The organism is Pannonibacter sp. XCT-53, from assembly GCF_009915765.1.
In the GTDB taxonomy this organism is placed as follows: Bacteria; Pseudomonadota; Alphaproteobacteria; order Rhizobiales; family Stappiaceae; genus Pannonibacter; species Pannonibacter tanglangensis.
In genome coordinates this window covers 955,418-1,183,788 of record NZ_JAABLQ010000001.1, presented here as the reverse complement: position 1 = coordinate 1,183,788, position 228,371 = coordinate 955,418, and the positions used below count along the sequence as shown (strand labels likewise).

Below are 228,371 nucleotides of genomic sequence, written 5' to 3'. Positions count from 1 at the left end.
TTTGAACTGGCCGAAAAGGGCCGCAGCGAAGGCGGGTTCGTCTCCTTCGGCGACGCCCTGACCGAAACCATCCAGATGGCCCATGCCGCCTACAACCGCGAAGGCGCGCTGTCGGGCATCTCCTCGGGCCTCACCGATCTTGACCGCCTCATGGGCGGCCTGCAGCATTCGGACCTGATCGTGCTGGCCGGCCGTCCCGCCATGGGCAAGACGTCGCTCGCCACCAACATCGCCTTCAACGTGGCCCAGGCCTACATGTCCGAGGAGCAGCCCGACGGCACGATGAAGACGGTCAACGGCGGCGTCGTCGGCTTCTTCTCGCTGGAAATGTCGGCCGAACAGCTCGCCACCCGTATCATTTCCGAACAGGCCGAGATCTCCTCCTCGAAGATCCGGCGCGGCGACATCACCGAGGCCGAGTTCGAGAAGCTGGCCGCCTGCGCCCAGATCATGCAGACGGTGCCGCTCTATGTCGACCAGACCGGCGGCATCTCCATCGCCTCGCTTGTCGCCCGCGCCCGCCGTCTCAAGCGCCAGCGCGGCCTCGACCTGCTCATTGTCGACTATATCCAGCTCCTGTCCGGCTCCCAGAAGAACGGGGCCAACCGCGTGCAGGAAATCACCGAGATCACCACGGGCCTGAAGGCGCTCGCCAAGGAGCTGAACGTGCCGATCATCGCCCTGTCGCAGCTGTCGCGTCAGGTGGAATCGCGCGATGACAAGCGGCCGCAGCTGTCGGACCTGCGCGAATCGGGCTCGATCGAACAGGACGCCGACGTGGTGCTGTTCGTGTTCCGCGAGGAGTACTACCTCTCCAAGACCCAGCCCGAGGAAGGCACGCCCGAGTATGAAGCCTGGCGCGACAAGTTCGAGCGGGTGAAGGGCAAGGCCGAAGTCATCATCGCCAAGCAGCGTCATGGCCCCACCGGCACCGCGCAGCTCCACTTCCAGGGCGAGTTCACGCGCTTCTCGGATCTGGCCGAAGACCAGTATCTGCCCGAGCGGCTCGAGTAACGCCGCCCGACCCCTTATGATGGCGTCATCCGGCAGGGGCCGCGATTCGCCCGCCTGCCGCCCCGTTGCCGGATGAGACTGCCTGCATGACCGATCCCCAGACCGTTCCCCCGCCGCCAGCCGCCCGCAGAGCCCGGGTGACGGTCGATGACGCGGGCCATGGCAGCGTGCTGACGATCGACCCGGCCGCAATCGCGCGCAACTGGCAGGCGATCACCGGGGTCGTCGGTCCTGCGACCGCGGTGGCGGCCACGATCAAGTCCGACGCCTATGGCTGCGGCATCGGCCCGGTCGTGCGCGCCCTGTCTGCCGCCGGCTGTTCCACCTTCTTCGTCGCCCTGCCCCAGGAAGGGCTCGCCGCCCGGCGCGAGGCGCCCTCGGCGGTGATCTACGTGCTCAACGGGCTGCTGCCGGGCGCCGCCCCGCTCTATGCGGAGGCGCGGCTCAGGCCGGTGCTCGGCTCCCTGCCCGAGGTCGAGGACTGGGCCCTCTTCTGCCGCAGCCGCAAGGTGCCGCTCGAGGCGGCCCTGCATCTGGACACCGGCATGAACCGCCTCGGCCTTCCCGAGGAGGATGCGGCCCGGATCGCCGCAGACAGTGTCCTGACGCGCGCCTTCCGCATCAGTCTGGTGATGAGCCATCTGGCGTGCGGCTCCAGTCCCGTCTCGCCCTTCAACCGCACGCAGCTTGCCCGGTTCGAGGCGCTGTCGGCGCGGTTTCCCGGTCTGCCGCGCTCGCTTGCCAATTCGGCCGGCGTCTATCTCGGGCCCGATTTCCACTTCGATCTGGTCCGCCCGGGCATCGCGCTCTACGGCGGCGAGATCCACGAGGGCGATCCGCTGCGCCTCGCCCCCGTGCTGCGGCTCGAGGCGCACATCCTGCAGCTGCGCACGGTTGCAGCCGGCACGCCGGTCGGCTACGGCCAGGCCCAGGTCACGACCCGTCCCACGCGTCTGGCGATCCTGTCGACCGGCTATGGCGACGGCTATCACCGCCGCGCCGGCGGCTCCGACGACCGCCCGGGCGCGACCGCCTGGCTTGCCGGTCACCGGGTGCCCCTGTTCGGCCGGATTTCCATGGATCTGATGGCGGTCGACGTGACCGATGTTCCGGCAGACCTTGCAAGGCGTGGTGCCCGGGTCGAGCTGCTCGGGCCGAATGCCGACATCACGGCGGTCGCCGCCGCCGCCGAAACCATTGACTACGAACTGCTGACCGGGCTCGGGCGCCGCCACAGGCGCGTCTACGGGCCGCTCGGCGAGGATCTCTGACCATGGCCCGCCGATCCACAGCCTTCGTCTGCCAGTCCTGCGGCGCCGTCAGCTCCAAATGGGCGGGGCGTTGCGATTCCTGCGGCGAATGGAACTCCATCGTCGAGGAACAGACCGACAGCGGCGTCGGCGGCGGGCCCTCGCGGGGCCGCCCGGCCAAGGGACGCATCGTGCCGCTGGTGGGGCTGTCGGGCGAGGCCAAGGAAGCGCCCCGCTTCCAGAGCGGCATCAAGGAGCTGGACCGGGTCACCGGCGGCGGCTTCGTGCGCGGGTCCGCGCTGCTGGTCGGCGGCGATCCGGGCATCGGCAAGTCCACGCTGCTGATCCAGGCCTCCGCCGCGCTCGCCAACAAGGGCCTGCGGTCGGTCTACATCTCGGGCGAGGAGGCCGTCGACCAGGTGCGCCTGCGCGCCGAACGCCTCGGTCTGGCCGGAGCTCCCGTGGCGCTGGCCTCGGAGACCAGCGTCGAGGACATCCTTGCCACGCTCGAGGCCGGCCCGCCGCCGGCCCTGCTGATCCTTGATTCGGTGCAGACCCTGTGGACCGAACAGGCCGATTCTCCACCCGGAACCGTCACCCAGGTCCGCGCCTCCGCCCAGGCGATGGTGCGCTACGCCAAGAAGTCCGGCACCGCCATGGTGCTCGTCGGCCACGTCACCAAGGATGGCCAGATCGCCGGTCCCCGCGTGGTCGAGCACATGGTCGATGCCGTGCTCTATTTCGAGGGCGACGGCGCGCATCAGTACCGCATCCTGCGCTCGGTCAAGAACCGCTTCGGGGCAACCGACGAGATCGGCGTCTTCGAGATGACCGGGTCCGGCCTGCAGGAAGTGGCCAATCCGTCTGCACTTTTCCTCGGTGACCGGGCCACCAACTCGCCCGGATCCGTGGTCTTTGCCGGGCTGGAAGGCTCGCGTCCGCTGCTGATCGAGATCCAGGCCCTTGTGGCCCCCTCCTCGCTCGGCACGCCGCGCCGGGCGGTGATCGGATGGGACAGCGCGCGCCTGTCGATGATCCTGGCCGTGCTGGAGGCGCGCTGCGGCGTCCGCTTCTCCCAGCATGACGTCTATCTCAATGTCGCCGGCGGCCTGCGCATCAACGAGCCCGGTGCCGACCTCGCGGTCGCTGCGGCCCTGGTCTCGTCCCTGAGCGGTCTTGCCCTTCCCGGCAATTGCGTCTATTTCGGCGAGGTCAGCCTGTCGGGCGCGATCCGTCCGGTCGCGCAGGGGCAGGCCCGGCTGAAGGAGGCCCAGAAACTCGGCTTCGACCGGGCGATCTGTCCCCAGGGGACCCTCAAGGACGGGGGCAAGGGAGAGATTGCCGCCGACGGGGTCCAGGATCTGGCCAGCTTCATTGCCCGCATCACAGCCGGCGGCAAGCGGCGCGGCGACGAGCGGACAAGACCGATGGCCTCGACACCCTTGGCCGCAGACACGGATTAGGACGCGGAACAACGCTTAGCCGGAACGGAAGTTGACCCGACCCTTGCGCGCAAGGGCCATCCGGCTTATGTCCGGTGCGCCGCGCGGGACATGAGGACAGACCGAGCAATGCCGATCACGCTTCTGGACGGAATTCTTCTCGTCATCATGCTGGTGTCCGCCGTCCTGGCGATGGTGCGCGGCTTCGTGCGCGAGGTGCTGTCGATCGCCTCCTGGGTTGCCGCCGCAGCCAGCGCCTATTTCCTCTACGGCTACGTGCTGCCCTTTGCGCGCCAGTACATCAGCAACGAGTACGTGGCGCTTGGCGCCTCCGTGGCCGGCGTGTTCCTGCTGACCCTGATCATCGTGAGCTACATCACGATGCGCATTTCCGATTTCGTGCTGGACAGCCGGATCGGCGCGCTCGACCGCACGCTGGGCTTCGTCTTTGGCGCGGCCCGTGGCATGCTGCTGGTCGTCGTCGCCATGCTGTTCTTCAACTGGTTCGTGCCGGCAGAGCGCCAGCCGGACTGGGTGGCCCAGGCCAAGTCGCGTGACCTGCTGGTCCATGTCGGCGACCAGCTCATCGCGGCGCTGCCCGAAGATCCCGAGGCCGCGATCCTCGACCGGATCCGCTCGAGCCGGCAGGCCCCGGCGGCCGCCACCTCGGGCGCGGGGGCCGGCCAGACGCAGGGAACAGCACCGGGAACGGCGCCGGGAACGACGCCGGCACCGGACGAGAACACGGGCTACTCGCCGGCCGAGCGCCGGGGCATCGAGCAACTGACCACCGGTGGCACCGGAAACTGAGCCAGGCTGGGCCGGTCCCGTCCGGCCCGTGAAGAGCGAGGACATCGCCATGACCGGAACGACCCATCATCCGCTGCAGTCCGCGCACCCCGCGACCGGGCTGCCTGACGACGACCTGTACGGCGACACGCTGCGCGAAGAGTGCGGCGTGTTCGGCGTTCTGGGGCACGAGGATGCCGCAGCCCTGACCGCGCTCGGGCTCCACGCCCTGCAGCACCGTGGCCAGGAAGCCGCCGGGATCGTGACCTACGACGACAACGACCAGTTCCGCTCCGAGCGTCATCTGGGTCTCGTTGGCGACCATTTCTCCAGCGCCGAGACGATCAGCCGCCTCGCCGGCTCCGCCGCCGTCGGCCATGTGCGCTACTCGACCACCGGTGAACCGGCCCTGCGCAACGTCCAGCCGCTGTTTGCCGAGCTCGACGGCGGCGGCTTCGCCATCTGCCACAACGGCAACTTCACCAATGGCCTGACGTTGCGGCGCCAGCTCATCCGGGACGGGGCCATCTGCCAGTCCACGTCCGATTCCGAGGTGGTGCTGCAGCTCGTGGCCCGCAGCCGCCAGCCCAAGATCGTCGACCGCTTCATCGAGGCGATCCAGCAGATGGAAGGCGCCTACTCGCTGGTCGCCCTCACGCGCAAGAAGCTGATCGGCGCCCGCGATCCGCTCGGCATCCGCCCGCTGGTCCTCGGCGACCTGAACGGCGCCCCGATCCTCGCCTCCGAGACCTGCGCCCTCGACATCATCGGGGCCAAGTTCATCCGCGAGATCGAGAATGGCGAGGTCATCGTCTGCACCTCGGGTGGCATCGAGAGCTACTTCCCCTTCGGCCGCCGCAAGGCCCGCCCCTGCATCTTCGAGTATGTCTACTTCGCCCGGCCGGATTCGGTCGTGGGCGGCCGCTCGGTCTATGACGTGCGCCGCCAGATGGGCGCCCAGCTCGCCATGGAAAGCCATGTCGATGCGGATGTGGTGGTTCCGGTGCCCGACAGCGGCGTTCCCGCCGCCATCGGCTACAGCCAGCAGTCGGGCGTGCCCTTCGAGCTCGGCATCATCCGCAACCACTATGTCGGCCGCACCTTCATCGAGCCGACCCAGTCGATCCGCACCCTCGGCGTCAAGCTCAAGCACTCGGCCAACCGCGCCCAGATCGAGGGCAAGCGCGTGGTGCTGATCGACGACAGTCTGGTGCGCGGCACGACCTCCTTGAAGATCGTCCAGATGATCCGCGATGCCGGCGCGCGCGAGGTGCATTTCCGCCTCGCCAGCCCCCCGATCCGCTATTCCGACTATTACGGCATCGACACCCCCGTGCGCGAGAAGCTGCTCGCCGCCCGTTACAACCTGGAAGAGATGCGGGCCTTCATCGGCGCCGACAGCCTCGCCTTCCTCTCCATCGAGGGGATCTACAAGGCCATGGGCTACGAGGGCCGCGACAACACCGATCCGCAGTTCACCGACCACTGCTTCACCGGCGACTATCCGACCCCGCTCACCGACCTGTCGGAGGATGTGGAGTTCCGCAAGCCGCCGCGCCTGGTCGAGATGCGGTGATCCGTCAGAGACAGAAGACCATGACCGAGACTTCACTTCAGGGCCGCGTGGCCGTCGTTACCGGCGCCTCGCGTGGCATCGGCTATTTCCTGTCGCGGGCGCTTGCGGCCGAAGGCGTGCACGTGATTGCCGTCGCCCGCACCGTTGGCGGGCTCGAGGATCTGGACGACGAGATCAAGGCGGCCGGCGGCAGCGCCACGCTGGTGCCGCTCGACCTGACCGACTACGACGGGCTCGACCGGCTCGGCGCCGCGATCTACGAGCGCTGGGGCAAGCTCGACATGCTGGTCGGCAACGCCGGCATGCTCGGCGGCCTGTCCCCCCTCGGCCACGTCGACATCAAGACCTGGGACAAGGTCATGGCGCTGAACGTCACCGCCAACTGGCGCCTGATCCGTTCGCTTGATCCGCTGCTGCGCCAGTCGGATGCGGGCCGCGCCGTGTTCCTCACCTCCAGTGCCGCCCACAAGTGCAAGGCCTTCTGGGGCCCCTACTCGGCCTCCAAGGCCGCACTTGAGGCGCTTGTGCGCACCTATGCGGCTGAAACCCGGTCGATGGGCGTCTGTGCCAACCTGCTGAACCCGGGCGCCATGCGCACCGCCATGCGGGCCAAGGCCATGCCGGGCGAAGACCCGGAGACCCTGCCGCATCCGGCAGAGGTGGCGCCGCAGATCATCCGCCTGCTGCGTCCCGACTTCACCGACACCGGCCGCCTCTATGATCGCCCGTCGGACAGCTTCAAGGACTACGAACCGCTGGTCGTCTGACGCGGCGCCTGCGCAGGGCCAACAAAAAAGCCGGGGCAGACGCCCCGGCTCCAGGTGCCGACAAGGCCCTTCTTGGTCATCACGGGCGAGAGCGAAGCGGAGACCCGGGACCGGAGAGCCGAAGTCTCTCCTCGGTAACTCCTTGAAAGATAGAGGCCACGACCCACCGGTCCCGGCCCGACGCTCTGCTGGGCCGGCGTGACTTCGGCGAGGTCGAGGCCGGTCATCCAGCTCAGCCGCGGCAGACGCCACGGTCTTGTTCGGGTGCCTCAGGCAACCTTCGGGAATGACGCGTCACAGATCGCGGTGAGATCCGCCTCGATGCCCCGCGCGCCGGCGATGACGCGCACGCCCGCCGTGAGCGCGGCCTCGGCGTCGAAAGCCGGGACAAAACCGCCGGCCTCCTCGATCATCAGCAGGCCCGCCAGGCAGTCCCAGGCGTGCATGTGCGCCTCGCAGTAGGCGATCAGACGGCCGGACGCCGTATAGGCCAGCATTAGGCCGCCCGAGGCATTGCGGAAGAAGACGCCGCCCCGGTCCACCAGCGCGTCGATCACCTGCACTGCGCCGCAGGCCTTGGTGCGTCCGCTGAAGCCGACACCGACCGATCCGCGTCCGAGGCTGTCGCTCGACGAGACCCGCATCGGACGCCCGTTCACGAAGGCACCACCGCCCCGCACCGCATGGAACATCTCGCGCGCCAGCGGATCATAGGTGATGCCGATCACCGTCCGGCCCTCGTGGACGCAGGAAATGACCACGCACCACTGCGGGATGCCGGCGACGAAATTGGCCGTGCCGTCGATCGGATCGATGACCCAGGTGAACCCGGAACTGCCGGCCAGGCGCCCGTGTTCCTCGCCCACGATGCCGTCCTGCGGGAACCGGTCGGCCAGCGCGTCCCGCACCAGCGTCTCCACGTCCCGGTCCGCCTCCGACACGAGGTCCTGATGCCCCTTGGCCGTGACCGTCAGCGTCTCGAGACGGCGGAAATAGTCGAGGCCAAGCGCCCCGGCGCGCTCGGCAAGATCAAGGGCAAAGGCCAGACGGTCCTGGATCATGGCAAACTCCGGCGGAAGGCAACACAGGGATGGGAGGGCGTGGCCGCTGGCCGCGCAGACGCGGGCGACCGTCGGCCGCCCGCACGGGGGCTCAGCGCTGCTTGGCCTTGCCCGCGAAGGGGTTGTCGCCCTTGCGGTAGGACAGGCGGATGGGGGTCCCCGGCATCTCGAACTTCTCGCGCAGATTGTTCACGAGATACCGGGTGTAGCTTTCGGGCAGTTCTTCCGGCCGCGAGCAGAAGACGAAGAAATGCGGCGGACGCGTCTTGGCCTGCGTCATGTAGCGCAGCTTCACCCGCCGGCCCTGCACCGCCGGAGGCGGATGATGGGCGAGGATGCCGGTGAGCCAGCGGTTGAGCCGCGCGGTCGAGATGCGCGTGTTCCAGACGTCATAGGCCCCGAACACCGCTTCCATCAGCCGGTCGATGCCCTGGCCCTGCAGGCCGGACAGCGTGCAGATGGCCACGCCGCGGATCTGGTTGAGATAGCGGTCCTGGGCGTCGCGGATGGCCTGCCAGGCGGCCTCGCGGTCCTCGATCAGATCCCACTTGTTGATGGCGATCACCAGCGCCCGGCCCTCGCGCGCGCAAAGCTCGATGATCTGCAGGTCCTGCTTCTCGAAGGAATTGGTGGCATCGAGGGCCACGACGACCACTTCGGCAAACTTGATGGCGCGCAGCGCGTCGGCAACCGACAGCTTCTCGAGCTTCTCCTGCACGCGCGCCTTGCGGCGGATGCCGGCCGTGTCGAACAGCTTCACATGCCGGTCCCGCCACAGCCAGTCGACGGAGATGGAATCGCGCGTGATGCCGGCCTCGGGACCGGTCAGCATGCGCTCCTCGCCGAGCATCCGGTTGATGAGCGTCGACTTGCCGGCGTTCGGCCGGCCGACGATCGCCACCCGGAGCGGGCGCTCGGCCGTGCCGGCGGCGATCTCGGGCACGAGATCCTGACCGTCCTCGTCCAGCTCGATGGCAAAGCGGGCCTCGTCGGCGGCCGCCTGCTCGTCTTCCTCCACCTGCTCCACGAAGGGCAGCAGCGCCGAATAGAGACCGGCCAGCCCCTCGCCATGTTCGGCGGAAATCGCCACCGGCTCGCCGAGCCCGAGCGCGAAGGCCTCGTAGAGCCCGCCCTCGCCGGCCCGGCCCTCGGCCTTGTTGGCCAGCAGGATGACCGGCTTGTCGGACTTGCGCACCACGTCGGCGAAATAGGCATCAAGCGGCGTGACGCCGGCGCGGGCGTCAATGACGAACAGCACCACGTCGGATTCGACGATGGCCTCTTCCGTCTGCGCCCGCATGCGGCCTTCGAGGCTGGTGGCCTCGGCGTCTTCCAGCCCGGCCGTGTCGATCACGGTGAAGCGCAGGTCGCCGAGGCGTGCCTCGCCAGGGCGCCGGTCACGCGTCACGCCGGGCGTGTCGTCGACAAGCGCCAGGCGCTTGCCCACGAGCCGGTTGAACAGCGTCGACTTGCCCACGTTCGGCCGGCCGATGATGGCGACGGTCGCACCCAATTTGCATCTCCTCGAGGGGCCGGCGCACCGGCCATCCCCGTTCTGTCTCAGTTGAAGGCCGCCAGACCGTTGTCGCCTTCAAGCACGATCACACGGCCACCGGCCACGATCGGCGTCACGAACACATTGGTCTGGACATCCCTCACGCTCTGCACGTTTCCGGACGTGGCGTCAACCAGCGCGATGCGTCCGTCGTTCGAGAAAGCGACAAGAGTGCCGTTTGCCAGCACCGGACCGGCCCAGTTGCGGCGCTTCTTCTTGTTCTCGAGCTGCGGCAGGTCGGCGCGCCACAGCGGCTGGCCGGTCTTGCGGTCGAGCGCGACCATGCGGTCATCCAGCGTCACCATGAACACGGCCGAGCCGGAGACGACCGGCGTGTGCACGCTGCCGATGTCCTGCTGCCATTCGATCTGGCCGGTCTTGAGCGAGGCGGCGATGGTGCGCCCGGCCACGCCCGTGGCGAACACGGTGCCGCCGGCCACCACCGGGCTGGCCGACACGTCGGCCAGCGTCGAGAGCGCGAGGGTACGGAACGCGCGGGCAACGCCCTCGGCCCAGATCGGCTCGCCCTTCTTGATGTCGATGGCCATGATCTCGCCGGAGGAGAACGGCACCACGACCGTGCCGCCGACCACAGCCGGCGCAGAGGCGGACAGGAGGCCGGCGGATTCCTCGATGCCCGAATAGGTCCAGACGACCGACCCGTCTTCCTGCTTGATCGCGTAGACCTCGTTGTTCTGGGTCACGACGAAGACATAGCCGTTGCCGACGGCCGGAGCGCCGCGCGCCGGCGTGCTGAGGTCGATGGTCCACAGGACCTGACCGGACCCGGCATCGAGCGCGGCAAACTTGCGGTAGCCGGTGGCGGCGAAGACGCGGCCGTTGGCCACGGCGACACCGCCGCCCGAGGCCACGTCATCCTCGCCTTCGGGGCGCAGGTCGCGGGTCCAGGCCCGGGCGCCGCCGGTCGTGAAGGCCATCACCTCGCCCGAGGGCTTGTAGACGAAGATGCGTCCGCCGTCGGACACCGGACGGGCAGCGGCACGCAGGCCCGAGGCTGTCAGCCCGCCGCCGGAGCTGCCGATCGAGGCGCGCCAGACGCGCTGGCCGCTCACCGAGACGGCGATGTTGCCGGCATCGTTGTTTTCCGGGCCACCGGCCTGCGGCCAGTTCTGGCCACCGGTGGCCGAACCGATGCTGGCCGCCTTGCCGGCCGCGCTGGCCAGCGGATCGGCATCGGCAAAGACCGGCTGCCGGTCGCCGGGCAGGATCTTCTCGCGCTCGGCGAAGGGATTGATCGCGTCGGTGTATTCCGACACGGAGCTGCAGCCCTGCAGGACGACCATCAGCGTGGCCAGCCCGGCAAGAGCGCGCAGTCGAGAGGAGGTCTTCAGCGGCATCAGTTGCTCACTCCCGCAGCGGCCGGCGCCTTGCCGGTGGCGGCACGGATCAGGTCGTTGAGAAGGCCGACGCGGCCGGCAATGTCGCGCGGGGCGGCGGCGTCGCCGGCGATCTGGTCGACCCAGGACTGGGCCGCCGTCAGGTCACCCTGTTTCCAGGCGCTGAAGGCGAGGATCTCGCGCGCCGCGAACCGCCAGGGATTGTCATTGGCCGCCAGCGGCTGGAGCCGGCCGGCAACGGTCGCATAGTCGGCGCTGTCGAGGGCAATATAGCCGGCCCGGATCGCGGCCAGGCCGCGCAGCAGCGGGTCGGCCGACGAATCGGCGGCAATCGCGTCGAAGCGGGCCAGGGCCTCGGCCTCGTTGCCCTGGCGCGCCAGGTCGGTGGCCGCGCGCATCCGCGCCAGCACCGGATAGCCGCCGGTCGACTGCGCGAGGCTCTCGAACAGGGTCTGGGCCTCTGCCGAATTGCCGGCATCAGCGGCGCGCACGGCAGCCATGAACGTGTCACCGGCCTTCTGCGCCTGCTGCCCTTCCCAGTAGAGCCAGCCGCGGTACCCGGCCGTTCCGACCACCACCAGCACGGCAAGGATGATGACGTAGACGCCGAACCTGTCCCAAAGGCGACGGTACTTTTCGTGACGGATATCCTCGTCGACTTCGCGGAAAATATCGGACATGCGTGCCAGGTTCCTGCATACAGACAAAGCGGCGCGGACGCGGACGGGGCCCACGCGGCGCGGCGCCACATTACAGTGTCACCCCCGTCGTGGCAAACGCCCGTCTCGCGCTGTTTTCAAGCACTTGATGGCTGAAGTGAGGCAGCCGCGCGGCCGGACCGCGCTTTGGCGGCAGAATCGCCCATCACAGCCTTGCGAGGAGCGCTGCGGCGGCGGGCGTACCGCGACCGCCGAGCCCTCCCCCCATCGCGCCGCCAGCAACGCCGCCAGCGACTGCGCCAGTCGCTGCGCCGGCGCTCTCCGGCCTACATCGGCGCGACGCCGACCAGCCATTCGTGCAGCTTCCAGACGAAGAGCCCGTAGAGCGCGAGGCCGCCCACCAGCGCCACCACGTCACCGGCCGGGCCGACGTCGATCTGCGGCGGACCACCGGCGGCCACCGGCACGCGCCGCTTGATCGAGATCCGGTCGACGACCGCCCAGACCAGGAAGGACCCGAACAGCAGGACCGAGGCAAGGTCGCCATTGGCCAGCAGATGGGCAAGCGCCCACAGCTTCACGGCCACCAGCATCGGGTGCTTCAGCGCCCGCTTGATACGGCCGGGAACATAGGCGGCGATCAGGAACACGAACACCGGCAGCAGCAGCAGGAAGGCCACATGCTTGAGCCCCACCGGCGGCTCGTAGATCTGCGGCGCGCCCTCGAAACGGGCGAGGCCGTAGCCATAGATCATCAGCCCGAGGCCGAGGGCGGAAACGAGGCTGTAGAGGCCCTTGTAGCCGCCGCTTCCCAGCCGCTCCTGCAGGCCTGCGCGCAGCTCGCGCAGCATGGTGAGAGTGTGTGCGCCGAAGAACAGCGCGATCCCGAGGATCAGATACAGCATTCCAGGGTCTCCCTCGCGGCATCGCGTCGCCGCGTTAACCCAGTTGTGGTCGACTTTGGAGGATTGCCGCAAGACTTGATTCACGGGCCACCGATACCATCAGGCCAGTTTTCAGACACTCCTGGAGGCGATCTTGGACGAACGCCGCGCCGCGCCCCGCATGCGTGTCCTCAAGGCTGGCCGGATCGTGTTCGGCAACGGCATGCGTGTCTATGACTGCATGCTGCGCAACTCCTCCGAGGGCGGCGTGCTGCTGAAGGTTCCGAGCACCCATGACGTGCCGGACGAATTCATGCTCTATGTCGACACCGATCAGATCCGCCGGCCGGTGCAGATCGTCTGGCGCAAGGCGGACCAGCTCGGCGTCCGGTTCACCGGTCCGGCCGAGCCGGTCAGGGCCGCCTGAGCCAGCCGGTCGGCTGCAACGGCGCCGCTACTGGAACGCTTCCGCCTGAAGCCGGAACAGCGCGGCGTAGTGGCCATCGCGGCGCATCAGGTCGTCGTGGCTGCCGGCTTCCAGGATGCCGCCGCGATCCAGCACCACGATCCGGTCGGCCATGCGCACGGTGCCGAACCGGTGCGAGATGAAGACCGCCGTCCGCCCCCGGCTGAGATCGCGGAAACGGGCAAACACCGCCGCTTCGGCCCGGGCATCGAGGGCTGCGGTGGGTTCGTCCAGGATCAGCAGGGCCGCATCCCGGAAGTAAGCCCGGGCGATCGCGATCCGCTGCCATTCCCCGCCGGACAGTTCGACGCCGGAGGTGAACATGTCGCCGAGCACCTGATCGTAGCCGGCCGGCAGCCGCGCGATCACGTCAGCCGCAAGGCTTGCCTCCGCGGCCGCGTCCATCCTCTCCCGGTCCGCAACCGCCTCGATGCGTCCGACGCCGATGTTGACCGCGGCCGGAAAATTGTACTTCACGAAGTCCTGGAAGATCACGCCCACGTGCCGGCGCAGATCGGCGAGCGCGAAGGCCCGGCAGTCGATGCCATCGATCAGGATCCGGCCTTCCGTCGGATCGTAGAGCCGCGACATGAGCTTGACGATGGTGGTCTTGCCGGCCCCGTTCTCGCCGACCAGCGCCACGGTCTCGCCCGGCCGGATCGTCAGGTCGAGGTTGCGCAGCACCCAGCCCTCCTTGCCCGGATAGCGGAAGCCCACGTTCTCGAACACGATGCCCTGGCGGATCGGCTCGGGAAACGGCAGCGGCCGTTCCGGCTCCGTCACGCCCGGCACCAGCTCGAAGAAGGAATAGAGGTCTTCCAGATAGAGCGCCCGGTCGGCGATCTGCGTCAGGCCGAGGATCATGCGCTCGAACAGGGCGTTGAGGCGCATGAGCGCTCCGGCGAGGAAGGTCAGCTCGCCCAGCGAGATGTCGCCCTGCACCGCCCGGAAGGCGATGTAGCCATAGGCACCATAGTAGGACAGCGCGCTCAGGATGCCGAACAGCGCCCCCCAGAGCGCCCGCTTGCGCGCGAGTGCCATGCTGGCGACATGCAACGAGCCGGCCAGCGTCGTGAACCGCCCGGCCAGATAGGCTCCGAGGCCGAACAGCTTCACTTCCTTGGCCGTGCGGGCATTGGCCCCGACATAGCGGATGTAGTCGATCTCGCGCCGCCGGGCCGTCGCCTCCTTGTCGAGCCCGTAGCGCAGCGAATTGAAATAGGCCTCGCCCAGCAGCGACGGCAGAAGCGCGAAGGCCAGCAGCAGCACCAGCGCCGGGGCAAAGGCGGCCACACCCGCCACCAGCGCAATCAGCGTCACCGCATCCTGGGCCTGGTTCAGCATCTGGCCGAGCAGGCTGTTGCCCATGACCGACTGGTTGCGCGCCCGCTGCAGCCGGTCCTGGATCTCGCCCGTCTCCAGCTGGGCCAGGTCAAGCGCATCCGCCTGGCGGATGAGGGCGGCCCCGAGCCGGTTGGCATGGCGCTCGCCCAGCATCTGTTCGAGCAACCGATCGACGCGCGACAGCACCGCATCGCCTGCCACCAGCGCAAACTCGAGCAGGATCAGCCCGGCGAGCGGGGACAGCGCCCCGCCCTGCTGCAGGTCGGCCAGCTGAAAGCTGCCCGCGCCGGCGGCCGAGCGGGCCACGATCTCGTCGATGATCAGCTTGGCGACATAGAGCACGGCCGGCGGCTGCAGCGCCCGGATCAGGCGAAGGACCAGAATGGCGCTCGCAAGCCCGGGACCGGCGGCCCACAGCGAGGCCACCAGTTGCGGCAGTCGCCGCAGCGAGGCGACATTGGCCACCAGATGGCCGCCGATGCCCTGCCCGCGCCGCATCGCCCGCCACATTGCCCGCTGTGCGGCCCGGCCGCCCTCCCGGCCCTGCGGCGCCCGCTCCTGATCTGCCGCCATGCTCAGCTCATCCTCCTGGTCCGGTCCGGACGGCGCCGTCAGGCGCAACCGGCAAGGCCGCCAGCAGTAGCCGACACAGGCAGGCCGCGAAAGTCCGGATGCGCTGGCCGCCCCCCACCAGTCCGCTCCACCAGTCCGCTCCACCAGACCGCTCCCGGGCCGCTCCCCAACCAGGCCGCCGCCGGGGCCCGCCCTCGCCCCGGACCTGTTCCCCCTGGGCGCAGCTGTCGCCAACTTGCAACTTGCCAGTGCGCTGACGACTGCCTACTGTCAATCCTGTCAGGGACTTGGCAGACGACTGTACCGGTTCCGCACCGTTTGGTCTCAGTCTGGCGCGTCGTCATGGTTCCACTGCTTTCCCGCCCCCTTGCCGCTCCCCACAACTCCCGTGTGCCGTGGCCAGGCGCCGTGCCGGTCCGGTCGGCGCTGGCCGCAAGCGTCCTCGTCCTGCTGCTCGCCCTTGCGGGCACTCCGCCGGCGCATGCGGCGTCCACACCGCCGTCCGGCATCGCCGCGCAAGCCGGGCCGCAGCAGGAGGCCCGCATCGGCCCGCGCCCGGACTGGGTCGACCTGGCGCCGATCCCGGAACCGGATCCGGAGCTTGAGCTGCAGGTGAGCGACGGCGTCTACATTCTGATGATCGACGACCAGAAGCGCTGGGATGGAGCGGAGGAAACCGTCCACCGCCGCCGCGTGCGCCAGGTCATCGACCGCTCCGGTCTCGAGGCGGCCTCGACCATCCAGATGGACTTCGACCCGAGCCGCGAGACCCTGACCCTCAACTCCGTCCGGATCCGGCGCAATGGTGTCTGGCGCGACGTCACGCAGGACACACGCCTCGAGATCCTGCGGCAGGAGGATCAACTGGGCAACGGCATCCTCGCCGGCCAGCTGACGCTTCTGGCCATCCTGCCGAACGTGCAGGTGGACGACACGATCGATTACGAGATGACCGTGGTCGACAGCCGCCCGCTGTTCCGCGGGGCCTACGCCAGCAGTGCCGGCTTCAGCACCGACTTCCCGATCGGCTTCCTGCGCAGCCGCGTCTCGATCCCGGCCGGCCGGCAGGCCGTCATCCGGCTGCATGGCCGGACGGATCAGCAGCCCGAGACCGTCACGGCCGATGGGTACACCATCACCCGGGCCGAGATCGGCGGCAAGGTCTACTAGCTCTAAACGCTGCTGGATGAACCCTCAGCGGCATATCAATACAAGTTCTATTTTTAGTTGATTTCGATAAATCCCCATGATTAAACTAGTTTCGCAAATTCAAACTGCACATCAAATATCAGTATAAATTCGAAAATCTGAAAATTTTCGAGTTTATTATTATGGTTGTATTCTGGTTGCATCGCTGCAGTTTGGAAAATTTTACTCATGGAGATGCGCAGTGTCCAATCTTGTCATTTCTTTTCATAACAATTCGAAAGTAACATGGGTTCCAGATCAAAACGGAACCGAACTTCAAGAAGGTGGCAACAGTATCGATCAGTGGCCCGACGCCGACTTACTTCCTTATTCGGGTGAAGCGACTTGCGATGTTACGGAAAATCTCTCTAAAATCGCAGTGGGCGACGCATACGTTTGGTATTGTTGGAACAATGGCGTCTGGCGTTTTGGCATTCGTATTGTCGCACATGTTCAGGTTCTGGACATGGGAGATCGTCCCAGCTGGGAAGTCATGAGCGATCAGAACCTTAACAGCCCGACCATAGATTGGAAATCCAACGGGTCATCTCCGGGCGATCAGTATCAATGGCCCTCCGATCTCGGGTACACGATCATAGCGACACCGGATTCAACCCATAACGCTTTGAGTATCAATGTAATTATCAATGATGCCTGACCCAAGCTTCAAATATTGGGACCCCAACAAAGAGGGCGCGTTATGACTGAAAGAAAATCTGAGGATTCGACCAAAAATATTTTGATGATTGCATTCGATCAGGGCGCAGAAGAAGCGGCGATTGGCTGGTATATTGCCGTGCAAAACAACCCCAATCTGTTCCCGTTTATGGGCGATAACCCGGATGAGCAAATGTTGCGGGTCAACCGTTTGGGCGAATTGATGCAGGAGTGGGAGACTGATCCGGATGCTCTGATCGATGAGCTGCCGGTCCTGCTTAACTGGCCTGCAACACTTCCAAGTGGCGAGCCCTTCACCAGTAACGATATGGTTCAATTGCTGTTCGACGACACGGCCGAATTATCCTTCTCGGATGAAATTATCTATGAAGTCCCCGAAGAAGCCGCGGCCATCATTGATTTCATGATTGAAGCGGGTGAGGCCATCGTAGCAGCAGCAGCAGCGTAACGTCGTTCGGTTTCGACCAGCACGAGCTCATTTTCGAGCTGAAATTCTATGCCATGTTCGGCTTACCGACTGATCCCGAAAGTTCTCGCCGATGAACAGAAGAGGGGGGTATCCCCCTCTGACATAGGCGGAGAACCACAATCTTCTTCGGCGTGGGAACACATGAAGCGATGTCGAACATGGTTTCCACCCGGAAGCGGGCGTCGATGGCTTTCATTAGAAATTTCAAATTGCATGGCCTCGGCCACTAGAGAGCCACGTTGTTTCGGGCAAAAGAGCTTGCGCGGCGGATACCGGGCGAATTCGGCCAGAACGGCTGAGATCCGACAAAGACTTGCTGATCCCGCCTAATCCCGCATACGCGCCAACAGCCAAACGTTCCTGCGCGTAAAGCCACCGACTCCGGCAAGCTCAACCTGCGCAAGGAGGATGCGCGTGTCATCGACACGCCCCATTTCGCCTTTTCGCGACGGTCGGACGGTGCTGCCTTCTACGAATGGACCACCGAGCGCAAGACCACCGTCGTGCCGGCCGACCAGCTGCGCGAGCATCTTGCCCGGGTCGACGAGGCGCGGGACGAGGCAATGCTGTCCTATTCCATCGAGCCCTATCTGGCAGACCTCGACAAGCGCAAGCCCGCGCCGCCGTCCGCGCTGTCGCTGGCCGTCGACGATTTCCTCGCGCGGGCCCGGGCTCAGGCCCAGGCCCAGGCAGAGGCATTGCCGAGGCCGCAGGCCGGGCAGCCCGGGGCACAGCCTGACGCCGCCCCTCCAGCAGCGGAACCCTCCCCGCCCACCCGGTAACGGCGTCCCCCGGCCGGAGACGCCACGCGGCAGGCCCCGGCCCCACGCTTGCTCAGAACCCGCCGAGGACAATCTTGCCCTTGGCCTTGCCGCTCTCGATCAGGGCATGGGCGCGCTTGAGGGTGTCGGCGCTGATCGTGCCGTAGTCTTCGGCCAATGTCGTGCGGATCTGGCCGGCATCGACCAGCTCCGCAACCCGGGTCAGAAGCTCGTGCTGCCGGGCCATGTCGGCCGTCTCGAACAGCGACCTCGTGAACATCAGCTCCCAGTGCAGCGACAGCGACTTGCGCTTCAGGGGCAGCGCGTTCAGCTCCTTCGGGTCGTCGATCAGACCGAAGCGGCCCTGCGGCGCCAGGAGATCGATGCTGTCAGCCATGTGGTCGTCGGTGTTGGTGGTCGAGAACACGTAGGAGGGCGCGCCGAGGCCGAGTTCTGCCACTTGCGGCGCGATCGGCGACCGGTGATCGATGACGTGATGGGCGCCAAGCTCCCGCACCCAGGCCTGGGTTTCCGGCCGTGAAGCCGTCGCAATGACGGTGAGGTCCGTCAGCGCCCGGGCCAGCTGGATGGCAATGGACCCGACGCCGCCGGCGCCGCCGATGATGACAATGGCACGCGCAGCCCCCGGCACCGGCTTGGCAACGTCAAGCCGGTCGAAGAGCATCTCCCAGGCGGTGATCGCCGTCAGCGGCAGGGCAGCCGCGGCCTTGAAGTCGAGGCTCTTCGGCTTGCGCCCGACAATGCGCTCGTCCACGAGATGATACTCGGCATTGGTACCGGGGCGATGGATCGCTCCGGCATAATACACCTCGTCTCCCGGCTTGAAGGCGGTCACCTCGGGACCGGTGGCCACCACCACGCCGGCAGCGTCCCAGCCCAGCACTTTCCACTCCCCCTCGGCCGGTGCAACCGACTTGCGGATCTTGGTATCGACCGGATTGACCGAGACGGCCCGGACGTCGACGAGAAGATCCTGGCCTGTTGCGACGGGAACTGGCAGGTCGACGTCGACCAGCGCGCGGGCAGAACTGATGGGCTGCGGGGATTGATAGGCAACGGCTCGCATGAAAACCTCCTTGGTTTGCTGCGAGCCAATGTGTGCAGTATGATCTATCGGTGCAAAAACGCACAATTTTTGCACATAGTGTCAAAAAGGATACCGTGATGACCCGTCAGCGCCACCTCAGCTACGACTGTGCGCCGGGATGTTCCGTTGAAGCCGCGCTCAGCCTGATCGATGGCAAGTGGAAGGGTGTCATCCTGTTTCACCTGCTGGACGGCCCGATGCGCTTCAATGAAATCCGGCGCAAGCTCGCCAAGGTCACCCAGCGCATGCTGACGACACAGTTGCGCGAGCTGGAGGCCGACGGCCTCGTCATCCGCACGGTCTTCGCCCAGGTGCCTCCCAGGGTCGATTATGCCCTCTCCGAACGCGGCCAGTCCCTCGCCCCGGCCCTGCTCGCCCTGAAGCAATGGGGCGATGCCCACATGCATCTCTTTGCCGGAGCGGACGCTTGCAGCCTCACGGCTGTCGCCGACACCCCCGCACCATGACCTGAAACCAAAAACGGCGGCCACAGGGGCCGCCGTCGACTTGCGCGCAAGGGGAGCGCGGTCATTCCCACTCGATGGTGCCCGGGGGCTTCGAGGTAATGTCGTAGGTGACGCGGTTGATGCCCTCGACCTCGTTGATGATGCGGGTCGCGGTCTCGCTCAGGAACTCGTGGCTGAAGGGGTAGTAGTCCGCCGTCATGCCGTCGACCGAGGTCACGGCGCGGAGCGCGCAGGCGAAGTCATAGGTCCGCCCGTCGCCCATCACGCCGACGGTGCGCACCGGCAGGATCGCGACGAAAGCCTGCCAGATCTCGTCATAGAGACCGTGCTTGCGGATCTGGTCGATATAGACCGCATCCGCCTTGCGCAGGATGGCGAGCTTCTCGCGGGTGATCTCGCCCGGGCAGCGGATAGCGAGGCCCGGCCCCGGGAACGGGTGACGGCCGATGAATTTCTCCGGCAGCCCCAGCTCGCGGCCAAGCGCACGAACCTCGTCCTTGAACAGCTCGCGCAGCGGCTCGACCAGTTTCAGGCCCATCTTTTCCGGCAGGCCGCCCACGTTGTGGTGGCTCTTGATCGTCACCGACGGGCCGCCCGAGAAGCTGACGCTCTCGATCACGTCCGGGTAGAGCGTGCCCTGCGCCAGGAACTCGGCGCCGTCGATCGTGTTGGCGTGCTTCTGGAACACGTCGATGAACAGCTTGCCGATGGTCTTGCGCTTCACTTCCGGGTCGGACACGCCTTCCAGCGCGCCGAGGAACAGCTCCTGCTCATCCGCATGGATCAGGCGGATGTTGTAGTTGTCCCGGAACATGGTGACGACTTCTTCGGCCTCCCCCTGGCGCAGGAGACCGTGATCGACGAAGACGCAGGTCAGCTGGTCGCCGATGGCCTCATGGATCAGCACCGCCGCAACCGAGCTGTCGACGCCGCCGGAGAGGCCGCAGATCACCTTCTTGTCGCCAACCTGGGCGCGGATCTTGGCAATCGCGTCCTCGCGGTAGGCGCCCATGGTCCAGTCGCCGGTGAAGCCGGCCAGACGGACGAAATTCTCGTAGAGCTTCTTGCCGTTCGGCGTGTGGTGCACTTCCGGGTGGAACTGCACCGCGTAGAAGCGGCGGCCAGTGTCGGCGGTGATGGCATAGGGCGCGTTCGGCGACACACCATAGACCTCGAAGCCCGGCGCGATCTTGCTGACGTGGTCGCCGTGGCTCATCCACACCTGCTCGCGCTCGCCCTCGAACCAGCCGTCGAGCAGCGGCAGCCTGTCGCCGGCCGGCGTCACGAAGGCGCGGCCGAATTCGGCCGTGCCGCCGCCGCCAGAGATCTTGCCGCCCTCGACCTTGCCGCCGAGGTCCTGCATCATCACCTGCTGGCCATAGCAGATGCCGAGGATCGGCACGCCGAGCGTGTAGACCGACTGCGGCGGACGGGGAGAGCCCGCGCGGGTCACCGAATCCGGTCCGCCCGAGAAGATCACGGCCTTCGGGGCAAATGCGGCCAGAAACGCGTCGGTGACCTTCTGGTAGGGATGGATCTCGCAATAGACATTCAGCTCGCGCAGACGCCGCGCGATGAGCTGCGTCACCTGGGAGCCAAAGTCGATGATGAGGAGGCGGTCATGCTGTGTCATGGGCAGCTTCTACTCCGGCGACAGGCGGAATTGAACCGGTTTTTTGCCCCGCCCGGCACCGCGCGGGGACGGAGGCTGACAGGCGCGCTCAGGCCCCTTCCCGGGTCTGCAGGGCGCCGAGGAGACTGGCGAGGCGAATGCGGTCCGGAGCGCCGAGCCCCTTGAAGATCTCCGTCTCGAGCGGCCCCAGACGCTGGCCGATCTCGTCCGCCAGATCGCGCCCGGCCTTGGTCGCCTTCAGCACCACAAGCCGGCGATCCTGCCGGTTCTCGCTCTTCTTCAGGAACTTGCGGTCGGTCAGGCGCATGGCCGCGCGGCTGATGGCCACCGCATCCAGCCCGGTGCGCGGTCCAAGGTCGCGCACGGAGCCTTCGCCGGCCTCGATCAGGGCCGACAGCACCAGCCACTCGGGCAGCGCGATGCCATGCTCGGACTGCAGCGCCTTGACCAGCCGGCGCTCGACCAGACGGGCCGTCGCCAGGATCTTCAGCGGCAGAAAATTGTCGAGGCCGATGGCCGGCTCGCTGTCGAACAGGCTGACCTGTGCCGGCATCTGCGGCGTTGCCGCTGCCGTCTTGCTGCCCTTGGCCGCCATTGCGCCCTCGCTTGCCGGGGTCCCCGGTCTGTTGTCTGTTGTTCCCTGTCCGTCCGTCTGCCGGATCGGCCGCCGCATCGTGCAGGAGGGCCGGCCGGAGCAGACAGACCTGCATGCCGCCAGACCTGCGTCCCGCCAGTCCCGCATGCTGCCAGTCCCGCGTGCTGCCAGGCCTGCCTCCGAACGCGACGTTCGCTGACAGACCCGGTCCGGCCGGCTGCGACCTTTGGGCCAGACGTCCTGCAGACGCATCCGGCAGGGACATCCTGCCGCGCATCTGGCAGACCTTGGCAATCTCGCCAAGGTCCTGATCGCCGGCGCCTTCGTCTTATCAATTTCACTTCATGTGAAAAGAACCGTCCCGCTGCCGTGCGGCACTCCTCCACAGGAATCCGCTCCCGCCAGGCCCTTGCGGCCGGTCCGGCACGGGCCCGCTTTTGACCCTCGCCCGGCAAGCCGATAGGATTGGCCCATGTCCGGCAATGCCGATTCGGATTGCGTGCTGGGGCAAGGCATCCGGCAGGGCCCGACACAGAGAGGAACGGTCCTCCCCCATGACGACTGCCGACGACCGTAACGGGATGACGTGGAGCCCAGAACCGGGCACCACTCCCACGCGCGCCGCAGGCCCCGGCGGTCAGATGGCCGAGCCTTTCGCGCCCGGCTCGGCCCTCCAGCCCACCCCGCCCCTTTCGGGCCCGGCCTTCGTGGCAACCTTCGCCCCCACGCCGGCACGCGCAACCGATCAGCCCGCTGGTGCCGTGGCCCCGCAGGCCGCACCGGCCGCGGCGGCCGATCCGCACCTGGCGCAAGGGGCCGCCGGCCGCGGCGACAGCCTCGCACCGGTGCCGAGCCTCGAAAATGCCCGCCGGTCGCAGGAGGAGGTCGAGGACGCCTTTCGCCAGGCAACCGGGCTCCTGCGCGACGGACAGCTCGACGAGGCAGCCGCCCAGCTGCGCCGCATCCTCTTTGCCCATCCAGACCATCTGCGCGCCCGGGCCAATCTCGGCAACTGCCAGTTCCTGCTCGGGGATCTGGCAAACGCCGAACAGTCCTTCGAGGCCGTGCTGGCGGACGCGCCGGACAACCGCAATGCCCTCTACGGTCTCGCCACCATCCGTCTGCAGCAAGGCGACGCCGGCCGGGCGCAGGAGCTGGCAACCCGCCTTGCCGCGCTGACGCCGGACAGCGCGCCGGCCCTGACGCTTCTCGCCGACGCCACAGCCGATGATCCGCGTCCCGGCACCGCCATTGCCGCCTACCGCGCGGCCCTGCGCCAGGACGAGACCTACCTGCCCGCTCTGGTCGGCCTGTCGCGGCTGATGCTGAAGCGCAGCCGCGTCGACGAGGCCCTCGATCTGGCCGATCGTGCCGCGCGGCTCGGCCAGGGGTCGTCGGAGGCCTTCACCTGTCTGGGCGATGCGCTCATGGCCGCAGGCAATCTCATGGCGGCCCGCGAGGCCTATGAGGCCGCCCTCAAGCGCACGCGCAGCGGCGGTGCCATTGCGGTGCGCCTGTCAGTTCTGGCCCGCAAGTCGGGAGACCATCGCGCCGCGCTGCGCCATGCCGACGACGCCTGGTCGGACCGCCCCGATGACCGCGAGGCCGGCAATGCCGTCGGCGCAGCACTCGCGGCGCTCGGCGAGCGTCTTGCCGCCCGCGAGGTCCTGACGGCCATGGTGCACGGTCGCCCCGTCCAGGACTGGGTGCGCGATATCATCGAGCGTCACCGGACGGTGCCGATGCCGGACATGGTCTGGAGCCCGCACGCGCCCGCAGCGCCCGATCCGCGCGAGGACACGACCCAAGGACTGGACCCCGGACTGGACGCAGGCGAAGGGCCTGCGACGGACAACGAGGCGCCAGAGGCAGACCCGGCGGCGTCCATCCAGGATGCCACCGCTGCGGACGGGTCTGGCGACACGCCCTCCCTGGCGCCAGCAGATGTCTGGCCGGATCAGGAGACGTCCGCCGCGCCGTCCGCGCCGGACGACGAGGCTCCCGAACTGCCCGGATCCCCCCTCCGCTAAGCTCTGGCACCGATCTCTGGCGCCGGCCAGAGATCAGGGCCAGAGTCCGGGCCAGAGTCCGGGCCGGAGTCCGGGCCGGGCCGGTCAGGAAATCCGTTCGGCTACGGACAGGAAGAAGCCGTCCGTATCGGTGGACGCCGGCGTCAGCACCAGATGTCCCTCCGGCGTGACGTGCTTCGGCCGCGGCTTGCCCGGCAGGGCAGCCGCAAAGGCAGCCACGGCCGAGCCGCGGCGGAAGCCGGCGTTGCGGCCGAGGAAGGCCTCGATCTGGTCGTGGTTTTCCGCCTGCAGCACCGAGCAGGTGGCATAGACGAGCCGGCCGCCGGGCTTCACGAACCGCTGCGCCGCGTCCAGAACGCGGATCTGGTCCTCGAGGCGCTCCGCCAGTGCCTTTTCGCTCAGCCGCCACTTGGAATCCGGCCGCCGCCGCCAGACACCCGTGCCGGTGCAGGGGGCATCGACAAAGACCAGATCCATCTGGCCGACGAGATCGTCCAGCGAGCCTGACTGCGGATCGCGCACCTGGACATTGCGGGCCCCGGCACGCGCCAGCCGCTCGTGGATCGGCGCGAGCCGCAAGCGGTCATTGTCATAGGCGTAGATCTGGCCGCGGTTCTCCATCAGCGCCGCCAGCGCCAGCGTCTTGCCGCCGCCGCCGGCGCAGAAGTCCAGCACCTGCTCGCCCGGACGGGCCGCCGCCACGAGCGCGGCAATCTGGCTGGCCTCGTCCTGCAGCTCGAACCAGCCCTTGCGGTAGCCTTCCTCGGCCTGCACATGCGGCAGGCGCGCCGCGCCGGGCTTCGGCTCGACGCGGATGCCGAAGGGCGACAGGGCCGTCTCGTGCAGGTCGATGTGCGCGAGACGCTTCATCACCTTGTCGCGCGTCGCCTTGAGCGTGTTGACGCGCATGTCGATGGGCGCGCGGCGGGCGAGCGCCTGGCCCTCGGCCACCGCATCCGCCCCCAGCGCGGCGGAGAAGGCCGGCCACAGCCAGTCCGGCACGTCGGCGGCGGTTGCCTCCGGCGCCGGCTCGGCCCTTGGCGTCGCCAGGGCCGCCCGTTCCGCATCGCTGAGCGCGGCCGGCGCATGCCGGTCGTCGGCCATCACCTCGTCAAGCCGCGCCAGCCCCTGCTGCCAATTGAGCGCATAGGTGGCCAGCGCCAGCGCCCGGGGGCTGGCGTCCTGCATCTGCCAGCCAAGGCTCTGCTTGTGGCGCAGCGCATCGAAGACCAGGTTGCCAATGATCGTGCGGTCGCCCGATCCGGCAAAACGGTGGGCGTTGCCCCAATCCTTCAGCGCATCCTGCACCGGGCGTCGGCGGCTCTCCACCTCGGCCAGGACCTCGATGGCTGCGGCGATCCGTCCACCGTCCTTCATGTCAGCACTCCAGTGTTTCAGGCGGGCGCCACGGCGCCCGTCCGGTCACCTGTGGCCCAACCCGTCAGATGTTGGTCGGGTAGTTCGGGCTTTCGCGCGTGATCGTCACGTCGTGGGCATGGCTTTCGCGCAGCCCCGCGCTGGAGATGCGCACGAATCGCGCCTTCTCCTGGAACTCCGGCAGGGTGCGCGCGCCAACATAGCCCATGGCGGCGCGCAGGCCACCGGCAAGCTGGTGCAGCACGCTCGACAGCGGCCCCTTGTAGGGCACCTGCCCCTCGATGCCTTCCGGCACCAGCTTCAGCGTGTCGCGCACCTCCGCCTGGAAGTAGCGGTCGGCCGAGCCGCGCGCCATGGCGCCGACGGAGCCCATGCCCCGGTAGGCCTTGTAGGAGCGGCCCTGGTGCAGATAGACCTCGCCCGGGCTTTCTTCGGTGCCCGCCAGCAGCGAGCCGATCATCGCCCCGGAGGCACCGGCCGCCAGCGCCTTGGCCAGGTCGCCGGAGAACTTGATCCCGCCATCGGCAATGATCGGAATGCCCTGCCGGGACGCCTCGTCGCAGGCTTCCATAATGGCGGTCAGCTGCGGCACGCCGACACCGGCGACGATGCGCGTGGTGCAGATCGAGCCCGGCCCGATGCCGACCTTGACCGCATCCGCGCCCGCATCGATCAGCGCCTTGGTGGCCTCGCGCGTGGCCACGTTGCCGGCCAGCACCTGCACGCCGTTCGACATGGCCTTGACCTTGGTCACCATCTCCAGCACGCGGGCCGAATGGCCATGGGCGGTATCGACCACCAGCAGGTCGACGCCGGCATCGATCAGGCGCTCGGCGCGCTGCATGCCTTCCTCGCCCACCGACGTGGCCGCAGCGACGCGCAGGCGGCCCTGGTCGTCCTTGGAGGCATTCGGGTTCAGCTGTGCCTTCTCGATGTCCTTCACGGTCACGAGGCCGACGCAGTGATAGCCCTCGTCCACCACCAGAAGCTTCTCGATGCGGTGCTTGTGCAGGAGCCGCTTGGCCTCCTCCTGGCTGACGGTGTCGCGCACCGTGACCAGGTTTTCCCGGGTCATCAGCTCGTAGACGCGCTGCTCGGGGTTGGAGGCGAAGCGGACGTCGCGGTTGGTCAGCACGCCGACGAGACGCCCGGTGACCTGGCCGCCGGTGCCGCCGTTCTCCACCACCGGGATGCCGGAGATGCCGTAGGCGCGCATCAGGTCGAGCGCGTCCTTCAGCGTCGCGTCCGGACCGATCACCACCGGGTTCACCACCATGCCGGATTCAAACTTCTTCACCTGGCGCACCTGCTCGGCCTGCTGGTCGAGGGTGAGGTTGCGGTGGATGACGCCGATGCCGCCGGCCTGGGCCATGGCGATGGCCAGACGCGCTTCGGTGACCGTGTCCATGGCCGAGGACAGGATCGGAATGTTCAGCTCGAGGGACTTGGTGATGCGGGTGCGCAGGTCGGTCTGCGCCGGCATGACCTCGGAATGGCCCGGGATCAGCAGCACGTCGTCGAAGGTGAGCGCATCAGCGCCGGTAGCCGGAACGAAAAAAGTGGCCATTGCCAATTCCCCTGTTGAGAAAGCCGGAAATCCGCCACCCCTTGGCAGGATGGCGGCGACGAAAAGTGCTTCGGCAGTGCCGGAGAAGTTGGCGCGGGTGAATAACACGCAGGTGACACCTTGAAAAGATCAAAGCGTCACCTGTCCCTGACTTCCTGCGCGGGGCGACCCGGAACGCCCCCTGCCGGCCCGGGCTCGCGGGGCCGTACCGGCCCAAACATCAGCCCGGATCTCGGTCCGGATATCGGCCCGGACCTGAGCCAGACCGCCTGTCCCGCCGCGCAAGCCCGTGCAGGGTCCCGGCGGCCCTCAGTCGTCAGCCGCGTCGTCCCGGTGCCCCGACAGGAAGCCGGCGCGGCCGCGGCCGCGGAACCCCTTGGCGACCACGTAGAGCTCGGGGCTCTCCTTGCGGCTCGCCGGCGGCTTGATGTGCGACACGGTGACGAAATCCTGCTTCAGCAGCGACAGGAGCTGGTTTTCCGTCCCGCCCCGGAACACCTTGGCCAGGAAGGCCCCGCCCGGGGCGAGGTTCTCCAGCGCGAACTGGATCGCCACCTCGAACAGATGCGTCGTGCGCAGGTGGTCGGTCTGGCGGTGGCCCGTCGTCGGAGCGGCCATGTCCGACAGCACCACGTCGGGCTTGTGCCCGCCGAGCGCCGCCATCAGCTGGTCGGGCGCGTCGTCGTCAAGGAAGTCCTTCTTGAGGAAGGTGACGCCCGGAATGTGGTCCATGTCGAGATAGTCGATGCCGACCACGATCGGCGCGTCGGGCGAGGATTTCACCCGCTCGACCGCGATCTGGCACCAGCCGCCCGGGGCCGCGCCCAGGTCGACGACGCGCGCGCCGGGCTTGAGCAGGCCGAGCTTGTCGTCGATCTCGATGAGCTTGTAGGCCGCGCGCGACCGGTAGCCGTCCATCTTCGAGCGGCGGACGTAAGGGTCGTTCAGGTGCCGCTCGAGCCAGCGGGTGGAGGACACCGTGCGCTTGGCCGCCGTCTTGACGCGCACATGCAGGCCGCGTTCGCCGGATCCGCGTTTGCCGTCGGTCATGTCTTTCCTTTCTGCCCCCGATGGGGCCGGCTGCCGCGCGACCAGACGCCGTCCGCGGACATGAGTTCAGTCAGGATGCCCTCGCGCAGGCCCCGGTCGGCGACGCGCAGGCGCGAGCAGGACCAGCGGCGGCGGATCGCCTCCAGGATGGCACAGCCCGCCAGCACCAGGTCCGCCCGGTCCGCGCCGATGCAGGGGTTGCCGACGCGCTCGTCATAGGACATGCCGCGCAGCTTCTCGATCATCGCCGACACGTCCTCGTCGGCAAGCCAGGCCCCGTCGACACGTCGCCGGTCATAGCGGCGCAGGCCGAAATGCACCCCCGCCAGCGTGGTCACCGTGCCCGATGTGCCCAGCATGTGCACGCGCCCGGCGGCAATCGCCTCGCCAAGCGCCGTGCCCACGGCAAAGCTGTCGAGATGGGCCGCAACGTCGCCCACCATCGCCTCGAAGATCTCGGGCGAGACATGCATGCCGCCGTGGCGTTCGGCGAGATTGACCACCCCGACCGGCAGCGAGGTCCAGGCCCGGATGAAGCGGGTGAGCGCATAGCCGCGGGCCGAGCCCCGGTTGCGCAGGTCGAGCCAGACGATCTCCGACGAGCCGCCGCCGATGTCGAACAGCAGCACCCCTTCCGCGTCCCGGTCCACCAGTGACGCGCAGCCGGCCACGGCCAGCCGCGCCTCGGTCTCGCGGTTGACGATTTCCAGCGCCAGCCCGGTCTCCCGGCGCACCCGCTCGATGAAGTCCGGACCGTTGTCGGCCGCCCGGCAGGCCTCGGTCGCAATCAGGCGCGCGCGCAGCACGCCGCGCTCGGCCAGCTTGCGCTGACAGCTGTCCAGCGCCTCGATCGCCCGCTCCATGGCCGCGTCGGACAGCCGGCGGCTGGCGCCGACGCCCTCGCCCAGACGGACGATCCGCGAGTAGGCATCGACCACCTTGAAGCCGCGCTCTTCCGGGCGGGCGATCAGCAGGCGGCAGTTGTTGGTGCCAAGATCCAGCGCCGCATACAGCGGATGTGCCGGCCCGCGCTCGTTGCGCGCGGCCGCCTGCCGGTCATGACCCGACACGGCAGGACCCGGCAAGGCAGGACCTGCCGGCCCGTGGCCGTCACGTCCGCCCTTTCCCTGTGCGCCCCAGCCCTGTGCGCCCCAGCCCTGGCCACTCCGTCCCTGCCCCCCGCGTCCACGCCGCCGGCGGCCCTCGCCAGGGAGACCTTCGCCCGCCTGACCCAGCCCGGCCTGACCCGGATCAGCCGGACGATCACGCCCCGCCAGCTCATGACCAGAGGTTTCCGATCCGGACGCGTCAGGTCCGGACGCCTCAAGAGCGGACGGGTACTCGCCGCCGCTGCGACGGTCTCCCGACAGGTCATCGGAGCGGAGCGGCGCCTCGGCCGTGTCCCGGGTCCCCGGATCCCCGGCTGGCCGGGGCCAGACCCCGGACAGTGCTCCAGACAGTGCTCCAGACAGTTCACCGTAACGGTCACCAGACGGCTCACCGGCGTGTGCATCGGCAGCCCCACCAGCGCGGACTTCGCTCCCGGACCAGCTGCGGGCTTCGGGAAGACCGACGCTGCGCTGGGCCGTGCTGTTGCCGGCCGGCCCGGCCGGCACGCCAGAGAATGCCCCTGCCCCTGCTCCGGCTTCTGCTCCGGCTGCTGTTCCGGCCTCATGACCAGCCCGGTTTCCGGTCAGGTTTCCGGGAAGAGCCTCGGAGTGACGGTTGCGGCCGGAGCGGTGTGCGCCGCGCCGGCGATGGCCCTTGCGCGCCGGATCGCTGCCGAGGCTCGGCAGCGGTTCACCCTGCAGGTCGGCGCGACGCTCTGCCCGATTCGGACGCTGACGTCGCTTGCCTTTCTTCTGGCCAGCCGCCTGACCCTGATGCGCGGACGCGGGCCCGCCTTGCCCCCGCACCTGACCTGCCGGAGCCTGATCACGAGCCTGAGCCTGAGCCGCCAAAGCCTTATCCGTATGAGCCCTGTCCGTCTGGGCCCTGTCCGTCTGAGCGTGGACCCTTGTCGCCCCGGCAGCCTGGGCCTCGGCCCCTGCCTGGCCCCCGGTCAGCCCGTAAGCCCGATCCGCAGACCGATTCGCAGTTCGGCCGTCATGCCGGCCCTCGCTGCGGGTCCCCGTCCGGCCCTTCGCCCGACCTCTCGTGCGGCCGGGCGTCCTGCCCGCCTCCGGGCCGGCATTCTGGCCAGAGAGCCGACCAGACTGCTGACCAGATCCCGGCCCGGATCCGGTGCCAGAGCCAAGCCCAGATCCGGTGCCAGAGCCAGTTTCAGCCCCCTTCGCGGACCCGTTGCCGGATCCCGGGACGGGGGCCTGCACCCGGTCTGGCGTCCCGTCATGCGCCCTAGTGTGCGCCTCGTTGTGCGCCCCACTGCGCGCGCCGGCGTGCCCACTGTCACGCGAACCGTCCCGCACGCCATCGCGCACCAGGCCATGCGCCCAGTCGCGGGCCCAACCGTGCGACCCGTCATGCGAACCGTCGTGCGGCCCGTCATGCGGCCCGTCATGCGAACCGTTGTGCGGCTTGCCCTGCGCTCTGTCTTGCGCCTGTTGCTGCACCTGACGCGGGGCCTCCGGCGCATCTGCCGGCTGCCGCGGTGCCATGGCACCGGATTCGCCTCCCCGACCGCCGGCGGCAGAGCCACCGGCTGGCGCGCCCCCGGACGGGCCCTTGGCCTGCCTGCGGCGCTTCTTCGCGCGTGCGCGCCGCGACGCGGCGGCAGCGGGAGGCGACGCCGCATCAGTCTGCCCCTTCCCTGCGCGGGGGGCGTCCTGACCCGTGTCGTCCACTTCGATGTCCTTTATGCGCTGCCGCTCGCAGACCCCTTGCAGGATCCTCCGGGCGCGCCCGATCCTTGATGTTGGAGAAAGTGTAACAGGTTGCCCCCTTGCACGCAAAGGAAGCCTCGGCGCCCCCTCTCCTGCCCCCCCTCACCAGGCCATGCATCAGCCCCCGCATCAGGCCCCATCCCAAGTCCCCGGCCCCATCCCCGTACCTATCCCCGTCCCCGTCCCCGGCCCCGGCCCCGGCCCCGGCCCCGCCCGCGGGCCTGTTCCGGCCCGTCACACCAGCGTCATCCACAGGCAGAAAACTTTTTGAATGAGCCTGTTGATCCCGCCGGGGGAGAAGGCTATAAGCCCCTCACATCGCGGCGCCGCCCGGCGTCACAGCGTCTACTGGGGAATAGGTTAACGGTAGACCCGCGGACTCTGACTCCGTTAGTCCTGGTTCGAATCCAGGTTCCCCAGCCAGCCTCTTCCAGACATCACCGGCACTTTTGACGAGCAACAGGCCTTACCTCTTGGTGCCTCGCGCTCCATTGCCTTGCCCGACGTCGTGCACCCCTTCGTTGCATCGCGGCTCTCATGGATGCCGCAACCGGCGACCGGCTGCAAAGGGCTGAATGTGGCGGGAAAGGATGCAGCCCCGCGGTGCTGCGCCGGCAATCCTGCCGCCAGCGTCAGGACGCGGTGAGACCGGCAGGTCGGTCCGGCGTTCACTGGCGACCACAGCCGGTCCCGGCAGCCGACAGTCCGACACCCTCGCGTCCGCATCACCAACATCCAGCCCTCCAACGCCTGCGCCGGACGCCTCGCGCATCATCGGCATCCGTCATCGGTGCCCGTCATCGCTCCCGTCACCGGCACCGGATGGTTGACCTCAACCGGTCTTCGACAGCCGTCGCCCCTCCGTAGTCGTGACAGGGACATCAGACGGCGCGGATCCGCCACCGGACCCGTCAATCCCGCTTGGCAACAGCTCACCCTCCACTTACAAACGGTTGCAGGATCTGCGATACCACCTTCGTTGACCCAGAAGGCATATCTCAGAGATCGTGAACTGAAACAGGGGCTTGACGTCAGGATGCGGCCCGCAGGCGAGCCGGCCGCCTGCATCCTTGACGTGAGTGAATGCGACCGAACCGGCAGGAGACAGCCTTGCAAGTCACAGGCAGTGGTGATCCGGGCCTGATGCTGAAAGACGGCATCATCGCCCTGGCGGAAGTCTTGACGCTTCAGGAAAGCGCGCCGGGGTATTGCGCCGCGCTGTTCCTGCTGCTGACGGCCATAGCCAGTCTCCGGTATCTGGCAAGGTCAGGGTCCCAGCTGCGGGCAATCCGGGATCTCGACGGCCGCGTGCGCCAGCATGCGGATCCTACGGCCTTTGCAGAGGGATACAACGACTTCACGGCCGGCCTGCAGACCGATTTCCAGGCGTCCAGCGCTCACCGGGCCGTCTGGCAGGCGTTTTCCGAATTCGACGAAACGATCGTCCGTGACGACATTGACGGCCCGCTCCGGTTGCGCAACCCGGTCCGCCCGGCCTCGTTCCTGAACGTTGACGACCTCGGGTTTGGTCCGGGCTTTTTCCGCGTCCTTCCGAACACGCTCGTATCTGCCGGTCTCCTGCTGACGTTCCTCGGACTGGTTGCAGCCTTGCATCAGTTCTCGCAGAGCATAAACGGGGCCTCCGACAGCATGAACAGCGCCATGTATGGCTTCATGCAGATCGCCTCGGCGAAGTTCGTCATGTCATTGGCCGGTCTGTTCTGTTCAATCCTCTTCACGCTGATTCTCCGGAAACGGCAAAGCCAGATCGAAGACGCCCTGCACCACCTGTGTTCCAGCCTCGAGGCACGCCTGAGCTTCCTGAGCCTGGAAGATGTCGCGATGCGCCAGCTGCGCGAGACACGCGAGCAGCGCGCTCACCTGCAGACACTCGGCACCAGCCTCGTCGCCCAGTTGCGGGAACCGCTGGACGCGCTGCCAGATGCCATCACGAGTGCCATCTCGAGCAAGATGGATCCGATCTTTGAACGGGTCACCTCCCTCGGCACCAGCAGCATGGAAGGGCTGGTGGGCGACCTGTCCCAGCAATTGTCCCACTCCGTCGGCAATGCCCTGCGACGGGCGAGCGAATCTCTCGGCGAGGCGACAGACCGGATCGGCCTGATGGTGGACCGGATGAGCGGTGCCAACACCCAGGCGGGCGACGGCTTGCGTGAGGCCCTCGACCAGATGGCAAGGGCGCTGGCGGAGATGCGGTCCGAAGTTTCGGCCAGCGGCCGTGCCGCGTCTGAAACCATGAACGAAGGGGCAGAGCGTCTGCTCTCCGTCATGAACGAGACCCTGGCCGGCATCCGCGACAACACGGGGCAAGGCGCTGAAGCCATGCGCGCGGCGGCTGACGAGATGAAACAGGCAGCCGACAACTTCCGCCAAACGCTCGACAATGCCAGTAAGGAGAGCGCGGAAGCCGCCAGGCAGCGCATGGCCGCCTCGACGGAGGAAGCCGGCCAGGCCATCGCCGGGGCCGGGCGCGCCCTGCTCCACAGCTTCGGCCAGACCAGCCAGGACATTGCCAGACTTGGCAGCGAGATGGGCGAGGTCATCGGCGCGAAACTCCTGTCGCGGCTTGAGGAGATCGCGACCCGGCTGTCGGAGATGGCCGACGCCGTGCAACGCGGCGCGTCCGGCGCACAGAGCGCGGCCCTGGGCCTGAACAGCGGCGCCGACGCGATCCACGGTGCGTCCGAAGGCTTCCGGGCCGCAGGCCTGACGCTCAGCGCGGCAGCCGATCCGGTCCGGGCGTCACATGAGCGCATCGAGACAACCCTGCGTCGCGTGGGGGACCTGGTCGAGACCGTCTCCGAAACCCTGATGCAGAACTCTGCGACTGTGGCCGAGAACGCCGCGCATGTGCTCGAGAGCGCAAGGACGGCCCTTGGCACCGAGCGCGAGGGCATTCGCAGGAACCTGGAAGCGACGCGCGTCGCCATCGCGCAGCTGTCGAGCGAGGCGGAGAAACTCGACGGGATCGACCAGATGCTGGGGCGCGCACTCAAGGAGTACAGCACGCAGCTGGAGGCGGCCCTCGGCACTGCACAGGATCACGTGGCCCTGATCCAGAAGACACTGGAACCGGGCATCACCACCTTGCATGAAGTCGTTGCTCAGGCCGAACAGTTCATGCCCCACCAGAAGCGGGTCAGGACATGAGAGCCCACGCAAGACGAGCGCGGCACGAGGAAGACGAGGAAAGCGCCTTTGTCTCGATGACCGACATGACGGTCGGGTTCCTGTTCATCATGATGATCCTGCTGGCGTTCTTCGCCAGCCAGGCGCGCGAGACATCGACCGTGCCCACGAGCCTTTACGACGACATGGTCAAACAGCGCGACGAGCAGAAGGCACGTGCCGAGAGCCAGGCTGAGAAGATCCGGGTCCTTGAGGAGGAGATTGCCGCGCTCAAGTCCGAGATCGAGGAAAAGGATGAGGAAATCGCGGACTTGCGGGAGAAACTCGACCGGCTGAAGATCGCCGACCCGCTCGAGGAGTATCTGTCGCAGGTGGCCGTCGCCCGGCGCGAGGTCCTGGAACGCCTGCGCGACGCGATCCTTGTCGACTTTCCGGATCTCAAGGTCGAACTGAGCGAAGAAAGCGATGCCTTACGCTTCCAGGGCGAAGGGTTGTTCGCATCCAACAGTCCGAAGCTGACGCCGGAGAAGTCGGCAATCGTCTCGAAACTCGCCGAGCGACTGGACGAGATACTCCCTTGTTTCACCATCGGGGCCGCCTCGCGTTTCGACGTGAAGTGCAATCCATCCTTTGCCATGGTCGAGGCGGTCCAGATCGAAGGCCATACCGACACCATGGGATCGGACCGGCGGAACCGGAACCTGTCTGCCGCGCGCGCGAACAACACGTTCTTTGCCATGACCAAAGCAGCCGACCGCGTCATGCAGCATCAGAACCTCAAGGGCCAGCCGGTTCTGTCGGTTGCCGCCTACGGTCCTGACCGGCCCGTGACCACGAACGACACGCCCGAGGGCAGGTCCACCAACCGTCGCATCGACCTTCGCTTCATCATGGTGACACCTCCGGACACCGATGCAATCAGCGGCATCCGCAGCGCGCTCAAGGCCGGAGGAGGACAGCCTTGAACGATGTCCCTGCTGCGTCCGACGGTGCGCGCGCGCTGCTCGGGCGGCTCGCTCCGATGCGCGTCCGGGCGTTTTCCTCGCTTGACCCGCTGGCCAAGTCCGTCCGGAAGATCACCTCCCGCTGGCCGGACATGGTCAGCGCACCTGCCGACCAGGATCGGGAAACGCTCGCCCTGAACATGCTTCATCGGGTCCGGACCTGGAGCTGGGACAAGATCACGACCCAGAAGGTCATCTCGGCAGCTCTCGCCGTTTTCGATGATGAGCGACGGATGCGCCCTGACCTCGAGCCTGTCCGCAGCTTTTATCTGGCCGAACTCGAGACCCGCGGGCCCGGCCCGTTTCTTGACGGGATGGCCCGTGTCTACCTTGACAGCTTTGTGCCCGGGGCCCTCCACACACACCGTCTGGCAGAGGGGCTGCGCAAGAGAGCGGCTGACCTCGGCGGCAGATACCGGAGGCTGGTCGACACGCTTCCCACGCTGTTTCAGCCGGAGGCAGCGCCCCGGGATCTTGCGAGCGTCATGGTCGGCGCGGAGCATCCTTACGAGGCGCTGAAATCGATCGGCATCAGCAGCCCGCACACGTCCGGCCTGACGCGGGCGGCCCACAAGATCTTCGTGGAGCGTCTGGCGCCTGATCTCGCAAGACCCGATGCACGGGCAAAACTCTTCAACTGGCTGGCACCGGAGGCGGGGCCGGTGCTCGAGGTCGGTGCAGGCGCCGCCATCGAGGCCGTCCTCGCCGTCTGGAAAAATCGCACGCCGCCGGACGCCCTGCGCAACGAACTGACCGAACGCATCATCGGCTGCTGGAACGATCCCCGGCTGCATGCGGGCGGGATCTGGCCGGGCTTCGATCCGGACCTGAAGTCGATCCTGCTGCGCTGGCTGACACACCAGGACATGAAGTTCTTCTGTGACGTCGTCACGGCGACGCAGCCGAGCCACATGTGGCCGCCTCGCAGGGACTTCTGGCTCCAGCTCTATGACGACGGCAAGATCGACGAAGCCTGGGTGGCGTTCGACACGGACGCGCTGCAATACGCCAGGCGGCACCTGGTGAAGACAGAAGGCACGGACATGAGCCGCCGCTTCGGCCGTCAGAAGGATCGTGGCGGCAAGACCTCCCTCCTGATCATGCGGATCGGCAACAGGATCGTGGTGGACGGGTGCCACAGCTATCGCACCCACATCTTCCGCATCGACGACCGGCAGGCCCCGAAACTCTACCAACGGGAGTACCACTGCGACGAGATCATGCGCCAGTCGAAGGTCTGGAAGGCGCACAATTCCATAGAAAACTGGTCCCAATGGGTGCATCAAAATGTCTGACGCCAGGCCCCTTTGCTCGGTCTCCGCGGATGCAATCGAGATCCGCTTTCCGCCGGAGAAGACGACCCTCTTCTCCCGCCTGATGCCGAAGCGCAGCAGCCGCAGCTTCACCGACCTCGCACCGGACGACCGTGACCTGCTCTTCGCCCTCGGGGACCTGCGGGCCTGGGAGGACAGGCACCCGGGCGATGTGACCATTGCAGCCGACCACATCCGGTTGTCCCATGACGCGGCGGCGAGCCTCTCGTCGGCCTCTGCCGAGGCAATCGGATTGCCACGAACGGTCGACCTGTTGCTCAAGACCGACGTGACCGGCGTCCTCGGCCGCCCGGATTTCAAACTCTCTTATGAATGGTCCCGCCAGGGCCGCCGCGAGGTGCCCATCCGCATCGGTGCCATCCTGAAGACGGGCGCAGGCGAACGCCGGCTGCCACTCTGGATGAAGCGTGCGCTGGATCTGGCTGATTCCTTTGACGCGTCACAGCCCGTCGAGCAGCACTGGCGCGCCCTCAGCGAGTTCCGCCGCGCCATCGAGCCGGACGGGTTCGCCACGGGCGACATGCCGGAGAACCGCGAGAGGGCCGGATTGGCGATGACGGCCTTCCTGCGCGGGCTCGAGGTGCGGATCGCGGACCGGTTTTCGATATCGCCCGACAAATCGCTGGGGCAGTTTGAGATCGTGCCGTATTCGGCGGACCGGCTCAAGCGCGCAGGCACCGACGCGGATGTCTCGGAGGAGGATGCCGAACTGACCGGCGAGGACCTTGCCGTGTTTCAGGATCGCCTGCATGCGCTGGGTGAAAGGCCCGCCTATCACCTTGGCAAGAATGCCTATCTGGTCATTGACCCGGGTGCGGCGCCCGTCCTTGCGGAATTGACCCGCGTGCAACGGGCGCCCCGTGAGGAACGGCATGCCTTCATCCGCAACCCGCGGGCGTTCATCACGGATGCCGTCAACCGCCACCTGCAGGACAGCGGGGCACTTGACGGGCTGGATGACGCACAGCAGGCCGAACTGGTGGAAGCCGTCGCGGGTCCGGCCCTGATCGAGACCCGCGAATACTCGGACCGCGTCACCGGCGTCGTCCGCTACGAGCGCCCGGATGCCGCCTTCGAAAGCAGCGGCACGACCTGGTTGCCGGAAGCCTTTGCCCAGCATCTGGTCGAGGCGCTCCGGCAGATGCCGGAAGCCCGGCTCGGCGAACTGCGCGTGAGCATGTCCCGCGCGCTCGAGACCGGTGTAGAGGCACAGGTGGACATCGCAGGCGAAAGCGTTCCCGTGACGCCCGCCCGCCTTGCCGCCATCGAGAGCGAGATCAGCCGACGGGCACAGATCACCGCCCGGCCGGAGGATGACCAGACCCCGCAGGACCCGACGTCCGATGCCCTCATCCTCGGGACAAGGGACAATTATGACGAGCTCAGGTTCATCGCCCCCGTCCGGCCGCGGCGTGCCACGATCCCGGTGCGCCTGCCGTCAGCCGTCAAGACCCCGCTGCAGCCGCATCAGCTGGAGAGTTTCGACTGGGCGACGCGCGCATGGAGCACGGGCCTGCCCGGCATTCTGAACGCTGACGAACAGGGGCTCGGCAAGACACTGCAGACCATCGCCTTTCTCGCCTGGGTCAAGGAGCACATGAAGGATCCGGGCGCCGAGACCCGCGGTCCGGTGCTTGTCGTTGCCCCCACCTCGCTCTTGCGGAACTGGGAGCAGGAGGTCGCCAAGCACGTCGAGGGACGGGGGTTTGGCCGGCTCATTCCCCTTTATGGCTCAGCGCTCGGGTCGCAGAAGCGGCGCGACACGCGCGGCACCGAGACACGCTCGGGCTTGCCTCACCTGGATCTGGACTGGCTGAAAGAGGCCTTCGAGGATGGCCGGGCGCACACCTACTGGATCCTGACCACCTACACGACCCTTGCCAACTACCAGCATTCGCTCGGCAAGGTCCGCTTCTCCGTGCTCGTCATGGATGAGATCCAGAACATCAAGAACCGGGCGACGCTGGCCTCCCGGGCCGTCGAGGCGATGAACGCGGATTTCCGCATCGGCCTGACCGGAACCCCGATCGAGAACTCGGCCCTTGATCTGTGGACGATCATGGACCGGATCGCACCGGGATGCCTGGGCTCGGGCGCCGCGTTCAAGGACCGCTACGGGGTTGCCGACGCCGGGACCATGGCGGAGCTGCATGCGCGCATCTTCAGGCCGCGCGACGCGCTGCCGCCCCTGGGCCTGCGCCGCCTGAAGGACGAGGTGGCCCGTGATCTGCCGCGGAAGCGGCGCTTCCTGCATCCGCGCCTGATGCCGAAGATCCAGGCCGATGCCTATGACCTTGCACAGGTCAAGCTGGCAAACGGCGGGCCCGGCGCGGCCCTCAGGATGCTGCATCACATTCGCTCCGTCTCCGTTCATCCCGGCGACACCGGCGCTGCGGGCCCGGACGAGTTCATCGCCAGGAGCGCGCGGCTGGATGCGGTCATGGACATCCTGCACCGCATCCAGGCGGCCGGCGAACGGGTCCTTGTCTTCATCGAACATCGTGACATGCAGTTCCGCTTCGCCGAGATCGTGCGCCATGTCTTCGGCCTCGCGCGCATCGACGTCATCAACGGCGACACGCCGATCCCGCGCCGCCAGGAGATCGTGAACCGCTTCCAGAGGCACCTTGAGGCCGACGGCGGCTTTGACATGCTGATCCTCGGGCCGAAGGCGGCGGGCACGGGCCTGACCCTGACGGCGGCCACCCATGTCATCCACCTGTCCCGCTGGTGGAACCCGGCCGTGGAGGAACAGTGCAACGACCGTGTCCACCGGATCGGCCAGACACGCCCCGTCGCGGTTCATGTTCCCATGGCCATGCATCCGGAGCTTGGCGCGCAGAGCTTCGATTTCCTCCTGCAAAGCCTGATGCAGCGCAAGCGCAGGCTGGCGGAGCAGGCGCTCTGGCCGATGGGCGACAGCGCCGCCGATGTCGCCAGCCTGTCCGAGGCTGTCGTGGCGCCGGCCCGCGGCAGCCGCATCACCCTTGCGGACTGCATGGCCGAACAGTTTCACCGCGATGGCCTGTCCCCCGCGGCCCCGGACGCGGACGGCGCCTGGGAACTGCCCTGATCCTGCCCCTGGAGAGACTGAGCAATGAAGGTAACACGAGGTCTGGTCATTCGCGATCCCTGGATCGAGCACATCCTGCAGGGCCGGAAGGACTGGGAAATGCGCGCGCAGAAAACGTCAACGCGCGGATGGTTCGGTCTCATCCGGCAGGGAAGCGGCACGGTCGTCGGCCTTGCAAGGCTTGTCGACTGTGGCCCCGCCCTCACCCTCGACGAGATGATCGCCGCCCATGATCATCACTGCATTTCGGAGGCCGAGATCCGCAGTGGCAAGGTCGCGCGGTGGGTCATTCCCTGGAAACTGGAGGATGTTCGCAAACTGGATCGGCCGGTCCCCTATGAGCACAAGAACGGCGCGGTGACCTGGGTCAAGTTCTCCGACGACGTCGCAGGGCAGTTGACACGCGTCCTGGACGAGGCCGGCAGCCGCGTCGACCCGGAGAATGCCTGGCGCGCAACGCGCAAGGTCGATGCTGCTGTCATGACGTCGCTCTCGCCCCGGCCGGATGTTGCGGCGGCCGCGATCCGGCCCGGGGCGGACCGTCCCGCCGGCGCCCCGACCGACGGGCCGGCGCAGCTGCTGGGCAGGACAACGCTCACCGGCGGAAACCTCCGCAACAGCCACTTCTACATCCGGGAGTTTCTGGACAGGTTCCCGCAGGAGTGCATCGGCGGGGGCAACAGGGACAGCGCAGCGCCACGGGAGTTGGTCATCGACTGGGGCGGGGCCTCGCCTGTCCTGTCCGACATTGACCGCACCAAGGGACTGTTCCGCAAGCGCGGCTGGGTCCGCTCCTTCTTCGAGGCCTCCGGGGCACGCGAGGGCGACACGATCGTGGTCACCTCCCCCGCCCCGTACCATGTCGATGTCCGGGTCGAACACCGATCCACGCCGGACGCCTCCGACGCGCGCTGACCACCCTGGCACCGTGCCGGCCCGTCACGCTCCGCCAGCGTACCGAGGCGATGCAGCTCGGGGCTGAGCTGCTGCAGATGACCGAAATTTGCCGACACGTCCCCACCCGGTTGACGACCACACCACCGCGACCATGCCACACGTCATGGGAGCAGGCAAACACGGGATGCACGCCGCCTCGCCGTCACGGGCCATCGTCAGGGCGTCCGCTGCCTTGCACGGGGCAACGGACGGTGATCCCCTTGCGGGGCGTTGCTGGCAGGGGCTGAGGAGAACGAAAGCGCCGGCGTTCTGCGTTCAGCGCCGGCGTTAAGTGCTTAGCATTCAGCGCTCGGCATTCAGCGCCCGGGCGGCACGGCACGGCAGTGCCCGTCACCCCGCCACCTTCAGCTTCGCCTGCTCCAGCGTCCAGTATTCCATGTCGAAGAGGTCGGCCTCGCTGATCGGCGTGAAGGTGCCATAGGCCTCGGCGGCGGTGATGACGCGGGCCATCTGTTCGCAGAGATCGCCGCCGATCCGCGCCGCCTTGGCATTGGCGCCGAGGGCGAACATGCCCTCGCCGCGCACCAGGATCACGCGCGGCAACGCGTCGAGCATGGTCTTGGGCTCGGCCGCCTTCGCCGCGTTGCGCTCGAAATAGTCCTGGTAGCGGCGGGCATAGGCGGCAAGTCCGGCGGCAATGTCCGCGTCGCTCGCACCGCGCTCCAGGACCAGCGGCCAGGGCTTGATGCGGATGACGTGATCCGGCGTCACGGTGCCCCTGAGGCTGAGCGCCTCCACATCCGGCCGCGACGCATAGGCGCGAATGGCCGGTGTCGAGCGGTAGTCAAGCGCAACGCCCTTTGCGAAGGGCGATCCTGCCGCCGACTGCAGCGCCGCCTCGATCCGGGCGGCCAGGGCCGCATCGCAAGGGCCGTCGCTCGCCTGCGGGCCGGTCAGTGCCACGCCCTTGCGCGCCAGTTCCGCCTCGGCCATCGAGATGAACTCGATCATCAGCTCATAAGATTTGCGCGCGTCATCGGCGAAGGTGAAGAGGCCATGGTTCTCGAGCCACAGCCCCTCGCAGCCCGGAGCCTCGCGGTAGATCCGGTCGGCCTCGATGGAAAGGTCGAAGCCCGGCATCACATAGGGAACATAGGCAAGCCGCCGGCCATAGACCGCAGCAACCGTCGCACGCATGTCGGGCTGGTCGGCCAGCGCCAGGATGGCGGTGGCATGGGTGTGGTCCACATGGGCGAAGGGCAGGAAGGCATGCAGCAGCGCCTCGACCGAGGGGTTCGGCGCGCTCGCCTCCAGAAGGTTCGCCCGAAGCAGCGCCACCATTTCGGGGTCCGACAGCTTCGGCCCCTCGCGCGCGGCCAGCAGCGGATCGAGGCGAACCGCCGGCAGGCCGGGAGCGGCAATGGAATCCAGATCCCAGCCGCTGCCCTTGATATGCATGAGCCGCTCGCCCGACGCATCTGTCACCTTGACGGAGGTGTTGCCGCCGCCGTGCAGCACGAGGTCTGGATCACTGCCGATGAGCCGCGAGGAATAGACCCGGAGCCCCAGCTCCGCGTCCTGTCCGGCCGCCAGGGCCTCGTCAACAAACATCTTCGCGTCAGCGTCATTCCAGCGGCTTTTCATCGGCATGTCCCAGTGCAAACAGAAAACGGCAGGCAGCGCGCGCCGCCTGCCGCAGGAAGGGTGATCAGAAGTCGAACTTGTCGATGTTGTCCTTGGTGAACACGGTGCGCTCCGGCAGCAGGATGATGCCGTTGCCATCCGCCTCGTAGTCGTAGCCCTGCACCTTGTTGGCAGAGACCTCGACCGTGCCGACGCCCGGAATGTCCAGCTTGTCGCCCACCTTCATCGGCCCGTTCTTGAGAACGTGATCGGCGACATAGACCGAGATCTTGCCCTGCTGGGTCACGTCCCACAGGCCGAAGCGCTGGATCGTGCCGCGTTCGATGTAGGGGCGCATGACGTTCGGCGTCGAGAAGCCGACGATGGTGACGCCCTCGGCGCGCTTCAGGTTTTCCGCGGCCTGGGCTGCCGCCGGCAGGGCGTTGGCGTCCGGCGCGATGATCGCGTCAAGGTCCGGATAGGCCTGCAGGATGCTCTCGGCCGTCTGCAGCGACTTCTGCGCGTCATTGTAGCCATACTGCGTCGTGACGATTTCCCAGCCCGGATGCTCCTTGGCGATCTTGGCCTTGGCCGCTTCCGCCCAGGCGTTCTGGTCGGTCACCGTCGGGCTGGAATAGAAGAAGGCGACCTTGGCCTTCTCCTTGGTCACGCCTTCTGCCGCCATGTCGACCAGGAGGCCGCCCAGCTGGTCCGGCGTGCCCTGGTTGATGTAGTAGCTGCGGCATTCCGGGTTCACGTCGCTGTCCCAGGTCATCACCAGCACGCCGCGGTCCATGGCCCGCTTCAGCGCCGGGCACAGGCCGTCCGGCGAGACCGACGACACGATCAGCGCCTTGTAGCCCTGGTTGACGTAATTGTTGATGAACTGCACCTGGCCGGACACGCTCGGCTCGGTCGGGCCGTCATAGGTCACCTTGGTGCCGATCTCCTCCCCTGCCTTCACCGCGCCGGCGCCGCCGGAGGTAAAGAAGCCGACGCCGACCAGCTTCGGAATGAAGGCGATCTGGCTGTCGGCCTTCGCCGCGCCGGCAATCAGCATGGTGCTGGCCAGAAGCGTGGCCGCCATCGTGCCAAGGCTCAGAACTCGTGTGCGCATGGTATTCCTCCTCCTTATTTGACCGCCAGCCGGGCCTTGCTCTGCCTGGCGACGGCAATGACATCGGTCAGCACTGTGCTTGCGTGGCGCAGTGCGACCGCCATGACCAGCAACCCTCCCGAAAGTGCGCTGGAAATCTGGCTTGGAACGCCAATGGCCTGCAGTCCCTGCTGGAAGTAGCCAATGACGAAGGTTGCGAGCAGCGTGCCGATGATCGAGCCGCGCCCGCCGTAGATGGATGCCCCGCCGAGCACGGCCGCCGTGACCGCAGGCAGCAGCGTCTGTGCGCCGAGATCAACGCGGGCCGAGCCGAAATAGGCCGACATCACCAGCCCCGCGACGGCCGCGCAGGCACCGATTGCCACATAGGTCAGGCTCTGCACCCGGGTCACCGCGATGCCGGCAAAGCGGGCCGCCTTGTCCGACTGTCCGCACAGGAACACCGAACGGCCGAACCTTGTGAAATGCAGCAGCAGGATCAGGAGACCGGCCAGCCCCAGAAACAGGACCAGCGAGGCCGGAAGACCGGCGACCTCGGCATAGCCGAAGGCGTTGAAGGCCTCGGGGAAGTTGCCGATGCCCTCGTAGCCGCCAGCGCCAACCAGGCCCGACACAACGGTCGCGGTGCCCTGGAACAGGTAGAGACTGCCGAGCGTCACGACGAGCGGCTGGATCTTCGACAGGTGGATGATGGCGGCGTTGAAGGCGCCGCAGAGCGCGCCAACCCCAAGCGCCAGGCCAATGGCAAGCGGCAGCGGCACGCCGAAGAAATTGGCAACACCGAAGACAATCGCCGCCAGCCCGATCACCGAGGCAAAGGACACGTCGATCCCGCCGGCGATGATCACCAGCGTCAGCGGCAGCGCGACGATGCCGATCTGCACGAAGTCGGACGTGCCATAGATAAGGTTGGGCGGATTGAGGAAGCGCGGGTTGATCAGGCCGAAGACGGCAAGCTCGAGCACCAGCATGGCAAGCAGCGCGGTTTCCCAGCGGAAGACGAGCTTCTTCATGGCCGTGCCTCCGCGACCATATCGACCCCGGACTGGGCCAACGACTGGGCCGAAGACTGGGCCGAAGACTGGGCCGAAGACTGGGCCGACGACTGCGCGTGAACCGGATGCCTTTCAGGGACGGCGTAGCGGCGGGCGCGGATCCGCCGGTCGATCACCATGCGGATGCGGCCATCGAGCAGGAGCACGCTGAGAAGCAGCGCACCGGCGATGAAGTCGTTCCAGTAGGCCGGGATCTTCAGGAAGACGAGGGCGCTGTCGATGGAGGTGATGAAGATCACCGCAGCAAAGACACCGACGACGGACCCGGTTCCCCCCAGAAGGCTGACGCCGCCGAGCACATTGACCGCGATGGCCTTCAGCTCGATGCCATTGCCGGCCTGGTTCGGGATGAAGCCGATCTGCGCCGCAAACACCAGTCCCGCCAGCGCCGCACAGGCTCCCGCAACCACAAAGGACAGGAACTGCACCAGCCGCACGGGCACGCCAAGGTGATGCGCGGCAGCCTGATTGTCGCCGACCGCATAGAAATAGCGTCCGAACCGGGTGAAGGTCAGGAACCCCCAGGCGGCTACTGCTACGGCGAGCACGCAGAGCCCTGCGACCGAAAACCCGAAGCCGAGATCGGCCGCCAGCAGCTTCAGCCCCTGCGGCAGGTCCTCGATCCACTTGCCGCCGGTCAGGACCAGCATCAGGCCGCGGAACAGCCCGAGCGTGCCGAGCGTCGCGACAATGGAGGGAATGCCGAGAATGGCAACGAGGAACCCGTTGAACGCGCCGGCAAGCACGCCGGTCGCAATGCACAGCACGATGGCGACAGGCAGCGCCACGCCCGCATCCAGCGACAGGCCCAGCACCGCCGCGCTGAGGCCGAGGATCGATCCGGTCGAGACGTCGATGTTGCGCGTCAGGATCACGACCATCGTGCCGATCGAGACGAGCAGAAGCACGAGGCTGCTGGACAGGATGAGCGAGAAGGTCGTGGCCGAGAGATAGTCCGGCGACGCGATCCCGATCACAAGGAAGAGGCCAGCCAGGATGGCAAGCAGGGTGGCGACGCGGTTTCGCGCCAGCTGGTCAAGCATGATGGGCCTCCGCAGAGCCAAAGGCGAGATGGGCGATCGCGTCGACGGACAGGGTCTGCGTCAGTTCGCCCGAGGAACGGCCGAAGGCCATGACATGCACCCGGTCCGAGAGCTGCACGATCTCGTCGAAGTCCGAAGAGATGAGCAGGACCGCAACACCGGTTTCGGCCAGCGACTGGATCAGCCGGTAAATGTCGTTGCGGGCCGCCACATCGACGCCGCGCGTCGGCTCGTCGAGGATGAGCACCTTCGGATTGACGGTGAGGCACTTGGCCAGCAGCACCTTCTGCTGGTTGCCGCCCGAAAGCCGGCGCGCCTCCTGGCCGGGGCCGGTGCACTTGATGCCGAGCCGGTCGCGGAAACCGTCGAAGGCCTTGCGTTCGGCGCCCGGCCGCAGGAAGAACGGCAGCCGGTGCACGAGATAGGACGAGGCATTCCAGTAAAGCGGTGCCTCGAGGAACAGGCCATGCTGCTGCCGGTCCTCCGGCAGATAGACCAGCCCCCGGTCGACACAGCGGCGCGGCGAGCGGCCGGTCAGCTCCTCGCCGTCAAGACGCACGGACCCGGACGACTGCGGCCGCAAGCCGAAAACCGTTTCGGCGAGTTCCGTCCGACCGGCGCCGACGACGCCGGCGAGCCCGAGGATCTCGCCCGCCCGGACCTCCAGGCTGATGTCGCGGAACCCCTCCCCGCCCAGACGCTCGATCTGCAGCTTCGCCGGTCCGGCGAGACCTCTTGCCCGGGTGGCCGGCGCACGAAGCCCCTCGTCACCGGACTGCACCCGGCTCATCGCCTCGATGATTTCCGCGTCGCTGAACCCGTCCAGCGCGCCGGAGAGCACAATGACACCATCGCGCAGCACGCTGATCGTGCCGCAGATGTCGCGGATCTCGCGCAGCTTGTGCGAAATGAAGAAGATGCCGACGCCCTGCCCCTGCAGCTTGCGCAAGCAGGCAAACAGCGCCTTCACCTCGAACGGTGTCAGCGCCGACGTGGGCTCGTCGAGAATCAGCACCCGTGCCTGGCGCAGAAGCCCGCGCAGGATCTCCACGATCTGCCGCTCGGCGATTTCAAGCGTGGCCGCCTGGGCATCAAGGTCGAGGGAAACCGAGAGTTCCGCCACAAGCGCCATCACCTGCGGCCGCAGCTTGCGCGGCGAGGCGGCCAGCCCGAGGCAGACATTCTCCAGCACGGTCTGGTTGGGCAGGATATGCGCTTCCTGCGGCACCAGGTAGAGGCCGAGCTCTTGTGCGGCAGCAGGCGAGGCATGGGCCAGCGCCCGGCCGTTGATCTCCACCGCGCCGGAATTGGCGGCAATGAGCCCGGCCATGATCTTCATCAGGCTCGACTTGCCCGCACCGTTCCCTCCCAGAAGCGCATGCACCTCGCCGGGCTCAAGCGACAGCGAGACCCCTTTCAGCACCGGAACGGGACCGTAGGATTTCCAGATGTCCGTGAGCTTGGCAGCCCTCCCGGCCGCAGGCATCGCAGTCATTCCGCACCTGTTCAAATGTATCAGACGCGGATGAAATGATCACATGAAGACAGCCTCGTCAACATGCTCAACGCGAGGGCCATGCCGCACTGCGGCATAAAATTCCTTCAAATTGCCGGATTCAAGCCATTTCAGTCAGCGCGCAAGCTGTCATGATTTTTTCATCCGCCCCTCCGTTGACGGATCAAATGTTTCTTTGATACTCATATGTTCAATGTCCGCTTGAGGAACCCGCCATGAGCACGGATGCAGGCAACACCGACTGGAGCTATGCCGATGCCGATGAGGAAACCCTCACCCGCATCGCCTGGTACTATTACAATGACGGCCTGACCCAGAACGAGATCGGCGAGCGGCTCAACATGTCGCGCATCAAGGTCTCCCGGCTTCTCGACAGCGGCCGCCGGTCCGGCATCATCCAGGTGCGCATCAACTCGCGCTATCAGGGCTGCCTGACCCTCGAGCGCGAGATCAAGGACCGCTATGGCCTGCTCGAGGCCTATGTCGTCCCCCGCCTGCCGGAAGAGGATCCGAGCGACCGCCTCGGCCAGGCTGCGGCGCAGTTCCTCATGCAGCGGCTGAAGCAGGATGACCTTCTGGCCGTCGGCTGGGGCGCGACCGTCAGCAACACCATCCAGCGGCTCGGGCATCTGGCCAACGAGAAGCACATCGGGCTGGTCAGCCTCACCGGCGGCGTCAGCACCTATGTCGAGGGCATGCGGACCGCCAACTGGGGCCGCAGCGTTCACCTCGTCCCGGCCCCGCTCGTGGTGCGCGATCCCGGTGTTGCCGCGAACCTGTCGTCGGAACCGGCTGTCGCCAATCTCCTCGACATGGCGCTGAACGCCTCTTTCCAGCTTGTCGGCATTGGCGAACTGTCCCCCGGGTCCACCGTGGTGCGCGCCGGCTACATCAGCCCGGACGACGTTGTGCCGCTGCGCCGCAAGGGCGCGGTCGGCGACATCCTCTGCCAGTTCTACAACGAGCGCGGCGAGGTGCTGGACCTGCCGCTGCATGACCGGGTCATCGGCGTGAAACTCGCAAGCCTGTCCAAGGCCGAGAAGGTGGTCGCGGCCGCCGGCGGCCTGAGCAAGGTCCAGGCAATCCATTCCGCCCTGCGTGGGAAGTTCATCGGCATCCTGATCACCGACGAGACCACGGCCACCGCACTTCTGGACGTCAGGGACTGAGACATCATGGCAAAGACCTATCTGCTCGCCCTTGACGCTGGCACGGGCAGTGGCCGCGCCGTCATCTTCGACGAGGCCGGCCACCAGATCGCCAGCGCCCAGCAGGAATGGTGGCACCGGACCGATCCCCGGTTTCCCGGCTCCATGGACTTCGACGTCGAGGCCAACTGGCAGACCCTGGCCCAGGCAATCCGCAAGGCCATCGCGTCCGCCGGGATCGCACCGGCGGACATCCGCAGCGTCAGCGCCACCAGCATGCGCGAGGCAATCGTCGCCTATGACCGCTCGGGCCGGGAAATCTGGGCCTGCGCCAATGTCGACAGCCGCGCCAATGCCGAAGTGACCGACCTGAAGCGCGACGTCCCGGGCCTCGAACAGGATCTCTACCGCCAGACCGGCCAGACCTTCGCGCTCGGCGCCCTGCCCCGGCTCCTCTGGCTGAAACGGCACCTGCCGGATGTCTATGAGCGGATCGACCGCATCAGCATGCTGTCCGACTGGATCCTCGCGCGCCTCTCCGGCGTCATCGCCAGCGATCCCTCGAACGCCGGCACCACCGGCCTCCACAGCCTTGCCACGCGCGACTGGCTGCCGGAAGCTGCGGCCCGCGCAGGGCTGCGCACGGACATCTTCCCGCCCACCGTCGAACCCGGCACCCGCATCGGCGAGGTCACGGCCAACGCGGCAGCCGAGACCGGGCTTCTGCCCGGCACGCCCGTCGTCATGGGCGGCGGCGATTGCCAGATCGGCTCGGCCGCCATCGGTGTCGTGAGGGAGGGCGATTGCGCCGTCCTCGGCGGCACCTTCTGGCAGCAGGTCGTCAACGTCGCCCCGTCGGTCTCCGACAGCGCCATGAACCTGCGCATCAATCCCCATGTCGTCACCGGCCTCAACCAGGCCGAAGCGATCAGCTTCTTCGTCGGCCTCGTCATGCGCTGGTTCCGCGACAGTTTCGGCGCCGAGGAAGTGGCCGCAGCCGGACCGGATGGCGACGCCTACCGCCTGCTTGAAGAGCAGTCGGCCCATGTGCCCGTCGGCGCCCATGGCATCATTCCCGTCTTCTCCGACGTGATGCGCTACGGCGCCTGGTATCACGCGGCCCCGTCGCTCCTGAACCTGTCAATCGACCCGGCCAAGTCCGGCAAGGCCGCCATCTTCCGTGCCCTGCAGGAAAATGCCGCCATCGTCGCCGCGCGCAATCTCTCGTCGATCTTCACCCTCACCGGCCGCACGCCGGACAGGATCATCTTCGCCGCCGGCGCTTCCAAATCCGCCCACTGGTCGCAGATCCTGTCGGACGCCACGGGCCTTCCCGTTGTCACGCCGGTGGTGAAGGAGGCAACCGCGCTGGGCTGCGGCGCCGCCGCCGCCATCGGCATCGGGCTCCACCGCGACTTTGCCGATGCAGCCACCCACTGGGTGCGCTGGGACCGGCATTTCGAGCCCAACCTCGCCCACAAGGCCATCTACGACGAGGCCGGAGAGCGCTGGGCCCGGGCCTATGCCCTGCAGCGCCAGCTCGTCGACGACGGCATCACCACGCCGATGTGGAAGGCCCCCGGTCTCTGACCCGACGCTGGCAGCCGCCCCGTTCCGACCGGTCGTCGCCCGCCTGCAGCCGGACGCAAGGGTCCGACCGACATGGCCGGCGCCCCGTCCGGGCGGCCGCCAGTTCTCCCCCGACACCCCACCAACCCAAAAGGGAACCCCGTCATGCTCATCCAGATGGTCTCCATCAACGTCAAGCCCGGCCATGTCGAGGAATTCATCGACGCTTTCCGCATCAATTATGAAGGCACCCGCAAGGAACCCGGCAACCTGCGCTTCGATGTGCTGCGCGACCCGGACGACGAGACCCGGTTCGTCATCTACGAGGTTTTCACATCGGCCGAAGCGCTCGACGACCACCGCAAGACCGAGCATTACCGCGAGTGCGTCCGCCGGATCGACCCGATCCTGACCGGCCCGCGCACCAAGACCTATTTCAACGTCGAGATGGCCGATTTCCTGACGACCGGCTGACACGGGCCGGACTGCGCCGCGCCCCCCTTGGTCTCCCGACGGGCCCGCACCGCCAACAGGCGACCAGGGTCGCGCCGGTCAACGGAATTGAAAGCAGTTTCCTGCTTGCAGCCGCCGGCGAGGATCAGTCAGGGGTCGACGGATAGGCCGTGCCGGGGAAGCGGCCAAGCGCGGCGGCAAAGGCGCCTCCTGCGGCGTCAATGCGAGCCCTCGCCTCGCTGATGAGCCGTTCTGCCGCCGGCCGCGAGACCCCGAGCCCGATGAGGCTCGCCGGCAGCAGCAGGCTGTCGTTCGACCACAGCACCACGTGCCAACCTGCGTCGGGGACAAAGCGCAGGAAGGCGAGCGCGGTTGCCTCGCCCGTGCGGAAGCCCGCCAGCGCCACGTCGCCCTGCAGCACCACGGGGGCGACGGCCCGCGCGTCACCGGAGGTCGCCCGCGACAGCGCCGCCGCTATGGCAACGATATCTTCCCCCGGGTCGCGCTGCGTACCGGCGTCGGGCGCGCCCGCATCCTCCCGGGCGATCGCGACAGGCAGCGCAGCCGTCTCGGGCGCCGGGTCGATCAGGAAGACCATTGGCAGCCGCCCGGCCCGCTCGAAGACCAGCGTTCCCGACACCTGTTCCCCCACGATCAGCGCACGCGGCACCTCGGCGATCCATCCCTCCGTTTCGCCTGTTGTCAGCACGACAGTTTCGCCCGGCGGCAGCGCCAGCCAGGCAAGCGCATCGCTGCCACCAGTGGCGTTGGGACGGCGCAACCGCACGGGTCCGAACTCGGTCTCGATCGCCAACAGCCGGTCGGCGACTGCGCCATCGTTCGCGATCACCATGTGCACCGGCCAGGGCCCGCCCGGCGCAGCCAGGGCCGGGATGGCAGGATGGATCACCTGCAGGTCGCCATGGAGATAGTCATGCGCCAGCGCGCGCGCAGGTGCCAGAAGAATGGCACAAACCGCCAGCAGCATCAGCCGCGCGCGCAAGGTCGATCCGCCGAGGCGCTTGTGCGGTCGCGCGCTCACGGCATCACCCGTCTGGCGCGGGCCGGATGGTCTTCCGGCCAGGGATCGGCAAGCGCCGGGTTGTGGATCAGGGTTTCGTCCTTCAGGCTTTCGAGGAAGGCGATGAGGTCGTCGACCTCCCGGGGGCTGACCTCGAACCCCACGATCATGCCGTCCTTCTGCGGATGGCTGCCGGCACGACCGCCACGGGCATAGTGCTCCAGCACGCCCCTGAGGTCGGGGATCGAGCCGTCGTGCATGTAGGGCGCCGTCAGCGCGACGTTGCGCAGGCTCGGCGTCCGGAAGCGGCCGGCATCTGCCTCCCGACCCGTGATCTCGATCAGTCCGGGCGCCGCATCAGGATAGGGGTCATGAAGGCCGGTGTTGTGGTAGCCCGCCTCCCCGCCACCTGTGCTGGTCCGGATGGTCTTGAGATTGTTGGTGAAGTGGATGCCCGAGTGACAATGATAGCACTCAAGGCGATGGTCGAAGAAGAGCTGCTCGCCGCGCTGCGCCGCCTCGGACAGGGCATCGCTCTGCCCGCCATACTTGAACCGGTCGTAGGGGCTTGCCACGGAGACGATCGAGCGCTGGAACGCAGCCAGTGCCCGGGTGACCGTGAAGAGATCCGGCTGCGGCCGCTCCGGAAACGCCGCGGCAAAGGCTGTGGCGTAGTAGGGGTCCGCCGCCAGACGGGCAAAGATCTCGACCTCACGCCCGGCTCCGCCCATCTCCACCGGAGCCTCGCCGAACAGCGGCACCAGCGCCTGGAACTCCAGCGTGGTCATGTGCGGATTGGCCCAGGTCAGCACCGGCAGGTAGGCGGCATTGGCGAGGCTCGGCGCATTGAGATGCCCCGTTGTCCCGTCGATGCCGACGCTGGTCGGACGACCATCGGTGAAGGCGCGCTCCTGGACATGGCAGGAGACGCAGGCGACCGTTCCGTCAGCGGACAGGCGCGCGTCATAGAAGAGATGACGGCCGAGATCCACCTTGGCCGCCGTCATGGCGTTGTCGCCCGGCACGACGGGGGGCGGCATCCAGGCGGGCAAGGGCCAGACGAAGGTCTCGGCTGCGGCGGGATGCACCGCCACAGCCAGCCAGACACTCGCCGCCGCCGTCTGCAACAGCCGGCGCATGGCGTCAGCGCAGGGAGACAAGCGCCTGGGGACCGGCCGCCACGTCCATGTAGGGCAGCCCCAGCTTGGTCATCACGGTCATGCAGTCCGGATCCTTCGGGAAGGCCATGCAGCCGGGCGAGGTCTCCGGCGCATTCACCCGCAGGTCCGCCCCTGCCACCACCGGAGCCGGGTCGATCACCACGGTGCTGCCGTCCGGGCGGAAGCTGTCGAGTTGCACGTCGATGCGGTTGCCGTTCTTGCAAGCCTTGGGCGATTCGGTCTTCGAGGCCGCGTCGCACTGGGTCGAGCCGAGATGCAGGAACCAGCCCTTGGGGCCATCTTCCTTGCGGTCGGTCGGAACCATGTCGATGCGAACGAACTTGTAGCCGCCCTGCCAGTTCCAGAACATCGCCGTGGTGTTGAGCGGTGCCGGCGCCAGGGTCGGATCCCCATGGTTGATCTCGAAGGGCACGCCCACCGTGAAGCTCAGCCCCTGGTACTCGCCGGCCGGTACGATGCCGCGCAAGGTGGTGTTGAGCGCCTTGGTGCCGTTGGTGCAGCCGCCGCTGGCGTCCTCGAAGTCGATGAGCGCGGTGCTGCCGGTCTGCCACTGGCCGTCCTGGTCCAGCGTGATCGGCTGCAGCGTGCCGTCCTTGCGCACCAGAGCGGCGTTGGAGACGAAAAGGCGGAAGTCGACCGCCTTCACCTCGGCGCCGGTGCTGCCAAGGCCGGCGTAGGTCTCGGAGCAGGAAAAGGCCTTGCCGCCGATTTCGGCCGCAAAGGGAATGGACACGCGCATGTCGGCGAGCGCCGGCGTGGACGACAGGACGGCAAGCGCCGCAACAAGATGCAGTTTCATGTGAGGGATCTTTCCCGAAAGAAGGCAGGCCCGAAAAGGGCAAGGGGCTGCGGCCCGGCCGGGCTGCAGCGGACAGAAGCTCAGCCGGCCTGGTGCGGCGGAGCCCTGACACGCATGGCCATGGCTGCGAGCGCGGGGACAGCGTCCTGGCGCTCGAACCTGCCTGCCTCGGGCGTGCTGCGGGGAAACGGCAGACGAGACGTCTCGATCAGCAAGGGCTGCGGCACCTTGCACAAGGTACAGTCCTTGCAGGACGATGGATGGCTGTCGGGTTCCTCGCCACCCCCGAGACAGAGATCGGAGAGGCTGCCACCGGCCAGCACATAGGCCGCAAGCGCTGCGTCGCGCTCGGGTGCCGAGCGCATCCCTGCGCCTGCCCCGCCCCCGAGCGCAATCAGGGCCAGCACACAGAGCGCGACCAGAACGGACCGGAGGGGGCGACGGCAGTTCCACATGTCTGGTACCCAGCATCGCATGCCGTATCAGGACAAGCGGCCCCTGCAGCCCTGCGGCGTGCGGTCACGCTTTTGAAAGCAGTCTCCGGCATCAATGAGGCCGACCGCCGGCAGAGGTGCCACGGAGCCGGAAGGACGACCCCTCGAGCATGACGCCCCCCCCTTCACCCCGCCCGCGTCCCGCCACACGTCTCGCCACACGTTTCGCCATGGTTCTCACCCAGGCGGCTCCCTTCCTGAAGCTCGGGGCGGCCACGGGCGGGGCGGCCCTGCTTGCCTTCGTCACCCAGACCGTGCTCGCACGGCAGCTCGGGCCCGACGATTATGGCCGCTTCTCCGCCGGCCTCAGCCTTGTCACGATCATGGCCCCGCTCGCCTGCTTCGGCATCGGCAGCTTCTGGCTCTCCGTCTTCGGCAAGGAGGGCTGGCAGGCGGAGCGGTGGCTCGGCGCGTCGCTGCGCTATGTCCGGGCGTCGGCGCTGGCGGTGCTTGCCCTGCTGGCCGCCTGGGCGCTTGCGGGACCGCATGACCAGGCCACGACCGTGGTCATCCTGGCGCTGATGGTCTTCGTCCTGGCGCAGATCCTCATGGAACTGGTCGGGGTCCTGTACCAGCTGGAGGAGGACTACACGGCCTTCGCGCTGTGGCAGGTGCTGCCGCATGTGTTCAGGCTGGGGCTGCTCGGCGGTCTGCTCGCCCTGCTGCCGGCGACGGCCGGCCTCGCGGCGGCCCTGCTCGCCTTCGGTCTCGGGTCGCTGGCCATCGTTTTGCTCGGCGCGCTGCGGCTCAGGGCAAGGCTCGGCGGCCGGCTTGCGCTCAAGGGACACGGCCCCCGCCCCTCCGCCAGCTGCGCCTCCGGCATGGCCCCGGCGAGCCTTGGCGACGTGCTCGGCGCCTCCCTGCCCTTCGGCCTCGTCGGCTTTGCCTATCTGCTCTACACCCAGCTCAACGTGGTGCTGGTGAAATATCTCGGCAGCGACGCGGGCGCGGCCTACTACAACATCGCCTTCATGGTCATGAACGCCTTCCTGCTCGTGCCCAACATGGCCTTCGAGAAGGTGCTCGTGCCGCGCATCCACCGCTGGTACCACCAGGACCGGGCGCAGCTCGTCACCGTGCTGAAGGGGGCCACCCTGCTGGTCCTCATCCTGTCGGCGGCCGGCATCGTGCTGCTGACGCTGGCGGGCGATCTCGTCGGGCGCTTCTTCTTCGGGGCCGAGGGTCAGCCTCTGGCTGCGGCGCTGATGATCCTCATGTGGTCGCTGCCGCTGCGCTCCCTCAGCCTGTGTTTCGGTTCGGTCCTGTTCGTCGGCGCCTTCATCCGGCTGCGGCTCTGGTTCGTGCTGGCAGCCATCGCGGTCGATGTGGCGCTGGCGGTCGCCCTCATTCCCGGTCAGGGCGCGGTCGGCGCGGCAATCGCCATGGTGGCGGCCGAATCTGTTATGTGCATCCTGTTTTTCCTCGGCATGCTCCGGGCACTCAGACATGGGGAACGCGCGACGTGAACAGGACCGGCCCAGCCAGGGTGAGCGTCATCATCCCGTGCTACAACGCTGCCCGCACCATCGGCACCACGCTGCGCTCCATTGCCGACCAGACGCTGCTGCCGGTCGAGGTCATCTGCGTCGATGACTGCAGCCGCGACGACACGGTCGAGGTGATCCGGGCCTTCGCCGCCACCTGTCCTGCACCCGAGATCATCCTGCACCGCATGCCGCAGAACGGCGGGCCAAGCCTTGCCCGCAATGCCGGCTGGTCGATGGCACGCGGCGATCACGTCGCCTTCCTCGATTCGGACGACATCTGGCACCCGCGCAAGCTGGAGATCCAGATGCGCGTCATGCAGGAAACCGGCAGCTTCGGGTCCTCGCATGCCCGCAAGGTCGACCTCAGCCTGTCGCCGCCCCCGGCTGTCGAGGTGCCGGCGCCGCAGCCGTTGAGCTTCACCGGCCTGCTCTACTGGAGCCGGATCATCACCTCCTCGGTGGTGCTGCGCAACAGCCCCGACTACCGCTTTCCCGAAGACATGCGCTACAGCGAGGACTTCAAGCTGTGGTGCCGCATCCTCGCCGACGGCCATCGTTTCATGCTGATCGACGTGCCGCTGTCGGGCATCGTCGGCGGCCATGACGCCGCCCCCGGCCTCAGTGCCGCCGTGCTGAAGATGGAACGCGGCAAGCTTGCGGTGTTCCGCGGGCTGCACCGCGAGGGCCGGATCTCCTGGCCGCGCCTGGCCAGTGTCATCGCCTTTTCCAACCTGAAATTCGTGATCCGTCGCATCCAGGGCCTGTTCTAGCCCCGGACCATTGGCCACACGCGACAGGCCGGCCTTCGGTCCGCAGGCGGCTGCCGTCAGGCGGTCGGCTCGAACAGCTCGGTCAGTTCAAAGCGGGTCACATCGACCAGGCCCAGATCCGAAATCCGGAGCTCCGGGATCACCACCAGCGCCAGCAGCGAATGCTGCATGTAGGCGTTGTTGAGCTTGCAGCCGCAGGCCGCCATCGCCTCCACCATCGCCGCCGCCTTCGCCGCCACCTCGGCGGCCGGCCGGTCCGACATCAGTCCCGCAATCGGCAGCTCCACCAGCGCCAGCTCCTTGCCGTCCTTCCACACCGTCACGCCGCCGCCGACCTCACCAAGGCGATTGGCCGCCCTGGCCATCATCTCGCGGCTGGTGCCGACGACGATCATGTGGTGGCTGTCATGGGCAACGGTCGAGGCAATGGCCATCTCGCCCTGGTAGCCGAAGCCGGAGACGAAGCCGTTCACCACCTTGCCGGTCGCCTGGTGCCGCTCGACCAGCGCGATCTGGCAGACGCCGTTCTCGCCTTCCACCAGCCCGCCGATCACGGGCAGCTCCGCCGTCAGCGCCCTGGTCGGCGCCTGGTTCTCGACCACGCCGATCACCTTGGCCTTGACCGCATTGGCGCCCTTCGGCGCGGCAATGGCAAAGTCGGACGCGGCCAGCACCTTGCCAAGGCGCACCGTCTCGCGTGCGGACTGCGGCCAGTCGTAATGCGGGCAGGCAACGCGCATCTCGCCGTGTTCGGCCACCAGTTGCCCCCGCGCATAGACCGCCTCGATCGGCAGCTCGGTGAGGCTCGAGGTCAGGATCACGTCGGCGCGGCGGCCCGGCGCGATGGAGCCCAGCTCCCGCTCCAGCCCGAAATGCGTCGCCGTGTTGATCGTCGCCATCTGCAGCGCGATCACCGGGTCGCAGCCGCAGGCAATCGCATGGCGCACCACCCGGTTCATGTGCCCCTCATGCACCAGCGTGCCGGAATGGCAGTCGTCGGTGCACAGGATGAAGTTGCGCGGATCGAGCCCCTTCTGCGTCACCGCCGTGATCTGGCTTTCCACGTCATACCAGGCCGACCCCAGCCGCATCATCGAGCGCATGCCCTGCCGCACCCGCGCCACCGCATCGCTCTCCGCCGTGCCCTCATGGTCATCGGCCGGGCCGCCGGCGACATAGGCGTGGAACGGGATACCCCGGTCAGGACTTGCGTAGTGGCCGCCGACCGTCTTGCCCGCCGCCATGGTTGCGGCCATCTCGGCCAGCATCTGCGGATCGCCGTGGATGACGCCGGGATAATTCATCATCTCGCCAAGGCCGATGATCCCGGGCCAGGCCATCGCCTCGGCCACATCCGCAGCCGACACGGCAAAGCCGGTCGTCTCCAGCCCCGGCGCCGAGGGCGCGCAGGAGGGCATCTGGGTGTAGATGTTGATCGGCTGCAGCAAGGCCTCGTCATGCATCATGCGCACACCCGCCAGCCCCAGCACATTGGCAATCTCGTGCGGGTCATGGAAGATCGTCGTCGTGCCATGCGGGGCGACGGCGGCGGCGAACTCTGCCGGCGTCAGCATGCCGCTCTCGATGTGCATGTGGCCGTCACACAGGCCGGGGATCAGGTAGCGCCCCTCGGCCTCGACGATCTCGGTCCCCTCCCCGATGCAATGCGAGGCGTCCGGCCCGACATAGGCAAAGCGCCCCTCGGCAATCGCCACCTGCCAGCCGTCAAGGATCTCGCGGCTCTGCACATTGACAAGGCGCCCTCCCCGGATCACCAGATCCGCCGCCGCCCGACCCGCCGCAACCGCGACAAGGCGCGGGGCAACCTCGGCCCAGGATTTCGTCCGGTTCTCGGCGGCGGCATCGGTCACGTGGCTAACTCCCTGACTGCAATGACTTGTCGTCGGCCATGGTCCTTGCTGTGCCGGCGGGTGTCAAGCTTGGCAAGGCGGTTTGCACCGCCCTCTCCAGACCTCGCAAGACTACGGAGGTGCTGCCGGCTTTGATCTGGCGCAAGGCCGCGCAAGACTTGCGTCTTTAACGTCCCGGTTGTCCGGTTCCGGCCACACACCAGGGCCAAAGGACACGCTCTTTCCTCAATCCAAGGAAGAAAGACAAAATGTCAGCGACACCCAATCCGGCGACCATGAAGGCCGCCGTCGTGCGGGCCTTCGGCGCCCCGCTTGATGTCTGCGAGGTCGCCCGTCCCGTCGCCCTCCCCGGCAAGATCGTCGTCAAGGTGATGGCCAGCGGCGTCTGCCACACCGACCTTCACGCCGCCGACGGCGACTGGCCGGTGAAACCCAATCCCCCCTTCATTCCCGGCCACGAAGGCGTCGGCATCGTCTGCGAGGTCGGGGCCGGCGTGAAGGGCATCAAGGAAGGCGACCGGGTCGGCATGCCCTGGCTGCACTCCGCCTGCGGCCACTGCAAGCACTGCGTCGGCGGCTGGGAAACCCTCTGCAACGAGCAGCAGAACACCGGCTACAGCGTCAACGGCGGCTTTGCCGAGTATGTGCTGGCTGACCCCGGCTATGTCGGGCATCTGCCGGCCGGGCTCGAGTTCGCGCCCGCCGCGCCCGTGCTCTGCGCCGGCGTGACCGTCTACAAGGGCCTGAAGGAAACCGACACACGCCCGGGCGAGACCGTCGCCATCATCGGCATCGGCGGGCTTGGCCACATGGCCGTGCAATATGCCAAGGCCATGGGCCTGCATGTGGTCGCCGTCGACATCCATGACGACAAGCTGGCCCTTGCCCGCAACCTGGGGGCCGACCACACCATCAACGCCCTGACCACCGACCCGGTTGCCGAGATGCAGAAACTGGGCGGGGCCGAGGGCGTGCTGGTCACGGCCGTCTCGACCAAGTCCTTTGCACAGGGCTTCGGCATGCTGGCCCGGCGCGGCACCATGAGCCTCGTCGGCCTGCCACCCGGGGACTTCCCGCTGCCGATCTTCGACACGGTGCTCAACGCCAAGACCATTCGCGGCTCCATCGTCGGCACGCGCAATGACCTCACCGAAAGCCTCGCCTTCGCGGCCGAGGGCAAGGTCAGGGCGCACTACTCGGAAGACAGCCTCGACAACATCAACGCGATCTTCGACCGCATGCGCCAGGGCGCGATCGACGGCCGTGTGGTGTTGCGCATGAACTGACCCTTCCGGGCAGGATCATGTCATCCGGAATGATCCGATCTGTCCGCACAAGCATCCGCGCGGCCCCCTGCCGGGCCGCGCGGCACGTTTTCAGGCCGGCGCGTCACGGCTCTGTCACTTAAACCCGCTATGCCTCTCCAAGTCATTCGAATGAATTGGAGGCCTTGATGGCGCGGGAAACGTGGCAGTCGATCCGGGACCGGCTGGCAGCCGACATCCTCTCCGGCGTGCTGGCACCGGGCGCGCAACTGCCGACCGAGCCGGAGCTTTGCGCCGAATTCGGGGCCGGACGCCATTCGGTTCGCCGCGCCATTGCCGCCCTTGCGGTCGAGGGCAAGCTGCGCGTCGAACAGGGCCGCGGCACCTTCGTCGAAAGCGCGCCTCTCATCAACTACCAGATCAGCCGCCGCACCCGCTTCCGCCAGAACCTCCTGAGCCAGGGCGTGACGCCGGCGGGCGAACAGGTGACCGATGACGTGATCGCCGCGCCGCGCCGCGTGGCGGAGGCGCTGGAGCTGCCCGAGGGCGCGCCGGTGCACCGGCTCATGCGCCGGGGCCTTGCCGACGGCGTGCCGATCAGCCTCGGCGTCGCCTGGCATCCCTTCGACCTCATTCCCGACATGGCCGAGCAGCGCCGCGCCGGCCGCTCCGTCACCGACATCTACCGCGCGCATGGCATCACCGACTACCTGCGCAAGAGCACCACCATCTACGCCCGCCGCCCCACCCTCGAGGAGGCGCGTCTGCTCAAGCAGCACCCTGACCAGCCCGTGCTGGTCGTCACCAAGACCGACGCGACCCTCGCCGGACGGCCGATCGGCTACTCCCAGGCCATCTGGGCCGCCGACCGCGTGCAGTTCACCTTTGATCTTCCCGACGAAGCCGAACCCCGGAGTCCTGACCAGGATGACTGAGACCACCCCCACCCATGAGGCCACCAGCGGCCACAGCGCCTTTCTCACCGCGCTCTCCCATGGCGATGCGGACAGCGTGAAGCGTTTTGCCGAAGGCCTGCTGCCGCAGCTGGGAGCCGTCGAGGTCCTGCGCAGCCGCACCGGCCTGGTCATGCTGCCGTTCCGCGACACGGTGAAAGGCACCGATTTCCACCTCGGCGAGGTGCTCGTCGCCGAAGCCGAGGTCCGCCTCACCGACCACGACGCCACCGGCTACGGCATGGTCACGGGCCGCGATCTGGAATGGGCCATGGCCATGGCACTGATCGATGCCGCAGCGGCGGCCGGCCTGACGCCCACGGTCCTCGACGCCTTCGTGACCGGCCTGGAGGCGGCCAATGCCGACCGCGACCGGGCGCGCCTGCGCGCCGTCGAGGCCACCCGCGTCGACATGGAAACCTTCTGATCCCTCTTCCTCACGGAGACCCGCTCATGGGTGCCCTGCCCCCCAGTTCCCACGCCCTCATCACCGCGCCCTTGCGCGGCGCGGAGGAGATCCGCGACAACACCGCCTTCGAGGCGATCCTCTGGGCGCTGAGCCGTCCCGGCGAGATCCGCCATCTGCCCGAACCCGGTCCGCGCACCATCCTGCTCGCCCTCGTCGACCGCGAATGCCGCGTCCATGCGGATGATGCGGTCATCGGCGACCTGGCCGCCTGGACCGGCGCGACCCTGACGCCGCTGGCGGACGCCGACCACGTCTTCCTGTCGCTGGAGCCGGGTGCCGACATCGCCCGCCTCGGCGCCCTGAAGGTCGGCTCCGCGCTCTATCCCGACGACGGGGCCACCGTCGTCGTCGAGGCCCGGCTTGGCCGTGCCGAGGGCGACGGCCAGCGCCTCAGCCTGTCGGGTCCGGGCATCGAGACCACCCGCGAGATCGCCGTCGCCGGCCTGCCGGCGGGCTTCTTCGCCCTGCGCGACCGGCTTTGCCGCTATCCGCTCGGCTTTGACCTCTTCATCGTCGATGGCAGCGATGTCATCGGCCTGCCCCGCTCGACCCGGATCGAGGTGCTCTGATGGCCTATGTCGCAACCCGTGGCGGGGAAAAAGCCATTGACCAGTCCGAGCGCCTCTACCGCGCCGACATGGGCACCATCGATGCCGGGCGCGTTGCGGAAATCCGCCGCGCCCTGCCCTGGCTGATCGACCGGGTGATGGGCGAGGCCTCGCTCTACGAGGCCGATCTGGCGGCGCTGGCGCTTGCCCAGTCCGGCGGCGACCTCTACGAGGCGGTGCTGCTGCTGCGCGCCTGGCGCACCACCCAGCCGCGCCTCACCATCGCGGAGCCGGTGACGCAGGACAAGCTCTTCACCCACCGCCGCATCTCCGCCGCCTTCAAGGACATCCCCGGCGGCCAGATCCTGGGACCCACGCTCGACTATTCGCACCGGTTGCTCGCCACCGGCGTGCTCGAGGGCCGTCCCTTCGTGCCCGCGCCGGTCGAACCGGCCAGCACGCCCGCCCCGGCTGAGCAGCCCTCGCTGGCCGCCTGGCAGAAGGCGCAAGGCCTCGTCGCCGATCCGGCGCGCGAGGATGTCGCCCTCGACGACATTCCCGACCTGACGCGCGAGCCGCTGCTGTTCCCGGCCAAGCGCGCCCACACGCTGCAGAGCCTGGCCCGCGCCGACACCGGCGGCGTGCTGGCGCTCGGCTATTCCGCCATGCGCGGCTATGGCAACGCCCATCCGACCGTCAACGAGCTGCGCCTGGCAGAGGCCGAAGTGGTCGTCCGCCATCCGCGCGGCACGATGTTCAGCGCCGGCCGGGTCAAGGTCTCGCAGGCGGAAGTGACCTCCAAGGGCCGCTCCGGCCAGCTCGATCTCGGTTTCTGCGCCACCTTCGGCTGGAACGAGATCAAGGTCATCGCCGGCGCCACGCTCGATCTCAACGCGCCGGATGCGCCGCAGAACTCGCCGGTCAACGAGGAGTTCTTCCTCTACCACACCGAGCCGGTCGAGGCCTCGGGCTTCTGCATCCACTTCAAGCTCCCCCACTATGTCACCTTCCAGTCGGCGCTGGATGCCCTGCGCGACGCCAGGGCGAAGGCCGCAGCCCCGGACGCGGGGTCCGCAGCGTCCGCCCCTGCCCGCCAGCCGGCCGTGACCGAAGAGGTTCCCGCATGACCAGCCTTGCCAGCCTGACAAAGCCCTGGGAGGCCTTCTCCTACGGGTTCCTCGATGCCTCGGCCAAGCGCGAGCTGCGCCGCAAGATGCTGAAGGCGGTCGCCGTGCCCGGCTGCCAGATGCCCTACGCCAGCCGCGAGGTGCCGATTGCCCGCGGCTGGGGCACCGGCGGCCTGCAGGTGACCCTGACGCTGCTGAAGCCCACCTCCGTGGTCAAGGTCATCGACCAGGGCGCCGATGACAGCGTCAACGCCGCCTCGATCCGCAAGTTCCTCTCCCGCGTCTCCGGCGCCGGCGAGACCTGGGACACGGGCGAGGCGACGATCCTGCAGTCGCGCCACCGGGTGCCGGAAGAAGTCCTGCGCGAGGACCAGATCCTCGTGCTGCAGGTGCCCAACCCGGAACCCTTGCGTCCTGTCGAGCCCAACATGTCGGTCGCCCGCCAGATGCACGCCGATGCCGACTACGGCCGGCTCTGGCTGACGCTCTACGAGCAGATGGTCCGCTCCGGCCGCATCATGCAGGGCGCGGCCTATCCGAGCCTCGTCAACGGCCGCCATGTCATGACGCCCTCGCCGATCCCGCGCTGGGACGTGCCGAAGCTGCATATGGCAAGGCACCTCACCTTCCTCTCGGCCGGCCGCGAGAAGCGCCTCTATGCCGTGCCGCCCTACACCCGGGTCGAGCCGCTGGTCTTCTCCGACGTGCCCTACAAGGTCGAGGACCACCACGACCTCACCTGCCACCGCTCCGGCCTCACCGGCTATTTCATGAACGAGATCCCGCAGGACGACGGCTCGTCCAGCTTCGAGGTCTCCGACAGCCACTTCGGCATCAAGGCCATCCGCCGCAGCGAGGGCGAGGCCCTGGCCCCCATCGACACCTGGTACAAGAACGGAGAGCTCCAGCCATGACCGCCCAAAGCCCCGCGCCGCGCGGCGAGGCCACTCTTCGCCAGCTGCCGCAGCTGATGACGACGCCGCCGATCCTCACCATGCGCGGCATCACCCGCCGCTTCGGCAAGGTCACCGCGCTCGAGGACGTGGATGCCACCGTCTATCCGGGCGAGGTGCTCGGCATCGTCGGCGAGAGCGGCTCCGGCAAGTCGACGCTCCTGCGCATGATGAACCTTGAGGACACGCCCGACACCGGCACCTACGAGCTGGACCTGCCGGGCCTCGGCGGCAACCTGTTCGGCCTCGACCGTTTCGAGCGGCGCATGCTCTGCGCCCGCAACATCGGCATCGTCTACCAGAACCCGCATCTCGGCCTGCTGATGCGCCATTCCTCCTCCGGCAACGTGGCCGAACGCCTGCTCATCGCCGGCGAGCGCAGCTTCAAGGTGCTGCGCGACAAGGCCCGCGAGGCGCTGGACGCGTCCGAGTTCCCGCTGGAGCGCATGGATGCCCGGCCGATCGAGCTGTCGGGCGGCATGCAGCAGCGCGTGCAGCTCGCCAAGGCCATCGCGCTGGAACCGGCGCTCCTGCTGCTCGACGAGCCGACCACCGGGCTCGACGTCTCCGTCCAGGCCCTCGTCCTCGACACGCTGAAGCGGCTGCAGCGCGACCGTTCCATCACCATGGTCATCGTCTCGCACGATCTCGGCGTCATCCACACCATGGCCGACCGGGTCATGGTCATGCGCCGCGGCCGGGTGGTCGAGCAGGGGCTGGTCGACCAGGTCTTCCAGGACCCGCAGCACGAATACACCCAGCAGCTCGTCCACGCGAAACTTTGACAGCTAAGGATCACGCTCGCATGACCCCGGTTCTCGACGTGGAAGGCCTGTCGAAGCGCTTCCACATGTATCACCTCGACCAGGACCTGCACGCCTTCAGCGGCATTTCCTTCCGTCTTCACGCCGGCGAATTCCTGCTGCTGCGCGGCGAGAACGGCGTCGGCAAGTCCACCCTCCTGCGCACCCTCTACCGCAGCTACCTGCCCCAGGCCGGTCACGTCTGGTACCAGGCCGCAGAGGGCCGCATTGACCTTGCCACCGCTGCCGACGTGGACATCACCTTGCTGCGCCGCCGCGACATCGGCTTCGTCACCCAGTTCCTCGTTGCCCGTCCGCGCGTGGCGGCCGACGAGATCGTGGCCGAACCGCTGCGCCGCGCCGGCGTGGCTCAGGCCGAAGCACTGGACGAAGCCCGCCGCTGGCTCGGCGAGTTCGGCGTCAAGCGCGACCTCTGGCGCGCCTATCCCACCACCTTCTCCGGCGGCGAGCAGCAGAAGGTGAACCTCGCCCGCGCGCTGATCCTGCCGCAGAAGCTCCTGCTGCTCGACGAGCCGACCGCCTCGCTCGACGCCGGCGCCCGTGCCGCGCTCGTCCGCCGCCTTGCCGATCTCAAGTCCGCCGGGGTCGCCATGATCGGCGTCTTCCACCATCCCGGCGACGTGGCCGACCTCATTGACCGGGAAATCCTCCTGACCACCCAGCGCCTGCCGGAGGAAGCTGGCGCCGCCCCCCAAGCCGCCCCCGAAGCCGCACCTGGAGACCTTGAGCATGTGGCTGTCTGATTTTCGCATCGTCACCCCGACCGAGGTGATCGAGCACGGTTCGCTGCGCATCGAGGACGGGCACATCGCCGAGCTGCACGAGGGCCCCGTCGCCGGCGCCAGCCTTCAGGGCAACGGCCTCCTGCTCCTGCCGGGCTTCGTCGACATGCACGGCGACATGGTCGAGCGCGAGGTCGAGCCGCGTCCCAACGTGCCGATGCCGCTGGAACTGGGCCTGCGCGACCTCGACCGGCGCCTGGCCGGCGCCGGTTTCACGACGGCCTATGCCGCCGTGTCCTTCAGCCCCATGTCGACCTATGGCCACCTGCGCAGCTACGAGCACACCAGCGCGGTGATCCGCAAGCTCAAGGCCATGCGCGGCAGCCTCAACGTCGACCACCGTGTCCACGCCCGCTTCGAGATCACCTTCCCCAAGGCGCTGGACGTCATCGGCGAGCTGATTGCGGAAGGCACCGTCGACCTCATCTCCCTGACCGACCACACCCCCGGTCAGGGCCAGTACCGCGACATCGAGCGCCACGTGCAGAAGATGGCCCGCGAGAAGGGCATGAGCCGCGAGGAGGCCGCCGAGGCCATTGCCCGCCGCATCGAGGAACGCACCCAGCCGGCCGACGTGCTGGCCGCCACCCTTTCGGCCATTTCCGACCTGTGCCGCAGCCATGGCGTGGCGCTTGCCAGCCATGACGACGACACCCTTGCCAAGGTCGCGCTGATGCAGGGCCTCGGCGTCGTCATCAGCGAGTTTCCGGTGACGATCGAGGCCGCCCGGGAGGCCCGCCGCCTCGGGCTTGCCACCGCCATGGGCGCGCCCAACGCCCTGCGCGGCCAGTCCTACTCCGGCAACCTGTCGGCCCGGGAGGCCCATGCGGCCGGTGTGCTCGACATGCTGGCCTCGGACTACCATCCCTCCGCCATGCTGCCAGCGCTCCTGGAGCTGGCGAAGACCGATCCCGCCGGCCTGCCCGGCGCGGTGCGCCTCGCCACCCGCAACCCGGCAGATTCCCTGGGTCTCACCGACCGTGGCAGCCTCGAGACCGGCCGCCTCGCCGATCTTGTCATTGCAGATGAAACAGGCATCGGCCACGTCCGTGCCACCCTGCGCCAGGGCCGCTTCATCTACTCCGACGGCTCCCTCGGCAGCGCCCTGCGCGCCGCCTGACCAGCTGCGGCTTGATCTGCCAACGCCAATAGTCACCCAGCACCCTTTTGGGCTGGGCAATCGCTGGTTAGGCCAGACGGTTTCACCCTGCCGGAGCCTCTCGGCTCCCCTCCCCCTCGTGGGGAGGGGTTTGGGGGTGGGGGGAGCGGACTTAAATCCAGGGTAAATACGTTGCTGATTGGGCTTACTTCGGACGCTTTGCGACCCAACGTCTGCCCGTGCCCCCCACCCCTTACCCCTCCCCACGAGGGGGAGGGGAGCTGAGAGGCCTCGAAAACCGTCTAGCCGCACATGCGACAGCCCCCGGTAAGGGCAGCGAGTAGCCCCTCCCCGCACCCGACCAGCTCCCCCCCCCGCTCAGCCGCCCTTGGCCGACCGGGCCCGGCGCTGGGTCCAGCGCACCAGCGTGTCGAACTGCACCTCCATCCGCGCCTCGCCGGAGAGCCCGTGCCGGGCGCAGATTTCCAGATAGTCCGCCATCACCCGCGACAGCCCGAGACGCCGCACCACCGCCCAGACGGTCGCCCGCGTCAGGTAGAAGTCGATCAGCTCGCGCGCGGTGAAGGCGCGCGACCAGGGCCAGCGCCGGCTGTGCGCCGTCAGGAACCCGTCGAGGCCGGAGAGTTCCGTGTGGCTCGGCTCCTTGCGCAGCTCGCGGGCTTCCAGCTCCACCCGGCTCGGATAATGCTCGCTGACATAGGCCTCGAAGTCGTCGAAGATCTGCGCCGGCCGCCGCCGGTTGCGCACCAGCGCCAGCACGCCCCCCGGCGCCAGGATCCGCGCCGCCTCGGCATAGAATTTCGGCCGGTCGAACCAGTGCACCGCCGAACAGGCGACCACCAGCGAGGCAAAGCCCGATGGCAGCGCCAGCTGCTCGGCCGGCGCCGCGATGATCTGCACCTGCGGCGTGGTGCGGAACCTTCGCATTAGCACCCGGCGCATGTCCTCGCCCGGTTCGCTGGCGATCACGCTCCAGCCCTCGCCGAGGCCGGTCAGCAGGTTGTCGGTCGAATTGCCCGGTCCTGCGCCCACGTCGACGGCAACGCGCAGCCCCTGGCGCGGCGGACAGGTCCGCGCCAGATGGGCAAAGACGTCACACGGATAGCCGGGACGGTTGGCCTCGTAGAATTCGGCCAGTCCCTCGAATTGGTCGGCGGTCTCGATCATAGCCTTTTCCTGACGGCTGGAGGGATGCAGGCCAGGTCTGGCCGCTTGCCCAGCGGCCAGCGCGGAAAATTGGTTCGAATGACCTTGCGCCAATCACATGACAGTTCCGCGACCCGCCGATGAACTTTCGATGGCAATCGGCGGTTTTCCGCACCCGGCCACAGGCTCTAAACCCTTGATTCTGATTGCTCAACCGGCGGTTTCGGCGCTCTTCCGCCATCCTTGCGCGCACGCACCGGCGCGCCCCGCGCCGAGAGCCGCCGATGACGTCACGTCCGCGTCACAAAAGCCCCGTCGAAAATTCATTCGGATGACGCGGCGCTGTAACAGAGGCAAGGCACTGTTCCCGCCATGGAACAGACCCTTCTTTCCCTCTCCGGCCTTGGCCGCTCCTTCGGCGCCACCCGCGCCGTCGACAACGTCACGCTCACCATCGCCCCGGGCCAGTTCGTCGGGGTGATCGGACGCTCCGGTGCCGGCAAGTCCACGCTGCTGCGCCTGATCAACCGGCTGATCGACCCGACCGAAGGGTCGATCCATTTCGGCGGTCTCGATGTCGGCACGCTGAAGGGCAAGGCCCTGCGCGACTGGCGGCGGGACTGCGCCATGATCTTCCAGCAGTTCAATCTGGTCGAGCGCCTCGACGTGCTGACCAACGTGCTGGTCGGCCGCCTCTCGGCCCATGGTTTCCTGAGTTCCATGGCGATGCAGTTCTCCGACGAGGAACGCACACTGGCCATCCGCGCACTCGACCGCCTCGATCTCGCCCCGCAGGCGCTGCAACGCGCCGGCACCCTGTCCGGCGGCCAGCAGCAGCGCGTCGCCATTGCCCGTGCCCTGGTCCAGAACCCACGCATCCTGCTTGCCGACGAGCCGATCGCCAGCCTCGATCCGGGCAACGCCACCCGCGTGATGGACGCCCTGCGCACCATCAACCGCGAGGACGGCATCACCATCCTGGTCAACCTGCACACCCTCGACACCGCCCGCACCTACTGTGACCGCATCATCGCCATGCGCGCCGGCCGGGTGATGTTCGACGGCGCGCCGCGCCTGCTCACCAGCGAGGTGATGCGCGGCATCTACGGCAGCGACGAGCTGGAAGACTTCTCCGAATCCGTGACATCGACGAGCCTGAAGCTCGCGGTGCCGGCCTGATCCGACCCCTCTCACCTTTCAAGGGAGACTGACATGCGTATCATTGCAGCCGCCACCATGCTGGCCCTCGGCCTCGGCGCCACCGCCGCCCATGCCGAGGACTGGAAGAAGGATTACAAGGTCGTCAAGTTCGGCATCCTGTCCGGCGAAAACGAAAGCGACCGCATCGCCCGCTACACCCCCTTCAAGGAGTACCTGAAGAAGACGGTCGGCGTGGACGTGGAGATCTTCACCGCCGGCAACTACGACGGCGTCATCCAGGCGCTGGCCGCCAACCAGATCGAGTTCGCCTTCCTCGGCTCCTCCGCCTATGCGGCGGCCTACACCGAGTCCGAGGGCGGCATGGTGCCGCTGCTGACCCAGCAGCAGGAAGACGGCTCCACCGGCTATTTCTCGGTCATCGTCGTGCGCTGCGACAGCCCCTACAAGAAGGTCGAGGACCTGAAGGGCAAGACGCTCGCCTTCGCCGATCCGGACAGCACCTCCGGCTACAACGTCCCCTACTTCAACCTCGACAAGCAGGGCTTCAAGCCGACCGAATTCTTCGGCGCGATCCCCTTCTCGGGCAGCCATGAAGCCGGTGTCGCCGGTGTCGCCAACGGCCAGTTCGACGCCGCCGCCACCTACATCAACAACGAGGTCAACGGCATTCCGCAGCGCATGGAAGCCAAGGGCATGATCAAGAAAGGCGAGATCTGCTGGATCTGGCAGTCCCCGGAAATCACCTCCGGCCCCTTCACCGCCCGCGCCAACCTGCCGGAAGGCCTGATCACCGCCATGAAGACGGCCGTCATGAACGTCCCGACCGCCGACCCGGTCGCCTTCAAGGAAATGTCGGGCGCCGAGAAATCGACCGCCAAGGGCTATGTCGAGGTGAACCACGAGCGTTACCAGTGGATCATCGACATGCGCGACTGGTTCAAGAAGCAGCGCCGCGGCTGATCGCAGATCAGCATCGAACATGACCCGAGCCCGGCTCTGCCGGGCTCATATACACAAGATTGGGGCCCGGCTCTGCCGGGCTCAGGTCGACAGGATTGGGGCCCGGCTCTGCCGGGCTCAGGTTGATGACACCCCCTCCACCGTCATCCCGGACGAAGCGAAGCGGAGATCCGGGACCGGAGAGGCAAGGTCTCTCCGGGGCAACGCCCTGAACCATGGACGGTCTCGGCTCCCTGCTCCCGGCTCCCGGCTCGGCGCTGCGCGTGGCCGGGATGACCTCGGTGCGGTCGAGGTTTGTCGTCCCCCCCCCTGCCCGCGCCCCCCGGCGCGGGTGAGCCACGGCCAGCAACGGAAACATCCATGACCCTGGTACCCCCGTCGGTGCTCGCCTTCGAGCGCGACTTTGCCGCGCAGCGCCGCCGTTCCCGGCTGACCTTCCTGCTGGTGACGGCGATCTTCGTCACGCTGTTCCTCATCACCGCGAGCTTTTCCGACTTCTTCAAGGTGAGCCAGATCACCCTGTCCGACGGCAGCCGCGCCGAGCGCTGGGTGCTGCTCGCCGGCCTCCCGCGCCTCGGCGAATATCTCTGGAAGACCATCCCCGCCCTCTCGCTCGACAGCCTTGGCGCGGATCTCGCCAACTGGTTCTGGCGCTGGAAGGTGTGGCTCTGGCTGCTGCTGGAGACCATCCTGATCGCCTTCATGGCCACCGTGCTGGGCTGTGTCGGCGGGTTCCTGCTGTCCTTCCTGGCGGCGCGCAACCTGACCCCCGGTCCCCTGACGCTGTGGATCTCGCGCCGCACGCTCGAAATCGCCCGCACGGTGCCGGAGCTGGTGTTCGCGCTCATCTTCGTCTTCTGCTTCGGTGCCGGCCCGCTGGCGGGCGTTCTCGCCGTGGCGCTGCACACGGTCGGGGCGCTCGGCAAGCTCTATTCCGAGGTCAACGAGAATGTGGACATGCGCCCGCTCGAGGGCGTGAAGGCCTCCGGCGGCACCTGGTTCGACCAGATCCGCTATGGCGCCGTGCCGCAGATCATGCCGAACATCATCAGCTACACGCTGCTGCGCTTCGAGATCAACGTCCGCTCATCCTCGATCATCGGCTATGTCGGGGCTGGCGGTCTCGGCCAGGAGTTCCGCACCGCGCTCTCCTACCAGGAATACACCGACCTCTCCGCCCTGTTCGTGATCATCCTCGTCACCGTCACCGTGATCGACTGGGTGTCGGAAAAGATCCGTCATCATATCATTGGCCTTGAAAGGACCGCGTGATGTCCGCGAGCCCTCCCCGCCCCTCCCGCTCCGGCCCCTCCTCGGCTCTCGCCGTCTCGCCGACCGAGATCGCCGAGGCCCGCGCCCGGCTGCCGGAGGCCTTCCGCGCGCCGCTGTTGCGTCGCCTCGTCCGTCTCGGCGGCTGGCTCGCCTTTGCCGGCCTCTTCGCCTGGTGCCTCTACGACTTTGACGCCTCGCCGGAGCGTCTGTGGAACGGGCTGCTCCGGCTCGGCAAGGTGCTGTCCTTCATGTTCCCGCCGCACATCTGGACCTCCTGGAAGGAAATCTCCGAGATCCTGACCGGCCTCGCCCAGACCCTGTCGATGGCCTTCCTCGGCTCGCTGCTCGGCGCGCTCATCGCCTTTCCGCTGTCCTTCCTCGGCGCCAGGAACATCAACCGCATCCCGTTCCTGCGCTTCGGCGTGCGGCGCGGCTTCGACATCATCCGGGCCTTCGAGACGCTGATCCTCGCCCTGATCTTCATCCGCGCCTTTGGCCTTGGTCCGCTCGCCGGCGTGCTGGCGATCGCGGTCGGCGAGATCGGCGTCCTCGCCAAGCTCTATGCCGAGGCCATCGAGAACACCTCGAAGAAGCCGGTGGAAGGCGTGGTCGCCTCGGGCGGCTCGCCGCTGCAGTCGATCCGCTTCGGCATCCTGCCGCAAGTGCTGCCGGTGCTGCTGTCGATCACGCTGTACAACTTTGAATCCAACGTGCGCTCCGGCACGATCCTCGGCATTGTCGGGGCCGGCGGCATCGGCTTCCTTCTGTCCGACCGCATCGGCGCCTACCGCTGGGACGAGGCCTGGTCGATCATCTTCCTGATCATCGCCATGGTCTATGTCATCGACGCCCTGTCCGACTACATCCGCACCCGCTTCATCGGTCACTACGACGGAACACGATAATGAAAATGCTTTCCGAAGCCCCCAGCATCCACGAGACGGCAACGGTCGTCGACTGCCAGATCGGCAAGTGGACCGAGATCATGGCGCATGTCTCCATGCGCGAATCGAGCCTCGGCGACTATTCCTACATCGTGAAGGGCGGCAACATCGTCTGGTCGACCATCGGCAAATTCTGCTCCATTGCCGAAGGCGCGCGCATCAACCCGGGCAATCACGCCACCTGGCGCGCCAGCCAGCATCATTTCACCTACCGCGCCGCCCAGTATGGTCTTGGCGAGGATGACGCCGAGTTCTTCCAGTGGCGCAAGGATCACTGGGTCACCATCGGGCATGATGTCTGGATCGGCCACGGCGTGACCGTGCTGGCGGGCGTGACGGTGGGCAATGGCGCGGTCATCGGCGCCGGCGCGGTTGTGTCGAAGGATGTCCCGCCCTATACAATTGTCGGTGGTGTTCCGGCCCGCCCGATCAAGCGCCGCTTCACCGAGGCCCAGGCCGAGGCGCTCCAGGCCATCGCCTGGTGGGACTGGAGCCACGACGCCCTGCGCGCCGCCCTGCCCGACATCCGCATGCTGTCCATTGACGAATTCATCGAAAAGTACCGTGTCTGACACAGGCCCATCTGACGGCTCCCCAACGGCGGAGCCCCTTGAACGCGGCGGCAAGGGCGACACCCTTGCCCTTCTCGGCCGGATTGCGGCCGGCATCGCCATCGGAACCCTCGGCGGCGCCGTCTTCCACCTGCTGCACATGCCGCTGCCCTGGACGCTCGGCTCGATGATCTTCACGATGGTCGCGGCCGTCGCAAGGGCACCGATCCGCGCGCCCCTGCGGCTGCGTCCGGCCCTTGTCACCGTCATCGGCGTGATGCTCGGCTCCGGCTTCACGCCCGACCTCATCGGCCACCTCGACGACTGGGCGATCTCCCTCGGCTTCCTGGTGCTCTATCTGGTGTTGGCCGGGCTCCTCGCCGTGCCCTTCTACCAGCGCTTCGGCGGCTTCGACCGGGTCACGGCCTTCTGCTCCGGCATGCCGGGCGGCCTGATGGAGATGGTCACGCTTGGCGCGGATCTCGGCGGCGACGAGCGCAAGATCATTCTTGCCCACGCCGCCCGCATTGTTGTCACCATCTGTCTCGTGTCCTTCTGGTTCCGCATCGTCGAGGGCCAGGCCGTCGGCAGCATGATGGCCAAGGCAAACCCGCTCGGACTGGAGGACATCGCGCTGCTGACGCTCTGCGGCGTCATCGGCGCGGTCGCCGCAACGCGCCTGAAGCTGCCCGCCGCCACCCTCATGGGGCCGATGCTGCTCAGCGCCGTCGTCCATGTCACCGGACTGACGGCCAGCGCGCCGCCGGCCCTGCTGATCATCATTGCCCAGGTGCTGATGGGCACCATCATGGGCTGCCGCTTCCTCGGCGCCGGCACCCGTGAAGTGGCGCAGGCGCTGGCCCTGAGCTTCGGCGCGACCGTGATGACCCTCGGCCTCACCCTGGTCTTTGCCGCCCTCTTCGCCGGCATCATGATGCAGACGCCGGCGCAGATCGTGCTCGCCTATGCGCCCGGCGGCCTCACCGAAATGAGCCTCATCGCCCTCGCCATGAAGGCCGAGGTCGCCTATGTCGCCAGCCACCACATTGCCCGGATCGCGCTGCTCGTCGCCTGTGCACCGCTGATCCTGACGCTTCTGGAACGGCGGCGGACCCGCCGCATCGCCGGCGCCGACCAGACGGATGCGTCGGCCAGGGGCGCGCCCGGCGAATAGCCGGCGCGACACGCGCTGCGCTCTCGCCCCTGCACATTGCCCCTGCACGTGGCTCTTGTGAGGGGCTCTTGTGAGGGGCCAGGCGCGCGCGGCAGGTCTCAGGCGTGAGCCCGCCCCCGGGCCGCCAGATGCGCGACCAGCGCCCTGACCGTCGCCTCGTCGGTGCGCCTCGGCGCATCGGCCAGGAAGCCGAGCGCCCGCTCGCCCTCGGTGCCGGTCAGGTCCGGACCCGAGCAGGAGGAATGCACCTCGCGCACGCCGAGCCGGTCGAGGATCACATCCACATTGGCCCGCGAGATGCCCGAGCCGGGCAGGATGGCAATGCGGGTGCCGGCATGGGCGACAATCCGCTCCAGAACGGCAAGCCCGGCCTCCGCCGTGCGCGCCGCGCCGGATGTCAGGATCCGGTCAAAGCCAAGCTCCACCGCCAGATCCACCGCACCCTCCGGGTCCTGGGCCGCCGCCAGATCAAAGGCCCGGTGCAGCGTCAGCCCGAGGCCGCGCGCACGGGCATGGTCCGCCAGCTCCGCCAGCACAGGCCGGTCCAGCTGACCGGAGGCCTCGTTGGCGCCGATCACCACCCCGGCGAGGCCGAAGCCGGCCACCGTGTCCATGTCGGCCTTCAGCGCCCGCACATCCGCCGGGGTGTAGCGGAACGGCCCGGGATGGACGCGCAGGAGCGGCCACACCGGGATCGGCTGCTCGGCAGCCAGTGCCATCAGCCCCGGGGCGGGCGTCAGCCCGCCGATGGCCAGCGCCGCGCAGAGTTCCACGCGCCTCGCCCCGCCCCGCACCGCCGCCAGCAAGCCTTCCGGACCGTCGACACAGACTTCAAGCAGCACCTCTGGCAGCACATCAGACATCACGCATCTCCGACAGGTGGGTCAGGCCGAGCATCGCCGCGCCGATCAGGCCGGGCTCGGGGGATAGTTCGGCCGGCACCAGCAGCGGCGCGTCGCTGCGCCACAGGATGCGGGCCCGCAGGCGCTCGTCCAGCGCCGCAACCAGGGGCCGGCAGGCCGAAAGCCCGCCGCCGACCGGCAGCACCGAGGCGCCGACCGTGTTGACCATCATGGCCAGCGGCCCGGACAGAAGATCCAGATAAAGGTCAATGGCTTCGCTGGCCTTGACCTCGCCGGCCAGCCATCCGGCGGTGATCTCGTGGCTCGCGAGCGCCGCGCCGCCGACCAGGCGGTGGAGGCGTTCCAGCCCGCGTGCGCCGCCCACCGTGTCAACGCAGCCGATCTGGCCGCAGCCGCAGTCGAACACCGGCAGTCCGGCCGCCTCCAGCCGCCCGCGCAAGGCCGGCACACAGCCGAACACCGGTCCATGCCCCCATTCCCCGCCATAGCCGCCCGGACCGGAGACGATGCGCCGGTTGATCACCAGCCCGCCGCCGACGCCCGAGCCGAGGATCACGCCGAACACCACGTCATGGCCCCGCCCGGCCCCCTGACTGGCTTCCGCGAGGGCAAAGCAATCCGCATCATTGGCAATGAAAACAGGTCGCTCCAGCCGGGCGGAGAGTTCGCCCGCTAGGGTGCGCCCATGGATCGCCGGGATGTTGGCGCAGGTCATGATCCCCGTCCGCGCGTCAACCACCCCGGCAATCGAGATCGCGACCGCGCGGGCCGCAGTGTCTTCTGCCCGTTCCATGTCGGCCGTCGCCGCGGCCAGCGCCGCGGCAAACCGGTCGAGGTCGGTGAGCGGGGTCGCCTCCCGCCGGGCGAGCGGACGGTCTTCGGCGGAATGGAAGGCGGCGCCCTTGATGGCGCTCGCCCCGATGTCAAAACAGGCCAGCATGGATTTTCTCGTCTGGGTGGCGGTGTTCGTCCGGTTGTGATTGACGCCCCGCCCGGGAGCCGTCAAAAAAGCGTATGAGTTTCAACGACACGTCCTCGCGCAAGATCACCATCGCCGATGTCGCCGCGCTTGCCGGCGTGTCGCGGGCCATTGCCTCGCGCGCGCTGTCGCCGGAAGAGCGCCCCGTGTCGGCGGAGAAGAAGGCGCGGGTGCTGGCGGCGGCCGAGCAACTCGGGTTCAAGCCGAATCTGATTGCCCGCAGCCTCAAGTCGCGCACGCTCAATCTCGTCGCCGTCGTCGTCAACCACATTCACGACTTTTCCGATCTTGTCCTCTTTGATCGCCTGATCGCCGCCATCCAGGACACCGGCAAGCAGGTGGTGCTGCTGCGCGTCGGCTCGCTCGACCGGGTCGAGGAGTTCCTGCGCAACGGCGTCGCCTGGCACGTGGACGCCGCGCTGGTCTTCTCCGACTTCGCCGATGCGGCCACCGTCCGCACCATGTTCCGCAATGACCGGGTGGTGATGCTGAACGGCATGCGCGACGCCAATGCCCCGTCGATCGTTGCCGACGAGGCGACGCCCATCGCGGCGGCGGTTGCCCATGCCCGGGCCCGTGGCAAGACACGGGCGGTTCTCGTCACCGGGCGCCAGACCTCGCCGGTCGAACAGGCCCGCATCGCCGCCTATCGCGCCGCGCTCGCCGCCCAGGGGCTCGCGCTTCTGGCCGAACATGTGGGCGACTATTCCTACGAGAGCGGCCGCAGCCTGTCCGCCGCCGTCCTCCGCGAGGGGCCGGAGGCCGCGATCTTTGCCACCGCCGATGCCATGGCCATGGGCGTGATCGATGCCGGACGCGCCGACATCGCCCGCAAGCCGGGGGACTGGGCCTTCTACGGTTTCGACGCGCTGCCGCTTGCCCGCTCGGAAGCCTATCCGATCTCCTCCATCGGCTATGACCTTGAGGCCTACATCGCCCGGGTGATCGAGCATCTGCGGCAACCCGAGCTGTTCGAGCGCCCGGCCGGCGTGATCACCATCCCCGGCAGCTTCATGCCGCATCCCTCCTGCGGTGGCCCCGCCGCCTTCGAGCGCTGGCCGGCAGAAGGCTGAACGCCCCCGCGCCTCTGCCTCACCTGCGTCATCCCTTGCTATGTGAGCGCTGGCGAAGCGCCGGGCCGGGACTGCAGAGCCGAGGTCTGAGCTGTTCAATGGACCAGAAGTCGAGGAACAGGGACGCTCCGGTCCCGGATCTCCGCGTCGCTCTCGTCCGCGATGACGGTCTCGGCTGCGCGACCTGTGGCTGCCGGCACCGTCGCACCGGCAGCCGTGGCCGTTACCAGAGCGGCGTCAGGGCCGGCGGGTTGGCTTCCTCGCCCCACCACTTCCTGTAATTCGCCTCATAGGCACCCGACTGGATGTAGTCGGAGACGAACATGTCCAGCCAGCGGGTGAAATGCGGGTCGCCCTTGGCAACCGCGATGCCGATCGGATCGTTCGAGTAAAGACCCGGCAGCGTCACCAGGTTGTCCGAGGTGGTGGCGAGATAGTCGAGCAGCGAGGAGTCCTCGATGGCCGCCTCCACCCGCTTCTGCTGCAGCAGCAGGACGCCATCCGGCGCGAAGGTGTCGGTGTAGACCAGTTCGGCATCCGGAACCTTCGTCTTCATGAAGGTCTCGCCGGTCGAGCCGCGACCGACCACGACCTTCTTGCCCTTGAGGTCGTCGAGCGTGGCAATGCCCGCGTCCTTCTGCACGATCACGCGCAGGCCGGCCCGGTTGTAGGGGATGGAGAAGTCGACGGTCTTGGCGCGCTCCAGCGTTGCCGAGGTGTTGGCGACCGCCACGTCGATCTGGCCGGACACCAGCATCGAGATGCGGGCATCGCCCGACACGTCGACGAATTCCACCGGCACGCCCAGCTTCTCGGCCAGGCGCGTCGCCACATCCACGTCATAGCCGACGGGATTGTTCTGCGCGTCGCGGAAACCGATGGGCTCGCCGCCTAGCGACACGCCGATGCGCACGACGCCGCGCGAGCGGATCTCGTCGATCTTGCCGGCGCTCGCCGCGCCGGTGACCACAAGGGTTGCTGCGAGCGCGGCGCCCGCCAGTTTCATCAGTCTCAACATCGGTCACGTTCCTCCAGGTTGTGGTTATGGTCAGGCGGTCAGATGCTCCGCCTCGCGGTGCTCGGGCGCCGCAAGGGCGGGATGCCAGAGCCAGTAGCGGATCGGCTCGTGGCAATTCAGGGCGACAACCCGGTGGTTGCCGTGGATGTCGATGGCGTGGATGACCAGCGCGCCGATGAAGCCGGCGGTCAGGTCGCGCACGTCGGCCACCGCAAGGTCGACGGCCTCGATGAGCGAAAGGCCCATGCGCAGGCCGAGGACGATGCTGCGCGCCGTTCCCGCGCGCATGGTCATCTCGCCCGTGTGGGTGCAGGCGGCCGCGCCATAGCGGCTGTCGGCGTAGAAGCCGGCGCCCGGGATCGGGCTGTCACCCAGCCGGCCCGGATATTTCCACGCCCAGCCCGAGGTCGACGTCACCGCATGGGTGCCGCCGGCCGCATCGCGGGCGAGGAACACCGTGGTGTCGCGCACCCGCTCGGGATCGGTGATCGTGTGGTTGAGCGGGGCCAGCGGGATGTCCGGGAACTTCGCCCGCTCCTCGGGCGAGAGTTCCTGTTCCAGCCGCTCCCACCACACCCGCTTGCTGTCGGGGAAAAGCGCGTCGTCGCGGGCAAAGCCGCATTCATCGGCAAAGCGGCGGGCGCCGGCCCCGGTCAGCATCACATGCGGCAGGCGGCGCATCACCTCACGGGCGAGCGCGGCCACCGGGATCGTGCTTGGTACAGCGCCCACGCAGCCCACCTCGCGGGTGGTGCCGTCCATCACGCCGGCATCGCATTCCATCTCGCCGATCATGTTCGGCCAGCCGCCGTAGCCGACACTGCGCACCTTCGGTTCGCGTTCGACTTCGGCAATGCCCTCGATCATGGCGTCGATGCCATAGGTGCCGGCCTTCAGCGCGGCCACCGTCCTGGCAAAGCCGGGCCAGGCCTCGGAATTGGCGATGAGGATCATCAGAGGGCTTCCCCTTGCAGTTTGGACAGGAACCGGGCAACGCGCGGCAGCGACCGCCCCCGGTCGGAAAAGAAATCGGCCGTGGGCATGTCGGCGATGAGTTCGCCCTTTTCGAGAAAGACGATCCGGTGCGAGATCGAGCGGGCGAAGGCAATCTCGTGGGTGACGAAGAGCATCGTCGTGCCCGTGGTCGCCAGCACCTTGAGGATGTCCAGCACCTCCGCCGTCATCTCCGGATCGAGCGCGCTGGTCACCTCGTCGAGCAGCAGATAGCGCGGCTGCATGGCAAGCGCCCGGCAGATGCCGACCCGCTGGCGCTGGCCGCCCGACAGCTGCGCCGGATAGGCATCGGCCCGGTGCGCGAGGCCGACCCGGTCGAGCAGCGCGCGCGCTTCCGCGATCACCTCGGCCTTGGGCCGCTTCAGCACCTCGACAGGAGCAAGCGCAATGTTCTCCACCGCCGTCATGTGCGGGTAGAGGTTGAACTGCTGGAACACGGTCGCCGAGCGGCGTCGCGCTTCCGCCAGCTCCTTCGGCTTGGCCACATCGAAGCCATCGACCGTGATCGACCCGGCCTCGAATGTCTCAAGCCCGTTGATGCAGCGGATCAGGGTCGACTTGCCCGAGCCGCTGGCGCCCAGAACCGACACCACTTCGCCCGGATTGAGCGTGAGATTGACCCCGTCGAGCACCTTGTGGGTGCCGAAGGATTTGCACAGGCCGTTGACGGAGAGCATCAGACCCCCTTCCAGTCCGTATGCGCCCGCAGCCGCCGTTCCAGCCGGGACCCGGCATGGGCGACCGCCTTGGCGGTGAGGTAATAGAGCGCGCCCACGACAGCCCAGACGACGAAGGGCTTCAGCGTGCGCAGGTTGAGGATGTTGCCGACCTTGGTCAGGTCGATGACGCCGATGACGGAGATGAGCGAGGTCACCTGCAGCTGGTTGACCAGCAGGCCCGTCAGCGGCCCGATCGCGAAGGCCAGCGCCTGCGGCCCGATCACCCGTCTCAGGATGGTCCAGCGTGTCAGGCCGAACACCCGCGCCGCCTCGATCTGCTCGCGCGCGATCGCCTCGATGGCCGACACCGCGATCACATAGACAAAGGCCGCCGTGTTGCCGGACAGGGTGATCAGCGCCGCCTGCGACGGCGTCAGGTTGATCTTCATCAGCACCGGCAGGCCGAAGAACACCAGGAACAGCTGCACCAGCACGGGCGAGTTCTTCAGCAGTTCGGCAAGCCCGTGCACCAGCTGGCGCAGCAGCGGCACCCGGTAGTAGCGCACCACCGCCAAGCCGAGCCCGAGCGCGCCGCCGATCAGCGTCGAGGCCACGAACAGTCCCAGCGTCACCGACAGGCCCTGCAGCAGCAGGACGATGTCATAGGGGGTAAACTCGGTGTAGCGCATCACGCCACCTCCCCGGCCGTATGGCGGTTGACATGGCGGTGCAGCGCGCCGAAGAGGCCCGAGACCGCGTAGGTCAGGCAGGCATAGGCAATGAGCAGCGCCGCATAGACCTCGAAGGGCCGGAACGTCTCGGCCGCGACGATCTTCGCCGAGCCGGTCAGCTCGTTCAGCGTGATCGTCGACAGCACCGACGAGGTCAGCACCAGATTGACGCAGACCGCCCCGAGCGGCCGGATCGAGGTCCGGAGCGCGATGGGCAGGATCACCCTGGTGAAGATCTTGCGCCGGGAAAGACCGCTGACCTCTGCCGCCTCCAGGATACCCGGCTCGATGGCCAGAATGCCCGCGCGAATGACATCCGACGTGTAGGCGCCGCCGGCGATCGACAGGGCGATGATCCCGGTCGGCGCGGCGTCAATGTAGATCCCCACTTCCGGCAGCCCGAAATAGAAGAAGAACAGCTGCACGATGAAGGGCACGTTGCGGAACACGTCGACATAGACCGCCGACAGGCGCCGGGCCAGCGACGAGGCGGCCGTGCGGCAGGCGGCCACGGCAATGCCGAGCACGAGGCTGCCCGCCAGCGCGCCGAGACAGACCACGGTGGTCAGCCACAGCCCCTCCAGCAGGAACGGCACATGCTTGGTCAGGATCGACAGGTCGAAGCCCAAGGGCGCCTCCCGGGTGAAAAGTGAAACCGGTTTCATTTAGACGGGCAAACCACGGTCTGTCAACGGTCGACCCCGTCCCCGCAGCAGGCCCGAAAGCGGCCCCGGACCGGGACCCGGAACAGCGCCGACCTGCCCTTGCGTCGTCCCGCGATCCGGGGCACAAACAGCGCCCTGCGATCTCCTTGCGTGTCCTGCAGCCTGCAGGGCCCGTGCCTTCTGGATGGACCTGACCGATGATCCTGTGTTGCGGTGAAGCGCTGATGGACATGCTGCCGAGAGAGATCGGCGGCGAAGGAACTGCATTCCTGCCCGTGCCTGGCGGCGCGATCTTCAACACGGCGCTGGCGCTCGGCCGGCTCGGCACACCGGCCGGCTTCCTCTATGGCGTCTCGACCGACCTGTTCGGCGAGCAGCTCCTCGCCCATCTCGCCGCCTCGAATGTTGCCACCGACCTAACGATCCGCTCGCCGCGCCCGACGACGCTGGCCTTCGTGCGGCTGAAGGACGGCAACGCCACCTACACCTTCTACGACGAGAACTCCGCCGGCCGCATGATCACGGCCGCCGACCTGCCGGCCCTGCCGGCTGCCGTCTCGACGCTCTATTTCGGTGGCATCAGCCTGATCGGCGAGCCCTGCGGCACGGCACTGGAAGCGCTGCTGATGCGCGAGGCCGGATCGCGGGTGATCGCGCTTGATCCGAACATCCGCCCCGGTTTCATTACCGATGAAACGGCCTATCGCGCCCGCCTGTCCCGCATTTTCGCGAGGGCCGACATCCTGAAGCTCAGCGAGGAAGACCTCGAGTGGTATGCGCCTGGCTCCGATTTCGACACGATGGCGAAATCCTGGATCGCCGGCGGCGTCAAGGTCGTCCTGAAGACCCTCGGCAAGGACGGCGCCCGCGCCCTGACGGCGACGCAGGACATCACCGTTCCCGCCCGCAAGGTCGAGGTCGTCGACACGGTCGGCGCCGGTGACACGTTCAACGCCGGGTTCCTGTCCTCGCTCGCCGAGGCCGGTGCGCTCACCAAGACGGGCGTCGGCACCTTGAGCGACACGGTCCTCACCGCCGCCCTCACCCGCGCCACATCCGTCGCCGCCGTCACCGTCTCCCGCGCCGGCGCCAACCCGCCCTGGGCCCACGAGCTGTAAGGCGGAACCTCTCTGGCACCCGTCCCGGCCTTAGGCCGGGACCATCCGCACTGTACCGGCCTCAGGCCGGGACCATCCTCTCTGTGCTGTCGCGGTTGTCTTGACGGCATGCCCCCAGGACGCGCCTCAGCTTCATGACAGACCGCTCCATCGTCATCCCGCACGCAGCGAAGCGCCGAGCCGGGATGACGATCGAGGGTTTGCCCCCCTACCGCGTCGCCCTAGGCCCGCGCGTCTTCCAGGATCATCTGCGCGCCCTTCTCCGCCACCATCATCACGGGGGCGTTGATGTTGCCGGAGGTGATGTTGGGAAACACCGACGCATCGACCACGCGCAGGCCCGGCACGCCATGCACCCGCAGCCGGTGATCGACAACCGCGCTGGACGGGTCCGGCCCCATCGCAGCCGTGCCGCAGGGGTGGTAGATCGAGCCGCAATTGGCGCGGAAATGCTCCAGCAGCTCCTGGTCGCTCCGCGCCTCGGCCGAAGGGCTCATCTCGGCTTCTGTGATGGCGGCCAGCGACGGGGCCTGCATCAGCCGGCGCACGAACTGGCTGCCCTCCACCGCCTCGCGGCAGTCCTCCTCGGTTGTGAGGTAATGGCCGTGGATCACCGGCGACAGGTCGTCAAGCCCGCTATTGACGCGAAGATCCACCCGCCCCCGGCTGGTCGGCCGGCAGGAGTTGAAGGCGACCAGGAACCCCGGATAGGGCTCCGGTGCCAGCCCGGCTTTCGGATCCTGCGGAATGCGGTAGGACAGCGGATTGAAATAGAGCTGCAGGTTCGGCCGCGGCGCGTCGGGTCGCGAGCGGAAGAACCCGCCCGCCTGGTTGACGCTGCCGGCAAACGGCCCCTTGCGCGTCAGCGCCCAGCGCAGGGCCAGCGCCGCCTGGCCGAAGATCGACCCGAACGGCCCGTTCAGCGTCGGCACGCGGGAGCGGAAGTAGAAGCTGGCGCAAAGATGATCCTGCAGGTTGGCGCCAACGCCCGGCAGGTCGCGCCGCACGGGCACGCCCAGCGCCTGAAGCCGGGCCGCCGCGCCAAGTCCCGAGCGCTGCAGCAGCACCGGTGTGGCGATGGCCCCCGTGGCCAGGATCACGTCGCGCCGCGCCAGGATCAGCCGCTGTCCCGTCTCGTCATGCCCTGCCCCCTCCGGGCGCACCGCCAGTCCCCTTGCGCGGCCTTCGGCGTCGAGCACGACGTCCAGCGCGCGCGTCCTCGTGAACACGGTGAGGTTCTTCCGCCGCCGCGCCGGCCTCAGATACTCCACGCCGGAGGAGGACCGCAGGCCCGCCCGGGTGTTCACGTCATAGATCCCCGCCCCTTCGAGGCTTGCCCCGTTGAAGTCGGGCGTCGCCGGCAGCTGCAATTCGGCGCAGGCCGCCAGGAACCGGTCGGTGATCGGATGTGTCTCCCCCCGCATCGGCGTCACATGGATCGGACCGGTCCCGCCGTGGAAGGGGCTTTCGCCCCGCGCATGGGTTTCCAGCTTGCGGAAATAGGGCAGCACGTCCTCATAGCCCCAGCCGGGGTTGCCGGCCGCGTGCCAGTCGTCGAAATCCTCCCGCGCGCCGCGCACGAAGATCATCGCGTTGATCGCCCCGGAGCCGCCCAGCACCTTGCCGCGCGGCACATAGACCTGCCGGTTGCCCAGCGCCGCTTCCGGCTCGCTGCGATACATCCAGTTGACCGCCGGATTGTAGTAGCTCTTGGCATAGCCGACGGGGATCTTCAGCCAGAACGAGCGGTCCTCGCCGCCCGCCTCCACCAGCGCCACCGTATAGCGCCCGCATTCGCTCAGCCGCGCCGCCAGGATCGCCCCGGCAGAGCCTGCCCCGGCGATGACAAAGTCGAACTCCTCCCGGCCGGCAGCGGCCAGGTCAGCGCGGGATGTCTCGGTCATGGTCGGTCTCAGCCCTTGGCGGGAGCGAACTGTTTCACGTCCGCCGGTGTGTCGCCCATCTGCAGGTGCAGCCGTGTGCCCGTGTAGGGCGTGTGGCGTGCAATCACCTCCCGGTTCAGCTCGATGCCGAGCCCCGGCTCGCGGCTGGGGATGAGATAGCCATCCTCCAGCGTGAGCTTGGTCTTCAGCACCTCGGCATGGAACCCGGAGAAATCGAGGATCGCCTCGTGGATCAGGAAGTTCGGCAGGGTCGCAGCCAGCTGGATCGAGGCCGCCGCCCCGACGGGGCCGTTGTAGAGATGCGGCGCGACCTCGGCATACTGCGCCTCGGCCATGCCGGCGATCTTCTTGGCCTCCAGCAGGCCGCCCACCCGGGCAACGTTCATCTGCAGGATCGAGGCCGCCTTCAGCTCCAGCACCCGCTGGAACTCGTATTTGGTGGTCAGCCGCTCGCCCGTCGCAACCGGAATGGAGGTCGCCCGCGCCACCTCGGCCATGGCCGCTTCCTGTCCCGGCGGCACCGGCTCCTCGAACCACAGCGGATCAAAGCGCTCCAGCCGCTTGGCGAGCCGGATGGCCGAGGACGGCACCATCTGGCCATGGGTGCCGAACAGGAGATCAGCCGAGGCACCGACCGCCTCGCGCACCCTGGCGCAGAAGGTCTCGCAGCGCTCCATCACCCCCAGCGACAGATGGTGTCCGGAATAGGCGGTGTAGGGCCCGGCCGGATCGAACTTCACGCCTGTGAAGCCCTGCCGCACCATCTCCGCCGCGCAGTCCGCCGCCAGGTCCGGGTCGTTGTAGTCGTACTCGCCGGCCGCGTTCTTCGGATAGAGATAGGTATAGGCGCGCAGCCGCTCATGCACCTGCCCGCCCAGGAGATCCATCACCGGTCGGCCGGCGGCCTTGCCGATGATGTCCCAGCAGGCGATCTCCAGCCCCGAGACGATGCCCATCATCGTCGGGTCGGGGCGCTGGGTGAAGCCGCTGGAATAGGCCGAGCGCCAGAAACGCTCGATCCGGTGCGGATCGTGCCCTTCCAGATGCCGCACGAACACGTCCTCGATCACCGGCACCAGGGCACCGGGATGGAAGGCCGTCGCATAGATCTCGCCCACGCCCTCGATCCCGCAGGCGGTCTTCAGCGTCACGAAGATCCAGTACATCCCGCCCAGATGCGGCGGAGGCACGGCGACGACATCGGTGGTGAGCGAAACGAGCTTCATGGGCGCACCTGGCTTGAGGGAGCGTGAGAACAAATTGAGAACATGTCAGGGTGCCAGCACCACGAGCCGGGTCTGCGTGAACTCCAGCAGCCCGTGCTTGCCGTCGTCGCCGCCCAGACCCGAGCGTTTCCAGCCGGCGTGGTAGCCCTGGTAGGGATCGGCCGGGAAGCGGTTCACGTAGAGCTCGCCCGCCTCCATGCTGTTGGCGATCTGCATCACCTTGCGGTGGTCATTGCTGAAGAGCACCGAGCTCAGCCCGAACTGGTGATCGTTCGCCAGCCGCAGGGCCTCGTCGAGGTCGCTCACCCGCACCACCGCCAGCACCGGACCGAACACCTCTTCCCGGATGATCTCCATCTCCTGCCGGCAGCCGGTCAGAAGCGTCGGCGGATAGAACCAGCCCGGCCCCTCCGGCATCACGCCGCCGGCCGCAAGGCTCGCCCCTTCGGCCACCGCCCGCTCGACCATGGCATGGATCTCGGCCCGGGCCTTTTCGCTCGCCACCGGTCCCATCGCGTCGGGCTCTTGCGCCCGGTCGGCAAAGCGCCGCGCGCGGAAGGCCTCCGTCAGCGCCGCGACCAGCGCGTCATGCAGCGCCTCGACCACATAGACACGGGCCGCCGCCGTGCAGACCTGACCGCAATGGTTGGTCTTGTTGGCCACCAGCCGGCGGGCGACATCGGCCACATCCGCATCTGGCCCCACCAGCACCGGCGTCTTGCCGCCCAGCTCCAGCGAGGTCTTGGCGATGTTGGCCTTGGCATAGTCCATCACCGCCCGCCCGGCCGAGACGCTGCCCGTCAGCGTGATCATGCCGACCGCCGCAGCCTGCGACAGCCGCCCGGCGCCGGCATGGTCCATGGTCAGGATGTTGATCACCCCGTCCGGCAGTCCGGCCGCCTGAATGGCCTCGGCGAGCGCCAGCGCCGACAGCGGCGTCGTGTTCGACGGGCGCACCACCACGCTGTTGCCGGCCATCAGCGCCGGCGCCACCTTGCGCAGCAGCGTGTAGATCGGAAAATTGAACGGGATCAGGCAGACCACCACGCCAATGGGCGCGCGCATCAACAGGAGCGTCTCGCCGGGCGTGTCGGAGGGGATGATCTCGCCCTCGATGCGCCGCGCCCATTCGCTGTGATAGCGGGTGATCTCGGCGCCATAGACGGCCTCGCCCGTGGCATCGCCGAGGCTCTTGCCGGTCTCGGCCGCCAGCACAGCGCCGATCGTCCCGGCCCGCGCCTCGATCTCGGCCGCCAGACGGCGCAGCGCCGCGCCCCGGTCACAGGCCGCAAGTCCCGCCCAGCCAGGCTGCGCGGCCCTTGCCGCCGCGACCGCCGCGTCAATCTCCTCCGCCTCGGCCAGCGCCACCTCACCGATGACCGCGCCGGTCGCCGGCGACAGCACGGGCTGGCTGCGTCGGCCTGCCGGCTTCACGTTTCTGCCGCCGATGAAGAACGCGCCAACCGTCATCCGCCCTGCCTCATGCTGCCCGAGTGCATCCGGCCGGTCCTGCCGGGGCGCGATGCCCCGGGCAACCGCCCGTTCCTGTCACACCAAAGCTAGGGACCGGCGGCGGCGAACGGCAAATGCCGGTTGGTCATGGAAGCATGCGGAAAACTGATGCTTGAGCAAAACCGGGCGCGGCGTCAGCCCGGCCGGCGTTCGCCTGTGCATTGGCCGGTGAGCCAGTCGCAGAAGGCGACCAGCATCTTCGGGGGCTTGCGCTCCTGCCGCGTGACGAGCCAGTAGGATTCGTGCCCGTCCACCTCCACATCGAGCAGCTGCACCAGCCGGCCGTCGGCCAGCTCCCGCGCCACCATGTGCCGGTCGGCCACCGTGATGCCGAGCCCGCAGACCGCCGCCTCGATCGCCGTGTCGAGCAGGTCGAACTCCAGCCCTCCGCTGGTGTCCACGTCCTCCAGCCCCGCCGCGGTGAGCCAGTGGCGCCAGGTCAGGTAGCGCCGGTCGGAGCTGGCCAGCACATGCAGGAAGGTGAAGCGGCTCAGGTCCATCGCCTCGTCGCGGCTCAGGCCCGCGATCAGCGACGGCGCGCAGACGGCGATGTGGCGCTCGGTCATCAGGTGCACCGAGTGGAAGGCCGGCCATTCCCCGTCCCCGAAGCGGATGGCGCAGTCGAGCAGGCTGCTCTCGGCCAGCGAATCGGTCAGGTCGGTGGTGAGGCTGATGTCGATGTCCGGACAGGTCCTGCGCAGGTCGGCAAGCCGGGGCACCAGCCAGCGCTTGGAGAGGGTCGGCGGCGCGTTCACCCTGAGACGATGGGCGTTGCTCTCCTCCTCGATGCCGCGCAGCGCCAGCTCGACCTCGTGAAACGCCCGCCCCAGCGCAGCGAGCAGCATGTGGCCCGCCGGGGTCAGTTCCAGCCGGTGATGGTGGCGGATCAGCAGCGGCTCGCCGAGCTGGTCCTCGAGGATCTTCACCTGCCGGCTGACGGCGCTCTGCGTCAGGTTCAGCCGCTCGGCCGCGCGGGTGAAGCTGCCGGTCAGACCCACTGTCTCGAACACGCGCATGGCGGCCAGGCTTGGCATTCGGCGCATCATATCCCCCGGAAGCATCCGTCTCCGGCCCTTTCGGCCGGCCGCATCATGCCAGCAGCCGGATGCGTTGCAGCATGCGTTTTCCTGATGCTTGCATCGAAAATCACCATTTGTCAGTCCGCATCCGCAGTTTCCATGATGCGACCAGCAGTCCGGTCAAGCTCTGGCCGGGACGGGAGGATGGACGTGGATTACATCAGGTTTGGCGCCACGGGGCTGAAGACCTCGCGGCTGTGCATGGGAACAATGGGCATCGGCTCCTCCGCCTGGAAGGGCTGGGTGCTGGACGCGGACCGGTCGGTCCCCATCCTCAAGGCCGCCCTCGATGCCGGCATCACCTTCTACGACATGGCCGACTGGTACTCGACCGGCGTCAACGAGGAAGTCGTCGCCGGCACGCTGACCAAGCTCACCCATCGCGACAACCTGGTTCTGGCCACCAAGGCCTTCTATCCGATGAGCGCGGATGCCAACGACCAGGGCCTGTCGCGCAAGCACCTGTTTCGCTCCATCGACCGCTCGCTCCAGCGCATGGGCACCGACTATGTCGACCTCTACATCGTCCATGCCTTCGATCCGGACACGCCGATCGAGGAGACCATGTGCGCGCTGAACGACATCGTGCGCTCCGGCAAGGCCCGCTACATCGGCGCCTCGACCATGTACGCCTGGCAGTTCGCCAAGATGAACGCGATTGCCGAGAAGAACGGCTGGACGCGCTTCGTCAACATGCAGTGCCAGTATTCCCTGCTCTACCGCGAGGAAGAGCGCGAGATGATGCCCTACTGCCAGTCCGAGGGCATCGCCGTCACCACCTTCTCGCCGCTGGCCCGCGGCTATCTCGTCGGCGGCGGCTCGGCCGCCCGCAAGGAATTCGACCCCTATCTCGATTTCTTCGGCGACGAGATCGACCGCGAGATCGCCGCCCGCGTGGTCAATCTGGCGAAGGAGCGCGGCCTGTCGCCGTCGCAGGTCGCCCAGGCCTGGGTGCTGGCAACCGGCAATTCCACCGTCCCGATCTTCGGCGCCGACCATCCCGACCAGGTGCGCGATGCCATCGCCGCCCTGTCGATCAGCTTCTCCGCCGAGGAGCGCGCCTATCTGGAAGAGCCCTACCGGCCACGCGACATGATCAACGACTACAATCCGGTCCGCCGCCCCCGGGCGCTGGGCCCGGCCACCGCAGCCACCGTTCCCGCCGCGCCCAAGGCGTGATCCCGGCTCCTTCAGGACAGGTTCAGACCATGCTCTACATCGGTGAAGGCTTCGAGGGCGCAGGCCCCAACGCCGCCCACATCAACCTCTACATCGGGCCGAAGGCGGGTCCCATCGCCGGTGCGCTCGCCACCGCCGCTGCCAGCCCCGGTCCCGGCCACCTGCCGTTCCAGACCATCCTCAAGCCGAACCTGCCGGTGAAGCCGGTGACCCTGTTCATCGCCAAGGCGGTGCTGGTGCCCGGCACCCACGAGACCATGACCTGGGGCCCGGCCCAGGCCGGCGTTGCCGCCGGCATGACGCGGGCGCTTCTGGACGGCGTGCTGCCGGCGGAAGCGGAGGACGACTGGCTGGCGATTGCGGCCGTGTGGGTCAATCCCTCGGCCGATGATGCAGACGCTGTCTTTGCCAACAACAATGAGGCACTCTACATGGCCGCGAAACGGGCGCTCACGCCTGGCTGGCCGAGCCGCGAGGCTCTGGCCGAGGGTCTGAGAACCGTTTCCAATCCGTTCTACACGCCTGGAGCCCGTTGATGGACAGCCTCGCCCGCGATCTTCCCCTTCTCACCGACCTCGCCTTCATCGGCGGCCAGTTCCGCCCGGCGGCGGACGGGGCCCGCTTCGAGGTGCGCAATCCCGCCACGGGCGCCGTGCTGGCGCACGTGGCCGACTGCGGGGCAAGCGATGCGGAGGCGGCCATCGTCGCGGCCGAGGCAGCGTTCCAGTCCTGGCGCAAGGTGACGGCGGCCGAGCGCGGCAAGGTGCTGCGCCGCTGGGGCGAGCTGATGCTCGCGCATCAGGACGACCTTGCCCTGCTGCTCACCCGCGAACAGGGCAAGCCGCTGAGCGAGGCCCGCGGCGAGGTCGCCTACGCGGCCAGCTTCCTCACCTGGTTTGCCGAGGAGGCCCGCCGCGCCTATGGCGAGGTGGTGCCCTCGCATCGGGCGGACGCGGAGATCGTCGTGCTGAAGGAGCCGGTCGGTGTGGTGGCCGCCATCACGCCCTGGAACTTCCCCTATGCCATGATCACCCGCAAGGTCGGACCGGCGCTCGCTGCCGGCTGCTCGATCATCATCAAGCCGGCCGAGGACACGCCGCTCTGCGCCCTCGCGCTGGCCAGGCTCGGCGTCGAGGCGGGCGTGCCGGCCGGTGTCGTCAACGTGCTGCCGACGCTGAAGGCGCCGCAGGCCGTCGGCCCGCTGATGGCGAGCCCCGTGGTGCGCAAGCTCTCCTTCACCGGCTCCACCGCCACCGGCAAGCTGCTGATGCGCCAGAGCGCCGACACCGTGAAGCGCATCAGCCTGGAACTCGGCGGCAATGCCCCGCTGATCGTCTTTGCCGATGCCGACATTGACGTCGCCGTGCGCGGCACCATCGCCTCGAAGTTCCGCAACACCGGCCAGACCTGCGTCTGCGCCAACCGCATCCTGGTCGAGGACGCCATCTACGACCGCTACGCCGAGGCGCTGGCCAGGGCAGTTGCCGCGATGAAGGTCGGCAACGGCGAGGAAGACGGCGTCGCCCAGGGTCCGCTCATCAACGCCGGCGGCTATGCCAAGGTCGCCCGCCATGTGGAAGACGCCCTTGCCAAGGGCGGCACGGCGATCACCGGCGGCAAGCCGCATGACAAGGGCGGCCTGTTCTTCGAGCCGACCGTGCTGACGGGGGCGACGACGGACTGGGCACTGGCCAGCGAGGAGACCTTCGGCCCGGTGGCCGGCCTGTTCCGCTTCCACAGCGAGGACGAGGCCATCAGCCTGGCAAATGCCAGCGAAACAGGCCTTTCCGCCTATTTCTTTACAAATGATCTGAAGCGCGCCTGGCGCGTGGCGCGGGCGCTCGAGGCCGGCATGGTCGGCATCAACGAAGGCGTGATCTCCACCGAGGTCGCCCCCTTCGGCGGCGTCAAGCAGTCGGGTCTCGGCCGCGAGGGCTCGCGCCATGGCCTCGAGGAATATCTGGAGACCAAATACGTGCTCTTCGGCGGCCTTGCCGGGTGAGGAGACGGCTGGAACAGTCCAGGTTTGCCCGGCGCGGGGGGAGACCCGCGCCGGGCCGGTTTCCCGGCCACCGGCCGGAGACACCGATGCGACCGGATGGAGGATCCGGGGAATGACAGGGAGGGCGGGTGCAGTTGACATAATTCTCGGCTAAGGAACTGCCGAGGCACATGTTGCCCGCACCAACCGCAGCGCCGCACCACACCGGGCGGATGCCGACTGGGAGGAAAACGAATGACGGACAAGACCAAGATCGAGACCACTTCCGGCTTGCCGGCCCACCCGCAGGTCGAAAGCCTGTGCGACCAGCTGACCGCCGGCCGCATCGACCGCCGCAGCTTCCTGCGCTCCATGACCTGGCTCGGCGTCACGGCCGCCTCGGCGTCGGCCTTCGCCGGCTTCATTCCGGCCCCGGCCCGCGCCGAGACCCCGGTTGCCGGCGGCAAGCTGCGCTTCGGCTGCGCCATCCAGGAAATCACCGACCCGGCGCTGACCAGCTGGATCGAGGCATCCAACCTCTACCGCAACAGCCTCGAGTACCTGACCTACGTCGATGCCGACAACATCGTGCATCCGTATCTGGCCAAGAGCTGGGCCCCGTCGGCCGATCTGACCGTCTGGGATTTCGAGCTGGACGAGCGTGCCAAGTGGTCGAACGGCGATGCCTTCACGCCGGAAGACGTGATCGCCAACATCCAGCGCTGGACCGCCCCGGAGAGCAAGTCCTCCAACAAGACCGCCTTCGATGCGGTGAAGCTGGTCGAGAAGACCGGACCGCATTCGGTCCGCTTCACCCTGTCGCGTCCGGTCGCCTCGCTGCCGGAGCAGCTCTATTCCTACACCTGCGCCATCGTGCATCGCGACTTCGACACGTCCGGCGCCAACTGGCCGGCCAACCCGATCGGCACCGGTCCGTTCAAGCTGGTCTCCTTCGAGGTCGGCCGTCAGGCGACCTTCGCCAAGCGCGCCGACTACTGGGGCACGCCGGCGCATCTGGACGAGATCCAGTACATCGACCTCGGCACCGACATCGCCACCCATCTGGCGGCGCTGGCCAGCAACCAGGTTGACCTCATCTACCGCGCGACCATCGCCGAATACGACCTGATGAAGTCGCTGCCGAACATCCAGATCCTGACCGGCAGCGCCGCGCACACGCTGGTCATGCGCATGCAGGTCGACGCCAAGCCCTTCGACGACATCCGCGTCCGCAAGGCCGTGCAGCTTGCCGCCGACAACAAGCAGATGCTTGATGTTGTCTATCGCGGCGAGGGCCAGATCGGTGGCAACTACCATGTCTCGCCGATCCAGCCGGACCACTTCCCGCTCGAGCCCGTCGCCCGCGACGTCGCCAAGGCCAAGGCCCTGCTGGCCGAAGCCGGCTATCCGGACGGCATCGATCTCGAGCTGACCCTCGGCAACACCCAGGGCCGCTGGGAGCAGGACACCGCCCAGGTGCTGCAGCAGAACCTTGCCGAGGCCGGCATCCGCCTGAAGCTCAACGTGCTGCCCGCCGCCCAGTACTGGCCGGTGTGGGACAAGGTGCCCTTTGGTGCCACCTACTGGGCGCACCGTCCGCTCGGCTCCATGACCCTCGACCTCGCCTACCGCTCGGGCGCGGCCTGGAACGAGAGCCACTTTGCCGATCCGGCCTTCGACGCCGCTCTGGACAGCGCCATGGGCACCGTCGATCCGGAAGCCCGCAAGGCTGCCATGGAAGCCTGCCAGACCATCCTGCGCGATCAGGCCGTGATGGTTCAGGCCTACTGGCCGGCCCGCTTCAGCGCTGCCGGCAAGAACGTCCGCGGCTTCGTGCTGCATCCGGCCGACTACTTCCGCATGGATGGCGTCTGGCTCGCCAAGGCCTGATCCGCGCTGCGACACCCCTCCCCCGATTCCGTGGGGAGGGGCTCAGCCCGACTGCCCCGGCCCCGCGCCGTGCAGGAACGGAACTTGCGCCCCTTCGGGCGCACCAATAGCCTGACCCTCCTGACCGTCAGCCCACGGCACGCGGCCCGTCCGCGCGCAACGGAGATGCCATGCCCCTGATCCTGTTCATCCTGCGCAAGGCCGGCCAGGCGGTCGCCACCATGCTGGCGGTGTCCCTGCTGGTCTTCCTCGCCCTCGAGGTGAATGTGGACGACGTCGCCGTGAAGGTGCTGGGCCAGTTCTCCACCGCCGAGCAGCGCGCCGCCTGGCTGGAAGCCAACGGCTACAACGAGCCCTTCGTCTGGCGCTATCTCGACTGGCTGGCGAGCTTCGTCACCGGCGACTGGGGCATGTCGACCTATTACCGCGCGCCGATCGTCGAGCTCATTCCGGACCGGCTGGCCGCCACCGCCTGGCTGGCGCTCGGCGCGCTCGCCCTGATCGTGCCCTTCGGCCTTGGCCTCGGCATCCTCGCCGGGATGCGCCCCGGCTCGCTCACCGACCGGGCGATCTCGGTCCTGTCCGTGGTCACCACCTCGATCCCGGATTTTGCGAGCGCGGTGTTCCTGTCGATCGTCTTCGTCTTCTGGCTGGGGCTCCTGCCTGGCGCCAGCACCATGATCGGCGGCTTCTCGCTGAAGGAACTGGTGCTGCCGGTGCTGGTGCTGGCGCTCTATTCCACCGGCTATCTCGCCCGCATCACCCGCGCCTCGATGGCCGAGGTGATGGCGACGCCCTACATCCGCACGGCGCGGCTGAAGGGCGCGAGCCTGCCGCGCATCGTCTTCCGTCATGCCCTGCGCAACGCGCTGATCACGCCGATCACCGTCATCCTGCTGCAGGTGCCCTGGCTCCTGTCCGGCGTCATCGTGGTCGAGGTGTTCTATGCCTACAAGGGCTTCGGCACCCTGCTCTACGAGGCCGCGATCAACTCCGACATCTACCTGATCGAGGCCTGCGCCATGGTCTCCGTGCTGGTGGTCGTCACCACCCAGATCCTGTCCGACCTCGCCTACGGCCTCCTCAATCCGCGCGTCAACCTGCTCGGAGCGCCCAAGCCTGCCAAGGGAGACGCCGCATGATCCGTCTCGTCCGTCCCTATCTCGCCCATCCGCTGGTGGCGGTCGGCGGTTCCGTCACGCTCCTGTGGCTGGTGCTGGCGCTGTTTGCCCCGCTGCTCGCCCCCTTCGATCCGCTGAAGACGATCCTGCCGCTCGCCCGGCCGCTGACGCCGGCCCCCGGCGGCGGAACGCTCTGGCTCGGCACCGACATGCTCGGCCGCGACATCCTCTCCCGCCTCATCTACGGCGCGCGCACCGTCGTGCTCTATTCGACGCTTGCGACGCTCTCCGCCTATGCGGTCGGCATCGCGCTCGGGCTCTCGGCCGGCTACCTGCGCGGCCGCGTCGATGCCACCCTGTCGTTCCTCGCCAACGTGGTGCTCTCCTTCCCGGTGCTGGTGCTCTACATCGTCATCATCGTGGTGATCGGCGCCTCGCCGCTGAACATCATCCTGGCGGTGGTGTTCTCCAGCGCGCCGGCCATCTTCCGCATCGTCCGCGCGCTGACCATCGACATCGCCACCCGCGATTTCGTCCAGGTCGCCCGCACGCAAGGGGAAGGGTCGCTGCGCATCATGCTGGTCGACATCCTGCCCAACGCCACCGGGCCGCTTGCCGTCGATTTCTGCCTGCGTCTCGGCTACACCGCCATCACCATCGGCACCCTCGGCTTCCTCGGCCTCGGCCTGCCGCCCCCGACGCCGGACTGGGGCACCATGGTCAACGAGGGCAAGGCCATGGCCATCGCCTTCCCCCATCTCGTGATCTTCCCCTGCATTGCCATTTCCTCGCTGATGCTGGGCCTCAGCCTGCTGGCCGACGGTCTCAAGGAACTCTCCGAAGCCAAGGGGCGCGGCGCATGACGACACAGACCCCCTCCTCCGACACGGCGATCCTGACCATTGACGGACTGACCGTGGCCCTGCCGCGCGGCGCCGACCGCCGCCATGCGGTGAAGGGCGCGAGCCTCGAGCTGTTCCCGCGCGAGATCCTCTGCGTCGTCGGCGAGAGCGGCTCGGGCAAGTCGGTCCTGTCGGCGGCCCTGATGGGCGCCGTGCCGAAGGGGCTCGCCATCGAAAGCGGCCGGATCCTGTTGCAGGGCAAGGATCTCGCCCTTGCCAGCGAGCGCGAGCTGACGCGCATCCGTGGCCGCGACATCGCCATGATCTTCCAGGAACCCATGTCGGCGCTCAACCCGGCGCTGACGGTGGGCGAGCAGATCGAGGAAATGTTCGTCCTGCATACGGATCTGGCCGCCGAGGCCCGCCGCGCCCGCACCCGCGCGCTGGTCGAGGCCATGCATCTGCCCGACCCGGACCGGATCCTCGCCTCCTATCCGCATGAACTCTCCGGCGGCCAGTGCCAGCGTGTCGTCATCGCCATGGCGCTGGCGCTGGATCCCAAGGTGCTCATCGCCGACGAGCCGACCACCGCGCTGGATGTCACCACCCAGGCGCAGGTGCTGAAGCTCATCCGCGAGCTGAAGGACAGCCACGGCCACGGCATCCTGTTCATCACCCATGATTTCGGCGTCGTCGCCGACATCGCCGACCGCATTGCCGTCATGCGCGGCGGCGAGATCGTCGAGATCGGCAGCGCAAGGCAGGTGCTGACGCAGCCGGCGCATGACTACACCCGCGCCCTGATCGCCGCCGTTCCGAGCCTGACGCCGCGGGCCCCGCGCGCCGCGCGCGCGGCCGAGCCGGTGCTGGAGATCAGCAGCCTCGAGCATCACTACGGCCGCACGAAGGCCCTGAACGACATCTCCCTCACCTTGCGCCGGGGCGAGGTCGTCTCCATCGTCGGCGAGAGCGGCTCGGGCAAGTCGACGCTCGCCAAGGCCGCGATCCGTCTCATTGACCCGACCGGCGGCGCGATCTCCGTGTCCGGCACGCCCTTCCTCGCGCTGAAAGGCGGGGCGCTGCGCCAGAAGCGGCGGCTGATCCAGATGGTGTTCCAGGACCCGGTCGGCTCGCTCAATCCGCGGCGCACCGTCGGCGAGATGATTTCCCGCGCGGCGATCCTGTCGGGCGCCAGCCGGGCGGAAGCCACGCGGCGGGCAGAAGACCTTCTCGAACTGGTCGGCCTGCAGAAGTCCGCCTACCACCGCCGCCCGGCCGCCTTCTCCGGTGGCCAGCGCCAGCGCGTCGGCATTGCCCGGGCGCTGGCGATGCACCCGGAAGTGCTGATTGCCGACGAGAGCGTGTCGGCGCTGGACGTCTCGGTGCAGGCCCAGGTGCTCGAGCTCCTGAAGTCGCTGCAGGAGAAGCTGAACCTCGGCATCCTGTTCATCACCCATGACCTGCGCGTCGCCGCCCAGATCAGCGACGAGATCGTGGTCATGCACAAGGGGCGGATCGTCGAGAAGGGTCCGGCCGAGGCGGTGCTGCTGGCGCCGCAGGATCCCTATACCCGCAGTCTCATCGAGGCCGCGCCCGGCCGCGGCAGCATCTGATCTTCGTGCCCGTCCGACAGGAAAACCGCCTGCCGGACGGGTTGTTTCGGGGGATGGCCACGACCAACCGCCCGAAAAATTTCCGCAGCGGGAAGTATAGAAACCCCGTTTGTCTTCTAATTCTCCATGACAATTCGATGACCAACAATCGTGTCTCTGCTTAAATCTTGAGTAAGCAACGGGCGCGTAGGTTGCTGCCGGGACCTGACGGTGCAGGTTCGCAGATTCGAGGTTGAGTCATGGCGCTGAAACACATTCCCATCGTCCAGAAGATGCTTGCGGTGCTGATCCTTATGGGTCTTTGCGCCACTGGACTTGCCGTTGTTGCCTGGTCGGAGATCACGGGCCTGACCCAGAGCTTTACGGTCGTCGGGAAATCGGAGGAAGCCGCGCGCGAGGCCATGGACCTGCGCGTCGACATCATCGCCGTCAGCCGCATGACCTACCAGCTGGCCCTCAGCCCCGAGAAAGCCGCAGACTTCCGCACCGAAGCTGACCGCCGGGCCAAGGAAATGCTGGCGCGCCTGCCGATCCTTGAGCAGGTCGCCGACAGCGAGCAGCGCAGGCAGCTGGCCGCGGTCAGGACCGCGCTGGACAGCTACTTCCGCTCCATCGGCGCCATGGTCGACGTCGCCGCCAGGAATGCCGGCAATGCCGAGGCGATCCGGACCTCGCTGACCGCGGCCCTGGCCGCCCAGAAGGCCGTGACCGATGCGGTCAAGGTCTACTCCACCTATTCGGCCGAGATGATGTCGGCTCAGCGCGAGACCGCCGCCAGCACCGCCCTGCATTCGGTCAACACCATGCTCGTGACCGCCGGCCTCGTGATCCTTGCGGGTCTCGCCCTCGGCTTCTATGTCAGCCAGGCCGGTGTTGCCGGTCCGATCCGCCGCATCGTGGCGACGCTTGAGGCGCTGGCCCGCGGCGACTATTCCGCCCGGATCGACGGGGCCGACCGCCGCGACGAGGTGGGGGCACTGGCCCGCGCCGCTGCCATCTTCCGCGATGCCGGTCTCGAGAAGGACCGCCTGACGGCCGAACGCGAAGCCCAGAAGGCCGAGACCGAGGCCGAGCAGCGCCGGATGATGGCCCGCATGGCCGGAGAGTTCGAGCAGGCCGTCGGCGGCATCATCCGCTCGGTCTCCGCCGCCGCCTCGCGCCTCGACGCCTCCGCCCGTGTCATGTCCGGCAGCGCCCAGGAAACCTCGCACCAGTCCACGACCGTGGCCGCCGCCTCCGAACAGGCCTCGGCCAACGTCCAGACCGTGGCCGCAGCCACGGAAGAACTCACCGCGTCGGTGCGCGAGATCGCCGGCCAGGTCGACCAGTCCAACCGCATGTCCGCCGCCGCCGTGCGCGATGCGGATGCGGCGGCCGGCAAGGTGCACGGCCTCTCCAACGCGGCCCAGAAGATCGGCGACATCGTCGAGCTGATCAATGGCATTGCCAGCCAGACCAACCTTCTGGCCCTCAACGCGACGATCGAGGCCGCCCGCGCCGGCGAGGCCGGCAAGGGGTTCGCCGTGGTCGCTGCCGAGGTGAAGCAGCTCGCCGACCAGACGGCCAAGGCCACGACCGAGATCGCCACCCAGATCGCCTCGATCCAGGCCTCGACCAACGACAGCGCCACTGCCATCAACGCGATTGCCGCCTCCATCCGCGGCATGAACGAGATCAGCGCCGCCGTTGCCGCCGCCGTGGAGGAACAGGCCGCCGCCACCCAGGAGATTTCCCGCAACGTGCAGCAGGCCTCCTCGGGCACGGCCGAGGTGTCTCAGGCCATCGGCAGCGTGACCCGCGCCGCCTCCGAGGCCAGCTCCGTGGCCAACGAGGTGCTGGGCTTCTCCGGCGAGCTCGCCAGCCAGTCGGAGCGCCTGAACCAGGAGCTGCACCGCTTCCTCTCGACGATCCGCGCCGCCTGACGCAACGCACGCGCAAGACAGGACGGGCGCCCTCCGGCGCCCGTTTCCGGTCCGTCGTCCCCTGCCTCAGGGGCCTCCGCGCCGCCTGAACAGGCGATCCACGACCGGCGCAAGCAGGATGACGAGGACGATGCGCAACAGGTGGTGGCAGATTACATAGGTCAGGTTGCCCCCGGCCATCAGGGCAATGACGACCATTTCCGCCTGCCCGCCGGGCAGGAAAGCCAGAAACGCATCAATCGCCGGCGCCGTCCCGGTCAGATAGATCAGCTCGATGAAGACGAGGCTGATGCCCGCCAGCAGCAGCGCATAGACAAAGCCGGCCAGCACGTCGACCTTCAGCTCCTGCAGCGTGATGCCGGTGTATTTCGCCCCGACCGCGATGCCGATGAAGAACTGGACCGCCCAGATCACCTCCGCCGGGGGCCGCTCGGTGATGACGCCCGCCAGCGAGAAGATCGCCGTCAGGATCATCGGCCCAAGGATCGAGGCGCCGAACAGACCGATGCGCTCGGCGATCTTCCACCCGCCAAGGCCGCAGGCCAGCATCAGGGCAAGCTGCAGCGGATCGGCCTCCGCGAGCGGCCGGCCGGGGGGCGCGGTCAGGTCCACGCTCCACACCACCGTCATCAGGATGGGGGCTGCGGTGACGATCACCAGCACCCGGGTGGCGTGGATCAGCGACAGGGCCCGGACATCGCCGCCCGCCTCCTCGCCGAACACCAGCATGTCCTGCAGCCCGCCGGGCATGGCCGCATACCACGCCGTCGGGTGGTTCATCCTGAAGCCGAAGCGGAACAGCGGATAGCCGATCATCGCGATCACCGCGATGAACAGCGGCACGAACGCGAGCGACCCGGCCATGGCCGGCAGCGCGCCGACGATGTCCGGCGTGATCGAGGCACCGACGGCGACCCCCAGGAAGGTGCGCATGAAGGTGCCGAAGCTGCCGGCATTGGCCATTCTCGCGCCGCAGAGCGCGGCCAGCAGACAGGCGATCAGCGGCCCGAGCAGCAAAGGCAGCGGCAGGCCGGCCAGGACAAAGGCCAGCGCACCGAGCGCGGCGACCGCAAATGTTGTCGCCCGCGCCTTGACGAGATCAGACACGGACATCCGCCTCTTCGAGGAGCACCGCCCATTGCGCGCCATGCATGTCGCGGTCATCGCGGCTGCCCTGCACCACGGGTCGCGGCAGCGAGAACTTGATCACCGACAGGTCCGCGATGTCGAATCGCTTCAGATGCTGCGGCTCGACGCGGTAGAGCGCGGCAACCTCGCCTGTCGCCAGCGCCGGCACGACCCTGGCATAGACCTCGGGCGAGCCGCAGAACACGTCGATCGTGACCCAGAAGGGCCCGGCGTTCTTCGAGCGGACCTTCAGCACCACATCACCGAGCCGGGCCATGGGCAACCTCCGTAACGACAAGACGGAAGGCCGACATCGGGTCGTCCAGGTCCATCACATGATTGAGGGCGAATTCGTAGAGCGCGCCCCGGTCGGACTGGGCGGGCGAATAGGGGAACGCGAAGGTCGGCAGTTCCTCATGGTCGGTCAGCGGATAATGCAGCACGAAGGGATTGATCAGCTTGCCGATCTCGGCCGCCTGCATCTGGCTTGTCGCCGTCACGATCCCCAGCACGCCCACCTCGACCGGATCTCCCTGCCGCCGTTCCAGTTCGCCCAGGGCCGCATCGACGCCGATCAGACGGAACTCGAGCGTATAGGCCTCCCCCGGCTCGAGCCCCATGCGGCTGCGGATCTCGCCTTCGAGGAACGCAGACAGCCGTTCGATCCAGGCGCGCGCGCCCTTCACATAACGCTCGTTGCGCAGGATGGCGAGGATCGTGGTCTGGTAGCCGGCAACGCGGGCGCCTTCCAGCTTCACCGTATAGGCACCCTTGACCCAGCGCGAGCCCTCGACCCGGACGCGCCGTTCGTCGAGCGCCGTGTAGCGCGCGCCGCGCACGTCAAGATAACCGCCCGGCTCGTAGAGCTGGTAGGGATCGGAATTCTCGTAGAGCATGTGGGCCGAGACCGAATGCGGCGTGCAGGCCGCCGTCTCGGCCAGAGGCTCGACGGTGAAGCCGTCGGCATCGAAATCGACCTGGATGACGCCGGAGGTCGGGTGGGTGGAGCAGAGCGCGCCGCATTCGGCGATCTTGGCCCCGTGCCAGGCCCCGCCCGCATGATCGCCGCGCAGAAGCGGCAGGGCCGCGATCGTCGCCGTGTCGGTGGTGCGCCCGGCGATCACGATGTCGGCCCCCGTCGCCAGCGCCGCCTGGATCTGTTCCGCACCGGCGAGCGCGACGATGTTGGCAAGCCCCGACAGGACCTCCGGCGAGATCGCCGGGGCCGGCTCCAGCGGCCGGATCCGCCCGGCCTCAAGGGCCGTGATGATGCGCTCCGCCGGCTGGCTGGAGTAAAGGCGGGCAATCTTGAGGGTCTGCCCGAGTTCGGCGGCAAGCTCGACCGTGATGTCATGCATCCAGTCGACGGTGGCATCCGTGCCGCAGGTGCCGGCGGTGCCGATCACCAGCGGGACGCCGGCCTCCGCGCGGGCACGCATCAGGTCGCGCCACTCCGACCTGGTCGCGGCGCGGGAATATTTCGACACACCCGCGCCAAGCGAAAACGGCCCGCTGTCCGTCGAGCCGCCGTCGATGCAGATGATGTCTGGCCGGTTGGCGACGCCGCGCTTCAGCGCCTGCCTGTCGAAGCCGAGGCCAAGGACGCCGGACGGCACCAGAACACGTGTGGGCATGAGAACCTCTCGCCGGGAGGCGGCGGCCGGCCCCGCCTTCAAGGCAGGCACCGGCCGGCTTGTGAAAGGGGCGGACCCGGGGCTTGCCCCGGATCCGGCGTCGGCAGCGGCGCCGGTCAGTCGCGGTCCGCGATATGGTCCGCCATGTGCTCGACCCTGTAGGCCGGCGTGTCGGGCTTGGCCAGCAGCCGGCGCAGGAAGATCGGGGCGACGAAGCCTGCGATTGCCACGACCCACAGTCCGATTGCGATGCCCGACGAGAACAGGTAGGTCCAGTCCCCGTCCGACAGCACCATGGCGCGGCGCAAGCCTTCCTCCATCTGGTCACCGAGCACGATGCCGAGGATGACCGGAACGGTCGGGATGTCCAGCTTGCGCAGCACATAGCCCAGCACGCCGAAGGCGAGCGTCATCAGCATGTCGAAGGACGATCCCGTCAGCGAGTAGATGCCGACGAAGGCGACCATCGTGATGCCCGGCAGCAGGATGTAGCCCGGCACCGACAGGATGTAGACGAAGACCCGGACCATCGGCACGTTCAGGACCAGCAGCATGACGTTGCCGATGAAGAGCGAGGCGATCAGGCCCCAGACGACGTCTGGCCTCTCGCTGAACAGCAGCGGCCCCGGGGTGATGTTGAGGGTCAGCAGCATGGCCAGCAGGACGGCCGTGGTGCCGGAGCCGGGCACGCCCAGCGTCAGCATCGGAACCAGCGCACCGCCCGCAGCCGCATTGTTGCCGGCCTCCGGCGCGGCGAGACCGCGCGGATTTCCAGTCCCGAACGTGCTCTTGTCCTTGGCAATCGCCTTTTCGCTGATGTAGGCGAGGAACGATCCGAGCGAGGCGCCGGCGCCCGGCAGGATGCCGGCAAAGAAGCCGATCACGGTCGCGCGCAGCATGGTCCAGCGGCAAGCGATCAGATCGCGCCAGGGCATCCGCACCTTGCCGAGCTTGACGCCGATGGCGCTGTCCTTGCCCTGGCTCTCGATGAAGAAGAAGACTTCCGCAAGCGCGAACAGGCCGACGATGGCGACCAGGAAGTCGATGCCGTCGTGCAGATGCAGGTTGCCGAAGGTGAAGCGCGGCATGCCCGTGGTCTCGTCGAGGCCGATCATGGCGATCGCCAGTCCGAGGGCTGCGGCCAGCGCCGCCTTGGCCTGGTTTTTCGAGCTGATGCCGCCGAGGGTGCAGAAGGCAACCAGATAGAGGGCAAAATACTCGGCCGGACCGAACTGATAGGCCACCCGCGACAGGAGCGGCGCCAGGAAGGCCACGCCGACCGTGGCCAGGAAGGCGCCGACGAAGGACGAGACGGCCGAAATGACCAGGGCATCGCCCGCTCGCCCTTGCTTGGCCATCGGATAGCCGTCGAGGGTGGTCATCATCGCCGGCTCGTCACCGGGAATGTTGAGCATGATCGACGAGATCCCGCCGCCATACATGCTGCCGTAGTAGACCGACGTCAGCAGGATCAGCGCGGACACCGCGTCGAAGCCCAGGGTGAAGCAGATCGGGATGAGCAGCGCGATGCCGTTGGCCGGCCCGAGGCCGGGCAGAACGCCGATGATCGTCCCGAGGAAGCAGCCCACCAGCGCCAGCAGGAACGTGGTCGGCGTCAGCGCAACGGAAAACCCGAGCGCCAGATTGGACAGGATATCCATGCAGCGTCTCCCTAGCCCGTGATCGCGGGCGGCAGGCCGATGAGACCGAGGCCGAGCGCATACTTGAAGATGACGAAGAGCCCGACGCCGAGCCCCAGACCGGTCAGGACCGCCGGGCCGGGCCGCGGCGAGATCTGGTAGCTCAGGATGGCCGAGGCGATCACGGTCGGCAGGACGAAGCCGAAACGCGGCACCGACACGGCATAGACGACCATCACCACGAGGGTCAGCGCGAGCTTGGCCAGCATCGCGCGGCCAGGCCAGGCGGCATCAGGATCCGGTTGCAGGATCATGACCACGGACGACACCAGGATCACGCCGCCGACGATGTAGGGAAACACCCGCGGCCCCACGGGGTCGGAGAGAAAGCTGGTCTCGATGCCTGCGGCGCTGAAGAGGTACCCCAGCGCCGCAAAGATCATGACCAGACCGAAGATCTGGTCGCCACGCATCACTTGATGATCCCGATCTCGCGCGAAATCGACTGGATCTCGGCAATGTTGGCGTCGATCCAGGTCTCGAACTCCTCGCCGATCAGCGTGTACGGGGCCAGGCCGTTGGCGGCCATCACCTTCTGCCACTGCTCGGACTGGGCCACCTTCGTCAGACCGTCAACCCAGCGGGCGTAGTCCGCGTCGGAGATGTCCTTCGGGACATAGAAGCCGCGCCAGTTGACGGCGACCATGTCGATGCCCTGCTCCTTTGCCGTCGGGATGTCGGGGAAGGCCGGCACGCGGCTGTCGGCCAGCACGGCCAGGGCGCGCACGTCGCCCGAGCGGATGAAGCCGCTGATCTCGGAAATGTCGCCGGTCATTGCGGCCGTGAAACCGCCGACGGTCTGGGTGATGGCATCCGCGCCGCCGTCGACGCCGATGTACTTGATGGCACGGGCATCCTTGAACCCGGTCCGGCTCATCAGCATCAGAACCTTCAGGTGGTCGAAGCCGCCCACGGCAGACCCGCCGGCAAAGGCGACCTTGGCCGGATTGGCCTTCACCGCCTCGACCAGCTCGGGCAGCGTCTTGTAGGGGCTGTCCTTGGCCACGACGATCACGCCCGGATCACCGCCGATGGTGCCGAGCCAGCGCACCTGGTCGGCGGTCAGGCCCGAGAAGGCGTTCTGCGCCAGGCGCGTGGTGGTGGCGGACGAGGCCGCGATGATCAGGTCGGCGTCGCTGGCGCGCTCGCTGACCACATGGCTGTAGGCCACGCCGCCGCCGGCACCTGCCATGTTGGTGACAAGCACCGGATTGGGGACGACCCCGATCTCCTGCAGGATCTGGCCGACCTGGCGGCACGTGAAATCCCAGCCGCCGCCCGGGTTGGCCGGGGCAAGGCATTCGGTTGCGGATGCGGTGACGGACATGCCGGCGGCGAGCGCTGCGGCGAGCGCGAACGCCTTGAACGACGATTTCATCCCTGGTTCTCCTCCCTCGGGATTGATGTTCCGCAAGGGCTCCTCAGCCCCTTGCGTCCGTCATTCATTTGCGGGCAACCTGACACAAACCTGTCACAAGCCCTAACGCGGAAAAAACCTTGCGCTTTCTTCTCGTCGAGGATCACGAAGACTTGGGACGTTCCGTGCAGGAACGTCTGCGCCTCGAGGGGCATGCCGTCGATCTCGCCCGCACGCTCGCCGACGCCCGCGCGTTCCAGACGGCCGCCACCTATGACCTGATCCTGCTCGACATCATGCTGCCGGATGGCGACGGCCGGCACTTCCTCGCCGAACAGCGCCGGGCCGGCGACGGAACCCCCGTCATCGTCATGACGGCGCGGGCTGCCGTCACCGACCGGGTCGGCACCCTCGACATGGGCGCCGACGACTACATCACCAAGCCCTTCGACTATGCCGAGCTGGAGGCCCGCTGCCGGGCGATCCTGCGCCGCCGCGGCGGCGTGGCCGACACGCGCCGGCGCTGCGGCGATGTCATCTTCGATCCCCTGGCGGGAACCGTGGAGGTGAATGGCGAGATCCGGGAGCTGCGCAGCCGGGAACTGCGGCTGCTGGAGGTCTTCCTCGGCGCGCCGGGGCGGATCCTGTCCAAGGAGCATCTGCTGGACCGGCTGTTTTCCTTCTCCGAACCGGTCAGCGACAATGCCATCGAGGTCTATGTCGGACGGCTGCGGCGCAAGCTTGCCGGCAGCCGGCTGCGAATCGACACCATGCGCGGCCTGGGTTACCGGCTCACCGAGGGCTGACCGGCCATGAACGCCCCTGCCCCCACCCGCACCCCGCCGCTTGCCCCCTCGCTGCGCCGCCGCCTGATCGTGCGGCTGCTGGGCCTTGCGGCGATGCTTGCCATCCTCCTGTCCGTCGCCGTGCGCTACAGCGCGGAGCGTGCCTCGCAGGAGACGCTGGACAAGGTCCTCGGCGTCGCCACGGCCTCGATCGCCGACGACCTGCGCAGCGTCGAGGGCGGGGCCGAGGTCAACCTGCCGCCGGAAACCTTCTCGATGCTGGCGGCGATGGGCGAGGAACGCGTCTTCTACCGCATCCTGGTCGGCGGCGAGACGCTGACCGGGTACGAGGATCTGCCGCTGCCGGGGGAGGACCCCACAGCCGTTGCCCCGGTGCTGTACTCCCGTCCCTATCGCGGCGCCGAGCTGCGGCTGGCTGCCGTGTCGCGCAGCCTCGTCATCGACGGCGCCAGCACGTCGGCCCTCGTCGTGCTCGGGCAGACCCGCGACGGCCAGCGCCTGATTGCCGGGCAGCTCGCCAACCGCGCCGCCGCCCTCGGCCTGATGGTGTTCCTGCTGGCCATCCCGGCGAGCCTTCTGGCCGCCAGCAGCCTGCTGCGCCCGCTTGACCGCCTGGCCGAGGCGATGACCCGGCGCGGCCCGCGCGACCTCAGGCCGGTCCGCCATCCGGTGCCGGCGGAACTGTCGCCGCTGATCGGCGCCCTCAACAGCTTCATCGCCCGCCTGAAGGCGACGCTGGCGCAGACGGAGACCTTCATCGCCGAGGCGGCGCATCACATCCGCACCCCGCTTGCCACCTTGCGCAGCGAGGTCGAGCTGGCCTTGCGCCTTGCCAAGGACGAGCCGATGCGCCAGCGCCTGCGCCGTCTCCTGCGCACCGTGGACGAGGGCGCGCGGTCCGCCAGCCAGCTGCTCGACCACGCCACCGTCCTGTACCGCACCGAACAGCAGGTCTTCGGCGAGGTGGATCTCGGCCAGATCGCGCTCGGCATCGTCGACCGCTACCGCGCGACCGCGGACCTGCGCGACATTCGCCTGCATCTGGCCAAGCCCGCCGGTGCGCTGCCGGTCACCGGGGATGCGGTGCTGCTGGAGGCGGCACTGCGCAATCTCATCGACAATGCCGTCAAGTATTCGCCGATGGGCAGCGACATCCGCATCTCGCTCGAGATCACCGGCGAGGGCCATGTCGCCTTCCGCTGCCGCGACCAGGGCCGTGGCCTTGCCGGATCGGACGCCCTGAGCCTGCAGGCCCGCTTCCAGCGCGGCCGGAATGTGGACGACGTGGTCGGATCCGGTCTCGGTCTCACGATTGTCACGGAAGTGGCCGATGCCATGAACGGACGGTTCGACCTGCAGGATCAGGAAGGGGGAGGAACATGCGCAACATTGCTGCTGCCGCTGGCGACGCCGACAGGCTCCGCATGACGGCGGCCCCCCTCGCTGCCGCCCCCCGTGCCGCCGCCCCCCTTGCCGCCGTTCTCGCCCTCGTTGCCCCCGCCCCCGCCGCTGCCGCTGCAGCCGGTGGCATGGCCGGCGGTGCAGCGGGTGTCGCAGCCGGCGGGTGCGGGCTGCAGGCGCTGGCCAGACTGCTGCCCAGACTGCGGCCCTTCCTGCCGCCCTTTCTGCTGCCCTGCCTGCTCCTCGTGGGCCTCCTTCTGGCGGCAGGGCCTGCGCGGGCGCTCGAGATCGAGGCGGAGCGGGAGTTTGGCGCGGCCGGCGCGCCGCTGCGCATCACGGTGCTCTCCACCACCGACATCGCGGTCTTCGCCCCCGTGCTGGAGGGCTTCATCGCGGCCCGGCCCGATGTGGCGGTGCGCTATGTGGTGGCCTCCAGCAAGGAGATCTTCGCCGCGCTGGACCAGGGGTCGGCCCCCGTCGACGTGGTCATTTCCTCCGCCATGGACCTGCAGATGAAGCTTGCCAACGACGGCCGTGCCCAGCCCCTGCCGGCGGCCGTGCTTGGTGGCCGGCCGTCCTGGGCGCGCTGGCGCGACACGCTGGTGGCCGTCGCGCAGGAGCCCGCGGTGATCCTCGTGTCGCGCGCCGCCCTTGCCGGCGGCCTGCCGGTGCCGCGCACCCGGCGCGACCTCATCGCGCTCCTGCGCGATCATCCCGAGCGGTTCCGCGGCCGCATCGGCACCTATGACCCGCAGGTGTCGGGTGCCGGTTATCTCTTTGCCACCCAGGACGCGCGGCTGGGCGAGACCTTCTGGCGTCTGGCCGAGGTTATGGGCCGGCTGGACACCCGCCTCTACTGCTGTTCCGCCGAGATGATCGACGCCCTCGTCGCGGGGGACCTGCTGGTCGGCTACAACGTTCTCGGCAGCTACAGCCGCAACGACGCCGCCTTCCGCGACAAGGTCATCCTCGTCGAGCCGGAGGACTTCACGGTCACCCTGCTGCGCACCGCGCTGATCCCGCAGGAGGCCCGCAACCCGGCCGCCGCCGGGGCCTTCCTGACCTATCTCCTGTCGCCCACCGGCCAGGACCTCGTGCGCGAGGCCGCCGGCCTGCCCCTCATCGACCACGCCGCCTACGCGGAGAAGCCGCACCTCAGGCCGATCCGTCTCGACCCGGGCCTGCTCGCCCATCTCGACCGGCGCATGCGCGCGCAGTTCCTCGTGGAATGGCAGGCCGCCATGGATCAGCCGTAGGGCTCAGGCCACCGGTTCCAGCCCCGGAGCGTCAGCCCGTCGGCATCAGGCCATCAGCATCCGGCCTGAGCCCGCCTTGCAGGACGCCCCCCGGACCAGCTTCCCAGCCTCCTTAAGACCCGGCCAAAGTCCCGCGCATCCGCTTCAGAACGGATCGGCCGCCACGGCGGCCTTGGCGGCCGTGTATTCGGCGATCAGCCGGGCGCAGAGCTCGCCCGCCGGCAGCACCTCGGAGATCCCCCCGACGCCATGGCCGGCCGACCACACGGTCTTCCAGGCCTTGGCCTCGCCCTCCAGATCCATCTTGCCATGCGCTGCCAGATTGTCCGGGTCGAGCCCGGCGGCGATGATCGAGGGCCGCAGGAAATTGGCGTTCACGCCGCTGATCGCCGGCGTGTAGACGATGTCGCGGGCGCTGGCACCGACGATCATCTCCTTGTAGGCGGGCTCGATCTGCGCCTCGCGGGTGGCGAGGAAGCGCGTGCCCATGTAGCCCATGTCCGCGCCCATGGCCCGGGCGGCGAGGATGTCGGAGCCGGTGTTCATGGCACCGGCCAGCACCAGCGGACCGGACCAGACCTTGCGGATCTCGCTGACCAGCGCGAAGGGGCTGAAGGAGCCCGCATGCCCGCCTGCCCCGGCCGCGACCGCAATGATGCCGTCGACGCCGGCTTCCGCCGCCTTTTCCGCATGGCGGGCATTGATCACGTCGTGGAACACCAGCCCGCCATAGGAATGCACGGCATCGACCACGTCCTTGACCGCGCCGAGCGAGGTGATGACCAGCGGCACCTTCTTGGCCACGGTCATCATCACGTCCGCCTCGATGCGGGCGTTGGAGCGGTGCACGATGAGATTGACGCCATAAGGCGCCGCATCGCCCGCCTCGGCCAGCCGGCCGGCGATCTCGTCCAGCCAGTCGCCGTAGCCCTGCGTCGTGCGCTGGTTCAGCGCCGGAAACGTGCCCACCACGCCGGCCCGGGCCGTCTCGACCACCAGATCCGGCCCGGAGGCGAGAAACATCGGCGAGGCAATGGCCGGCAGCTTGAGGCCTTTCATCAGCGCGGCGGGAATGGGCATGGACGTCTTCTCCCCCAAATACAGCTTAACGGGAACCCTTCAACGGCAGAACTTCGGCGCACCGATTGCGCCAGACCAGACCAGACCAGGCCAGACTGGACGGCCCGGCCTGCCCGGAACAGCAGGACCAGTGCAGCCTGGACAGCCTCACCGGTGCGGCACGAACATCTCCCGCGGACCCTGCCCCGACATTCCGTTAACGTCAAGGTCAGATCACACACCTGCCCACCCCATCGCCCTCTCCTTTGGGCTCCCTTGCCCCTCACCCTCCTCTGACGCCCCCCCTCCAACGCCCCCTCCAACGCCCCTGCCCCCTCCCGGCAGGCCTGACCGACCGGGCGAGGACCCGCCCCGCGGTGTCAAAGCCCTTTCAACGCAGGATGCGTCAGCCGCACCGCGCCGTGGCGGCGCGCCGCCAGACCCCGCCCTGCCGGCGCGCGCGCCGCCCAGGCCGTCCGGAGCCCGCAGCGACGCAGCCGGGCCGGTCGCCGGGTGATGCAGGGCACAATCGTGACATTCGCGCAACACACGCCCGCAACCCCTTGACTGAAAACGGCTTTTCAACCACACGCGAGAGCTGCCGCGAAGGCAGCAGGAAACCGCCCTCCAGTTGCATCTGCAGAATGCCGCCAATCGGCCGCTTGCGCCTGTAGTGAATTTACTATACATCCGAGGTCGAGCGGAGGAATCACGGGCTTGCGGCGATATTGCCAAGGGTCTAATGAGGAACCCGTGTTGGGAGAGTCGCTTGCCGCGCCCCCCGGCCTCTATGCCAGCCCGATCCCGTTTCAGGGGCCGAGGCGGGCAGATAAACAGACGAGAGGACACCACTTATGTCTGCCGAACTGATCAAGCAGTATTTTGTCAATATTCTGCAGCGCGACCCGACCGCCGCTGAATCGTCCTTCTGGACCGCCTCGGTTTCGTCCGGCGCCCTGAGCCTCGCCCAGGTGCGTGAGTCGCTGGCCAACAGCGTCGAAGCCACCACCTTCGTCGACCAGATCATCCGCATCTACCAGGCTGCCTTCGGCCGCAAGCCGGACGTGACCGGCGTCGACGGCTGGACCGACCAGCTGCGCGCTGACGCCACCGCCCTGTCCAAGATCGCGGCTGGCTTCGTCAACTCGACCGAGTGGAAGAACCGTTACGGCGACAACACCGTCAACGACGCCGTCCTGCAGGCTCTGTATGTCAACGTCCTGGGCCGTACCGGCTCGGCGTCTGAAATCGCTGCCTGGAAGGCCACCGGCCAGTCCATGACGCAGATCCTGATCGGCTTCTCCAACTCGGCCGAATTCATTGCCAAGTCCGGCCCGGCCGTGACCGCTCTGAAGCTGGCTGCCGGCAACGTCGCCACCTCGGCCCTGAACACCGTGTTCACCGGCTCGGGCGCCCTGTTCGACCCGGCTGCTGGTTCGGGCCAGACCTACACCCTGACCTCGGGCGTTGACACCTTCAACGGCACCCCGGGCAACGACACCTTCGTCGCGGTTGCAGCCACCACCGGCGGCACCTACGGCACCGCTGACACCCTGACCGGCGGCAACGGCGTCGACACCCTCAACCTGACGGTTGACACGCTCGCTGCCAACTCGATCCCGGCTGCCTCCTCGTCGGGCATCGAGATCATCAACGTCCGCAACGTGTCGGGCAACGCCCAGACCGTGTCCGGCAACAACTTCTCCGGCCACACCCAGATCTGGGCTGATCGCTCCACCAGCGACCTGACCATCAACGACGTGGCGTCCGGCGCCGCGATCGGCGTCCGTGGCAACGGCGTTGCAACCGTTGGCGCCGTGACCGCGACCTACGCAGCAGCAGCGACCTCCGCGACCCTCGTGGTTGACGGCGGCACCGTTGCCGGCGCTGGCAGCGACGTGACCATCAACGGCACGGGCCTGACCGCAGTCACCATCACCTCGAGCGGCGCTGCAAACCAGCTGGACGACGTGACCCTCGCCGGTACCGTCAAGGCCGTCACCATCGAAGCCGCGACCAACCTGACGATCGGCGCTGCCGCCGGTGGTGCAGGCCTCACGGGCGTTGCTGCTGGTTCGACCCTGACCATCAAGGGCGCTGCCGCTTCGGTGGAACTGCCGGACGCTCTCGCTGCCAACTTCAAGTCTGTTGACGCTTCGGGCCTGGCCGGCGGCGCGACCATCGTTCTCGATGGCGACGCTGACACCACCTTCGTCGGCGGCAAGGGCAACGACGTCGTCACCACCGGTGCGATCCTGACCACCGGTTCCGTCGCCGCTGGCGAAGGCACCGCTGACCGTCTGGTCGTCAACGCTTCGAACCACATCAACACGGCTTCGCTCGGTGGCAAGTACACCGGCTTCGAAGTTGTGCAGGTGCAGAACGGCGTGGCGCAGGACGTCTCGCTGATCGCCGGCATCACCTCGGTTCGCCTGAACGACGGCAATGCCGCCACCTCGGTGACCAACCTGAACGCGACCCAGGCCGGTGCGATCACCGTTCTGGCTGCTGACGGCGCTGCCACCATCGGCATCAAGGACGCCACCAACGTCGGCCAGATCGACACCGTCAAGCTGACGTTCAACGATGGCAACGCCACGCTGAACCAGGACATCAACGCCACCAGCTCGACCTTCACGCTGACCGGCATCGAGAACCTCGAAGTCACGGCGATCGACCAGGTCGACATCACGCAGTCGGCTGCTGCCTCCGCTTCCCTCGCCAGCGTCAAGCTGCTGGGTGCCGGCGACGCCACCTTCGTGACCGGTGACATGGCCACCGCCAACTTCGCCGTTGACGGCTCCGCCGCGACCGGCAAGCTGACGATCGACGCTTCGGGCTTCGCCACCAACGGCGTTGCGCTGACCGGCGGTTCCAACGACGACACCCTGACGGGTTCGGCTCAGGCTGACATCCTCAAGGGCGGCGCTGGCAAGGACACCATCCTCGGTGGTAACGGCAACGACACCATCGAAGGCGGTGACGGCAACGACACCATCACCGGTGGCGTGGGCGCTGACACCCTGACCGGTGGCGCTGGTGCCGACACCTTCACCTTCACCACCCTGGCGCACTCGCTGGTGGCTGCCGCTGACTCGATCAAGGACTTCGTCGCAGGTACCGACAAGATCGACGTCACGACCGTCCCGGCCGCCGTCCTGCAGGGCGCTGCCTACACCGCAGCCGGCACCGGCACGCTGGCGACCGACATCGCCACCGCGCTGACCGCTGGTGGTGGTACGCTGGCCGCCAACGGTGCAGCTGTCGTCACGATCACCGGTACGGGCGCTGGCACCTACCTGATCCTGAACGACGGCACCGCGGGCTACGTGGCTGGTGACGACGCCGTCGTCAACATCACCGGCATCACCGGCACCCTGGCTGTCGCCGACTTCGTGTAATCTCTTCGGAGACGAGCCCCTCCTCACGGTGGGGCTCGAGCGAAACGAGACAAGAACCCCCGGCGTTCACGCGCCGGGGGTTTTCTCGTTTGTCCGGACCGCCCGCACCGCAAGGCCCGCCCGCACCGCAAGGCCCGTCCGCGTCCGCCCCGGCGCCGCGCGGTGGTGTCACGGCCTCGCGTCCTCTCCCCCCCAATGCACAGGGAAAGCCGGGGGAGATGCCCCCATCGCTCACGTGCCAGGGGGCAGAGCGGGGGTGCGGCAGACCCGCAAGCTCGGCGCCGCGCCAAGGGGCCTCAGCCTTCATTTCCTCTCCCCCCTTGAGGGGGAGATGCCCCCGGTAGGGGGCAGAGGGGGGTAGCGGCAGACCCGCAAGCGCAGAGGAACTTGCAAATGCTGCACACCCCCCGCTGTCTGCTGACGCAGACATCTCCCCCTCATCCCCGGCTGTCATCCCGGTTTGCCGCACAGCGGCAAGACCGGGATCCAGTATCCCCGGCGGCGGCGAAGACAAAGGTAAGCACCGGGTTGACTGGATCCCCGCCTGCGCGGGGACGACGACCGAGTGCGCGGCGCAGCCTCCGCATGCCGTCAGGCAGCACCGGCCTCAAAGTCCTCTCCTCGGAGAGGGCAAGAGGCGGTAACGTCCCCCACCCCACCCTTGCGTCACATCGTGATCCCTGATTGGATGGCGCCCGAACTTCAGGAGAGAGTTTTCACATGTCCTTGAGCGGCAATGCGGATTGGACGGCGGGCTATGTCGCCGACATCAACTATACCCACGGCTATTACACCGAGCTGAACCCGCTCCGGGCGCGGCTGGCGCTCCTCAATGCCGGCCTCGCCGCACCGGAGATCGCGACCGCCTGCGAGCTGGGCTTCGGCCAGGGCGTCAGTGTCGCGGTTCACGCGGCCGCCAGCGAGGCGCATTGGTGCGGCACCGACTTCAATCCGGCCCAGGCCGGCCATGCGCAGAGCCTGTGCAGGGCTGCCGAAGTCGGCGCACATCTCACCGACCAGGCCTTTGCCGAGTTCTGCAGCCGGTCCGACCTGCCCGACTTCGACTACATCGGCCTGCATGGCATCTGGACCTGGATCTCCGACGAGAACCGCGCGGTGATCGTCGATTTCATCCGCCGCAAGCTCAAGGTCGGCGGCATCGTCTATGTCAGCTACAACACCCTGCCCGGCTGGGCGGCCGGCGCGCCGCTGCGCCATCTGATGACGGAAGTGGGCGCCAGCATGACCTCGCCCGCCGGCGGCAGCACGGCCCGTGTCGAGGGAGCGCTCGGGCTGGTCGACAAGGTGCTGGCCACCAACCCGGCCTACGTTCGCACCAATCCCGGCGTCAAGGAACGCTTCGAGCGGCTGAAGACCCAGAACCGGGCCTATCTGGCGCATGAGTATTTCAACCGTGACTGGCAGCCGATGCATGTGGCCGACATGGCGCGCTGGCTGGCGCCTGCCAAGGTGAGCTTTGCCGCCTCCTGCCATCTGCTCGATGCCATCCAGGCCATCAACCTGACGGCCGAGCAGCAGGCCCTTCTGGGCGAGCTGCCGGACCCGATGCTGCGCGAGACCCTGCGCGACTATTGCGTCAACCAGCAGTTCCGCCGCGACCTGTGGGTCAAGGGCCCGCGCCGTCTCTCGGCGCTGGACCAGTCGGACGCCCTGAGGGCCCTGCGCATCGCGCTCGTCGTGCCGCGTGGCGAGGTGAAGATGACGGTGCAGGGGGCGCTCGGCGAGGCCAATCTGGCCGCGGCGATCTACGGCCCGATCCTCGACCACCTCGCCGACCACCGGGCCCGCAGCCTCGCCGAGATCGAGGCGCATGTGCGCGACAGGGGCATCACCTTCGGCCAGGTGATGCAGGCGGCCCTCATCCTGACCGGGGCCAATGTCACGGCCGTGGCGCAGGAGCCGGGCGCCATCGCCAAGGTGAAGAAGCGCACCGACCGCCTCAATGCCCATCTGATGCTGAAGGCGCGCGGCTCCGGCGAGATCGGCTATCTCGCCTCGCCCGTCACCGGCGGTGCGCTCACGGTTCCGCGCTTCCAGCAGCTCTTCGCGCTCGCCGTGCGCGCCGGCCGCAAGACCCCGGCCGACTGGGCCGACTTTACCCTCGAGATCCTGTCCGCCCAGGGCCAGAAGCTGGTGACGGACGGACGCACGCTCGAAACGGTCGAGGAAAACCGTGCCGAGCTGCGGCGCCAGGCAGACGCCTTTGCCGCCGGCCCCCTGGCGCTCCTGCGCGGGCTTGAGGTCATCTGAGCCGACGCCGGCCTCCCGAAGCCTCGGGACCATGGCCCGGCCGACACGCACCAGAACCCCGGCGCGGCAACGCGCCGGGGTTTTTCCCGTCGGGAGGCAAGATCTGGCGGCCGCATCATGATCCCCTGTCAAAAATGCCATGCCCTGCCGCAAAATGTCTTGAAGCTGCAATGATCCCGCATTAGTGGAGCATCGAGGCGCCTCGACGCGCCTGAGTTGCATGAAGAAAGATGTCGACGATGACCACCTCCGCGCTGATCAAGCAGTACTTCAACAACATCCTGCAGCGCGAGCCGAAGGGATCGGAACTCAGCCATTGGTCGATGACGATCGACAGCGGCATCCTGAACGCGGTCCAGGCCCGTGACGCGCTTGCCGGCAGCGCGGAGGCGATGAACTATGGTGCCCAGATCATCCGCATCTACCAGGCTGCCTTCGGCCGTGTTCCGGACACCGTCGGCATGAAGGGCTGGACGACGATGCTGCGGGAGGATCCGACGGCCCTGTTCAAGATTGCAGGCGGGTTCGTCAATTCGCTCGAATGGAAAACCCGTTACGGCGACAGCAGTGTCAGCGATACGGTGCTCCAGGCGCTTTATGTCAACGTCCTTGGTCGGTCGGCCACCGTCAGGGAAATCATGGACTGGAAGGCAACCGGGCAGTCGATGAGCCAGATCCTCGTTGGGTTCTCCAATTCCGAGGAATTCACGCTGAACGCAAGTCGTGGGGTCATCAAGCTTCTGGACGCTGCGGGGAGCGTGACCAGCGACAAGTTGAGCACGGTGTTCGACGGAAAGACCAAGCTGACCGTCGTTCATGGCACGAAGTGGCCGATGCAGGATCATGCCCTTTCATCGGATCCGGTCGACGCTGACATTGGCCTTGTGGCTGATACCGGCGCGGCAGATGACCTGCGCCCGGAAAGCGGCGCGAAGGTTCCGGCGTCGGGCAGCGGCGAAGGGGACCACCAGAAGCCCAGTCTTGATCACGCCTCGGCAGAGACGGTCCGTCCCGCCGCAGACATCGCAACGGACACCAGTGGCGCATCGGTGGAGCCCGTAGACATCGAAAGCCTGATCCTTGCAGCGGTCGAGCAGGATCCGACAGAGCCGGCGGCGGCCGCGTCGCGCGAGGTGACCGTCTGGCATCAGTCCGCCGAGCCGGTGACCCTGATCGGCATCGCGGACCCGGCCTGATCCCGCCGGGGCCTGACGGCCGTGTCCGGCGATGTGCCGGGCGAGCGATGCGCGGCAGGGCCCCGTGGAGCCACTGCCCCGCGTCCGGGCGCTCACATCGCCCGGGGTTGAAGGCACGGTCATGGCCTCTCGCGCATCCCAGGGTGGGGAGCCGCGCGCGGATGGCGGGGACATGGCCTGCCGGCGTCCATCAACCGGCATTGGCCATCCGCAACCCCGGATTGCGCACGCGATCCGCACCGCCCGGCTGCGGGCGGGCGCCACCGGACCGGTTGCAAGCCCCGCTCGCGGCCGGGCACCAGGGACTGTGGCCGGAATTCGGCCAATGCCGCCCGTCCGCCGACGCTCCGGGCCCCGGAGGCATCGCCCTCGGCACACCCTGCCCGCCGCGGACCGGATCCATCATTGGCCCAATGCAGCATGCGGGCGCGAAATGCCGCTGCATTTCAAACGTTTGCCACCCTTGCGCACCCGCCCCGTCACCCGATATTGAACAGTCTTGGTAACGTTAATGGCTCAGCGGACCTTTCATGACGCCGACGGATGTGATCACCCAGTATTTCGTCAACATCCTGCAGCGCCGGCCGTCTTCGGGTGAGCTGATGCACTGGTCGGCCATGGTGGCGACGGGGCAGATGTCGCTGGTCCAGGTGCGCGACACGATTGCCGCGAGCCCCGAGGCAATCACCTTCGTCGACCAGATCATCCGCATCTACCAGGCCGCCTTCGGCCGCGCGCCCGATCCGGTCGGTTTGAACGGCTGGACCAACCTGCTGCGCGAGGATCCGACGGCGCTCTCCAAGGTGGCGCTCGGCTTCGTCAACTCGACCGAGTGGATGAACCGCCACGGCAACAACAGCGTCAGTGACGCGGTGCTGCAGTCGCTCTACCAGAATGTCCTTGGCCGCATCCCCTCGCAAGCCGAGATCGACGCCTGGAAGGCGACCGGCCAGCAGATGACCCAGATCCTGATCGGCTTCTCCAACTCGGCCGAATTCCAGAAGACGTCCGCCCCGCGCGTCACCGAGATCAAGCAGGCAGTCGCCGACCGGCCGCTGCCACCCGCTCCGGTGGAGACGCCGAAGGCCCCGGACCCCGCACCAGGTCCGGCCAGTTTCACCCTGACCAAGGCGGCGGACACCTATGTCGGGGATGACCGGAACAACACGATCGACGGCATTGCAGACGGCAGCGCCGACCAGACCTTCACCGCTGCCGACAGCATCGACGGCGGTGCGGGCACCGACACGCTGAAACTCGTCAACACCGCCGGCACCATGAACCTGACGACAGCGCCGGTGGTCAGGAACGTCGAGACGCTGGAGCTGGAGTCCAGCCAGAACACGGTCACGGCAGACGTCCGCACCTGGGCCGAGCTGCAGACGGTCAGGATCACCCAGACCGGCACCAAGACAGGCATCATCGTGGAGACGAGCGGCAATGTCACCGCCCTCACCGTCACGGGCGGCCTGTCGCTGGCAATCAACGACCGCGCGACGGCTGGCGGTGACAAGCTGAGCTCCGTCAGCCTTGATGGCTATACCGCAAATTCGACGATCCAGTCTGACGCGCTGACGAGCCTGTCGCTGGCGAACTCGAACAGGAACGTCACCATCAGCGCGGCCGCTGGCCCCCGGACGCTGGACCTCACCCTCAACGCCATGACCGGCGGCACGATCAGCGACACCACGATGACCGCCCTGAATGTCACGGGCACCGGCTCCTCCTCGTCAAACGTGAACCTGACCGCCAACGCGCTCGCCTCGGTGACATTCGCAGGCAATGCGGCGATATCGATGCAGACAAACGGGTTTGCGAGCAACGCGACGATCACCTCGACCAACACGGCAGGGGTAAACCTCAGTCTGTCGTTTGGCGTCGGCGTGACCTTCACGGGGGGCAGCGGCGCGGATTCGATCGGGGTAGGTGCAACCACCAGCACCCTGACAATGGGCGATGGTGCCGACAGGGTCAGACTGTCGACCTCTTCACTCGGCACCGGCGGCTCGATCGACGGTGGTGCCGGGCGCGACACCCTGGTGATGGGCTTCAATGAAGCCGCAGTCGCGGCCGCGACAACGACCTTTTCCTTGAATGTGAAAAACTTCGAGGTCCTCGAGTTCACGACACCGAACATCAGTACCTCGCGAACTGTCAACATCGCCAACCTCAATTCGGGCGGCGCCAACACCATCAACACCGTGACCTTTGCGACGTCGGTCAACTCGGTCGCGACCCTCACAGGCCTGCAATCGGGTGGAACGGTGGAGTTCAGGAACCAGAACCTCAGTCAAACGACCGTCAATGTCGCCGATGCCGCAACCGGTCTTGCTGATGTCCTGAACATCGGCATTGCCGCCACGGGGACCCTCAACACCAACACGGTGAATGTGGCGAATGTCGAAACGATCAATTATCTGACCGACGACACGGCGGCTATTCCGACCAGCCGCACCCACACCACCGGCCTTGTGGCCGCGGCCGCAACCAAGGTCACCGTCACGGGGGACGCGGGGTTGAACCTGTCTTTCTCCGGCACGGCCGTGACCTCGTTCGATGCCTCCGGCGTGACCCATGGCAACGTCATCTGGACCACGTCCGCCCTGACCAACGCCGCCACGATCAAGGGGGGCGCCGGCAATGACTCCCTGAACGCCAGTGCGGCCACACAGGCGGTGACCATCGAGGGTGGCAACGGCAATGACACGATCCAGGGCTCCAACCAGAGCGACACCCTGGTCGGCGGTGCCGGCAATGACGTGATCGACGTCAACCGTGGTGCCGACATGGTCGACGTCGGTGCAGGCAACGACTCGGTCCGCCTCGGGGCGGCGAACACCGACGGCTCGATCTTCCCGACGATCACCGGCATGGGCAGCGGCGACACGATCCGCTTCATCACCGGAACCGTGGCCTCCTTCCAGACGGCGGCGGTCACGGCCGGCGGCTCCGCCGGCTACACGGACTTGCTGAACGCGGCCACCAACGGGCTCGCCAACCGGGTGGTCTGGTTCCAGTTCGGCGGCGACACCTATCTCGTCCAGGATCGCAGCGACAACACCACCTTCGCCAATGGCACCGATGCCGTCGTCAAGCTGGTGGGCCTCTACGACCTCTCCACCGCCACCATCGACGGCGCGACCACCAATCTGCTGACACTCGGGGCGTGACACGAGGGCCCTGTCGCCGGAGCGTCCGGCAAGGCCGGATGAGAAGGACGGAAAGTCGCATGTTGTCGTCACATCTTTTGCGTGTGCCTCCTGCTGAAGACATTGGCTCTTGCAGCTTCCACCGTGTGGCGGCCTTGCATCCGGTGTCTGGCTGCGCATAGTACCCTTGCCTCGCCCCTCGTGATTTCAAACAATAAGAAGTGCCATGACCCCGACCGATGTGATCACCCAGTATTTCGTCAACATCCTGCAGCGCCGGCCGTCTTCGGGTGAGCTGATGCACTGGTCGGCCATGGTGGCGACGGGGCAGATGTCGCTGGTCCAGGTGCGCGACACGATTGCCGCGAGCCCCGAGGCAACGACCTTCGTCGACCAGATCATCCGCATCTACCAGGCCGCCTTCGGCCGCGCGCCCGATCCGGTCGGTCTCAACGGCTGGACCAACCTGCTGCGCGAGGATCCGACGGCGCTTTCCAAGGTGGCGCTCGGCTTCGTCAACTCGACCGAGTGGATGAACCGTCACGGCAACAACAATGTGAGCGATGCGGTGCTGCAGTCGCTCTACCAGAATGTCCTTGGCCGCATCCCCTCCCAGGGCGAGATCGACGCCTGGAAGGCGACCGGCCAGCCGATGACCCAGATCCTGATCGGCTTCTCCAACTCGGCCGAGTTCCAGAAGACGTCTGCCCCGCGCGTCACCGAGATCAAGCAGGCCGTCGCCGACCGGCCGCTGCCGCCCGCACCGGTGGAGACGCCGAAGACCCCGGACCAAACGCCAAACCCGGCCAACTTCACCCTGACCAAGGCGGCGGACGCCTATGTCGGGGATGACCGGAACAACACGATCGACGGCATCGCCGACGGCAGCGTCAACCAGACCTTCACCGCTGTCGACAGCATCGACGGCGGCGCGGGCAATGACACGCTGAAACTGGTCAACACAAGCGGGACGATGACCCTGCCGACGGCGGCCGTGGTCAAGAACGTCGAGACCATCGAACTGCAGTCAAGCCAGAACGCGGTGACGGCCGACATGCGGAACTGGACCGACCTGCAGACGGCCAGGATCACCCAGACCGGCACAAAGGCGGCGATCACCGTCGACACCGGCGGCAATGTCACCGCCCTCACCGTCACGGGCGGCACGACGGTCACGATCAACGACCGCGCCACGGCCGGCGGTGACAAGCTGAGCTCCGTCAGCCTTTCTGGCTATACCTCGACCGCGACGATCCAGTCCGACGCGCTGACGAGCCTGTCTCTGGCGAACGCGAACCAGGGGGTCACCATCACCGCGGCCGCTGGCCCCCGGACGCTGGACCTGACGGTCAACGCCATGACCGGCGGCACGACCACCGACAGCACGGCGACTGCGGTGACGCTCGCTGCGACCGGAAGCGCCTCCAGCAACGTCAGAGTGACTGCAGCCAGTGCCACGTCCCTGACGATCACGGGCGATCAGTCGCTCAGTCTGTCCAACGTCACGCTTGCGACCAACGCAACCATCACCACGACCAACACCGCCGGCCTTACGATCACGGGGACGCTGATGTCAGACATCGGCTTCACTGGCAGCGACGCGAACGAGTCGATCGTTTCCAGCGCGACGACCCGCACCATGACGCTCGGCAAGGGCGATGACAGCTATGAAGCAGCTGGCGCTGGCATCGGAACTGGCGGCTCGGTCGACGGAGGCGAAGGCACGGACACGCTCGTCTTGCGCGCTTTGACCGCCGAGACAGTGACTGCGACGACGGCCTTCGCGGCCCAGACCAAGAATTTCGAGGTTCTGCTCCTCAAGGACAGCTTTGCCGCAGGAATTGACGTCAGTGTTGCCAACCTGAACAGCGGCGGGTCGAACACGATCACCAAGGTGGTCGCTTCGACGTCTGTCGTCAATCAGCCCTTCACGTTGAATGGCCTGGCAACGGGCGGCACGGTCGAGTTCCAGGGCGCCAACACGGCCCAGACAACCATCAACATCATCAACGCGGCCTCCGGGTCCGCCGATGTCCTCAACATCGGCATTGCCAACACGCTTGCCCGCAATACCAACACGGTGAGTGTGGCCAATGTCGAGACGATCAACTTCCTGACCGACAACACGTCCACCTCTCCGACCGCCATCCAGCACAGCTCCAACCTCTCCGCTGCGGCCGCGAGCAAGATCACGGTGAGCGGCGATGCCGGTCTGGCCCTCACCTTCGCCGGTACGGCCCTGACCTCCTTCGATGCCTCCGGTGTCACCCTCGGCAACATCAACTGGGCCACCGGGGCACTGGCGAACGCGGCCACAATCAAGGGAGGCGCAGGCAACGACACGCTGGATGCGGCCGCCTCAACCGCTTCGGTCACGATTGAGTCCGGCGCCGGCAATGACACGATCATTGGCAGCTCGAAAGCCGACACGATTGATGCCGGTGCAGGGAACGACACCATCACCCCCGGTCTCGGGGCCGATACGATCAACGTCGGCACGGGCAACGATACGGTGACGATGACGGCCGCAAACACGAACGGCACGATCTTCCCGACGGTCACCGGCATGGGCAGCGGGGATGCCGTCCGCTTCATCACCGGGACGGCGGCAAGCTTCCAGACGGCGGCGATCACGGCCGGCGGCTCACCCGGTTATGCGGACCTGCTCGATGCGGCCACCAACGGGGCAGCCAACCGGGTGGTCTGGTTCCAGTTCGGCGGCGACACCTATCTCGTCCAGGACCGCAGCGCCAACACCACCTTCGCCAATGGCACCGACGTCGTCGTCAAGCTGGTGGGCCTCTACGACCTCTCCACCGCCACCATCAACGGCTCGATGACCAACATCCTGACCCTCGGGGCGTGACGCCCCGGGCCCGGGGCGTGTGGCAGGCCGGTCGCATTTGGGGTGGACCTGAGGCCCGCAATCACTAAAGTGACCGCAGTTTCAGGCTGCAAGGTGACATGGAATGCCGACCTATCACGTGATTTCCCGCGATCGCCACGGTGCCAGGGCCTGGGTGCGTCGTCAGGGCTATGACTTTGCCGCGGCTGATTCTGTCATACCGCTCGTGGGTGCGGAACTGTCGCGGGCTGTCCTGCACTATCCGATCGCGTTCCTGCCGCAGGGTGAGGGCTTTGGCCTCTACGCGCTCACAGGGATAGAGCCCGGCCGCAACCTGTTCCTCACCCGCGATGGCCGCTGGGTCGTCCCCTACATCCCGGCCGCGATCCGCGCCTACCCGTTCCGCCTCGCGACCCTGGAAGACAACCGGCACGTCCTGTGTTTCGACGAGGACAGCGGACAGCTCGTCGAACCCGGCAGTTCGGCAGCCGCCCTGTCGTTCTTCGGCGAAGGCAACGCGCCCGACCCGGAAGTGGCCCGCGTGCTGGATTTCCTGCTGGAGACCGACCGCAGCGGTCAGCGCACCGCCCGTGCCGTTGCGGCCTTGCAGGCAAAGGGCGTGATCGCGCCCTGGGAAACCACCATCGAGACGCGGGCGCGCGGCCGCCAGGCCGTGAGTGGCCTGTTCCGGGTTGACGAGGATGCCCTGAACAGGCTTCCGGCCTCCGACTTCGAGGATCTGCGTCAGGCCGGTTCTCTGGTCATTGCCTATCTTCAGATGGTGTCCATGCAGCATCTGGTGTCCCTCGGCCAGCTTGCCGACGCCCATGCCGAGGCCGAGGCGCGGATCGCGGCGACGGTGAAGCCGCTGATCGAGATGCCGACGACCGACAACGACACGATCGACTGGAGCCGTTTCGGCATCTGAGGCGAGCTGCGCCGTCACAGGCGCTGACCTGCGGGAGACCCGGACATGGCCGCTGACGCCCTTGCCCTCACGCGCCTCACCACCGAATACGTGGTCGAGGAAGACCGACTGTGCCTGCGCGGCGAGACGGCAGGCGGCGACCGCGTCACCGTCTGGCTGACCGCACGCATGCTCGGCGTGCTGGTTCCCCGCCTCATTGCCTGGCTGGAGGGCCAGACCAGCGGTCAGCCGCTGGCCGACCTGCGCCAGTCCATGGCCCAGGAGGCGGCGGTTGCCACCCACGAGGCGCAGCCGCCCGTGGCACCGACCCCGGCTGCCGATGCCTTCCTCACCCGCAGCATCGACATCGTCACGGCCGAGGATGCCATGCGGCTGGTGTTCAAGGAGCAGGAGACGGCCGAGGCGCGCAAGGTGCAGGTGCCGTTCCTCGCGACCGAACTGCGGCAATGGCTTGCCATCGTCATGGCCGCGTGCCAGACGGCCGGCTGGCCGATGACCATCTGGCCCGACTGGCTGCGCGAGGCCGCCCGGCCGCCCGCCCCACGGCCCGCAGCCCGCCTGCACTGAGCCCGGGACACGTGCGGGAAACCGCCCGGGACAACCTTGCACACCCTTTGCACAACCCCGGCACGACCCTGTTGACAGCCTGTGGACATCTGCCGGATCGCGCGCGGCGGCAGCCCTGCGAGGCCCTGCGCCGTCGGGCCCGCGGAAAGCCGGGATCGGGCCACGCCGAGGCTCCGGCCTGTGGACAACCCGCGCGCTCCGGCTGCCCCCCTCAGCCAGCCAAGCCCTGGCGCGGCCCGTTCCCCTGCCCTGCCCGGCACTTGCCGCAAGGTCTTCAAGGGGCAGGACGGGCATATCCACCGGGTCCGGCCAGGCATTGGCCCGGCTTTCCCACCGGGTTTCCAGGGGTCAGGCAGGGAAAAGGCCTGAGATAGGCTGGGGACAGACTGGGGATAGACTGGGGACAGCCGGGGCAAGGCCTCCGGTCACGACGGGGGAAAACCGGCCCGGCCTCAGGGGATAACCTGTGGATCTTGCCCCTAGGCAATCCCTGCGGATTGCCGTCGCCCCCCTCTTCCCGCCCCCTCGTCCCCCCCCCACCTCGTCTCCCGCCAGCCAGCACCAGGCGGCCGGCACCGGGCGGGCGGCGCGCTGCCCGGAACCGGGGGCGGTCCCAACCCGCAGGATGACAGCCCCGGCGGCGGCGACTATAAGCAAGCCACGGGCATCCGCCCGTCCTGCATCGCCGGCCGTTGCCCCCCGTTCACGCGCGGGCGGATGCGGGCGCGGGAAGCCGCCGGCCGGCCACGACCAGGCGGCCGGCCCTTTGGAACGAGACGGAGACCATGCTGAGCGAGGCAGCCCTCGAAGGCCGCGTGCTTGTGACCGGAGCCGGCGGCTTTGCCGCCCGCCACCTGTTGCCGCGCCTTGCCCGGCACGTTGATCCCGAGCTTGGCCATGCGGCCGTGTTCGGCCCCTCGGGCCCGGACAGCGCGCCGACCCTGCCGCAAGGGTTCCGGGCGCTGTCCTGCGACCTGACCGACGCCGGGGCGATCGACGCGCTCATCGCTGCGGTCCGGCCGGACCATGTCATCCATCTGGCCGCCCAGTCCTCGGTCGGCGCCTCCTTTGCCGACGGCGGACGCCGCACCTGGTCGGTGAATTTCGACGGCACGGCGGCCCTGGCCGGTGCCCTGCTGCGCCATGCGCCTGCGGCCACGCTGCTGTTTGCCAGCACGGTCGAGGTCTATGGCCTCGCCTTCCGCGCCGGCCGGCTTGACGAGACCGCCGCCACCGCACCGCAGAACCCCTATGCCCGGTCCAAGCGGGCGGCCGAGGATTTCCTGCAGGACACGCTGGCCGGCCGCCTGCCGCTGATCATCGCGCGCCTGACCAACCACAGCGGCGCCGGCCAGTCGGCGCAGTTCGTGCTGCCCTCCTTTGCGCGGCAGATCGCCCGCATCGAGGCGGGGCTCGAGCCGCCGGTGCTTCTGGTCGGCAATCTCGACGCCGAGCGCGACTTCCTGCATGTGGACGACGTGATCGACGCCGAGCTGACCCTGCTCACCCGCTCGACCTCCCTCGCCCATCAGGTCTACAACGTCGCCAGCGGGACGCCCGTCCCGATCCGCGCGCTGCTGCAGCGCCTGCTGGCGCTGGCTGCCTGCCCGATCGAGGTCCGACAGGATCCCGCGCGCCTCAGGCCCTCCGACATTCCCCGCGTCGACATCGACCCGGGCCGCCTCATCGGCGAAACCGGCTGGCGTCCCGGCCGCTCGCTCGACCAACTCCTTGCCGGCGTGCTGGAGGACCAGCGCCGCCAGATCGCCGGCCAGCCAGGACACTGACATGGACATGGCTCCGCAGACCGGCCTCAGCGGCCGGATCCTGTTCGACACCTACAACATCATGCTGCCCAAGGGCACGGGCGTGGCCACCTATGCCCGCGCCCTGTTCCGCACCGCCGGACAGCTCGGCCTGCGACCGGAGCTGATCTACGACTACCAGGGCAGCGAGATCCCCAGGAACCTCGAGCTGGCCACCGCGATCCTGTTCGAGGACAAGGAAAAGCGGCTGACCAAGCTCGACCATGTCCGCAACATGATCGAGGCCTGGGGCAATCCCTGGACGACGGCGCAGGCGATCAAGCTGCCGGAGACGAGCTTCCTGCTGGAGGAGCCGATCCGCGCCCGGCTGATGCACACCGACCAGCGCTACATCGCCCGCAATCTCTATTCGCTCGGCGGCCGCTACTTCTCCGCCCACCGCAAGCTCTATCCGATCCGCTTCGACACCCGCTCCGGCGCCGGCCGGGCGCCGGACATCGCCCATTTCACCTTCCAGCTGCCGGTCCGGGTCAAGGGGGCCGCCAATCTCTACACCCTGCATGATCTGGTGCCCCTGATCATGCCCTATGCCACGCTCGAGAACCGCAAGAACTCCTACGCGCTGCTGAAGGAGATCGGGCGGTCGGCCGATCACATCGTCACCGTGTCGGAGCATTCGCGCCAGGACATCATCAAGGTTCTGGGCGTGAGCGAAGACCGGGTCACCAACACCTATCAGGCCATCGACCTGCCGCAGAGCGCCATCGACAAGCCCCGCGCGCATGTGGAAGACGAGGTGAGCGGCATCTTCAACCTCGAGCCCGACGGCTATTTCCTGTTCTTCGGGGCCATCGAGCCCAAGAAGAACGTCCGCCGCCTGATCGAGGCCTATCTGAGCTCGCGCGTGCGCCGGCCGCTGGTCATCGTCTCGTCGGGCGGCTGGCTCAACAAGGTCGAGCTGCAGCTGATTGCCGACAATCCGCGCCGGCCGGACGGGTCCGGGATCGCCCAGGTCGGTTACCTGCCGTATGAATTTCTCGTCAGCCTGATCAAGGGCGCCCGTGCGGTCACCTTCCCCTCGGTCTACGAGGGCTTCGGCCTGCCCGTTCTGGAGGCCATGGCGCTCGGCACGCCGGTGCTCACCTCCAACACGTCCTCGCTGCTCGAGGTTGCCGGCGATGCGGCCGTCACCGTCGATCCGATCAGTGTGGAGAGCATCCGCGACGGGCTGCGCCGGCTCGATGCCGACGACGACCTGCGCCGTGAGCTGCGCCAGCGTGGCCTGGCCCAGGCACGGAAATTCTCTGCCGATGCGTACCGGGAGCGGCTTTCGAGCCTCTACCGCAAGGTCCTGTAAGACCAACTCCCGGTGTGCGTGGCTCACCGCGAGCTGGTCAGCCCGTGCGGCGACCGAGCAGGTTCAAGGCGGGATGCGTCAGCATCTCGGCGCCTTGCGACAAGCAGGCGCGGCGCGCCGGGCCAGAGCGAAAGAAAAAAGGCCCGGACCAATGGTCCGGGCCTCAGACTGCTGACAAGACTCGACCTCTGCGTCGTCATCCCGGCCAAGCGCAGCGCCGAGCCGGTACCGGAGAGTCGAGGCCTCTATTCTTCAAGTGTTACCCCCGGAAAGACCTTGGCTCTCCGGTCCCGGATCTCCGCTTCGCTCTCGTCCGCGATGACAACTGAGGGTTCCTCAGTTTGCCGTCATTCCGGACAAGGTGAGCGTTCAGCGAACCGCAGATCCGGAATCCAGCATGTCTGTGCGAGCGCCAGCGAGCCCAAAATCAAGTCATCTCGACAAAACCTGTGGCGGACACGTTTGTCGCGCTTCGCGCGGCTGATATCTGGATCCCGGCTCGGCGCTTCGCTGACGCTCAGCTGGGCCGGGATGACCGTGAGTAGGTTTGCCGTCATTCCGGACAAGGTGAGCGTCCAGCGAACCGCAGATCCGGGGCCTGTCCCGGACTAGATCCGGGAGCCAGCGCGTCTGTGTGAGCGCCAGCGAGCCCAAAACCAAGTCATCTCGACAAAACCTGTGGCAGACAGGTGTGTCGCGCTTCGCGCGGCTGATATCTGGATCCCGGGTCAGGCCCGGGACAGGCCCCGGCTCGGCGCTTCGCTCACGCTCGGCTGGGCCGGGATGACTGTGATTACATTCGTCAGCAGTGAAAAGGCCCGGACCAGTGGTCCGGGCCTTTTGCATGTGTCCCGATTGCGGGGCTTATTCTTCCCGCATGCTGTTGCGCACCGCGTCGCGCAGCGGCGAGATCAGATACTCCGCCATGGTGCGCTCTCCGGTCGGCACCACCACTTCCGCCGGCATGCCGGGCGCCAGCTTGTCGATCATCTCCGCCGGGATCGAGGACTCCGGCACCACGACACGCGCCAGATAATAGGGCTCCATGTTGGTACCGCGCCGCTCGATCACGTCCGGCGAGACATATTCCACCTCGCCGAACAGGGTCGGCAGATAGCGGTTGGCGAAGGCCGACAGCTTCACCTCGGCGTTGAGACCGGCATGAACGACATCGATGTCGATCGGGCGGACCTGCGCATTGATGACGATACGGTCGCCGAGCGGCACGATTTCCATGACCGCATCGCCCGGGCGGATCACGCCGCCAACGGTGTGGATCGAGAGGTTCTGCACCACACCGTCCACTTCGGACCGGATCTCGGTGCGGTCAAGGATGTCCGAGGCCACGACCATGCGCTCCTCCAGATCCGCGATCTGGGTGCGCACTTCCTTCAGTTCCGTGGCCGCGCGCTCCGAGAAGCTCTGGCGGATGCGCACGATCTCCAGTTCGGTCTCGCCGACGCCCTCGTTGACACGGGCAATGTCGGTGATGAGCCGGCCATAGCCGCCCTCGAGCTGCGCTGCCTCGCGCTGGAAGGCGGAGAGACGGTTGGCCGAAACCACGCCCTTGCCCTCGCCGTCCCTGAGGCGCGACACCTCGTCCTCGATCAGCTTCACCTCGGTCAGCGCCGAGTCGCGCTGCAGTTCCAGACCGGAGGCCTGCTGGCGCAGCTGCTCGATCTTCGATTCCAGGATCTTGATCTGGCTGTCCCGCACCGACACACGGTCGGAGAACAGGTTGCGCTGGCCCTGCAGGGCAAACTTCACGCGCGGATCGTCGGACTGCATCAGGTCTTCCGGGAAGGTCACTTCCTTCGCGTTGGCACGCTCCGCCAGCAGGCGGGCCTCCTCGGCACGCGCGATCTCGAGCCGGGTGCTGATCATCGACACGTTGGCCTGGGCCTGGACAGGGCTGAGGCGGATCAGAACCTGATCCTTCTTCACCCGGTCGGCATCCTTGACCAGGATCTCCTTGACGATGCCGCCTTCCAGGTGCTGCACGACCCTGCGCGAGCTTTCCACCGACAGCACGCCATGCGCGATCACGGCGCTGTCGAGCGGCGCGGTCATCGCCCAGCCGCCCAGCACCCCGAAGGACATCAGGATGGTGACGTAGCCGGCGATCACGAAGGGCCGGGTGCTGAACTTCTTGTCGATCTTGTCGTTTGCCATGTTGTCGTTCGTCATGGGTGTTCCAATCCTTCCCCTGCAGGCCGGTCCGGCTCGAGGCAGGGGATGGTGACGGGGATCATGCGGGCGGGCGGCCGCAGCCGCCCGGACCGGGTCGGACGGCGGTCGCGGATCAGGCCGCGCCCTGGGCGCGCGGGTCCACCACCTTGGGCTTCACACCGGGGCCCATCAGCTGGGCCGTCGGCCCGAAGGCCTGGACCTTGCCGTTGTTCAGCACCAGCACCTTTTCCGACAACGCCAGCAGGTTGGCCTTGTGGCTGACGAAGATCACGGTCGAGGACCGCTCCTTCATCGCCCGGATCGCCTGCATCAGCGCTTCCTCGCCGTCGGTGTCGAGGTTGGAGTTCGGTTCGTCGAGCACGACCAGCTTGGGCTGGCCGAACAGCGCGCGGGCCAGGCCGATGCGCTGACGCTGGCCGCCCGACAGGTGCCGTCCGCCGTCACCGATCTGGGTGTCGTAGCCATCCTTGAGGTTCAGGATCATGTCATGCACGCCGGCCATCCGGGCGGCGGCGACGACCTCGTCGTCCATGCCGGTCTTGAAGCGGGCGATGTTCTCGGCGATCGAGCCGGAGAACAGCTCCACGTCCTGCGGCAGGTAGCCGATGTGGTCGGACAGCTTCTCGGGATCCCAGTGCTGCAGCTCCGCCCCGTCGATGCGCACGGCACCGGCCAGCGGCGACCAGACGCCAACCAGATGGCGCACCAGGCTCGACTTGCCGGCGCCCGAGGGGCCGATCACGGCCAGGATCTCGCCCGGCTCCAGCGCGAAGGACACGCCGGTCAGCACCTGGTTGCGGGTGCCCGGGATCACCGAGACGAGGCCTTCGACGGCCAGCGCGCCGGCCGGCTGCGGCAGGTCGGTCTTGTCGGCTTCCTCCGGGAACTGGTCGAACAGGCGGGTCAGGCGGGCATAGGCGGTGCGGGCGGCCACCACCTGCTTCCAGTGACCGACAGCCATTTCCACCGGCTGCAGGGCGCGGCCCATCATGATCGACGCGGCGATCATGATGCCCGGCGACACCTTGCCCTCGAGCACCAAATAGGCACCGGCGCCGAGGATGAAGACCTGCAGCGCCATGCGCACGAACTTGGAGGCGGTCATCACGACGCCGGCCCGGTCGCTCGCCTTGGCCTGCAGCACCATCATGTCGCGGTGACGGTCGTTCCAGCGGTCGCGCAGCGCGGTTTCCATGCCGAGCGCCCGGATGACTTCGGCGTTCTGCAGCGAGCTGTTGGCGAAATGCGTCGCCGTCTGGGAGGCAATGCCCGCGTCGCGCAGCGCGTTGTGGGTCAGGATTTCGTTGGCCAGCGCCAGGACGAAGATCGCCACCGCGCCACCCAGGGCCACATAGCCGAGCAGCGGATCGAAGATGAAACAGACGACCAGGAAGATCGGAACCCAGGGCGCGTCGAGCAGCGCAAGCAGGCCGTTGCCGGTCAGGAACTCGCGCAGCTTGTCGATGTCGCCGAGCGCGTACTGGGTGTTCTGGCTCGGGTTGGCCAGCGTGCCCTTCAGCACGCGGTTGAACAGCGGGCTCGCCAGCATCTCGTCGAACTGCATGCCGGCGCGGACCAGCATGCGCGAGCGCACATATTCAAGGATGCCGTAGACCACCAGCATGCCGCAGGCGATCAGCGTCAGCATCAGGAGCGTGGTCTCGTTGCGGCTCATCAGCACGCGGTCATAGACCTGCAGCATGTAGAGCGGGCCGACGAACATCAGCAGGTTGATGAAGAAACTGAAAACGAAAGTCGTTCCGAGGACTGTCCGGAACTTCGCCAGGGCCATGCCAAGAGGCGTCCGCTTCTTCATTCTGATCAATCTTCCCTTCATGCGCCCGAAGCCGGACCGGCGGGACGGGCGGGTCCCAGGACTGGCCGCCGTTGCAGCGCCGCAGGAGGCAGCGGCAGCGCAAGCCGGATCGTGTCCTTGATCCGGGCATTAGCGGCGAGTTGAGACAGTTTTGTGTCCGCAGGACAACAAACCCGCGGCGAGTTGCAATCCCGATCTCTCCGTATACACCGGGCTTGGCGAAAGCGCAAAAGCCGGACCGGCCGCGGGCCGGAATTTCCGGGGTGGAATCCGTCCTGTCCCTGCGGCAGACCGGCATCAAAGACGCGCAAGCGGACGTCCGCCCGCCTTTCCGGGGACACCTGCCAGACTGGGGGGCAGGCCTTGGGGGCGGCGGTGCCGCCCGCCTGCCTCAGTCAGCGCCGCAGGATCTCGACGCGATAGACGACCGCCGGAAGGCCGCAGCCCGCCTCAAGTCGCAGGTGGGGGCCGGCTCCCGTCTCGCGGATCAGCACGTCGCGCGGCCGCAGGTCCAGCTGCTCCGCCCCCGTCCCGACCATGGCCACACCGCTGTGGCAGATCAGCGCAGTGGCGGCCGGACTGCCCTCCTCGCCGTCCGCCGCCGCCTCTCCGGCGGGCAGTGTCAGCGCCGGCCCGGCCGGATCCAGCGTCACGAGGCTCAGACGGTGGGTCATCCGCGCGCGCCGCGTCATGACATTGAGATCGAGGATCGGGCCGTCGATCAGCCGGCCCTCGCAGGCCATCTCCCCGTCGAAGCGCGCCGGCGCGCCAGGCGCGTCGACGCGGATCTCGCCACCGTCGGCAAGGCAGAGGCGGATGCCCGCTCCGGTCATCAGGGCAAGGGTGCGATCAATGCCGGGGAAGGCCGAGAATGGCCCGTCGCTGGCCACCTCCGCCATGGACAGGCGCCAGTCGAAGGTCTCAAACCCGGCGTCCGGCGGCCGGACCGCGATCTCGTGCGTGATCCCGCCGCCGTTCTTCCAGGGCATGGCCCGCCCCTCGCCCCAGCGCAGCAGGCTGAGGCCGTCAGGACTGTGCTTGCCGCCGCCCATCTCAGAACATCAGCTTCGGCAGCGCCGTGCCGATGGCCGGCATGGCCCAGATCAGCGCCATGGCCAGGATCTGCAGGAGGATGAAAGGCACCACCCCCTGATAGATCATGCCCGTCGTCACCTCCCTGGGCGCGGCCCCGCGCAGGTAGAACAGGGAGAAGCCGAAGGGCGGGGTCAGGAACGAGCTCTGCAGGTTCACCGCAATGAGCACCGCCAGCCACACCGGGTCATGGCCCATCATGATCAGCGGCGGGATCAGGAGCGGCAGCAGGATCACCGCGATCTCGACGAAGTCGAGGAAGAACCCGAGAATGAAGATGAAGGCCATGGCGAAGATCAGCGCCCCCGTCGCCCCGCCCGGCATCGCTTCCAGGATCTGCGCGACGCGGTGCTCCCCGCCCAGGCCGACGAAGACCAGCGAGAAGAAGGAGGCCATCAGGATCGTGGCGAAGATCATCGAGGTGACGACCATCGTCTGGGTGAGCGCCGGGATCAGCGTCCGCGTCTTCATGGTCTGCCTGAGCGACAGGATCACCGCCGCACAGCCGACCAGCGCCAGACCGCTGTAGACCGCCGCCACCGCATATTCCAGCAGTCCCGCATCGGAGCGTTGCAGGCGGACCGGATAGGCGCCGGCGGCAATCGCCAGCGCGAACAGCGCCGCCGCGCCCGTCAGGATCAGGCGCTTCGAGCACCCCTGCTTGTAGCCGGCCAGCAGGATGGCACCGATGGAGCCGACGGCGGCCGCCTCGTTGGGCGAGGCGATGCCGAAGAGCACGGCCCCCAGCACCGCGATGATCAGGATGACCGCCGGCAGCACCGCACCGGCCACCTCGCCGCGGGTCGGCCGCCGGTCCAGGGCCTTCATGGCCGGCGCGTCGGACGGCACCAGCCAGGCCCGGACGAGCACGTAGACCACATAGAGCACCACCAGGAGCAGGCCGGGAACGAGCGCGGCTGCGAAGGTCTGGCCGACCGAGATCGTCTCGATCGAGAACTTGCCCTGCTTGTACTGCGCCTGCTGGAAGGCCGAGGACATCACGTCGGCGAGGATGATCAGCAGCGTCGAGGGCGGGATGATCTGCCCAAGCGTGCCGGAGGCACAGATGAGGCCCGAGGAGAGCCGCGGGTTGTAGCCGTTGCGCAGCATCGCCGGCAGCGCGATCATGCCCATCGCCACCACCGTCGCCCCGACAATGCCGGTCGAGGCGGCCAGCAGCGCGCCGACCAGCACCACCGACACGCCGAGCCCCCCGCGCATGGTGCCGAACAGCCGGCCCATGGTCTCCAGGAGGTCTTCCGCGATCCGGCTCTTTTCCAGGATCACGCCCATCAGCACGAACAGCGGAATGGCGGTCAGCACCGGATTGGTCAGAACGGCAAAGAAGCGCTGCCCCAGCGCGCCCATCAGGCCGAGCGAGAAGTCACCGGTGAAATAGCCGATGAGGGCAAACAGCGTCGCGACGCCGGAAATGGTGAAGGCAACCGGATAGCCGAGCAGGATGAACCCGATCAGCGCGGCAAACATCAGGATATCAAGCGGCATCACTTTGCCCCTTCGCTGGTGCGGCCCGAGAAGCGCAGGCAGTCCCTGAGCAGGGCCGACAGGCCCTGCAGCAGCACCAGCACGCAAAAGACGGGAATGAGGCTCTTCAGGAGGAACGAGGCGGGAATGCCGCCGACCGAGATCGGGCCTTCCAGGATGGCCCAGGAGCGGGCCACCGTCGGCCAGGAATAGATCAGCAGCATCACCAGCGAGCCGCCGAGCAGCACCACATGGCCAAACAGGTCGATCATCGCCTGCCGACGCTGCGAGACCTTGGCGTAGTAGATGTCGACGCGCACATGGCCGTTGACCATCAGCGTGTAGCCGGCCCCCAGCATGAACACGCTGGCATGCAGGTAGAGGACACCCTCGTTCAGGAAGATCGACGAATAGCCGAAGACATAGCGCAGCAGCACGATCACGAACTGCAGGAGCACCATCGCCAGCGCAAACCAGATCGTCACCGCGCCCACTGCCCGGCTCACCCGGTCGAGCGCATTCGCAAGTTGTTCCATTCCCCCGCCCCCTGTTGCGGTCTTCTCTTGTCCGGACCCTGGGTCCCCGTCATCCCCGCGCAGGCGGGGATCCAGTCCTCCTGCCTTGGCAGCCGTGTACCGGGCTCAAGCAGAAGCAAGGCCCAGCCCCCTCGCTGCAGCGCCCCTCTCCCCCTTGAGGGGGCAGAGGGGGGAGCAGCGCCTCAAGGCTCTCTTGCAGTGGTCACCAGCCGCAGAACCGTTCCCCCCCTCTGTCTGCTGACGCAGACATCTCCCCCTCGAGGGGGGAGAGAGGAGAAGCCGGCATTCGCCCAAGCAAGACCCCGGCGCGAGCACCCCCGCGCCGGGGCCGGTCAGTGTCAGCCGTAGTTATACGTCAGGCCGCGGGCGTTCATCTGGCCGGCGTCCGCGTAGGGCATGTACTCGACCATCAGCGACCGGTAGGCAAGGAAGCTCTCGGTGATGCGCTTCACCAGCTCGTCGCTGTTGTCGCGCAGCTCGCCGATCACCTCACCCATGGCATTGCCCATGGCGACCACGATCTCGTCCGGCAGCTTGTGCACGGTGACGCCGTGCTTGTCCTTGAGCTCGCGCAGCGCCATGGCATGCTTGGTGTTGTACTCGGTCAGCACCGGGTTGTAGAGGCTCTGGGCGGCATAGGTCACGGCCAGCTTCAGGTCCTCCGGCAGCGCCTCCCAGGCCTTGATGTTGATGGCGCATTCCTCGGCCGAGGACGGCTCGCCCACACCCGGGGCGTAGTAGTTCTTGGCCACCTGCTGCAGACCCAGCGCACTGTCCGACCACGGACCGATGAACTCGCCCGCATCCAGCGCGCCCGACTGCAGCGCCTGGAACATGGCCGGGCCGGACATGGCTTCCACCGCCATGCCGAGCTTGGCGCAGACTTCCGAGTTGAGGCCGGTGGTGCGGTACTTGAGGCCCTTCAGGTCGTCGAGCGACTTGATCTCGTTGCGGAACCAGCCGAACCACTGCGGACCCGAGTTGCCGCACAGGAACGGCTTCAGGCCGAAGCGGCCGTACATCTCGTCATAGAGCGCCTGGCCGCCGCCCTGCTGCATCCAGCCGATCTGTTCCATGGCGGTCAGACCCAGCGGCTGCGACCCGAACAGCAGGATGCCCTTCGACTTGGAGCCCCAGTAGGCCGGAACCGCATGGTAGATCTCGGCCGTGCCTTCCGACACGGCATCGAACACACCCGGTCCCGGGACGATCTCGCCCGCGCCGAACAGCTCCACCTGCAGCCGGCCGCCCGACAGGGCGGTGATGCGGTCAGCCAGCATCTGGGCGGCCACGCCCGGGCCCGGCAGGTTCTTCGGCCAGGCGGTGACCATGCGCCACTTGATGACATCCTGGGCAATGGCCGGAGCCGCAAGCGCCGCCGTACCCGCTGCCGCCGCCGCCGCGCCGATGCCGGCCGTCTTCAGGAAATCACGTCTCTTCATCGTCAGACCTCCGCTCTGTTGGTGTGTCATGATGTGCCTGCTCCCCTTGTTCTTCAGTCTTTCAGGATGGCCGGCAGGTTCAGGCCATTTTCGCGCGCGCAGTCGAGCGCGATCTCGTAGCCGGCGTCGGCGTGACGCATCACGCCGGTGGCCGGGTCATTCCAGAGCACGTTGGCGATGCGCCGGTCCGCCGCTTCCGTGCCGTCGCAGCAGATCACCATGCCGGAGTGCTGCGAGAAGCCCATGCCCACGCCGCCGCCGTGGTGCAGCGACACCCAGGTTGCCCCGCTTGCGGTGTTGAGCAGCGCGTTGAGGAGCGGCCAGTCGGAGACGGCGTCCGACCCGTCCTTCATCGCCTCCGTCTCGCGGTTCGGCGAGGCGACGGAGCCGGAATCAAGGTGATCGCGGCCGATGACGATCGGTGCCTTCAGCTCGCCCTTGCGCACCATCTCGTTGAACGCCAGACCCAGCTTGTGGCGCAGGCCCAGCCCCACCCAGCAGATGCGCGCCGGCAAGCCCTGGAAGGCGATGCGCTCGCGCGCCATGTCCAGCCAGTTGTGCAGATGCGCGTCGTCCGGGATCAGCTCCTTCACCTTCTGGTCGGTCTTGTAGATGTCTTCCGGGTCACCCGACAGCGCGCACCAGCGGAACGGCCCGATGCCCCGGCAGAACAGCGGCCGGATGTAGGCCGGCACGAAGCCCGGGAAGGCAAAGGCGTTCTCCAGGCCCTCGTCCTTGGCCACCTGGCGGATGTTGTTGCCATAGTCGAGCGTCGGCACGCCGGCGTTCCAGAAGTCGACCATCGCCTGGACATGCACGCGCATCGACGCGCGGGCCGCCTTCTCCACCGCCTTCGGATCGCTCTCCTGCTTGGCGCGCCATTCGCCGACGGTCCAGCCGGAGGGCAGATAGCCGTGGATCGGGTCATGCGCCGAGGTCTGGTCGGTGACGATGTCCGGACGCGGACCACCGGCCTTCATGCGGCGAACCAGTTCCGGGAACACGTCGGCCGCGTTGCCGATCAGCGCCACGGACTTCGCCTCGCCCGCCTTGGTCCAGCGGTCGATCATCGCCAGCGCCTCGTCCAGCGTGTGCGCCTTTTCATCGACATAGCGGGTGCGGATGCGGAAGTCGGCGCGGGTCTCGTCGCATTCGACGGCCAGGCAGCAGGCGCCGGCCATCACGGCGGCCAGCGGCTGCGCGCCGCCCATGCCGCCCAGGCCACCGGTCAGGATCCACTTGCCCTTGAGGTTGCCGCCGTAGTGCTGGCGGCCGGCCTCGGCAAAGGTCTCGTAGGTGCCCTGCACGATGCCTTGCGTGCCGATGTAGATCCACGACCCGGCGGTCATCTGGCCGTACATGGCCAGACCCTTCCTGTCGAGTTCGTTGAAATGGTCCCAGGTCGCCCAGTGCGGCACCAGGTTGGAGTTGGCGATCAGCACGCGCGGGGCATCCGCATGGGTGCGGAACACGCCGACCGGCTTGCCCGACTGGACCAGCAGCGTCTCGTTCTCTTCCAGCGCCTTCAGCGCCGCCACGATCCGGTCGAAGTCGTCCCAGGTGCGCGCCGCGCGGCCGATGCCGCCATAGACCACCAGCGCATGCGGGTTCTCGGCCACATCCGGGTGCAGATTGTTCATCAGCATGCGCAGCGGCGCTTCCGTCAGCCAGCTCTTGGCGTTCAGCGTCGTGCCGGTCGGCGGGTAGATGTCGCGCTGGTTATGGCGGGGATTGGTCATGTTTCCTCTCCGAAGCAACGTTTCATATGCAGTGAATTGACACCCGGTCCTGCGCTCAGGTGCGCCAGGTTCCGGAGGCCACGGTCTCGAGAATGGACGTGAGGACCGGCCGCAGCCGCGCGGCCTTGGTCAGGCTGTAGGCATAGGGCGGCAGCTCGGTTTCCAGATGCGTCGCCTGCGCCAGCTCCATCTGGATGGCGTGGTAGCCTTCCGCCGGCCGGCCATAGTGCCGGGTCGTCCAGCCGCCCTTGAAGCGGCCATTGACCACCGTGCTGTAGCCCGCCGCCGCCCGGCAGATGCCGGCCACCGCCTCACCCAGACCGGGCGCGCAGGACGTGCCCTCCACCGTGCCGATGTTGAAATCCGGCAGCGTGCCGTCAAACAGGAACGGGATGTTGGAGCGGATCGAGTGGCAATCGTAGAGCACGGCAAACCCGTGGATCGCATGCACCCGCCGCAGTTCGGCTTCCAGCGCCGCATGATAGGGCGCATGGAAGGCCAGCCGCCGCCGCTCGATCTCGGCCGCATCCGGGGCATCCAGCCAGATGTTCTCGCCATCGAAATCGGTCAGCGGCACCAGCCCGGTGGTGTTCTGGCCCGGATAGAGGCTTGCCCCGTCCGGCGGCCGGTTGGCGTCGATGACATAGCGGTGGAAGGTCGCGGCCACGGTCGTCGCCCCCGGCAGCAGCCCGTCATAAAGCCGGTCCACATGCCAGTCGGTGTCGCTGAGCACCAGCCCGCGCGCATTCAGCTTCGCCCGGATGCCGGCGGGAACATGCGTGCCCGAATGCGGCAGCCCCAGCACCACCGGACCGTCGCCCCGCGTCACCGTCACCGGCCCACTCTGATCGTCACGCGTCATCTGACTTGACCCTTTCCCGCAAACCCCGAACCCAAAACCACCCTCGCCGCAGCCCCCTCTCCCCCCTTGAGGGGGAGATGTCTGCGTCAGCCGACAGAGGGGGGTGGCGGCGCTTCCCCAACGAACAAACTCCCTGCAGCTCCGAGAGGCTGCCTACCCCCCTCTGCCCCCTGCCGGGGGCATCTCCCCCTCAAGGGGGGAGAGGAACGCTGCGGCCAGTCGCCCGAGAAACCCCACCTCAGACCTTGAACGCGCCGATCTCCGCCGCCGCCGCAAACGCCCCGGAGCGCACCAGCGCCGATGCCGCCTCGATGTCGGGGGCCAGATACCGGTCTTCCTTCAGCGCAGCCGCCACAGCGCGCAGGCGTGCGATCACCGCCTGAAGCCGTGCAGAGGTCTTGAGCGGGGCGCGGAACTCGATGCCCTGCGCCGCACACAGCGCCTCGACACCGAGGATCACCGACAGGTTGGCATTCATCCGCAGCAGCCGGCGCGCGCCATGGGCGGCCATCGACACATGGTCTTCCTGGTTGGCCGAGGTCGGCGTCGAATCCGTCGAGCACGGCGTTGCCAGGTGCTTGTTTTCGCTCATCAACGCGGCCGTCGTGACTTCCGCGATCATGTAGCCGGAGTTGAGGCCCGGATCGGGGGTCAGGAACGGCGGCAGGTCGTGGCTCAGCGTCGGATCGACCATCAGCGCCACGCGCCGCTGCGCGATCGCGCCGATTTCAGCCACCGCCAGCGCGATCTGGTCGGCGGCAAAGGCCACCGGCTCGGCGTGGAAATTGCCGCCGGACACGATCCGGCCCTCGCCCAGCACCAGCGGGTTGTCGGTGACCGCATTGGCCTCGATTTCCAGCGTCGAGCCTGCAAAGCGCAGAAGGTCCACAGCCGCCCCCAGCACCTGCGGCTGGCAGCGGATGCAATAGGGATCCTGCACGCGCGTGTCGCCCTCGCGGTGGCTCTCGCGGATCTCCGAGCCCTCCATGATGGCGCGCATCAGGTCGGCGACCTCGATCTGGCCGCGATGGCCGCGCAGGGTATGGATTTCCGGCTGCAGCGGCGCGGTCGAGCCCATGATGGCATCGGTCGAGAGCGTCGAGATCACCAGCGAGGCCGCCGCATTGGTCCACGCCTCGAACAGGCCGATCAGCGCCAGCGCGGTGGAAAACTGCGTGCCGTTGATGAGCGCCAGACCCTCCTTGGGGCCAAGCACGACCGGGGTGAGACCCGCCATCTTCAGCGCGTCGCCGCCCGCCAGCCGCTCGCCGCCATAGATCGCCTCGCCGGCCCCGATCATCACTGCCGTCATGTGAGCGAGCGGGGCCAGATCGCCGGAAGCGCCCACGGAGCCCTGCGAGGGAACGACCGGCGTCACGCCCTTTTCAAGCATCGCCTCGATCAGCGCGACCACCTCCCAGCGCACGCCCGACGCGCCGCGCCCGAGGCTGAGGAGCTTCAGCACCATCATCAGCCGGGTTGCGGCGCGGTCCAGCGGTTCGCCCACGCCGCAGCAATGCGACAGGATCAGGTTGCGCTGCAGCGTCGCCGTGTCCTTCGGCGCGATCTTCACCGAGGCGAGCTTGCCGAAGCCGGTGTTGACGCCATAGACGCCGGCATCGCCATTGGCCGCCGCCGCCACATGCCGGGCCGAGAGTTCGATGCCGGCGCGGGCGTCCGGGGTCAGACGCACGGCGCGCCCCTCGCGCCAGATCAGCTCCAGATCGGCCAGCGTGGCGCGGCCGGGGGTCAGGACGACGGTCATAGCGAACCTCCGAAAACTCGGGCGTGAAGGGGATTGAAGCCGAAGCGGTAGACAAGCTCCGCCGGCGTCTCGACGTTCCAGATGGCAAGGTCGGCGCGCAGGCCCTCGGCGATGCGGCCGCAGTCCTCAAGGCCAAGGGCTTTTGCCGCGTTCACGGTCACCCCGCGCAACGCCTCCTCGACAGTCAGGCGGAAGAAGGTGCAGCCCATGTTCATGGTCAGGAGCAGCGAGGTCAGCGGCGAGGTGCCGGGATTGCAGTCGGTTGCGAGCGCCATCGGCACCCCATGCGCCCGGAAGGCGGCAACGGGGGGAACTTGCGTCTCGCGAATGGCGTAGAATGCGCCGGGCAGCAGCACGGCCACGGTGCCGGAGGCCGCCAGCGCAGCCGCGTCCTCGTCCGTTGCATATTCCACATGGTCGGCGGACAGCGCACCGTAGCGGGCGGCGAGCTGGGTACCGCCGATGCGCGACAGCTGTTCGGCATGAAGCTTCACCGGCAAACCAAGACGCTTCGCCGCGTCAAACACCCGGGTCATGTCCTCGACCGAAAAGGCAATGCCCTCGCAGAACCCGTCGACCGCATCGACGAGGCCCTCGGCCGCCGCAGCCTCCAGACCCGGCAGGCAGACCTCGGTCAGATAGGCCTCCGTGCGGCCCTTGTACTCGGCCGGCACCGCATGGGCGCCGAGGTAGGTGGTCCGGACGCGCACCTTGCGCTCCCGGCCCAGCCGCCGGGCGGCCCGCAGCATCTTCAGCTCGGTCCCGATCTCCAGCCCGTAGCCGGACTTGATCTCCACCGTCGTCACACCCTCGCCGATCAGCGCATCGAGACGCGGCAAGGCGGAGGCGACAAGCGCATCCTCGCTCGCTTCCCGGGTGGCCCGGACCGAGGAGACGATGCCGCCCCCTGCCCTTGCCACCTCTTCGTAGGTCGCGCCGTCGAGACGCATCTCGAACTCGCGGGCACGATGGCCCGCGTGAACGATGTGGGTGTGACAGTCGATGGGGCCAGGCGTTACCAGCCGCCCCTCGAGATCGAGACGCGGAAGGGCCTGAAAGTCTCCCGGAATGGCGTCGGATTGTCCGACGAAGGCGATGGTTTGTCCGATCACGGCAACAGCGCCGTTCCGGATCAGTCCATAGCCGGACGGACCTGCCAGGGTGGCCAGGGTCGCGTTGGTCAGGATGATCGGCTGATCAAGTTCCATCTTGGTTTCCTCCCGAGATGGGCGTATTTTGTCTGCACATATTAATCGTGTCAATCGAGGAAGGCGGCGAAAGAATGAGCAGCGCAAAGTCTGGCGACCTGGCGAATTCCCCCGCAGCACCGGCAGCACCGGCAACGGTCCTGTGGGCAAAAGAGGCATTGTTGCCGGAAGGATGGGCAGCGGATGTCACCGTGGAGCTCAGCGCCGACGGCCGGATTTCCGCAGTCCGGACAGGGACTTCCGTGCCCGCAGGGGCAACGCGGACCGAGCTTCTCCTGCCCTCCCCGGCCAATCTCCATTCCCACGCCTTCCAGCGCGCCATGGCCGGCCTGACCGAGCGGCGCGGCCCCGACCCGCGCGACAGCTTCTGGACCTGGCGGCAGCTGATGTTCCGCTTCCTCGACCAGCTGACGCCCGAGGATGTCGAGGCGATTGCCGCCTTCGTGCAGATGGAAATGCTGGAAGCCGGCTACGCCACCAACGTCGAGTTCCACTACCTGCACCACCAGCCGGGCGGCGTGCCCTACGCCAGTCTCGGGGAGATGTCGGAACGCATCGCCGCTGCCGCGTCGCAGACCGGAATTGGCCTGACGCTGCTGCCGGTGTTCTACCAGTATGGCGGCTGCGACAAGCGCCCGCTTGGCCCAGGTCAGATCCGTTTCGGCAATGATATCAGCCGCTTCACCGATCTCGTCGACGCTGCCGAAAAGGCGCTTTCCCACCTTCCGGCGGACGCCCGGATCGGCGTTGCCCCGCACAGCCTGCGCGCCGTTGCGGCAGAAGATCTCGCCCGCGCGGCCAGCCTTCGCCCGGATGCTCCCCTGCACATGCACCTCGCCGAACAGGTGGCGGAAGTGGAGGAAGTGCTCGCCCATCGCGGTGCCCGGCCCGTCGACTGGCTCCTCGGCAATGCCGAGGTCGACCGGCGCTGGTGCCTGATCCACTGCACCCAAATGCTTGAAACCGAAACGCTTTCCCTCGCAGCAACCGGCGCGGTCGCGGGCCTGTGCCCGATCACCGAATCAAGCCTCGGCGACGGCATTTTCGACGGCGTCCGCTATCTCGGCGCCGGCGGCGTGATCGGCGTGGGCTCGGACAGCAACATCCGCATTTCACTGTCCGAGGAACTGCGCACCCTCGAGTATTCCCAGCGCCTGCGCGACCGCTCCCGCGCGGTGCTGGCGACCTCCGACAGGTCCACCGGCCGGGTGCTGTTCGAGGCCGCCGTCGCGGGCGGAGCCCAGGCTGCCGGTCGTGCTTCGGGCGCGATCGCGCCCGGCCAACTTGCTGATCTTGTTGCGCTTGACGGCCAGTCGGTCCATCTCGCCGGCCGCAAGGGCGACACCGCACTTGACGCATGGGTGTTTGCGGGCGATGACCGGCTTGTGCAGGATGTCTGGTCGGCCGGACGTCATGTCGTTCAGGCTGGACGGCACATCCGCCGCGACGCCATCGCGGCCGCCTACATCCGCACGGTATCGCGGCTCAGGGACGCCTGAGCCGGCCAGGGGCCGGCGCAGGCTTCCGCAGTCCCCGACGGCACCACCCCGAAACGACACAGAGACGCGCGCGCATGCCCAGACCCCTTCCCGGCCCCGTCTCCTGGCAGGCCATTCAGGCCGAAGCCCTGCGCCGCATCCGGGACCGGGAATGGAAACCGGGCAGCCTCATCCCGCACGAAGCCCAGCTGGCTGCGGAGTTCGGCTGCGCCCGGGCCACGGTCAACCGCGCCTTGCGGGAGCTGGCCGATCTCGGCCTCCTGGAACGCCGCCGCAAGGCCGGCACCCGCGTGCCGCTCAATCCGGTCCGCCGCGCCACCTTCCAGATCCCGATCATCCGGCAGGACATCGAGGGCCGCGGGGCTGCCTATGACTACCGCCGGCTCGGCCAGGCGGTCGAACCGGCCCCGGAGGCCGTGAGCGCCCTGCTGGAGCTGGCGCCCGGACAGGAGCTGCTGCATGTCACGGCGCTGCACCGGGCGGACGGCATTGCCTTCTGCCACGAGGACCGCTGGATCAACCTTGCGGTGCCCGGCCTCGAAACTGCTGACTTTTCAGTGACAAGTCCGAACGAGTGGCTGGTCCAGAACACGGCCTATTCGAGCGGCAGCATCGAATTCTTCGCCGCCGAGGCCGACGGCGCGATGGCAGCCCTGTTCGGCTGCCGCCCCGGCGCCGCCCTCTTCGTCATGGACCGCAGCACCTGGGCCGGTCCCCTGGCAATCACCGCCGTCCGCCTGACCTATGCTCCCGGTCACCGCCTGACAACGGAGATTTAAGGGAAACTCCGTAACCTGTGGTCCTGATGGGGAGCAGGCAACAGCCGGCGCGGCAGGCGCCGGCCGGCACAGGGACCGGAGGCGCAGTGGCGGGAGGATCTCAGTTCATTTCGGTTCTGTCGGCCCACGTCTTTGCGCCGCAGATCCGGAAGACCAGCGTTCATTTCATTTCGAGGGAACTGGCCGCGCTCGGGCACCAGGTGCGCTTCATTTCGGTCGGTTTCTCGTGGCTCAGGGCACTGCGCAACTGCCCGCGCTATGCAGCGATCACCCGCGCGCAGAAGAACCGGTTCGCCCCGATCGCGCCGCGGCTTGAAGCTGGTGCCTACATTGCCCCCGTCCATGCCTTCAGCAACCGCAATCCGCTTCTCGACCGGATCGGATCCCTGCTGTTCCCGCTCTACGCCGGGCGGCTGCCGGCCTTTGCGCGCAACGCAATCCTGCAGTCCGACGTTGTCATGCTGGAGAGCGGCACCCCGCTGGCCTTCTTTGACGCGGTGCGGGCCCTGCGCCCGCAGGCCAGAACCCTTTACCTGTGCCGTGACCACCTGCAGAGCGTCGGCGCGTCGCCGCATCTTCAGGGGATCGAGCGGCGCATCATCGGCGCGTTCGACAGCGTCTGCGTCCCCTCCCGCCGGCTGGCGGAACAGCTCCCGCCCGGTGGCCGGGTCAGCGTGATTCCCCAGGCCGTCGAGCCCTCGGCCTTCCGCGCCGCCCGGCAGAGCCCCTATCCACCCGGCACCCTCAATGCGATCTCGGTGGGCGACATGCTGCTCGACCGGCCGGTGCTCGCGGATCTGGCGAGGTCTGCACCCGAGGTCACGTTCCATGTGTTCGGCACCAGATGGGACCGGCCGGCACCTGCAAACCTGAAGGTCCATGGCGAGATCGGCTTCGAGGAGCTGGCCGGCTTCATCCGGCATGCGGATTTCGGCATTGCCGCCTATGCGGCGTCCGACAACGAGAGCTATCTGGCGGAATCAAGCCTGAAGCTGCTGCAATACGCCCATTGCGGCCTGCCCGTGATCCTGCCCGACAGCATCCCTGTGGCCCGGGGGAACGAGGTCACCTACCCGCGCAGCGGCCGATTCGAGGGCCGCGCCCTGGTCGACCGCTGCATTGCCATGAAGCGGTCCGGGACCCTGCGCTTCGACATTGCCGACTGGCGCGACAATGCCATCGACACGCTGGCCACACTGGGCCTCACCTCACATCCGGCGCTTCTCGCCGACGAGGACGAAGCGGCCTATCTGGCGGACGACGCCGCGCAGCCGCAGCGGCAGGCGGTCTGAGGCGGCAACCGCCTCGACCAGTCCGCCAAACCGGGCAGCCGGCAAGGCACCGGTGAGCCGCAAGGCGAGCGGATAGATCAGCGCCGCGAGCAGGATGGCCGCAACCAGCGCCACGGCATCGGGCCAGTCCGTCACCTGCAGCACCAGCCAGGCGACCAGCGCCGGACAGAGCGCTGCAAGCAGCAGCCGCACCAGCCCCGGCCAGGGTGCCCGCGGCCCGCCGGCCCGGACCAGAACCTGCTGCAGCAGCACAAGTCCGGCAGCCTGCACCGCGCATTTGGCCGCCACCGCGCCTGCAACGCCATAGGCGGCAATTCCGGCCGGCAGCAGCATCACCGTGGCCAGCGCCAGCGCGAGGACGCAGCCCAGCAGGCGCCGGCCGAGCCCGAGCGCCGAAAGGGCGGACCAGGGCACGACGGCAAGGGCCGCGAGTGCGGCCGCCAGCAGCAAGGCCGCCGCTTCGGGCGCCAGCCCCGCATAGGATGCGCCATAGACCAGCGGCAGCAGCACGGGCATCACGGCAGCCCCGCCCAGACAGACGGGCAGGCAAATGGCCGCGAGCGCAAGATAGGACCGCTCGAACAGGGCCTGCAGCTGCGGCGTTGCGGACGGGACGGGCTGCGGCGCGCTGTCGGCATGGCCGGCAAAGGCGACGACAAGCGGCGCGCCAAACTGGAGCGAGAGCTGTTCGACCAGTCCGGCGAAGGCGATCGCGACAGCGAACAGCCCAAGGTCGGACGCCGAGGCGAGCAGGATGAAGAACAGGTATTCCAGGCGGCTGAGGACCAGGATGTCGATCAGGTCGCTGCCCCAGACCTGACGTGCAAACACGCGAGCGTCCTGAGGGACCACGGGAAGCGGGTGATTGCGCCCGTCCGGCTCCCTCAGGGCCCTGCCAAGCAGCGGGAGAAGCGGCAGCGAGCGCAGCAGCAAGGCCGCCACCGCGCCGACAAGGCCCGCCATCACGGCCCCCGCCCAGGCGGCCGGAACATAAAGCAGCGCAGCCAGGATCGTGCGTCCGGCAGGGGCGGCGAAGTCGCCAGCCGCACGGCGGGCATTGGCGGCCAGACCCGCTGCCGAATAGACAAGGCAGATCGCGACCAGCAGCAGCACATAGGCTCCCTCGCCCGGCGTCCGCAACAGCGCGACACCGGCAGCAACGGCCACGCCGGCCAGGGTGGCAAGGAGGACCCCGACCGCCCAGCGGCGCACGAAGGCCCGGATCAGGCCGGCACGCGCATCGGGCGCGGCTGCCGCCACGAAGCGCAACAGGGTCTGCGGCCAGCCACGATCGGCCACCGCGGCGGCGGCGGCAGCGAACCAGATGGCGAAGGCGGTCGCGCCGAGGCCTTCGGGCCCGAGGACCCGCGCCAGCAGGACCGCGACCAGAAAGCCGGAGAGCATCGAGGCCAGCGAGGCCGCCAGGTTGAGCAGGGAATGGCCGATGAGATGCGACATGTCCCCGGTATAGGGCAGCCGGCGTAACGGCAGATTAAAATCCGGCTGCTATCGCTTGCTGCGGAGGATCAGGGGAGACTAGGCGTGGCCGAGACAGAGAAGGAAAGCTTCATCCGGGCCGGCGAGCGCCAGAATCCCGTGCTGCTCAGGGCCCGTCGCCTGTTCTGGCGGCTGATCTCGCCCCTGCCCGACCGGCCCTATCTGCAGCTCAAGTTCCTGTCCATCAAGGGGGAATGGCCGGACCTCGACCACCCCAGGACGTTCTGCGAGAAACTGCAGCACCGCAAGCTCCACGACCGGAACCCGCTGTACATCCGGCTCGTCGACAAGCTCGCGGTCAAGTCCTTCATCGCCGAGCGGATCGGCGAGCGCCATGCGGTGCCCACCCTGTGGTCCGGCACCCGGCTTGCGGACATCGACTGGCGCATGATCCCCCTGCCCGCCGTGCTGAAGCCGAACCACGCCAGCGGGCTCGGAACCTTCCTGCACGGTCCTGCCGATGTGGCTGCGGTGCAGCGCGACGACCCGCTGCCGCGCTGGCTTGCCATCGATCATGCCCGCTACAATCGGGAATGGGCCTATGCGGGTGTGCCGCGCCAGGCGATGATCGAGCCGTTGCTGACCCGCCCGGACGGGGGCGTGCCCTGGGATTACCGCTGCTTCGTGTTCCACGGCCGGGTGGCGCTGATCGGCGTCGACGTCCGCGAGGCGAATCAGGGCTATTGCGCGAACTTCGACCGTCAGTGGTCGCGGCTGGGGTTCCACGACCCGGACTATTATCCGCCTTACCCGGGCAGCGTGCCGCCCCCGCCGCGGCTGGACGAGATGTTGCGGCTGGCGGAAACGGTCGCCGAGGGGCTCGATTTCGTGCGGGTGGATTTCTACGACACCGGCGACCGTCTCTACATCGGGGAGCTGACGCTTTATCCGGGCGGTGGCTTCGAGGCCTTCGAGCCGAAGACATTCGACCGCTGGCTGGGGGATCACTGGAGGATCGGGACATCGCCGGCGGCCTGAGCCACCGGTGTCCGCCCCTGCCGTCAGGCTGAAGATCCCGCCCCTGCCGTCAGGCCACAGGGCCGGCCCGCATCAGAACTGCACGGGCACCTGGCGGCCATCCGAGATGCGGCACTGGCCGACGCCCCCGCCATCAATGCCGGCCGACGGCTCGGCAAAGCGGATGTCGCAGCTCATGCTGCGGCCCCGATTGCCGTTGAGGACGGCCTGGGCATCCGAGCGGTAGCTGACCGACGTCTCGGACCCGTCGCGGAAGCTGAGCCCGCCCCACCCCTTCTTCGACGTCTTGGCCGGATCCCAGAACATGTCGGAACTGTCGGAATTCGTCTGCTCGATCGACTGGACGACACGCCCGGTGAACACCTCGCCGTCGCTGCTGACGGCCGTCGCCACGATGCGGTTCACATCCTCGAACAGGTTGCTCTCCTGCTGGAAGGTGAGATGAAGCGTCCCCATGGACTGCCCCTGCGGCGACAGGATGGGCGCGGGGGCCTGCCGGACGGTGGGGGAGCAGGCGGCAAGGCCGGAGAGGAGGAGAAGGACGGCGGAGGACCGGATGGCGGAGGACATGGACGGAGCTTTCACAAGGACAGGGAGCGGGAGGCAGCCGCGGCGCGGGTTTCGCGGCGGCTGGCGAGCACGAGGCGGAAGGAGAGGACTGCAAAGGCGAAGAGCAGGACGGAAAGCAGGGTCAGCTCGCCGAAACGCATCAGCAGGAACCGGTCGTCATCAGTCAGGAGGGCCGCCAGCGGCATCTGCGCCACCACCGACCAGACCACCCCGGCGACCGAGAACTGCAGGGCGCGGCGGTAGCTGAACCGCAGCAGCGAGATCGGCACATGGCCCGGATCGAGACTGGTCTCGACCAGATCCTTCAGCGCAGCCAGCGCCTGCAGCCACAGGGCAAACAGCAGGATCAGGATGCCGGCCACCGCCTGCACCTGCCAGTCGTCGAGCCCCTCCGCCCCGACATCCAGCCGCGCCAGCACGACAAGGGCCAGCGAGGTGGGACTGAAGACGCACCACACGCCAAGCGCCACCGTCAGGCCAACGAGGAAGCCGACCGCCGCCGTGAGAAGAACCAGCAGCCGGACGGCAGGGGTTCCGAAGGGAGATACGAAAGATTTTTTCATCTTACGCTTTCTCGATTTAATGTTTTACGATAATTTCTAAATGTTGATTATCGGAGTTCGATCGAATGCGCAAGCCGCTCCCTGCTCTCGTCCCCCTGCTCCTTGCCGGCGCCCTGGCCGGGTGCGCCTCCCTGACCGCCTCCGGCGTGCTGACGGCGGCCAGCCTTGATCCGCTCACGACGGATCCGGCCCTTCTGACCGCCGGCGTGGGGATGGACGAGGCGCTGCATCTGCGCTCGGGCGATGTGGTGCTGCGACTGGCCTATGCGCCTGCGGCACAGCCGGAGGCGGCGATCGCCGAGGAGTTCCGCCTCGAGATCAAGGCCGACGATTCGGGTCCGGCAGGCGCGGCCAGCGTGGTGGCAGAGCCGGGCGAACGGATCCATCTGGCGCGAATCGCCGCAGTGGATCTCGACCGGGCCAGATCCGCGCAGCAGCGGATCACCGCGCTGAAGCAGACGTCCGAGGGCCGGGGCGAGCTGACGATCTCGGTGGTCGGGGGCTGCCTTGCGCGCCCGCTTCCGGCGCAGATGCGGCTGCGGACATTCCTGAGGACGACACCTGCGGGGCCGTTCGTGAGGATGACCGAAACGGCGGACGTGCTTGCGTTGCTGCCGCCACAGGACGCGGCCAGTCTTCGGCAGCGTCTGACGGCCTGTCCGCCCGAGCGGCGTTGAGGGCCGGGCCGGATCAAGAAAAAAGGGAGAGCACAACGGCTCTCCCTTCGGATCTCGGCAGCGTCGGTCAGGACCGCTCAGGTGACCCCCGGCACCGGCGCGCCGGCATGCCAGACGCCCGCCAGTTCCAGATCTCCGGTCAGGTGAACCAGATCCGCCCGACGGCCCTTGGCCAGCGCGCCGAGGCGATCACTGGCGCCGATGCAGGCCGCCGGCCGGCTCGTGGCCATGGCCAGCGCCAGGTCGAGCGGTGCCCCGACGGTCTGGACCAGATAGCGGATGGAGCGCGGCAGGCAGATGTCGGCACCGGCCAGGGTGCCGTCCTCCAGCGTCAGGCGGCCATTGGCCCTGAGGATGCGGCGACCGCCGAGCATGAACTCCGCGACATCGGTCCCGGCTGCCGCCATCGCGTCCGAGACGAGGAAGAGCCCCTCGCCCCGCTTCGCGGCCAGCGCGATGCGCAGGCCCTCCGGTGCCACATGGACACCGTCGGTGATGATCCCGCAGAAGACATCCGAATCGAGCGTCGCCCCGACCATGCCCGGCTCGCGGTTGCCGAGCTGGCTCATGGCGTTGAACAGATGCGTGACGCAGCGCGCCCCGGCCGCAAAGGCGGCCTTGGCTTCGGCGGCGGTGCTGTCGGTGTGGCCAAGGCTGACGATCACGCCGGCACGGCTGAGCGCGGCGATCTGCTCCGGCGTGACCGACTGCGGCGCGAGCGTGACCAGGAGGACCGGCAGCTCGGCCGCCGCCTGGCACAGCATCGCCAGATCACTCTCGTCCATCGGACGGATCAGCGCCGGATCATGCGCGCCCTTGCGGCGCGGATCCAGATGCGGCCCCTCCAGATGCAGGCCGAGGAAGCCGGGCACGGCGGCCCGCGCGGCAGCGCTGCCGGCCGCCAGGACCGCGGCCGTGGCCGCGCGCGTGTCGGTGATCAGCGTCGGCAGGATGCCGGTGGCCCCAAGGCGGAGATGGGCGGCACAGATGCGGCGCAGACGCTCCACATCGGCGCTGCCGTCGACCATGATGCCGTCGCCGCCATTGACCTGCAGGTCGAGGAAACCGGGTGCGAGAACCCCGCCGGCCAGCGCGATGTGTTCGCCGCCAAAGGCCCCCGCCTCCGCCGAGGCGAGGTCGGCAAAGCCGGCGATGCGGCCGTCCTCGACCAGAAGCGCCCGCCCCTCGAGAAGACGCTGGCCGTCGAACAGCCGGGCGCCCGTAAAGACCAGACGCATCAGACCGTCTCCGTGACCTTCTTCAGGTGCGGCGGCACATCCGGGTTGAACCCGCGACGCCGCGACAGCTGCTCGATGAACTTGTAGAAGCTGACGCCGAGGACCAGCGGAGCCACGATCGGATGCAGGCCGGAGACGCTGGGCAGCGTGGTGGCGCCGTCGACGGTCAGCCCGGTGCAGAACACGTCCGCCTCCTGCCCGACCAGACGCTCGACCGTTGCCCGGACATGCGGCAGCGCCGCATCCTCGACCCCGAGCGCAAGCACCGGGAAGCGGCCGCCGACAATGGCCGCCGGGCCGTGCAGAACTTCCGCGGCACTGTAGGATTCCGCATGCAAGCCACTGGTTTCCTTGAACTTCAGCGCCATTTCATTGGACATGGCAAAGCCCGGACCGCGCCCCAGGACATAAAGCGACTGGGCCCGCACCAGCCGGTCGGACAGCGGGGTCCAGTCCTGCTCCAGCGCCCGGGCAAAGGCCTCCGGCAGACCGGCGACCGCCGCGCGAAGCGCCTCGTCCTCGAGCCATTCGGACAGCAGCGCCAGGCCGGCGACGACCGAGTTGACGAAGGTCTTGGTGGCCGCGACGCTCTGCTCCGGCCCGGCGCTGAGCGGCAGCGCATGGGCGCTGACGGCCGCCATCGGCGAGGCGGCGTTGTTGGTCAGGGCGATGGTCAGCGCCCCGCCGGCGCCGGCCGAGCGCATCATCTCGACGATGTCCGGGCTCTTGCCCGACTGGGACACGCCGACACAGGCGGCACCGGCCAGCTTCAGCGTTCGGCCGTAGATGGAGGCAATCGAGGGACCGACAGAGGCGACCGGCACGCCGGCGACCAGCTCGACCGCATACTTGAAGTAGGTCGAGGCGTGGTCGGAGGAGCCGCGGGCGACGCTGACGATCACCTTCGGATCCAGCTGGCGCATGGCGGCAGCAGCGGCGGCGAGCGGCGCGCGGGCCTCGGTCAGGAAACGCGCGGCCGCCTCGGGGATTTCGGCAACTTCGGTGGCCATGTGCGTCGTCGTAGTCATGATCAGTCCTTGTCGGTCGATGCCCGCGGCGTTTCGGGGGCAAGCTGGAGTTCAACGGCGAAGTCGTAGGCATCGCCGCGATAAAGCGAGCGCGTGAATTCCACCACCCGCCCGGACGGCAGGTAGGACACACGCTCGATCCGCAGCCCGGCCGCTCCGGCCGGCAGATGGAGGAGAGCCGCATCGGCAGGCGAAAGATTGGTGGCCGACAGGCGCTGCACCGCCCGCACCGGCCGGCGGCCGAGTTCGGACAGAACCTCGTAGAGCGAGCGCTCGACCCGGAAGGGATCGGGCAGGATGGCGGTCGACAGCGCCGCCCGCTCGATCGCCAGCGGCACCCCGTCGGTCTGGCGCACGCGCTCCAGACGCGACACCCGGTCCTGCGCGCTGAGGCCGAGCGCCATCACCTCTTCCGGCGTCGGCGCATGAATGCCGCGCGACAGGAACACCGATTCGACGGTCTTGCCCCGTCGCGCCATGTCTTCCGAGAAGGAGGTCAGCAGCGACAGCGCCTGTTCGAGACGCTCAACCTTGGGGGCGACGAAGGTGCCGGACCCGCGCTTCTGCACCAGGTGCCCCTGGGCCACAAGCGCCTGCACGGCCTTGCGGACCGTGACGCGGCTGAGCCCCGTCTTGGCCGCCATGTCGCGCTCCGGCGGCAGGCTGTCGCCCGGGGTCAGCTGGCCGGTGGCAATGGCATCGGCGATCCGCCGCTGCAGCGCCACGTAAAGCGGTCCGGCCTCGTCGAACCCCTCGGGCGAGAACAAGTCGTCCATTCCCTCACCTCCCGAGACCGGCCTCGTGGCGCCTGCGCGCCATGAACACCGCTCCCTCCACAGATCCGCCGAGGGCAGCCTGCTGCGGCCAGCGGTGCTTCAACCGCCCGGCATGCAGGGGCCCAAGCCCTCCCAGGAACACCACCGGCAGGGTCTCCCCCCCCTGCAGCAGCTCGATTGCCGCAGCCACCTCGGCCACGCTGTCGTCAACCACGCGCCGGGCCGCCGGGTCACCCGCCTCGGCTGCAGCCAGGATACGCGGGGCAAGCCGCGCAAAATCGGCCGGGCGCATGCCCGGCGCAGCGCCGACGATCTGGGCAGCGCCCCCCAGCTCGGCGAAGATCTCGTCAAGAAAGGGCGTGCCCGGCACGAACCCGTCGATGGCCCGCAGCCCCATGGCCAGCAGCCGCCGCCCCATCCACGCCCCGGACGCCTCGTCCCCGAGAATGAAGCCCCAGCCGCCGATCTCGCGGATCTGTCCGGCGCGCTGGACGGCAAAGATGGTTCCGGTCCCGATGGCGGCCATGACGCCGTCGTCATCGCCAAGCGCACCCTTCACGGCGGTCACGCCATCATTGACCACGAGCGCGGAGGCAAAGGGGAGCCGCGACACCAGGGTCTCGACCGCCTCGGCGACATTGCCGCCGGCCAGACCGAGCACCGCATGCAGGTCGTCCAGCCGCCCGTGACTGCCAAGCGCAGCCCCGGCGGCCGCCAGAATGCTCGCCAGCGCGCCATCCGGATCGGACACGATGTTGGACGGACCGGCCGAACCGGTGCCGAGCACGGCCCCGGTCGCATCCGCGACAATCGCCCGGCAGCCAGTCCCGCCACCGTCAATCCCCAGAAACAGCGTCATTGGTCCTCCCTTTGCGTGAATGATACCAAAGCCATACCAAATGAAAAGCCCCCATGGAAAAACTGGCCGATTTTCCGCAAAATTCCATCGATCGAATTTGACACTTTACAATTGGTATTCTTTTGGCATTATCAAACCAGGGAGGCAAGAATGACCAAGAGACGTACCGAAACACGGCACGCCCAGGCGGACGCCCTGCATGCAAGTGACGCAACGGAAACCGTTCGCGCCATCCTTGACGCGCAGGCCGGAGCCCTGACCAGCATCGCGCCGGCCGCAGCCCTTGTCGCGGAGGCCGGACAGGCCATGGCGGATGCAATCGCCGCCGGTCATCGCGTGATCTATGCAGGCGCTGGCAGTTCCGGCCTCATGGCCCTGGCCGATTGCCTCGAAATTCCCGGAACCTTCGGCGTCGCACGCCACCAGGTGGTCATGCTGTTTGCCGGCGGTGCGGGTGCCCTGCTCGACATGCCAGGTGCGGTCGAGGACGATGCGAGCCTCGCCGATACCGACGTGAACCGGGTGCAGCCCGGTCCCGGCGATCTGGTGATCGCGGTCTCCGCCTCCGGATCGACCCCCTACACGCTGGCCGTGGCCCTGAGTGCCAAGGCGCGCGGGGCCCGTGTCGTCTCGCTGGCCAGCGTCCAGGGCTCGCCCCTGCTGGACATGGCGGACATCGCGCTGTTCATCGACACCGGACCGGAGATCCTGGCCGGCTCGACCCGCCTCGGCGCGGCAACGGCGCAGAAGGCGACCCTCAACACGATTTCGACCCTCGCCGGTGTCCGGCTCGGACATGTTCACGAGGGCCGGATGGTCAATGTCGTGGCCGACAATGCCAAGCTCGTCGATCGGGCAGCCGGCATGGTGGCCGATCTCAGCGGCAAAGACCTCGATACGGCGCGCGCCGCCCTTGCCGAGACGGCCGGGGCGGTCAAGCCCGCCATCCTGATTGCCTGCGGCGCCACGGTGGCGCAGGCCAACGAGCTTCTCGCGGACGCCGGCGGCCATGTGGGTCCGGCCCTGGCCCGGCTGCGACAAGACGCATAAGCATCAACCAGAGGGCCAAAGGCCCAAGAAGTACGGGAGCAGACTGATGAAACTCGTCAAATTCCAGGGCGCGCTTCTCGCCGGCACGCTGATTGCGGGTGCCGCCCATGCCGCCGACGTCACGCTGACGATCGAGAGCTGGCGCAACGATGACCTGACTGTCTGGCAGCAGACCCTCATTCCGGCCTTCGAGGCCAAGAACCCCGGCATCAAGGTCGTCTTCGCCCCGACCGCCCCGGCCGAGTACAACGCCGTGCTCAACTCCAAGCTCGATGCCGGCTCCGCGGGTGACCTCGTCACCTGCCGTCCCTTCGACGCCTCGCTGACCCTGTTCGAGAAGGGCAAGCTGGCGGACCTGACCGCCATGGAAGCGATGAAGAACTTCTCCGCCGTTGCCAAGTCGGGCTGGTCGACGGACGACGGCAAGACCACGTTCTGCGTGCCGATGGCCTCGGTCATCCACGGCTTCATCTACAACAAGGACGCCTTCAAGGAGCTCGGCATCGAGGTCCCGAAGACGGAAGCGGAATTCTTCGCCGCTCTCGACAAGATCAAGGCCGACGGCCGCTACATCCCGATGTCCATGGGCACCGCCGACCAGTGGGAAGCGGCCACGATGGGCTACCAGAACATCGGCCCGAACTACTGGCAGGGTGAAGACGGCCGCGCCGCGCTGATCGCCGGGGCTGCCAAGCTGACCGACGAGCCGTGGGTTGCCCCGTTCCGCTCGCTCGCCAAGTGGGGCCAGTATCTGGGCGACGGCTATGAAGCCCAGACCTATCCGGACAGCCAGAACCTGTTCACCCTCGGCCGCGCCGCGATCTACCCGGCCGGCTCCTGGGAAATCGCAGGCTTCCGCCAGCAGGCCGGCTTCGAGCTCGGCGCCTTCTATCCGCCGGTCCCGAACCCGGGCGACCAGTGCTACATCTCCGATCACACCGACATCGCGCTCGGCATGAATGCGGCGACGAAGCATCCGGAAGAGACCAAGAAGTTCCTGGAATGGGTGGGCTCGGCCGAGTTTGCCGAACTCTACTCCAACGCCCTGCCGGGCTTCTTCTCGCTGTCGAACGCCAAGTTCGCCCTGAAGGATCCGCTGGCCCAGGAATTCGTCAGCTGGCGCGAGACCTGCAAGCCGACGATCCGCTCGACCTACCAGATCCTGTCGCGCGGCACGCCGAACCTGGAAAACGAGACCTGGAATGCCTCGGCGAATGTCGTTCGCGGCGCCGAGACGCCCGAAGCTGCGGCCGAGCGCCTGCAGAAGGGCCTTGCCAGCTGGTACGCTCCGCAGAAGTAATAGCTTCTGACTGGCTCGAAGTCCGGATCATGGCGTCGCTCGCGCCGCCATGATCCCCTTCGCATCGGACAAAAATAATACGCAAAAAGCGTTACCGTCTTAGCACAGACCCCATCCCACGCAGGTTGGGGAGGCCCAGGTCCGGGCCTCCCCTTCACGCAGAGGCTTTACCCCATGACCGAGACCGCCCTTCCAGGCAAGAAGCCATTCCGCTGGCACATCGGCGTGTTCCTGGCCCCGGCCGTGATCATCTATTCCGCGATCATGATCCTGCCGCTGTTCGCCACGCTGAACATGGCCCTGTTCAACCTCACCCCGGAGGGCGTGACCACATTCGTCGGTCTGGCCAATTTCCAGACCCTGTTCGGCGATCCCCGCTGGGCGGATGCGTTCTGGAACGCACTGGCCAACAACACCTGGTTCTTCCTCATCCACATGCTGGTGCAGAACCCGATCGGCGTGCTTCTCGCCGCCCTTCTGTCCTCGCCGAAGCTGCGCATGGCCGCCTTCTACCGGACAGCGATCTTCATTCCGACCATCCTGTCCTTCGTGATCGTCGGCTTCGTCTGGAAGCTGATCCTGTCGCCGATCTGGGGCATCGCGCCGGGGCTTCTGGATGCGGTCGGGCTGCGCTGGCTCTATGCGCCCTGGCTCGGCCAGGAGGCCTCCGCCCTGACCACGCTGGCGCTTGTCTCGGTCTGGCAGTTCGTCGGCATCCCGATGATGCTGATCTATGCCGCGCTGCTGACCATTCCGGACGAGATCCTCGAGGCGGCCGAAATGGACGGCATCACCGGAGCCAAGCAGTTCTGGAAGATCAAGCTGCCGCTGATCCTGCCGTCGATCGGCATCATCTCGATCCTGACCTTTGTCGGCAACTTCAACGCCTTTGACCTCATCTACGTCTCGCAAGGTGCGCTCGCCGGCCCGAATTTCGCCACCGACATCCTCGGCACGTTCCTCTATCGCACCTTCTTCGGGTTCCAGCTCCAGCTCGGCGACCCGCACATGGGCGCAACCATTGCAACGGCGATGTTCGGCATCATCCTGGTCGGTGTCTGCATCTACCTGTTCACGATCCAGACGCGGCTGCGCCGCTACCAGTTCTGAGGAGGCCACGCATGTCCAAGACCCGGTCCTCGCTCGGACGCACCGTCGCAGCCCATGCGGTCCTCGGCCTCTACACCGTGATCGCGCTGTTTCCGGTCTTCATCGTCGTCATCAACTCGTTCAAGTCGCGCAAGGCCATCTTCGGCGATCCGCTGGCCATTCCGACGCCGGAGACCTTCGATCTGGTGGGCTACACCACGGTGCTGGCCCAGGGGGATTTCTTCCTCTACTTCCAGAACAGCCTCGTGGTGACGGTGGCCTCGCTGTTCTTCGTGCTGCTGTTCGGCGCCATGGCGGCCTTTGCCCTGTCGGAGTACCGCTTCCGCGGCAACACGCTGATGGGCCTCTATCTGGCCATCGGCATCATGATCCCGATCCGCCTCGGCACGGTGGCGATCCTCGACCTGATGGTCGCCTCCGGCCTCGTCAACACCCTGACCGCGCTGGTCCTGGTCTACACGGCCCAGGGCCTGCCGCTGGCCGTCTTCATCCTGTCGGAGTTCATGCGCGGCATTTCCGATGACCTGAAGAACGCCGGGCGCATCGACGGACTCAGCGAGTACCGGATCTTCTTCACGCTCGTCCTGCCGCTGGTCCGCCCGGCGATGGCGACGGTGGCGGTGTTCTCCATGATCCCGATCTGGAACGACCTCTGGTTCCCGCTGATCCTGGCACCGTCGGAGGCCACCAAGACGGTGACGCTCGGCAGCCAGGTGTTCATCGGCCAGTTCGTGACCAACTGGAACGCCGTGCTGGCCGCCCTGTCGCTCGCCATCCTGCCGGTGCTGGTGCTCTACCTGATCTTCTCGCGCCAGCTCATCCGCGGCATCACCGCAGGAGCCGTGAAATGATCCGCACCCTCGTCGTCGGACTTGGCAACATGGGCCTGAGCCACGCCCGCGCCTACCATGCCGACCCGTCCTTCGAGATCGTCGGACTGGTCAGCCGGTCGCGGCCCGAGCGGCTGCCGGCAGAGCTTGCCGCCTATCCGCATCACACCGACTACCATGCGGCCCTGGCGGCGCTGAAGCCGGACCTGGTCTGCATCGCGACCTACTCGGACACCCACGCGGACTTCGCCTGTGCGGCGATGGATGCCGGCGCCCATGTGTTCGTCGAGAAGCCGCTGGCCACCACGGTGGCGGAGGCGCGGCGCGTCGTTGCCAAGGCGCAGGAGACCGGCCGCAAGCTCGTGGTCGGCTACATCCTGCGCCATCACCCGAGCTGGCAGCGGCTGATCGCGGAGGCCCGGGCGCTCGGCGGTCCCTATGTGTTCCGCCTGAACCTGAACCAGCAGTCGTCGGGCCCGACCTGGGAGGTGCACAAGGCCCTGATGCAGACGACGCCGCCGATCGTCGACTGCGGCGTGCATTATGTCGACGTCATGTGCCAGATCACCGACGCCGCCCCCGTCGAGGTGCGCGGCATGGGCCTCCGGCTCAGCGACGAGATTGCGGCCGACATGTACAATTACGGCCACTTCCAGGTGCTGTTCGCCGACGGCAGCCTGGGCTGGTACGAGGCGGGCTGGGGCCCGATGATGTCGGACACGGCCTTCTTCGTGAAGGACGTGGTCAGCCCGAAGGGGGCGGTGTCGATCCGCATGCCCGACACGGTGCGTTCCGACGACATCGACGCCCACACCCAGACCTCGAAGCTGCGCCTCCACAAGGCCGGTGAGGGCCATCAGGACCTCGATATGGCCGACGAGCCGGGCCATGACGCCCTTTGCGCCCGCGAACAGGCCTATGTGGCGCGGGCCATCACCGAGAACCTCGATCTCACGCGGCACATGTCCGATGCCGTGCGCTCCCTTGCCGTCTGCCTGGCGGCCGACGAGAGCGTGCGTTCCGGCAAGCCGGTCAAGCTGTAAGCAGGAGCTATCATGGGCGCACTGTCCCTCACCAAGATCACCAAGTCCTTCGGCCCCGTCGATGTCATCAAGGGGGTCGACCTGACCGTCAACGACGGCGAGTTCTGCGTGTTCGTCGGCCCGTCGGGCTGCGGCAAGTCCACGCTGCTGCGCATCATCGCGGGCCTCGAGGACGCCACCAGCGGCACGATGCGCATCGATGATGCCGACATCACCAACGCACCGCCCTCCAAGCGCGAGATCGCGATGGTGTTCCAGTCCTACGCGCTCTACCCGCATCTGACCGTGCGCGGCAACATGGCGCTGGCGCTGAAGCAGGCCGGAGCGTCGAAGGCGGACATCGAGGCTGCGGTGCAGCGGGCCTCGTCGATGCTGTCGCTCGACAAGCTGCTCGAGCGCCGGCCGGCGGAACTGTCGGGCGGCCAGCGCCAGCGCGTGGCCATCGGCCGCGCCGTGGTGCGCACGCCGAAGCTGTTCCTGTTCGACGAGCCGCTGTCGAACCTCGATGCCGCGCTGCGCGTCAACACGCGCATCGAGATCGCCCGCCTGCACCGCGACCTCAAGGCGACGATGATCTATGTCACGCATGACCAGGTGGAAGCCATGACGCTGGCAGACCGCATCGTCGTGCTCAACGCCGGGCGCATCGAGCAGGTCGGGGCGCCGATGGAACTCTACAACGATCCGGACAATGTGTTCGTCGCCGGCTTCATCGGTTCGCCGCAGATGAACTTCCTCAAGGGCGCGCTGCTCAACGGGCGTGGCGAAACCCTCGGCATCCGCCCGGAGCATCTGGCGATCAACCGCAGCCAGGGCCAGATCAGCGGCACGGTGAGCCACGTGGAGCACCTTGGCGGCGAAACGCTGGTCTATGTTCGCAACGCCGAGCACGGGCTCGTCACGGTGCGGCTGTTCGGCGAGCACAAGTTCGAGGTGGACGAGACCGTGCACCTGACGCCGGACCCCTCCCGCTGCTACCACTTCGACAAGGACGGAAAGCGGATCCGCTGAGCCAGATCGAGGCACGGACTGAAAGACGGCGGGCCTTGCCCGCCGTCAGACTGCTGCCGAACTTCGGCGTTTCGTCAGTTTGCCGTCATTCCGGACAAGGTGAGCGTTCAGCGAACCGCAGATCCGGAATCCAGCATGCCTGTGCGAGCGCAAGCGAGCCCAAAACCAAGTCAACTCGATACGACTTGCGACCGACAGGTGTGTCGCGCTTCGCGCGGCTGATATCTGGATCCCGGCTCGGCGCTTCGCTCACGCTCAGCTGGGCCGGGATGACGATTGAGGGTTTGTCCTCAACCTCACGGCGGGCCTTGCCCGCCGTTCTGCTGTCCGGCCCGGACACTGCCGTCAGCGCAGCCGCCGGCCGGCCGCGTCGGCCGTGAACAGGAAGGCCTTCGACGGATCGAAGCGGACCGCGACGCGGTCGCCCGCACGGGCCGTGGCGTCCTGGTGCTGTTCGGCAACGAGCTTCTCGCCGGACGGCGCGACGAGGTGGATGTAGGAGACGCCGCCCAGGGCCTCGATCATGTCGACGCGGTGCGTGTCGCCGGCGACAATCTGCACATGCTGCGGCCGGATGCCGAGCACCACATCCCCGGACGGCGCGGCCACCTCGGGCCCCGGCACCGGTTCGCCCGCCACGCCCGGCGCCGCAAGGAGGCCGCCGTCAAGCCGGCGGGCCGCCACGAAGTTCATCGACGGCGAGCCGATGAAGCCGGCGACGAAGCGGTTGTCGGGGTCATGGTAGAGATCAAGCGGCTTTCCGACCTGCTCGATGCGGCCGGCCCGCAGGACCACGATCTTGTCGGCCAGCGTCATGGCTTCGACCTGGTCGTGGGTGACGTAGATCATGGTCGCCCCGATTTCCCGGTGCAGGCGCGCGATCTCCACGCGCATCTCCACGCGCAGCTCGGCGTCGAGGTTCGACAGCGGCTCGTCGAACAGGAACACGTCCGGCCCGCGCACGATCGCACGCCCGATGGCCACACGCTGGCGCTGGCCGCCGGACAGGGCCTTGGGCTTGCGCTGCAGCAGCGGCTCGAGCTTGAGGATCCGCGCGGCTTCCGCCACCTTGGCAGCGATCTCCTGCCGGGGATGGCCGGTCATCTTGAGGCCGAACCCCATGTTCTCGGCCACCGTCATGTGCGGATAGAGCGCATAGGTCTGGAACACCATGGCCACGCCGCGATCGGAGGGATCGGCATGGGTCACGTCCCGGCTGCCGATGCGGACGGTGCCGGAGGTGGTTGCCTCAAGGCCCGCCACCATGCGCAGGAGCGTGGACTTGCCGCAACCGGAGGGGCCGACGAAGACGCAGAATTCTCCATGGTCGACCGTCAGGTCGACACCGCGAATGACCTCGACCTCGCCAAATCGCTTGACCACATTGCTCAGGACCACGCCGGACATCTCATTCCTCCCATTTCGCGGATCTTACTGTTCGGGGAAGCGCCAGGCCTGGGCATCGGCCGCAATGGCGGCTGCAACGTCCTTCAGGCGGGGCGCAAAGGCTTCCAGGTCTTCCAGTGAATTGCGCTGCGTCGTCGAGGTGATCGACATCGCACCGATCGCGCGGCCGGACGCCGACAGGATCGGCGCCGCGATGCAGATGATGCCCGGCTCGTGCTCCTCCCGGTCGAAGGCGTAGCCCCTGATGCGGATGGCCTTGAGCTCCTCGACGAGCGTCTCGCGCGAGGCGAGCGTGCCGGGGGTGAAGGCGTGGAACGACTGGCGGGTCAGCGCCTGTTCCAGCTTGTCTTCCGGCAGGAACGCCAGCATCGCCTTGCCGACGCCGGTGCAGTAGGCCGGACCGACCTTGCCGGCCTGACTGAACATTTCCACCGGCCGGGCAGCATTGCGCTTGTCGACATAGAGCACCTGGCCCTGATCGAGCTGGGCCAGATGCAGCGTCTCGCCCAGCTCTTCCGACAGCTTGTCGAGCCAGGGCCGGGCAATGGGGGCCAGCGAACTCTGCGCCCAGGCCGCATGCGCCAGACGGACCAGCCGCACGCCGAGCGAATAGACCTGCGTCTGCGGATCATAGGCCAGCATGCCCTGGTTGGTGAGGGTCTGCAGGAAGCGATAGAGCGTCGCCTTCGGATAGGCGCCCTGCCCGAGCAGCTCGGTGAAGCGCACGGGACGTCCATGCCGGGCAACCATGTCCAGCACGTCGAGGGCCTTGCCCACGGTTCCGTCGCCTTTTTCCTCGCTCATTCCGTTTCTCCGGTCTCGCGCCTTGACAGTCCTAAAGCTTGGCAGCATAGTTTTCAATATGCAAGACAAAGTTCCATTATTTGGAACAAACTTGCAGGGTCGATCTGCGACAGACCCGCAGCGAACCGCGTGACACCATTGGGAGGAGAACTATGGTTCAGAAGTTGCTCGGCGGCACCGCACTGGCGATTGCCGTCCTCATGTCCGGCTCGGCCATGGCCGAAAAGCGGACGCTTGTCTTCAACACGGACACGTCCGACCCGGCGCCGAAGGCCGCCATGGAACAGCTGATCACCATGTTCGAGGCGGAGAACCCGGACGTCGACGTGGTCGTGAACATGTTCGACCACGAGGGCTACAAGACCGCGATCCGCAACTTCCTGACCGCTGACGCTCCGGATCTGGCCAACTGGTACGCCGGCAACCGCATGGCGCCCTTCGTCAAGGCCGGCCAGTTCACCGACGTGAGCGACGTCTGGAAGGAAAACAACCTCGCCGAGCAGCTGTCCTCGTCGCTGGCCTCGATGACCATCGACGGCAAGCAGTGGGGCGTGCCCTACACCTATTATCAGTGGGGCATCTACTACAACAAGGACCTCTACAAGCAGGTCGGCGTCGAGGTTCCCAAGACTTGGGACGAGTTCATCGCCAATTGCGCCAAGTTCAAGGCGGCCGGAATCGACTGCGTGACCACCGGCTCGAAGGCCCTGTGGCCGCTGGCCGGCATCTTCGACTATCTGAACCTGCGCACCAACGGCTACGACTTCCACATGCAGCTCACCAACGGTGAGATCCCCTGGACCGACGACCGCGTCAAGGCGACGTTCAAGGAGTGGGAAAAGCTGGTCGCGCCGGGCTACATGACCGCCAACCATGCCGCGCTGGAGTGGCAGGACGCCGCCGCCCTCATGGTGCAGGGCAAGGCCGCCAACTACGTCATGGGCAACTTCGCCGTCGCCGTGTTCAAGGATGGCGGCATGACCAACGACAGCCTCGGCTTCATGGTGTTCCCGGAAATCACGCCGGGCATCCCGCGCGCCGAGGAGGCCCCGACCGACACCATCCACATCCCGGCCGGCGCCAAGAACGTGGCAGACGCCAAGAAGTTCCTCGCCTTCGTCGCCCGCGCCGACGTGCAGACCGCGATCAACAAGACGCTGGGCCAGCTGCCGACCAACAAGAACGCGACCGTCGATGCCAGCGATCCGTTCCTGAGCGCCGGCTTCCAGACCGTCTCGACCGCCTCCGGCCTCGCCCAGTTCTTCGACCGCGACGCCCCGGCCGAGATGGCCAAGGCCGGCATGGAAGGCTTCCAGGAGTTCACCGTCAAGCCGGACCGGCTCGACGCCATCCTCGAACGCCTCGAGAAGATGCGCCAGCGCATCTACAAGTAACCGACCGGATCGGGCGGAGCCTCCCTGCTCCGCCCGCTTGCCCCGCTGACCGGCCCACCCTGACGGCAGGCGGATTGTATCCGCGTGCCGCGCGGCGGCTGACGGAGCCGCAGAGGACCCCATGCAGGCCTATCTCAAAGCAAACCAGCGCCGCCTGGCCCCCTGGCTGTTTCTGGCACCCGGTGCCCTGTTCTTCGTCGTCTATGTGATCGCGCCGATCTTCCAGTCGATGGCGATCTCCTTCTACGACTGGGACGGGCTCGGCGAGGCCGTGTGGATCGGCCTCGACAACTATGTCGAGCTGGTCGACGACGAGGCCTTCTACGTCTCGCTGAAGAACAACGTGCTGTGGCTGGCGCTCTACATGCTGGCGGTGCCTGCCGGGCTCCTGATCGCGATCTTCCTCAACCAGACGGTCTGGGGCATCCGCGCCTACAAGTCGCTGTTCTTCTTTCCCTTCGTCATCAGCCAGGTCGTCGTCGGGCTGATGTTCTCCTGGTTCTACGCCCCGAACTTCGGCCTGCTCTACGCCATCATCGAGGCCATCACCGGACAGGGCGTGGCAATCCTCGCCGAAGAGCGCTTCGTGACCTACGGCATCATCGCAGCCGGGCTGTGGCCGCAGATCGCCTACGTGATGATCCTCTATCTCACGGGCCTCAACAACGTGGCGCCCGACCAGATCGAGGCGGCCCGGCTGGACGGCGCCAAGGGCTGGAAGATGCTCTGGTACGTGATCCTGCCGCAGCTGCGCCCGGCCACCTTCATCGCCGTGGTGGTCACCGTGATCGGGGCGCTGCGGTCCTTCGACCTGGTGTCGATCATGACCACCGGCGGTCCGTTCGGATCCTCGCGCGTGCTGTCCTTCTACATGTACGAGCAGGCGCTGTCCGAATACGGCTACCGCATGGGATATGGCGCAGCCATCGCCGTCGTTCTCTTTGCCATCATGATGGTCTTCATCACCGGCTTCATCTGGAAGATGTGGCGCGACGAGAAGGATCACTGAGCATGTTTCCCCGTCCGATCCAGCAGGCCAGCCCCCAGGCTCGCGTCCTCTACCAGATCGCCCTGCCGATCGCCCTGATCCTGTGGCTCCTGCCGCTGATCGGTGTCGCCATGACGTCGGTGCGGCCCTCGTCCGACCTGGCGGCGGGCAACTATTTCGGCCTGCCCTCCGCCATCGCCTTCGACAACTACCTGGCGGTCTTCCGCAATTCGCCGATCGCCAGCTACATCCTCAATTCCTTCAAGGTGACGATCCCGACGGTGATCGGCGCTGTCGCCCTGTCCTGCATGACGGGCTTTGCGCTGGCGGTGTACAAGTTCCGCGGCAACGTGCTGATCTTCTTCCTGTTCGTCGCCGGAAACTTCGTGCCGTTCCAGATCCTGATGGTCCCCGTGCGCGACCTGACGCTGCAGCTCGGCCTCTATGACACGACGCTCGGGCTGGCGCTGTTCCACATCGCCTTCCAGACCGGGTTCTGCACCCTGTTCATGCGCAACTTCATCCGCGCCCTGCCCTACGAGCTGATCGAGGCCGCGCGCGTGGAAGGCGTCAGCGAAATCCGGATCTTCTGGTACGTGGTGCTGCCGCTGATGCGCCCGGCGATTGCCGCCCTGTCCGTGCTGGTCTTCACCTTCATCTGGAACGACTATTTCTGGGCCACCGTGCTGACGACCGGCGCGGCGACGCAGCCCGTGACCGCCGGCCTCTACTCGCTGAACGGCCAGTGGGTGGCTGCCTGGCATCTGGTTTCGGCCGGCTCGATCATCGCGGCCCTGCCGCCGGTGCTGATGTTCTTCCTGATGCAGAAGCATTTCATCGCCGGCCTGACGCTCGGAGCGGTGAAATGACCTGCTGGCGCCTCGACACCGCCACCCAGACCCTTGTCGTTGCGACCGACGGCGGCGTGCCTGCGGCCGTGTACTGGGGCGCGCGGCTGCCCGAGGACGAGGATCTCCACGCCCTGCGGGCAGCAGCCGAACCGTGCCTGACCGGCGGGATGCTCGACGTGCTGCCGCCCCTGTCGCTCACCCCGACACCGGGTGGGTCCTGGCAGGGCCAGCCCGGCCTCGTGCTCCGTCAGGCAGATGGCACGGTGCTGACGCCGCGCTTCCGCTTCGAGCTGGCCGAACAGGATGCAAGGGGGCTGGTGCTGGTCTCGCGCGACGCGACGGCCGGACTGACGCTGCGCCACACGCTGACGGTCCATCCGACCGGCTTCCTCGGCCTGCGCAGCGCGCTCGTCGCCGAAAGCCCGGTCCGGGTGGACTGGCTGGCCGCCCCGGTGCTGCCGGTGGCTGCCGAGGTCAGCGACATCCTCGACGTCGCCGGCCGCTGGATCGGGGAATTCCAGATCGAGCGCACCCCCTTCGTCACCGGTCAGCGGGTGCGCGAGAGCCGCACCGGTCGCTCCGGTCAGGAACACCCGCCCTACGCCCTTTTCACCGCGCCCGGCTGTCGCAACACCGCCGGCGAGGCCTGGGCCCTGCATTATGCCTGGTCGGGTGGCCACCGGATGATCGCGGAGGGCCTTCAGGACGGCCGCCGGCAGGTCCAGTTCGGCCATGCGGGCGGCGCGGAGACGGAACCGGGCCTTGCCTTCGAGAGCGCCGAACTGCTCGTCACCTATTCCGGCGAAGGTCTGAACGGCATCGCCACGCGCTTCCAGCACGACGTGCGCACCCGCATCGTCACCTGGCCCGAACCGCTCGACAGGCGCCCGCGGCCGGTCCACTACAACTGCTGGGAAGCGGTCTATTTCCGCCACGACCTCGACAGCCTGACCGCGATTGCCGAGCGGGCGGCCGCGCTCGGAGCGGAACGCTTCGTCCTCGATGACGGCTGGTTCGGCCGGCGCGATGACGACACCTCCAGTCTGGGCGACTGGATCGTCGACCGGCGCAAGTGGCCGGACGGTCTGATGCCGCTCATCCGGGTGGTCGAGGCGCTCGGCATGCGCTTCGGCCTCTGGGTCGAGCCGGAGATGGTGAGCGAGGACAGCGACCTGTTCCGGGCCCATCCCGACTGGGTGCTCGGCCCCCTCGACCAGACACGCGGCCGCAACCAGCTCGTGCTCGATCTGGCCCGCGCGGATGTGCGCGATCATCTGTTCCTGCGGCTGTCGGCCCTGCTGGCCGAGCACCCGATCGATTATCTGAAATGGGATCACAACCGGCTGTTGCCGGTGGTCGATGCCGCCCAGACGCGGGGCATCTACGAGCTTCTGGCGCGCCTGCGGGCCGCCCATCCGGGCGTCGAGATCGAAAGCTGCGCCTCCGGCGGCGGCCGCATCGATGCCGGGATCCTGGCCCTGACGCAGCGCGTCTGGCTGTCGGACAGCAACGATGCGCTGGAGCGGCTGCGCATCCAGCATGATGCGGCCCTGTTCCTGCCCATGGCGGTCACGGGCAGCCACGTCGGCCCGCGGCACTGCCACACCTCCGGCCGGGTTCTGGACATGAGCCTGCGCGCCCGGACGGCTGCGCAGCGCCACATGGGCTTCGAGATGGACCTGAGGGAGCTGACGGACACGGAGGCCGCCTGCCTCGGCGCGGTGACGGCCTGGTGGAAGGCGAACCGGGACTGGCTGGTCACGGCCGACATCCTGCGTCTCGACGCCAGCGATCCCGCCGTGCTGGCCGAGCAGCAGCTGGCGCAGGACGGTGCAAGGTTCGTCGTCTGGTCCGCCCAGGTCGCGACGTCGCGCCAGAGCCTGCCCCTGCCGCTGCGGCTGACGCGGCTCGACCCGCGCGCCCGCTACCGCGTGCGGCTGACAAACCCCGGCGACTGTCCGCCCCAGGCCCGCGGCCCGAATGCGCTGCGCGCCGGCGCGGTGGAGCTGTCGGGCGCCGCCCTGATGCAGCAGGGCCTGAGCCTGCCCGTGGCCTGGCCCGGAACCCTCTACATGCTCGAGGGCGAGAGGCTCGATCCCGCTGCCCCGCGCCTTCCCTGACCTGGAGCTGACCCATGGATTTCCTGCCCGTGTTTCCCGACCTTGACGGCGCTTCCGTCTTCATCACCGGCGGCGGCTCCGGCATCGGGGCCTCGCTGACCGAGGCCTTCCTGCGGCAAGGGTCGAAGGTCGCCTTCGTGCAGCGCTCCGATGCCACTGCCTTCTGTGACGAGATGGAGCGCAAGACCGGACGCCGGCCGCTGTTCCTGCCCTGCGACATCACCGACATCGAGGCCCTGAAAGCCGCGATCGGTCAGGCGGCGGCGGCCCATGGCACCGTCACCGTGCTCGTCAACAACGCCGCCAACGACCAGCGCCACGCCACGCTCGACGTGACCGAGGACTACTGGAACTGGTCGATGGCGATCAACCTGAAGGCCTATTTCTTCGCCATGCAGGCGGTGATCCCGGGCATGAAGGCAGCCGGCGGCGGCTCGATCATCAATTTCTCCTCCATCAGCTACATGATGGGCAACGCCGGCTACGCGATCTACACCTCGGCCAATTCCGCCATCAACGGCATGACGCGCAGCCTGGCGCGCGAGTTTGGCCCGGACCGGATCCGCATCAATGCCCTGGCTCCGGGCTGGGTGCTGACCCAGAAGCAGAAGGACATGTGGGTGACGCCGGAGGGTCTCAGCGCCCATCTCGACCGCCAGTGCCTGAAGGAGACCATCGAACCGGAGGACATCGCCGGCGGCTGCCTGTTCCTGGCCTCGCGCGCCTCGCGCATGATGACGGGCCAGGCGCTGGTGATCGACGGCGGCGTTGTGGTGACAGGATGACGGCAGAGGCGGACAGGCACATGAGCGACACCCTGCCGGCGAGCCAGACGCCCGACTGGATCGCGGTTGACTGGATCGCGGTCGACTGGGGCACCACCCATCTGAGAGCCTGGGCGATGCGCGGCGACGAGCCGGTGGCCCGCGCCGCCTCGGATGCCGGAATGTCCAGTCTGGACCGCGACGGCTTCGAGCCGGCGCTGCTGGCCCTGGTGACCCGCTGGCTCGGCACCGGCCGGGTGACACCCGTGATTGCCTGCGGCATGGTGGGCAGCCGCCAGGGCTGGGTGGAAGCCCCCTACATGGCCGTGCCCTGCGGCCCGCTCAACGCCGACCACATGGTGCGCGGCACCACGCTGGATCCCAGGATCGCCCTCTGGGTCGTGCCGGGCCTGAAGCAGGACGCGCCGGCCGACGTGATGCGGGGAGAGGAAACGCAGATAGCCGGACTGCTGGCCGGGGATCCGCGCTTCTCCGGCCTTGCCTGCCTGCCGGGGACCCACACCAAGTGGGTCACCGTGCGCGGCGGGGAAGTCCAGAGCTTCTCCACCTTCATGACCGGAGAACTCTACGGTCTGATCGCCGGACACTCGGTGCTGCGCCATGGTCTCGGCGGACAGGACGCCTGGGATCACGCCGCCTTTGCCGAGGCGGTCGCCGAAGCGCTCCACCAGCCGGCCGGACTGGCGGGGGACCTGTTCCGCCTGCGGGCCGAGGGGCTCCTGCACGGCATGGGCGCCGCCGTGGCGCGGGCGAGGCTCTCCGGTCTCCTGATCGGCAACGAGCTGGCCGCCCTCGGCGAGCGGCGCGTCGGCCCCGTCCGGCTGATCGGCGCCTCCAGCCTCAACCGCCTCTACGCCGCAGCACTGGCGATTGCCGGCTGCGAGGCCGCGGAAGCCGGCGGCGACGATCTCACCCTGGCCGGCCTGACGCTGGCCCGCCACACCCTCATGGAAGCCCCCCGGAGACGCGCCTGATGCGCCCGCTCATTGCCATCCTGCGCGGCCTGACGCCCGCAGAAAGCCTGCCCGTCTGCGAAACGCTGATCGACGCAGGCTTTGCCCGGATCGAGGTCCCGCTCAATTCTCCCTCCCCGTTCGACAGCATCGCGGCCATGGTGCGGCAGTTCGGACCCCGCGCCGAGATCGGTGCCGGCACCGTGCTGGACGCGGCCGATGTGGCCCGTCTAGCCGACATCGGCGCGCGACTGGTGGTCTCGCCCAACTGCGATCCGGAGGTGATCCGCGCGACCAAGGCCGCCGGTCTCCTGTCCTTCCCCGGCGTGATGACGCCGACCGAGTGCTTTGCCGCCCTGAAGGCCGGAGCCGACGGGCTCAAGCTGTTTCCGGCCGGATTGCTCGGGGCCGAGGGCGTCAGGGCAATCCGGGCGGTCCTGCCGGCGGGAACGGATCTCTATGCCGTCGGCGGCGCCGGCGCGGACACCTTCGGCCAGTGGCTGAAGGCAGGCATCACCGGCTTCGGCATCGGCACGGCGCTCTACACCCCCGGGCTGCCGGTGGAGGAGGTGGGGCGACGCGCGCGCGCCATGGTGCTCGCCTATGATGCGGCGGCAGCGGCAGGAGACAAGGCATGACTTCGGTTTTCGACGCAACCGTCTGCGAACTGGGCGAAGGGCCGCTGTGGCACCCGCTCCGCCAGCAGCTCTTCTGGTTCGACATCACCGGCCAGACCCTCTACACCCAGACCGGTGACGAGACCCTGGCAACCCGGTTCGACGTCTGCGTCTCGGCGGCGGGATGGATCGACCGGGATCGTCTCCTGATCGCCAGCGCCCGTGACCTGCGCGTCCATGACCTGGCCCGCGGGACCAGCCAGTCGCTGTGTCCGCTGGAGGCCGACAACGCCCTGACCCGGTCAAATGACGGGCGGGCGGACCCGCAGGGCGGGTTCTGGATCGGCACCATGGGCTACAAGGCCGAAGCCGGGGCCGGCGCGATCTATCGCTGGTATCGCGGGGAGTTGCGCCAGCTCTTTGCGCGCATCACCATCACCAACGCGATCTCCTTCACGGGCGACGGCAAGACGGCCTTCTTCACGGATTCCGCCGTCGGCAAGGTCATGCGCGTGGCGCTTGATGCCAGCGGCTGGCCGGCCTCCGACCCGGAGGTGTTTCTCGATCTGGGTGCTGCCGGCCGCGAGCCCGACGGGGCCGTGGTGGACGCGGACGGCCTGCTGTGGATCGCCGAATGGGGCTCCGCCCATGTCGCCGCCTATGCGCCCGACGGCAGTCTTGTGCGGACCGTCCCCTTCGACGCCCCGAACACCACCTGCCCGGCCTTCGGCGGCCCCGACCTCACCACCCTTTACTGCACATCAGCCCGCCAGGGACTGACCGCCCGGGAGCGGGCAGCCCGGCCCCTGTCCGGCATGACCTTCGCAGCCCCCGCCATCGCCCGTGGCCAGCAAGAACATCAGGTGATCCTGTGACCGAACCCGACCGACCCCGTCATCTTGGCGTCTGCTATTATCCGGAACACTGGTCCGAGGACCAATGGGCCGAGGATGCGGCCCGCATGGTCGCCATCGGCCTGACTTATGTGCGCATCGGCGAATTCGCCTGGAGCCGGCTGGAGCCGGAGCCGGGCAAGATGGACTGGGACTGGCTCGATCGCGCCATCGCCGTCCTGGGCGGGGCCGGTCTTCAGGTCGTGCTCGGCACGCCCACGGCAACTCCGCCGCGCTGGATGCTGACCCGGCACTCGGACATGCTGGCCGTCGACGCCCAGGGCCGTCCGCGCGGCTTCGGCTCGCGCCGTCACTACTGCTTCTCGCATCGCGGCTACCGGGAGGACTGCGCGCGCATCGTGACACTGCTGGCCGAGCGGTATGGCCGCAACCCGCATGTGGCTGCCTGGCAGACCGACAACGAATACGGCTGCCATGACACCACCGTCTCCTACTCGCCGTCGGCGCTGACCGCGTTCCGCAACTGGCTGGCGCGCAAGTACCAGTCGCCGCAGGCCCTCAACCGGGCCTGGGGCAACGTGTTCTGGTCGATGGAATACGCAAGCTTCGAGGACATCGGACTGCCCAACCTGACCGTCACCGAGGCAAACCCGGCCCATGTGATGGATTTCCGGCGCTTTGCCTCCGACGAGGTGGTGTCCTTCAACAAGCTGCAGACGGACATCATCCGGCGCTACACCGACGCCCCGATCGCCCACAACTACATGGGGCGCATTGTCGACTTCGACCATTTCGATGTCGGCGCCGATCTCGACATCGCCAGCTGGGACAGTTACCCGCTGGGGTTCCTGTCCGACCGGCTGGAAGCGGACGAGGCGTTCAAGCTGCGCTTCCTGCGCCAGGGCCACCCGGATTTCCAGGCGTTCCATCACGACCTCTACCGCGCCGTCGGGCGGGGGCGCTGGTGGGTGATGGAACAGCAGCCCGGCCCGGTGAACTGGGCGCCCTACAACCCGGATCCCCTGCCCGGCATGGCCCGGCTCTGGGCCTGGGAAGCCTTCGCCCACGGGGCGGAGGCCGTCTGCTACTTCCGCTGGCGCCAGGCTCCCTTCGCGCAGGAACAGATGCACGCCGGCCTGCTGCGGCCCGACAGCGCTCCCGCCCCGGCCTATCATGCCACGGAGCAGGTGGCAGGGGAGCTGAAGGCCATGCCGCTGACCGACATCGCCCCGGCACCGGTGGCGCTGGTCTTCGACTATCCGAGCGCCTGGGCCTGGTCGATCCAGCCGCAGGGCAAGGACTTCGACTACTTCCGCCTCGCCTTTGCCATGTACCGGGGCTTGCGGCAGCTTGGCCTGTCGGTCGACATCCTGCCGGCCAGCGCCCGGGACTTCACCGGCTACGGTCTCGTGCTCGTGCCGGGGCTCTTCACCCTGCCCGAGGGGCTTGCCGCGGCGCTGCAGGCCAGCGGTGCCGAGATCGTCGCCGGCCCCCGGACCAACTCCAAGACGCCGGATTTCTCGATCCCCGTGCCGCTGCCACCGGCCCTGCCCGGCCTCGACTGCCGGATTGCACGGGTCGAAAGCCTTCCCGCTGCAGCGCCCGTGCCGCTTGCAGGCGGCGGGGCCTTCGTCGGCTGGCGCGAGCGTCTGGAGGGGACCGCCGAGACGGTGATCCGGGCCGAGGACGGCACGTCGGCGGTGGTGCGCAGCGGCCGGATGACCTATGTCGGCGGCTGGCCGGACGAGGTGGCGCTGGCCCGCATTCTGGGCGAGGCCGCACACCGCGCCGGCGTAACCGTAACACCGATGCCGGAGGGCGTGCGGCAGCGCGACACGAAAACGCACAGGTTCTACTTCAACTACAACCCGGAACCTGTTGTTTTCAATGGAAATGAACTGCCGGCAGCCGGCGTTCTCTGGACCCCGCGCACGACCTGACCGACGCGCCTGGCCCTGCGGTCAGGCCCCGGCCGGCAACAGGCGTCGCAACAGCGCGAGATCGCGCGCGAGCCGCTCGCGCGCCTCGCGGATGGCGGGCGTGTCGAGCGCATCGGGACGTGCGGCCTGTTCGAGCAGGTAGTCACCGGAGCGCAGCACGTCGCGCCAGCGCGGATTGACCGGCAGCGTCTCGAGCATCAGGTACTTGTCAAGCGTGCGGGTCTGCAGCGACGACTTGTCGAGGCTGACCCGCCAGATGCCGCTGGCCTCGGCGAAGTCGACCTTGCCCTTGCCCGTCAGCTGCTTCCAGAGGGCCAGCACCTCGCCCATGACGGCCACGATCTGCGCGCGGTAGGGATCGGCGCTGACGACATCGAGATCGTCGGCCACGGGACTGGCCAGCGCCGGCAGAGAACTGTCGACCGCATCGCGCACCGATGTCACCAGACCGGGGGCCTCGCGTCCGGCCTCGCTCAGGAGCAGCGCAATGCCGCCGCCTGCATCGGGGAGAAGCGCGAAGGCGTTGAGCACCAGACGGCGGCCGTCGATCTCCGCTTCCACGCGGCGCGTGTCGTCGTCACCGGTCAAGCCCGACAGGGCCGCCAGCGCCACGTCCGGCAGCAGATCCGAGAGGGTGGTCTGGCCGCTGACGGGAGCCTCACCCAGCCAGCGCTCGGCAGCCGGATTGGCAAAGGTGACGACGCCCTTGGGATTGGCGCAGACCAGCCCGTCCTCGAGTGCCTCGAGGAGCTGTCCCATCCGGCGCTGCGACAGGCGCAAGGCATCCTCCACCTGGATGCGGCGCTCGATCTCCTGTTTCAGCTCGCTGTTCTCCTCCGCCCGCCGCTTGGCCCGCGAGGCCTCGAGCAGGGTGGCAATGCGGCTGACCAGCTCGTCCTTGACGAAGGGCTTCACCACATAGTCGTTGGCCCCGACCTCGAAGCCCGCGATCATGTCGCGGGTGCGGCCACGGGCGGTCAGGAGAATGATCGGCAGGTCGAGGAGCGAATACCGGCGTCGCAGATGGCGCGCCACGTCCAGTCCGCTCATGCCGCTCATCATGACATCGAGGACGACGAGATCGGGGTGGTACTCTTCCACCAGCCGCAGCGCGTCCGGGCCATTGTCGCAGTCGATCACCCGGTAGCCCCGCGGCAGCAGCACGTTGCGCAGCACCTGCAGGTTGATCGGCTCGTCATCGACCAGCAGGATCGAGGGCGCGGCGCTGTCGCCTTCCGCAAGCGGGCGGGAGGCCACGGCATCCGGCCCCGCCAGCACCTCATGCAGCTCGGAGCGATTGACCGGCAGCGCGGGCTGGTCGGAGGCCGGCAGGCTGACCGTGAAGGTCGAGCCCTCGCCGAGCGTGCTCTCCACCTCGATGGTGCCCGACATCAGCACGGCGAGGTTGCGGGCGATGGTGAGACCGAGGCCGGTGCCCTCCTGCATGGCGGCGCGCGAGCCGCTGCCGGTGATCTGCTCCAGCGGATGGAAGATGCGCTCCAGGCTGTCGGGCGAGATCCCGGGCCCGAAGTCGCGGATGGCAATGGCCACGCGGGGACCGCGAGGCCCATCGCTGCGGCGGGCGGAAATCTCGATGCGCCCCTCGCCGCCATACTTGACCGCGTTGGTGATGAGATTGAACAGGATCTGCTCGAAGCGCACCGGATCGGCATGCACCGCCGGCACCTCCCCGTCAACATCGACCCGCAGCGTCACCGGCTCGCCCGTGAGCATCGGACGGGCCAGCTGCAGCACGTTGCGCAGGCTCTGGGCCACGTCGAGCGGCTGCAGGTCGAGCCGCATCCGCCCCTCGCGGATACGGTAGATGTCGAGCAGGTCATCGACCAGCCGCGACAGGCGCCGGGCGCTGAGGGCAATGAGGTGCAGCTGGCTTTTCTGGGCCGGGGCGAACTCGCCCATGGCGCCGGCCCCAAGGGTTTCGGAAATGCCGATGATGCCGTTGAGCGGCGTGCGCAACTCGTGCGAGGTGGCGGCGAGGAAGCGGTCCTTCATCCGGTCGGCCTCCTCCAGCTCCGCGTTCTTTTCCTCGATCTGGCGCAGATGCTGCTCCAGCTCGGCATTCTTCTGGCTGATCACCTCGACCTGGTCGCGCAGCGACCGCCGCATCTGGGTCACGGCACGCGACAGGTCGGCGTATTCGAGGGGCCGGTCATACTCCGGCAGCTCCTCGTCCAGTGCCCCGTTGGCGACCATGGTCGCCGACCGCGCCAGACGGCGGATCGGTCCGGTCATCGACCGGGACAGGGCGAGCGCTGCCGGAACCAGCGCGGCAATGGCCGCGATACCGATCAGGAGCAGCGCGTCACGCAGGCGACGCGATGTGGCAAAGGCGCGTGCCTGCTCGGATTCGGCCACCACCAGCCAGCCCGGTGCCGGATCGGTCAGCCGCTTCCAGGCCGACAGGGTCGGCACGCCGATCAGACCCTCCGTCAGGGTTTCGATGCCCTGCGGTGCCCGCATCTGGGCCGGGACGGCCGCCGGGCTCGCCGTGCTGATGCCGGCACCGCGGGTGGCGGCGATGACCTCGCCGCGCGACGAGATCAGGGTCATCACGTTGCTGGCCTGCATCAGCCGCCCCAGTCCCTCGGCCGGCAGACGAAAGAAGATCGTGGCGTTGGACGTGGTGTAGAGGCGCACGTTCATGCCGAGATAGGCCACGAACTGCCCGCTCACCGGATCATGCACGAAGTCGGAGAAGAGCAGCGCCTGGGACTGCGGATTGACCCGCAGCTTGGCGTAGAGCGCGGCCAGCGGCCCGGTCATGTCGTTGAGATCGTGGCCGAGATAGGCGTCCTTGGCGACGGAATAGACCACGCGGCCGCGCGTGTTGACCAGATAGAGGTTGTCGTATTCGGACGCCGCGATGAAATCGGCGAAGGACGGATGGAAGCGGCGATGCGCGTTGGCATATTCCAGCGCCTCGCGCAGCAGGATGTCCTCGCCCACCGGCGCCGGCGGCGGAATGATGGTCGAGCCGCCCGGTTCGACGCCGAACAGCAGGCGCAGCCGGGCGCCGGCCTGTGTCTCGGTCGCCGCCATCTGGCCCATGGCGAAGGAGAACCCGTAAAAGTCGCCCACCGCATAGCGCACGTTGGCGGACTGGCCGATGCTCTCCGCCTCGCGCCGGGCAAAGGTGAGGTATTGCAGCACCTCGCTGCTCTTGGCGTCCCGCGCGAAGGCGACCTGGCGATAGGTCTCCTCGGTGATGTTGCGGTTCACCAGCGCAAAGAACACCCATCCCCCGAGCGCGAGCGGCAGCACGGAAGCCAGGATCAGCGTGATCATGACACGGGTCTGGAAGCCTTGCGGCAGAAAGGGCATCTTGGTGTCGGGCGTTCCCTGATCGGACAAGGTCCCAGCCTATAGCATCACTGGTGTGACAGCACAGCCGGCCGGGCGGGCACCGGAACGCCGGCCAGTTTCGCAAGGCTCGGCAAGCTCCTCGCAAGCTCTTGTTTCAAAAATTTTTTTTCGGCGTTTACCGCTTTCGCCGATGCGGCATCGGGCCCCGATTTTGACGAACTTTACGAAATTTCGGGTGGCTTTGACCCCTGCGGCATGGCGCAAGATGCAATCGCTGCATCGCTGGCGAGGAGCGGTGGAACGACGCAAGGGGACCACGGAGCGGTCATCCCCGTCCTCGGCCGACAGCGGCAGCATGAGCAAAACCGCAGGGGTAACACCGCCTGCCTCGGGAGGATTGAAATGATCAAGTCGCGTCTGGCCGGCATTCTGCTGACGGCCACCGTTCTCGGCTCTGCATCCGGCGCCGCCATGGCAGCCGAGGCCGTGCTGACCGCGCTGCCGGTGCAGCGCACCGCGTGGGTCGAGAACTACAACCCGTTCAACGAGTCGACCCGCCTGCCGTCGATCCAGGACTTCGTGTACGAGCCGCTGGTGATCTTCAACACCCTGAAGAGCGGCGAGCCGAACTTCCGCCTGGCCACGTCCTACGAGTTTTCCGACGACCTGAAGTCGCTGACCTTCAAGCTGCGCGACGGCGTCACCTGGTCCGACGGCGAGGCCTTCACGGCCGACGACGTGGCCTTCACCTTCAACATGGTGCTGAAGACCGCCGCCCTCGACACCCGCTCGATGGCCAAGCTGGTCGAGAGCGTCGAAGTCGTCGATCCGCTGACGGTCAAGTTCAACCTCAAGAAGGTGAACAGCCAGGCCGCCATCGACATCGTCCGCGTTCCGATCGTGGCCGAGCACATCTGGTCGAAGGTTCCCGATCCGGTCGCCTTCACCAACCCGAAGCCGGTCGGCACCGGCCCGCTCACCGATTTCCGCCGCTTCACCGAGCAGGAATACCTGCAGTGCCGCAACCCGAAGTACTGGGACGCCGCCACGCTGAAGGTGGACTGCATGCGCTTCCCGCAGATCGCCAACAACGACCAGGCGCTCGCGGCTGCCGCCCGCGGTGAACTTGACTGGATGGGCTCGTTCCTGCCCGACATCGAGAACACCTATGTCGCCAAGGATCCCGCCAACCACAAGTACTGGCTGCCGGCCGGGTCCTTCGTGATGTTCAACGTCAACCCGGAATCGCCGAACGAGGGCAACCGCGCTGCCTTCTCCGACGTGAACTTCCGCCGCGCCCTGTCGATGGCCCTGGACCGCGAGGCCATGGTCGAGATCGCCGGCTACGGCTACCCGACCATCAACCAGTACCCCTCGGGCCTGGGCCGCGCCTACCACTCCTGGAACAATCCGGCCGTGGACGAGAAGTTCGGCAAGTACATGCAGAACGACGTCGAGGCCTCCAAGGCGCTGCTCGCCGAGCATGGCTACAAGGACACCACCGGCGACGGCTTCGTCGAAGCCCCGAACGGCAAGCCGATCGACTTCAACATCATCGTGCCGAACGGCTGGACCGACTGGGTGAACGCGGCACAGATCGCTGTCGAGGGCCTCAACGCCGTCGGCATCAAGGCCTCCGTCGCCACGCCGGAACAGGCCGTGTGGAACGAGGCCCTGATCAAGGGCACCTACGACATGGCCATGAACTCGGTCTTCGTCGGCCCGACGCCCTACACCCACTTCGACTCGGTGCTGCATGAACGCAACCAGGGCGTGACCCGTTTCGGCGCCGGTCGCTTCCGCAATGCGGAACTGTCCGCTGCCCTCGACGGCTTCGCCCAGACCACCGATCAGGCCAAGCAGAAGGAACTGATCAACAAGGTCCAGATGATCGCAGGCGAAAACCTGCCCGTCATCCCGGTGTTCAACAACCCGCGCTGGTACCAGTACAACACCAAGCGCTTCACCGGCTTCTTCAGCGCCGAAAACCCGGTCGCCAACCCGGTTGTCCATGACAACCAGCCGGAGCGCCTGCTGCATCTCCTCTCCCTGCGTCCGGTCAACTGACCCGATGCGACTTCGGGGCGGCCTCCTCGGCCGCCCCTTTTTTCCCGCGACCGGACAGGCCCGCCACGACCGGCGGCCTCTTCCGTCCTGCGCCCGCTGCGGCGCGGGCAACTGACCGGTCCCGCAGCCCCGGCCCCTCGCCCGGAACGCGACCGCGCACTGGACCTCGCTCATGAACTTTCTGCTGAAACGGCTTGCCTTCTACCTGGTGGCCTTCCTCGTGGCGGCAACCTTCAACTTTCTCATCCCGCGGCTGATGCCGGGGGATCCGACCGACATCATGCTCTCGCATGCCGACGGCACGATCCCGCCGGAAGCCCGCGAGGCCCTCAAGGCAACCTTCGGCTTCATCGACGAGCCGCTGCACATCCAGTACGGCAAGTACCTGTCGAGCATCTTCACCTGGGACTTCGGCACGTCGGTGAAGTTCTTTCCGCTGCCCGTCACCGATGTGCTTCTGACCGCCCTGCCCTGGACCCTGCTCCTGACCGGCAGCGCGCTCGCCGTGTCGTTCTCGATCGGCACGCTGCTCGGCATTCTCGCCGCCTGGCGCCGCGGACAGGGGGTGGACATGGTGCTCTCGCCGCTGGCGCTGGCCATGCAGTCGGTCCCGGCCATGGTGGTGGCACTGACCACGCTCTACATCTTCGCCATCGGCAATCCGATCCTGCCGACCGGCTATGCCTATGACCCGGCGCTCGACCCCGCGGTCTCGCTGACCTTCCTCGGCTCCGTCGCCACGCATGCGATCCTGCCGGTCCTGACCCTCAGTCTCGTCTTCACCGGCGGCTACCTGGTCACCATGCGCAACAACATGATCGGCCAGCTCGGCGAGGATCACGTGCACATGGCCGAGGCGAAGGGGCTCTCGGATGCGCGCGTGCGCTATGCCTATGCCGCCCGCAACGCGCTGCTGCCCTCCGTCACCGCGCTGGCGCTGTCCTTCGGTGCCCTGTTCGGCGGTTCGCTGGTGACGGAAGTGGTGTTCAACTACCCCGGCGTCGGCAACCTGCTCTACCTCGGCATCCTGGCGCGCGACTTCCCGCTGATCCAGGGCCAGCTCCTGATCATGACGCTCGCCATGCTGACGGCGAACTTCACGGTCGACATCGCCTACATCTTCCTTGACCCGCGCCTTCGGAAAGCCTGATGACCGGTTTCCTCACCTCCTTCCTGCGCAATCGCAAGGCAGCCTTCGGTCTCGCCATCGTGCTGCTCTACCTTGCCGTCGCGCTGCTGGCGCCGCTGATTGCGGGCTATGATCCGCTCGCCCGCGTTGCCCGCCCGCACCAGCCCCCGTCCTGGGACCACTGGCTCGGCACCACCCGCATGGGCCGCGACGTGTTCGCCCAGCTCGTCTGGGGCACCCGCACCTCGCTCATGGTCGGCCTCGTCGCCGGCCTGATCGTGACCGTCAACGGCACCATCATCGGCATCACGGCCGCCTATTTCGGCGGCGTCGTGGACGAGATCCTGAACTTCATGACCAACGTGGTGCTCGTGCTGCCGCAGCTGCCGCTGCTGCTGGTGCTCGCCGCCTTCCTCGGTCAGGTCAGCCCCTGGGCAATCGCCCTGATCATCGGCCTGACCTCCTGGGCCTGGGGCGCGCGCGTGACCCGTGCGCAGGCCCTGACGCTGAAGACACGCGACTACATCGAGGCCTCGCGCATGCTGGGTGAGCCCGCCTGGCGGATGATCCTGGTCGAGATGCTGCCGAACCTGCTGTCGATCATCTGCTTCAACTTCATCGGCTCGATCATCTTCACGATCATCACCCAGGCCACGCTCGAGTTCCTCGGCCTCGGCAGCCCGCTGTCGCTGTCCTGGGGCACCATGCTCTACAACGCCCAGACCTCGTCGGCGATCACGGTCGGGGCCTGGTGGGAAATCGCAGCCCCCTGCCTTGCCATCGTCTTCATCGGCGTCGGCCTGTCGATGATGAACTTCGGCGTCGACGAGATCTCCAACCCGCGCCTGCGGACCCTGGGCACCATCGGCAAGGCGCTCAAGCTGCAGCGTGCCCTCGACCGGGAACGCCTGAAGGAGGCCGGCCAATGACCGCAGCACCCCGGACAGATGCTCCTGCCCTCGTCGACGTGCGCGACCTCAAGGTCGACTACCTGACGGGAACGGGCACGTTTACCGCCGTGCGCGGCGTCTCGTTCCAGATCGCCCCGGGCGAGATCCTGGGCCTGGCCGGCGAAAGCGGCTGCGGCAAGAGCACGATCGCCTTCGCCCTGATGCGCCTGCACAAGCCGCCAGCCTTCATCTCGGGCGGGTCGATCCGGTTCGACGGGCGCGACGTGCTGGCGCTGAGCCCGGAAGAGCTGCGCGCCTTCCGCTGGTCGGAAGCCGCAATGGTGTTCCAGAGCGCGATGAACTCGCTCAATCCGGTGCTGACCGTCTTCGAGCAGTTCCACGACATGCTCAAGGCTCACGGCCCGATCAGCAAGGCGGACGCAAGAGCCCGGGCGGCCGAGATGCTGGCCATGGTCGGCATCGCTGCCGACCGTCTCGACAGCTATCCGCACCAGCTCTCGGGCGGCATGCGCCAGCGCGTCGTGCTGGCCCTCGGCCTGACCCTGCGCCCCCGTCTGGTGATCATGGACGAGCCCACGACCGCCCTTGACGTGATCGTGCAGCGGGAAATCCTGCAGCAGGTGGTGGCGCTGAAGGAAAAGCTCGGTTTCTCGGTGCTGTTCATCACCCACGACCTGGCCCTGATGGCGCAGATCGCCGACCGGATCGCCGTCATGCTGCGCGGCGAGATCGTCGAGATCGGCGAAACGGACCAGATGGTCAATGCTCCGCGCCACGACTACACGCGCGCGCTCTGGGAGGCGATGCCGATCCTGAGCGCCCCAGCCGAGAAGGGCCTGGTCCATGGCTGACACCTCCCCGATCCTGACGCTCGAACGCGTTTCCAAGACCTTCGTCACCAAGCCGGTCTTCGGGCCCGCCCGCCGCGTGGAAGCGCTGCGCCGGGTCTCGCTGACCCTCCAGCCGGGCAAGGCCCTGGCGCTGGTCGGCGAGAGCGGGTCCGGCAAGAGCACGGTCGGTCGCCTGATCGTGCGCCATTACGCCCCGACCGAAGGGCGCATCCTGTTTGAAGGCCAGGACATCGAGACGAACCACAGCCGGGCGCTCGAGAAGGCGTATCAGCGCTCGGTGCAGATGGTGTTCCAGGATCCGTTCTCGGCCCTCAATCCGGCCCACACGATCCGCCATCATCTCCTGCGCCCGCTGGCGCTGCACCAGCCGGACCGTGATCCGGAACGGGCGCTCCTCGATCTCCTCGGCGATGTCGAGCTTGATCCGAAATCGACACCGGACAAGTACCCGCACGAGCTGTCCGGCGGCCAGCGCCAGCGCGTCAACTTCGCCCGCGCGCTCGCCGTGAATGCCCGCCTGATCGTGGCCGACGAGCCGACGTCGATGCTCGACGTCTCGATCCGCAAGTCGGTGCTCGGCCTGATGCGGCGGCTGAAGGACGAGCGCGGCCTCGCCCTGCTCTACATCACCCACGACATTGCCACGGCCCAGTATCTGGCCGAGGAAACGGCGGTGATGTTCCGTGGGCAGATCGTCGAGCAGGGGCCGACGGCCAGGGTGGTCGGCGCGCCGCAGCATGCCTACACGCAGCTGCTGCGCTCGGCCGTGCCGGACCCCGCCATCCGCCTCGGCGGCGATGGCCAGAGCTTTGCCGAACAGGCCGCGCAGGTGCGCAAGGACGCCGCCCGCGACGTGACCTCGATGACGATGGCCGGCGACGGGCATTTCTTCGCGCTGCACTGAGGGACCCGTGATGCCAGACCTTCTCGTTCCGCTTTACAGCCTTCCCGCCCCGCCGCCGCTCCCGGACGGGCTGGTGGTGCGCCCTGCCCTGCCGCCGGAACACCATGTGGTGACCGCCTTCGTCGGCAAGCACTTCAGCCCCGGCTGGGTCAGCGAATGCACGGTCGCCCTCGCGGCGCGGCCGGCCCGCCTTCTCGTCGCCATCGAGGCTGGCGAGCTGGCCGGCTTTGCCTGTCATGACGTGACCGCCCGTGGCTTCTTCGGGCCCACCGGCGTCGATCCGGCGCGGCAGGGACGCGGAATTGGCCGCCATTTGCTGCTTCGGGCGCTCGATGCCCTCAAGGCCGACGGCTTTGCCTATGCCGTCATCGGCGCGGCCGGACCGGTCGAGTTCTACGTCAAGACCTGCGGCGCCATCGAGATCCCCAATTCCACACCCGGCATCTATCGCGGCCTGCTGCGCTGATGCATCCGGCCGCGTCGCCCCGGTGCGGCCGCCTCTGAAACCGATTTCCCGTCCGGACATCCCCGCAGGGGCCGGACCCCGCCTCGCAGGACAGCCATGACCAAGTATCATCTCGACGTGATCTGGACCGACACCGCCAACGATGGCCGGGAGCTGGCCGTCACCCTGACCAACCTGTCCGACAGCCCCCTGTCGGGGTTCACGCTGGGGTACACCTCGATCACCCGGACCGTGCGCCCCTCGGTCTGCCAGAACGGCAGCATGGTGCGGCGTCAGGCCAACTACCACGAATACGCCCCGCCGGCCGGGCTGACGCTGGCCCCCGGCGACAGCTGGCGCTTCGTCGAGACCTCGCTCAGCCGCAAGGCCCTGCATTCCAACGACGGCCCGAAGAGTGCCTTCGTGATCCTTGCGGACGGCAGCGCCGAGGCGGTCTCGGTTGCCGACATGCAGATCGCCGGCTTCGAGGCCGCCCGCGCCGAGCGCTCGAACTTCACGCTCGGCGTCCTGCCGCAGCCGGCCAGCGTCGCCGTCGCGTCCTGGATGGCCAGGGCCCCGGTGCACCTGAAGCTTGAGGGCGGGTCGGTCACCGAGAAGCGCGTGGTCGGCGGCGTCAACGCCCTCGCCCGCCGTCTCTTCACGCTGCGCGCCAATCCCTTCGTGTTCGTGGCCCCCGAAGGCGCCGTCGCCCTGCGCCTCGCCGCAAGTGCAACGCTTGCCGCGGAAGCCTATCAGATCGACTTCAACGGGTCGGACATTGTCCTGACCTATGGCACCGAGCTCGGCCTTCGCCACGGTCTCGTGACCCTGGCACAGGCCATGATGGCCGCGCGCGAGGACAGCGGGCAGTTCGCCTTCCCCTTCGCCGGCCGGATCGAGGATGCCCCCCGCCATGGCTGGCGCGGGTCGCATCTCGACGTGTCGCGGCAGGTCTATCCGCTTGCCGACGTGCTGCGCTTCGTCGATCTCCTGGCCTGGCACAAGCTCAACCGCTTCCACTGGCACCTGACGGACGACGAGGGCTGGCGGCTCGAGATCAAGCGCCTGCCGCAGCTGACCGCAACCGGCGCCCACACCGGGCTGGACCGGCCGATCCTGCCGCAGCTCGGTCATGGCCCCTTCGGACATGGCATATTCTACACCCAGGAGGAGGCCCGCGCCGTGGTTGCCCACGGCCGCGCGGTCGGCGTTGAAGTGATGCCGGAAGTCGACCTTCCGGGCCATTGCGCCGCCGCGATTGCCTCGCTGCCGGAGCTGGTCGATCCCGACGAGCCGGAGAGCTACTGGTCGATCCAGGGCTATGGCAACAACGCGCTCAACCCGGCCCTCGACGCCACCTGGACCTTCACCCGGACGGTTCTGGAAGAACTGCTGGCCGTGTTCCCCTTCGAGGTCATCCATGTCGGCGGCGACGAGGTGGCCCCCGAAGCCTGGCTGCAGTCGCCGAAGGCGCAGGAACTGATGGCGCGCGAGCGCATCAACGGCACCGATGGCCTGCAGGCGCATTACCTGAAGCGCGTGCATGCCTTCCTTTCCGCACAGGGCCGCATCACCGGTGGCTGGGAAGAGGTCGCCCATGGCGGCGGCGTGTCGCCGGAGCGCAGCCTCCTGTTCGCCTGGACCCTCAGGGAGAAGACGGCCGAGCTGGCTGCCCTCGGCTATGACGTGGTCTCCTCCCCCGGCCAGACCTATTACCTCGACATGGTTCAGGCGGGTGACTGGAACGAGCCGGGCGCAAGCTGGGCCGGCATCACGCCGGTCGAGACCTCCTACGGCTACGAGGCCCAGGGCGACGATCCGCATCTGGCCCTGCGGCTGAAGGGCATCCAGGCCTGCATCTGGAGCGAGCACATCACCTCGCGCGAGCGCTTCAACCACCAGGTCTTCCCGCGCCTGTCGGCAATTGCCGAAGCGGCCTGGACCCCGGAAGCGATGAAGGACTTCGCCCGCTTCAGCACCGTCGCGCCGCTGATGCCGAAGGCCTGACCCGCATGGACGTTTCCGTCTGGACCTATGCCTGGGACATGCTCGACCTCGGGGTCGAGCATGTGACGGGCGAACTCGCTGCGCTGGCCGGCGCCACGCATCTCAGTCTCGCCGCCGCCTATCATGCCGGCCGCTTCATCCAGCCGCGCTCGTCGCGCCGCAAGATCTTTTTCCCCGAGGACGGGACGGTCTACTACGCGCCCGACGCCGGGCTCTGGCAGGAGGCCGAGATCACGCCGCGCCAGGCGGCCGTCAGCCGGGACAGCGACCTGATGGCGCGGCTCGGCGCGGCCCAGTCCGGGGGCGGGCTCGGCCTGTCGGCCTGGACCGTCTGCCTGCACAACACACGGCTGGCAACGACCCATGCCGGCCATGCCATGGCCACCGCCTTCGGCGACCGCCTCGCCTTTGCCCTCTGCCCGTCCAGCCCGGCCGCCCGCGCCTATGTGCGCAAGCTCGTGCAGGAGATCTCCCACCGGTTCCGTCCGGCCCGGATCGAGCTGGAAACCCCCGGGTTCCTGGAGGTCGAACATGGCTTTCACCACGAGAAGGACGGCGTCGGTCTGACGGCTGACGAAGCCTTTCTCATGTCCGTCTGCTTCTGCCCGCATTGCCTCGAGCGGGCCCGCGCGGCCGGGGTGGACGGCGAAGCGGCACGACGCGCGGTGGTCGAGATCCTCTGCGACGCCTGCGAAAGGTCAACGCCCGTCAGCCGTTTTCCCGAGTTTCCCGAGACGGGGCTGGAGGCGTTCCGCGCCGTGCCGGCGCTCCACGACTACCTGCTCTGGCGCCGGGAACCGGTGATGAGCCTGATCGCCGACGCAAGGGATGCCGCCCACCCGGACACGGCCATCCTGCTGGTCGACGGACCGTCTGCCTGGCGCGGCGGCGTCGATCTCGACCGGGTCAGCTCGGTCTGCGACGGCATGATCCTGTGTCTCTATGGCCAGACGCCGGAGACGACGGCACGCGAGATCGCCGCGATGCGCCGGCGCCTCGGCGCCTCGGCGAGCCTGATCCTGGGCCTGTCCGCCTTCCAGTCGGCCGTCGCCTCGGCGGAACCCCTCTGCCGCGCCGCGATCGCCGGCGCGCAGGCCGGCGCCGACGGGCTCAACTACTACAACTACGGTCTCGTGACCCGTCCGCGCCTCGGCTGGATGGGAGAGGCAACCGCCGCCTTCCGGGCCGCCCGGACAGGCTGACGCGGCGACGAGGCCAGCCCGAATGCCCGGGCTGGCCCGTTCTGCCCTTGCAGGAACAAGGCTGTGATCAGCGGTCCAGCGCCCGGTCCAGATGGGTGTAGCCGCCATCGGGAAAGACCCACTGGCCGGTGATGTGGCTCGCACGGGCCGACAGCAGGAACACGATGGTGTCCGCGATCTCGCGCGCCGTTGTCATGCGGTGACCAAGCGGGATCCGCGCGGAGATGCGCTGCTCTTCCACCCCGGGGTCGGGAAAGGTCCGCAGCCAGGTCGCGTAGAGCGGCGTCATCACCTCGGCCGGAAGCACCGCATTCACCCGGACACCATGGCCGGCCAGCGCCGCCGCCCATTCGCGGGTCAGGCCGAGCTGGGCCGCCTTGGCCGCCACATAGGCCGACGTGCTGCCCTGCCCCGTCACGGCCGTCTTGGACGACACGTTGACCACTGCCCCCCGCGTGGCCTTCAGGTCTTCCACGGCAAGGTGCATCAGCGTGTAGTAATGCACCAGATTGCGGTCGAGCGAGGCGCGGAAGGCCTCGGGACCGGCCTCCAGCCCGACGCTGTCGTTGGCCCCGGCGTTGTTGACAAGACCGTCGATCCGGCCGAACCGGCTGCGCACGGTGGCGATGGCCGCGCGGCAGGCAGCGTCCGACGACAGGTCTGCCAGCAGGACGCAAGCCTGCGGCGACAGGATCTGCAGCCCTTGCAGGAAGGCCGGATCAGGCTCCCGGCGGGCGAGGATGACCGGAACGGCCCCCTCCTCGGCCAGCACCTCGCTGACGGCGGCCCCGATGCCGGACGCGCCGCCCGTGACGATGATGATCCTGCCGGTCAGTCCGAGGTCCATCAGTTGCCTCCGAAGCGGTGCGCCGCGATCGAGGACGGTTTCATTTCAATCGAAAAGCCCGGGCGCAGGGGCGGCATGTAGGCCGCATCCCGGATCACGCAGGGATCGAGGAAATGCTCGTGCAGGTGATCGACATACTCGATCACGCGCCCCTCGCGGGTGCCGGCAATGCAGAGATAGTCGATCATCGACAGGTGCTGGACATATTCGCAAAGGCCGACGCCGCCCGCATGCGGACAGACCTTCAGCCCGTGCCTGGCCGCCATCAGCATCACGGCAAGGATCTCGTTGACGCCGCCGAGCCGGCAGCTGTCGATCTGCACCACGTCGATGGCCCCGCGCATGATGAGCTGCTTGAAGATGATGCGGTTCTGGCACATCTCGCCGGTTGCCACCTGGATCGGGGCCACGGCCTCGCGGATCTTGCGATGGCCCTCGATGTCATCCGGACTGGTCGGTTCCTCGATGAACCAGGGCCTGGCAAAGGCGAGCTTGCCGACCCAGTCGATGGCCTGATCGACCTCCCAGACCTGGTTTGCGTCGATCATCAGGTTGATGTCCGGACCGACCGTTTCGCGCGCAATCGTCAGCCGGCGGATGTCATCCTGTAGATCACGGCCGACCTTCATCTTGATGTGGCGGAAGCCGGCATCGACGGCCTCGCGGCAGAGCCGGGCCAGTTTTTCGTCATCATAGCCGAGCCATCCGGCCGAGGTCGTGTAGCAGGGATAGCCCTCGCGTTCGAGGATCGCCCGCCGTCCGGCCTTGCCCTCCGCCTGCCGGGTCAGGAACTCCAGCGCCCATTCCGGGGTGATGCAGTCGGTCAGGTAGCGGAAGTCGATGCAGCGCACGAGCTCTTCCGGGCTCATGTCGGCAACGAGCGCCCAGACCGGCTTGCCCTCGATCTTGGCGTAAAGGTCCCAGACCGCATTGACGACGGCTCCGGTGGCCAGGTGAATGGCCCCCTTGTCGGGACCGATCCAGCGCAGCTGGCTGTCCGAGGTCATGTGGCGCCAGAACCGGCCCATGTCGGCGGCAACCCAGTCCATGTCGAGCCCGACCACCAGCGGCCGGAGCGCCTCGATGGCGGCGACGCAGATCTCGTTGCCGCGGCCGATGGTGAAGGTAAGCCCGTGCCCCTCGTGCGGCCCGTCCGTTTCGAGGACCACATAGGCGGCGGAATAGTCCGGGTCCGGATTCATCGCGTCCGACCCGTCGAGATGCAGGCTGGTCGGAAACCGCAGGTCTGCGGTCCTGAGCCCCGTGATCCTGGTCATGTGCGGACAACCTTCTGTGTCTGGATGCCGAGCCCGGCGATGCCGAGGCGAATGGTCTCGCCGCCCTTGAGATAGACGGGCGGCTTCTGGCCAAGCCCGACGCCCGGCGGTGTTCCGGTGGAAATGACGTCGCCCGGCTGCAGCGACATGAAGCGGCTGAGGTAGGACACGATCTCGGCAACGCCGAAGATCATGGTGGCGGTCGACCCGTCCTGGTAGCGCTTGCCGTCCACCTCCAGCCACATGGCCAGACTGGAAACATCGGCGATCTCGTCCGGCGTCACCAGCCAGGGTCCCGTGGGGCCGAACGTGTCGCAGCCCTTGCCCTTGTCCCAGGTGCCGCCGCGCTCGATCTGGTACTCGCGCTCGGACACATCGTTGATCACGCAATAGCCGGCAACATGCGACAGCGCGTCGGCCTCCTCGATGTACTTGCCGCCCTTGCCGATGACGACGCCGAGCTCGACCTCCCAGTCGGTCTTCTGCGACCCACGCGGGATCTCGATCGCGTCATCAGGACCGACGATCGCCGAGGTCCACTTGTTGAAGACGATCGGCTCCTCGGGGATGGCGGCCCCGGTTTCGGCTGCGTGATCGGCGTAGTTCAGCCCGATGCAGATGAACTTGCCGATCCGGCCGACGCAAGGCCCGAGCCGCAGGTCGACCTGCGGGGTGCCGGACACGAGAGGCAGGGCGCCGGGATCGAGCGCGGCGAGCCGGGCAAGGCTCTCGGGCAGGAGGACGGCACCGGCAATGTCGTCGACATGGGCCGACAGGTCCCGCACGCGGCCGTCGCCATCCAGCAGGCCCGGACGCTCCTGGCCAGCCGGGCCATAACGCAGCAGTTTCATGGGAAATCTCCGTGGCAGGACCGCGGGACCGGACGCGTGCCCGGCCCCGCGTCAGGATCAGTCGTAGAGGACGGCCGCGATCTCGGGGCTGTCGATGTTGGACTTGTCGTAGAAGTAGAACCCGGTGTCGATGGTCGGCACGACGGGCTCGCCCTTGGCGGCCATGACGGCGGCCTTCACGGTCTCGTAGCCGATGCCGACCGGGTTCTGGGTGATCGCACCCGCCATCAGGCCATCACGGATCGCCTGCTTCTGCGCAGCGCCGGAGTCGTAACCGATGATGACGACGGACTTGCCCATCTCCCGCACGCCATTGGCAACCCCCACAGCCGACCCCTCGTTGGCACCGAAGATGCCCTTGAGGTTCGGGTTGGCCTGCAGCAGGGCCTTGGTGATCTCGGTCGACTTGAGATGGTCACCGCCGCCATACTCGATGGCAACGATCTGGATCTTCGGCCGGTTCGCAGCCATCCATTCGACGAAGCCGTCGCGGCGGTCGATGCCGGTGCGGCTGGTCTGGTCGTGAACCACGAGGGCCACCTCGCCCTCGTCGCCGATCAGCGCGGCCATCCGCTCGGCGGCGAGCGCGGCCGCCGCCTTGTTGTCGGTCGCGGCGGTGGCAACGGGAATGTCGCTGTCGACGCCTGAATCGAAGGCGATCACCGGGATCTTGGCGGCCTCGGCCTGCTTCAGCAGCGGGATCGCGGCCTGGCTGTCGAGCGCGGCAAAGCCGATGGCCGCCGGCTTCTTGGCGAGCGCGGCAGAGAGCATGTCGATCTGGCGGTCGACCATGGTTTCGTTGTCCGGTCCCTCGAAGGTGACCTCGACGCCGAACTCGGCAGCGGCCTTGTCCGCCCCGGCCTTCACGGCCTGCCAGAACTGGTGCTGGAAGCCCTTGGACACCAGCGGGATGTACATCTTGTCCTGCGCCAGCGACAGGCCGGTGCTGGCCAGCAGCGCGGCGGCACCAAGCGTGCCGAGGATCATGCGACGGGTAATCATGCTTTCCTCCACTCTAGTCATGGGTTGACGGGCCCTTCGGCCTTCTTGTGTGTCTCAGCCGCGTTGGCGGCGAAGCTGGTCGGCATAGACGGCCAGGATGATGATCGCGCCCGTGATCACGGTCTGCCATTCCGGGGCGACCGACAGGATGCGCAGGCCGTTCGTCAGGACGGAAATGATCAGGGCGCCGATGAGGGTGCCGAGCACGGTCCCCCGCCCGCCCGCCAGCGACGTGCCCCCGATGACGACGGCAGCGATGGCGTCGAGTTCGTAGCCGAGCCCGAGGGCCGGCTGGGCCGAGTTGAGGCGGGAGGAGATCAGGATGCCGGCGATGCCGCAGATGGCTCCGGCGAGCGCATAGACGCCCATCTTCCACGCACTCGTGTTGACGCCGGAGAGCCGCACCGCCTCCTCGTTGGAGCCGAGCGCATAGGTGTAGCGCCCGAGCACGGTGCGCGAGAGCACGAAGGCCATGCCGCCGGCAACCAGAAACAGGACCAGCACGCCATTGGGCACCGGCAGGGCGGGAATGATCAGTCCGATCAGCGAGCCTTGCGAGATCTCGGTGTAGCCCGGCGTGTCGTTGAAGTAGATCGGCTTGGCACCGGTGATGATCAGCGACAGGCCCTTCAGCACCAGCATCATGCCGAGCGTCGCGATGAAGGGCGGGATCTTCATGCGCGCCACGAAGGTTCCCGAGGCCAGGCCGACAAGGGCACCCGCCCCGATGGCAGCCAGCAGCCCGAGCGGCAGCGGCAATCCGGCCCAGGTCAGCACCACGCCGGCGATGACGGCGCAGAAGGTCATCAGCGTGCCGATCGACAGGTCGATGCCCCCTGTCAGGATCACGGCTGTTGCGGCAACAGCCAGGACGCCGTTTACCGACGTCGCCTGCAGGATCGCCATGATGTTGCTGACCTGGAAGAAGTTCGGCGAGGCCAGGGAAAAGCCGATGACGAGGACGATCAGGCTGGCAAAGGCCAGCAGCTTCTGCTGCGCGCCGCCGCTGAGGCTTCCGGCAGTAAGAGAGACCGGCGCCGGACGGGCGCCGGAGGGGTCGGGGGTCATGGTCACGCGGGGTCCTCCTGACGCGTCGCCCGGCCCGGACCGCCCCGGTCCGTGGCCAGCTGCATGATCTGTTCCTGGGTGGTGCCGGCCCCGCCGGGCAGGAAGCCCGTCAGCCGGCCCTCGCACATCACGGCGATGCGGTGGGACACCCTGAGCACTTCGGGCAGTTCCGACGAGATGACGATGAGCGCCTTGCCCTGGGCGGCAAGTTCGGCAAGCAGGCGGTAGATTTCCGACTTGGCGCCGATGTCGATGCCGCGCGTCGGTTCGTCGAAGATGAGGATGTCGCAGTCACGCAGCAGCCACTTGGCAATGACGACCTTCTGCTGGTTGCCGCCGGACAGGAGCCTGACTTCCTGGTGCTCGGACGGTGTCCGGATGCCGAGCCGGGCGATGAAGTCCCGCGCGACGCGCCGCATTCCCTCCTCGTCGAGCCGCCCGCCACTGCGGGAAAACTTCGGCAGGCTTGCCAGCGCGACATTGTCGGTGACGTCCATCCCGAGCGCGAGGCCGAAGTGCTTGCGGTCCTCCGAGAGGTAGCCGATCCCGGCCTTCACCGCATCGGCGGGCGAGCGGATGTCGGCCTTGCGCCCCTTGACGCGGATCTCGCCCGCCTCGCGGGGGTCGGCGCCGAAGATGGCGCGGGCCACCTCGGTGCGCCCGGCTCCCATCAGTCCGGCAAAGCCGAGGATCTCGCCCTTGCGGAGGGAGAAGCTGACGTCCCGGATCTCGCGTCCGCGGCGCAGCCCCACCACCTCGAGGGCGGTTTCGGCCGCAGTCAGGTCGGGCACCCGGACGCCTTCCTCGGTGAGCGCCCGTCCGACCATCATCTCGATGATCCGCTGGATGGACGTTTCGCCGGCGGCGACGGTGCCGACATGTTCCCCGTCGCGCATGACCGTCACCCGGTCGGAAATGCGCTTGATCTCGTCCATCTTGTGACTGATGTAGACGATGCCGACGCCCTCCGCCTTCAGTTTCCCGATCATGGCGAAGAGATCCACGATCTCCCCGTCCGTCAGGGCGGCTGTCGGCTCGTCCATGATCAGGACCTTCGAGCGGGCCGACAGGGCCTTGGCGATCTCCACCATCTGCTGGCGGGCAATCGACAGCCCCTCGACCGGCCGGCGCGGGTCGATGTCGATGTTGAGCGCGTCAAACAGCGCCCGCGCCTCACGGGTCTGCCGGGCCTCGTCGATGCGGCCGAAGGACAGGCGCGGCTCGCGGCCGATGAAGATGTTCTGGGCGACCGTCAGATCCTTCATCAGGGCGAGTTCCTGATGGATGATGCCGATGCCGTGGTCCTGTGCGGCACGGGGCGACGGCAGCACGACCTCGCGGCCTTCGACCAGGATGCGGCCGCTGTCGGGGCGATAGACACCCGACAGGATCTTCATGAGCGTCGACTTGCCGGCGCCGTTTTCGCCCATCAGCGCATGAACCTCGCCGGCGCGCAGGTCGAAGCCGACGCCCTTCAGCGCATGCACGCCGGGAAAGCGCTTCTCGATCCGTTCCATGACGACAAGGTCACGCATCCTGCCCGGCCTCCAGTCCGTAGAAGCGCAGCGCCGTGCCACCCAGAATGGCCGCGCGATCCCGCGGTGACAGGTCGGCCAGCAGTGCCTCCGTCACCGCCTCCCAGACGTCATGCCCCGCCGCCAGCGTGACGACCGGCCAGTCGGACCCCCACATCAGCCGGGCCGGACCGAACCAGTCGAGAAGCCGGTCGAGGACAGGGCGAAGGGCCTCGATCGCCCGTGCCGGCGAGGCGAGACGGGTCGGGTCCAGCTCGGTCAGGAGCCCGGAGAGCTTGCAGTGGCTGCGGCTGTCGCGGGCAAGGCCCCGCATGCGGTCGAGCCAGGCGTTGCCAAGGCCCTCCGACAGGTCCGGCTTGGCGGCATGGTCGATGACGACCGGCAGGTCCGGATAGCGGGCGACAAAGCGCGAGAGTGCCGGCAGATGCTGCGTGCGCACCAGGGCGTCAAGGCCAAGGCCGAGGCTCTGGAGCGCCCGGATGGCGTCGGGAGCCGGCGCGGTGTCGATCCAGTCGGGGTCGGCGAGATCCTGCAGCATCGGGCGCACGCCGCGGAAGCGCGGATTGCGGGCGAGCGCAGCCAGACGGCCGGCCGCCTCCGGCTCGCCAAGATCGACCCAGCCGACGACACCGGCAATCTGGGGGGCCGTCTGCGCCAGACCGAGCAGGAAATGGGTCTCGGCCTCGCTGGGCGCGGCCTGGACCACAATGACCCGCCGCATCCCGTTGAGGACGGCAAGATCCGGCGGCAGGAATTCGCGCCGAAGGGGGTCAAGCTGCGGCCCGCCGCTGTCCAGCCAGCCGTAGTCGCCCCGCGCGGGCTGCCAGAAATGGCAATGTGCGTCTATCCGTTCCATCAGCGGCCTCCCGTCCGCGTGATGCGATGCCTTTCGAGCTGCGGCCGGCCGCAGGTCAGATCGTCACGCCGCCATCGACCGACACCGCCTGGCCAGTGACGAAGCGGCTTTCATCGCTGAGCAGGTAGACGATCAGCGGCGTGATGTCGTCGACCGTGGCGAGACGCCCCATGGGCTGACGGGCAATGAAGTCCTTCTCCGCCTGCACCGGATCGGCGGCGGCAGCGATGCGCCCGCGCAGCGACGGCGTGTCGACCGTGCCCGGGCACAGCGCGTTGCAGCGAAGGCCCTGCTTCACGAAGTCGGCAGCGACCGCCTTGGTGAGGCCGATGACGGCTGCTTTGGTGGCGCCATAGGCCGTGCGGTTGATGAAGCCCTTGATGGAGGAGGCCATCGACGACATGTTGAGGATCGAGGCCGTGCCGGTGATCTCGGCCCGCTTCAGCATGCCCGGCAGGAACGCCCGGGTCATGCGCACCATCGAGGTGACATTGACATCGAGGGCCTGCTGCCACTGGTCATCGGTGAGGTCCAGGATCGTGCCGTGGGGCACGATGCCGGCACAGTTGAACAGCCCGTCGATCTCGCCGACGTCGGCGGCCATCGCACCGATTGCCGCAGCATCCGTGACATCCAGCTGGCGGATGTCAACGCCCTCAAGCCCGGCCAGCAGCCCGGCATCGCGGTCGGTGGCGATCACCCGGGCCCCTTCCGCAGCAAGGGCGATGGCTGCAGCCCGCCCCATGCCCTGCCCCGCCGCCGTCACAAGCACCGTCCGTCCGGCCAGACGTCTCCCGCTCGTCTGCATGTCGTTCCTCCCGCGAGCGCTTCGGGGGATCCGGTCCGGTCCGCCCCGCGCCTTGTTCCGCAGCGGATCGGGCGGTTGCGCCCTGCCGTTGCGTTCTGTTCATATACGAATACACTATTCACAAGTGAACTGATATGCAAGTCTCAGTCGGAAGAATTTGACAAGGCACCCGAGGTGGCGCAAAGCGCCCGCGAGAGCATCCCGCCAGCCGGATCGCCCCGGCGCGATCCGGGGCGGGCAGATGTCCGGGCAAGACAGGTGTCCGGGCAAGACAGGTGTCAGGGCAGGACAGGTGTCCGGGGGAGGACAGGCATGAGCGAGATGGATGCAAACGGCGACCGGTACCGCGCCCCGGCGCTGGACAAGGGCCTCGACATTCTGGAGCTTTTGTCGGAACAGCCGAGCGGACTGACGCGGGCCGAAATCGTCAAGGCCATGGGACGCAGTCCCTCCGAGATCTACCGCATGCTGGAGCGGCTCGTGGCGCGGGACTATGTGGTCCGTTCGTCGGGCGGCGACCGCTACTTCCTGTCGATGAAGCTGTTTGTGCTGGCCAACCGGCACCCGCCGCTGCGCCGTCTGGTCGCGCAGGCAACGCCGAAGCTCGATGTCTTTGCCCGCGACAGCCGCCAGTCTTGCCATCTGGTCGTGCCCGAGCGGGCGGCCGCAGTCGTGGTGGCCCAGGCCAGCCCGATGGACAGCTGGGAGTTCCGCGTCCGCGTCGGCGCCCGGCTGGACCTGCTCGACACGGGATCTGGCCACGCCTTGCTTGCCTTCCAGAGCCCCGAGCGTCGGGCAGAAACCCTGGGCGCCCTGAGCGGCCCCGGCGACCTGCAGCGGCTGGAGGCACTCGCCGGCGAACTCGACCGGGTGCGCAGCCAGGGGTATCGCATGGGCGAAAGCGGACAGCTGATCGGCGTCCTCGACATTTCGGTGCCGGTGCTGGACCCGAACGGCGATGCGATTGCCGTCCTGACCTGCCCCTATCTCGGCCGGCCGGCGGGAGAGGCCTGCGACAGCGTCGAGGAAGCCCTGCAGAGGCTCCGGGGCGTGGCGCGGGAGTTGTCCTTGTCCTGACGCCCGCGCCAGGTCATTGCGGTCCGGCCGGCGACCGGGTCTCAGGGGCCCCGATGCGCAAGCCGGTCTCAGCCGAAGATGACGCCCTTGCGGATCACGAAGTTGCCGTAGGGCCTGAGCTCCGTCGTCTGCAGGATCGCGTAGGCGTCCCTCGCCCGCTCGTAGAAGGCATAGCGCTCCAGCGAGCCCATGGCCGCCCGTTCTGCGGCAAACAGGGGCCGGGCCTCCGCCACGACCTCCGGGATCGCGGCGGGATCGCCGACGACCTGCATCGTCTGCACCGGATCATCGGCGCCGAAGGTGTCGATGGGCAACAGGCTCAGGACCGCCTCAACCGCCCGCACGGCCGAACAGTCCATCCGCAGCGCGCTGCCATGCACCGTGTGCCTCGCAGTCGAATCGGAGGGAAAGTTGGCATCGACGATGACGATCTCGTCGCCATGGCCCATCGCGGCCAGAACCATCAGCAACTCCGCGCTGATCAGCGGATCGATTCCCTTGAGCATGTCAGGCCTCCCCGTCGCCCCTCTTGAAGCGATGGCCGAGCCTACTGCCCGCGGAGCGGGCGGAAAAGGTCGCAGGGACGCCGAACCGTTCCGGCCTGTCTCAGAAATCGGCAAGGGCGCGGCTCTCGCCCTCCATCAGCGCATCGATTGCCTGCATCAGCCCGGCCTGCTGCTCCGCCGTCAGCTTGTCGGTGAAATGGCGCGTCACGCCGTCGATCGGAGCCCTGAGATCGACGACAAGCTGTCGTCCGGCCTCGCTCAGACCGATCTCGACGCCCCGCGCGTCGCCGCTGACGACGGGACGCCGCTGGACGTAGCCGCGCTGCTCCAGCGTCCTGAGCAGCCGCGACATGGTCGGCCGGGTGACACCGACATAGTCGGCGAGTTCGGACGGCGCGTGCAGCCCCTCCTCTCCGACCCCGGTCAGGACACACCACATCAGCCGTGTCAGCCCGTGCGGGGCCAGCACGGCCTCGATGCGGACCTGGATCACCCGCGACAGCCGGGACACACGGTAGCCCAACCGCGAATGCAACCGGTACGGACTGCGCGTGTCCATCGGATCCTGTCTCCCCGGGGCAGCCGGCGGAATCAGCCTGCTGCCGTACCCGGGAAATGCTGCAATGCTCAGCGCGCGGCGGCAAGCGCCCGCACCGGCGTCTCCCCATGTGCGACAGGTGCATAAGGCTCGGCGCTGATGTCGACCGCGCGGCCGCTGCGGGCCGAGTCCTGCGCCGCAAGCCCCATGGCGACCGCCCACCAGCCATCGGACAGCGCCACCTCGACGTGTCCCGTGCCGAGCACGGCCTTCTGGAAGCGCTGATGCTGGTAGAAGGTCGAGCCATTGTGATCACCCGCCTCCAGCAGCTGCGGGTCGACGGGGATCTCGACCATGCGCGGTCCCTTGGGGTCGCGCGGGGAGACAATCACCTGCGCCACCGGCGGCTCACCCAGATGCGCCGGCCAGAACCGGCCCGGCCCCGGCACCAGGCATTCGATCTTGCCCGTCGGCCCGACCGCCGAGATCTCTTCCTGGTAGCGCGACCCTTCCGCAAACATGCAGAGTTCGAGCATCGCGCGGGCGCCGGAGGCAAAGTCGACGATCACATAGGCGTTGTCCCAGATGTCCGACCGCTCGCCACCGTAGACTTCGTCCAGATGATTGACCGTCTGGCCACCGGAGGCCATCACGCGGACCGGATCCGACTTCAGGATGTGCCGCATCAGGTCGAAGAAGTGGCAGCACTTCTCGACCAGCGTGCCGCCAGTGTTGCGGTTGAACCGGTTCCAGTCACCGACCTTCTCAAGGAAGGGAAAGCGGTGTTCGCGGATCGACAGCATCTTGATGCCGCCAGTTGCGGCCTCGGCCTCCTCGATCAGGCGTGCCACCGGCGGCATGTAGCGATACTCCATGGCCACCCAGATCGGGGCGGGATAGGCCGCGCGCAGGGCTGCAAGCCGCGGCGCATCTTCCGGCGCCGTAAACAGCGGCTTCTCCACCAGCACCGGCAGCGGCCGCATCGAGGCGATCGCCTCGAGCTGGGCGAGGTGCAGATAGTTGGGGCTGGCGATGAGAAGGCAATTCACCTCGGCCACGTCCAGCAGGTCCGCAATCGAATCGACCATCTTCGCGCCAGGCACGGCCGCGGCGGCCAACGCGCGCATGCCGGCGTCCGGCTCGTAGATCGCCGCAACGCCCGTGTCCGGCAGGAGCGCGATGTTGCGCAGGTGCTCCTGCCCCATCATGCCGCAGCCGATGATACCGTAAGTCAGCTTCACCTGAAGAGTTCCCCTATTTGAGACGGGCCACGTAGCGGGCCACATTGTGATCGAACCAGGTGCGGGAAACCTCTGCCCGCGTGCCGTCCTGGGCCTGGCTGATGCGAAGGATGTGCGGCGCCGGCGCCCCGACGGGCAGGCCGAACTGCGCCGGAGCGAAGTCAGGCACGATGTCGAGCCCGACCTGGTCCTCGGCCCGGGTGATCCAGAGGCTCAGCCGGGTGCGGTAATAGAGGTAGAGGGACTCAGACAGCTCCTCCGGCTGGATGCTCGCCACATAGGACCCGTCCAGCCAGATCTCCTCCACGGCCGCCACCTGGCCGGACAGGCGCCGGAGCCGGCGGATGCGATGCCCGTCCGCAGCCTTGCCGAAGGCCGGCAGATAGTCGGGCTTCGGCAGGCGGGCCACGGACAGGACCTCCGCCGTGGGCAGGCCGCCGCCGGCAATCAGTTCCAGACGGAACATCGCATAGAGGCTCTTGGGATCACTGATCGCCTTGATGTAGTTGCCGGATCCCTGGATGCGCTCGAGCAGTCCGCGGGCCTGAAGCTCGGCCAGGGCCTTGCGCAGGGTGCCCACAGCGATGCCCATGTCCTGGGCCATGTCACGCTCGGGCGGCAGGCGTTCGCCGTCGATCAGGCGACCGGCAGCGATATCGCGGACAAGCAGTTCAGCAATCTGGAGATAGATCGGCAGGCTGCCCTTCGGCTGGTTCATCGTATTGATTTTTCGTCTTTTTTCGTTTCCGAACGCGATGCCTGTGCGACATCGGCGCGCGGACGCCCAAAAATTGATACACTATTGATTTACATCAAGGCGGGTGTTACGCAAGAAGAAAGTTCGATGCCCAGGGGGGGAGTTCGATGACCGTCGTTCCAGTCACATCCGCCGATCTGGACGCCAGCGAGGTGTCCTGGTTTGCCGCGCTGTGCTCCGATGACTACGCCTTTCTCGGTGTCCCGGACGGGCGGCTGCGCTCGAGCTGGGAGCATTGCTCCTCGATCGTGCGCAAGGCGGAAGACCTCGGTTTCCGGAACATCCTCTGCCCCTCGTCCTATCAGGTCGGCCAGGACACGCTGAGCTTCGTCGCCGGCTGCGCACCGATCACCGACCGCATCAACATGCTGGCGGCCATCCGCTGCGGCGAGATGCAGCCGATCATGCTCGCCCGCACGGTTGCCACGCTGGACCACATGCTGAAGGGCCGGCTGACCCTCAACGTGATCAGTTCCGACTTCCCCGGCGAGGTCGCCGACAGCGCCTACCGCTACCGCCGCAGCCACGAGGTGGTGGAGATCCTGCGTCAGGCCTGGACGCGCGACACCATCGACCATGACGGCGAGGTCTACCAGTTCCGGGGCGTGACCACGGAGCCTGCCCGCCCCTACCAGCAGAACGGCGGCCCCCTGCTCTATTTCGGCGGCTATTCGCCCGATGCGCTGGAGCTGTGCGGCGCCCAGTGCGACGTCTACCTGATGTGGCCGGAAACCCGGGACCAGCTCGCCGCCCGCATGAAGGCCGTGCACGAGCGCGCCGCCGCCCATGGCCGGACGCTCGACTACGGCCTCAGGGTGCACATGATCGTCCGCGACACGGAAGCCGAGGCGCGCGAGTATGCCGAGCACCTCGTCTCGAAGCTGGATGACGAATACGGCAAGCTGATCCGCGAGCGGGCGCATGACTCCATCTCGCTCGGCGTCGCCCACCAGGCCCGGGCCCGCGAGCTGGCCGACCAGTTCGGCTATGTGGAGCCGAACCTGTGGACCGGCATCGGCCGGGCCCGCTCGGGCTGCGGCGCAGCGCTGGTCGGCTCCACCGACCAGATCCTGACGCGGATCGAGGAGTACCGGAAGATGGGCATCCGGGCCTTCATCTTCTCCGGCTACCCGCATCTCGACGAAGCCGACCATTTCGGGACCAAGGTCCTGCCTCACCTGAAGACCTGCTCGCTGCCGCATGCCTATGGCCGCGTGCCGAGCGAAACCCCGGCGACCCCGCTGGGCGTTGGAGACCGCCACTGATGGACCGCTTTTCGCTGACCCCCGACCTGAGCTTCAGCCGCATCGTCTACGGCATGTGGCGGCTCGGCGACGACACCGACACCTCGCCGGCCCACGTCCAGGCCAAGGTGGAGGCCTGCCTTGCGCAGGGCATCACCACGATGGACCAGGCCGACATCTACGGCGGCTACACGGCAGAAGCCCTTCTCGGGGCGGCGCTCAAGTCCGCCCCCAGCCTGCGGGCGCGCATCGAGCTGGTCACCAAATGCGACATCATCGCGCCCGTCGGGCGACATGCCGGCGCAAGGGTGAAGCACTACGACACCAGTGCCGCCCACATCACGGCAGCCGTCGAGACCTCGCTGCGCGAGATGGCGACCGACCGCATCGACCTGTTGCTGATCCACCGCCCCGATCCGCTGATGGATGCGGAGGAGACCGGCCGCGCGCTCGACGCTCTGGTGGCCTCGGGCAAGGTCCTGAGCGTCGGCGTGTCGAACTTCCGGCCCTGGGATGTCTCGCTGCTGCAGTCGGCCATGCACACGCGCCTTGCCACCAACCAGATCGAGATCAGCCTCACCGAACCGGCCCCCTTCACCAATGGCGATCTGGCCTTCCTGCAGGAGCGCAAGGTGCCGGTGATGGCCTGGTCGCCGCTCGGCGGCGGCAGCCTGTTTTCCGGCAGCAATCCGCCGCTGCTGGCCGCGCTCGAGCGGATCGCGGCCGACTACGAGGTCGATGTCACCGCCGTTGCGGTCGCCTGGCTGCTGCGCCATCCGGCCAGGATCATCCCGGTCATGGGCACCAATCGCCTCGACCGGATCGCCCGTTTCCATGAGGCGATGAAGGTCGTCATGGATCGCCAGACCTGGTTTGAACTCTACACGCTGGCAATCGGGAAGGAGGTGCCGTGATGATGGCAGCCAATGACAGACACGCCCAGGGCGAGACCGTCTTCAGCCCGGATGCCAGCAACGCCCGTGCCTTCCGCTCGGCCCTCGGCAGCTTCACGACGGGCGTCACGGTCGTGACGGCGATGGGACCGGATGGCCCGCTCGGCATGACGGTCAACAGCTTCACCTCCGTGTCCCTCGACCCGCCGCTGGTGTTGTGGTCGCCGGCCAAGAGCTCGTCGAAGCACGACGCCTTCGCCGCGACCGACCACTACGCGATCCATGTTCTGGGGGCGGATCAGGACGGGCTCAGCGCCTGCTTCACCCGCGGCGGCACGGCCTTCGCAGGGCTGGAATGGCAGCTCAATGCCGAAGGCAGCCCGATCATTCCCGGCACGCTCGCCCGCTTCGAGTGCCGGCGCTTTGCCCTGCATGACGCAGGCGACCATTCGCTGATCATCGGCCGCGTGCTGCGCGTCGCGCACCGCGAGGGTGATCCGCTCTGCTTCTCGCGCGGCATGTACGGGCATTTCGCGCGCAAGGCCTGAGGGGCCGGACTGGCGCGGGCCCGGGAGGAGACCGGCCCGCTGGGGAGGAAAGACATGGCAATCCTGCTTGCGTTGACGCGCCTGATCGGCGTCGTCAACGGCGCGGTCCTGAAGGTCGGCCTCTGGGTCGGCTCGCTGGCGATCGCGCTGATGCTGGCCAGCATTCTGGTCCAGGTCTTCTGCCGCTACGTGCTGGGCGACGCGCTGGCCTGGAGCGAGGAGGCCGCCCGTTTCCTCATGCTGTGGATGATGGCCGCCCTCGTTCCGACCGCCTTCCGACAGGGCGGTTTCGTTGCCATCGAAATGATCTCCGACCTGCTGCCACGACCCGTCGCCGCCGTGCTGAACCTCATGTTCCTCTGCCTGTCCGCGCTGATCCTGTGGACCGCGATGCGCATCGGCTGGGCGGAAGTGACGGGCATCGGCGGGCGCTTTGCCCTGCCCTCGCTGCAGGTGCCCGTGTCGCTGACGCTTGATCGCTGGGCCAGCGTGCCGCGCGGCTGGATGACCGCCTCGCTCGCCACGGCCGTGACGCTGATGTTCGTCGTCAACATCGAGCTGCTGCTGCGGGCCATCGCCCGCGTCGCCGGTGCAGGCAAGCAGCTTCCGCCCCTGCGCACCAGTTCGAGCCTTGGAGCGGAATGATGCTGAGCCTGTTTCTGCCCCTGTTCATCCTGTTCCTGCTGTTCGGCCTGCCGATCGTCTTTGCGCTGGTCGCAGCGCCCGGCCTGATCCTGTGGTGGAACGGCCAGGAGCGCGACATCGTGCTCCTTTACCGCAACGTCTATGCGGGCATGGACAGCTTCCCGCTGATGGCAATCCCCTTCTTCATGCTGACCGGCGAACTGATGAACCGGGCCGGCATCACGCTCAGGATCGTGCGCTTTGCCCAGTCGCTCGTCGGTCACATGCGCGGCGGCCTGGCCCAGGTGAACGTGGTGGATTCGATGATGTTCGCCGGCATTTCCGGCTCGGCCGTCGCCGACGTCTCCGCCCTCGGGTCCATGCTGATCCCGGCCATGGAGAAGGAGGGCTACACGCGCCGCTTTGCCGCCGCCATCACGGCCGCCTCCGCCATCATCGGGCCCATCATTCCGCCGTCGGGCATCATGATCATCTACGCCTACGTGATGGGGGAGAGCGTCGCAGCCCTGTTCCTGGCCGGCATTGCCCCCGGTATCCTGATCGGCGTCAGCCTGATGATCATGATCCGGCTGATGGCCGACCACTACGACCTGCCGCAGGCCACGCCCCGGGCGAGCTGGCGGGAGCGTGGCCGCGCCGCGCTGGGCGCCGTCTGGCCGCTGCTCACGCCGGTGATCATCATGGCCGGCATCCTCGGCGGTGTGTTCACGCCGACCGAGGCAGCCGCGATTGCCGCCGGCTATGCCCTGTTCCTCGGCCTGTTCGTGCTGCGCACGCTGAAGGCGGCCGACCTGCCCGGCATCATGATGCGGGCGGCCATGACCTCCGGCGTGGTGCTGCTGCTGATCGGTGCGGCCATGGCCTTCAAGACCGTGGCAGCCCTGGCCCACACGCCGGAGCTGCTCGCCGGGCTGTTCCTGAGCCTCAGCGAGAACCCGCTGGTGCTGCTGTTCCTCGTCAACATCCTGCTGTTCCTGGTCGGGATGTTCCTGGATGCCGGGCCCGCCATCATCGTGCTCGGACCGATCCTCGGCCCGATCTTCACCCAGCTCGGCGTCGACCCCGTGCACTTTGCCATCATCATGGTGGTGAACCTGACCGTGGGCCTGCTGACACCGCCGATGGGCCTGGTGCTGTTCGTGACCTCGTCAGTGTCCGGACTGCGGGTCGAGACCATCGCCCGGGCGGTTGCCCCGTTCCTGGCAGCCGAGATCATCGTGATCTTCCTGATCACCTATTTCCCCGCCATTAGCCTGACAATCCCGCGCCTTGCCGGATTTGTCGACTGACTTCAGACGAAAGGGAGGACTGAAGGAATGTTGAAGACCATGCTGAAGACCCTGCTTCTGGCCAGCACGCTGACCGTTGCGGGCCTCGCCCATGCGGCAGACATCACGCTGCGCGCGACGGCCAATTCCAACGAGAACGACGAGGACTACGACGGGCTCGTCGTGTTCAAGAACTACGTTGAGAACGCCTCCAACGGCGCGATCGCCGTCGAGCTTTTCATCGGCACGCAGCTGTGCGCCACCGGCGAGGAATGCCTGCAGGGCGTGGCTGACGGGTCGATCGACATCTACATCTCCACCTCGGGCGGCGCGGCCGGCCTCTTCCCCTACATCCAGGTGCTCGACCTGCCCTACCTGATGAGCGACGACCGGGTGGCCGAGACCGTCCTGACCGGCAGCTTCACCCGCGAGCTGCGCGCCAAGGCACTCGCCGACAGCGACAACAAGATCCGCCTGATGACCATCGGCAACACCGGCGGCTGGCGCAACTATGCCAACACCCAGAGGACCGTGAAGTCGCCCGACGACCTCAAGGGCCTGAAGATGCGCACTGTCCCGGCACCGCTGCCGCAGCAGGTCGCGACCGCCGTCGGTGCCGCCCCGACGCCGATTCCGTGGCCGGAACTCTTCACCTCGCTGCAGACCGGCGTGGTCGAAGGCACGGCCAACGGCATCACCGACATCATGTCGATGAAGTTCCCCGACGCCGGCCTCAAGTACCTGACCCTCGACGGCCACAGCTACATGGGCGCCTTCTGGTGGATGTCGAACGACCGCTTCCAGAGCCTCACTCCGGCCCAGAAGCAGATCGTGGTCGATGGCTTTGCCGCCCTGCAGCAGGCCACCTTCGCCTCGCCGAAGCGCAAGGAAATCGCCGCCTACCAGAACTTCGTGAAGGCCGGTGGCGAGGTCTACGTGCCGACCGCCGAGGAAAAGGCTGCCTTCAAGGCCGCCGTTGCGCCGGTCTTCGACTGGTTCAAGGGCAATGTGAAGGACGGCGCCGAGATCTTCGACAAGTTCCAGGCCGCCGTCGCCGACGCCGAAGCCAAGGTTGCAGCTGAACGTACCGCCGATCTGAACTAAAAGGCTCTCGGAGGTGGCGCCCCGCGCCGCCTCCCCCTTCCCCCGCTCGTCAAGAGCGCAGTCTTGACCGAAAGTCCGCGATGACCGCGCCCGATCCGGCCAATGGCGAGGCTCCCTTGCCGCCTGCCGTCTCTCCCGCCCCGAACGATCCGATCACCTCGGCTGCCTTCTGGCGCCTCCGCTTTCCGGGTCTGTCCATCTCCGTCCTGATCGCGCTCGCCTCCGCCTTCCTCTCGGAGCATTACGGCGCGCCGGCCATGCTTCTGGCCATCCTGATCGGGCTTGCCCTGCACTTTCTGGCCGAGGACCCACGCATGGGTCCAGGGCTGGAGTTTGCCGCCAAGGCGCTGTTGCGTGCGGGCATCGCGTTGCTTGGTCTCAGGATCAGCCTGACCATGTTTGCCGACCTCGGCCTGCCGATGCTGGGCGTCCTCCTCGCTGCCGTGGTCCTGACCATCGGCTTCGGTGTCCTCGCCGCACGGCTGACCGGCCATTCCACGCCGTTCGGCGTGCTCACCGGGGGAGCTGTCGCGATCTGCGGCGCCTCGGCAGCCATGGCCATCGCCGCCGTGCTGCCGCGGCGCAACGCCCGGGAGGCCGAGCGCGACATGGTCTTTGCCGTGTTCGGTGTGACCATGCTCTCGACCCTTGCCATGATCGGCTATCCGATCCTTGCGGGCGCGCTCGGGCTCGGGCCGGTCCTCACGGGCGTCTTCCTCGGCGCAACCATCCATGACGTGGCCCAGGTGGTCGGTGCCGGTTTCTCGGTCTCGCAGGAAACCGGCGACACCGCAGTCCTCGTCAAGCTGATCCGGGTCACCCTGCTGGCACCGGTCGTGCTGGTCATCGCCCTCGCCTACCGGCGCTCCGCCCCCGTCGACGGATCGCTTCGCCCGCCGCTGCTGCCAGGCTTCGTTGTCGTGTTCCTGGCGCTGGTGCTGGTCAACTCGGCCGTGACCATCCCCCCCGTCATTACCGAGGCGGCCAACGCCATGTCCCGCTGGGCGCTGCTGGCTGCCATTGCCGCCGTCGGCGTGAAGACCTCCCTGCCGAATGTCCTCACCGTCGGCCGCAAGGCGATCGCGCTGCTGGTCGCCGAGACAGTGTTTCTCGCGGTCCTGATCCTGATCGCGCTGGAACTGCTGCCGCTGGCTCGCCTGGACCCTTAAAAAAATGGCCCGGTTTGCACCGGGCCATTTTGGTGTCGGTACTCTTCTTGATCGATCACACCACGGCGAGATCCCGGCTCAGTCCAGACAGGATCTCGCAGCCGGTGGCGGTCACCACGGCGACTTCCTCGAGGCGGATGCCGAAGCGGCCCGGCAGGTAGATGCCCGGCTCGATGGTAAAGACCATGCCCTCCTCCAGCACCAGATCATTGGCGCTGGTGATGTAGGGCTGCTCGTGCACCTCGGTGCCGAGGCCATGGCCCGTGCGGTGGGTGAAATAGGCGCCATAGCCGGCATCGCTGATCACCTGGCGGGCGGCAAGATCGACGCTGCGCGCCTGCACGCCCGGACGGGCTGCGGCCATGGCAGCGCGCACGGCGGCATCGACCACCCAGTGCACATCCCGGTAGCCGGCCGGCGGCTCGCCGAAGCTCGCCATGCGCGTGATGTCGGAATTGTAGCCGTCCTTGAGACCGCCGATGTCGACCAGCACCACGTCGCCCCGCGTCAGCCGGGTTGCGCCGGTGTGATGATGCGGATAGGCGCTGTTGGGTCCGAAGGCGAGGATGGCGAAGGTGGGCTTTGCCCCTTCCGCGGCAAAGGCTTCCTGCACCACACGGGCGAGATCGGTCTCGCTCATTCCTTCGGCCAGCGCCGCGCGCACCGCCACCTGGGCGAGATCGGCAATGCGGGCGTTGTCGCGCAGGCGCGCGATCTCGTCCGCGCTCTTGATCATGCGCAGCGCCCCGACGGTGTCAGAGGCAAAGCTGCGGGCGCAGCCGGCAAGCGCATCGGTCAGCATGAGCGCGTGGTCGGCGCGCATGGTCTCGTCAAGGGCAAAGCGCCGCGCCCTGGGGGCTGCGAAGGTCAGCGCATCGGCGAACGCCTTGGCCGGACCGGTCTCGTCCTTCCACTCGAAGAACGGCAGGTCGGTGTGCTGGCGGCTGTCGTCGGCATTGAGGGCCGGCATGAGGAAGCAGGCCTCGTCCTGGCCAATCAGGCAGAGCGAGGCGCGCTCGTCCGCCGCCGGGGCGAAGCCCAGCAGCCAGCGCAGATGGGCCCCCGGCGCCAGCGCGACGAGATCCGTGTTGGTTGCCGCCATGCGGCTGCGCAGGCGCGCCAGGCGCTCGGCAACCTCGGGCTTGACTGCATCATGCGCCATTCAGGCCTCCATCGGCACGCGGGCCATGGCCTCCAGAAGCGTCGCGCGATGCTCGGCGACAAGTGCCTCCAGCTTGGCCACCCGCTCGGGGGTGAAATGACCCTCAACGTCCAGGATGTTGACGGTGCCGACGACCTTCTCGCCGTCAGAGACCGGAATGTTCATGGCCGAGTGACAGCCAAGCTGGTTGATGAGGGCGTGATCGAAGAAATAGATCGCGAAGTCCGGCGTCGTGTTGGCGACGAAGCTCTTGCCCTGGTCGATGACGATGTCGGTCCAGCCATCGGACCGCATGGGCTTGGTGCCGGACGTCGGGTAGTCGGCCGGGTGGGACGTGTAGGCGCGGCGGCTGAGGCCGGCCTTGCGGTCCAGAACGGTGACGGTGAACAGGCGGGCGCCCACGGCGGTGCGGGCAGCCTCGTGCAAGGCTGCAAAAACGGTATCGGGGGACGTGATCATGGTCAGTGTCCGGGGCATGGGGGGCATTGGGGGGGCGTGGGGGGCGGGAAAGGACCGGAGGGCGGCAGGGCCGCCCTCCGGGTGGTCTCGTCATGGGGCTGTGCTTAGTTCTTGGAGACGAGACGATAGAAAACGAAGTCGGAGGTCGCGCCGTTGACGTAGCCCTGGACCTTCTCGGCCATGGCGACCTGCTTGACCGCCTGGAACATGATGACGAACGGGGCTTCGGCCTGCATGGCCTGCTGCAGCTCGACATACATGAGGAGACGCTGTTCCGGCGACTTCTCGGTCAGCGCGGCCATGGTCTTCTCGTTGATCTCCTTCGGCGGCATCCAGGCGTTGCGCCAGGTCGTCGTGGAGGCGTACTTGTCGTCCGCATTGTTGGCGTTGTAGGCGAAGGCCTTGGCGTTGGAATGCGGATCCATGAAGTCCGGACCCCAGTAGAGCAGCATGCCCTGGTGGGTGCGGGCGCGGTACTTGGTGATCACCTGGGCGCCGGTGCCCGGGATGATCTCGAAGTTGATGCCGGCCGGCGCGAAGGACGCCTGCAGCGCCTGCGCGATGTCGGTGAACGGGCTCGAGTTGATCACGTCGAGCTGGATCGTCAGCGGCAGCTGGACGCCACCGTCAGCCAGGATCTTCTTTGCCTTTTCAAGGTCGTACTTGAACGGCTTCTCGGTCAGAGCGCCCGGGAACCCTTCCGGCCAGAACGCCTGGTGGACCTTCATCTGGCCCTTCAGGAAGGTGCTTGCCATGCCGTCATAGTCGACGAGATAGCGTGCGGCTTCCCACAGCGCCTTGTTGGTCAGGGCTTCGGTCTTCTGGTTGAACGAGAACCAGTGGACGGCCGCCTGCGGATAGGTCTCGATCTTGACGCCCTGCTTCTCGGCCAGGCCCGAGACCTGGTCCGGGGTCAGGTTCTTGGCCATGTCGACGTCGCCGGACTCCAGCAGCAGACGCTGGGTTGCGGCTTCGGCGACGTGGCGGATGACGACCTGCTTCATGGCCGGCGCGCCGTCCCAGTAATCCGGGTTGGCTTCCAGCGACAGCATCTCGGACGGCTTGTAGGCGCGCAGCTTGAACGGACCGGTGCCGGCCGAGTTCTTGTTCAGCCAGGCATTGCCGAGGTCCCCGTTTTCCTGGTTCGCCATGACCGTCTCCATGTCGACGACGGAGGCGACGCGGGCGGCAAGGACGTTCAGGACGAAGAGCGGCGAGAAGTCGCCGGCATAGCGCACCGTGACCTTGTTGCCGTCCACGGTGACCATCTGCTCGATGTTATCCGGGGTCCAGCCAAGGTTGGCCAGGATGAAGGCCGGAGCCTTGTTGAGGACGAGCACGCGCTTCCAGGAGCCGACCACATCGGCACCGCGCAGCGGGTTGCCGGAGTGGAACTTCACGCCCTCGCGCAGGGTGAAGACGATGGTCTTGTTGTCGGCGTCGATGGTCCAGTCGGTGGCCAGACCCGGGGTCAGCTGCGTCGTGTCGGCCGCATCGTAATGGACGAGCTGGTTGTAGACGTTGACGACATATTCGCCCGAGGAGAACTCGTAGGCGGTCGCCGGGTCGATGGTGACAATGTCATCGATGTTCTGGGCCACGACCAGCGCGGTGGCCGGCGTTGCGGACTGGGCCGGCAGCGCGGTCAGCGTGGTCAGGGCCGTCAGCGACAACAGACCGGCGGCGAGCGCGGTTCTGAAAAGCTTCATTGTCCTCTCCTGAAAGAAAGTCGGTTGATCTTGGCCGCAGGCTTGCCCCGCTACGGCTGTTCGGGGGTTCGGCCAATGAGGCGGGGCGTGTTGCCCGTCCAGAGCAGACGGACGGGACGGTCCCCGACATTGGCAAAGGAGTGGGGCGTATCGCCCATGAAGTGGAAACTGTCGCCGGCGTTGAGCGTGAAGATGGATTCCCCGAGCGTCTGGCGCAGGGTGCCCTCGAGCACGACGATGAGCTCCTCGCCCGTGTGCGCCGTCAGTTCCGACGAATAGCCGACGGGAATGTGCACGATGACGGAAGACAGCGTCCCCCCTGGCAGCACCGTGTTCAGCCGCTCGTAGGAGAGCGACCCGTCCCCGAGGGAAAACAGCTCCCGCTCGCCGGCCCGGGTGACGCTGTCGGCCGGCTTCGGCGTGGCCACGAACCAGTCGATCTCGACCCCGAGCGCATCCGCAATGGCCGCCAGGGTGCCAAGCGACGGCGTCGCCTTGCCCCGCTCGACCTGGGACAGGAAGCCGACCGAAATGCCGGCCTGGTCCGCCAGCTGCTGCAGGGTCAGATCCCCCTTGCGGCGCAGCTCCCGGATGCGGCCGCCAAAATGCGGCGTCGCCGCCAGCGGCACGGCGGCCTGCGTCTCCTCGGCGTCTTTCAGGGCTTTGCTCATCCGCGGCCTCCAAAATTTCTTTGACGGTAGTAAAAAAATTTTGGTAAGTCAAAAGAAGTTTAACTGGCAAGGAAAACTCCGTGAGCAACGCCACCCTGACCGGCAGCCGGGGCGCCGTAGCCGCCCTTCTTGCCCGCATCCTGCCCGCAGTCCGGACCATCCTGTGGTTCGTGGCCACGATCGCGCTGACCTTCCTCGGCCTGCTCGCGATCACCTTCGTCATCGGCCGCGTGGTCCCGATCGACCCGGTTCTGGCCGTTGTCGGCGACCGGGCGCCGAAGGAAGTCTATGACGCGGTCCGCCAGCAGATGGGCCTCGATGACCCGCTGCCGATCCAGTTTGCCCGCTATGTCGGCGACGTCCTCCAGGGCGACCTCGGCAAGGCCGTGATGACCTCCAACCCGGTGATCGAGGATCTTGCCCGGGTGTTCCCGGCCACCTTCGAGATGGCGACCCTCGGCATCATCATCGGCGTCGTGATCGGCGTGCCGCTCGGTGTCTGGGCCGCGGCCCGTCAGGGCAGCGTGATCGACCAGATCATCCGCGTCATCGGCCTCGCAGGCTATGCCATCCCGGCCTTCTGGCTCGGCCTTGTCGGGCTGGTGCTGTTCTATGCCAAGCTGCAGTGGGTCGGCGGACCGGGACGCATCGACATCTTCCTCGACGGCCTCGTCACGCCGCATACCGGCCTGCTGCTGGTCGACAGCCTGATCGACGGCGACATGGACAGCTTCAGGAGCGCCTTTGCCCACATCATCCTGCCGGCCACGATCCTGGGCTTCTTCGCGCTGGCCTACATCGCCCGCATGACCCGCTCCTTCATGCTGGAGCAGCTGGGGCAGGAATTCATCACCACCGCCCGGGTCAAGGGCGCGCCCGAATGGGTCGTGATCTGGCGCCATGCCTTCCGGCCGATCCGCGTGCAGCTCATCACCGTGATCGGCCTGTCCTATGCCGGTCTTCTTGAAGGCTCGGTGATGATCGAGACCGTGTTCTCCTGGCCCGGCATCGGCAACTACCTCACCAACGCCCTTCTCAACGCCGACATGAACGCGGTGCTGGGCGCGACGCTGGTGATCGGTGCCGTCTTCATCTGCATCAACAAGCTGTCTGATGCGCTGTATCTTCTTCTGGATCCGAGGGCCCGCGCATGAGCTCGACCCGCGACTGGCTGCTGGACGAAACGCCAGCCACCCGCCTGCAGGCCCAGCTGGGCCAGGGCTACCGCACCCTGCGCGCGCTGCTGCGCAATCCGCTCACCGTCGTCGGCCTGGTGATCATCATCGGCCTGTTGCTGACGGCGGCCTTTGCCCCCTGGATCGCCCCCTACAACCCGATCGAGGGCCAGCTGACCGCGCGCCTGCTGCCGCCGTCGGCCGAACACTGGATGGGCACCGACGAACTCGGCCGCGACATTTTCAGCCGCGTCATCTACGGCGCCCGCATCACGCTGTTCATCGTGCTGCTGGTGGCCATCATCGCCGCGCCGCTCGGGCTGGTGATCGGCGCGATCTCCGGCTATTTCGGCGGGGTCGTCGACCGGATCGTCATGGGCATCACCGACATCTTCCTGTCGATGCCCCGCCTGATCCTGGCGCTTGCCTTCGTCGCCGCGCTTGGACCCGGCATCGAGAACGCGGTCATTGCCATCGCCATCACCGCCTGGCCGGTCTACGCCCGTCTGGCCCGGGCCGAGACGCTGACCGTGCGCAAGGCCGAGTTCATCGCGGCTGTCCGGATGCAGGGGGCAAGCCATGCCCGCATCATCCTGCGCCACATCCTGCCGCTGTGCATGTCCTCCACCATCGTCCGCGTCACGCTGGACATGGCCGGCATCATCCTGACCGCCGCCGGCCTCGGCTTCCTGGGGCTTGGCGCCCAGCCGCCGCTGCCGGAATGGGGGGCGATGATCTCGCGCGGCCGCGCCTTCATCCTGGACCAGTGGTGGGTCGCCACCATGCCGGGCTTTGCCATCGTCATCGTCAGCCTCGGCTTCTGCCTCTTCGGCGATGGCCTGCGCGACGTGCTTGATCCGCGTCAGCGGTCGAAGTGAGGGACCAGTCATGAGCACGCTTCTCGAGGTGCAGAACCTCAAGGTCCGCTTCCCGACCGAACGGGGCGAGGTCGAGGTGGTCAAGGGCATCAGCTTCTCGCTCGGCCGCGAACGTCTGGGCATCGTGGGTGAATCCGGCTCCGGCAAGTCCATGACCGGGCGCTCCGTCATGGGCCTGATCGGCAAGCCGGGACGGGTCACGGCCGACCGGATGATGTTCGACGGCATCGACCTCACCAAGACCGACGAGGCCGGCTACCGGCGCCTGCGCGGCGCGCGCATGTCGATGGTGATGCAGGATCCGAAGTTCTCGCTGAACCCGGTGATGCGCATCGGCGAACAGATTGGCGAGGCCCTCGCCTTCCATGCCCGCATCGGTGCGAGGGCGCGCAAGGCCAGGGTCCTGGCCGCGCTGGAAGCCGTGCGCATCAACGATCCGGAGCGCGTCTACAACCTCTATCCGCACGAAGTCTCGGGCGGCATGGGCCAGCGCGTGATGATCGCCATGATGGTGATCCTGGAGCCGGACCTGATGATCGCCGACGAACCGACCTCGGCGCTGGACGTCTCCGTCCGGGCGCAGGTGCTGGAAATCATGGACGACCTCGTCCGCCGCCGCGGCATGGGCCTGATGCTGATCAGCCACGACCTCAACATGGTCTCGCACTGGTGCGACCGGATCCTCGTGATGTTCAACGGCCAGATCGTCGAGGAATGCGCCGCCGGCAGGCTGCACGAGGCGAAGCATCCCTACACGCAGGGGCTGGTTGCCTCCCTGCCCCGCCTCAACGAGACCCGCGAGCGCCTGCCGGTGCTCGACCGCGCCGCGCTGGAGAAACTGGCATGATCGACGTCGACAGCCTGAACGTCTTCTATGGCCCCACGGCCGTGGTGCGCGACGTGAGCTTCTCGGTGGCCACCGGCGAAAGCTTCGCGCTCGTCGGCGAATCCGGTTCGGGCAAGTCCACCATCCTGAAGGCACTGGCCGGGCAGGTCGACAGCTGGTCCGGCAGCATCGCGCTTGGCAACAGGCCGCTGGGCCACAAGCGCACCAAGGCCATGATGCGCCACGTGCAGATGGTGTTCCAGGACCCCTATGGCTCGCTGCATCCGCGCAAGACCGTCGATGACGCGCTGACCGAACCGCTGGCCATCCACGGCATCGGGTCGCGCGACGAGCGCGTGCTGTCGATGCTCGACGCGGTGGGTCTGGCGCGCAAGTTCCGCTTCCGCCTGCCGCACCAGCTCTCCGGCGGCCAACGCCAGCGCGTCGCCATTGCCCGCGCGCTGATGCTGGAGCCGGAACTGCTGCTGCTCGACGAGCCGACCTCGGCACTCGACGTGTCGGTGCAGGCGGAGATCCTGAACCTGCTGAAGTCGCTCCGCGCGGAGCGCGGCCTCACCTATCTGCTCGTCACCCATGACCTGCCGGTGGTCTCGTTCCTCTGCGACCGGTTGGGCGTGCTGCGGCATGGCAAGCTGGAAGAGGTCGCCCCGGTCTCGGCGCTGAAGGCCGGCGCGCTGACAAGCGACTACGGCCGCGAGCTGGTGGAGCGCAGTCAGGCTTTCTGATCGGGCTTCCGGATCAGGCATTCCGGGCTGCCTGCCGGGCCGGCGCCGCAGCGGCGGCGGCCTGAAACTCGGAGCGGTAGCGGGACGGCGTCACCGTCATGATCCTGCGGAAATGCAGGCGGAACGTTTCCGGGGCCTTGAAGCCGCAGGCCGCCGCGATGGCGTCGATGCCCTCGCCGCTGGTCTCCAGCAGGCTGCAGGCGCGGCGCACCCGCGCCCGGATCAGCCAGTCCTGCGGCGCAAGGCCCGTGGCATCGCGGAAGCGGCGGTTGAGGGTGCGCAGGCTGCAGCAAGCGGCCTCCGCCAGCCGCGCCAGATCCCAGTCCTGGTCAATCTCCCGCTCGATCCGTTCGAGCAGCGGGGCCAGCGAGCCCTGCGGATGACGGGCGACGGGGCGCGGCACGAACTGGGCCTGCCCGCCTTCGCGCTGTGCCGGCACAACGAGGCTGCGCGCCAGGGCATTGGCCGCCTGCCAGCCGAAATCGCGCCGCACCAGAGCCAGCGACAGGTCGATGCCGGCGGCCGATCCCGCAGCCGTCAGCACGTTGCCATCCTCGACGTAGAGCACGTCCTCGACAATCTCGGAGGCCGGCGCGACGGCGCGAAGATCCGCGATGTAGCGCCAGTGGGTCGTCGCCCGGCGCCCGTCGAGAAGACCGGCTGCGGCCAGAAGGAACGCACCGCTGCAGAAGGTGACGAGTTGCGTGCCGCGCGCCTGCGCCCGCTCAAGCTGGCGCTTCAGCCCGGCCGGCAGGCGGTGATCGCGCCCCGGCCAGCCCGGCACGAGGATGATGTCCGCGTCGTCCAGAAGGCTCGCCGGAGCCGTCGCCCGGACGCTGACGCCGCCGCTCGCCGACACGGTGTCCAGCTCGACCGCAACGGCGGCAAACCGGTACCAGGGGCCGTCGATCTCCGGCTTCTTTGCAGCGAAGATCTCGGTGCAGATGGAGAACTCGAACAGGCTGAGGCCCTCGTAGACGAGCGCCACGGCCAGTGGCGGCAGCGATCCGGCCCCCGCGAGCGCTCCCGCCCCCTCAGCCCCGCCAAGGCCTGCGACCGGGGCCGAGACCGCAGCCGTGCCGGCTGGCACGACAGGGGCGACGGGGGCGACAGGCGTGTGATCAGTCATGGCAAGGTTCCCGGACAGGTTGGCACGATCCTACCGCATCTTGGCATTCCGGCCAATGGCCCGAGTGCCGCCCATGCGGCACCTTGCCTCTATCGACGATCCGATCCAGAGGAGTTCCAGATGTCCAGCTCTGTCAGCGCCACGCCAGCCGCCGCCTCCGACGCCGCCATCGCCCATTTTTCCGCCAAGCTCGGCTTCGAGACCGACTGCTGGGACACGCATCATGCGCTTTCGACCGGCACGGCCGATTTCGTGCTGCTGGACGTGCGCGGTCCGGCGCTCTACGCGGCCGGGCACGTTCCGGGCGCGCTGCATCTGCCGCACGGCAAGATCACCGCGCGGCGGATGGCCGAGTATCCGCCGGAGACCCTGTTTGTCGTCTACTGCGCCGGTCCCCATTGCAACGGCTCGACCAAGGCCGCCCTTGCGCTGGCGCGGCTGGGCCGGCCGGTGAAGGAAATGATCGGCGGCGTGACCGGCTGGCTCGACGAAGGCTTCGTCCTCTCCGAAGGCATGGAACCGGGCACACTCCACCCCGCCTGACAGACTTCAGTCCTTCCGCTCGCGCGGCACAACAACATCAAGCTCAGGCACCCGGTAAGCGGAGAACCGCGCGCGCAGGGCCTTGTCCAGGGCGATCAGCTTGTCAATCGGGACTTCGGTCACCGGGACGCTATGGACCCAGATGTCCAGACCGGGCTCCAGCTCGTAGCCAAATTTGCATTGCCGCGGCGGATGGACCCGGCTGACACAACTGATGTAGAGGGGCTGGCCCTTCGGCGTGAGATAGCCGCTGCCCTTCGTGGTCAGATAGATCGACCAGTCGTCCTTGCCCTCCCAAGGATAATCCGTCGGGATCACGCAGCCTTTCAGCTCCGGCGTCACCTGAACCAGGGGCTTGTCAGCCGTGCAGTTCGTCTCAAAACGGTTGCGACTGCCTCTCCAGAAGGTATCCTCGCCTCCGTCGCCAATCAGCATGGCCCCAGGATGCGGGTCCGAAATGCCGAGGGACTTCAACTCGGCTTGCCAGGCCTCACGGTCAGGCAAAAGTCCTGGACCGAACATCGGGATCAAGTGGGCCGGGTTCTCGCGGCAGCCCTCGCCTGCTTCGGGATCCCGAGGAGGCGCCAACGGGGCCTCAATGTCTCCCACATTGAATGCCCGCCGGCTATTCTCAAGGACGAAGCCGTGGCCTGAACGCAGGCGAACATAGAGGCGACGGTCCTTCGGGTCGGCGCATTCGTCAGGGTTAAACACAAAGGGCCGGCTGAGCAGAGCCCGATATTTCTCCCCAAACTTCCGAACATCCTCCGACTGCTGCGGCTCACCGCAGCCAGCAAGCACCACGGCCAGCAAAAGGAACTGGCAAACATGCCTTGCCGAGGCTGGCGTCATCAGCTTCCCGTCCCCTTGGCACCCTGCGATCCTGTCAAGACTGCGGATAGCAGCCTGCGGCACGCGTGACAATCAACCGGGACATTCGCACGGGTTGCAACCAATGCCCCTAACGCAGCCCTCCCCTCACCCCACCGCCATCTGCCGCCGGGCGAGATGGTCTTCCATGAGGACGAGGAACGATCCGGCGAGGATGAGGGCGGCGCCGGGCCAGAGGTAGCCGTCGGGGATGAAGCCGAAGGCGAGCCAGCCGGTGAGGATGTTGAGCGGCAGCTTCAGATGGTCGAAGGGCTGGACGAAGGCCGCATCGGCGCGGGCATAGGCGAGCGTCAGGAGGTAGTTGGCCGCGACCGTGAAGAGGCCCGCGCCGAGCGCCAGATAGAGGCTGAGGCCGGTTGGCACGACTGCGCCATCGATCAGCGCCAGCGCGCCGTTGACCGGCGTCAGCAGCAGGAGAAGGTAGAGCGTCACCGTGTCGGCGGATTCGACCCCGGTGAGGCGCTTGGTCACCAGCGAGGCCCCGCCCCAGAGCGCAGCAGCCAGCACCGGCAGCAGCGCGGCGAGCTCGAACCGCTCGCTCCAGGGGGCAAGGATCACCATGCCGCCGGCAAAGCCAAGCAGCGTGGCCAGCCAGCGCAAGGGTCCGACCTGTTCCTTCAGGAAGATCCGCGCGCCGAGGATGACGAAGAAGGGCGAGGTCATCACCAGCGCGATGGCCTGCCAGATCGGCACATGGGCCAGCCCGAAGACCCAGGCCTGCACGCCGCCGACCGCCAGAAGAATGCGCAGCGCATGCAGCTTCGGCTGACGCGTCACAAGCGCCGCCCTGCCCCGCCGGAGGATCCAGGGCAGCGCGAACAGCAGCGCCACAAGATACTGCCAGAAGGCGGCGCTGGCGGCCGGCAGGCCGAGCTGCATGGTTGCCGCCTGCAGGCAGACATTGACGAGGGCAAAGCTCGCCCCGGCGCCGATCATGCAGGCGGCGGCAATCAGCGGCTTTGAAGGGAAAGACGACGTCTGCACGGCACGGGCCATCCTGTGGCATTGGACCCGGGGCACAGCCAGGCGCAAGCCGGTGCCGTCCGCAAGGCCGGCACGCAGCGTGGACTGGCCAGGTTCTCTTTCATCCGGACTGTAACCGTCGGCTCCGGAGTTGCACCGGATCTGCTGTCCCTTCCAGCGTCAGCCGGACGGCGCTCGCGGGCTGCGGCCTTGGGTCCATCCTCCCGGAAGTCCCTCAAGGCCATCACCGCCGGTGGGGAGTTTCACCCCGCCCCGAGGACCTGTTTCAGATATTGGCCAGACTAGACCGCAACCCGCGTCCGGCGCAAGCGGGCTTTTCAGTCATACTGAAAGCCAGGCGCGGATCTCGTCCGGGAGCCTTGCAATGAAGGCGGGGTGTTCGGCGGCAAGCTCCTCGAGACTGCCGTAGCCCCAGGTGACGCCGATGGCCCGCATGTCATTGGCGTGGGCGCCAACGAGATCATGCTTGCGGTCCCCGATCATGACGCAGCGGGCGGCATCCCGCGCTTCCTGCTCGATGAGGTGCGCAATCAGCTCGGCCTTGGCCGAGCGGGTGCCATCCAGTTCCGAGCCATAGACCTTGCGGAACTGCGGCATGAGCCCGAAATGCTCGACGATCTTGCCGGCATAGGCATGCGGCTTGGACGTGGCGACATAAAGGGTGAAGCCGGCCCCTGTAAGCGCCTCGACCAGCGGCGCGATGCCGGCGATCAGCTCGTTCTCGTAGAGGCCGACGCTGGTGTAGCGCTCACGGTAGAGCGCCACGGCGCGGTCGAGCAGCGCCTTGTCCTCGCCGGACTCGCCGTCGAGGGTCTCGCCGTCCTGGCCCAGCAGGACAGCGAAGCTCTCCCACAGCGGCGGACCGATGCACCAGCCCAGCTCCTCGGCCGCCGGGACCGGCGCGCCGAGCTTCTCAAGGGCATACTGGATCGAGCGGGTGATGCCGACAAAGGGATCGGTCAGCGTCCCGTCCAGATCGAACAGGACCGTGTCGATCCCCTTCGCGCCTCGCGTCATTCAAACTCCATGATCACGGCATCGACGGCGAGACTGTCGCCGGGCTTGGCCTTGATCTGGCTGATAACACAATCGCGTTCGGCGCGAAGCACGTTTTCCATCTTCATGGCCTCGACGATGGCGAGCGCCTCGCCGGCCTTCACTTCCTGCCCCTCGGCCACGGCAATCGAGACCACCAGACCCGGCATCGGGCACAGCAGGAACTTCGACGTGTCCGGCGGCATCTTCTCCGGCATCAGCGCCTCAAGCTCGGCCGTGCGCGGCGTCATCACCTTGGCGACGACCGAGAAGCCCTGCCAGTCGAGCCGGTAGCCGGACGTGACCGGGCGCACCTGGACGACAACCCGACGACCACCCACGGTGCCGCGCCACAGCCGGTCGCCCGGCACCCAGTCGGAGGCAACGGTGACCACGTCGCCGCCATCGACGGACACGTCCATCTCGATCGGCGCTGCCGGGTAACCCTCGGCGATGCGGACCGGGATGTAATCCTTGCCGATCTTCACGGACCAGTGCTCGCGGACGGCGCCCGTGTGCGGACGCAGCCGGCCCGGCAGATGGTCCAGGCGTTCGCGGCGCAGGGTTTCCATGGTCAGCGCCACGGCCGCCAGAACCGACTTGGCCTCGGCGCCCGGCACCGCCGGCGCAAACCCGTCCGGATACTCCTCGACAATGAAGCCGGTCGACAGCGTGCCGGCGCGCCAGCGCGGATGGCTCATCAGCGACGTCAGGAACGGCACGTTGTGCTGGATGCCGTCGACATAGAAGGCGTCGAGCGCTTCGGACATGGCCTCGATCGCCTCCAAGCGCGTCGGCGCATGGGTGATCAGCTTGGCGATCATCGGGTCATAGAACATCGAGATTTCCGAGCCCTCGACGACGCCGGTGTCGTTGCGCACGGTCACGCCGTCTTCCGACTTCTCCTCCGGCGGGCTGTAGCGCACGAGACGGCCGATGGACGGCAGGAAATTGCGATAGGGATCCTCGGCATAGATGCGGCTCTCGACCGCCCAGCCGGTGAGCTTCACGTCCGACTGCGACATGGCCAGCTTCTCGCCATAGGCGACGCGGATCATCTGCTCGACCAGATCGATGCCGGTCACCAGCTCGGTCACCGGATGCTCGACCTGCAGGCGGGTGTTCATCTCCAGGAAGAAGAAGCTCTTGTCCTGACCGGCGACGAATTCCACCGTGCCGGCGCTGTCATAGTTGACGGCCTTGGCAAGCGCCACGGCCTGCTCGCCCATGGCGCGGCGGGTGGCCTCATCAAGCAGCGGCGACGGGGCCTCCTCGATGACCTTCTGGTTGCGGCGCTGGATCGAGCATTCGCGTTCGCCGAGATAGATGACATTGCCGTGCTTGTCGCCCAGCACCTGGATCTCGATGTGGCGCGGGTTCTGGATGAACTTCTCGATGAACACGCGGTCATCGCCGAAGGAGGAGGCAGCTTCCGACTTGGAGCGCGCGAAGCCCTCGTGCACCTCGCCGGCGTTCCAGGCAATGCGCATGCCCTTGCCGCCGCCGCCGGCCGAGGCCTTGATCATGACCGGGAAGCCGATCTCGGTGGCGATCTCCACCGCATGTTCCGGCGTCTCGATGACCCCGAGATAGCCCGGCACGGTGCTGACCTTGGCGGCGTTGGCGAATTTCTTCGATTCGATCTTGTCGCCCATGGCCTCGATGGCCTTGGGGTTCGGGCCGATGAAGACGATGCCGGCGTCAGCGAGCGCCTTCGGGAAGGCCGCGCGCTCGGACAGGAAGCCGTAGCCCGGATGCACGGCCTCCGCGCCGGTCGCCTTGCAGGCGGCGATGATCTTGTCCATCACCAGGTAGGAGTCTGCCGCGGCCGCCGGTCCGATGTGAACCGCCTCGTCCGCCATCTCCACATGCAGGGCATCCCGGTCGGCGTCCGAGTACACGGCGACCGTCTTGATCCCCATGCGCCGCGCGGTCTTGATGACACGGCATGCAATTTCGCCGCGGTTCGCGATCAGGATCTTGGAAAACATGCGTTGCTGCCCCCGCCTGCACTGGCTCTCTGGTTTTGGGTGCAATGGTTGTAGGCGGGCCCCCACGGCGGCGCAATATCACCAAAGGATGACATGCGAAGGACGGAGACCGCAGCGGCACCATCCTGACGGGTTCGGCCCCGGCCCATCAACTCCTGTTACATTTCGCAATTCTTAGGTATTTTTGCTGATCATGCGCCGGGATTTGGGAAAAAGGGGATGGGACCCGTGTACAAACTCTGCGGAAGCCTTCTGGTCCTTCTGGCCAGCCTTCAGACTGCCTCTGCGTCAGATCAGTCCTACTGGCGACATGAGACGGTCAAGGGATTTGAAAAATACTACACCTCGACCCGCGACGGATCGCATTTCATCATCTGGTGCAATCCGGCCCGCAAGCTGGCCGGCACCGTGCTCGACATCGACATCAAGGGCCAGAGCGCGCCGGCCCGCAAGACGATCCAGATCGTGCTCGACCGCTCGGCCATTGACGTGCCGGCCGACGAGAACGGGTTTGTCCGGGCCGACTGCCCGGCGTGCTCGGACCGGTCCGAAATGCTCTGGAAGAAGCTTTCCAGCTCGACCAACCTCGCCGTCCGCTTCAACGACGAGACCGTGTCCCGTTTTTCCACCCGCGGCGCGCGGGAGGTTCTGAAAGGCTCGCCCTGCGCCCCCGCCAGGAGTTCCTGACACCAGGTCCAGACGGGACAGACACGGGGCACGGCCGGCTTCCGGCGACTGGATTTTCCCCCGCAGCTGGCCTAAGAGGCTGCGGGCCGGTCCTCCCGGGCCGGCCGGGGCCGACGCTGCCCCTCGCTGGAGCCGGATCGCATGGACGTCATCTTCCTCGAGGACCTCGCCTTCTTCGCCTATCACGGGCTGTATGAGGAGGAGGCCCGCCTCGGCCAGCGATTCCATGTCGATCTCGCCTGCTGGCTGGACCTCGGCCCCGCCAGCCGCGAGGATGACTACGCCCTGACGGTCTGCTACGGCACCCTGACCAGGACGGTGGAAACGGTGGTGACCGGATCCCGCTTCAAGCTGATCGAGCGGCTTGCCGGCGCCATCGCGGACGCGGTGCTGGCGGCCGATCCGCGCATCGACAGGGTCCGCGTGCGCGTGCACAAGCCGGGCGCACCGCTGCCCGTTGCCTCGGGCCGGGCCAGCGTCCAGATCGAACGGGCACGGGAAAGTTGAACGGCTCGCCCCTTCAAAGCGTCACCCTGCCGTTCTAAGTTAGCTGTTGCGTGCGGGCCTGCACGAGGCAGCCCCCGCACCTGGTCCGGCTCCGTCCGGAAGCCCCTCAGCCTCAGGAAGCCTCATGTCCGCGTTGGCCCCCGCCCTGTTGATCCGGTCCTCTGCCGCGCTGCTCGTTGCCGCAGCGCTTGTCACCGCCGCCGAGGCGCGACCGGACCTGCGCCAGATGACCTGCCAGCAAGCCCAGCAGACCCTGGCCCGCAACGGCGCCGTCGTCTTCACCACCGGTCGCAACACCTATGACCGGTTCGTGACGAGCCGGGCCTATTGCGACAGCTGGGAAGAAGCCGTGCCAGCCTATCAGCAGACCCGGGACACCAACCAGTGCCAGGTCGGCTTCCGCTGTTCCGAACCGCTGTTCGAGCGCAACCGCCTGCACCGGATGTTCGACGACTAGGCGGTGACGTCCTCGGCGGAGCCGGCGGCGGCGGAGCGCCGCAGCGCCGTGCGCTCGGCCGACGCTGCAGTGGCCGGAACGGGATCGCCGTAGAGCTCGGCCTCGAGACGGCGCGCGGCACGCCGCAGCGCCTCCAGGATCATCTCCTGCGCCCCGCCGAGGCGCGATGACGGCCCGAACAGGGACAAGCCCGTGACCATGCGCCCTGTGCGGCTGCGCACCGGCACCGCCATGGCAAAAAGCCCCTCCTCCCGCTCGCCGCGGTTGACGGCATGGCCGCGTTCGCGGATTGCTGCGAGCTCCGCGCGCAGCCGCGTCTCGTCGGTGAGCGTGGCGGCCGTGAAGCGCTGGCGCTGGATCGCGGCACAGTAGCGGTCGAGATCGGCCGGCGGCAGATGGGCGAGCCACAGCTTGCCATGCGCCGTGCACCAGGCCTCCAGCTCCGACCCCACGCGCACCTCCACCGCCAGCGCCCGCCGCGGCACGGCACGGGCGATGCAGACCACCTTCACGCCGTTGAAGCCCGTGGCCATGGCCCCTTCGCCGAGCGTGTCGGTCAGCTGATTGAGGTGCGGCTGTGCCAGGCGGGCGATCATCTGGCCATCGCGCACCCGGTCCCCCAGATCCGCAAAGACGAAGCTCAGACGATAATGCCCCCGGCTTTCGGCCACGACCGCTCCCACCTGCTCGAGCGTGCGCAGGAACCGGTGCGCCGTCACGGCGTTGAGGTCGAGATCGCGGGCCAGATCTGCCGCCGTGATCACCGGCCGCTCGGGTGAGAACAGGTGGAGGATCTCGAAAGCCTTGACCACCGAACCATTGATCTGAGGTGCCATCCGACCTGCCCCATGACGCAGCCAGACCGGGTCGCGATTGACGCCCCGGCGACTCTGTTCAATAATAGATATAGTTATTTCTAATATAGAAATAAGACGCTGGCAACAGGCAGGAACGGGCGGGACGGCAATGGATCTGACGGGAGACGGGAAGGGCAACACAGGTCGGGGCAGCACAGGTCGGGGCAGTGAAGGTCAGGATTCTGCGGCACGGGCCGCAGCACGCCCGGGACAGGCGGGTCAGTCCGATAACGCGCGGCCTGCAGCCGATCAGGCCAGCGCCGATGAGACCGGCGCCAATGAAACCGGCTATGATCAGGCCGGTACCGATCAGGCTGCTGCCGGTCCGGCGGCGCAGATCACCGCCGGCGGGGCCCTGCTCGTGCGCATGAAGGCGCTCGGGGTCGACTACATCTTTGCCAATTCCGGCACGGACTTCCCGCCAATCATCGAGGGGCTGGCCGAAGCGGAGGCCAGGGACCTGGACCTGCCGCAGGGCATCGTCATCCCGCACGAAGCCGCCGCCATGGCGATGGCGCATGGCTACTATCTGGCCACAGGCCGCACGCAGGCCGTCATGGCCCACACCAATGTGGGCCTTGCCAATTGCGCCATCGGCGCGATCAACGCCGCCGCCGAGCACATCCCGGTGCTGCTGTTCTCCGGCCGGACCCCCACCACGGAAAAGGGCCGCTTCGGCGCGCGCACCGTGCCGATCGGCTGGGGCCAGGAGATGCATGACCAGACAGCGCTGGTGCGCGAGGCCTGCAAGTGGGACTACGAGCTGAGGTTCCCCGAACAGGTGACGGAGATCGTCGACCGGGCCAAGGCGATCGCGGAAACGGCGCCGCGCGGGCCCGTCTACATCAGCCTGCCGCGCGAGATCCTGTGCGAGCCCTGTCCGCGCGAGGGTCTGGACGCGCCGGCGCTGATGCGCGCGCCCGTCGCCGGCATCGACACCGCGTCCTTCGCCGAGGCCGCCCGCCTGATCGCCGAAGCGCGCCAGCCGGTGATCTTCGCGCAGCGCGGCACCGGCGGCGCCGGGGGCTACGCCGCCCTCGAACGCCTCGCGTCCGCCTGGGGCATCCCGGTCTGCCAGTACTGGGCCGTGCGTCTCGCCCTGCCGCTCGATCACCCGATGGCCGCCGGCGCCGATCCTGCACCGCTGCTGGCGGAAGCGGATGTGGTTCTCGTCCTTGACAGCCTCGCCCCCTGGTCACCTGACGTGCACAGGCTGAACCCGGGCACGCGGGTGATCCATCTGGGGCAGGACCCGCTCTACAGCCGCTTCCCCGTCCGCAACTTCCCCTGCGACCTCGCGCTGGCCTGTGATGTCGAGCCCGGGCTGCTGGCGCTGGAAACGCATCTGGCACCGCACCGGGACGGCCACCGCACCCGTGCCGCGGAGCGGCATCAGCGCTGGAGCCGCCGGAACGCCGAAGGTCGCCGCAGCGTGCTGGCGCGCGCCGCCGCCGGCGGGACCGATCCGATGACCAAGGAGTTCGTCAGCCTGACGCTGTCGCAGGCGCTTGGGAACCGGGACGCGGCCGTCCTGTCCGAACTCGGCTGTCCGCTGGCCCCCATGAGCCTCGACGGACCGAAGGCGTGGTATCAGGAGCCCCATTCCGGCGGCCTCGGCTGGAGCTTCCCGGCCGCGCTCGGCATGAAGCTCGGCAACCGCGCCCGCACCGTGGTCGCCACCATGGGCGACGGCTCCTACATCTTTTCCAACCCGGTCGCCTGTCACCAGATCGCCGAGGCGCTCGAGCTGCCGATCCTGGTGCTGATCGTCAACAACGCCGAGTGGGGCGCCGTGCGCCAGTCGGTGCTGGGCCTCTATCCGCAAGGCCATGCCGCGCGCTCCAACCGGATGCCGCTGACCCAGCTTTCCCCCGTTCCGGACTTCACGGACGTGGCCCGGGCCAGCCGTGCCTTTGCCCGCAAGGTCGAGCACGCCGATGACCTCGCGCCTGCGCTGGCAGAGGCACTGGCGCAGATCGACCGGACCGGACGCCTGGCGCTGCTGGATGTGCGGGTGCGCCCCTGAACTTCATTTCAGATCACAGGAATGCTCCGCAAGGCCATGACAGAAAAGGGCCTGCGAAGTGAAAACGCGAAAACGCCAAGGAGAGGATGACAATGCCCGAGGCCCCAAAGTCGGAATTCTGGAAGACCCTGAAGCCCATCACCACCGTGTTCCAGCCGGATGCCCTGCCGGAAGTCTACATCGCCGACGCGGCGACCGAGGACGAGCGCTACTATGTTCCCTTCACCGAGACGGTGTTCTCCCGCCCGCTCTGGATCTCGCCGACCCAGAACAAGTGGTGCGACATCCTGATGGCCAAGGGACCGGGCCTCGTGAACCGGCATTACCATCCGCATGAGGTCTTCGCCTACACCATCTCCGGAAAATGGGGCTATCTCGAGCACGACTGGACGGCGACCGCGGGCGACTTCGTCTACGAGACGCCGGGCGAAGGCCATACGCTGGTGGCCTACGAGCATCCGGATCCGATGAAGGTGTTCTTCCAGGTCACCGGCCCGCTGATCTGGCTGGACGAGGACGGCAACCCGGACGGCTATTTCGACGTGCACAAGTACATCAGCCTGTGCCGCGCCCATTACGAGAAGGTCGGCCTCGGCTCGGGCTATGTCGACACGCTGTTCCGCTGACGGAAAGGGCCGGCGGACGCTCCGCCGGCCCTGCCCATCCCTTGCAAGGTCCGCGCTGATGCGTCCCTAGACGCTCATGCCCCCGTCCACCATCAGCATCGAGCCTGTGGTGAAGCTGCTGTCGTCGCTGGCGAGATAGAGCACCGAGCGGGCCACCTCTTCCGGAAGCCCGTGGCGTCCAAGAGGGATCATCGAATTGAACATCGCGGTGCCGTCGATCCCCAGTTCCCGGCTGATCCCGGCCTCGACCGCATGCTGGAAGCCGTTTTCGAGCGGCCCGGGATGGAGCGTGTTGACCCGGATCCGGCGCGGTGCCAGTTCCTTGGCCAGACAGCGCATCAGTCCGGTCTGGGCATGCTTTGCGGTGATGTAGGCATAGACGCCCGGGTCGCCCCGGGTCGCGGCCACCGACGAGGTGATGATGAAGCTGCCGCCATCGCGCATCCTTGGCGTGGCGTGCTTGGCAGCCAGGAAGGCCCCGCTCACATGCACCCGCTGCACGGCCTCGAAGACCTCGAGCGAGTAATCGGCAATCGGGCGCACCTCACCGAAATTGCCCGCGTTGGAAAAGAAGATGTCGATGGGGCCAAAGGCTGCCACTGCAGCCTCGACATAGGAGCGGGCCCCCTCCTCCGACCCGACATCGGCCTGCACGAACAGCACGTCGCCATCCGGCAAGGCCTGCCGGGCCTGATCCAGTGCCGCCGCCGCGAGGTCGACAAGCACCACCCGGGCCCCCTCGCGCAGGAACAGCCGCGCCGTCGCAAGTCCCAGACTGCCGGCGCCACCGGTGATGACGGCGGTCTTCTGCTTCAGTTTCATGTCTTGCTCTCCCGGGATGGTGCAGCAGTTGGGATCTGAGGGTGGGGATGGGGGAGCGGGGTTTGATGCAAACCGGACTTCAGGCTCCCCGCCCCCACCTCACGAGGGGACGAGGAGCGGAGAGGCCCGGGCTGCAGACAATCGCTCCATGGTCATCCCGGACCCAGCGAAGCGGAGTTCCGGGACCGGAGAGCCAACGTCTCTCCGGGGTGAACGCATTGACACATGGAGGCCTCGACCTTCCGCTCCCGGCTCGGCGCTCCGCTTGGCCGGGATGACTTCGGTGAAGTAGAGGCTTGCCATCACCCTCGGGATCTCCGCTTCCCTCCCCTTTTGCCAGGGCGTCAGAACGGATAGTGGATCGGACCATCCTGGATGGTGATCCAGCGCAGTTCGGTGAACTCGGCAATGCCGGCCTTGCCGCCGAAGCGGCCGTAGCCGCTGTCCTTGACGCCGCCGAAGGGCATCTGCGCCTCGTCATGCACGGTCGGACCGTTGATGTGGCAGATGCCGGATTCGATGCGGCGGGCGACCTGCATGGCGCGGGTGATGTCACGGCCGAACACGGCGGCCGAGAGGCCGTATTCCGTGTCATTGGCGATGCGCACCGCCTCGTCGATGCCGTCGACACGCACGACAACCGCCACGGGGCCGAAGCTTTCCTGGCCGTAGATGTGCATGGTCGGATTGACCCGGTCGAGCAGCGTCGCCTCCATCACAGCGCCCTGCACGCCGCCGCCGGCAGCCAGCACCGCGCCCTTGGCGGTGGCGTCCTTGATCAGGTCCTGGATGCGCCGCGCCGCATGGGCATCGACCACCGCGCCGAGCGGGGTCTTGCCCTCGCGCGGATCGCCGGCCTTGAGCGAGCGGGCCTTGGCCGTCAGCTTGGCGATGAAGGCATCGGCGACCTTTTCATCGACAATGATGCGTTCGGTCGACATGCAGATCTGGCCCTGGTTCATGTAGGCACCGAAGGCCGCCGCATCGACGGCGGCGTCGAGATCGGCGTCGTCGAGCACCAGGAACGGCGCCTTGCCACCCAGCTCCAGCAGGGCCGGCTTGAGGTTGCGGCCGCACATTTCCGCGATGATCCGGCCGACACGGGTCGAGCCGGTGAAGTTGACGCGGCGCACCGCCGGATGGGCGATCAGGGCCTCGACGATCTGCGGCGCGTCGTCCGGCGCATTGGAAATGGCGTTGAGCACGCCATGCGGAATGCCGCCGGCCTGCAGCGCGTCGATGATCAGGCGATGGGTGCGCGGGCAGATTTCCGAGGTCTTCATGACGACGGTGTTGCCGCAGGCGAGCGGTGTGGCCAGCGAGCGGACGCCAAGGATGACCGGCGCGTTCCACGGCGCCATGGAGAGCACGACGCCGACCGGCTGGCGCATGGCCATGGCCATGCTGCCCGGGCGGTTGGAGGGGATGATCTCGCCGGCGATCTGGGTCGTGAGGGCCGCCGCCTCGCGCAGCATCTCGGAGGCGAGATAGACGTTGAACCGGGCCCAGCCTTCGGTGGCGCCGATCTCGTCGGCCATGGCGCGCACGAAGTCGTCGGCGCGCGCCGACAGCGCGTCGGCGGCCGCCAGCAGGATCTTGCGGCGCGGACCGGGCCCCATCTGGGACCAGGCCGGGAAGGCGGCAGCGGCGGCGTCGCAGGCCAGCTGCGCATCCTCGATGGTCGCCGCAGCCACGCGGGTGGCAACCTCGCCGGTGATCGGGTTGCGCCGCTCGAAGGTCCGGCCGTCGGAGGACTGGGTGTCGTCCGCGCCGATCAGAAGTCCAAGAGCATCCATGGATTTTTCCTCATGTCATTGCATGCGAAACAGAAATTCGGGACGGCCGGGCAGCGGGCCCGGCCGGATATCAGTGCGTCAGGCCGAGGAAGGCGCGCTGGACGGCCGGATCGGCCCGCAGGTCCGCAGCCGCCCCCTCGCCCACCAGACGCCCGACCTCCATCAGATAGCCGCGCGAGGCCAGCGCCAGGGACAGGCTGACGTTCTGCTCGACCAGCAGCACCGAGACGCCCGCATCGCGGACACGCCCCAACGCCTCGAACAGCTCGCCCACCACCACCGGCGCGAGACCAAGGCTCGGCTCGTCCAGCATCAGGAGGTCCGGGTTGGACATCAGCGCCCGGCCGATGGCGACCATCTGCTGCTCGCCCCCCGACATGGTGCCGACCAGCTGGGCCCGCCGTTCCGCAAGCTTCGGGAACAGCTCGAAGATGAAGGCCCGCTGCCGCGTCTCGCCGGCGCGCGCACGGCGCGCATAGGCCCCGAGCCGCAGGTTCTCCTCCACCGTCAGGTCGGCGAAGACGCCGCGCCCCTCGGGCACCAGCGCGATCCCGGCCTCCAGCACCTTGTGGGCCGCAAGCCCGGCGATCGGTCGCCCGTCGAGATGCAGCGTCAGGCCGGGGTCCGGCTTCACCAGACCGGCGATCGCCTTCAGCAGGCTGGACTTGCCGGCGCCATTCGCGCCCAGGATGACGACCGTCTCGCCGCGGTCGACGCGGATCGAAACACCGTCGAGCGCCAGGTGCTTGCCATAGCGCAGGCTCAGACCGTCAAGCGACAGCAGCATGGGGCTCTCCCAGATAGGCGCGCACCACTTCGGGGTCACGCAGGACATCGGCAGTGGCACCGTCGGCGATCTTGCGGCCGGCATTCATCACCACCGCACGCGGGCAGAGCGCCCGGACCGCGTCCATCACATGCTCCACCAGCAGGATGGTGATGCCCCGGGCATTGAGGCGGGCAATCAGGTCGATGCCGATGCGCAGCTCCGACGGGTTGAGGCCAGCCAGCCACTCGTCGAGCAGCAGCAGCTTCGGCCGGGCCGCCAGCGCGCGCGCCAGCTCCATCCGCTTCTGGTCGATGTAGGTCAGGTCGGACGCATGCTCGCCGCCGCGGCCCTCCAGCCCCACCTCGGCAAGCAGCGCCGCCGCCTCGATCCGGGCGTCCCGCTCGGACGTGTGCCCGGCGCGGAAAAGGATGGCGGCGAGGATGTTGTCGGACACTGTCAGCGACGGCAGCACCCGCACCAGCTGGAACGTGCGCGCCACGCCGGCATGGGCGATGCGGTGGGCCGGCAGGCCGGACAGCCGCTTGCCCTCCAGCGTGATGGTGCCCCCCGACACCGGCAGCAGGCCGGAGATCATGTTGAGCACCGTCGTCTTGCCGGAGCCGTTCGGCCCGAGCAGGGCGACCACTTCGCCCTGGGTCAGCGAGAAGGACACGTGGTTGACGGCGGTCAGGCCACCGAAGCGTTTGGTCAGGTCGGAAATCTCAAGGAATGCCATCACTTGGCCTCCCCTTCGGCAAGCCGGCCTGCGCCACGCCCCGCGCCTGCGCCGGAGGCCTCACCGGCCCGCTGCTTCCGCATCCGGGCGATCAGCCCCTCGAGGAAGTCGAGCACGCCGCGCGGCAGCACGAAGACGATGGCCATGAACAGGAGGCCGAGGATGATGGAATAGTGGTCCGGGAAATTGGCCGAGAGCCACTCGAACAGCAGGAACAGCGGCACCGCGCCCACGGCCGGCCCCCAGAGACGGTTCGCACCGCCCAGAAGCGCCATGATCAGCGTCAGGAACGAGATGGTCGGGTTGAACACGATCGTCGGCTCGATATAGGTCCAGCGCGGGGCCTGGATCGCCCCCACCAGCGTGATGATCACGGAGCTGAGGGCAAAGAGCGCCAGCTTCACCCGCGCGGTCGGCAGGCCGCAGTGCTCGGCCACCACCTCGTCGTCGCCGATCATCTTGAGGGCAAGACCCAGACGGCTGCGCTGGATCAGGTAGCCGATGCCGAGGGTCACGGCACAGAGCACCAGCAGCTTCCAGTAGACCACCTCCGGACCATAGGAGACGAACAGGTAGCGCCCCAGCGTGCCGGTGATGTTGACCTCGTACCAGGTGACGAGCTGGCGGATCAGCTCGGCCAGGCCGAAGGTGAAGATGACGAAGTAGACGCCTGCCAGACGCAGCGTGGCCAGGCCGACGACGAGCGCCACGGCAAGACCGATCAGCGCGGCCAGCCCCAGCACCATGAGCGGCGGAAAGCTCTCGTAGAAGACCGAAACCGTATAGGCCCCGATCCCGAAGAACGCGACCGTTGCCAATGACACGAAGCGTGTCGGCCCCGAGAACAGCGCCCAGGCACTGGCCAGCGTGACATAGCCGATCATGCCGATCATCAGGCCGATGCCATAGGTGCCAAGATAGAACGGGGCCACGGCCAGCCCGGCGAAGACGGCTGCTGCCGCCAGAACTCCAAGGATCGGCTTCATCTGACAGCCCGCCCGAAAAGACCCTGCGGCCGCCACAGCAGCACGACCAGGAAGATGGCATAGGTTGCAGCGAGCGTCAGGCCCGGGTCGGCATAGGTGGCGACCAGGGTCTCGACGACGCCGAGGATGAGGCCGGCGGCAAGCGCGCCGACGAGGTTTCCGACCCCGCCCATGATGACGACGATCAGCGCCTTCATGGTGAAGACGACGCCGCCCGTGGCCGTGAAGGTCTGGTACATCGAGATGACCACGCCCGCGGACGCGGCAAGACCGCCGCCCAGCGCGAAGGCGAAGGCCGCAGCCCGGTTGATGTCGATGCCGACCAGCTGGGCCGACTGGGGAGAGACAGCAACCGCGCGCAGCGCCGTGCCCCAGCGGGTGCGGGTGAGCAGCAGATAGAGCGTGATCCCGAGGCCCAGCGCCAGCACCAGGGCGATCAGCCGGTTGGCGGCAATGGTCGCGCCCAGCACGTTCACGGGCTCGTTCAGGAAGGTGTAGCTGGTGTAGTTGCTGCCGAAGATGACGAGCAGGATGCCCTGCACCACGAACAGGAGCCCGAAGGTCGTCAGGATCGAATCCACCTCGAGGACGCCGCGGTTCGGCGCCCGCGCGACCAGAGGGGCGAGGATGACGGTGTAGACGGCGTACCCGAGCAGGAACCCGCCGGGAACGGCAATGAGCAGGCCGAAGATCGGATTGATGCTGGCGGCGCCCTGCAGGACGAAGGCCGCGAAGGCTGCGGTGATGATCATGTCACCGTAGGCAAGGTTCATGATGCGGGCGATGCCATACTGCAGGGTGAGGCCCATGGCGGCGAGCGCATAGGTCCCGCCCAGCACCAGGCCCGCGATGAGGGCTGTTATCAGGGTCATGGGAACTCCGGTGCCCGGAAGATCGGGCATCTCGTGGATCGTGCGGCGGAGGGTCTGCCGGAAGCACGGGGCCGGGGATGGAGACGGTCGCGTCCCGCTCCCCGGCCCGATCTTGCAGTCTTATTGCCAGGGCTTCTTCGGCAGGACCGGCTTCGACGCGCCGGGACGGTCGGCCGGCTCGACGCCGACGAGGTTGCCGTTCTGCCACTGGCCGAGCAGCCACAGCTGGCGGAGCTGGTTGTTCTCGAGCTTGGTCTCGCCCAGCACGGTGTCGAAGGTGCCGGTGGACAGTTCCTTGGCCACCGCCTCGCGGTCAAGGCCGACGCGCTTGATGGATTCCTGCAGCATCTGCAGCGAGGCGTAGGTGATCACGCTGCCCCAGAGGTCCGGATACTCGCCGTTGAGCGCCTTGTGACGCTCGCGATAGGCCATGTTGCGCTCGTTCTTGATGTCGATGCCGCCGAGGGTCATGATGCCTTCGGCCTTCGGGCCGAGGTTGCGACCGTAGGTCGGGAAGCCGGCGCCGACGCCGAGATAGAGCACCTTCGGATTGAAGGCCTGGACCTGCGACTGCTGGGTCAGGGCAAAGGTGTCCGGCGGATAGGAGAAGGCGACGAAGGTGTCCGCACCGGACGCGGCCGCTTCCTTCAGCAGCGTGGTGAAGTCCTGGGTGCCGACCGGATAGGTGCGGTCCATCACCACCTCGATCCCCGCCTCCTTGAAGGCCGGGCGTGCGGCGTTGACCAGGTCGATGCCGAAGCCGTCGGCCACGGAGATCATGGCCACCTTGGAGTTGATCACCCCGGCCTCGGTCTGGCTGTCCACCATCTTGGCCAGCGCGCCGGCATAGTCACGGCCGCCGCCAAGGAACCAGTAGCTCTTCGGCCAGCGCTTGACGAACTCGGGCGCCTTGTCGGTCACGGACGACACCGCGAGCTGCGGGTAGCCATAGCGGTCAAACAGCGGCGCGACGGCGAGGTTGAAACCCGTGCCCCAGGGGGGCAGGATGAAGTCGACCTGGTCCTGACCGGCCAGACGCTCGACCGCGCGCACGACTTCCTCGGCGCTCGAGCGATCATCATACTCGATTACCTCGACCGGCAGCTTCGTGCCGTCCGGCAGTTCGAGCCCGCCGTTGGCCGCGACGTCGGCCAGCCAGAGCTTGTAGTTGGGGATGGTCGTCATGGCCGCGCCGCCGGCATTGGCGCCGGTCTTCGAGACCGCATAGCCGATCTTGATCGACTTGCGTTCCTGGGCAGCCGCATCGTCGGCAGCGAAGCCGAAGGTGGCAAGGCTCGCGGCAGCGAGCACGGCAAATGTCGACAGGCGCAGCCTGTCCTTCAAGCTTTTCATCTCTTTCCTCCCAAGGCACCGCGCGTCTTCCTCCCGCGCGGACAGACCAGTCTGCAGCCGTTGGACTGCCGGCCTGATCCCTGCGCTT

The 228,371-nt window shown here is 67.7% G+C and carries 197 protein-coding genes, 1 tRNA gene and 1 riboswitch (1 of these 199 cut by a window edge); of the genes, 107 read left to right on the top strand and 91 right to left on the bottom strand.

Features of this window, described 5'->3' with window-relative positions:
• The 6 genes from GWI72_RS05480 to GWI72_RS05455 form a co-directional block, all read left to right on the top strand.
• Positions 1-1,014 carry the 3' portion of a replicative DNA helicase gene (locus GWI72_RS05480; RefSeq protein ID WP_161676017.1) on the top strand. It extends 471 nt beyond the left edge of the window, so the window shows 1,014 of its 1,485 coding nt (coding positions 472-1,485); its start codon lies beyond the left edge, outside the window; its stop codon occupies positions 1,012-1,014.
• Between the two features lie 86 nt (positions 1,015-1,100).
• Positions 1,101-2,285 (top strand): alanine racemase, encoded by a 1,185-nt coding sequence (alr, locus tag GWI72_RS05475; protein WP_161676016.1) that lies wholly within the window; start codon positions 1,101-1,103, stop codon positions 2,283-2,285.
• A gap of 2 nt (positions 2,286-2,287) precedes the next feature.
• Complete coding sequence (gene radA / locus GWI72_RS05470) at positions 2,288-3,727, top strand: DNA repair protein RadA (RefSeq protein ID WP_161708073.1); 1,440 nt, start codon at positions 2,288-2,290, stop codon at positions 3,725-3,727.
• A 108-nt stretch (positions 3,728-3,835) separates the two neighbouring features.
• The gene (locus tag GWI72_RS05465; protein ID WP_161676014.1) at positions 3,836-4,516 is read left to right on the top strand and encodes a CvpA family protein; all 681 of its coding nucleotides are present in this window, start codon (positions 3,836-3,838) and stop codon (positions 4,514-4,516) included.
• 49 nt (positions 4,517-4,565) lie between these two features.
• Positions 4,566-6,071: an amidophosphoribosyltransferase gene (purF, locus tag GWI72_RS05460; RefSeq protein ID WP_209000057.1), complete on the top strand. Its 1,506-nt coding sequence runs from the start codon at positions 4,566-4,568 to the stop codon at positions 6,069-6,071.
• A gap of 20 nt (positions 6,072-6,091) precedes the next feature.
• Complete coding sequence (locus GWI72_RS05455) at positions 6,092-6,838, top strand: SDR family NAD(P)-dependent oxidoreductase (RefSeq protein WP_161676013.1); 747 nt, start codon at positions 6,092-6,094, stop codon at positions 6,836-6,838.
• A 269-nt stretch (positions 6,839-7,107) separates the two neighbouring features.
• On the opposite strand, the gene GWI72_RS05450 is transcribed toward GWI72_RS05455, so the two are convergent.
• From GWI72_RS05450 to GWI72_RS05430, 5 genes are all read right to left on the bottom strand, one after another.
• Positions 7,108-7,899, bottom strand: a complete 792-nt coding sequence (locus GWI72_RS05450) for an inositol monophosphatase family protein (RefSeq protein ID WP_161676012.1) — start codon at positions 7,897-7,899, stop codon at positions 7,108-7,110.
• A gap of 91 nt (positions 7,900-7,990) precedes the next feature.
• Complete coding sequence (gene der / locus GWI72_RS05445) at positions 7,991-9,412, bottom strand: ribosome biogenesis GTPase Der (RefSeq protein ID WP_161676011.1); 1,422 nt, start codon at positions 9,410-9,412, stop codon at positions 7,991-7,993.
• 47 nt (positions 9,413-9,459) lie between these two features.
• A complete protein-coding gene (locus GWI72_RS05440; RefSeq protein WP_161708072.1) occupies positions 9,460-10,812 on the bottom strand; it encodes an outer membrane protein assembly factor BamB family protein in 1,353 nt (450 codons plus the stop codon).
• A complete protein-coding gene (locus tag GWI72_RS05435) occupies positions 10,812-11,492 on the bottom strand; it encodes a tetratricopeptide repeat protein (protein ID WP_161676009.1) in 681 nt (226 codons plus the stop codon). The genes GWI72_RS05440 and GWI72_RS05435 overlap by 1 nt, the downstream gene beginning before the upstream one ends.
• Positions 11,493-11,797: 305 nt before the next feature.
• Entirely contained in the window at positions 11,798-12,376 is a 579-nt protein-coding gene (locus tag GWI72_RS05430; protein ID WP_161708071.1) for an NnrU family protein, read from the bottom strand.
• 133 nt (positions 12,377-12,509) lie between these two features.
• On the opposite strand from GWI72_RS05430, the gene GWI72_RS05425 reads away from it, so the two are divergent.
• The gene (locus tag GWI72_RS05425; RefSeq protein ID WP_161676007.1) at positions 12,510-12,782 is read left to right on the top strand and encodes a PilZ domain-containing protein; all 273 of its coding nucleotides are present in this window, start codon (positions 12,510-12,512) and stop codon (positions 12,780-12,782) included.
• Positions 12,783-12,809: 27 nt separating this feature from the next.
• Here the strand turns inward: GWI72_RS05425 and GWI72_RS05420 are convergent, their stop codons facing one another.
• On the bottom strand, positions 12,810-14,738 hold the full coding sequence (locus tag GWI72_RS05420; RefSeq protein ID WP_244314204.1) for an ABC transporter ATP-binding protein: 1,929 nt from the start codon (positions 14,736-14,738) through the stop codon (positions 12,810-12,812).
• Positions 14,739-15,080: 342 nt separating this feature from the next.
• Here GWI72_RS05420 and GWI72_RS05415 point away from each other — a divergent pair, with 342 nt between their 5' ends.
• The 4 genes from GWI72_RS05415 to GWI72_RS05400 all read left to right on the top strand — a co-directional run bounded on the left by GWI72_RS05415 (position 15,081) and on the right by GWI72_RS05400 (position 17,855).
• Positions 15,081-15,908 carry a DUF3857 domain-containing protein gene (locus GWI72_RS05415; RefSeq protein WP_161708070.1) on the top strand — a complete coding sequence of 276 codons (828 nt, stop codon included), beginning with the start codon at positions 15,081-15,083 and terminating at the stop codon, positions 15,906-15,908.
• A gap of 220 nt (positions 15,909-16,128) precedes the next feature.
• Entirely contained in the window at positions 16,129-16,584 is a 456-nt protein-coding gene (locus GWI72_RS05410; RefSeq protein WP_161708069.1) for a hypothetical protein, read from the top strand.
• Between the two features lie 42 nt (positions 16,585-16,626).
• Entirely contained in the window at positions 16,627-17,052 is a 426-nt protein-coding gene (locus GWI72_RS05405) for a hypothetical protein (protein ID WP_161708068.1), read from the top strand.
• Positions 17,053-17,576: 524 nt separating this feature from the next.
• Positions 17,577-17,855, top strand: a complete 279-nt coding sequence (locus GWI72_RS05400; RefSeq protein ID WP_161708067.1) for a hypothetical protein — start codon at positions 17,577-17,579, stop codon at positions 17,853-17,855.
• Positions 17,856-17,907: 52 nt separating this feature from the next.
• Here GWI72_RS05400 and GWI72_RS05395 read toward each other — a convergent pair whose 3' ends face one another.
• Complete coding sequence (locus GWI72_RS05395) at positions 17,908-18,921, bottom strand: zinc-binding alcohol dehydrogenase family protein (RefSeq protein ID WP_161708066.1); 1,014 nt, start codon at positions 18,919-18,921, stop codon at positions 17,908-17,910.
• A gap of 98 nt (positions 18,922-19,019) precedes the next feature.
• Here GWI72_RS05395 and GWI72_RS05390 point away from each other — a divergent pair, with 98 nt between their 5' ends.
• Entirely contained in the window at positions 19,020-19,409 is a 390-nt protein-coding gene (locus tag GWI72_RS05390) for a winged helix-turn-helix transcriptional regulator (RefSeq protein ID WP_161708065.1), read from the top strand.
• Positions 19,410-19,470: 61 nt separating this feature from the next.
• Here the strand turns inward: GWI72_RS05390 and guaA are convergent, their stop codons facing one another.
• Together guaA and GWI72_RS05380 are read right to left on the bottom strand one after the other, a co-directional pair.
• On the bottom strand, positions 19,471-21,042 hold the full coding sequence (guaA, locus tag GWI72_RS05385) for a glutamine-hydrolyzing GMP synthase (RefSeq protein ID WP_161676003.1): 1,572 nt from the start codon (positions 21,040-21,042) through the stop codon (positions 19,471-19,473).
• 88 nt (positions 21,043-21,130) lie between these two features.
• Positions 21,131-21,637 (bottom strand): MarR family winged helix-turn-helix transcriptional regulator, encoded by a 507-nt coding sequence (locus GWI72_RS05380; protein WP_208995779.1) that lies wholly within the window; start codon positions 21,635-21,637, stop codon positions 21,131-21,133.
• A 641-nt stretch (positions 21,638-22,278) separates the two neighbouring features.
• Between GWI72_RS05380 and GWI72_RS05375 the strand changes: the two genes are divergently transcribed.
• Positions 22,279-23,667 carry a tetratricopeptide repeat protein gene (locus tag GWI72_RS05375; protein ID WP_161708064.1) on the top strand — a complete coding sequence of 463 codons (1,389 nt, stop codon included), beginning with the start codon at positions 22,279-22,281 and terminating at the stop codon, positions 23,665-23,667.
• Positions 23,668-23,751: 84 nt separating this feature from the next.
• Here the strand turns inward: GWI72_RS05375 and GWI72_RS05370 are convergent, their stop codons facing one another.
• The 4 genes from GWI72_RS05370 to GWI72_RS20110 form a co-directional block, all read right to left on the bottom strand.
• Positions 23,752-25,044, bottom strand: coding sequence for an RsmB/NOP family class I SAM-dependent RNA methyltransferase (locus GWI72_RS05370; protein WP_161708063.1), 1,293 nt, complete (start codon positions 25,042-25,044; stop codon positions 23,752-23,754).
• A gap of 64 nt (positions 25,045-25,108) precedes the next feature.
• Complete coding sequence (gene guaB, locus GWI72_RS05365; protein ID WP_161708062.1) at positions 25,109-26,611, bottom strand: IMP dehydrogenase; 1,503 nt, start codon at positions 26,609-26,611, stop codon at positions 25,109-25,111.
• A 309-nt stretch (positions 26,612-26,920) separates the two neighbouring features.
• Positions 26,921-27,661 (bottom strand): RlmE family RNA methyltransferase, encoded by a 741-nt coding sequence (locus GWI72_RS05360; protein WP_161675999.1) that lies wholly within the window; start codon positions 27,659-27,661, stop codon positions 26,921-26,923.
• Complete coding sequence (locus GWI72_RS20110; protein WP_455430301.1) at positions 27,658-28,938, bottom strand: Ppx/GppA phosphatase family protein; 1,281 nt, start codon at positions 28,936-28,938, stop codon at positions 27,658-27,660. Before GWI72_RS20110 ends, GWI72_RS05360 begins: the two co-directional genes overlap by 4 nt.
• 1,915 nt (positions 28,939-30,853) lie before the next feature.
• Here GWI72_RS20110 and GWI72_RS05350 point away from each other — a divergent pair.
• The 6 genes from GWI72_RS05350 (at position 30,854) to GWI72_RS05325 (ending at position 39,980) form a co-directional block, all read left to right on the top strand.
• Positions 30,854-30,927, top strand: a tRNA-Gln gene (locus tag GWI72_RS05350).
• Positions 30,928-31,614: 687 nt separating this feature from the next.
• Positions 31,615-33,675, top strand: coding sequence for a hypothetical protein (locus tag GWI72_RS05345; protein ID WP_161708061.1), 2,061 nt, complete (start codon positions 31,615-31,617; stop codon positions 33,673-33,675).
• Positions 33,672-34,619 (top strand): OmpA family protein, encoded by a 948-nt coding sequence (locus GWI72_RS05340; RefSeq protein WP_161708060.1) that lies wholly within the window; start codon positions 33,672-33,674, stop codon positions 34,617-34,619. Before GWI72_RS05345 ends, GWI72_RS05340 begins: the two co-directional genes overlap by 4 nt.
• Positions 34,616-35,953 (top strand): EH signature domain-containing protein, encoded by a 1,338-nt coding sequence (locus tag GWI72_RS05335; RefSeq protein WP_161708059.1) that lies wholly within the window; start codon positions 34,616-34,618, stop codon positions 35,951-35,953. The genes GWI72_RS05340 and GWI72_RS05335 overlap by 4 nt, the downstream gene beginning before the upstream one ends.
• Entirely contained in the window at positions 35,946-39,065 is a 3,120-nt protein-coding gene (locus tag GWI72_RS05330) for a DEAD/DEAH box helicase (RefSeq protein ID WP_161708058.1), read from the top strand. The genes GWI72_RS05335 and GWI72_RS05330 overlap by 8 nt, the downstream gene beginning before the upstream one ends.
• 24 nt (positions 39,066-39,089) lie before the next feature.
• Positions 39,090-39,980 (top strand): hypothetical protein, encoded by an 891-nt coding sequence (locus tag GWI72_RS05325; RefSeq protein ID WP_161708057.1) that lies wholly within the window; start codon positions 39,090-39,092, stop codon positions 39,978-39,980.
• Between the two features lie 372 nt (positions 39,981-40,352).
• Here the strand turns inward: GWI72_RS05325 and GWI72_RS05320 are convergent, their stop codons facing one another.
• The 5 genes from GWI72_RS05320 to lsrA all read right to left on the bottom strand — a co-directional run bounded on the left by GWI72_RS05320 (position 40,353) and on the right by lsrA (position 46,295).
• Entirely contained in the window at positions 40,353-41,606 is a 1,254-nt protein-coding gene (locus GWI72_RS05320; RefSeq protein WP_161708056.1) for a class II aldolase, read from the bottom strand.
• A gap of 64 nt (positions 41,607-41,670) precedes the next feature.
• The gene (lsrB, locus tag GWI72_RS05315; protein WP_161675995.1) at positions 41,671-42,702 is read right to left on the bottom strand and encodes an autoinducer 2 ABC transporter substrate-binding protein LsrB; all 1,032 of its coding nucleotides are present in this window, start codon (positions 42,700-42,702) and stop codon (positions 41,671-41,673) included.
• Between the two features lie 14 nt (positions 42,703-42,716).
• A complete protein-coding gene (locus GWI72_RS05310) occupies positions 42,717-43,715 on the bottom strand; it encodes an ABC transporter permease subunit (RefSeq protein WP_161708055.1) in 999 nt (332 codons plus the stop codon).
• A complete protein-coding gene (gene lsrC / locus GWI72_RS05305; protein ID WP_161708054.1) occupies positions 43,712-44,800 on the bottom strand; it encodes an autoinducer 2 ABC transporter permease LsrC in 1,089 nt (362 codons plus the stop codon). The genes GWI72_RS05310 and lsrC overlap by 4 nt, the downstream gene beginning before the upstream one ends.
• Positions 44,793-46,295, bottom strand: a complete 1,503-nt coding sequence (gene lsrA, locus GWI72_RS05300; protein ID WP_161708053.1) for an autoinducer 2 ABC transporter ATP-binding protein LsrA — start codon at positions 46,293-46,295, stop codon at positions 44,793-44,795. The genes lsrC and lsrA overlap by 8 nt, the downstream gene beginning before the upstream one ends.
• A 236-nt stretch (positions 46,296-46,531) precedes the next feature.
• Between lsrA and GWI72_RS05295 the strand changes: the two genes are divergently transcribed.
• The 3 genes from GWI72_RS05295 (at position 46,532) to GWI72_RS05285 (ending at position 49,507) form a co-directional block, all read left to right on the top strand.
• A complete protein-coding gene (locus GWI72_RS05295) occupies positions 46,532-47,485 on the top strand; it encodes a sugar-binding transcriptional regulator (RefSeq protein ID WP_161708052.1) in 954 nt (317 codons plus the stop codon).
• 6 nt (positions 47,486-47,491) lie between these two features.
• The gene (lsrK, locus tag GWI72_RS05290) at positions 47,492-49,054 is read left to right on the top strand and encodes an autoinducer-2 kinase (protein WP_161708051.1); all 1,563 of its coding nucleotides are present in this window, start codon (positions 47,492-47,494) and stop codon (positions 49,052-49,054) included.
• Positions 49,055-49,198: 144 nt separating this feature from the next.
• The gene (locus GWI72_RS05285) at positions 49,199-49,507 is read left to right on the top strand and encodes an antibiotic biosynthesis monooxygenase (RefSeq protein ID WP_161708050.1); all 309 of its coding nucleotides are present in this window, start codon (positions 49,199-49,201) and stop codon (positions 49,505-49,507) included.
• Positions 49,508-49,631: 124 nt separating this feature from the next.
• Here the strand turns inward: GWI72_RS05285 and GWI72_RS05280 are convergent, their stop codons facing one another.
• The 4 genes from GWI72_RS05280 to GWI72_RS05265 all read right to left on the bottom strand — a co-directional run bounded on the left by GWI72_RS05280 (position 49,632) and on the right by GWI72_RS05265 (position 52,852).
• Positions 49,632-50,528: a copper chaperone PCu(A)C gene (locus GWI72_RS05280; RefSeq protein WP_161708049.1), complete on the bottom strand. Its 897-nt coding sequence runs from the start codon at positions 50,526-50,528 to the stop codon at positions 49,632-49,634.
• Entirely contained in the window at positions 50,525-51,646 is a 1,122-nt protein-coding gene (locus GWI72_RS05275; RefSeq protein ID WP_161708048.1) for a methanobactin export MATE transporter MbnM, read from the bottom strand. The genes GWI72_RS05280 and GWI72_RS05275 overlap by 4 nt, the downstream gene beginning before the upstream one ends.
• A gap of 4 nt (positions 51,647-51,650) precedes the next feature.
• Positions 51,651-52,487: an MbnP family copper-binding protein gene (locus tag GWI72_RS05270; RefSeq protein WP_209000055.1), complete on the bottom strand. Its 837-nt coding sequence runs from the start codon at positions 52,485-52,487 to the stop codon at positions 51,651-51,653.
• Between the two features lie 80 nt (positions 52,488-52,567).
• The gene (locus tag GWI72_RS05265; RefSeq protein ID WP_161708047.1) at positions 52,568-52,852 is read right to left on the bottom strand and encodes a hypothetical protein; all 285 of its coding nucleotides are present in this window, start codon (positions 52,850-52,852) and stop codon (positions 52,568-52,570) included.
• Positions 52,853-53,151: 299 nt separating this feature from the next.
• Between GWI72_RS05265 and GWI72_RS05260 the strand changes: the two genes are divergently transcribed.
• Both GWI72_RS05260 and GWI72_RS05255 read left to right on the top strand, forming a co-directional pair.
• The gene (locus GWI72_RS05260) at positions 53,152-54,447 is read left to right on the top strand and encodes an oligosaccharide flippase family protein (RefSeq protein ID WP_161708046.1); all 1,296 of its coding nucleotides are present in this window, start codon (positions 53,152-53,154) and stop codon (positions 54,445-54,447) included.
• Positions 54,448-54,467: 20 nt separating this feature from the next.
• Positions 54,468-55,238: a glycosyltransferase gene (locus tag GWI72_RS05255; RefSeq protein WP_161708045.1), complete on the top strand. Its 771-nt coding sequence runs from the start codon at positions 54,468-54,470 to the stop codon at positions 55,236-55,238.
• Positions 55,239-55,294: 56 nt separating this feature from the next.
• Here GWI72_RS05255 and GWI72_RS05250 read toward each other — a convergent pair whose 3' ends face one another.
• Positions 55,295-57,109: an adenine deaminase C-terminal domain-containing protein gene (locus GWI72_RS05250; RefSeq protein WP_161708044.1), complete on the bottom strand. Its 1,815-nt coding sequence runs from the start codon at positions 57,107-57,109 to the stop codon at positions 55,295-55,297.
• 248 nt (positions 57,110-57,357) lie between these two features.
• Between GWI72_RS05250 and GWI72_RS05245 the strand changes: the two genes are divergently transcribed.
• From GWI72_RS05245 to GWI72_RS05205, 9 genes are all read left to right on the top strand, one after another.
• Positions 57,358-58,395, top strand: coding sequence for a zinc-dependent alcohol dehydrogenase (locus GWI72_RS05245; RefSeq protein WP_161708043.1), 1,038 nt, complete (start codon positions 57,358-57,360; stop codon positions 58,393-58,395).
• Between the two features lie 167 nt (positions 58,396-58,562).
• Positions 58,563-59,309 (top strand): phosphonate metabolism transcriptional regulator PhnF, encoded by a 747-nt coding sequence (gene phnF / locus GWI72_RS05240; protein WP_161675981.1) that lies wholly within the window; start codon positions 58,563-58,565, stop codon positions 59,307-59,309.
• On the top strand, positions 59,302-59,754 hold the full coding sequence (gene phnG / locus GWI72_RS05235) for a phosphonate C-P lyase system protein PhnG (protein WP_161708042.1): 453 nt from the start codon (positions 59,302-59,304) through the stop codon (positions 59,752-59,754). The genes phnF and phnG overlap by 8 nt, the downstream gene beginning before the upstream one ends.
• Positions 59,755-59,780: 26 nt before the next feature.
• Positions 59,781-60,365, top strand: a complete 585-nt coding sequence (phnH, locus tag GWI72_RS05230; RefSeq protein ID WP_161708041.1) for a phosphonate C-P lyase system protein PhnH — start codon at positions 59,781-59,783, stop codon at positions 60,363-60,365.
• Positions 60,365-61,471, top strand: a complete 1,107-nt coding sequence (locus GWI72_RS05225) for a carbon-phosphorus lyase complex subunit PhnI (protein WP_161708040.1) — start codon at positions 60,365-60,367, stop codon at positions 61,469-61,471. The genes phnH and GWI72_RS05225 overlap by 1 nt, the downstream gene beginning before the upstream one ends.
• Positions 61,468-62,385: an alpha-D-ribose 1-methylphosphonate 5-phosphate C-P-lyase PhnJ gene (locus GWI72_RS05220; protein WP_161675977.1), complete on the top strand. Its 918-nt coding sequence runs from the start codon at positions 61,468-61,470 to the stop codon at positions 62,383-62,385. Before GWI72_RS05225 ends, GWI72_RS05220 begins: the two co-directional genes overlap by 4 nt.
• Positions 62,382-63,209 (top strand): ATP-binding cassette domain-containing protein, encoded by an 828-nt coding sequence (locus GWI72_RS05215; protein WP_161708039.1) that lies wholly within the window; start codon positions 62,382-62,384, stop codon positions 63,207-63,209. The genes GWI72_RS05220 and GWI72_RS05215 overlap by 4 nt, the downstream gene beginning before the upstream one ends.
• A 20-nt stretch (positions 63,210-63,229) precedes the next feature.
• On the top strand, positions 63,230-63,991 hold the full coding sequence (locus tag GWI72_RS05210; RefSeq protein ID WP_161708038.1) for a phosphonate C-P lyase system protein PhnL: 762 nt from the start codon (positions 63,230-63,232) through the stop codon (positions 63,989-63,991).
• The gene (locus GWI72_RS05205) at positions 63,978-65,150 is read left to right on the top strand and encodes an alpha-D-ribose 1-methylphosphonate 5-triphosphate diphosphatase (RefSeq protein ID WP_161708037.1); all 1,173 of its coding nucleotides are present in this window, start codon (positions 63,978-63,980) and stop codon (positions 65,148-65,150) included. The genes GWI72_RS05210 and GWI72_RS05205 overlap by 14 nt, the downstream gene beginning before the upstream one ends.
• Positions 65,151-65,507: 357 nt before the next feature.
• On the opposite strand, the gene GWI72_RS05200 is transcribed toward GWI72_RS05205, so the two are convergent.
• On the bottom strand, positions 65,508-66,317 hold the full coding sequence (locus GWI72_RS05200) for a class I SAM-dependent methyltransferase (protein ID WP_161675973.1): 810 nt from the start codon (positions 66,315-66,317) through the stop codon (positions 65,508-65,510).
• A 351-nt stretch (positions 66,318-66,668) separates the two neighbouring features.
• Between GWI72_RS05200 and phnC the strand changes: the two genes are divergently transcribed.
• The 6 genes from phnC (at position 66,669) to GWI72_RS05170 (ending at position 72,358) form a co-directional block, all read left to right on the top strand.
• Positions 66,669-67,475 carry a phosphonate ABC transporter ATP-binding protein gene (gene phnC / locus GWI72_RS05195; RefSeq protein WP_161675972.1) on the top strand — a complete coding sequence of 269 codons (807 nt, stop codon included), beginning with the start codon at positions 66,669-66,671 and terminating at the stop codon, positions 67,473-67,475.
• A 33-nt stretch (positions 67,476-67,508) separates the two neighbouring features.
• Positions 67,509-68,417 (top strand): phosphonate ABC transporter substrate-binding protein, encoded by a 909-nt coding sequence (phnD, locus tag GWI72_RS05190; RefSeq protein ID WP_161708036.1) that lies wholly within the window; start codon positions 67,509-67,511, stop codon positions 68,415-68,417.
• 360 nt (positions 68,418-68,777) lie between these two features.
• Entirely contained in the window at positions 68,778-69,689 is a 912-nt protein-coding gene (gene phnE, locus GWI72_RS05185) for a phosphonate ABC transporter, permease protein PhnE (RefSeq protein WP_161675970.1), read from the top strand.
• Positions 69,689-70,594, top strand: coding sequence for a phosphonate ABC transporter, permease protein PhnE (gene phnE, locus GWI72_RS05180; RefSeq protein ID WP_161708035.1), 906 nt, complete (start codon positions 69,689-69,691; stop codon positions 70,592-70,594). Before phnE (GWI72_RS05185) ends, phnE (GWI72_RS05180) begins: the two co-directional genes overlap by 1 nt.
• Positions 70,594-71,205, top strand: coding sequence for a DapH/DapD/GlmU-related protein (locus GWI72_RS05175; protein WP_161675968.1), 612 nt, complete (start codon positions 70,594-70,596; stop codon positions 71,203-71,205). Before phnE (GWI72_RS05180) ends, GWI72_RS05175 begins: the two co-directional genes overlap by 1 nt.
• A complete protein-coding gene (locus GWI72_RS05170; RefSeq protein ID WP_209000054.1) occupies positions 71,198-72,358 on the top strand; it encodes an AbrB family transcriptional regulator in 1,161 nt (386 codons plus the stop codon). Before GWI72_RS05175 ends, GWI72_RS05170 begins: the two co-directional genes overlap by 8 nt.
• 98 nt (positions 72,359-72,456) lie before the next feature.
• On the opposite strand, the gene GWI72_RS05165 is transcribed toward GWI72_RS05170, so the two are convergent.
• The gene (locus GWI72_RS05165; protein ID WP_179956022.1) at positions 72,457-73,221 is read right to left on the bottom strand and encodes a copper homeostasis protein CutC; all 765 of its coding nucleotides are present in this window, start codon (positions 73,219-73,221) and stop codon (positions 72,457-72,459) included.
• Positions 73,214-74,161, bottom strand: coding sequence for an ROK family protein (locus GWI72_RS05160; RefSeq protein WP_161708034.1), 948 nt, complete (start codon positions 74,159-74,161; stop codon positions 73,214-73,216). Before GWI72_RS05160 ends, GWI72_RS05165 begins: the two co-directional genes overlap by 8 nt.
• 74 nt (positions 74,162-74,235) lie before the next feature.
• On the opposite strand from GWI72_RS05160, the gene GWI72_RS05155 reads away from it, so the two are divergent.
• Positions 74,236-75,273 carry a LacI family DNA-binding transcriptional regulator gene (locus GWI72_RS05155; protein WP_161675966.1) on the top strand — a complete coding sequence of 346 codons (1,038 nt, stop codon included), beginning with the start codon at positions 74,236-74,238 and terminating at the stop codon, positions 75,271-75,273.
• 223 nt (positions 75,274-75,496) lie between these two features.
• On the opposite strand, the gene GWI72_RS05150 is transcribed toward GWI72_RS05155, so the two are convergent.
• The 5 genes from GWI72_RS05150 to GWI72_RS05130 are packed head-to-tail and all read right to left on the bottom strand — an operon-like array spanning position 75,497 to position 79,324.
• Positions 75,497-76,279 (bottom strand): transporter substrate-binding domain-containing protein, encoded by a 783-nt coding sequence (locus GWI72_RS05150; protein WP_161676144.1) that lies wholly within the window; start codon positions 76,277-76,279, stop codon positions 75,497-75,499.
• A gap of 42 nt (positions 76,280-76,321) precedes the next feature.
• The gene (locus tag GWI72_RS05145; protein ID WP_161708033.1) at positions 76,322-77,245 is read right to left on the bottom strand and encodes an isoaspartyl peptidase/L-asparaginase; all 924 of its coding nucleotides are present in this window, start codon (positions 77,243-77,245) and stop codon (positions 76,322-76,324) included.
• Complete coding sequence (locus GWI72_RS05140; RefSeq protein ID WP_161708032.1) at positions 77,245-77,982, bottom strand: amino acid ABC transporter ATP-binding protein; 738 nt, start codon at positions 77,980-77,982, stop codon at positions 77,245-77,247. The genes GWI72_RS05145 and GWI72_RS05140 overlap by 1 nt, the downstream gene beginning before the upstream one ends.
• Positions 77,982-78,653 (bottom strand): amino acid ABC transporter permease, encoded by a 672-nt coding sequence (locus GWI72_RS05135; protein WP_161675963.1) that lies wholly within the window; start codon positions 78,651-78,653, stop codon positions 77,982-77,984. The genes GWI72_RS05140 and GWI72_RS05135 overlap by 1 nt, the downstream gene beginning before the upstream one ends.
• Positions 78,653-79,324, bottom strand: coding sequence for an amino acid ABC transporter permease (locus GWI72_RS05130; protein WP_161708031.1), 672 nt, complete (start codon positions 79,322-79,324; stop codon positions 78,653-78,655). The genes GWI72_RS05135 and GWI72_RS05130 overlap by 1 nt, the downstream gene beginning before the upstream one ends.
• 233 nt (positions 79,325-79,557) lie before the next feature.
• Between GWI72_RS05130 and GWI72_RS05125 the strand changes: the two genes are divergently transcribed.
• Positions 79,558-80,478: a carbohydrate kinase family protein gene (locus GWI72_RS05125; protein ID WP_161708030.1), complete on the top strand. Its 921-nt coding sequence runs from the start codon at positions 79,558-79,560 to the stop codon at positions 80,476-80,478.
• 221 nt (positions 80,479-80,699) lie between these two features.
• On the opposite strand, the gene GWI72_RS05120 is transcribed toward GWI72_RS05125, so the two are convergent.
• The 4 genes from GWI72_RS05120 to GWI72_RS05105 all read right to left on the bottom strand — a co-directional run bounded on the left by GWI72_RS05120 (position 80,700) and on the right by GWI72_RS05105 (position 86,154).
• Positions 80,700-82,382: a GMC family oxidoreductase gene (locus GWI72_RS05120; RefSeq protein ID WP_161708029.1), complete on the bottom strand. Its 1,683-nt coding sequence runs from the start codon at positions 82,380-82,382 to the stop codon at positions 80,700-80,702.
• Positions 82,383-82,390: 8 nt separating this feature from the next.
• The gene (locus GWI72_RS05115) at positions 82,391-83,608 is read right to left on the bottom strand and encodes a mandelate racemase/muconate lactonizing enzyme family protein (RefSeq protein ID WP_161708028.1); all 1,218 of its coding nucleotides are present in this window, start codon (positions 83,606-83,608) and stop codon (positions 82,391-82,393) included.
• Between the two features lie 45 nt (positions 83,609-83,653).
• Positions 83,654-85,078: an aldehyde dehydrogenase family protein gene (locus GWI72_RS05110; protein ID WP_161708027.1), complete on the bottom strand. Its 1,425-nt coding sequence runs from the start codon at positions 85,076-85,078 to the stop codon at positions 83,654-83,656.
• Between the two features lie 176 nt (positions 85,079-85,254).
• On the bottom strand, positions 85,255-86,154 hold the full coding sequence (locus tag GWI72_RS05105) for a LysR substrate-binding domain-containing protein (protein WP_161675957.1): 900 nt from the start codon (positions 86,152-86,154) through the stop codon (positions 85,255-85,257).
• 195 nt (positions 86,155-86,349) lie between these two features.
• On the opposite strand from GWI72_RS05105, the gene GWI72_RS05100 reads away from it, so the two are divergent.
• From GWI72_RS05100 to GWI72_RS05065, 8 genes are all read left to right on the top strand, one after another.
• Positions 86,350-87,378: an aldo/keto reductase gene (locus GWI72_RS05100; protein ID WP_161708026.1), complete on the top strand. Its 1,029-nt coding sequence runs from the start codon at positions 86,350-86,352 to the stop codon at positions 87,376-87,378.
• Positions 87,379-87,407: 29 nt separating this feature from the next.
• A complete protein-coding gene (locus GWI72_RS05095; RefSeq protein ID WP_106753378.1) occupies positions 87,408-87,914 on the top strand; it encodes a formaldehyde-activating enzyme in 507 nt (168 codons plus the stop codon).
• A complete protein-coding gene (locus GWI72_RS05090; protein ID WP_161708025.1) occupies positions 87,914-89,380 on the top strand; it encodes an NAD-dependent succinate-semialdehyde dehydrogenase in 1,467 nt (488 codons plus the stop codon). Before GWI72_RS05095 ends, GWI72_RS05090 begins: the two co-directional genes overlap by 1 nt.
• 234 nt (positions 89,381-89,614) lie before the next feature.
• Positions 89,615-91,249 carry an ABC transporter substrate-binding protein gene (locus GWI72_RS05085; protein ID WP_161675953.1) on the top strand — a complete coding sequence of 545 codons (1,635 nt, stop codon included), beginning with the start codon at positions 89,615-89,617 and terminating at the stop codon, positions 91,247-91,249.
• 170 nt (positions 91,250-91,419) lie between these two features.
• Positions 91,420-92,391 (top strand): ABC transporter permease, encoded by a 972-nt coding sequence (locus GWI72_RS05080; protein WP_161675952.1) that lies wholly within the window; start codon positions 91,420-91,422, stop codon positions 92,389-92,391.
• Entirely contained in the window at positions 92,388-93,233 is an 846-nt protein-coding gene (locus GWI72_RS05075) for an ABC transporter permease (RefSeq protein ID WP_161675951.1), read from the top strand. Before GWI72_RS05080 ends, GWI72_RS05075 begins: the two co-directional genes overlap by 4 nt.
• Positions 93,230-94,825, top strand: a complete 1,596-nt coding sequence (locus tag GWI72_RS05070) for a dipeptide ABC transporter ATP-binding protein (protein WP_161708024.1) — start codon at positions 93,230-93,232, stop codon at positions 94,823-94,825. The genes GWI72_RS05075 and GWI72_RS05070 overlap by 4 nt, the downstream gene beginning before the upstream one ends.
• A 239-nt stretch (positions 94,826-95,064) precedes the next feature.
• Positions 95,065-96,747 (top strand): methyl-accepting chemotaxis protein, encoded by a 1,683-nt coding sequence (locus GWI72_RS05065; protein ID WP_161708023.1) that lies wholly within the window; start codon positions 95,065-95,067, stop codon positions 96,745-96,747.
• Between the two features lie 66 nt (positions 96,748-96,813).
• Here GWI72_RS05065 and GWI72_RS05060 read toward each other — a convergent pair whose 3' ends face one another.
• The 6 genes from GWI72_RS05060 to GWI72_RS05035 all read right to left on the bottom strand — a co-directional run bounded on the left by GWI72_RS05060 (position 96,814) and on the right by GWI72_RS05035 (position 102,587).
• Entirely contained in the window at positions 96,814-97,860 is a 1,047-nt protein-coding gene (locus tag GWI72_RS05060) for an AbrB family transcriptional regulator (RefSeq protein ID WP_161708022.1), read from the bottom strand.
• A complete protein-coding gene (locus GWI72_RS05055; RefSeq protein WP_161708021.1) occupies positions 97,847-98,152 on the bottom strand; it encodes a DUF4387 family protein in 306 nt (101 codons plus the stop codon). Before GWI72_RS05055 ends, GWI72_RS05060 begins: the two co-directional genes overlap by 14 nt.
• A complete protein-coding gene (locus GWI72_RS05050) occupies positions 98,136-99,509 on the bottom strand; it encodes an acyclic terpene utilization AtuA family protein (protein WP_161708020.1) in 1,374 nt (457 codons plus the stop codon). Before GWI72_RS05050 ends, GWI72_RS05055 begins: the two co-directional genes overlap by 17 nt.
• A 116-nt stretch (positions 99,510-99,625) precedes the next feature.
• Complete coding sequence (locus GWI72_RS05045) at positions 99,626-101,170, bottom strand: tripartite tricarboxylate transporter permease (RefSeq protein WP_161675945.1); 1,545 nt, start codon at positions 101,168-101,170, stop codon at positions 99,626-99,628.
• 11 nt (positions 101,171-101,181) lie between these two features.
• Positions 101,182-101,622, bottom strand: a complete 441-nt coding sequence (locus tag GWI72_RS05040; RefSeq protein ID WP_161675944.1) for a tripartite tricarboxylate transporter TctB family protein — start codon at positions 101,620-101,622, stop codon at positions 101,182-101,184.
• Positions 101,622-102,587, bottom strand: coding sequence for a Bug family tripartite tricarboxylate transporter substrate binding protein (locus tag GWI72_RS05035; RefSeq protein WP_179956019.1), 966 nt, complete (start codon positions 102,585-102,587; stop codon positions 101,622-101,624). The genes GWI72_RS05040 and GWI72_RS05035 overlap by 1 nt, the downstream gene beginning before the upstream one ends.
• 119 nt (positions 102,588-102,706) lie before the next feature.
• On the opposite strand from GWI72_RS05035, the gene GWI72_RS05030 reads away from it, so the two are divergent.
• The 3 genes from GWI72_RS05030 to GWI72_RS05020 are packed head-to-tail and all read left to right on the top strand — an operon-like array spanning position 102,707 to position 106,029.
• Positions 102,707-103,372 (top strand): response regulator transcription factor, encoded by a 666-nt coding sequence (locus GWI72_RS05030; protein WP_161675943.1) that lies wholly within the window; start codon positions 102,707-102,709, stop codon positions 103,370-103,372.
• Positions 103,373-103,378: 6 nt separating this feature from the next.
• Positions 103,379-104,800 (top strand): sensor histidine kinase, encoded by a 1,422-nt coding sequence (locus tag GWI72_RS05025; protein ID WP_161708019.1) that lies wholly within the window; start codon positions 103,379-103,381, stop codon positions 104,798-104,800.
• The gene (locus tag GWI72_RS05020) at positions 104,752-106,029 is read left to right on the top strand and encodes an ABC transporter substrate-binding protein (RefSeq protein WP_161708018.1); all 1,278 of its coding nucleotides are present in this window, start codon (positions 104,752-104,754) and stop codon (positions 106,027-106,029) included. Before GWI72_RS05025 ends, GWI72_RS05020 begins: the two co-directional genes overlap by 49 nt.
• Before the next feature lie 144 nt (positions 106,030-106,173).
• Here the strand turns inward: GWI72_RS05020 and GWI72_RS05015 are convergent, their stop codons facing one another.
• Complete coding sequence (locus GWI72_RS05015; RefSeq protein ID WP_161708017.1) at positions 106,174-107,109, bottom strand: NAD(P)H-dependent flavin oxidoreductase; 936 nt, start codon at positions 107,107-107,109, stop codon at positions 106,174-106,176.
• An 833-nt stretch (positions 107,110-107,942) separates the two neighbouring features.
• On the opposite strand from GWI72_RS05015, the gene GWI72_RS05010 reads away from it, so the two are divergent.
• From GWI72_RS05010 to GWI72_RS04970, 9 genes are all read left to right on the top strand, one after another.
• Positions 107,943-110,489, top strand: a complete 2,547-nt coding sequence (locus GWI72_RS05010; protein WP_161708016.1) for a DUF4214 domain-containing protein — start codon at positions 107,943-107,945, stop codon at positions 110,487-110,489.
• 720 nt (positions 110,490-111,209) lie between these two features.
• Positions 111,210-112,760 carry a class I SAM-dependent methyltransferase gene (locus GWI72_RS05005; protein ID WP_161708015.1) on the top strand — a complete coding sequence of 517 codons (1,551 nt, stop codon included), beginning with the start codon at positions 111,210-111,212 and terminating at the stop codon, positions 112,758-112,760.
• A 230-nt stretch (positions 112,761-112,990) separates the two neighbouring features.
• On the top strand, positions 112,991-113,956 hold the full coding sequence (locus GWI72_RS05000; protein WP_161708014.1) for a DUF4214 domain-containing protein: 966 nt from the start codon (positions 112,991-112,993) through the stop codon (positions 113,954-113,956).
• Between the two features lie 530 nt (positions 113,957-114,486).
• Positions 114,487-117,126 carry a DUF4214 domain-containing protein gene (locus GWI72_RS04995; protein WP_161708013.1) on the top strand — a complete coding sequence of 880 codons (2,640 nt, stop codon included), beginning with the start codon at positions 114,487-114,489 and terminating at the stop codon, positions 117,124-117,126.
• Between the two features lie 205 nt (positions 117,127-117,331).
• Positions 117,332-119,971: a DUF4214 domain-containing protein gene (locus GWI72_RS04990; RefSeq protein ID WP_161708012.1), complete on the top strand. Its 2,640-nt coding sequence runs from the start codon at positions 117,332-117,334 to the stop codon at positions 119,969-119,971.
• Between the two features lie 103 nt (positions 119,972-120,074).
• Positions 120,075-120,878, top strand: a complete 804-nt coding sequence (locus GWI72_RS04985; protein ID WP_161708011.1) for a SapC family protein — start codon at positions 120,075-120,077, stop codon at positions 120,876-120,878.
• Between the two features lie 45 nt (positions 120,879-120,923).
• Positions 120,924-121,445 carry a hypothetical protein gene (locus tag GWI72_RS04980; RefSeq protein ID WP_161708010.1) on the top strand — a complete coding sequence of 174 codons (522 nt, stop codon included), beginning with the start codon at positions 120,924-120,926 and terminating at the stop codon, positions 121,443-121,445.
• Positions 121,446-122,230: 785 nt separating this feature from the next.
• Entirely contained in the window at positions 122,231-123,232 is a 1,002-nt protein-coding gene (locus GWI72_RS04975) for a GDP-mannose 4,6-dehydratase (RefSeq protein WP_161675932.1), read from the top strand.
• 1 nt (position 123,233) lies between these two features.
• A complete protein-coding gene (locus GWI72_RS04970; RefSeq protein ID WP_161675931.1) occupies positions 123,234-124,568 on the top strand; it encodes a glycosyltransferase family 4 protein in 1,335 nt (444 codons plus the stop codon).
• Positions 124,569-125,432: 864 nt separating this feature from the next.
• Here GWI72_RS04970 and GWI72_RS04965 read toward each other — a convergent pair.
• The 10 genes from GWI72_RS04965 to hutI all read right to left on the bottom strand — a co-directional run bounded on the left by GWI72_RS04965 (position 125,433) and on the right by hutI (position 138,703).
• A complete protein-coding gene (locus tag GWI72_RS04965; protein WP_161708009.1) occupies positions 125,433-126,755 on the bottom strand; it encodes an HlyD family type I secretion periplasmic adaptor subunit in 1,323 nt (440 codons plus the stop codon).
• 115 nt (positions 126,756-126,870) lie between these two features.
• Positions 126,871-128,574: a type I secretion system permease/ATPase gene (locus tag GWI72_RS04960; RefSeq protein ID WP_161675929.1), complete on the bottom strand. Its 1,704-nt coding sequence runs from the start codon at positions 128,572-128,574 to the stop codon at positions 126,871-126,873.
• Between the two features lie 395 nt (positions 128,575-128,969).
• Complete coding sequence (locus tag GWI72_RS04955; protein WP_161708008.1) at positions 128,970-129,626, bottom strand: HutD/Ves family protein; 657 nt, start codon at positions 129,624-129,626, stop codon at positions 128,970-128,972.
• Between the two features lies 1 nt (position 129,627).
• Positions 129,628-131,172 (bottom strand): TRAP transporter large permease, encoded by a 1,545-nt coding sequence (locus tag GWI72_RS04950; RefSeq protein WP_208995773.1) that lies wholly within the window; start codon positions 131,170-131,172, stop codon positions 129,628-129,630.
• Entirely contained in the window at positions 131,172-131,687 is a 516-nt protein-coding gene (locus GWI72_RS04945) for a TRAP transporter small permease subunit (protein WP_161675926.1), read from the bottom strand. The genes GWI72_RS04950 and GWI72_RS04945 overlap by 1 nt, the downstream gene beginning before the upstream one ends.
• Positions 131,688-132,025: 338 nt before the next feature.
• Positions 132,026-133,129: a TRAP transporter substrate-binding protein gene (locus tag GWI72_RS04940; protein ID WP_161708007.1), complete on the bottom strand. Its 1,104-nt coding sequence runs from the start codon at positions 133,127-133,129 to the stop codon at positions 132,026-132,028.
• A 53-nt stretch (positions 133,130-133,182) separates the two neighbouring features.
• Complete coding sequence (gene hutU, locus GWI72_RS04935; RefSeq protein WP_161708006.1) at positions 133,183-134,868, bottom strand: urocanate hydratase; 1,686 nt, start codon at positions 134,866-134,868, stop codon at positions 133,183-133,185.
• 55 nt (positions 134,869-134,923) lie between these two features.
• The gene (gene hutG, locus GWI72_RS04930) at positions 134,924-135,730 is read right to left on the bottom strand and encodes an N-formylglutamate deformylase (RefSeq protein WP_161708005.1); all 807 of its coding nucleotides are present in this window, start codon (positions 135,728-135,730) and stop codon (positions 134,924-134,926) included.
• 238 nt (positions 135,731-135,968) lie between these two features.
• On the bottom strand, positions 135,969-137,495 hold the full coding sequence (hutH, locus tag GWI72_RS04925; RefSeq protein ID WP_161708004.1) for a histidine ammonia-lyase: 1,527 nt from the start codon (positions 137,493-137,495) through the stop codon (positions 135,969-135,971).
• Positions 137,492-138,703: an imidazolonepropionase gene (hutI, locus tag GWI72_RS04920; protein ID WP_161708003.1), complete on the bottom strand. Its 1,212-nt coding sequence runs from the start codon at positions 138,701-138,703 to the stop codon at positions 137,492-137,494. The genes hutH and hutI overlap by 4 nt, the downstream gene beginning before the upstream one ends.
• A 74-nt stretch (positions 138,704-138,777) precedes the next feature.
• Between hutI and GWI72_RS04915 the strand changes: the two genes are divergently transcribed.
• From GWI72_RS04915 to GWI72_RS04905, 3 genes are all read left to right on the top strand, one after another.
• Positions 138,778-140,202 (top strand): formimidoylglutamate deiminase, encoded by a 1,425-nt coding sequence (locus GWI72_RS04915; protein WP_161708002.1) that lies wholly within the window; start codon positions 138,778-138,780, stop codon positions 140,200-140,202.
• Positions 140,203-140,276: 74 nt separating this feature from the next.
• A complete protein-coding gene (locus GWI72_RS04910; RefSeq protein WP_161708001.1) occupies positions 140,277-140,981 on the top strand; it encodes a GntR family transcriptional regulator in 705 nt (234 codons plus the stop codon).
• Between the two features lie 86 nt (positions 140,982-141,067).
• On the top strand, positions 141,068-142,273 hold the full coding sequence (locus GWI72_RS04905) for a GumK N-terminal domain-containing glycosyltransferase (RefSeq protein ID WP_161708000.1): 1,206 nt from the start codon (positions 141,068-141,070) through the stop codon (positions 142,271-142,273).
• On the opposite strand, the gene GWI72_RS04900 is transcribed toward GWI72_RS04905, so the two are convergent.
• The gene (locus tag GWI72_RS04900) at positions 142,190-143,731 is read right to left on the bottom strand and encodes a lipopolysaccharide biosynthesis protein (RefSeq protein ID WP_161707999.1); all 1,542 of its coding nucleotides are present in this window, start codon (positions 143,729-143,731) and stop codon (positions 142,190-142,192) included. The two genes, GWI72_RS04905 and GWI72_RS04900, sit on opposite strands and share 84 nt — an antisense overlap.
• A gap of 84 nt (positions 143,732-143,815) precedes the next feature.
• Here GWI72_RS04900 and GWI72_RS04895 point away from each other — a divergent pair, with 84 nt between their 5' ends.
• Positions 143,816-144,748 (top strand): ATP-grasp fold amidoligase family protein, encoded by a 933-nt coding sequence (locus tag GWI72_RS04895; RefSeq protein ID WP_161675916.1) that lies wholly within the window; start codon positions 143,816-143,818, stop codon positions 144,746-144,748.
• A gap of 72 nt (positions 144,749-144,820) precedes the next feature.
• On the opposite strand, the gene GWI72_RS04890 is transcribed toward GWI72_RS04895, so the two are convergent.
• Together GWI72_RS04890 and GWI72_RS04885 are read right to left on the bottom strand one after the other, a co-directional pair.
• Complete coding sequence (locus GWI72_RS04890; RefSeq protein WP_161707998.1) at positions 144,821-145,204, bottom strand: hypothetical protein; 384 nt, start codon at positions 145,202-145,204, stop codon at positions 144,821-144,823.
• Positions 145,205-145,329: 125 nt separating this feature from the next.
• Positions 145,330-145,881 (bottom strand): hypothetical protein, encoded by a 552-nt coding sequence (locus tag GWI72_RS04885; protein WP_161675914.1) that lies wholly within the window; start codon positions 145,879-145,881, stop codon positions 145,330-145,332.
• Positions 145,882-145,946: 65 nt separating this feature from the next.
• Here GWI72_RS04885 and GWI72_RS04880 point away from each other — a divergent pair, with 65 nt between their 5' ends.
• The gene (locus GWI72_RS04880) at positions 145,947-146,558 is read left to right on the top strand and encodes a hypothetical protein (RefSeq protein WP_161707997.1); all 612 of its coding nucleotides are present in this window, start codon (positions 145,947-145,949) and stop codon (positions 146,556-146,558) included.
• Between the two features lie 77 nt (positions 146,559-146,635).
• On the opposite strand, the gene nagA is transcribed toward GWI72_RS04880, so the two are convergent.
• The 4 genes from nagA to GWI72_RS04860 are packed head-to-tail and all read right to left on the bottom strand — an operon-like array spanning position 146,636 to position 150,459.
• Complete coding sequence (gene nagA / locus GWI72_RS04875) at positions 146,636-147,796, bottom strand: N-acetylglucosamine-6-phosphate deacetylase (RefSeq protein ID WP_161707996.1); 1,161 nt, start codon at positions 147,794-147,796, stop codon at positions 146,636-146,638.
• A complete protein-coding gene (locus GWI72_RS04870) occupies positions 147,796-148,827 on the bottom strand; it encodes an SIS domain-containing protein (RefSeq protein WP_348272688.1) in 1,032 nt (343 codons plus the stop codon). The genes nagA and GWI72_RS04870 overlap by 1 nt, the downstream gene beginning before the upstream one ends.
• Positions 148,827-149,600 carry a GntR family transcriptional regulator gene (locus GWI72_RS04865; protein ID WP_161675910.1) on the bottom strand — a complete coding sequence of 258 codons (774 nt, stop codon included), beginning with the start codon at positions 149,598-149,600 and terminating at the stop codon, positions 148,827-148,829. Before GWI72_RS04865 ends, GWI72_RS04870 begins: the two co-directional genes overlap by 1 nt.
• Before the next feature lie 4 nt (positions 149,601-149,604).
• Entirely contained in the window at positions 149,605-150,459 is an 855-nt protein-coding gene (locus GWI72_RS04860; protein ID WP_161707994.1) for a BadF/BadG/BcrA/BcrD ATPase family protein, read from the bottom strand.
• Positions 150,460-150,609: 150 nt separating this feature from the next.
• Here GWI72_RS04860 and GWI72_RS04855 point away from each other — a divergent pair, with 150 nt between their 5' ends.
• The 6 genes from GWI72_RS04855 to GWI72_RS04830 all read left to right on the top strand — a co-directional run bounded on the left by GWI72_RS04855 (position 150,610) and on the right by GWI72_RS04830 (position 156,803).
• On the top strand, positions 150,610-151,509 hold the full coding sequence (locus tag GWI72_RS04855; protein WP_161707993.1) for an N-acetylmuramic acid 6-phosphate etherase: 900 nt from the start codon (positions 150,610-150,612) through the stop codon (positions 151,507-151,509).
• 46 nt (positions 151,510-151,555) lie between these two features.
• Positions 151,556-152,809: an ABC transporter substrate-binding protein gene (locus GWI72_RS04850; protein ID WP_161675907.1), complete on the top strand. Its 1,254-nt coding sequence runs from the start codon at positions 151,556-151,558 to the stop codon at positions 152,807-152,809.
• Between the two features lie 174 nt (positions 152,810-152,983).
• The gene (locus tag GWI72_RS04845; RefSeq protein WP_161675906.1) at positions 152,984-153,919 is read left to right on the top strand and encodes a carbohydrate ABC transporter permease; all 936 of its coding nucleotides are present in this window, start codon (positions 152,984-152,986) and stop codon (positions 153,917-153,919) included.
• An 11-nt stretch (positions 153,920-153,930) separates the two neighbouring features.
• Entirely contained in the window at positions 153,931-154,770 is an 840-nt protein-coding gene (locus GWI72_RS04840) for a carbohydrate ABC transporter permease (protein WP_161675905.1), read from the top strand.
• On the top strand, positions 154,767-155,792 hold the full coding sequence (locus GWI72_RS04835) for a Gfo/Idh/MocA family protein (RefSeq protein ID WP_179956018.1): 1,026 nt from the start codon (positions 154,767-154,769) through the stop codon (positions 155,790-155,792). The genes GWI72_RS04840 and GWI72_RS04835 overlap by 4 nt, the downstream gene beginning before the upstream one ends.
• 12 nt (positions 155,793-155,804) lie before the next feature.
• Positions 155,805-156,803, top strand: coding sequence for an ABC transporter ATP-binding protein (locus GWI72_RS04830; RefSeq protein ID WP_161675904.1), 999 nt, complete (start codon positions 155,805-155,807; stop codon positions 156,801-156,803).
• 345 nt (positions 156,804-157,148) lie between these two features.
• Here the strand turns inward: GWI72_RS04830 and GWI72_RS04825 are convergent, their stop codons facing one another.
• Both GWI72_RS04825 and GWI72_RS04820 read right to left on the bottom strand, forming a co-directional pair.
• Complete coding sequence (locus GWI72_RS04825) at positions 157,149-158,210, bottom strand: ABC transporter ATP-binding protein (protein ID WP_161707992.1); 1,062 nt, start codon at positions 158,208-158,210, stop codon at positions 157,149-157,151.
• A 24-nt stretch (positions 158,211-158,234) separates the two neighbouring features.
• Complete coding sequence (locus tag GWI72_RS04820; RefSeq protein ID WP_161675902.1) at positions 158,235-159,014, bottom strand: IclR family transcriptional regulator; 780 nt, start codon at positions 159,012-159,014, stop codon at positions 158,235-158,237.
• A 152-nt stretch (positions 159,015-159,166) separates the two neighbouring features.
• Between GWI72_RS04820 and GWI72_RS04815 the strand changes: the two genes are divergently transcribed.
• The 9 genes from GWI72_RS04815 to GWI72_RS04775 all read left to right on the top strand — a co-directional run bounded on the left by GWI72_RS04815 (position 159,167) and on the right by GWI72_RS04775 (position 169,516).
• Entirely contained in the window at positions 159,167-160,408 is a 1,242-nt protein-coding gene (locus GWI72_RS04815; protein ID WP_161675901.1) for an ABC transporter substrate-binding protein, read from the top strand.
• Positions 160,409-160,529: 121 nt separating this feature from the next.
• On the top strand, positions 160,530-161,417 hold the full coding sequence (locus tag GWI72_RS04810) for a carbohydrate ABC transporter permease (RefSeq protein WP_161707991.1): 888 nt from the start codon (positions 160,530-160,532) through the stop codon (positions 161,415-161,417).
• A 2-nt stretch (positions 161,418-161,419) separates the two neighbouring features.
• Positions 161,420-162,265, top strand: coding sequence for a carbohydrate ABC transporter permease (locus GWI72_RS04805; RefSeq protein ID WP_161675899.1), 846 nt, complete (start codon positions 161,420-161,422; stop codon positions 162,263-162,265).
• Positions 162,262-164,367 carry an alpha-galactosidase gene (locus GWI72_RS04800; protein WP_161707990.1) on the top strand — a complete coding sequence of 702 codons (2,106 nt, stop codon included), beginning with the start codon at positions 162,262-162,264 and terminating at the stop codon, positions 164,365-164,367. The genes GWI72_RS04805 and GWI72_RS04800 overlap by 4 nt, the downstream gene beginning before the upstream one ends.
• Before the next feature lie 14 nt (positions 164,368-164,381).
• Positions 164,382-165,152: an SDR family NAD(P)-dependent oxidoreductase gene (locus GWI72_RS04795; RefSeq protein WP_161707989.1), complete on the top strand. Its 771-nt coding sequence runs from the start codon at positions 164,382-164,384 to the stop codon at positions 165,150-165,152.
• Between the two features lie 20 nt (positions 165,153-165,172).
• Positions 165,173-166,126 (top strand): 2-dehydro-3-deoxygalactonokinase, encoded by a 954-nt coding sequence (locus tag GWI72_RS04790; protein ID WP_161707988.1) that lies wholly within the window; start codon positions 165,173-165,175, stop codon positions 166,124-166,126.
• Positions 166,126-166,743, top strand: a complete 618-nt coding sequence (locus tag GWI72_RS04785) for a 2-dehydro-3-deoxy-6-phosphogalactonate aldolase (protein WP_209000053.1) — start codon at positions 166,126-166,128, stop codon at positions 166,741-166,743. The genes GWI72_RS04790 and GWI72_RS04785 overlap by 1 nt, the downstream gene beginning before the upstream one ends.
• On the top strand, positions 166,740-167,597 hold the full coding sequence (locus GWI72_RS04780; RefSeq protein ID WP_161675895.1) for an SMP-30/gluconolactonase/LRE family protein: 858 nt from the start codon (positions 166,740-166,742) through the stop codon (positions 167,595-167,597). Before GWI72_RS04785 ends, GWI72_RS04780 begins: the two co-directional genes overlap by 4 nt.
• Positions 167,594-169,516 (top strand): beta-galactosidase, encoded by a 1,923-nt coding sequence (locus GWI72_RS04775; RefSeq protein WP_348272640.1) that lies wholly within the window; start codon positions 167,594-167,596, stop codon positions 169,514-169,516. Before GWI72_RS04780 ends, GWI72_RS04775 begins: the two co-directional genes overlap by 4 nt.
• Before the next feature lie 21 nt (positions 169,517-169,537).
• On the opposite strand, the gene GWI72_RS04770 is transcribed toward GWI72_RS04775, so the two are convergent.
• Positions 169,538-172,888, bottom strand: coding sequence for a response regulator (locus tag GWI72_RS04770; RefSeq protein ID WP_244314203.1), 3,351 nt, complete (start codon positions 172,886-172,888; stop codon positions 169,538-169,540).
• A gap of 354 nt (positions 172,889-173,242) precedes the next feature.
• On the opposite strand from GWI72_RS04770, the gene GWI72_RS04765 reads away from it, so the two are divergent.
• The 8 genes from GWI72_RS04765 (at position 173,243) to GWI72_RS04730 (ending at position 182,356) form a co-directional block, all read left to right on the top strand.
• Positions 173,243-174,907: an ABC transporter substrate-binding protein gene (locus GWI72_RS04765; RefSeq protein WP_161707987.1), complete on the top strand. Its 1,665-nt coding sequence runs from the start codon at positions 173,243-173,245 to the stop codon at positions 174,905-174,907.
• Between the two features lie 172 nt (positions 174,908-175,079).
• Positions 175,080-176,057 (top strand): ABC transporter permease, encoded by a 978-nt coding sequence (locus GWI72_RS04760; protein WP_161675893.1) that lies wholly within the window; start codon positions 175,080-175,082, stop codon positions 176,055-176,057.
• Positions 176,057-176,965 (top strand): ABC transporter permease, encoded by a 909-nt coding sequence (locus tag GWI72_RS04755; RefSeq protein WP_161675892.1) that lies wholly within the window; start codon positions 176,057-176,059, stop codon positions 176,963-176,965. The genes GWI72_RS04760 and GWI72_RS04755 overlap by 1 nt, the downstream gene beginning before the upstream one ends.
• Entirely contained in the window at positions 176,962-177,798 is an 837-nt protein-coding gene (locus tag GWI72_RS04750; RefSeq protein ID WP_161675891.1) for an ABC transporter ATP-binding protein, read from the top strand. Before GWI72_RS04755 ends, GWI72_RS04750 begins: the two co-directional genes overlap by 4 nt.
• Complete coding sequence (locus tag GWI72_RS04745) at positions 177,791-178,702, top strand: ABC transporter ATP-binding protein (RefSeq protein ID WP_161707986.1); 912 nt, start codon at positions 177,791-177,793, stop codon at positions 178,700-178,702. The genes GWI72_RS04750 and GWI72_RS04745 overlap by 8 nt, the downstream gene beginning before the upstream one ends.
• A 10-nt stretch (positions 178,703-178,712) precedes the next feature.
• Positions 178,713-179,168 (top strand): GNAT family N-acetyltransferase, encoded by a 456-nt coding sequence (locus tag GWI72_RS04740; protein ID WP_161675889.1) that lies wholly within the window; start codon positions 178,713-178,715, stop codon positions 179,166-179,168.
• Between the two features lie 96 nt (positions 179,169-179,264).
• The gene (locus tag GWI72_RS04735; protein ID WP_161707985.1) at positions 179,265-181,154 is read left to right on the top strand and encodes a beta-N-acetylhexosaminidase; all 1,890 of its coding nucleotides are present in this window, start codon (positions 179,265-179,267) and stop codon (positions 181,152-181,154) included.
• Between the two features lie 5 nt (positions 181,155-181,159).
• Positions 181,160-182,356 (top strand): hypothetical protein, encoded by a 1,197-nt coding sequence (locus GWI72_RS04730; protein WP_161707984.1) that lies wholly within the window; start codon positions 181,160-181,162, stop codon positions 182,354-182,356.
• Positions 182,357-182,423: 67 nt separating this feature from the next.
• Here the strand turns inward: GWI72_RS04730 and GWI72_RS04725 are convergent, their stop codons facing one another.
• From GWI72_RS04725 to GWI72_RS04690, 8 genes are read right to left on the bottom strand one after another with little or no spacing between them, the layout of a single operon-like run.
• On the bottom strand, positions 182,424-183,203 hold the full coding sequence (locus GWI72_RS04725) for an L-fucose dehydrogenase (RefSeq protein WP_161707983.1): 780 nt from the start codon (positions 183,201-183,203) through the stop codon (positions 182,424-182,426).
• Positions 183,203-184,480: an L-fuconate dehydratase gene (locus tag GWI72_RS04720; RefSeq protein WP_161707982.1), complete on the bottom strand. Its 1,278-nt coding sequence runs from the start codon at positions 184,478-184,480 to the stop codon at positions 183,203-183,205. The genes GWI72_RS04725 and GWI72_RS04720 overlap by 1 nt, the downstream gene beginning before the upstream one ends.
• On the bottom strand, positions 184,477-185,331 hold the full coding sequence (locus GWI72_RS04715) for a fumarylacetoacetate hydrolase family protein (RefSeq protein WP_161675884.1): 855 nt from the start codon (positions 185,329-185,331) through the stop codon (positions 184,477-184,479). The genes GWI72_RS04720 and GWI72_RS04715 overlap by 4 nt, the downstream gene beginning before the upstream one ends.
• Positions 185,332-185,388: 57 nt before the next feature.
• Complete coding sequence (locus tag GWI72_RS04710; RefSeq protein ID WP_161675883.1) at positions 185,389-186,333, bottom strand: ABC transporter substrate-binding protein; 945 nt, start codon at positions 186,331-186,333, stop codon at positions 185,389-185,391.
• A gap of 54 nt (positions 186,334-186,387) precedes the next feature.
• Positions 186,388-187,401 (bottom strand): ABC transporter permease, encoded by a 1,014-nt coding sequence (locus GWI72_RS04705; RefSeq protein ID WP_161709097.1) that lies wholly within the window; start codon positions 187,399-187,401, stop codon positions 186,388-186,390.
• Positions 187,402-187,403: 2 nt separating this feature from the next.
• Positions 187,404-188,936, bottom strand: coding sequence for a sugar ABC transporter ATP-binding protein (locus GWI72_RS04700; protein WP_161675882.1), 1,533 nt, complete (start codon positions 188,934-188,936; stop codon positions 187,404-187,406).
• Positions 188,929-189,792, bottom strand: coding sequence for an amidohydrolase family protein (locus GWI72_RS04695; protein WP_179956017.1), 864 nt, complete (start codon positions 189,790-189,792; stop codon positions 188,929-188,931). The genes GWI72_RS04700 and GWI72_RS04695 overlap by 8 nt, the downstream gene beginning before the upstream one ends.
• A gap of 55 nt (positions 189,793-189,847) precedes the next feature.
• The gene (locus tag GWI72_RS04690) at positions 189,848-190,600 is read right to left on the bottom strand and encodes an SDR family oxidoreductase (RefSeq protein WP_161675881.1); all 753 of its coding nucleotides are present in this window, start codon (positions 190,598-190,600) and stop codon (positions 189,848-189,850) included.
• A gap of 312 nt (positions 190,601-190,912) precedes the next feature.
• On the opposite strand from GWI72_RS04690, the gene GWI72_RS04685 reads away from it, so the two are divergent.
• Positions 190,913-191,677, top strand: a complete 765-nt coding sequence (locus tag GWI72_RS04685) for an IclR family transcriptional regulator (RefSeq protein WP_161675880.1) — start codon at positions 190,913-190,915, stop codon at positions 191,675-191,677.
• Between the two features lie 68 nt (positions 191,678-191,745).
• Here GWI72_RS04685 and GWI72_RS04680 read toward each other — a convergent pair whose 3' ends face one another.
• The 4 genes from GWI72_RS04680 to GWI72_RS04665 form a co-directional block, all read right to left on the bottom strand.
• On the bottom strand, positions 191,746-192,183 hold the full coding sequence (locus tag GWI72_RS04680; protein ID WP_161675879.1) for an RbsD/FucU family protein: 438 nt from the start codon (positions 192,181-192,183) through the stop codon (positions 191,746-191,748).
• A gap of 100 nt (positions 192,184-192,283) precedes the next feature.
• Complete coding sequence (locus GWI72_RS04675) at positions 192,284-192,742, bottom strand: MarR family winged helix-turn-helix transcriptional regulator (protein ID WP_161707981.1); 459 nt, start codon at positions 192,740-192,742, stop codon at positions 192,284-192,286.
• A 68-nt stretch (positions 192,743-192,810) separates the two neighbouring features.
• The gene (locus tag GWI72_RS04670; RefSeq protein ID WP_348272639.1) at positions 192,811-193,962 is read right to left on the bottom strand and encodes a Gfo/Idh/MocA family protein; all 1,152 of its coding nucleotides are present in this window, start codon (positions 193,960-193,962) and stop codon (positions 192,811-192,813) included.
• Positions 193,963-193,975: 13 nt separating this feature from the next.
• Complete coding sequence (locus GWI72_RS04665; protein WP_161675876.1) at positions 193,976-194,680, bottom strand: GntR family transcriptional regulator; 705 nt, start codon at positions 194,678-194,680, stop codon at positions 193,976-193,978.
• A 146-nt stretch (positions 194,681-194,826) separates the two neighbouring features.
• On the opposite strand from GWI72_RS04665, the gene GWI72_RS04660 reads away from it, so the two are divergent.
• The 7 genes from GWI72_RS04660 to GWI72_RS04630 all read left to right on the top strand — a co-directional run bounded on the left by GWI72_RS04660 (position 194,827) and on the right by GWI72_RS04630 (position 201,590).
• The gene (locus tag GWI72_RS04660) at positions 194,827-195,984 is read left to right on the top strand and encodes an LLM class flavin-dependent oxidoreductase (protein WP_161675875.1); all 1,158 of its coding nucleotides are present in this window, start codon (positions 194,827-194,829) and stop codon (positions 195,982-195,984) included.
• Entirely contained in the window at positions 195,984-196,877 is an 894-nt protein-coding gene (locus GWI72_RS04655) for an aldo/keto reductase (protein WP_161707979.1), read from the top strand. The genes GWI72_RS04660 and GWI72_RS04655 overlap by 1 nt, the downstream gene beginning before the upstream one ends.
• Positions 196,877-197,404: a flavin reductase family protein gene (locus GWI72_RS04650; protein WP_161675873.1), complete on the top strand. Its 528-nt coding sequence runs from the start codon at positions 196,877-196,879 to the stop codon at positions 197,402-197,404. Before GWI72_RS04655 ends, GWI72_RS04650 begins: the two co-directional genes overlap by 1 nt.
• Positions 197,405-197,458: 54 nt before the next feature.
• A complete protein-coding gene (locus tag GWI72_RS04645) occupies positions 197,459-198,049 on the top strand; it encodes a TRAP transporter small permease (protein WP_161675872.1) in 591 nt (196 codons plus the stop codon).
• Positions 198,049-199,338 (top strand): TRAP transporter large permease, encoded by a 1,290-nt coding sequence (locus GWI72_RS04640; protein ID WP_161675871.1) that lies wholly within the window; start codon positions 198,049-198,051, stop codon positions 199,336-199,338. Before GWI72_RS04645 ends, GWI72_RS04640 begins: the two co-directional genes overlap by 1 nt.
• 27 nt (positions 199,339-199,365) lie before the next feature.
• A complete protein-coding gene (locus GWI72_RS04635; RefSeq protein ID WP_161707978.1) occupies positions 199,366-200,421 on the top strand; it encodes a TRAP transporter substrate-binding protein in 1,056 nt (351 codons plus the stop codon).
• 80 nt (positions 200,422-200,501) lie between these two features.
• Positions 200,502-201,590 carry a YeiH family protein gene (locus GWI72_RS04630; protein ID WP_161707977.1) on the top strand — a complete coding sequence of 363 codons (1,089 nt, stop codon included), beginning with the start codon at positions 200,502-200,504 and terminating at the stop codon, positions 201,588-201,590.
• A 55-nt stretch (positions 201,591-201,645) separates the two neighbouring features.
• Here GWI72_RS04630 and GWI72_RS04625 read toward each other — a convergent pair whose 3' ends face one another.
• The 4 genes from GWI72_RS04625 to GWI72_RS04610 form a co-directional block, all read right to left on the bottom strand.
• Complete coding sequence (locus tag GWI72_RS04625) at positions 201,646-202,752, bottom strand: M24 family metallopeptidase (RefSeq protein WP_161707976.1); 1,107 nt, start codon at positions 202,750-202,752, stop codon at positions 201,646-201,648.
• The gene (locus tag GWI72_RS04620) at positions 202,753-203,211 is read right to left on the bottom strand and encodes a GAF domain-containing protein (RefSeq protein WP_161675866.1); all 459 of its coding nucleotides are present in this window, start codon (positions 203,209-203,211) and stop codon (positions 202,753-202,755) included.
• Positions 203,212-203,315: 104 nt separating this feature from the next.
• On the bottom strand, positions 203,316-204,920 hold the full coding sequence (locus tag GWI72_RS04615; protein WP_161675865.1) for an ABC transporter substrate-binding protein: 1,605 nt from the start codon (positions 204,918-204,920) through the stop codon (positions 203,316-203,318).
• A gap of 50 nt (positions 204,921-204,970) precedes the next feature.
• Positions 204,971-205,591, bottom strand: a complete 621-nt coding sequence (locus tag GWI72_RS04610) for a helix-turn-helix domain-containing protein (protein WP_161675864.1) — start codon at positions 205,589-205,591, stop codon at positions 204,971-204,973.
• A gap of 137 nt (positions 205,592-205,728) precedes the next feature.
• Here GWI72_RS04610 and GWI72_RS04605 point away from each other — a divergent pair, with 137 nt between their 5' ends.
• The 4 genes from GWI72_RS04605 to GWI72_RS04590 are packed head-to-tail and all read left to right on the top strand — an operon-like array spanning position 205,729 to position 209,216.
• Entirely contained in the window at positions 205,729-206,745 is a 1,017-nt protein-coding gene (locus tag GWI72_RS04605; RefSeq protein WP_348272687.1) for an ABC transporter permease, read from the top strand.
• Positions 206,742-207,644 carry an ABC transporter permease gene (locus GWI72_RS04600; protein WP_161675862.1) on the top strand — a complete coding sequence of 301 codons (903 nt, stop codon included), beginning with the start codon at positions 206,742-206,744 and terminating at the stop codon, positions 207,642-207,644. The genes GWI72_RS04605 and GWI72_RS04600 overlap by 4 nt, the downstream gene beginning before the upstream one ends.
• 10 nt (positions 207,645-207,654) lie before the next feature.
• Entirely contained in the window at positions 207,655-208,491 is an 837-nt protein-coding gene (locus tag GWI72_RS04595) for an ABC transporter ATP-binding protein (protein ID WP_161675861.1), read from the top strand.
• Positions 208,488-209,216: an ABC transporter ATP-binding protein gene (locus GWI72_RS04590; RefSeq protein ID WP_161675860.1), complete on the top strand. Its 729-nt coding sequence runs from the start codon at positions 208,488-208,490 to the stop codon at positions 209,214-209,216. The genes GWI72_RS04595 and GWI72_RS04590 overlap by 4 nt, the downstream gene beginning before the upstream one ends.
• Before the next feature lie 13 nt (positions 209,217-209,229).
• Here the strand turns inward: GWI72_RS04590 and GWI72_RS04585 are convergent, their stop codons facing one another.
• The gene (locus GWI72_RS04585; protein WP_161707974.1) at positions 209,230-210,345 is read right to left on the bottom strand and encodes a helix-turn-helix domain-containing protein; all 1,116 of its coding nucleotides are present in this window, start codon (positions 210,343-210,345) and stop codon (positions 209,230-209,232) included.
• A gap of 120 nt (positions 210,346-210,465) precedes the next feature.
• Here GWI72_RS04585 and GWI72_RS04580 point away from each other — a divergent pair, with 120 nt between their 5' ends.
• Complete coding sequence (locus GWI72_RS04580) at positions 210,466-210,888, top strand: rhodanese-like domain-containing protein (protein WP_161707973.1); 423 nt, start codon at positions 210,466-210,468, stop codon at positions 210,886-210,888.
• A gap of 6 nt (positions 210,889-210,894) precedes the next feature.
• Here the strand turns inward: GWI72_RS04580 and GWI72_RS04575 are convergent, their stop codons facing one another.
• From GWI72_RS04575 to GWI72_RS04560, 4 genes are all read right to left on the bottom strand, one after another.
• Positions 210,895-211,740 carry a hypothetical protein gene (locus GWI72_RS04575; RefSeq protein WP_161707972.1) on the bottom strand — a complete coding sequence of 282 codons (846 nt, stop codon included), beginning with the start codon at positions 211,738-211,740 and terminating at the stop codon, positions 210,895-210,897.
• Positions 211,741-211,866: 126 nt separating this feature from the next.
• Positions 211,867-212,715: a DMT family transporter gene (locus GWI72_RS04570; protein ID WP_244314274.1), complete on the bottom strand. Its 849-nt coding sequence runs from the start codon at positions 212,713-212,715 to the stop codon at positions 211,867-211,869.
• A 136-nt stretch (positions 212,716-212,851) separates the two neighbouring features.
• Positions 212,852-213,027, bottom strand: a riboswitch (FMN riboswitch).
• 57 nt (positions 213,028-213,084) lie between these two features.
• Positions 213,085-213,780, bottom strand: a complete 696-nt coding sequence (locus tag GWI72_RS04565; protein ID WP_161707970.1) for an HAD hydrolase-like protein — start codon at positions 213,778-213,780, stop codon at positions 213,085-213,087.
• Positions 213,777-215,789 carry an acetyl-CoA carboxylase biotin carboxylase subunit gene (locus GWI72_RS04560; RefSeq protein WP_161707969.1) on the bottom strand — a complete coding sequence of 671 codons (2,013 nt, stop codon included), beginning with the start codon at positions 215,787-215,789 and terminating at the stop codon, positions 213,777-213,779. Before GWI72_RS04560 ends, GWI72_RS04565 begins: the two co-directional genes overlap by 4 nt.
• Before the next feature lie 219 nt (positions 215,790-216,008).
• Here GWI72_RS04560 and GWI72_RS04555 point away from each other — a divergent pair, with 219 nt between their 5' ends.
• From GWI72_RS04555 to GWI72_RS04545, 3 genes are all read left to right on the top strand, one after another.
• Positions 216,009-216,476: a hypothetical protein gene (locus GWI72_RS04555; RefSeq protein WP_161675852.1), complete on the top strand. Its 468-nt coding sequence runs from the start codon at positions 216,009-216,011 to the stop codon at positions 216,474-216,476.
• A gap of 141 nt (positions 216,477-216,617) precedes the next feature.
• Positions 216,618-216,983, top strand: coding sequence for a dihydroneopterin aldolase (folB, locus tag GWI72_RS04550; RefSeq protein WP_161707968.1), 366 nt, complete (start codon positions 216,618-216,620; stop codon positions 216,981-216,983).
• 124 nt (positions 216,984-217,107) lie between these two features.
• Positions 217,108-217,440, top strand: a complete 333-nt coding sequence (locus GWI72_RS04545) for a hypothetical protein (RefSeq protein WP_161675850.1) — start codon at positions 217,108-217,110, stop codon at positions 217,438-217,440.
• On the opposite strand, the gene GWI72_RS04540 is transcribed toward GWI72_RS04545, so the two are convergent.
• Complete coding sequence (locus tag GWI72_RS04540; protein WP_161707967.1) at positions 217,437-218,276, bottom strand: IclR family transcriptional regulator; 840 nt, start codon at positions 218,274-218,276, stop codon at positions 217,437-217,439. The two genes, GWI72_RS04545 and GWI72_RS04540, sit on opposite strands and share 4 nt — an antisense overlap.
• A gap of 130 nt (positions 218,277-218,406) precedes the next feature.
• Between GWI72_RS04540 and GWI72_RS04535 the strand changes: the two genes are divergently transcribed.
• Both GWI72_RS04535 and GWI72_RS04530 read left to right on the top strand, forming a co-directional pair.
• Positions 218,407-220,323 (top strand): thiamine pyrophosphate-requiring protein, encoded by a 1,917-nt coding sequence (locus GWI72_RS04535; RefSeq protein ID WP_209000051.1) that lies wholly within the window; start codon positions 218,407-218,409, stop codon positions 220,321-220,323.
• 92 nt (positions 220,324-220,415) lie between these two features.
• Positions 220,416-220,949, top strand: a complete 534-nt coding sequence (locus tag GWI72_RS04530) for a 2,4'-dihydroxyacetophenone dioxygenase family protein (RefSeq protein ID WP_161707966.1) — start codon at positions 220,416-220,418, stop codon at positions 220,947-220,949.
• Between the two features lie 66 nt (positions 220,950-221,015).
• On the opposite strand, the gene GWI72_RS04525 is transcribed toward GWI72_RS04530, so the two are convergent.
• The 7 genes from GWI72_RS04525 to GWI72_RS04495 all read right to left on the bottom strand — a co-directional run bounded on the left by GWI72_RS04525 (position 221,016) and on the right by GWI72_RS04495 (position 228,283).
• Positions 221,016-221,771: an SDR family NAD(P)-dependent oxidoreductase gene (locus tag GWI72_RS04525; protein WP_161675847.1), complete on the bottom strand. Its 756-nt coding sequence runs from the start codon at positions 221,769-221,771 to the stop codon at positions 221,016-221,018.
• A 344-nt stretch (positions 221,772-222,115) separates the two neighbouring features.
• A complete protein-coding gene (locus GWI72_RS04520) occupies positions 222,116-223,567 on the bottom strand; it encodes an aldehyde dehydrogenase (protein ID WP_161675846.1) in 1,452 nt (483 codons plus the stop codon).
• Between the two features lie 70 nt (positions 223,568-223,637).
• Complete coding sequence (locus GWI72_RS04515; RefSeq protein WP_161709094.1) at positions 223,638-224,351, bottom strand: ABC transporter ATP-binding protein; 714 nt, start codon at positions 224,349-224,351, stop codon at positions 223,638-223,640.
• Entirely contained in the window at positions 224,338-225,075 is a 738-nt protein-coding gene (locus GWI72_RS04510; protein ID WP_161675845.1) for an ATP-binding cassette domain-containing protein, read from the bottom strand. Before GWI72_RS04510 ends, GWI72_RS04515 begins: the two co-directional genes overlap by 14 nt.
• Complete coding sequence (locus GWI72_RS04505; RefSeq protein WP_161675844.1) at positions 225,072-226,058, bottom strand: branched-chain amino acid ABC transporter permease; 987 nt, start codon at positions 226,056-226,058, stop codon at positions 225,072-225,074. The genes GWI72_RS04510 and GWI72_RS04505 overlap by 4 nt, the downstream gene beginning before the upstream one ends.
• A complete protein-coding gene (locus tag GWI72_RS04500; protein ID WP_161675843.1) occupies positions 226,055-226,930 on the bottom strand; it encodes a branched-chain amino acid ABC transporter permease in 876 nt (291 codons plus the stop codon). The genes GWI72_RS04505 and GWI72_RS04500 overlap by 4 nt, the downstream gene beginning before the upstream one ends.
• Before the next feature lie 120 nt (positions 226,931-227,050).
• Positions 227,051-228,283, bottom strand: coding sequence for an amino acid ABC transporter substrate-binding protein (locus tag GWI72_RS04495; protein ID WP_161675842.1), 1,233 nt, complete (start codon positions 228,281-228,283; stop codon positions 227,051-227,053).
• Positions 228,284-228,371 lie beyond the last annotated feature (88 nt).

Coding starts and splice junctions, on each gene's coding strand:
- GWI72_RS05390 (WP_161708065.1), top strand. CDS start 19,020: ATGACCCGTCAGCGCCACCTCAGCTACGACTGTGCGCCGGGATGTTCC.
- GWI72_RS05080 (WP_161675952.1), top strand. CDS start 91,420: ATGCCCCTGATCCTGTTCATCCTGCGCAAGGCCGGCCAGGCGGTCGCC.
- GWI72_RS04730 (WP_161707984.1), top strand. CDS start 181,160: ATGGACGTTTCCGTCTGGACCTATGCCTGGGACATGCTCGACCTCGGG.
- GWI72_RS05155 (WP_161675966.1), top strand. CDS start 74,236: ATGAGTTTCAACGACACGTCCTCGCGCAAGATCACCATCGCCGATGTC.
- GWI72_RS04805 (WP_161675899.1), top strand. CDS start 161,420: ATGTTTCCCCGTCCGATCCAGCAGGCCAGCCCCCAGGCTCGCGTCCTC.
- GWI72_RS04615 (WP_161675865.1), bottom strand. CDS start 204,920: ATGAAGCTTTTCAGAACCGCGCTCGCCGCCGGTCTGTTGTCGCTGACG.
- GWI72_RS04700 (WP_161675882.1), bottom strand. CDS start 188,936: ATGCGTGACCTTGTCGTCATGGAACGGATCGAGAAGCGCTTTCCCGGC.
- GWI72_RS04545 (WP_161675850.1), top strand. CDS start 217,108: ATGTCCGCGTTGGCCCCCGCCCTGTTGATCCGGTCCTCTGCCGCGCTG.
- GWI72_RS04560 (WP_161707969.1), bottom strand. CDS start 215,789: ATGTTTTCCAAGATCCTGATCGCGAACCGCGGCGAAATTGCATGCCGT.
- GWI72_RS04735 (WP_161707985.1), top strand. CDS start 179,265: ATGACCAAGTATCATCTCGACGTGATCTGGACCGACACCGCCAACGAT.
- GWI72_RS05005 (WP_161708015.1), top strand. CDS start 111,210: ATGTCCTTGAGCGGCAATGCGGATTGGACGGCGGGCTATGTCGCCGAC.
- GWI72_RS04965 (WP_161708009.1), bottom strand. CDS start 126,755: ATGACGAACGACAACATGGCAAACGACAAGATCGACAAGAAGTTCAGC.
- phnC (WP_161675972.1), top strand. CDS start 66,669: ATGGAACAGACCCTTCTTTCCCTCTCCGGCCTTGGCCGCTCCTTCGGC.
- GWI72_RS04835 (WP_179956018.1), top strand. CDS start 154,767: ATGATCCGCACCCTCGTCGTCGGACTTGGCAACATGGGCCTGAGCCAC.
- GWI72_RS04580 (WP_161707973.1), top strand. CDS start 210,466: ATGTCCAGCTCTGTCAGCGCCACGCCAGCCGCCGCCTCCGACGCCGCC.
- GWI72_RS05165 (WP_179956022.1), bottom strand. CDS start 73,221: ATGTCTGATGTGCTGCCAGAGGTGCTGCTTGAAGTCTGTGTCGACGGT.
- GWI72_RS04715 (WP_161675884.1), bottom strand. CDS start 185,331: ATGAAACTGCTGCGTTATGGCCCGGCTGGCCAGGAGCGTCCGGGCCTG.
- GWI72_RS04995 (WP_161708013.1), top strand. CDS start 114,487: ATGACGCCGACGGATGTGATCACCCAGTATTTCGTCAACATCCTGCAG.
- guaA (WP_161676003.1), bottom strand. CDS start 21,042: ATGACACAGCATGACCGCCTCCTCATCATCGACTTTGGCTCCCAGGTG.
- GWI72_RS05150 (WP_161676144.1), bottom strand. CDS start 76,279: ATGAAACTGGCGGGCGCCGCGCTCGCAGCAACCCTTGTGGTCACCGGC.
- GWI72_RS04675 (WP_161707981.1), bottom strand. CDS start 192,742: ATGGACACGCGCAGTCCGTACCGGTTGCATTCGCGGTTGGGCTACCGT.
- GWI72_RS04680 (WP_161675879.1), bottom strand. CDS start 192,183: ATGCTCAAGGGAATCGATCCGCTGATCAGCGCGGAGTTGCTGATGGTT.
- GWI72_RS04975 (WP_161675932.1), top strand. CDS start 122,231: ATGCTGAGCGAGGCAGCCCTCGAAGGCCGCGTGCTTGTGACCGGAGCC.
- lsrB (WP_161675995.1), bottom strand. CDS start 42,702: ATGCGCACACGAGTTCTGAGCCTTGGCACGATGGCGGCCACGCTTCTG.
- GWI72_RS04885 (WP_161675914.1), bottom strand. CDS start 145,881: ATGAAAAAATCTTTCGTATCTCCCTTCGGAACCCCTGCCGTCCGGCTG.
- GWI72_RS04790 (WP_161707988.1), top strand. CDS start 165,173: ATGAGCGACACCCTGCCGGCGAGCCAGACGCCCGACTGGATCGCGGTT.
- GWI72_RS05120 (WP_161708029.1), bottom strand. CDS start 82,382: ATGACCGAGACATCCCGCGCTGACCTGGCCGCTGCCGGCCGGGAGGAG.
- GWI72_RS05440 (WP_161708072.1), bottom strand. CDS start 10,812: ATGCCGCTGAAGACCTCCTCTCGACTGCGCGCTCTTGCCGGGCTGGCC.
- GWI72_RS04760 (WP_161675893.1), top strand. CDS start 175,080: ATGAACTTTCTGCTGAAACGGCTTGCCTTCTACCTGGTGGCCTTCCTC.
- GWI72_RS04850 (WP_161675907.1), top strand. CDS start 151,556: ATGAAACTCGTCAAATTCCAGGGCGCGCTTCTCGCCGGCACGCTGATT.
- GWI72_RS04765 (WP_161707987.1), top strand. CDS start 173,243: ATGATCAAGTCGCGTCTGGCCGGCATTCTGCTGACGGCCACCGTTCTC.
- hutG (WP_161708005.1), bottom strand. CDS start 135,730: ATGACGCGTGACGATCAGAGTGGGCCGGTGACGGTGACGCGGGGCGAC.
- GWI72_RS05340 (WP_161708060.1), top strand. CDS start 33,672: ATGAGAGCCCACGCAAGACGAGCGCGGCACGAGGAAGACGAGGAAAGC.
- GWI72_RS05415 (WP_161708070.1), top strand. CDS start 15,081: ATGGTTCCACTGCTTTCCCGCCCCCTTGCCGCTCCCCACAACTCCCGT.
- GWI72_RS05200 (WP_161675973.1), bottom strand. CDS start 66,317: ATGATCGAGACCGCCGACCAATTCGAGGGACTGGCCGAATTCTACGAG.
- GWI72_RS04495 (WP_161675842.1), bottom strand. CDS start 228,283: ATGAAAAGCTTGAAGGACAGGCTGCGCCTGTCGACATTTGCCGTGCTC.
- GWI72_RS05135 (WP_161675963.1), bottom strand. CDS start 78,653: ATGCGCTACACCGAGTTTACCCCCTATGACATCGTCCTGCTGCTGCAG.
- GWI72_RS04940 (WP_161708007.1), bottom strand. CDS start 133,129: ATGAAGAGACGTGATTTCCTGAAGACGGCCGGCATCGGCGCGGCGGCG.
- GWI72_RS04985 (WP_161708011.1), top strand. CDS start 120,075: ATGCCGACCTATCACGTGATTTCCCGCGATCGCCACGGTGCCAGGGCC.
- GWI72_RS04530 (WP_161707966.1), top strand. CDS start 220,416: ATGCCCGAGGCCCCAAAGTCGGAATTCTGGAAGACCCTGAAGCCCATC.
- GWI72_RS04855 (WP_161707993.1), top strand. CDS start 150,610: ATGACCAAGAGACGTACCGAAACACGGCACGCCCAGGCGGACGCCCTG.
- GWI72_RS04665 (WP_161675876.1), bottom strand. CDS start 194,680: ATGAACCAGCCGAAGGGCAGCCTGCCGATCTATCTCCAGATTGCTGAA.
- GWI72_RS05070 (WP_161708024.1), top strand. CDS start 93,230: ATGACGACACAGACCCCCTCCTCCGACACGGCGATCCTGACCATTGAC.
- GWI72_RS05105 (WP_161675957.1), bottom strand. CDS start 86,154: ATGCCAAGCCTGGCCGCCATGCGCGTGTTCGAGACAGTGGGTCTGACC.
- GWI72_RS05140 (WP_161708032.1), bottom strand. CDS start 77,982: ATGCTCTCCGTCAACGGCCTGTGCAAATCCTTCGGCACCCACAAGGTG.
- GWI72_RS04520 (WP_161675846.1), bottom strand. CDS start 223,567: ATGGATGCTCTTGGACTTCTGATCGGCGCGGACGACACCCAGTCCTCC.
- GWI72_RS04915 (WP_161708002.1), top strand. CDS start 138,778: ATGAGCAGCGCAAAGTCTGGCGACCTGGCGAATTCCCCCGCAGCACCG.
- GWI72_RS04880 (WP_161707997.1), top strand. CDS start 145,947: ATGCGCAAGCCGCTCCCTGCTCTCGTCCCCCTGCTCCTTGCCGGCGCC.
- GWI72_RS04725 (WP_161707983.1), bottom strand. CDS start 183,203: ATGGACCTCGGACTGACCGGCAGGATCATCATCGTCACGGGCGGCGCG.
- GWI72_RS05010 (WP_161708016.1), top strand. CDS start 107,943: ATGTCTGCCGAACTGATCAAGCAGTATTTTGTCAATATTCTGCAGCGC.
- GWI72_RS04755 (WP_161675892.1), top strand. CDS start 176,057: ATGACCGGTTTCCTCACCTCCTTCCTGCGCAATCGCAAGGCAGCCTTC.
- GWI72_RS05085 (WP_161675953.1), top strand. CDS start 89,615: ATGACGGACAAGACCAAGATCGAGACCACTTCCGGCTTGCCGGCCCAC.
- GWI72_RS04750 (WP_161675891.1), top strand. CDS start 176,962: ATGACCGCAGCACCCCGGACAGATGCTCCTGCCCTCGTCGACGTGCGC.
- GWI72_RS05215 (WP_161708039.1), top strand. CDS start 62,382: ATGACCGCCCAAAGCCCCGCGCCGCGCGGCGAGGCCACTCTTCGCCAG.
- GWI72_RS04570 (WP_244314274.1), bottom strand. CDS start 212,715: ATGATCGGCGCCGGGGCGAGCTTTGCCCTCGTCAATGTCTGCCTGCAG.
- GWI72_RS04655 (WP_161707979.1), top strand. CDS start 195,984: ATGGACCGCTTTTCGCTGACCCCCGACCTGAGCTTCAGCCGCATCGTC.
- GWI72_RS05225 (WP_161708040.1), top strand. CDS start 60,365: ATGGCCTATGTCGCAACCCGTGGCGGGGAAAAAGCCATTGACCAGTCC.
- GWI72_RS05095 (WP_106753378.1), top strand. CDS start 87,408: ATGCTCTACATCGGTGAAGGCTTCGAGGGCGCAGGCCCCAACGCCGCC.
- GWI72_RS04960 (WP_161675929.1), bottom strand. CDS start 128,574: ATGAAGAAGCGGACGCCTCTTGGCATGGCCCTGGCGAAGTTCCGGACA.
- GWI72_RS04955 (WP_161708008.1), bottom strand. CDS start 129,626: ATGGGCGGCGGCAAGCACAGTCCTGACGGCCTCAGCCTGCTGCGCTGG.
- GWI72_RS05405 (WP_161708068.1), top strand. CDS start 16,627: ATGACTGAAAGAAAATCTGAGGATTCGACCAAAAATATTTTGATGATT.
- GWI72_RS05175 (WP_161675968.1), top strand. CDS start 70,594: ATGAAAATGCTTTCCGAAGCCCCCAGCATCCACGAGACGGCAACGGTC.
- alr (WP_161676016.1), top strand. CDS start 1,101: ATGACCGATCCCCAGACCGTTCCCCCGCCGCCAGCCGCCCGCAGAGCC.
- GWI72_RS04820 (WP_161675902.1), bottom strand. CDS start 159,014: ATGAGCGAGGAAAAAGGCGACGGAACCGTGGGCAAGGCCCTCGACGTG.
- phnF (WP_161675981.1), top strand. CDS start 58,563: ATGGCGCGGGAAACGTGGCAGTCGATCCGGGACCGGCTGGCAGCCGAC.
- GWI72_RS05220 (WP_161675977.1), top strand. CDS start 61,468: ATGACCAGCCTTGCCAGCCTGACAAAGCCCTGGGAGGCCTTCTCCTAC.
- GWI72_RS05000 (WP_161708014.1), top strand. CDS start 112,991: ATGTCGACGATGACCACCTCCGCGCTGATCAAGCAGTACTTCAACAAC.
- GWI72_RS04780 (WP_161675895.1), top strand. CDS start 166,740: ATGACTTCGGTTTTCGACGCAACCGTCTGCGAACTGGGCGAAGGGCCG.
- GWI72_RS04720 (WP_161707982.1), bottom strand. CDS start 184,480: ATGACCAGGATCACGGGGCTCAGGACCGCAGACCTGCGGTTTCCGACC.
- GWI72_RS04710 (WP_161675883.1), bottom strand. CDS start 186,333: ATGATTACCCGTCGCATGATCCTCGGCACGCTTGGTGCCGCCGCGCTG.
- GWI72_RS04795 (WP_161707989.1), top strand. CDS start 164,382: ATGGATTTCCTGCCCGTGTTTCCCGACCTTGACGGCGCTTCCGTCTTC.
- GWI72_RS05375 (WP_161708064.1), top strand. CDS start 22,279: ATGGCCGAGCCTTTCGCGCCCGGCTCGGCCCTCCAGCCCACCCCGCCC.
- GWI72_RS04540 (WP_161707967.1), bottom strand. CDS start 218,276: ATGGCACCTCAGATCAATGGTTCGGTGGTCAAGGCTTTCGAGATCCTC.
- GWI72_RS04740 (WP_161675889.1), top strand. CDS start 178,713: ATGCCAGACCTTCTCGTTCCGCTTTACAGCCTTCCCGCCCCGCCGCCG.
- GWI72_RS05025 (WP_161708019.1), top strand. CDS start 103,379: ATGAACGCCCCTGCCCCCACCCGCACCCCGCCGCTTGCCCCCTCGCTG.
- GWI72_RS04970 (WP_161675931.1), top strand. CDS start 123,234: ATGGACATGGCTCCGCAGACCGGCCTCAGCGGCCGGATCCTGTTCGAC.
- hutU (WP_161708006.1), bottom strand. CDS start 134,868: ATGACCAATCCCCGCCATAACCAGCGCGACATCTACCCGCCGACCGGC.
- GWI72_RS04500 (WP_161675843.1), bottom strand. CDS start 226,930: ATGACCCTGATAACAGCCCTCATCGCGGGCCTGGTGCTGGGCGGGACC.
- GWI72_RS04565 (WP_161707970.1), bottom strand. CDS start 213,780: ATGACGCGAGGCGCGAAGGGGATCGACACGGTCCTGTTCGATCTGGAC.
- GWI72_RS05285 (WP_161708050.1), top strand. CDS start 49,199: ATGCTCATCCAGATGGTCTCCATCAACGTCAAGCCCGGCCATGTCGAG.
- radA (WP_161708073.1), top strand. CDS start 2,288: ATGGCCCGCCGATCCACAGCCTTCGTCTGCCAGTCCTGCGGCGCCGTC.
- GWI72_RS05040 (WP_161675944.1), bottom strand. CDS start 101,622: ATGCGTGGCGACCAGATCTTCGGTCTGGTCATGATCTTTGCGGCGCTG.
- GWI72_RS05430 (WP_161708071.1), bottom strand. CDS start 12,376: ATGCTGTATCTGATCCTCGGGATCGCGCTGTTCTTCGGCGCACACACT.
- phnD (WP_161708036.1), top strand. CDS start 67,509: ATGCGTATCATTGCAGCCGCCACCATGCTGGCCCTCGGCCTCGGCGCC.
- hutH (WP_161708004.1), bottom strand. CDS start 137,495: ATGACCGTCGTCCTGACCCCCGGCCGCGCCACGCTGGCCGATCTGGAG.
- GWI72_RS05160 (WP_161708034.1), bottom strand. CDS start 74,161: ATGCTGGCCTGTTTTGACATCGGGGCGAGCGCCATCAAGGGCGCCGCC.
- GWI72_RS05075 (WP_161675951.1), top strand. CDS start 92,388: ATGATCCGTCTCGTCCGTCCCTATCTCGCCCATCCGCTGGTGGCGGTC.
- purF (WP_209000057.1), top strand. CDS start 4,566: ATGACCGGAACGACCCATCATCCGCTGCAGTCCGCGCACCCCGCGACC.
- phnH (WP_161708041.1), top strand. CDS start 59,781: ATGGGTGCCCTGCCCCCCAGTTCCCACGCCCTCATCACCGCGCCCTTG.
- GWI72_RS05205 (WP_161708037.1), top strand. CDS start 63,978: ATGTGGCTGTCTGATTTTCGCATCGTCACCCCGACCGAGGTGATCGAG.
- GWI72_RS04900 (WP_161707999.1), bottom strand. CDS start 143,731: ATGTCGCATCTCATCGGCCATTCCCTGCTCAACCTGGCGGCCTCGCTG.
- GWI72_RS04950 (WP_208995773.1), bottom strand. CDS start 131,172: ATGCCGCTTGATATCCTGATGTTTGCCGCGCTGATCGGGTTCATCCTG.
- GWI72_RS04810 (WP_161707991.1), top strand. CDS start 160,530: ATGCAGGCCTATCTCAAAGCAAACCAGCGCCGCCTGGCCCCCTGGCTG.
- GWI72_RS04840 (WP_161675905.1), top strand. CDS start 153,931: ATGTCCAAGACCCGGTCCTCGCTCGGACGCACCGTCGCAGCCCATGCG.
- GWI72_RS05260 (WP_161708046.1), top strand. CDS start 53,152: ATGGTTCTCACCCAGGCGGCTCCCTTCCTGAAGCTCGGGGCGGCCACG.
- GWI72_RS05360 (WP_161675999.1), bottom strand. CDS start 27,661: ATGACCGACGGCAAACGCGGATCCGGCGAACGCGGCCTGCATGTGCGC.
- GWI72_RS05310 (WP_161708055.1), bottom strand. CDS start 43,715: ATGAAGAAGCTCGTCTTCCGCTGGGAAACCGCGCTGCTTGCCATGCTG.
- GWI72_RS04980 (WP_161708010.1), top strand. CDS start 120,924: ATGGCCGCTGACGCCCTTGCCCTCACGCGCCTCACCACCGAATACGTG.
- GWI72_RS04600 (WP_161675862.1), top strand. CDS start 206,742: ATGAGCTCGACCCGCGACTGGCTGCTGGACGAAACGCCAGCCACCCGC.
- GWI72_RS05420 (WP_244314204.1), bottom strand. CDS start 14,738: ATGGCGGCAGATCAGGAGCGGGCGCCGCAGGGCCGGGAGGGCGGCCGG.
- GWI72_RS05020 (WP_161708018.1), top strand. CDS start 104,752: ATGCGCAACATTGCTGCTGCCGCTGGCGACGCCGACAGGCTCCGCATG.
- GWI72_RS04745 (WP_161707986.1), top strand. CDS start 177,791: ATGGCTGACACCTCCCCGATCCTGACGCTCGAACGCGTTTCCAAGACC.
- GWI72_RS04505 (WP_161675844.1), bottom strand. CDS start 226,058: ATGAAGCCGATCCTTGGAGTTCTGGCGGCAGCAGCCGTCTTCGCCGGG.
- GWI72_RS05465 (WP_161676014.1), top strand. CDS start 3,836: ATGCCGATCACGCTTCTGGACGGAATTCTTCTCGTCATCATGCTGGTG.
- nagA (WP_161707996.1), bottom strand. CDS start 147,796: ATGCGTCTGGTCTTTACGGGCGCCCGGCTGTTCGACGGCCAGCGTCTT.
- GWI72_RS04660 (WP_161675875.1), top strand. CDS start 194,827: ATGACCGTCGTTCCAGTCACATCCGCCGATCTGGACGCCAGCGAGGTG.
- GWI72_RS04650 (WP_161675873.1), top strand. CDS start 196,877: ATGATGGCAGCCAATGACAGACACGCCCAGGGCGAGACCGTCTTCAGC.
- GWI72_RS04890 (WP_161707998.1), bottom strand. CDS start 145,204: ATGGGGACGCTTCATCTCACCTTCCAGCAGGAGAGCAACCTGTTCGAG.
- GWI72_RS04910 (WP_161708001.1), top strand. CDS start 140,277: ATGCCCAGACCCCTTCCCGGCCCCGTCTCCTGGCAGGCCATTCAGGCC.
- GWI72_RS04590 (WP_161675860.1), top strand. CDS start 208,488: ATGATCGACGTCGACAGCCTGAACGTCTTCTATGGCCCCACGGCCGTG.
- GWI72_RS04640 (WP_161675871.1), top strand. CDS start 198,049: ATGCTGAGCCTGTTTCTGCCCCTGTTCATCCTGTTCCTGCTGTTCGGC.
- GWI72_RS05370 (WP_161708063.1), bottom strand. CDS start 25,044: ATGAAGGACGGTGGACGGATCGCCGCAGCCATCGAGGTCCTGGCCGAG.
- hutI (WP_161708003.1), bottom strand. CDS start 138,703: ATGGAACTTGATCAGCCGATCATCCTGACCAACGCGACCCTGGCCACC.
- GWI72_RS05110 (WP_161708027.1), bottom strand. CDS start 85,078: ATGACGGTTGGCGCGTTCTTCATCGGCGGCAGAAACGTGAAGCCGGCA.
- GWI72_RS05435 (WP_161676009.1), bottom strand. CDS start 11,492: ATGTCCGATATTTTCCGCGAAGTCGACGAGGATATCCGTCACGAAAAG.
- GWI72_RS05265 (WP_161708047.1), bottom strand. CDS start 52,852: ATGCGCTCGGCACCCGAGCGCGACGCAGCGCTTGCGGCCTATGTGCTG.
- GWI72_RS04695 (WP_179956017.1), bottom strand. CDS start 189,792: ATGGAACGGATAGACGCACATTGCCATTTCTGGCAGCCCGCGCGGGGC.
- GWI72_RS04630 (WP_161707977.1), top strand. CDS start 200,502: ATGACCGCGCCCGATCCGGCCAATGGCGAGGCTCCCTTGCCGCCTGCC.
- GWI72_RS04585 (WP_161707974.1), bottom strand. CDS start 210,345: ATGACTGATCACACGCCTGTCGCCCCCGTCGCCCCTGTCGTGCCAGCC.
- GWI72_RS05115 (WP_161708028.1), bottom strand. CDS start 83,608: ATGAAGCTCGTTTCGCTCACCACCGATGTCGTCGCCGTGCCTCCGCCG.
- GWI72_RS04845 (WP_161675906.1), top strand. CDS start 152,984: ATGACCGAGACCGCCCTTCCAGGCAAGAAGCCATTCCGCTGGCACATC.
- GWI72_RS04705 (WP_161709097.1), bottom strand. CDS start 187,401: ATGACCCCCGACCCCTCCGGCGCCCGTCCGGCGCCGGTCTCTCTTACT.
- GWI72_RS05210 (WP_161708038.1), top strand. CDS start 63,230: ATGACCCCGGTTCTCGACGTGGAAGGCCTGTCGAAGCGCTTCCACATG.
- GWI72_RS04990 (WP_161708012.1), top strand. CDS start 117,332: ATGACCCCGACCGATGTGATCACCCAGTATTTCGTCAACATCCTGCAG.
- lsrK (WP_161708051.1), top strand. CDS start 47,492: ATGGCAAAGACCTATCTGCTCGCCCTTGACGCTGGCACGGGCAGTGGC.
- GWI72_RS04620 (WP_161675866.1), bottom strand. CDS start 203,211: ATGATCACGTCCCCCGATACCGTTTTTGCAGCCTTGCACGAGGCTGCC.
- GWI72_RS04800 (WP_161707990.1), top strand. CDS start 162,262: ATGACCTGCTGGCGCCTCGACACCGCCACCCAGACCCTTGTCGTTGCG.
- GWI72_RS05380 (WP_208995779.1), bottom strand. CDS start 21,637: ATGGCGGCCAAGGGCAGCAAGACGGCAGCGGCAACGCCGCAGATGCCG.
- GWI72_RS05395 (WP_161708066.1), bottom strand. CDS start 18,921: ATGCGAGCCGTTGCCTATCAATCCCCGCAGCCCATCAGTTCTGCCCGC.
- phnE (WP_161675970.1), top strand. CDS start 68,778: ATGACCCTGGTACCCCCGTCGGTGCTCGCCTTCGAGCGCGACTTTGCC.
- GWI72_RS04535 (WP_209000051.1), top strand. CDS start 218,407: ATGGATCTGACGGGAGACGGGAAGGGCAACACAGGTCGGGGCAGCACA.
- GWI72_RS05055 (WP_161708021.1), bottom strand. CDS start 98,152: ATGGCCCGGCTCGGTGATGTGGTGCTGAAGGTCCGCTCGAAGAACGCC.
- GWI72_RS05320 (WP_161708056.1), bottom strand. CDS start 41,606: ATGAAAAGCCGCTGGAATGACGCTGACGCGAAGATGTTTGTTGACGAG.
- GWI72_RS04815 (WP_161675901.1), top strand. CDS start 159,167: ATGGTTCAGAAGTTGCTCGGCGGCACCGCACTGGCGATTGCCGTCCTC.
- phnG (WP_161708042.1), top strand. CDS start 59,302: ATGACTGAGACCACCCCCACCCATGAGGCCACCAGCGGCCACAGCGCC.
- GWI72_RS05125 (WP_161708030.1), top strand. CDS start 79,558: ATGATCCTGTGTTGCGGTGAAGCGCTGATGGACATGCTGCCGAGAGAG.
- GWI72_RS05330 (WP_161708058.1), top strand. CDS start 35,946: ATGTCTGACGCCAGGCCCCTTTGCTCGGTCTCCGCGGATGCAATCGAG.
- GWI72_RS05145 (WP_161708033.1), bottom strand. CDS start 77,245: ATGATCCTCATCGCCAATTCCGAGGCCTGGCCCGGCTTTGCCAGGACG.
- GWI72_RS04825 (WP_161707992.1), bottom strand. CDS start 158,210: ATGTCCGGCGTGGTCCTGAGCAATGTGGTCAAGCGATTTGGCGAGGTC.
- GWI72_RS05015 (WP_161708017.1), bottom strand. CDS start 107,109: ATGCCCATTCCCGCCGCGCTGATGAAAGGCCTCAAGCTGCCGGCCATT.
- GWI72_RS04785 (WP_209000053.1), top strand. CDS start 166,126: ATGCGCCCGCTCATTGCCATCCTGCGCGGCCTGACGCCCGCAGAAAGC.
- GWI72_RS04865 (WP_161675910.1), bottom strand. CDS start 149,600: ATGGACGACTTGTTCTCGCCCGAGGGGTTCGACGAGGCCGGACCGCTT.
- GWI72_RS04625 (WP_161707976.1), bottom strand. CDS start 202,752: ATGGCGCATGATGCAGTCAAGCCCGAGGTTGCCGAGCGCCTGGCGCGC.
- GWI72_RS04610 (WP_161675864.1), bottom strand. CDS start 205,591: ATGAGCAAAGCCCTGAAAGACGCCGAGGAGACGCAGGCCGCCGTGCCG.
- GWI72_RS05065 (WP_161708023.1), top strand. CDS start 95,065: ATGGCGCTGAAACACATTCCCATCGTCCAGAAGATGCTTGCGGTGCTG.
- guaB (WP_161708062.1), bottom strand. CDS start 26,611: ATGGCCACTTTTTTCGTTCCGGCTACCGGCGCTGATGCGCTCACCTTC.
- GWI72_RS05045 (WP_161675945.1), bottom strand. CDS start 101,170: ATGGATATCCTGTCCAATCTGGCGCTCGGGTTTTCCGTTGCGCTGACG.
- GWI72_RS04555 (WP_161675852.1), top strand. CDS start 216,009: ATGGGACCCGTGTACAAACTCTGCGGAAGCCTTCTGGTCCTTCTGGCC.
- phnE (WP_161708035.1), top strand. CDS start 69,689: ATGTCCGCGAGCCCTCCCCGCCCCTCCCGCTCCGGCCCCTCCTCGGCT.
- GWI72_RS04860 (WP_161707994.1), bottom strand. CDS start 150,459: ATGACGCTGTTTCTGGGGATTGACGGTGGCGGGACTGGCTGCCGGGCG.
- GWI72_RS04635 (WP_161707978.1), top strand. CDS start 199,366: ATGTTGAAGACCATGCTGAAGACCCTGCTTCTGGCCAGCACGCTGACC.
- GWI72_RS05060 (WP_161708022.1), bottom strand. CDS start 97,860: ATGTCCGTGTCTGATCTCGTCAAGGCGCGGGCGACAACATTTGCGGTC.
- GWI72_RS04945 (WP_161675926.1), bottom strand. CDS start 131,687: ATGGAACAACTTGCGAATGCGCTCGACCGGGTGAGCCGGGCAGTGGGC.
- GWI72_RS04685 (WP_161675880.1), top strand. CDS start 190,913: ATGAGCGAGATGGATGCAAACGGCGACCGGTACCGCGCCCCGGCGCTG.
- GWI72_RS04575 (WP_161707972.1), bottom strand. CDS start 211,740: ATGACGCCAGCCTCGGCAAGGCATGTTTGCCAGTTCCTTTTGCTGGCC.
- GWI72_RS05090 (WP_161708025.1), top strand. CDS start 87,914: ATGGACAGCCTCGCCCGCGATCTTCCCCTTCTCACCGACCTCGCCTTC.
- GWI72_RS05270 (WP_209000055.1), bottom strand. CDS start 52,487: ATGAAACTGCATCTTGTTGCGGCGCTTGCCGTCCTGTCGTCCACGCCG.
- lsrC (WP_161708054.1), bottom strand. CDS start 44,800: ATGCTTGACCAGCTGGCGCGAAACCGCGTCGCCACCCTGCTTGCCATC.
- GWI72_RS05050 (WP_161708020.1), bottom strand. CDS start 99,509: ATGCCCACACGTGTTCTGGTGCCGTCCGGCGTCCTTGGCCTCGGCTTC.
- GWI72_RS04645 (WP_161675872.1), top strand. CDS start 197,459: ATGGCAATCCTGCTTGCGTTGACGCGCCTGATCGGCGTCGTCAACGGC.
- GWI72_RS04690 (WP_161675881.1), bottom strand. CDS start 190,600: ATGCAGACGAGCGGGAGACGTCTGGCCGGACGGACGGTGCTTGTGACG.
- GWI72_RS05450 (WP_161676012.1), bottom strand. CDS start 7,899: ATGATCCAGGACCGTCTGGCCTTTGCCCTTGATCTTGCCGAGCGCGCC.
- GWI72_RS05325 (WP_161708057.1), top strand. CDS start 39,090: ATGAAGGTAACACGAGGTCTGGTCATTCGCGATCCCTGGATCGAGCAC.
- GWI72_RS04595 (WP_161675861.1), top strand. CDS start 207,655: ATGAGCACGCTTCTCGAGGTGCAGAACCTCAAGGTCCGCTTCCCGACC.
- GWI72_RS05295 (WP_161708052.1), top strand. CDS start 46,532: ATGAGCACGGATGCAGGCAACACCGACTGGAGCTATGCCGATGCCGAT.
- GWI72_RS05275 (WP_161708048.1), bottom strand. CDS start 51,646: ATGCGCCGGCTGTTGCAGACGGCGGCGGCGAGTGTCTGGCTGGCTGTG.
- folB (WP_161707968.1), top strand. CDS start 216,618: ATGGACGTCATCTTCCTCGAGGACCTCGCCTTCTTCGCCTATCACGGG.
- GWI72_RS05245 (WP_161708043.1), top strand. CDS start 57,358: ATGTCAGCGACACCCAATCCGGCGACCATGAAGGCCGCCGTCGTGCGG.
- GWI72_RS05455 (WP_161676013.1), top strand. CDS start 6,092: ATGACCGAGACTTCACTTCAGGGCCGCGTGGCCGTCGTTACCGGCGCC.
- lsrA (WP_161708053.1), bottom strand. CDS start 46,295: ATGACTGCGATGCCTGCGGCCGGGAGGGCTGCCAAGCTCACGGACATC.
- GWI72_RS04525 (WP_161675847.1), bottom strand. CDS start 221,771: ATGAAACTGAAGCAGAAGACCGCCGTCATCACCGGTGGCGCCGGCAGT.
- GWI72_RS05035 (WP_179956019.1), bottom strand. CDS start 102,587: ATGAAATCGTCGTTCAAGGCGTTCGCGCTCGCCGCAGCGCTCGCCGCC.
- GWI72_RS04830 (WP_161675904.1), top strand. CDS start 155,805: ATGGGCGCACTGTCCCTCACCAAGATCACCAAGTCCTTCGGCCCCGTC.